The sequence below is a fragment of the Pseudomonas sp. TE12508 genome (assembly GCF_056279485.1).
This window is the reverse complement of sequence record NZ_JBWCCN010000001.1, coordinates 286,282-506,939: the sequence shown is the minus strand read 5'-3', so window position 1 is coordinate 506,939 and position 220,658 is coordinate 286,282. Positions and strand designations below refer to the sequence as shown.

Annotated in this window: 174 protein-coding genes, 2 tRNA genes, 2 pseudogenes and 1 riboswitch (1 of these 179 running past the window's edge); of the genes and pseudogenes, 75 read left to right on the top strand and 103 right to left on the bottom strand. The window is 59.7% G+C overall.

The annotated features are described in order from the left end of the window. Positions 1 to 248: 248 nt before the first annotated feature. Positions 249 to 1,376, top strand: coding sequence for an AGE family epimerase/isomerase (locus tag ACZ9IM_RS02150; RefSeq protein ID WP_476223267.1), 1,128 nt, complete (start codon positions 249 to 251; stop codon positions 1,374 to 1,376). Between the two features lie 122 nt (positions 1,377 to 1,498). Here the strand turns inward: ACZ9IM_RS02150 and ACZ9IM_RS02145 are convergent, their stop codons facing one another. From ACZ9IM_RS02145 to amaB, 8 genes are all read right to left on the bottom strand, one after another. Continuing rightward, the gene (locus ACZ9IM_RS02145; protein ID WP_095634036.1) at positions 1,499 to 2,260 is read right to left on the bottom strand and encodes an SDR family oxidoreductase; all 762 of its coding nucleotides are present in this window, start codon (positions 2,258 to 2,260) and stop codon (positions 1,499 to 1,501) included. An 832-nt stretch (positions 2,261 to 3,092) separates the two neighbouring features. Then, positions 3,093 to 3,809: an ABC transporter ATP-binding protein gene (locus ACZ9IM_RS02140; protein WP_007902726.1), complete on the bottom strand. Its 717-nt coding sequence runs from the start codon at positions 3,807 to 3,809 to the stop codon at positions 3,093 to 3,095. Further along, positions 3,806 to 4,678, bottom strand: a complete 873-nt coding sequence (locus ACZ9IM_RS02135; RefSeq protein ID WP_008009771.1) for an ABC transporter ATP-binding protein — start codon at positions 4,676 to 4,678, stop codon at positions 3,806 to 3,808. The genes ACZ9IM_RS02140 and ACZ9IM_RS02135 overlap by 4 nt, the downstream gene beginning before the upstream one ends. Further along, positions 4,675 to 5,958 (bottom strand): high-affinity branched-chain amino acid ABC transporter permease LivM, encoded by a 1,284-nt coding sequence (gene livM, locus ACZ9IM_RS02130; RefSeq protein ID WP_008009773.1) that lies wholly within the window; start codon positions 5,956 to 5,958, stop codon positions 4,675 to 4,677. The genes ACZ9IM_RS02135 and livM overlap by 4 nt, the downstream gene beginning before the upstream one ends. 3 nt (positions 5,959 to 5,961) lie before the next feature. Beyond that, the gene (locus ACZ9IM_RS02125; protein ID WP_192345939.1) at positions 5,962 to 6,876 is read right to left on the bottom strand and encodes an ABC transporter permease subunit; all 915 of its coding nucleotides are present in this window, start codon (positions 6,874 to 6,876) and stop codon (positions 5,962 to 5,964) included. A 240-nt stretch (positions 6,877 to 7,116) separates the two neighbouring features. Next, complete coding sequence (locus tag ACZ9IM_RS02120; protein WP_427625141.1) at positions 7,117 to 8,250, bottom strand: ABC transporter substrate-binding protein; 1,134 nt, start codon at positions 8,248 to 8,250, stop codon at positions 7,117 to 7,119. A gap of 364 nt (positions 8,251 to 8,614) precedes the next feature. Next, positions 8,615 to 9,898, bottom strand: coding sequence for an L-pipecolate oxidase (gene amaA / locus ACZ9IM_RS02115; protein WP_401173933.1), 1,284 nt, complete (start codon positions 9,896 to 9,898; stop codon positions 8,615 to 8,617). Between the two features lie 152 nt (positions 9,899 to 10,050). Continuing rightward, positions 10,051 to 11,541, bottom strand: coding sequence for an L-piperidine-6-carboxylate dehydrogenase (amaB, locus tag ACZ9IM_RS02110; RefSeq protein ID WP_476223266.1), 1,491 nt, complete (start codon positions 11,539 to 11,541; stop codon positions 10,051 to 10,053). Positions 11,542 to 11,725: 184 nt separating this feature from the next. Between amaB and ACZ9IM_RS02105 the strand changes: the two genes are divergently transcribed. After that, complete coding sequence (locus ACZ9IM_RS02105) at positions 11,726 to 12,637, top strand: LysR family transcriptional regulator (RefSeq protein ID WP_305423873.1); 912 nt, start codon at positions 11,726 to 11,728, stop codon at positions 12,635 to 12,637. Between the two features lie 95 nt (positions 12,638 to 12,732). Here the strand turns inward: ACZ9IM_RS02105 and ACZ9IM_RS02100 are convergent, their stop codons facing one another. Further along, the gene (locus ACZ9IM_RS02100; protein WP_401173938.1) at positions 12,733 to 13,542 is read right to left on the bottom strand and encodes a helix-turn-helix domain-containing protein; all 810 of its coding nucleotides are present in this window, start codon (positions 13,540 to 13,542) and stop codon (positions 12,733 to 12,735) included. Between the two features lie 174 nt (positions 13,543 to 13,716). Between ACZ9IM_RS02100 and ACZ9IM_RS02095 the strand changes: the two genes are divergently transcribed. The 5 genes from ACZ9IM_RS02095 to nadE all read left to right on the top strand — a co-directional run bounded on the left by ACZ9IM_RS02095 (position 13,717) and on the right by nadE (position 17,950). Further along, positions 13,717 to 15,174 (top strand): alanine/glycine:cation symporter family protein, encoded by a 1,458-nt coding sequence (locus ACZ9IM_RS02095; protein WP_476223265.1) that lies wholly within the window; start codon positions 13,717 to 13,719, stop codon positions 15,172 to 15,174. Between the two features lie 129 nt (positions 15,175 to 15,303). After that, on the top strand, positions 15,304 to 15,561 hold the full coding sequence (locus ACZ9IM_RS02090) for a hypothetical protein (RefSeq protein WP_401173944.1): 258 nt from the start codon (positions 15,304 to 15,306) through the stop codon (positions 15,559 to 15,561). A gap of 3 nt (positions 15,562 to 15,564) precedes the next feature. Further along, positions 15,565 to 15,726 carry a hypothetical protein gene (locus ACZ9IM_RS02085; protein WP_476223264.1) on the top strand — a complete coding sequence of 54 codons (162 nt, stop codon included), beginning with the start codon at positions 15,565 to 15,567 and terminating at the stop codon, positions 15,724 to 15,726. A gap of 165 nt (positions 15,727 to 15,891) precedes the next feature. Beyond that, positions 15,892 to 17,118 (top strand): nicotinate phosphoribosyltransferase, encoded by a 1,227-nt coding sequence (gene pncB / locus ACZ9IM_RS02080; protein ID WP_123499820.1) that lies wholly within the window; start codon positions 15,892 to 15,894, stop codon positions 17,116 to 17,118. Positions 17,119 to 17,122: 4 nt separating this feature from the next. After that, positions 17,123 to 17,950, top strand: a complete 828-nt coding sequence (gene nadE / locus ACZ9IM_RS02075; protein ID WP_476223263.1) for an ammonia-dependent NAD(+) synthetase — start codon at positions 17,123 to 17,125, stop codon at positions 17,948 to 17,950. A 190-nt stretch (positions 17,951 to 18,140) separates the two neighbouring features. On the opposite strand, the gene azu is transcribed toward nadE, so the two are convergent. After that, on the bottom strand, positions 18,141 to 18,587 hold the full coding sequence (azu, locus tag ACZ9IM_RS02070; RefSeq protein ID WP_052965931.1) for an azurin: 447 nt from the start codon (positions 18,585 to 18,587) through the stop codon (positions 18,141 to 18,143). Positions 18,588 to 18,931: 344 nt separating this feature from the next. Here azu and ACZ9IM_RS02065 point away from each other — a divergent pair, with 344 nt between their 5' ends. Together ACZ9IM_RS02065 and ACZ9IM_RS02060 are read left to right on the top strand one after the other, a co-directional pair. Continuing rightward, positions 18,932 to 19,519 carry an LOG family protein gene (locus ACZ9IM_RS02065; protein WP_007902708.1) on the top strand — a complete coding sequence of 196 codons (588 nt, stop codon included), beginning with the start codon at positions 18,932 to 18,934 and terminating at the stop codon, positions 19,517 to 19,519. A 68-nt stretch (positions 19,520 to 19,587) separates the two neighbouring features. Continuing rightward, positions 19,588 to 19,776 (top strand): hypothetical protein, encoded by a 189-nt coding sequence (locus tag ACZ9IM_RS02060; protein ID WP_007902706.1) that lies wholly within the window; start codon positions 19,588 to 19,590, stop codon positions 19,774 to 19,776. 216 nt (positions 19,777 to 19,992) lie between these two features. Here the strand turns inward: ACZ9IM_RS02060 and ACZ9IM_RS02055 are convergent, their stop codons facing one another. The 13 genes from ACZ9IM_RS02055 to rnr form a co-directional block, all read right to left on the bottom strand. Then, positions 19,993 to 20,883 (bottom strand): transglutaminase family protein, encoded by an 891-nt coding sequence (locus tag ACZ9IM_RS02055; RefSeq protein WP_427625136.1) that lies wholly within the window; start codon positions 20,881 to 20,883, stop codon positions 19,993 to 19,995. Next, positions 20,883 to 23,369, bottom strand: coding sequence for a circularly permuted type 2 ATP-grasp protein (locus ACZ9IM_RS02050; RefSeq protein WP_476223262.1), 2,487 nt, complete (start codon positions 23,367 to 23,369; stop codon positions 20,883 to 20,885). The genes ACZ9IM_RS02055 and ACZ9IM_RS02050 overlap by 1 nt, the downstream gene beginning before the upstream one ends. 88 nt (positions 23,370 to 23,457) lie before the next feature. Further along, the gene (locus ACZ9IM_RS02045; protein WP_476223261.1) at positions 23,458 to 26,733 is read right to left on the bottom strand and encodes a transglutaminase family protein; all 3,276 of its coding nucleotides are present in this window, start codon (positions 26,731 to 26,733) and stop codon (positions 23,458 to 23,460) included. 175 nt (positions 26,734 to 26,908) lie between these two features. Continuing rightward, the gene (locus ACZ9IM_RS02040; RefSeq protein WP_427625132.1) at positions 26,909 to 27,367 is read right to left on the bottom strand and encodes a hypothetical protein; all 459 of its coding nucleotides are present in this window, start codon (positions 27,365 to 27,367) and stop codon (positions 26,909 to 26,911) included. Beyond that, positions 27,364 to 28,284, bottom strand: a complete 921-nt coding sequence (locus ACZ9IM_RS02035; protein ID WP_476223260.1) for an NAD synthetase — start codon at positions 28,282 to 28,284, stop codon at positions 27,364 to 27,366. The genes ACZ9IM_RS02040 and ACZ9IM_RS02035 overlap by 4 nt, the downstream gene beginning before the upstream one ends. A gap of 217 nt (positions 28,285 to 28,501) precedes the next feature. Next, a complete protein-coding gene (locus ACZ9IM_RS02030) occupies positions 28,502 to 30,805 on the bottom strand; it encodes a YgiQ family radical SAM protein (RefSeq protein WP_476223259.1) in 2,304 nt (767 codons plus the stop codon). Between the two features lie 190 nt (positions 30,806 to 30,995). Then, positions 30,996 to 32,390, bottom strand: a complete 1,395-nt coding sequence (gene dnaB, locus ACZ9IM_RS02025) for a replicative DNA helicase (RefSeq protein WP_007902695.1) — start codon at positions 32,388 to 32,390, stop codon at positions 30,996 to 30,998. A 123-nt stretch (positions 32,391 to 32,513) separates the two neighbouring features. Beyond that, the gene (gene rplI / locus ACZ9IM_RS02020; RefSeq protein WP_003197251.1) at positions 32,514 to 32,960 is read right to left on the bottom strand and encodes a 50S ribosomal protein L9; all 447 of its coding nucleotides are present in this window, start codon (positions 32,958 to 32,960) and stop codon (positions 32,514 to 32,516) included. Positions 32,961 to 32,979: 19 nt separating this feature from the next. After that, positions 32,980 to 33,873 carry a YybS family protein gene (locus tag ACZ9IM_RS02015; RefSeq protein ID WP_007902692.1) on the bottom strand — a complete coding sequence of 298 codons (894 nt, stop codon included), beginning with the start codon at positions 33,871 to 33,873 and terminating at the stop codon, positions 32,980 to 32,982. Between the two features lie 36 nt (positions 33,874 to 33,909). After that, positions 33,910 to 34,140 (bottom strand): 30S ribosomal protein S18, encoded by a 231-nt coding sequence (gene rpsR / locus ACZ9IM_RS02010; RefSeq protein WP_002551829.1) that lies wholly within the window; start codon positions 34,138 to 34,140, stop codon positions 33,910 to 33,912. Positions 34,141 to 34,168: 28 nt separating this feature from the next. Next, positions 34,169 to 34,591: a 30S ribosomal protein S6 gene (gene rpsF / locus ACZ9IM_RS02005; protein ID WP_007902678.1), complete on the bottom strand. Its 423-nt coding sequence runs from the start codon at positions 34,589 to 34,591 to the stop codon at positions 34,169 to 34,171. A gap of 310 nt (positions 34,592 to 34,901) precedes the next feature. Further along, on the bottom strand, positions 34,902 to 35,669 hold the full coding sequence (gene rlmB, locus ACZ9IM_RS02000) for a 23S rRNA (guanosine(2251)-2'-O)-methyltransferase RlmB (protein ID WP_427625131.1): 768 nt from the start codon (positions 35,667 to 35,669) through the stop codon (positions 34,902 to 34,904). Then, positions 35,666 to 38,305 (bottom strand): ribonuclease R, encoded by a 2,640-nt coding sequence (rnr, locus tag ACZ9IM_RS01995; protein WP_427625130.1) that lies wholly within the window; start codon positions 38,303 to 38,305, stop codon positions 35,666 to 35,668. Before rnr ends, rlmB begins: the two co-directional genes overlap by 4 nt. A 226-nt stretch (positions 38,306 to 38,531) precedes the next feature. Here rnr and ACZ9IM_RS01990 point away from each other — a divergent pair. The 4 genes from ACZ9IM_RS01990 (at position 38,532) to ACZ9IM_RS01975 (ending at position 41,781) form a co-directional block, all read left to right on the top strand. Then, positions 38,532 to 38,618 (top strand) — tRNA-Leu (locus ACZ9IM_RS01990). Between the two features lie 165 nt (positions 38,619 to 38,783). Further along, positions 38,784 to 38,870 (top strand) — tRNA-Leu (locus tag ACZ9IM_RS01985). A gap of 335 nt (positions 38,871 to 39,205) precedes the next feature. Continuing rightward, positions 39,206 to 40,216, top strand: a complete 1,011-nt coding sequence (locus tag ACZ9IM_RS01980) for an iron ABC transporter substrate-binding protein (protein WP_476223258.1) — start codon at positions 39,206 to 39,208, stop codon at positions 40,214 to 40,216. Then, on the top strand, positions 40,216 to 41,781 hold the full coding sequence (locus ACZ9IM_RS01975; protein WP_427625128.1) for an ABC transporter permease: 1,566 nt from the start codon (positions 40,216 to 40,218) through the stop codon (positions 41,779 to 41,781). Before ACZ9IM_RS01980 ends, ACZ9IM_RS01975 begins: the two co-directional genes overlap by 1 nt. Positions 41,782 to 41,904: 123 nt before the next feature. Here the strand turns inward: ACZ9IM_RS01975 and ACZ9IM_RS01970 are convergent, their stop codons facing one another. From ACZ9IM_RS01970 to ACZ9IM_RS01915, 12 genes are all read right to left on the bottom strand, one after another. After that, positions 41,905 to 43,839: a methyl-accepting chemotaxis protein gene (locus tag ACZ9IM_RS01970; RefSeq protein WP_476223257.1), complete on the bottom strand. Its 1,935-nt coding sequence runs from the start codon at positions 43,837 to 43,839 to the stop codon at positions 41,905 to 41,907. Between the two features lie 149 nt (positions 43,840 to 43,988). Further along, positions 43,989 to 45,281: an adenylosuccinate synthase gene (locus ACZ9IM_RS01965; RefSeq protein ID WP_008068879.1), complete on the bottom strand. Its 1,293-nt coding sequence runs from the start codon at positions 45,279 to 45,281 to the stop codon at positions 43,989 to 43,991. A gap of 54 nt (positions 45,282 to 45,335) precedes the next feature. Next, positions 45,336 to 46,523, bottom strand: a complete 1,188-nt coding sequence (locus ACZ9IM_RS01960; protein WP_008068877.1) for an ATP phosphoribosyltransferase regulatory subunit — start codon at positions 46,521 to 46,523, stop codon at positions 45,336 to 45,338. A gap of 317 nt (positions 46,524 to 46,840) precedes the next feature. Further along, complete coding sequence (gene hflC, locus ACZ9IM_RS01955) at positions 46,841 to 47,710, bottom strand: protease modulator HflC (RefSeq protein WP_038978712.1); 870 nt, start codon at positions 47,708 to 47,710, stop codon at positions 46,841 to 46,843. Continuing rightward, positions 47,710 to 48,882 carry an FtsH protease activity modulator HflK gene (hflK, locus tag ACZ9IM_RS01950; RefSeq protein WP_007902662.1) on the bottom strand — a complete coding sequence of 391 codons (1,173 nt, stop codon included), beginning with the start codon at positions 48,880 to 48,882 and terminating at the stop codon, positions 47,710 to 47,712. The genes hflC and hflK overlap by 1 nt, the downstream gene beginning before the upstream one ends. 96 nt (positions 48,883 to 48,978) lie before the next feature. Then, complete coding sequence (hflX, locus tag ACZ9IM_RS01945) at positions 48,979 to 50,280, bottom strand: ribosome rescue GTPase HflX (RefSeq protein WP_008009827.1); 1,302 nt, start codon at positions 50,278 to 50,280, stop codon at positions 48,979 to 48,981. Positions 50,281 to 50,292: 12 nt separating this feature from the next. Further along, positions 50,293 to 50,553, bottom strand: a complete 261-nt coding sequence (gene hfq, locus ACZ9IM_RS01940; RefSeq protein WP_007902656.1) for an RNA chaperone Hfq — start codon at positions 50,551 to 50,553, stop codon at positions 50,293 to 50,295. A gap of 94 nt (positions 50,554 to 50,647) precedes the next feature. After that, a complete protein-coding gene (gene miaA / locus ACZ9IM_RS01935) occupies positions 50,648 to 51,619 on the bottom strand; it encodes a tRNA (adenosine(37)-N6)-dimethylallyltransferase MiaA (protein WP_476223256.1) in 972 nt (323 codons plus the stop codon). Further along, positions 51,619 to 53,517, bottom strand: coding sequence for a DNA mismatch repair endonuclease MutL (gene mutL / locus ACZ9IM_RS01930; RefSeq protein ID WP_476223274.1), 1,899 nt, complete (start codon positions 53,515 to 53,517; stop codon positions 51,619 to 51,621). Before mutL ends, miaA begins: the two co-directional genes overlap by 1 nt. An 8-nt stretch (positions 53,518 to 53,525) precedes the next feature. Continuing rightward, positions 53,526 to 54,956 (bottom strand): N-acetylmuramoyl-L-alanine amidase, encoded by a 1,431-nt coding sequence (locus ACZ9IM_RS01925; RefSeq protein ID WP_192345973.1) that lies wholly within the window; start codon positions 54,954 to 54,956, stop codon positions 53,526 to 53,528. After that, positions 54,957 to 55,427, bottom strand: coding sequence for a tRNA (adenosine(37)-N6)-threonylcarbamoyltransferase complex ATPase subunit type 1 TsaE (gene tsaE, locus ACZ9IM_RS01920; protein WP_476223255.1), 471 nt, complete (start codon positions 55,425 to 55,427; stop codon positions 54,957 to 54,959). It abuts the gene before it with no gap. Next, positions 55,415 to 56,914 carry an NAD(P)H-hydrate dehydratase gene (locus tag ACZ9IM_RS01915; RefSeq protein ID WP_476223254.1) on the bottom strand — a complete coding sequence of 500 codons (1,500 nt, stop codon included), beginning with the start codon at positions 56,912 to 56,914 and terminating at the stop codon, positions 55,415 to 55,417. Before ACZ9IM_RS01915 ends, tsaE begins: the two co-directional genes overlap by 13 nt. Positions 56,915 to 56,977: 63 nt before the next feature. Here ACZ9IM_RS01915 and queG point away from each other — a divergent pair, with 63 nt between their 5' ends. Continuing rightward, positions 56,978 to 58,090: a tRNA epoxyqueuosine(34) reductase QueG gene (queG, locus tag ACZ9IM_RS01910; protein ID WP_476223253.1), complete on the top strand. Its 1,113-nt coding sequence runs from the start codon at positions 56,978 to 56,980 to the stop codon at positions 58,088 to 58,090. A 66-nt stretch (positions 58,091 to 58,156) separates the two neighbouring features. On the opposite strand, the gene ACZ9IM_RS01905 is transcribed toward queG, so the two are convergent. Both ACZ9IM_RS01905 and orn read right to left on the bottom strand, forming a co-directional pair. Next, positions 58,157 to 58,768: a trimeric intracellular cation channel family protein gene (locus ACZ9IM_RS01905; protein WP_030128339.1), complete on the bottom strand. Its 612-nt coding sequence runs from the start codon at positions 58,766 to 58,768 to the stop codon at positions 58,157 to 58,159. Between the two features lie 235 nt (positions 58,769 to 59,003). Beyond that, a complete protein-coding gene (gene orn / locus ACZ9IM_RS01900) occupies positions 59,004 to 59,546 on the bottom strand; it encodes an oligoribonuclease (RefSeq protein WP_008068863.1) in 543 nt (180 codons plus the stop codon). Between the two features lie 107 nt (positions 59,547 to 59,653). Between orn and rsgA the strand changes: the two genes are divergently transcribed. The 4 genes from rsgA (at position 59,654) to ACZ9IM_RS01880 (ending at position 62,754) form a co-directional block, all read left to right on the top strand. Next, complete coding sequence (gene rsgA, locus ACZ9IM_RS01895; RefSeq protein ID WP_007902636.1) at positions 59,654 to 60,685, top strand: small ribosomal subunit biogenesis GTPase RsgA; 1,032 nt, start codon at positions 59,654 to 59,656, stop codon at positions 60,683 to 60,685. 213 nt (positions 60,686 to 60,898) lie between these two features. Beyond that, positions 60,899 to 61,306 carry a TIR domain-containing protein gene (locus ACZ9IM_RS01890; protein ID WP_476223252.1) on the top strand — a complete coding sequence of 136 codons (408 nt, stop codon included), beginning with the start codon at positions 60,899 to 60,901 and terminating at the stop codon, positions 61,304 to 61,306. Between the two features lie 3 nt (positions 61,307 to 61,309). Then, positions 61,310 to 62,269: a caspase family protein gene (locus tag ACZ9IM_RS01885; RefSeq protein ID WP_427625118.1), complete on the top strand. Its 960-nt coding sequence runs from the start codon at positions 61,310 to 61,312 to the stop codon at positions 62,267 to 62,269. Then, on the top strand, positions 62,269 to 62,754 hold the full coding sequence (locus ACZ9IM_RS01880) for a toll/interleukin-1 receptor domain-containing protein (protein WP_218397191.1): 486 nt from the start codon (positions 62,269 to 62,271) through the stop codon (positions 62,752 to 62,754). Before ACZ9IM_RS01885 ends, ACZ9IM_RS01880 begins: the two co-directional genes overlap by 1 nt. Before the next feature lie 296 nt (positions 62,755 to 63,050). Here ACZ9IM_RS01880 and ACZ9IM_RS01875 read toward each other — a convergent pair whose 3' ends face one another. The 5 genes from ACZ9IM_RS01875 to motA form a co-directional block, all read right to left on the bottom strand. Beyond that, on the bottom strand, positions 63,051 to 63,812 hold the full coding sequence (locus ACZ9IM_RS01875) for a hypothetical protein (RefSeq protein ID WP_427625117.1): 762 nt from the start codon (positions 63,810 to 63,812) through the stop codon (positions 63,051 to 63,053). Then, entirely contained in the window at positions 63,806 to 64,954 is a 1,149-nt protein-coding gene (locus ACZ9IM_RS01870; protein WP_427625116.1) for a hypothetical protein, read from the bottom strand. Before ACZ9IM_RS01870 ends, ACZ9IM_RS01875 begins: the two co-directional genes overlap by 7 nt. 285 nt (positions 64,955 to 65,239) lie before the next feature. Beyond that, on the bottom strand, positions 65,240 to 65,509 hold the full coding sequence (locus ACZ9IM_RS01865) for a hypothetical protein (protein WP_427625115.1): 270 nt from the start codon (positions 65,507 to 65,509) through the stop codon (positions 65,240 to 65,242). A gap of 410 nt (positions 65,510 to 65,919) precedes the next feature. Beyond that, complete coding sequence (motB, locus tag ACZ9IM_RS01860; protein ID WP_476223251.1) at positions 65,920 to 66,948, bottom strand: flagellar motor protein MotB; 1,029 nt, start codon at positions 66,946 to 66,948, stop codon at positions 65,920 to 65,922. 3 nt (positions 66,949 to 66,951) lie between these two features. Then, positions 66,952 to 67,803: a flagellar motor stator protein MotA gene (gene motA / locus ACZ9IM_RS01855; protein ID WP_008009851.1), complete on the bottom strand. Its 852-nt coding sequence runs from the start codon at positions 67,801 to 67,803 to the stop codon at positions 66,952 to 66,954. A 155-nt stretch (positions 67,804 to 67,958) separates the two neighbouring features. Here motA and ACZ9IM_RS01850 point away from each other — a divergent pair, with 155 nt between their 5' ends. The 4 genes from ACZ9IM_RS01850 to ACZ9IM_RS01835 all read left to right on the top strand — a co-directional run bounded on the left by ACZ9IM_RS01850 (position 67,959) and on the right by ACZ9IM_RS01835 (position 73,385). After that, the gene (locus tag ACZ9IM_RS01850) at positions 67,959 to 69,491 is read left to right on the top strand and encodes an HDOD domain-containing protein (RefSeq protein WP_476223250.1); all 1,533 of its coding nucleotides are present in this window, start codon (positions 67,959 to 67,961) and stop codon (positions 69,489 to 69,491) included. Between the two features lie 259 nt (positions 69,492 to 69,750). Beyond that, positions 69,751 to 70,566, top strand: a complete 816-nt coding sequence (locus ACZ9IM_RS01845; RefSeq protein WP_427625112.1) for a rhodanese-like domain-containing protein — start codon at positions 69,751 to 69,753, stop codon at positions 70,564 to 70,566. A gap of 18 nt (positions 70,567 to 70,584) precedes the next feature. Next, complete coding sequence (asd, locus tag ACZ9IM_RS01840) at positions 70,585 to 71,445, top strand: archaetidylserine decarboxylase (RefSeq protein WP_476223249.1); 861 nt, start codon at positions 70,585 to 70,587, stop codon at positions 71,443 to 71,445. A 149-nt stretch (positions 71,446 to 71,594) separates the two neighbouring features. Continuing rightward, positions 71,595 to 73,385 (top strand): molecular chaperone, encoded by a 1,791-nt coding sequence (locus tag ACZ9IM_RS01835; protein WP_476223248.1) that lies wholly within the window; start codon positions 71,595 to 71,597, stop codon positions 73,383 to 73,385. A gap of 119 nt (positions 73,386 to 73,504) precedes the next feature. On the opposite strand, the gene serB is transcribed toward ACZ9IM_RS01835, so the two are convergent. Then, positions 73,505 to 74,719 carry a phosphoserine phosphatase SerB gene (serB, locus tag ACZ9IM_RS01830; protein ID WP_007939616.1) on the bottom strand — a complete coding sequence of 405 codons (1,215 nt, stop codon included), beginning with the start codon at positions 74,717 to 74,719 and terminating at the stop codon, positions 73,505 to 73,507. A gap of 134 nt (positions 74,720 to 74,853) precedes the next feature. Here serB and ACZ9IM_RS01825 point away from each other — a divergent pair, with 134 nt between their 5' ends. After that, a complete protein-coding gene (locus ACZ9IM_RS01825) occupies positions 74,854 to 76,383 on the top strand; it encodes an AhpA/YtjB family protein (RefSeq protein WP_476223247.1) in 1,530 nt (509 codons plus the stop codon). Between the two features lie 248 nt (positions 76,384 to 76,631). On the opposite strand, the gene ACZ9IM_RS01820 is transcribed toward ACZ9IM_RS01825, so the two are convergent. From ACZ9IM_RS01820 to ACZ9IM_RS01780, 9 genes are all read right to left on the bottom strand, one after another. Beyond that, on the bottom strand, positions 76,632 to 77,345 hold the full coding sequence (locus ACZ9IM_RS01820; protein WP_008074671.1) for a PqiC family protein: 714 nt from the start codon (positions 77,343 to 77,345) through the stop codon (positions 76,632 to 76,634). Between the two features lie 176 nt (positions 77,346 to 77,521). Next, on the bottom strand, positions 77,522 to 79,789 hold the full coding sequence (gene parC / locus ACZ9IM_RS01815) for a DNA topoisomerase IV subunit A (protein WP_007902602.1): 2,268 nt from the start codon (positions 79,787 to 79,789) through the stop codon (positions 77,522 to 77,524). 10 nt (positions 79,790 to 79,799) lie between these two features. Next, positions 79,800 to 80,321: a retropepsin-like aspartic protease family protein gene (locus ACZ9IM_RS01810; protein ID WP_218397175.1), complete on the bottom strand. Its 522-nt coding sequence runs from the start codon at positions 80,319 to 80,321 to the stop codon at positions 79,800 to 79,802. After that, positions 80,318 to 81,307 (bottom strand): esterase-like activity of phytase family protein, encoded by a 990-nt coding sequence (locus ACZ9IM_RS01805; protein WP_476223246.1) that lies wholly within the window; start codon positions 81,305 to 81,307, stop codon positions 80,318 to 80,320. The genes ACZ9IM_RS01810 and ACZ9IM_RS01805 overlap by 4 nt, the downstream gene beginning before the upstream one ends. Then, positions 81,307 to 83,211, bottom strand: coding sequence for a DNA topoisomerase IV subunit B (gene parE, locus ACZ9IM_RS01800; RefSeq protein ID WP_427625104.1), 1,905 nt, complete (start codon positions 83,209 to 83,211; stop codon positions 81,307 to 81,309). The genes ACZ9IM_RS01805 and parE overlap by 1 nt, the downstream gene beginning before the upstream one ends. Positions 83,212 to 83,263: 52 nt before the next feature. Continuing rightward, positions 83,264 to 83,872, bottom strand: a complete 609-nt coding sequence (locus ACZ9IM_RS01795; protein WP_030130469.1) for a YqiA/YcfP family alpha/beta fold hydrolase — start codon at positions 83,870 to 83,872, stop codon at positions 83,264 to 83,266. Positions 83,873 to 84,057: 185 nt separating this feature from the next. Next, entirely contained in the window at positions 84,058 to 84,873 is an 816-nt protein-coding gene (gene cpdA / locus ACZ9IM_RS01790; protein WP_427625101.1) for a 3',5'-cyclic-AMP phosphodiesterase, read from the bottom strand. A gap of 111 nt (positions 84,874 to 84,984) precedes the next feature. Next, positions 84,985 to 85,437, bottom strand: coding sequence for a DUF1249 domain-containing protein (locus ACZ9IM_RS01785; RefSeq protein WP_123500106.1), 453 nt, complete (start codon positions 85,435 to 85,437; stop codon positions 84,985 to 84,987). Further along, the gene (locus ACZ9IM_RS01780) at positions 85,428 to 86,045 is read right to left on the bottom strand and encodes an NUDIX domain-containing protein (RefSeq protein ID WP_476223245.1); all 618 of its coding nucleotides are present in this window, start codon (positions 86,043 to 86,045) and stop codon (positions 85,428 to 85,430) included. Before ACZ9IM_RS01780 ends, ACZ9IM_RS01785 begins: the two co-directional genes overlap by 10 nt. A 229-nt stretch (positions 86,046 to 86,274) precedes the next feature. Between ACZ9IM_RS01780 and ACZ9IM_RS01775 the strand changes: the two genes are divergently transcribed. Next, entirely contained in the window at positions 86,275 to 87,021 is a 747-nt protein-coding gene (locus tag ACZ9IM_RS01775) for an RsiV family protein (RefSeq protein WP_427625097.1), read from the top strand. On the opposite strand, the gene cytX is transcribed toward ACZ9IM_RS01775, so the two are convergent. Beyond that, entirely contained in the window at positions 86,990 to 88,282 is a 1,293-nt protein-coding gene (gene cytX / locus ACZ9IM_RS01770; protein WP_476223244.1) for a putative hydroxymethylpyrimidine transporter CytX, read from the bottom strand. The genes ACZ9IM_RS01775 and cytX overlap by 32 nt on opposite strands. Positions 88,283 to 88,423: 141 nt before the next feature. After that, positions 88,424 to 90,313, bottom strand: a complete 1,890-nt coding sequence (thiC, locus tag ACZ9IM_RS01765) for a phosphomethylpyrimidine synthase ThiC (RefSeq protein ID WP_192346009.1) — start codon at positions 90,311 to 90,313, stop codon at positions 88,424 to 88,426. A gap of 165 nt (positions 90,314 to 90,478) precedes the next feature. After that, positions 90,479 to 90,584, bottom strand: a riboswitch (TPP riboswitch). A 192-nt stretch (positions 90,585 to 90,776) separates the two neighbouring features. Between thiC and ACZ9IM_RS01760 the strand changes: the two genes are divergently transcribed. Then, a complete protein-coding gene (locus ACZ9IM_RS01760) occupies positions 90,777 to 92,216 on the top strand; it encodes a TolC family outer membrane protein (RefSeq protein WP_427625095.1) in 1,440 nt (479 codons plus the stop codon). A 200-nt stretch (positions 92,217 to 92,416) separates the two neighbouring features. Here the strand turns inward: ACZ9IM_RS01760 and waaA are convergent, their stop codons facing one another. Both waaA and ACZ9IM_RS01750 read right to left on the bottom strand, forming a co-directional pair. Continuing rightward, a complete protein-coding gene (gene waaA, locus ACZ9IM_RS01755; RefSeq protein WP_427625093.1) occupies positions 92,417 to 93,697 on the bottom strand; it encodes a lipid IV(A) 3-deoxy-D-manno-octulosonic acid transferase in 1,281 nt (426 codons plus the stop codon). Between the two features lie 22 nt (positions 93,698 to 93,719). Then, positions 93,720 to 94,610: a LysR family transcriptional regulator gene (locus ACZ9IM_RS01750; RefSeq protein WP_427625091.1), complete on the bottom strand. Its 891-nt coding sequence runs from the start codon at positions 94,608 to 94,610 to the stop codon at positions 93,720 to 93,722. A 103-nt stretch (positions 94,611 to 94,713) separates the two neighbouring features. On the opposite strand from ACZ9IM_RS01750, the gene ACZ9IM_RS01745 reads away from it, so the two are divergent. From ACZ9IM_RS01745 to ACZ9IM_RS01730, 4 genes are all read left to right on the top strand, one after another. After that, complete coding sequence (locus ACZ9IM_RS01745; RefSeq protein ID WP_008004867.1) at positions 94,714 to 95,046, top strand: DMT family transporter; 333 nt, start codon at positions 94,714 to 94,716, stop codon at positions 95,044 to 95,046. A gap of 199 nt (positions 95,047 to 95,245) precedes the next feature. Continuing rightward, on the top strand, positions 95,246 to 96,421 hold the full coding sequence (locus tag ACZ9IM_RS01740; protein ID WP_476223243.1) for an NAD(P)/FAD-dependent oxidoreductase: 1,176 nt from the start codon (positions 95,246 to 95,248) through the stop codon (positions 96,419 to 96,421). Next, the gene (locus tag ACZ9IM_RS01735) at positions 96,418 to 97,233 is read left to right on the top strand and encodes an aldo/keto reductase (protein WP_218397157.1); all 816 of its coding nucleotides are present in this window, start codon (positions 96,418 to 96,420) and stop codon (positions 97,231 to 97,233) included. Before ACZ9IM_RS01740 ends, ACZ9IM_RS01735 begins: the two co-directional genes overlap by 4 nt. A 101-nt stretch (positions 97,234 to 97,334) precedes the next feature. Beyond that, positions 97,335 to 98,303, top strand: a complete 969-nt coding sequence (locus tag ACZ9IM_RS01730) for a hypothetical protein (RefSeq protein WP_063341765.1) — start codon at positions 97,335 to 97,337, stop codon at positions 98,301 to 98,303. A gap of 126 nt (positions 98,304 to 98,429) precedes the next feature. Here ACZ9IM_RS01730 and hldE read toward each other — a convergent pair whose 3' ends face one another. From hldE to ACZ9IM_RS01700, 6 genes are all read right to left on the bottom strand, one after another. Beyond that, a complete protein-coding gene (hldE, locus tag ACZ9IM_RS01725; protein WP_007902573.1) occupies positions 98,430 to 99,851 on the bottom strand; it encodes a bifunctional D-glycero-beta-D-manno-heptose-7-phosphate kinase/D-glycero-beta-D-manno-heptose 1-phosphate adenylyltransferase HldE in 1,422 nt (473 codons plus the stop codon). Between the two features lie 76 nt (positions 99,852 to 99,927). Beyond that, on the bottom strand, positions 99,928 to 101,349 hold the full coding sequence (locus tag ACZ9IM_RS01720; RefSeq protein WP_427625086.1) for a PIG-L deacetylase family protein: 1,422 nt from the start codon (positions 101,347 to 101,349) through the stop codon (positions 99,928 to 99,930). Between the two features lie 16 nt (positions 101,350 to 101,365). Then, entirely contained in the window at positions 101,366 to 102,262 is an 897-nt protein-coding gene (locus tag ACZ9IM_RS01715) for a GNAT family N-acetyltransferase (protein ID WP_427625158.1), read from the bottom strand. Further along, a complete protein-coding gene (gene msbA / locus ACZ9IM_RS01710; RefSeq protein ID WP_427625084.1) occupies positions 102,262 to 104,052 on the bottom strand; it encodes a lipid A export permease/ATP-binding protein MsbA in 1,791 nt (596 codons plus the stop codon). The genes ACZ9IM_RS01715 and msbA overlap by 1 nt, the downstream gene beginning before the upstream one ends. Positions 104,053 to 104,153: 101 nt before the next feature. Beyond that, the gene (locus tag ACZ9IM_RS01705; RefSeq protein WP_476223242.1) at positions 104,154 to 105,365 is read right to left on the bottom strand and encodes an O-antigen ligase family protein; all 1,212 of its coding nucleotides are present in this window, start codon (positions 105,363 to 105,365) and stop codon (positions 104,154 to 104,156) included. A 5-nt stretch (positions 105,366 to 105,370) separates the two neighbouring features. Next, positions 105,371 to 106,483: a capsular polysaccharide export protein, LipB/KpsS family gene (locus ACZ9IM_RS01700; protein ID WP_476223241.1), complete on the bottom strand. Its 1,113-nt coding sequence runs from the start codon at positions 106,481 to 106,483 to the stop codon at positions 105,371 to 105,373. Between the two features lie 282 nt (positions 106,484 to 106,765). On the opposite strand from ACZ9IM_RS01700, the gene ACZ9IM_RS01695 reads away from it, so the two are divergent. Beyond that, complete coding sequence (locus ACZ9IM_RS01695) at positions 106,766 to 107,398, top strand: BUD32 family EKC/KEOPS complex subunit (RefSeq protein ID WP_476223240.1); 633 nt, start codon at positions 106,766 to 106,768, stop codon at positions 107,396 to 107,398. 18 nt (positions 107,399 to 107,416) lie between these two features. Here ACZ9IM_RS01695 and ACZ9IM_RS01690 read toward each other — a convergent pair whose 3' ends face one another. The 13 genes from ACZ9IM_RS01690 to glnE all read right to left on the bottom strand — a co-directional run bounded on the left by ACZ9IM_RS01690 (position 107,417) and on the right by glnE (position 123,232). Continuing rightward, positions 107,417 to 108,634: a capsule biosynthesis protein gene (locus ACZ9IM_RS01690; protein ID WP_476223239.1), complete on the bottom strand. Its 1,218-nt coding sequence runs from the start codon at positions 108,632 to 108,634 to the stop codon at positions 107,417 to 107,419. A gap of 65 nt (positions 108,635 to 108,699) precedes the next feature. Further along, complete coding sequence (locus tag ACZ9IM_RS01685; protein ID WP_008074637.1) at positions 108,700 to 109,611, bottom strand: glycosyltransferase family 2 protein; 912 nt, start codon at positions 109,609 to 109,611, stop codon at positions 108,700 to 108,702. Then, complete coding sequence (locus ACZ9IM_RS01680) at positions 109,598 to 111,352, bottom strand: carbamoyltransferase family protein (RefSeq protein WP_476223238.1); 1,755 nt, start codon at positions 111,350 to 111,352, stop codon at positions 109,598 to 109,600. Before ACZ9IM_RS01680 ends, ACZ9IM_RS01685 begins: the two co-directional genes overlap by 14 nt. A gap of 248 nt (positions 111,353 to 111,600) precedes the next feature. Further along, a complete protein-coding gene (locus tag ACZ9IM_RS01675; protein WP_476223237.1) occupies positions 111,601 to 112,464 on the bottom strand; it encodes a DUF3800 domain-containing protein in 864 nt (287 codons plus the stop codon). A 70-nt stretch (positions 112,465 to 112,534) separates the two neighbouring features. Continuing rightward, positions 112,535 to 112,870 carry a YceK/YidQ family lipoprotein gene (locus tag ACZ9IM_RS01670; RefSeq protein ID WP_427625154.1) on the bottom strand — a complete coding sequence of 112 codons (336 nt, stop codon included), beginning with the start codon at positions 112,868 to 112,870 and terminating at the stop codon, positions 112,535 to 112,537. 168 nt (positions 112,871 to 113,038) lie between these two features. Next, positions 113,039 to 114,490, bottom strand: a complete 1,452-nt coding sequence (locus ACZ9IM_RS01665) for a lipopolysaccharide kinase InaA family protein (RefSeq protein WP_476223236.1) — start codon at positions 114,488 to 114,490, stop codon at positions 113,039 to 113,041. After that, complete coding sequence (locus ACZ9IM_RS01660) at positions 114,490 to 115,242, bottom strand: lipopolysaccharide kinase InaA family protein (RefSeq protein WP_476223235.1); 753 nt, start codon at positions 115,240 to 115,242, stop codon at positions 114,490 to 114,492. Before ACZ9IM_RS01660 ends, ACZ9IM_RS01665 begins: the two co-directional genes overlap by 1 nt. Continuing rightward, positions 115,239 to 115,973: a lipopolysaccharide kinase InaA family protein gene (locus ACZ9IM_RS01655; protein ID WP_476223234.1), complete on the bottom strand. Its 735-nt coding sequence runs from the start codon at positions 115,971 to 115,973 to the stop codon at positions 115,239 to 115,241. Before ACZ9IM_RS01655 ends, ACZ9IM_RS01660 begins: the two co-directional genes overlap by 4 nt. After that, positions 115,973 to 116,779 carry a lipopolysaccharide core heptose(I) kinase RfaP gene (gene rfaP, locus ACZ9IM_RS01650; RefSeq protein WP_007902532.1) on the bottom strand — a complete coding sequence of 269 codons (807 nt, stop codon included), beginning with the start codon at positions 116,777 to 116,779 and terminating at the stop codon, positions 115,973 to 115,975. Before rfaP ends, ACZ9IM_RS01655 begins: the two co-directional genes overlap by 1 nt. Next, positions 116,779 to 117,900: a glycosyltransferase family 4 protein gene (locus ACZ9IM_RS01645; RefSeq protein ID WP_427625069.1), complete on the bottom strand. Its 1,122-nt coding sequence runs from the start codon at positions 117,898 to 117,900 to the stop codon at positions 116,779 to 116,781. The genes rfaP and ACZ9IM_RS01645 overlap by 1 nt, the downstream gene beginning before the upstream one ends. Next, positions 117,900 to 118,961 (bottom strand): lipopolysaccharide heptosyltransferase I, encoded by a 1,062-nt coding sequence (waaC, locus tag ACZ9IM_RS01640; protein WP_427625067.1) that lies wholly within the window; start codon positions 118,959 to 118,961, stop codon positions 117,900 to 117,902. Before waaC ends, ACZ9IM_RS01645 begins: the two co-directional genes overlap by 1 nt. A 1-nt stretch (position 118,962) precedes the next feature. Further along, complete coding sequence (gene waaF / locus ACZ9IM_RS01635) at positions 118,963 to 119,997, bottom strand: lipopolysaccharide heptosyltransferase II (RefSeq protein WP_476223233.1); 1,035 nt, start codon at positions 119,995 to 119,997, stop codon at positions 118,963 to 118,965. 295 nt (positions 119,998 to 120,292) lie between these two features. After that, positions 120,293 to 123,232 carry a bifunctional [glutamate--ammonia ligase]-adenylyl-L-tyrosine phosphorylase/[glutamate--ammonia-ligase] adenylyltransferase gene (gene glnE, locus ACZ9IM_RS01630; RefSeq protein WP_476223232.1) on the bottom strand — a complete coding sequence of 980 codons (2,940 nt, stop codon included), beginning with the start codon at positions 123,230 to 123,232 and terminating at the stop codon, positions 120,293 to 120,295. A gap of 384 nt (positions 123,233 to 123,616) precedes the next feature. Between glnE and aceE the strand changes: the two genes are divergently transcribed. The 5 genes from aceE (at position 123,617) to msrA (ending at position 133,687) form a co-directional block, all read left to right on the top strand. Further along, complete coding sequence (aceE, locus tag ACZ9IM_RS01625) at positions 123,617 to 126,262, top strand: pyruvate dehydrogenase (acetyl-transferring), homodimeric type (protein ID WP_008074616.1); 2,646 nt, start codon at positions 123,617 to 123,619, stop codon at positions 126,260 to 126,262. Between the two features lie 11 nt (positions 126,263 to 126,273). Further along, positions 126,274 to 128,223 carry a dihydrolipoyllysine-residue acetyltransferase gene (aceF, locus tag ACZ9IM_RS01620; RefSeq protein ID WP_476223231.1) on the top strand — a complete coding sequence of 650 codons (1,950 nt, stop codon included), beginning with the start codon at positions 126,274 to 126,276 and terminating at the stop codon, positions 128,221 to 128,223. A gap of 282 nt (positions 128,224 to 128,505) precedes the next feature. Beyond that, the gene (locus ACZ9IM_RS01615; RefSeq protein WP_476223230.1) at positions 128,506 to 129,900 is read left to right on the top strand and encodes an alkaline phosphatase D family protein; all 1,395 of its coding nucleotides are present in this window, start codon (positions 128,506 to 128,508) and stop codon (positions 129,898 to 129,900) included. A 237-nt stretch (positions 129,901 to 130,137) separates the two neighbouring features. Further along, positions 130,138 to 132,831, top strand: coding sequence for a sensor domain-containing phosphodiesterase (locus tag ACZ9IM_RS01610; protein WP_427626671.1), 2,694 nt, complete (start codon positions 130,138 to 130,140; stop codon positions 132,829 to 132,831). Between the two features lie 208 nt (positions 132,832 to 133,039). Next, the gene (gene msrA / locus ACZ9IM_RS01605; RefSeq protein WP_007903246.1) at positions 133,040 to 133,687 is read left to right on the top strand and encodes a peptide-methionine (S)-S-oxide reductase MsrA; all 648 of its coding nucleotides are present in this window, start codon (positions 133,040 to 133,042) and stop codon (positions 133,685 to 133,687) included. Between the two features lie 134 nt (positions 133,688 to 133,821). Here msrA and ACZ9IM_RS01600 read toward each other — a convergent pair whose 3' ends face one another. The 7 genes from ACZ9IM_RS01600 to putP form a co-directional block, all read right to left on the bottom strand. Further along, a complete protein-coding gene (locus ACZ9IM_RS01600; RefSeq protein WP_008009107.1) occupies positions 133,822 to 134,661 on the bottom strand; it encodes a 23S rRNA (adenine(2030)-N(6))-methyltransferase RlmJ in 840 nt (279 codons plus the stop codon). Positions 134,662 to 134,906: 245 nt separating this feature from the next. After that, positions 134,907 to 135,230 (bottom strand): hypothetical protein, encoded by a 324-nt coding sequence (locus tag ACZ9IM_RS01595; protein WP_427626668.1) that lies wholly within the window; start codon positions 135,228 to 135,230, stop codon positions 134,907 to 134,909. A 452-nt stretch (positions 135,231 to 135,682) separates the two neighbouring features. Next, a complete protein-coding gene (locus tag ACZ9IM_RS01590) occupies positions 135,683 to 136,102 on the bottom strand; it encodes a hypothetical protein (protein ID WP_427626666.1) in 420 nt (139 codons plus the stop codon). Further along, complete coding sequence (locus ACZ9IM_RS01585; RefSeq protein ID WP_476223229.1) at positions 136,099 to 140,904, bottom strand: RHS repeat-associated core domain-containing protein; 4,806 nt, start codon at positions 140,902 to 140,904, stop codon at positions 136,099 to 136,101. Before ACZ9IM_RS01585 ends, ACZ9IM_RS01590 begins: the two co-directional genes overlap by 4 nt. After that, a complete protein-coding gene (locus ACZ9IM_RS01580; protein ID WP_476223228.1) occupies positions 140,904 to 141,641 on the bottom strand; it encodes a DUF4123 domain-containing protein in 738 nt (245 codons plus the stop codon). The genes ACZ9IM_RS01585 and ACZ9IM_RS01580 overlap by 1 nt, the downstream gene beginning before the upstream one ends. Beyond that, entirely contained in the window at positions 141,631 to 143,649 is a 2,019-nt protein-coding gene (locus ACZ9IM_RS01575; protein ID WP_476223227.1) for a type VI secretion system Vgr family protein, read from the bottom strand. Before ACZ9IM_RS01575 ends, ACZ9IM_RS01580 begins: the two co-directional genes overlap by 11 nt. A 366-nt stretch (positions 143,650 to 144,015) precedes the next feature. Continuing rightward, positions 144,016 to 145,500 (bottom strand): sodium/proline symporter PutP, encoded by a 1,485-nt coding sequence (gene putP, locus ACZ9IM_RS01570; protein ID WP_429431694.1) that lies wholly within the window; start codon positions 145,498 to 145,500, stop codon positions 144,016 to 144,018. Between the two features lie 461 nt (positions 145,501 to 145,961). Here putP and putA point away from each other — a divergent pair, with 461 nt between their 5' ends. After that, on the top strand, positions 145,962 to 149,915 hold the full coding sequence (gene putA, locus ACZ9IM_RS01565) for a trifunctional transcriptional regulator/proline dehydrogenase/L-glutamate gamma-semialdehyde dehydrogenase (RefSeq protein WP_476223226.1): 3,954 nt from the start codon (positions 145,962 to 145,964) through the stop codon (positions 149,913 to 149,915). Between the two features lie 247 nt (positions 149,916 to 150,162). Next, complete coding sequence (locus tag ACZ9IM_RS01560) at positions 150,163 to 151,965, top strand: acyl-CoA dehydrogenase (protein WP_427626654.1); 1,803 nt, start codon at positions 150,163 to 150,165, stop codon at positions 151,963 to 151,965. 119 nt (positions 151,966 to 152,084) lie between these two features. On the opposite strand, the gene ACZ9IM_RS01555 is transcribed toward ACZ9IM_RS01560, so the two are convergent. The 4 genes and pseudogenes from ACZ9IM_RS01555 to ACZ9IM_RS01540 form a co-directional block, all read right to left on the bottom strand. Next, positions 152,085 to 152,816 carry a methyl-accepting chemotaxis protein gene (locus ACZ9IM_RS01555; RefSeq protein WP_476223273.1) on the bottom strand — a complete coding sequence of 244 codons (732 nt, stop codon included), beginning with the start codon at positions 152,814 to 152,816 and terminating at the stop codon, positions 152,085 to 152,087. A gap of 135 nt (positions 152,817 to 152,951) precedes the next feature. Next, positions 152,952 to 153,989 (bottom strand): annotated as a pseudogene (locus ACZ9IM_RS01550) (HAMP domain-containing protein); the annotation flags it as partial. A 145-nt stretch (positions 153,990 to 154,134) separates the two neighbouring features. Then, on the bottom strand, positions 154,135 to 154,437 hold the full coding sequence (locus ACZ9IM_RS01545; protein WP_007903196.1) for a cell division protein ZapA: 303 nt from the start codon (positions 154,435 to 154,437) through the stop codon (positions 154,135 to 154,137). After that, a complete protein-coding gene (locus ACZ9IM_RS01540) occupies positions 154,434 to 154,664 on the bottom strand; it encodes a hypothetical protein (RefSeq protein WP_008071054.1) in 231 nt (76 codons plus the stop codon). Before ACZ9IM_RS01540 ends, ACZ9IM_RS01545 begins: the two co-directional genes overlap by 4 nt. Positions 154,665 to 154,873: 209 nt before the next feature. Here ACZ9IM_RS01540 and ACZ9IM_RS01535 point away from each other — a divergent pair. The 6 genes and pseudogenes from ACZ9IM_RS01535 to trxC all read left to right on the top strand — a co-directional run. Beyond that, positions 154,874 to 155,710: pseudogene (locus ACZ9IM_RS01535) on the top strand (MCP four helix bundle domain-containing protein); the annotation flags it as partial. Next, positions 155,693 to 156,565 carry a methyl-accepting chemotaxis protein gene (locus ACZ9IM_RS01530; protein WP_371317140.1) on the top strand — a complete coding sequence of 291 codons (873 nt, stop codon included), beginning with the start codon at positions 155,693 to 155,695 and terminating at the stop codon, positions 156,563 to 156,565. The pseudogene ACZ9IM_RS01535 and the gene ACZ9IM_RS01530, both read left to right, overlap by 18 nt. Before the next feature lie 260 nt (positions 156,566 to 156,825). Beyond that, the gene (locus ACZ9IM_RS01525; protein WP_008009120.1) at positions 156,826 to 158,568 is read left to right on the top strand and encodes a potassium/proton antiporter; all 1,743 of its coding nucleotides are present in this window, start codon (positions 156,826 to 156,828) and stop codon (positions 158,566 to 158,568) included. Positions 158,569 to 158,602: 34 nt separating this feature from the next. Continuing rightward, positions 158,603 to 161,953, top strand: a complete 3,351-nt coding sequence (gene mscK / locus ACZ9IM_RS01520) for a mechanosensitive channel MscK (RefSeq protein ID WP_427626651.1) — start codon at positions 158,603 to 158,605, stop codon at positions 161,951 to 161,953. Between the two features lie 48 nt (positions 161,954 to 162,001). Then, a complete protein-coding gene (gene selO / locus ACZ9IM_RS01515; RefSeq protein ID WP_476223225.1) occupies positions 162,002 to 163,465 on the top strand; it encodes a protein adenylyltransferase SelO in 1,464 nt (487 codons plus the stop codon). Between the two features lie 116 nt (positions 163,466 to 163,581). Continuing rightward, positions 163,582 to 164,016, top strand: a complete 435-nt coding sequence (trxC, locus tag ACZ9IM_RS01510; RefSeq protein ID WP_030129872.1) for a thioredoxin TrxC — start codon at positions 163,582 to 163,584, stop codon at positions 164,014 to 164,016. A 133-nt stretch (positions 164,017 to 164,149) separates the two neighbouring features. On the opposite strand, the gene ACZ9IM_RS01505 is transcribed toward trxC, so the two are convergent. After that, the gene (locus tag ACZ9IM_RS01505) at positions 164,150 to 164,920 is read right to left on the bottom strand and encodes a ParA family protein (protein ID WP_427626647.1); all 771 of its coding nucleotides are present in this window, start codon (positions 164,918 to 164,920) and stop codon (positions 164,150 to 164,152) included. 357 nt (positions 164,921 to 165,277) lie between these two features. Here ACZ9IM_RS01505 and ACZ9IM_RS01500 point away from each other — a divergent pair, with 357 nt between their 5' ends. The 21 genes from ACZ9IM_RS01500 to ACZ9IM_RS01400 all read left to right on the top strand — a co-directional run bounded on the left by ACZ9IM_RS01500 (position 165,278) and on the right by ACZ9IM_RS01400 (position 183,886). Then, positions 165,278 to 166,003, top strand: a complete 726-nt coding sequence (locus ACZ9IM_RS01500; RefSeq protein WP_123499895.1) for a beta-ketoacyl synthase chain length factor — start codon at positions 165,278 to 165,280, stop codon at positions 166,001 to 166,003. Then, positions 165,979 to 166,788 (top strand): lysophospholipid acyltransferase family protein, encoded by an 810-nt coding sequence (locus tag ACZ9IM_RS01495; RefSeq protein ID WP_476223224.1) that lies wholly within the window; start codon positions 165,979 to 165,981, stop codon positions 166,786 to 166,788. Before ACZ9IM_RS01500 ends, ACZ9IM_RS01495 begins: the two co-directional genes overlap by 25 nt. Then, entirely contained in the window at positions 166,769 to 167,029 is a 261-nt protein-coding gene (locus ACZ9IM_RS01490; protein ID WP_008071040.1) for a phosphopantetheine-binding protein, read from the top strand. The genes ACZ9IM_RS01495 and ACZ9IM_RS01490 overlap by 20 nt, the downstream gene beginning before the upstream one ends. 9 nt (positions 167,030 to 167,038) lie before the next feature. Beyond that, positions 167,039 to 167,293 (top strand): acyl carrier protein, encoded by a 255-nt coding sequence (locus tag ACZ9IM_RS01485; RefSeq protein ID WP_007903178.1) that lies wholly within the window; start codon positions 167,039 to 167,041, stop codon positions 167,291 to 167,293. Then, positions 167,290 to 167,835 carry a COG4648 family protein gene (locus ACZ9IM_RS01480; protein WP_007903177.1) on the top strand — a complete coding sequence of 182 codons (546 nt, stop codon included), beginning with the start codon at positions 167,290 to 167,292 and terminating at the stop codon, positions 167,833 to 167,835. Before ACZ9IM_RS01485 ends, ACZ9IM_RS01480 begins: the two co-directional genes overlap by 4 nt. Next, positions 167,832 to 169,514, top strand: coding sequence for an ApeI family dehydratase (locus ACZ9IM_RS01475; RefSeq protein WP_476223223.1), 1,683 nt, complete (start codon positions 167,832 to 167,834; stop codon positions 169,512 to 169,514). The genes ACZ9IM_RS01480 and ACZ9IM_RS01475 overlap by 4 nt, the downstream gene beginning before the upstream one ends. 155 nt (positions 169,515 to 169,669) lie before the next feature. After that, positions 169,670 to 170,404, top strand: coding sequence for a glycosyltransferase family 2 protein (locus ACZ9IM_RS01470; protein WP_123499899.1), 735 nt, complete (start codon positions 169,670 to 169,672; stop codon positions 170,402 to 170,404). Then, positions 170,401 to 171,348 carry an LpxL/LpxP family acyltransferase gene (locus ACZ9IM_RS01465; protein WP_063341798.1) on the top strand — a complete coding sequence of 316 codons (948 nt, stop codon included), beginning with the start codon at positions 170,401 to 170,403 and terminating at the stop codon, positions 171,346 to 171,348. The genes ACZ9IM_RS01470 and ACZ9IM_RS01465 overlap by 4 nt, the downstream gene beginning before the upstream one ends. Continuing rightward, positions 171,329 to 172,873 (top strand): HAL/PAL/TAL family ammonia-lyase, encoded by a 1,545-nt coding sequence (locus ACZ9IM_RS01460; RefSeq protein WP_476223222.1) that lies wholly within the window; start codon positions 171,329 to 171,331, stop codon positions 172,871 to 172,873. The genes ACZ9IM_RS01465 and ACZ9IM_RS01460 overlap by 20 nt, the downstream gene beginning before the upstream one ends. After that, positions 172,866 to 173,291, top strand: coding sequence for an acyl-CoA thioesterase (locus tag ACZ9IM_RS01455; RefSeq protein WP_007903171.1), 426 nt, complete (start codon positions 172,866 to 172,868; stop codon positions 173,289 to 173,291). The genes ACZ9IM_RS01460 and ACZ9IM_RS01455 overlap by 8 nt, the downstream gene beginning before the upstream one ends. Then, a complete protein-coding gene (locus tag ACZ9IM_RS01450) occupies positions 173,288 to 173,890 on the top strand; it encodes an outer membrane lipoprotein carrier protein LolA (RefSeq protein WP_476223221.1) in 603 nt (200 codons plus the stop codon). The genes ACZ9IM_RS01455 and ACZ9IM_RS01450 overlap by 4 nt, the downstream gene beginning before the upstream one ends. Continuing rightward, positions 173,874 to 176,213, top strand: coding sequence for an MMPL family transporter (locus ACZ9IM_RS01445; protein WP_476223220.1), 2,340 nt, complete (start codon positions 173,874 to 173,876; stop codon positions 176,211 to 176,213). The genes ACZ9IM_RS01450 and ACZ9IM_RS01445 overlap by 17 nt, the downstream gene beginning before the upstream one ends. Beyond that, a complete protein-coding gene (locus tag ACZ9IM_RS01440) occupies positions 176,210 to 177,370 on the top strand; it encodes a cation:proton antiporter (RefSeq protein ID WP_476223219.1) in 1,161 nt (386 codons plus the stop codon). Before ACZ9IM_RS01445 ends, ACZ9IM_RS01440 begins: the two co-directional genes overlap by 4 nt. Then, the gene (locus tag ACZ9IM_RS01435; protein ID WP_476223218.1) at positions 177,357 to 178,604 is read left to right on the top strand and encodes an NAD(P)/FAD-dependent oxidoreductase; all 1,248 of its coding nucleotides are present in this window, start codon (positions 177,357 to 177,359) and stop codon (positions 178,602 to 178,604) included. The genes ACZ9IM_RS01440 and ACZ9IM_RS01435 overlap by 14 nt, the downstream gene beginning before the upstream one ends. Continuing rightward, positions 178,601 to 179,326, top strand: a complete 726-nt coding sequence (locus ACZ9IM_RS01430; RefSeq protein WP_476223217.1) for a class I SAM-dependent methyltransferase — start codon at positions 178,601 to 178,603, stop codon at positions 179,324 to 179,326. Before ACZ9IM_RS01435 ends, ACZ9IM_RS01430 begins: the two co-directional genes overlap by 4 nt. Beyond that, positions 179,326 to 179,808 (top strand): hypothetical protein, encoded by a 483-nt coding sequence (locus tag ACZ9IM_RS01425; protein WP_427626628.1) that lies wholly within the window; start codon positions 179,326 to 179,328, stop codon positions 179,806 to 179,808. The genes ACZ9IM_RS01430 and ACZ9IM_RS01425 overlap by 1 nt, the downstream gene beginning before the upstream one ends. Further along, complete coding sequence (locus tag ACZ9IM_RS01420; protein WP_476223216.1) at positions 179,805 to 181,001, top strand: beta-ketoacyl-[acyl-carrier-protein] synthase family protein; 1,197 nt, start codon at positions 179,805 to 179,807, stop codon at positions 180,999 to 181,001. Before ACZ9IM_RS01425 ends, ACZ9IM_RS01420 begins: the two co-directional genes overlap by 4 nt. Further along, a complete protein-coding gene (locus ACZ9IM_RS01415; RefSeq protein WP_007899158.1) occupies positions 180,998 to 181,456 on the top strand; it encodes a hotdog family protein in 459 nt (152 codons plus the stop codon). Before ACZ9IM_RS01420 ends, ACZ9IM_RS01415 begins: the two co-directional genes overlap by 4 nt. Beyond that, positions 181,456 to 182,184, top strand: coding sequence for a 3-oxoacyl-ACP reductase FabG (fabG, locus tag ACZ9IM_RS01410; protein WP_427626624.1), 729 nt, complete (start codon positions 181,456 to 181,458; stop codon positions 182,182 to 182,184). Before ACZ9IM_RS01415 ends, fabG begins: the two co-directional genes overlap by 1 nt. Beyond that, positions 182,184 to 183,410 (top strand): beta-ketoacyl-ACP synthase, encoded by a 1,227-nt coding sequence (locus ACZ9IM_RS01405; protein WP_007899172.1) that lies wholly within the window; start codon positions 182,184 to 182,186, stop codon positions 183,408 to 183,410. The genes fabG and ACZ9IM_RS01405 overlap by 1 nt, the downstream gene beginning before the upstream one ends. A 29-nt stretch (positions 183,411 to 183,439) precedes the next feature. Then, positions 183,440 to 183,886, top strand: coding sequence for an excinuclease (locus ACZ9IM_RS01400; RefSeq protein ID WP_476223215.1), 447 nt, complete (start codon positions 183,440 to 183,442; stop codon positions 183,884 to 183,886). 207 nt (positions 183,887 to 184,093) lie between these two features. On the opposite strand, the gene ACZ9IM_RS01395 is transcribed toward ACZ9IM_RS01400, so the two are convergent. Both ACZ9IM_RS01395 and ACZ9IM_RS01390 read right to left on the bottom strand, forming a co-directional pair. Continuing rightward, positions 184,094 to 184,477, bottom strand: coding sequence for a type II toxin-antitoxin system PemK/MazF family toxin (locus ACZ9IM_RS01395; protein WP_427626619.1), 384 nt, complete (start codon positions 184,475 to 184,477; stop codon positions 184,094 to 184,096). A 99-nt stretch (positions 184,478 to 184,576) separates the two neighbouring features. Further along, positions 184,577 to 185,479, bottom strand: a complete 903-nt coding sequence (locus tag ACZ9IM_RS01390; RefSeq protein ID WP_427626617.1) for a LysR family transcriptional regulator — start codon at positions 185,477 to 185,479, stop codon at positions 184,577 to 184,579. A 152-nt stretch (positions 185,480 to 185,631) separates the two neighbouring features. Between ACZ9IM_RS01390 and ACZ9IM_RS01385 the strand changes: the two genes are divergently transcribed. Beyond that, positions 185,632 to 186,873 (top strand): MFS transporter, encoded by a 1,242-nt coding sequence (locus ACZ9IM_RS01385; RefSeq protein ID WP_427626677.1) that lies wholly within the window; start codon positions 185,632 to 185,634, stop codon positions 186,871 to 186,873. Positions 186,874 to 187,044: 171 nt separating this feature from the next. On the opposite strand, the gene hemE is transcribed toward ACZ9IM_RS01385, so the two are convergent. The 11 genes from hemE to ACZ9IM_RS01330 form a co-directional block, all read right to left on the bottom strand. Beyond that, a complete protein-coding gene (hemE, locus tag ACZ9IM_RS01380) occupies positions 187,045 to 188,112 on the bottom strand; it encodes a uroporphyrinogen decarboxylase (RefSeq protein ID WP_427626615.1) in 1,068 nt (355 codons plus the stop codon). A 254-nt stretch (positions 188,113 to 188,366) separates the two neighbouring features. Next, the gene (locus tag ACZ9IM_RS01375) at positions 188,367 to 189,785 is read right to left on the bottom strand and encodes an FAD-dependent oxidoreductase (RefSeq protein ID WP_048396075.1); all 1,419 of its coding nucleotides are present in this window, start codon (positions 189,783 to 189,785) and stop codon (positions 188,367 to 188,369) included. A 33-nt stretch (positions 189,786 to 189,818) separates the two neighbouring features. Next, entirely contained in the window at positions 189,819 to 194,264 is a 4,446-nt protein-coding gene (gene gltB, locus ACZ9IM_RS01370; protein ID WP_476223214.1) for a glutamate synthase large subunit, read from the bottom strand. Between the two features lie 351 nt (positions 194,265 to 194,615). Beyond that, complete coding sequence (locus ACZ9IM_RS01365) at positions 194,616 to 196,202, bottom strand: SPOR domain-containing protein (RefSeq protein WP_427627955.1); 1,587 nt, start codon at positions 196,200 to 196,202, stop codon at positions 194,616 to 194,618. Between the two features lie 10 nt (positions 196,203 to 196,212). Then, complete coding sequence (gene aroB / locus ACZ9IM_RS01360) at positions 196,213 to 197,313, bottom strand: 3-dehydroquinate synthase (RefSeq protein WP_008009204.1); 1,101 nt, start codon at positions 197,311 to 197,313, stop codon at positions 196,213 to 196,215. 150 nt (positions 197,314 to 197,463) lie between these two features. Then, on the bottom strand, positions 197,464 to 197,982 hold the full coding sequence (aroK, locus tag ACZ9IM_RS01355; protein WP_032830073.1) for a shikimate kinase AroK: 519 nt from the start codon (positions 197,980 to 197,982) through the stop codon (positions 197,464 to 197,466). A gap of 4 nt (positions 197,983 to 197,986) precedes the next feature. Next, entirely contained in the window at positions 197,987 to 200,062 is a 2,076-nt protein-coding gene (locus ACZ9IM_RS01350; protein WP_476223213.1) for a type IV pilus secretin PilQ, read from the bottom strand. Between the two features lie 13 nt (positions 200,063 to 200,075). Beyond that, positions 200,076 to 200,603, bottom strand: a complete 528-nt coding sequence (locus ACZ9IM_RS01345; protein ID WP_123499940.1) for a pilus assembly protein PilP — start codon at positions 200,601 to 200,603, stop codon at positions 200,076 to 200,078. Further along, the gene (pilO, locus tag ACZ9IM_RS01340) at positions 200,600 to 201,223 is read right to left on the bottom strand and encodes a type 4a pilus biogenesis protein PilO (RefSeq protein ID WP_476223212.1); all 624 of its coding nucleotides are present in this window, start codon (positions 201,221 to 201,223) and stop codon (positions 200,600 to 200,602) included. Before pilO ends, ACZ9IM_RS01345 begins: the two co-directional genes overlap by 4 nt. Beyond that, complete coding sequence (locus tag ACZ9IM_RS01335) at positions 201,220 to 201,786, bottom strand: PilN domain-containing protein (RefSeq protein ID WP_008067651.1); 567 nt, start codon at positions 201,784 to 201,786, stop codon at positions 201,220 to 201,222. The genes pilO and ACZ9IM_RS01335 overlap by 4 nt, the downstream gene beginning before the upstream one ends. Beyond that, positions 201,786 to 202,850: a pilus assembly protein PilM gene (locus tag ACZ9IM_RS01330; RefSeq protein WP_183681090.1), complete on the bottom strand. Its 1,065-nt coding sequence runs from the start codon at positions 202,848 to 202,850 to the stop codon at positions 201,786 to 201,788. The genes ACZ9IM_RS01335 and ACZ9IM_RS01330 overlap by 1 nt, the downstream gene beginning before the upstream one ends. 218 nt (positions 202,851 to 203,068) lie before the next feature. Here ACZ9IM_RS01330 and ACZ9IM_RS01325 point away from each other — a divergent pair, with 218 nt between their 5' ends. Then, positions 203,069 to 205,513, top strand: coding sequence for a penicillin-binding protein 1A (locus tag ACZ9IM_RS01325; protein WP_476223272.1), 2,445 nt, complete (start codon positions 203,069 to 203,071; stop codon positions 205,511 to 205,513). 242 nt (positions 205,514 to 205,755) lie between these two features. Here ACZ9IM_RS01325 and ACZ9IM_RS01320 read toward each other — a convergent pair whose 3' ends face one another. From ACZ9IM_RS01320 to rpmE, 3 genes are all read right to left on the bottom strand, one after another. Further along, entirely contained in the window at positions 205,756 to 207,024 is a 1,269-nt protein-coding gene (locus tag ACZ9IM_RS01320) for a malic enzyme-like NAD(P)-binding protein (RefSeq protein WP_007899225.1), read from the bottom strand. 183 nt (positions 207,025 to 207,207) lie between these two features. After that, a complete protein-coding gene (locus ACZ9IM_RS01315; RefSeq protein WP_427627958.1) occupies positions 207,208 to 207,996 on the bottom strand; it encodes a thermonuclease family protein in 789 nt (262 codons plus the stop codon). A 25-nt stretch (positions 207,997 to 208,021) separates the two neighbouring features. Further along, the gene (gene rpmE, locus ACZ9IM_RS01310; protein WP_007899231.1) at positions 208,022 to 208,252 is read right to left on the bottom strand and encodes a 50S ribosomal protein L31; all 231 of its coding nucleotides are present in this window, start codon (positions 208,250 to 208,252) and stop codon (positions 208,022 to 208,024) included. Positions 208,253 to 208,541: 289 nt separating this feature from the next. On the opposite strand from rpmE, the gene ACZ9IM_RS01305 reads away from it, so the two are divergent. The 9 genes from ACZ9IM_RS01305 to phaC (ACZ9IM_RS01265) form a co-directional block, all read left to right on the top strand. Beyond that, on the top strand, positions 208,542 to 210,761 hold the full coding sequence (locus ACZ9IM_RS01305) for a primosomal protein N' (RefSeq protein ID WP_476223211.1): 2,220 nt from the start codon (positions 208,542 to 208,544) through the stop codon (positions 210,759 to 210,761). Positions 210,762 to 210,999: 238 nt separating this feature from the next. Beyond that, complete coding sequence (argS, locus tag ACZ9IM_RS01300) at positions 211,000 to 212,736, top strand: arginine--tRNA ligase (protein WP_476223210.1); 1,737 nt, start codon at positions 211,000 to 211,002, stop codon at positions 212,734 to 212,736. Position 212,737: 1 nt separating this feature from the next. Further along, the gene (locus ACZ9IM_RS01295; protein ID WP_030129222.1) at positions 212,738 to 213,445 is read left to right on the top strand and encodes an SPOR domain-containing protein; all 708 of its coding nucleotides are present in this window, start codon (positions 212,738 to 212,740) and stop codon (positions 213,443 to 213,445) included. 250 nt (positions 213,446 to 213,695) lie between these two features. Then, positions 213,696 to 214,226, top strand: coding sequence for an ATP-dependent protease subunit HslV (gene hslV, locus ACZ9IM_RS01290; protein ID WP_007899242.1), 531 nt, complete (start codon positions 213,696 to 213,698; stop codon positions 214,224 to 214,226). 55 nt (positions 214,227 to 214,281) lie between these two features. Beyond that, positions 214,282 to 215,622: an ATP-dependent protease ATPase subunit HslU gene (gene hslU, locus ACZ9IM_RS01285; RefSeq protein WP_007899245.1), complete on the top strand. Its 1,341-nt coding sequence runs from the start codon at positions 214,282 to 214,284 to the stop codon at positions 215,620 to 215,622. A gap of 206 nt (positions 215,623 to 215,828) precedes the next feature. Next, positions 215,829 to 216,209: a gamma-butyrobetaine hydroxylase family protein gene (locus ACZ9IM_RS01280; protein WP_007899253.1), complete on the top strand. Its 381-nt coding sequence runs from the start codon at positions 215,829 to 215,831 to the stop codon at positions 216,207 to 216,209. Positions 216,210 to 216,451: 242 nt separating this feature from the next. Next, the gene (gene phaC / locus ACZ9IM_RS01275) at positions 216,452 to 218,131 is read left to right on the top strand and encodes a class II poly(R)-hydroxyalkanoic acid synthase (RefSeq protein WP_007899254.1); all 1,680 of its coding nucleotides are present in this window, start codon (positions 216,452 to 216,454) and stop codon (positions 218,129 to 218,131) included. A 134-nt stretch (positions 218,132 to 218,265) separates the two neighbouring features. Beyond that, positions 218,266 to 219,120 carry a poly(3-hydroxyalkanoate) depolymerase gene (phaZ, locus tag ACZ9IM_RS01270; protein WP_008067658.1) on the top strand — a complete coding sequence of 285 codons (855 nt, stop codon included), beginning with the start codon at positions 218,266 to 218,268 and terminating at the stop codon, positions 219,118 to 219,120. Between the two features lie 129 nt (positions 219,121 to 219,249). Next, positions 219,250 to 220,658, top strand: partial view of a class II poly(R)-hydroxyalkanoic acid synthase gene (gene phaC, locus ACZ9IM_RS01265; RefSeq protein ID WP_476223209.1) — the 5' portion only. 274 nt of this gene lie beyond the right edge of the window; 1,409 of the gene's 1,683 nt are visible here — the first part of the coding sequence; the start codon lies at positions 219,250 to 219,252; its stop codon lies off the right edge, out of view.

Sequence of the window (220,658 nt, the reverse complement as noted above, 5' to 3'; positions counted from 1 at the left end):
GCTTGCACGGGTCGTATTTGCACTGCTGAAAGGGCAGAGTGAATACCAAGCGAAAACGGGTTGAGGGCTTCCCCTCAACCATAGAATCTCCCACAGGATATTCGCCGCCAGCACAGATCGTGTGAATACCGATGATCCCTGTGGGAGCGGGCTTGCCCGCGATAGCGTCCGATCAGACACCGCCTCTCTCAAGCCTGCCTCTCTGCTACCATGTCGCGCAATCGCCCCTGCCGTGACGACGCCAGCCAATGCCGCATGTTTCCCGCTCCGCTTCCCAGCCTGAATTGACCGCCCTGTTCGCCTCGGTGCAACAGCACTTCCAGGACGTGATCGTGCCGCTCTGGCAAGGCCCCGGCTGGAACGCCGAGATGGCATTACCTTATGAAGCGCTGGACGCCGAGCATCAGCCGCTGCCACCGCAGCGCTATCGGGCCATGGCTTGCGCGCGGCAGCTGTACCTGTTTTCCAGCCTGATTGGCCAAGTGCCTCAGGCCGAAGAACGGGCGGCGGCGCTGTTCCGCTCCTTGCAACAGCATTTCCACGATGCCGAGCATGGCGGCTGGTTCTACAGCATCGACCCGCAAGGTGAGCCGCTGGATCAGCGCAAAGACCTCTACACCCACGCCTTCATCCTGTTCGCCTGCGCCCATTATTGGGACAAGGTTCGCGAACCGCTGGTGGAGTCGGTACTCAACGCCACGCTGGAAGTGTTGGCGCAGCGCTTCGCCACAGGCGACGGCCTGTACGAAGCGAGCCTGGACCGTGATTGGTCCTCGCTCAACTCCGGGCCGCTGCAGAATCCATTGATGCATTTGGCCGAAGCCTTCCTCGCCATCCTTTCGGTGCGTGAGGACGTTGCCGTGCAGGGCGCGCTTGTCGAGTTATGCACAGCCATGCAACAGCGTTTCATCGACCCGCAACACGCGGTGTTGATGGAAAAGCCGCTTGGGGCTGTGGATAACTGGTTCGAGCCGGGCCATCAGTTCGAATGGTATTTCCTGCTGGAGTCCTCACCCTTGCTGCGCGGCTCCAGACTGCATGCCTCGCTGGACCACGCCTTTACGCTGACCGAGCAACTGGGTGTGGATCAGCACACAGGTGCTGTGCGCGCGATGCTGGAACTGGACGACCATCCTCGTGATGCGACCCAACGCATCTGGGCCCAGGCCGAATACCTGCGCGCCCTGACCTTGCGCCCGGGCAGCGAAGCCTCTGTGCAGCGCCAATTGCAGGCGCTGCAACAGCGCTTTTTGCATGCGGGCGGCTGGTATGAGTGTCGCGATGAGCAGGGCGAAGTGAGCCGCAAGGACATGCCTTCGACTACGCCTTATCACTTGGCGACCTGCTATCGCGGGCTGGCCGAGTATTTGCGCTGACTGAGAGATAGCTATCGCGAGCAGGCTCGCTCCCACATTTGATCTCTGTTGTTCACAAGTAGTGCGGTCAAAGGAGATCTACTGTGGGAGCGAGCCTGCTCGCGATTGGCCGTTACTCGGCCTTACGCCTTACGCTCAATCGCAAACCCGCTCCAGGTCTGGCTCACCGGCATCAGCTCAAGGCTGTTGATGTTGATGTGGGCCGGTGCGTTGAGCACCCAGAAAATGGTCTCGGCGATGTCTTGCGGCTGGATCGGCTCGGCGCCGGCGTAAGTGGCGTTGTAACGCTCTTGGTCACCGGCGAAACGCACCAGCGAGAACTCGCTCTCGCACAGGCCCGGTTCGATATTGCTGACCCGCACGCCAGTCCCTTGCAGGTCGCAACGCAGGTTCAGGGAGAACTGTTTGACGAACGCCTTGCTCGCGCCATACACGTGACTGCCCGGGTACGGGTAGTTGCCGGCGATGGAACCGAGGTTGACGATGCTGGCGCCACGACCGTGAGCGATCAATCGCGGCAACAACAGGCGAGTGCTGTACATCAGGCCTTTGATGTTGGTGTCGACCATGGTGTCCCAATCATCAAGATCGCACTTGGGAGCCGGGTCCACGCCCAAGGCCAGGCCGGCGTTGTTGATCAGCCCGCGCAGCTTGGCGAAGGACGGCGGCAGGTTGGCAATCGCCTCCTCCATGGCCTTGCGATCCCGTACGTCAAGCACCAGGCCATGAACCTCGGTCTGCTTCGACAACTCGGCGCACAGGGCATTGAGGCGCTCTTCACGACGACCTGTCAGCACCAGTTTCCAGCCGGCTTCGGCAAAACGACGGGCGCAGGCTTCACCAAAACCGGAAGTCGCGCCGGTAATAAACAGGGTGTTGGACATCGTGTTCTCCTTGCTTCGGCTGATCGACAGCCCTTGGAATAGAAAATCAGTTGCCAGCATGCCCGGCCTTGTCCACAGCGGCAACCATCGCAAAAACCGTACAAAAAACAATCAACACCGGCAACGCCATATGGGCTGTGGCTTGCAGCCATGTACGCGCACCTTATCCACAGGCCGGTCCACAGTTTCCGGGGGCAAGTGCAAAAGCTGCAAGCCGCTGCCTATAAGGCTTTGCGGGCAGATTAGAAAGTTTTTTGCTTGACCCTCGGGTGCTTGCTGTGTAACCCCGGGCAATTTGCACGACCGGGCGGTCAAATTGACGATGGCTCCAAGCCAGTAATTACGGCCCTCAGCCGACTCTTTCCAGAGTTTAACCACAGACTTATCCACAGGCTTTTCCACCTCGATTCATGCCAGGTTTGTGCCTAACAAAAAGGTTGACAAAGCCGGCTCGAGGTCCAGCAAAAACACCTGATCAAAAAACAATCACATCGCTGCAAGCCACGGATTCAAAGGCTTGCAGCCAGCTACTCCCACGTTATTCACAGCCAGCTCCACAGCAAACGGGGACAAGTCAAAACCGTGATAAAACAGCAATTTGCAGCGGCTTTATGTCGCGCTTTGAGAGGTCGTGAATATTGTTTTCCACAATTTCCCTTTACCTCAAAGCACCATCCTGTGTAGGAGCTGCCGAAGGCTGCGATCTTTTCCTCAAACACCTCAAAGCAAGATGAAAAGATCGCAGCCTTCGGTAGCTCCTACGGGGGATTCTGCGGGCATAAAAAAACGCTCTGACGTTGAGTGCGTCAGGGCGTTTTTTGGGCTCTTCGGCCTAGTGGCCGCCGAGGTAGGCGTTACGCACCTCATCGTTCACCAGCAGCTCCTTGCCGGTGCCGCTGAGGCGGATCTCGCCGTTGACCATCACGTAGGCCCGGTCCGACAACTTGAGGGCGTGGTTGGCGTTCTGCTCCACCAGGAAGATGGTCATACCGGTGCTGGCCAGTTCCCGCAGGGTCGCGAAGATCTGTTTCACCACAATCGGCGCCAGCCCCAGGCTCGGCTCATCGAGCAGCAACAGCTTTGGCCGACTCATGAGCGCCCGGGCGATGGCAAGCATTTGTTGCTCGCCGCCGGACATGGTCATGGCGCGTTGGGTACGCCGCTCTTCGAGCCGTGGAAACAACTCGAACATGCGCTGCATGTCTTCCTTGGCGTACTTGTCACCGATTGGAATCGTACCCATCAACAGGTTTTCCTCGACGGTCATGTCAGGGAACACCCGCCGACCTTCCGGCGATTGAGCGATACCGTTGGACGCGATGTAGTGGGACGACTTATGGGTGATATCCACACCCTGATAGACGATTTGCCCGTCAGCCGCCCGTGGCTGGCCGAAGATCGACATCAGCAGGGTCGATTTGCCGGCGCCGTTGGAGCCGATCAGGCTGACGGTTTCACCTTCATTGATGTGCAACGAGACTTTCTTCAGGGCCTGGATCGGCCCGTAGAACACGTCCAGATCCTTGAGTTCGAGGATGGGTTTACTCATACCACTTCCTCTTCTTCGGCGCCCAGGTAGGCGGCAATCACTTTCGGATCGTGTCGAATCGCTTCAGGCCCGCCCTCGGCAATGACAACGCCGTGGTCCAGTACAACGATGTGGTCGGAAATGCTCATTACCATGCCCATGTCGTGTTCGATCAGCACCACGGTCAGATCGTGCTCGTCGCGCAGCAGCCGGATCATCGCGCTCAGCGCTTCGGTTTCCTGAGGGTTGAGGCCGGCGGCCGGTTCGTCGAGGCAGATGATCTGCGGCCGGGTACACATGGCCCGGGCGATCTCCAGACGGCGCTGCTGACCGTAGGACAGCTCACCGGCCAGGCGGTTGGCGCAGTCCACCAGATCCACCACTTCCAGCCAGTAGAACGCATGGTCCAGCGCATCGCTTTCGGCCTTGCGGTAACCCTTGGTGTTGAGGATGCCGGCCAGCATGCCGCGGTTGACCCACATATGCTGGGCCACCAGCAGGTTTTCCAGCACCGACATTTCCCTGAACAGGCGAATGTTCTGGAAAGTCCGCGCCAGACCGGCACGGTTGATCAGGTGCGTGCCACCGAACATCTTGTAGCGGAGTCGGTTGATAAAGCTTTTGGGTGAAACGAAATCGACGGCCTTGAACGGTTCCCCGAGCATTTTGATGACGTCGGTTTTCACACCGCGGGTGTTGAGTTCAATATGCCCGCCGGACGCTTTGTAGAATCCGGTCAAGCAGTTGAACACGGTGGTCTTGCCGGCGCCGTTGGGGCCGATCAGGGCGAAGATCGAGTTGCGCTTGACCTTCAGGCTGACATCGCTCAGAGCCTTGATGCCGCCAAAGTGCATCATCAGTTTGTCTACCGAGAGTACGACTTCGCTCATGGCGCTACTCCTTTACGCGGGGTCACACCGGTACGGCTGATCCGAATCAGGCCGCGCGGTCGCCAGATCATCATCAATACCATCAGGATGCCGAACAGCAGCACGCGATACTCAGCGAAGCCGCGCAGCAGTTCCGGGGCTACAGTCAGCACGAACGCCGCAATTACCACGCCGATGGTCGAGCCCATGCCGCCGAGCACCACAATGGCGAGGATCAATGCCGATTCGAAGAAGGTGAACGAGGTCGGGTTGACGAACCCCTGATAAGTAGCGAAGAACACACCCGCCAGGCCGGCCGTCGATGCACCGATGGTGAACGCCGACAGCTTGACCAGTACGTGGTTCAGGCCCATGGAACGGCAGGCGATTTCGTCTTCACGCAACGCTTCCCACGCCCGGCCGACCGGCATCCGGGTCAAGCGGTGCTTGATATGCAGCACGGCCAGTACCACCAGGAACAACACCGCGTAGATGAAGTAATACTTCACGTCCGGGTTATAGGCTATGCCGAAAAACTCATGGAACGGCACCCCACCCTCTTTCGCCCTTTTGCCGAACTCAAGGCCAAAGAACGTTGGCAACGGAGCCGCCATACCGTTCGGGCCGCCGGTCAGGGACAGCCAGTTATTGAGGATCAACCGGATGATTTCACCGAACCCCAGCGTCACGATCGCCAGATAGTCACCGTGCAGGCGCAGTACTGGAAAACCGAGGATGCAACCGGCCAACCCGGCAGTGATTGCCGCCAGCGGCAGCACCGTCCAGAAACCCAGCCCCAGGTATTGATAACCGAGCGCCAGGCCGTAGGCACCGATGGCGTAGAACGCCACATAACCCAGGTCGAGCAGGCCGGCCAGGCCGACCACGATGTTCAGCCCCAGCCCCAATAGAACGTAGATCAGCCCGAGAATGACCACGCCCAGCAGGTAGGAGTTGGAGAAAAACGGGAACACCACGGCGATGACGATCATCACCGGGATGATCCAGCGCAAGCGGGATTTGTAATCAGGCGGCAGTACATGAACCCCGGAGCCAGTGCTTTCAAAGCCTTCGAGAATTCTCAGGCCCTTGGGGGTTTGCAGGAACAGGCTCAAGGCAAAGCGGCCAGCCATGACGATGGCGACAATCCATGCCACCCGGGTCGCTTCCAGGTTGAAGCCGTAGCCGTCGAGGACCACGCCAACAATCGGGCCGAACACAATCAGGGCCACCAGGCCGGCAAGAATCGCGTCAACCAGGCTTCTTTTGAGATCAATGGTTTTTTTAGTGGTTGAAGACATCGCTTACACCTTCGACACAAGAGGACGGCCGAGCAGGCCTTGGGGCCGAAAGACCAGAACGAGAACGAGCAGCGAGAAGCTGAAAACGTCTTTGTAGTCCGAGTTGACCAAGCCAGAGAACAGCGACTCGGAGATCCCGAGAATGATCCCGCCAAGCATTGCCCCTGGCAGAGAGCCGATCCCGCCGAGTACCGCGGCGGTGAACGCCTTGATGCCAATGATGAAGCCCGCGTAGAAGTCGAACGTGCCGTAGTTCATGGTGATCAGCACGCCGGCCAGGGCCGCCATCGCCGCACCGATGATGAACACGTAGGAAATGACGCGATCGGTGTTGATCCCCAGGATCGAGGCCATCTTGCGGTCTTGCTGGGTGGCGCGGCACATACGGCCGAGCTTGGTGTACTTGATGACGTAGGTCAGCAGGGCCATGCCGACAAACGCTGCGACCAGAATGAAGATCTTGGTGTAGGTAAGCTGGACGAAGCCGGTCCCGACTTCAACTCGCCATGCACCGGTCAGCAGTGTCGGTACGCCTTGTTGACGGGCGCCTTGGGCAATCTGTGCATAGTTTTGCAGGATCAGCGAAATACCGATGGCGCTGATCAGCGGTGCCAGTCGGGTGGAGTTGCGCAGCGGTTTGTAGGCGACGCGCTCGATGACCCAGCCATACACCGCCGTGACGATGATGGTGAAGACCAGTGTGCCAAGCATCAGCAGGGGGAAGGATTCAATACCGAAGTATGCCAGCAGAGCCAGACTGATTGCCGCGAGGTAAGCGGAAATCATGTAAACCTCGCCGTGGGCGAAGTTGATCATGCCGATGATGCCATAGACCATTGTGTAGCCGATGGCGATCAGGCCATAGACCGACCCGAGGGTCAGGCCGTTGACCAGTTGCTGCAGGAAAATACCATCCATAACGCAATCTCACGCAGTGAGAACCTGCACACCAGTGATGTGCGGTTCTTCTAGGAAAAATACAGATTTACGTCGGAGCAATGTCAGCCACGATCAGCCTGGCCCCACTGATTCCGTGTGGGAGCGAGCCTGCTCGCGAAAGCGGTTGAACATTCAACAAAGCTGCTGTCTGTCAGTCCGTCTTCGCGAGCAGGCTCGCTCCCACAGGGACTTGTGGGGTTCAACTGATCGTGTCAGCCCTTACTTCTGCTTTTCCAGCTGGTGGTATTTGCCATCCTTGTCCCACTGGTAAACCACGTAGTCGGAGACTTTCAGGTCACCCTTGGCGTCCCAGGTCTTCTCGCCCATCACGGTTTTGACCGGATTTTTCTTCAGCCACTCGGCGGCTTTCTCGCCACTGTTGGATTTGGAACCATTGAAGGCTGCGGCCAGGGTCTGGACCGAAGCATAGGCGTACAGGGTGTAGCCTTCAGGCTCGGTGCCCTTCTTGCGGAACTCGTCCACTACGGTCTTGCTGTCTGGCAGCAGGCGTGGGTCGGCACCAAAGGTCATCAGTACGCCGTCAACGAATTGCGGACCGCCAGCGGTGGTCACCAGTTCGTCGGTTACGATACCGTCGTCGGACATGAACTTGACGTCTTTGAGGCCTTGCTCACGCAGTTGACGCACCAGAGGACCGGCTTCCGGGTGAAGGCCACCGAAGTAAACGACGTCGGCGCCAGCGCCGCGGATTTTGGTGACGATGGTGCTGAAATCTTTTTCGCCACGGGTCAGGCCTTCATACAGCACCGGCTTCACGCCGCGTTTCTCCAGCTGGGCCTTGGTAGCATCCGCAAGACCTTGGCCGTAAGTGTCCTTGTCGTGCAGGACCACCACTTTCTTGCCCTTGAGCACGTCGACGATGTAGTCGCCGGCGACGATGCCTTGCTGGTCGTCACGCCCGCACATACGGAACATGGCACTCAGGCCGCGCTCGGTAACAGCCGGGTTGGTGGAACCCGGGGTGATCGCGATGATGCCCGCTTCGTCGTAGATCTCGGAGGCCGGAATGGTCGACGAGGAGCAGAAGTGACCGACTACGCCAGCGACTTTCTGGTTGGTCAGGTCCTTGGCGACCGTCACAGCCTGTTTCGGTTCGCAGGCGTCATCGCCTTTGACCAGTACGATTTTTTCCCCGTTTACACCGCCAGCGGCGTTGACCGCATCAGCGGCTGCCTGCGCACCCTTCATGTACTGCTCGCCAAATGCCGCGTTGGCGCCCGTCATTGGACCCGCTACGCCGATCTTGATGTCAGCCTGAGCAAACGCAGAAACACCCAACGCAGTTGCCACTGCGAGGGCCAGAAAGCCTTTCTTGTAAAACGTCTGGGACATGAGGTGGTGCTCCAAGGTTTTTTTTAGTTGGCACTGCGACTTCACTGAATGCTCAGAGCAAGGGCCGTGCCATCGGTTTTTTATTCTGGGAAAAGTCGCTGCCTTATTGTTTTTTCGACTGTTTCGGGCCCATTTTCATTGGGCGTGCAACCGTCTAAACCGCGGGAGGTGAAACCTTTTCTATTTAAAGGCGCAACCCGCATGCGCCATCATTGCAACCGCAGCGCCAAACAATGTGCAACCAGCCTGTAACAGCCCGCGTCACCGAACTGCACACTGCTGGTGCGGGGACTGCTACAACCCGCACCATTACAGGCTAGCCGCTTCGCTGAAAAGCGCCGCTTCCAGCAACATATTTCAACAATCAGATGACGATCCGCAGGCACTGGCCCGCGTGATACAGCGAAAATCCAGCCTCATACAGGCAGCTTCGCAGCCCCACACCCGCTAATGGCTGCATGGGCGCGAAAGGAATCGGCAGGGCCTGAGGATTTCCATTACACAAATAATCGGCAAAGGCTTTGCCGACGACTGTACCGGTGGTCACGCCTCGACCGTTGTAGCCGGTGACGGCCACCAGACCCGGTGCCGGCTCGAACAGGCGCATCAAATGATCGGGAGTGAAGGCGATACAACCGGTCCAGGTGCACTCCCACTCCACCGGCTTCAAGTACGGAAAGTAATGCTGCTGAACCCGGTCGGCCCAGGCTTTCAGGAACCAGGTCGGTTTCTGGTTGCCATTGCCGAGACTGCCGAGCAACAACCGCCCTTCAGCATCGCGACGGATGCTGCTGAGCACTTGTCGGGTATCCCAGGAACCCTGGCCACCGGGCAGAATCTGCTGCGCGGCGTCTTCGGTCAGCGGCACGGAAGCCACTTGATAGTAATAACCGGGGAAAAAGTTGCGCCGCAGCTCCGTCCAGTCACCTTCGGTATAGGCGTTGGAGGCGATGACCACCTGCTCGGCCAGCACCGAACCCTGGGCGGTCTGCACCGACCAGCGCTGGCCCTGACGTTCGAGTCGAGTCACCGGTGAATGATCGAACAGCTGACCGCCGAGGCTGATGGCCGCGTTGGCCAGCCCCGTGGTGTAAGCCATCGGGTTAATCGTGCCGGCGCGCCGATCGAGCAAGGCGGCGGCGATCTTTTTTGTGCCGGTGGCTTGTTCGCAGGCTTGACCGGTTAACAGTTCCACCGGTGCACCACGACGTTTCCATTGTTCTTCGCGACTGCGCAGATCCGCTTCGCCACGCGCGTTGTGCGCCATGTGCAGCGTGCCTTCGCGGCGTAACTGGCAATCGATGTTGTATTTGTCGACCAGGCTGAACACCAGCGACGGCGCTGCACCGAGCATGCGGTTGAGCTGACTGCCAACCGCCTCGCCGAAACCGGCTTCGATTTCATCCGGTGGAATCCACATCCCGGCGTTGACCAGCCCGACGTTACGCCCCGAACCACCATGACCCGCGCGATGGGCTTCCAGCACACAGACACTTTTACCTTGTTCCAGCAGATGCACCGCCGCCGACAGACCGGTGAAACCGGCACCGATGACGCAGACATCCACCGTCACCTCGCCCTTGAGCGCCACGTTGTCGGGCCTTTGCGGCGTCAGTTTTTCCCACAGACACTCTTCGCGTAACGGCATTGCCAGACTCCAACAGAAACCTAACCAACACACCATTCAATGTGGGAGCGAGCCTGCTCGCGATAGCGTCGGCACATCCAGTATCTATGTGACTGATAAACCGCTATCGCGAGCAGGCTCGCTCCCACAGGGGATCACTGCTTGGCTCAACCTCAGTCGAACGTAATCCCCTGAGCCAACGGCAACTCCAACGAATAGTTCACGGTATTGGTCTGACGACGCATGTACCCGCGCCATGCATCCGAACCGGACTCACGACCACCGCCCGTCTCCTTCTCGCCGCCAAACGCGCCGCCGATTTCCGCGCCGCTTGGGCCGATGTTGACGTTGGCAATCCCGCAATCGCTGCCCACCGCCGACATGAACCGCTCGGCTTCACGCACGTCGGTGGTGAAGATGCACGACGACAGGCCTTGTGGCACGGCGTTGTTCAGGCGCAATGCCTCTTCGAAATCGTTGTAACCGATCACGTACAGAATCGGCGCGAAGGTTTCGCTGCACACCACATCGCTCTGCTCCGGCATTTCGACGATCGCTGGCGAAACGTAGTAAGCGTTAGGGAATTTGTCTTCCAGCTGACGCTCACCGCCGAACACCCGGCCGCCTTCGCTCAGGGCCTGCTCCAGCGCGTCCTGCATGTTTTCGAAGCTGTGTTTGTCGATCAGCGGACCAATCAGATTGCCTTCCAGCGGATGGCCGATGCGCACTTTGGAATAAGCGGCTTTCAGGCGGGTGATGATTTCTTCCTTCACCGACTCATGGGCGATCAGGCGACGCAACGTGGTGCAACGCTGACCGGCGGTGCCAACGGCGCTGAACAGAATCGCCCGTACGGCCATGTCCAGATCGGCGCTTGGGCCGAGGATCATCGCGTTGTTGCCGCCCAGCTCGAGAATGCTGCGGGCGAAACGTGCCGCGATTTTCGGCGCCACTTCGCGGCCCATTCGGGTGCTGCCTGTGGCGCTGACCAGCGCGACACGTGGGTCATCGACCAGCGCTTCGCCGGCATCGCGGCCGCCGATAATCACTTGGCTCAGGTGCGGTGGTGCGTCGCTGAAATTCTTCAGGACGCGGTCGAACAGCGCTTGGCAAGCCAACGCGGTCAGTGGGGTTTTCTCCGACGGTTTCCAGATCACCGGGTTACCGCAGACCAGCGCCAGCGTCGCGTTCCAGGCCCAAACGGCGACCGGGAAGTTGAACGCACTGATCACGCCAACGATGCCCAGTGGGTGCCAGGTTTCGCGCATGTGGTGGCCAGGACGCTCGGAGGCGATGGTCAAACCGTACAGCTGACGGGACAGACCGACCGCGAAGTCGCAGATGTCGATCATTTCCTGAACTTCACCCAAACCTTCCTGAGTGATCTTGCCAGCTTCCCAGGAAACCAGCTCACCGAGGTCGGCCTTGTACTCGCGCAGGATGTCGCCCAATTGGCGCACCAATTCGCCGCGGCGTGGCGCCGGAACCTTGCGCCACAGTTCGAACGCATGATCTGCGCGACTGATGTGCTGCTCGACTTCAGCGGCGCCTTCCCAGTTCACGGCAGCGATACGGCTGCCATCGACAGGTGAATGCACCGGCACTTTGCCGTTCTGGTACAGGGCCGGGTTCACACCAAGACGATCAAGCAATGCGGCAACCATGGGTCACTCCTCAAGCAAAAAACAGAAAACGTTCAACCGAATTAACTCGGCTGATCAGGCCTGTAGTTTTAGCTCCCCGGAGGTTACCCAACAAACGACCTTTAAGAGAGATATCATTCCGTTTATTCATGCTGCGAATCTGCCGGTAAAAAAGAGCATAGAGAAACAAGAAAAAGGACCACCCATGCTGAATAAACGCTACTTGCCGTCGATCACCGCGTTGCAGTGCTTCGAGGCCGTGACCCGGCATTTGAGCTTCACCCGTGCCGCCGAAGAGCTGAACCTGACGCAGAGCGCTGTGAGCAAACAGGTCGCGCAACTCGAAGAACTGTTGCAGCACCTGCTGTTCCGCCGGGTGCGCCGACGTCTGCAAATGACCCCGGCGGGTGATTTGTACCTGGTGGAGGTAAGAAAAATCCTCACACAGGTCGAAATGTCGACTCATTACCTGCGCTCCTACGGCGGTGACACCGAAGTCTTGCGCGTCTCGACACCTCCGACCTTCGGTGCACGCTGGCTGGTGCCACGCTTGAAAGGCTGGCGCCTGCGCCATCCATCGATCCATCTGGACCTGTGCAGCGAACAGGAAGCCGACGACCTGCTGCAAGGTCGCAGCGACCTGGCGTTCTACTTTGGCCAGGGCTCACGGCCCGGCACCGAATGCCTGAAGCTGTTTGGCGAGGAGCTGGTGCCGGTCTGCGCGCCGGGTAGTCTGCCGGATACGCCGTTTACCGACCCTACGCAACTCACCGACCTGGTCCTGCTGCAAAACGCTTCCCGGCCTCAAGCCTGGCACGACTGGTTCGACAGCCAGGGCTACCATACCGAACACAGTTACCACGGCCCGCGTTTCGAAACCTTCTACATGTGCATCCGCGCCGCCCAGGTCGGCTGCGGCGTGGCACTGCTGCCGAAGTTTCTGGTGGAAGAGGAATTGGCTGACGGCAAACTGGTCATTCCCTGGAAGCATGCGATGCCCAGCACCGACGCCTATTACCTGGCGTATCCGGAGCATTCGGCGGAAGTACCCAAGGTGCGGGATTTTGTGAAGTGGATGCTGGAGCAGATCGATAGCCCGGATGCACCGCACAATTGAGATATCACACAACTTTTGTGGCAAGGGGGCTTGCCCCCGGTGGGTCGCGTAGCGGCCCCAAAACCGGCAACACGGTTATCAGACTCATCATGTCATCACGCAATGACAAAGAGGCCATCAACGACTTTGGTTTGAGCGAGACGTCCGCGCAGGTCATCATCGATGGCGGGATCATCCATGCTGTACAGCCGTACCCTGCGATAGGCATTTGTTCGATTGATCTCCTGTCCGAGATACTCCCAAACAACCCTCGAACACGCAGGAGCACGATGGTCAGCTGCGGAAACACCCATCTTCAAGCCATTGAGTCGAGTAATACAGCTTTTGAAGCTCGGGATAAGAATGGTTTGGCTAATCTCGTTGGACGTCAACGATTCATAATCAATGAGGAACAAGCGATCCTGTAGGTAGTAGGCAACTCCCACGTATCGATATTGCTCAAACTCCCCATCCGGCCCAGCTATCTGTAAGCGTTCATTTCGCTCGTATACGAAATGCTGCCCCTCTTCGTATATGTGCACCAAGGAACACAGAATGGAACCAGGCTCTGTCATTGCGTGGTAGTACTCGTAGTAGTAACCCGTATGAGCTTTTAGCTGTGACGAAGACTGTTGACGAAGGTGATCAAGCATCCGCTGCGGCGCCGTTACCTCGCTGGAAGGACTAATTCGTCTCGCTTTAACACCAATAAGAATGATGAATTGCTCTGTCGGCAGACCTATCTCGTATTCTTCTACTCCGAAAAAATCACAGATCCGTTTAAGGTTAAAAGGTGTGGGAAGGCTATTTCCGCACAGATATTTATTAAATTGCCCACGATTAATTCGAAGCTTCCTACAGACTTCCGCGACGGATCGGTAGTGACTACACAGCAGTCTTAAGTTAGCCGGAAGAAAATCACGCATACAAGCCTTCACAATAGTGCCAGAAGACTCAAACATAGCAGCAATTCGCATCACTTTTAACCAACTTGCGAAATTGCGCAGAACGATAGATGACTGGATATTACGGGACCTGAAAGCTTTCAGGACTCGCCACACCATCAATCCGCCAGCACTCTAAACAGCAAGGAGCTTTGAATGCTTGACGTCATCAATGACTTTCTCTCTGGAAAGGTTTTGATACCTTTAGTTCTTGGACTTGGAACCTACTTCACCATCCGGTCGCGATTTGTGCAGCTTCGCTACTTCGTACACATGTTTTCTGTATTACTAGGCAGCTCGCATACCGGCAACAACCATTTGAGCTCATTGCAGGCATTGACGCTCAGCCTGGCCGGACGGGTCGGAACCGGCAATATCGTTGGCGTCGGCATTGCCGTGAGCATGGGCGGACCCGGTGCAGTGTTCTGGATGTGGATGACCGCTCTATTGGGGATGTCGAGTAGCTTTTTCGAATGCACACTGGGTCAACTCTACAAGCGCTGCGATGCAAACGGTCAATATCGTGGGGGCCCGTCCTGGTACATCCAGCATGGCCTGGGCAAACGCTGGCTCGGAACGATTACTGCGCTCCTGCTTCTGGTGACCTTCGGGTTTGCCATCAATGGCCTTGAGTCTCATGCCGTATCGCATTCTCTCAACAATGCCTTTGGTTTATCGACGACATGGTCCGGACTCACACTGTCTTTGTTGCTGGGCATTGTGTTCGTGGGTGGTATAAAGCGCATCGCGGCGGTCGCCGATTTATTGGTTCCCCTTAAAGTCGTTGCCTATATCGGTGTAACGCTCTATGTGATCGTGTTGCAAATCGACCAGGTCCCAGGAGTGCTGCTCAGCATTGTCAAAAGCGCGTTCGGACTGGATCAGGCTTTTGGCGGGCTGGTGGGCAGTGCAATCATTATGGGGGTGAGGCGCGGAGTGTTCTCCAATGAAGCAGGACTGGGCAGTGCGCCCAACGTCGCCTCTGCGGCAAAAATCGCCCATCCGATAGCTCAAGGCGTGGTGCAAGCGTTCAGTGTCTTCATCGATACCATCGTTATTTGCACGTGTACCGCGTTGATCATTTTACTTTCCGGTTTTTATGCTCCCGGTTTCGAAGGCGACGGCATTGCGTTGGCACAAAACTCGCTGGCTGAGGTAGTCGGCGATTGGGGCCGGATGTTTATCAGCGTGGTACTTGCCCTGTTTGTATTCACGGCAATGCTCTACAACTACTATCTAGGAGAAAACAGTTTACGATTCATCTTCGCAACGCCTCATAAATCATTAATTGGGTACCGCATATCCGTATTGCTGCTGGTCTTTTGGGGCTCGGTTGAAGACCTTTCCACGGTGCTCGCGTTTGCCGACATCACCATGACATTTTTGGCCTTGGTCAACCTTATTGCGATGACACTGCTATTTAAAGTCTGCATGCGAATCCTGGGCGACTATGATGAACAACGTCGTGCAGGAACAAAAATCCCGGTTTTTGACTCAAGCAAATTTAGCGATCTGGATCTCGATTTGATAGCTTGGCCGGCGGTAACAAATCCTCTCTCGTCGAAGAGCCCTGTTTGTGCGAATCGGCCCGCAGCTAAAGCTCAGACCGTATAAATCCCAATGAACGCTGAGCCATTGCACTTATGCGATGGTTCAGCAAATAAGCAATGCCCAGGCAACAACACTCATTAAAAAACAATCACTCGCGCCCTCACAACCCAAGAGCGCTCAAGGAGTTCGTCTGTGAATCGCTATCAACCTCTTAAATCCAACGCATCTAACATTCCAACTTTTTATATAGACTCGCACGTCGCACCCCATCTGTTATTTGAAGATGCCTGCTTCAGAATACGCGCTGCCACGAGCCTTTTAGAGGCGCTGACCTCTGTAACCGTCAAGCATACTAATGATGCTGATTTTTTCCGCCTGATACTTCCAGCCTATTTATTGCTACAGGACGGCGTCGACGCGCTGGACCAAATAACATTTAAAGGATTGTAAATCATGGCCAAATCAGTGACCCATGAAATGATAAAAGCAGCAATGATCAAGGCAATTGAAACAGGGCTTGTTCCTCGTCACTCACACCTTGATGGCTATTTAAAAAGTTGGGAAAGCCTGGCGCTCGTCATCCAGGCAGCGCTTGAGGCAACAGCAGATAATTGAGGAACCACCGGTGTTGTCATTTGAAGGTGCCAGCAACATGTGATTATTCCATCAGAACACAAAAAAAGCTGGCAATCCTCACCACTGATATGCGCCACTAGCCCCATTCATTGAAACAGCTGCAACGTCGCTGCCACGGGCCGCGGCCAGCCTGGAGAACCCATTATGAGCGAGAGTGTGTTTGCCGATCGCATCGTGCAGAACCTGCTCGACACCGACTTCTACAAACTGACGATGATGCAGGCGGTGCTGCACAATTACCCGAACGTGGAAGTCGAATGGGAGTTTCGTTGCCGTAACAGTGAGGATCTGCGCCCGTACCTGGCGGAGATCCGTTTCCAGATCGAGCGACTGGCCGAGTTGAGCCTGAGTGCCGATCAGTTGAGTTTCCTGGAGCGCATCAGCTTTCTGAAACCGGATTTCCTGCGCTTTCTCGGGCTGTTCCGCTTTAACCTGCGCTATATCCATACCGGCATTGAAAACGGCGAGTTGTTCATCCGTCTGCGCGGGCCGTGGCTGCACGTGATTCTTTTCGAAGTGCCGCTACTGGCCATGGTCAGCGAAGTGCGCAACCGTTATCGCTACCGGGAAATCATTCTGGAACAGGCCCGCGAACAGCTCTATCGCAAGTTCGACTGGCTGACCGCCAACGCCAGCGCGGACGAATTGTCCGAATTGCAGGTAGCCGATTTCGGCACTCGCCGTCGCTTCTCGTACCGTGTGCAGGAAGAAGTGGTGAACGTGCTCAAGCATGACTTCCCCGGTCGCTTCGTCGGTACCAGCAACGTGCACCTGTCCCGGGAGCTGGACATGAAGCCGCTGGGCACCATGGCTCACGAATGGATCATGGCCCACCAGCAACTCGGTCCACGGCTGATCGACAGCCAGATTGCCGCCCTAGACTGTTGGGTCCGCGAATACCGGGGTTTGCTGGGCATCGCCTTGACCGACTGCATCACCTCCGATGCCTTCCTCAACGATTTCGACCTGTTCTTTGCCAAGCTCTTCGACGGCTTGCGCCACGATTCCGGTGACCCGGTGCAGTGGGCGGAAAAAGCCATCGCCCACTACCACAAGCTTGGCATCGACCCGATGAGCAAAACCCTGGTGTTTTCCGACAGTCTGACGCTACCCAAATCTCTGGAGATTTTTCGGGCATTGCGCGGTCGGATCAATGTCAGCTTCGGTATCGGTACTAACCTGACGTGTGACATTCCGGGTGTCGAACCGATGAGCATCGTGCTTAAAATGACGGCCTGCAACGGCCAGCCAGTGGCCAAGATTTCTGATGAGCCTGGCAAGACTCACTGCAAAGACCCGAATTTCGTCGCCTACTTGCGACATGTTTTCCAAGTACCTGCCGCCATTTCCAGCCCATCTAGCAAGGAGTGAATTCATGCAAGCCGTACAGCGTGAGATTGCTGAACAGCTCAAGGTCCAACCGCCGTTCGCCGACCAGGCCGCCCTCGAGGCCGAAGTCGCCCGGCGGATTACCTTCATTCAGGACTGCCTGGTCGATTCCGGGCTCAAGACCCTGGTGCTCGGCATCAGCGGTGGCGTCGATTCCCTGACCGCCGGCCTGCTTGCCCAGCGTGCCATGCGTGAACTGCGCGAACGCACCGGGGACAGCAACTACAAGTTCATCGCCGTGCGCCTGCCATACGAAACGCAGTTCGATGAACACGACGCCCAGGCTTCGGTGGACTTCATTGCCCCGGATGAGCGCCACACGGTGAACATCGGCCCTGCAGTCAAATCCCTGGCCAGTGAAGTGGCGGCCTTCGAAGGCAAGCACGCGGTCTCGGTGGACTTCGTGTTGGGCAATACCAAGGCGCGGATGCGCATGGTCGCGCAATACACCATCGCTGGCGCGGCTCATGGCCTGGTGATCGGCACCGATCACGCGGCAGAAGCTGTGATGGGGTTTTTCACTAAGTTCGGTGACGGCGCCTGCGACCTCGCACCGCTGAGCGGCCTGGTGAAAAATCAGGTCCGGGCGATTGCCCGCAGCTTCGGCGCGCCGGAGTCGCTGGTGGAAAAAATCCCGACCGCCGACCTTGAAGACCTGTCGCCGGGCAAACCGGACGAAGCATCCCATGGCGTGACCTACGCCGAGATCGACGCCTTCCTGCACGGCGAGCCGGTCCGCGAGGAAGCGTTCAAGATCATCTGCGACACGTACAAAAAGACCCATCACAAGCGCGTGATGCCGTTCGCGCCTTAAGGACGTCGGCGTCTGTACCGATGCCTTCGCGGGCAAGCCACGCTCCCACAGATTTTGTGTCGGACGCCGGTAATGGGCACGACGCAAATCCTGTGGGAGCGAGGCTGCCCGCGAAGAACGATGACGCGGTCAACCGTCAGACATAAAAAAAGCGTCCCGAACGGACGCTTTTTTTATGCGCTTGATTCGATTACTTCAGGGTAACCGTACCTTTCATCATCGAGATGTGGCCTGGGAACGAGCAGAAGAAACCGTATTTTTCAGCAGCATTGAGCTTCGACACATCGAATGTCACCGAGTCGGTTTCCTTCGCGCCGATGACTTTGGTGTGAGCAATGACGCGAGCATCACCTTCTTTCAGGTAGTTCTTGTCGATGCCAGCCGACAGGCCGTCAGTGGCGATCGGCTGCATGTCGGCTTCTTTGCTCAGCACCCAGTTATGACCCATGACGTTTTTCGGCAGGCTGCCAGAATGTTTCAATTCCACGGTGAACGTCTTGCAGCTCTTGTCGATGGTGATGTCCTTGGTATCGAAGGACATCTGGTCAGTGGAGTCGACAGTGACCTTGCATTCGGCGGCCATCAATTGGCTGCTGGCCAGTGTCAGCAGGGATACCGCAACAAGTTTGGCAAACATGGTGAATCTCCAAGGCAGGGTTAACAAAAGTGCTAATGGACAGAAGACTGCCTGAAATCTTCGCAAGTTCCTATGACCTGAATCAAAAATTGTATACAACTTTCGGGCTATGACACTCATCGAAACAATCTACCAGCCAGACGTCTGGCACGGCCCTATCATCAGGGCCGTCATCTCTCATCTGGAGCGTCTGTCATGTCTTTCAACAGCTTGTTGTGCAGTTTGCTCGCCGCCTACGCCTGCGGCGCCAGTGGCACCTGTGAAACACCAAAACGCGAGGTTTAACCCTTGGAACGAGGCAAGCCTGCCTTTACTCTGTGGCCCTGATGACCATGGAGTAAGGCATGTCTTTAGCGTCCGTTTGTGTATTTTGCGGTGCCAGCACTGGCACTAACCCGGCCTATCGTGAAGCCGCTGTCGCCCTGGGGCGAGCGTTGGCCGAGCGCAAGCTGACTCTGGTCTATGGCGGCGGCGCCGTCGGGCTGATGGGGATCGTTGCCGATGCCGCGCTGGCGGCCGGTGGTGAAGTGATCGGGATCATCCCGCAGAGCCTCAAGGACAAGGAAATCGGCCACAGCGGCCTGACTCGCCTGGAAGTGGTCGACGGCATGCATGCGCGCAAGGCGCGAATGGCCGAGCTCAGCGATGCCTTCATCGCTCTGCCCGGCGGCCTGGGCACGCTGGAAGAGCTGTTCGAAGTCTGGACCTGGGGCCAGCTCGGCTATCACGGCAAACCGCTGGGTTTGCTGGAAGTGAACGGTTTCTACAGCAAGTTGACGTCTTTTCTTGATCATATCGTCGGCGAAGGCTTCGTTCGCGAAGCGCACCGTGACATGCTGCAAATGAGCGAATCGCCGCAAACCCTGCTCGATGCACTGGACGCCTGGCAACCCTCGGTACCGCCAAAATGGACCGAGCAAAAACCCAGCTAACGGCTCGGTGCCGATACAGGGCAGAATATGCGCCGCTCAACCTCACCTTCGACCCCAGAGGATCGCCCATGGCTAAACCTAATTATTCCTTCGCCAAACGTCAGAGAGACTTGGCCAAGGAGCAGAAGAAAGAGGAAAAGCTTCAGCGCAAGAAAGCTACAGCTGAAGAAGAAGCAGCAGCACTGAACCCGGATACCGAAGGCGAAGTGGCTACAGACGAAACTGAAGCACCGAAAGATCAGGCGCCCGACGCCTGAGACCCTCAGGGCCCGATGATCTGATCAGGCCCACCGGATCTGTGTCCAGGGTCAGCAACGATGTTGCTGACCCTCACAGTCCCATCTGAAATCCCTCTCCAAAAATTGCACATTCCCTGTGGGAGCGGGCTTGCTCGCGAAGGCGGCGGCACATCCAACATCTAGTGGCTGACTGACTGCTTTCGCGAGCAAGCCCGCTCCCACACTGGATCTTCGTTACTCCAACGGCATTACCGTCACACGAACCTCCGGATCGTGGCTGCCACCGCCCAGGATCACCCCACGCAACGGCGACACATCGGAAAAATCCCGGCCCCAGGCCAGGGTGATGTGCTCCAGCGCCGGCTGCACATTGTTGGTCGGGTCGAAATCCACCCAGCCCAGCACTGGGCAAAACACCGACACCCAGGCATGAGACGCATCGGCGCCGATCAGCCGTGGCTGGCCCGGTGGTGGCTGGGTCAGCAGGTAACCGCTGATGTACCGCGCCGCCAATCCCCGGGAGCGCACACAAGCGAGCATCAGATGCGCAAAGTCCTGACAAACCCCGCGCCGCCTCTCCAGCACTTCCACCAGCGGCGTTGCCACTTGGGTCGCTTCGGCGTCGAAGGTGAATTCGCTGAAAATCTTCTCCATCAACGCCTGAACTCCCAGCAGCAATGGCCGGCCAGGAGGAAAGCAACTTTCGGAGAACTCGACGAAGTTGCGCTTCAAGTGCACGTAAGGTGATTCGAACCGGTAACGACAGGCTTCCAGCAGTTCAGGAGAGAGCGGCTGACTGCTGTAGGTCAGTGCGTTGCAGGTCTCTTCCCAGGCCGGCGATTGATTGAAATCCAACGATGGCCGGGCCAGCACTTCGACCGTCAGGCTGGCATTGACCAGCAACTCATCGTGCGGCCGCTCGAATGCCAACCGGGTCAGCGGATTACCAAACACGTCCAGCTCATCCCGGCGCGAGGTCGGATCGGGACTGATCTGCAATTGCTGATCGGTGCAGCGCTGCCAAACGCAAGCCCGCGGCCACAGGTGCGCCAGTTGCTGGGCCAGGGACACCGGGCTGTCATAGTGATAGTGGGTGTCGTGGAAAATCTGGTAACGGGCATTCATCAGACGGACACCGTACGTTGGCTGACATCATCGACATGGGCGAAATGGCGCAAGGCCAGGCGATCCGATACTTGTCCGCTGGCATCGGCGATCTCCTGCAACAGATCGGCTAGCCCCTCTATGGCGGCGCGAACACTGGCCTCGCCAAACAGTGGGTTTTCCAGGCAACCCAGATCGAAGCGCGCCAACCGCTCCACCAACTGCGGCAGACCTGTTTCGCGCGGCGCGCCAAAGTCGTCGTTCAAGCGTTTCAACGTGCGGGTCACCAGTTTCAACTGGAACAACACCGCGTGAGGGTTCTGCTCGTCGAGCAACAACAGGTCCAGCACCGGGATCAATTGCGCCACCGCCAGATACCGCGAGCGGTAGGTGATGCTGCTGTTGCCCAACTCCAGCAGCCACTCCAGCCCGGCCTGATCGAAAGCCCCGGCGCCCCGCAGAAACGCCGCCAGACTGCCGCTGAGAAACTGCAGCCGTTCGATCCGCCGACCGATCATCAGGAAACGCCAACCTTCGTCCCGAGTCATATCGTCAAGGGCAAAACCGGACAGCGCCGCCAGCGACATCACCAGTCGGTTGAGGAAATCCAGCAGCTCGCCGAAATCCGGCTCTTCGGTTTCCAGTTCCATGGCCTCGCGCTGCAATTCCACCAGCGCTTGCCAGTTCTCTCGCGAGAGCTTGCCGCGTACTTGCGAAGCGGCCCACTGCAAGCGTTGCAGGTTGGAGCGCAGGCTGAACGGCCAGTCATCGCCGAGCAGCGCCGCCAGCAACCGCTCCGGCAACTCGCCGTCCTCCGGCAACAGATTCAAGCGTTCACCGAGATTGACTGCCGCCTCCAGGGCTTGCGGATCATCGCCATCGACATAGCGCGCCAGCATGATCCGCAGCAGTCGTGCACTGTCATCGCAGCGCTCGCAGTAACGGCCGAACCAGAACAGGTTCTCGACCACCCGCGATGGCAGATACGGATCGCGTCGCACCAGATCGTGAACGCCAATATTGCGCTGGGCTTTCCATTGTTCGCCGCTGGGCGGGCGATCGCCCAACACCCAAGTGTCCTTGCTTGCACCGCCGCGCTGCATCGACACCACTTCGGCGTCGGCTTCGGCGGCAACCCGGGTCAGCCCGCCGGGCAGTACCCGATAGCCATCCCGACTGGCCACCGCATACACGCGCATGCCAATGGCCCGCGGTTGCAACTGACCACCTTCGGCCTGCCAGATCGGCGCCTGAGACAGTTGCGCCAATTCTTGCGCAACATAGGCGTAAGGCCGTGCCTGCATGCGCTCGGCCAGTGCCTGGCGCTGTTTTTCACTCAAGTCACGACCAAACACCGGGGCGAAGCTTTGCGACGGGAACGCCGGTTTGATCAACAGCTCCGGCAGTTTTTCGAGGGCCTGGGCCAGCACCGGCGCTTCGCCGCACCACCAGGTCGCGATGGACGGCAGAATCAGTTCTTCGCCGAACAGATACTGATTAATCTTCGGCAGGAAACCCAGCAACCCCGGTGACTCCAGCACGCCGCTGCCGAGGGCGTTGGCCACCAGCACCCGGCCCTGACGCACCGCTTCGAGCAGCCCTGGCACGCCGAGGGCCGAATCGGTGCGCAGCTCCAGCGGGTCGCAGAAATCATCGTCGAGCCGACGCATGATCGCGTGGACCCGACGCAGGCCGCTCAAGGTTTTCAGGTAGACCGTGGCATCCCGGACGGTCAGGTCGCCGCCCTCCACCAACGGATATCCGAGCTGGCGAGCCAGGTACAGGTGTTCGAAATAGCTTTCGTTGAAACGCCCCGGCGTCAGTAGCACCACCAGTGGCGCTTCGTCATCGCTCGGCGCCTGACGAGCGAGCGTTTCCTGGAGCGTGCGAAAGAATCCGGCCAGGTGCTGAACCTTCAAATCGCGGTACAGCTCGGGAAAGGCTCGGGACACGATGGTGCGGTTTTCCAGCGCGTAACCGGCACCGGATGGCGCTTGAGTCCGGTCCGCCGTCACCCACCAGCGACCGTCAGGGGTGCGCGCCAGATCCACGGCGTACAGATGCAAAAAGGCCCCGTCGGGCGGCGAAATGCCCTGACACGGCCACAGGAAGTTGTTGTGACCGAACACCAGCTCAGCCGGCAGCAGGCCTTCGGCGATCAAGCGCTGAGGGCCGTACAAATCCGCCAGCACAGCATTGAGCAAGCGCGCCCGCTGGGCGATCCCGGCCGATAACTGTTCCCACTCATCGGCGTCAATCACATGAGGCAGCAGGTCCAGCTCCCATGGTCGGTCAGCGCCCTTGGGGTCGGCGTAGACGTTATAGGTCACGCCGTTTTCCTGGATCTGTCGGGTCAGCAGCGCCTGACGCTGCACCAGTTGCGCTGGCGTGCTGCGTTGCAATTGATCGAACAGCCGCCGCCAGTGCGGGCGCACGGCGCCGCTGTCGTCGAGCAGTTCGTGGTAAGTGCCCGCGGTCAGCGGGTAGCGGTCAAGCAGGTCAGGCATGGAAAGCTCGGCAGACAGCAAAGAACGGTCAGACTAACGCAGGCTCATGACGCCCGGATATACGAAAAATCCGAGCGTCGCGTACGGTTTAGAAACGTCGCAAATCGAGAGTCATCGGCAGCTCGTCGTTAATTTCCAGGTTCGGTATAGGAAGTTTCCCTGGCGTGTGTCCGAGACGGAAGAAACGCGCCATCCGCCGGCTCTCGGCTTCATTGGCGTTCACCGGCAGGCTGTCGTAGTTGCGCCCGCCCGGGTGGGCGACGTGGTACTGACAACCGCCCAGCGAACGCCCCATCCAGGTGTCGAGCAAGTCGAACACCAGCGGCGCGTGGACCGGGATGGTCGGTTGCAGGCAATTGGCCGGTTGCCAGGCGCGAAAGCGTACGCCGGCGACGAACTCACCGACCCGACCCGTGGGTTGCAATGGCACCGGGATGCCGTTGCAGGTCAGCAGATAACGCTGGGGCGGCAGACCGCTGAGCTTGACCTGCAAACGCTCCAGCGACGAATCCACGTAACGCACCGTGCCACCTGCAGCGCCTTCCTCGCCCAGTACATGCCAAGGCTCCAGCGCCTGACGCAATTCCAGTTGGATGCCGCTGACGGCATAGTCGCCGACCTTGGGGAAACGGAATTCCAGATGCGCCGCGAACCACTCGGCCCGCACGGGGTAACCGGCGGCATTGAGGTCGACGATGACGTCAGCGAAATCCTGCTCGATAAAGTGCGGCAACAGGAACCGGTCGTGCAGCTCTGTGCCCCAACGCGCCAGTTTCGGCGGTGCATAAGGCTCGCGCCAGAACCGTGCCACCAGCGCCCGCAGCAACAATTGCTGAGCCAGGCTCATGCGCGCATGGGGCGGCATTTCAAAGGCTCGCAGTTCCAGTAACCCGAGGCGCCCGGTGGCGCCGTCCGGCGAATAGAGTTTGTCGATGCAAAACTCGGCGCGGTGGGTGTTACCAGTCACGTCGATCAGCAAATTGCGCAGCAAGCGATCCACCAGCCATGGTGGACACTCCTCGCCCGGCTTCGGCATCTGTGCGAAGGCGATTTCCAGCTCATACAGCGAATCGTTGCGCGCTTCATCGACGCGCGGCGCCTGGGACGTCGGGCCGATGAACAATCCGGAAAACAGGTAGGACAAGGACGGATGGTTGTGCCAGTAGCTGATCAGGCTGCGCAGCAGATCCGGACGGCGCAGAAACGGTGAGTCAGCCGGGGTCGCGCCACCCAAGACGAAATGGTTGCCGCCGCCGGTGCCAGTGTGCCGGCCGTCGATCATGAACTTCTCGGTGGTCAGTCGCGTCTGGCGCGCCTCTTCGTAAAGAAACTCGGTGCGCTCCACCAGCTCATCCCAGGTGGCGGACGGCTGGACGTTGACCTCGATCACGCCCGGATCCGGAGTAATGCGAAAGTTGCTCAGACGCGGGTCACTCGGCGGTTCATAGCCTTCCAGCAACACCGGGCAATGCAGTTCCTCGGCGGTGGCTTCGATGGCGGCGACCAGCTCCAGGTAGTCCTCGACCCGCTCCAATGGCGGCATGAACAGGTACAACCGGCCTTCTCGCGCTTCGGCGCAGAAGGCGGTGCGGGTCAGCCAGTCGGCGGACTCGTCGATCTTTGGCGCACGCTCGTCGGCGGTTTGCGGTTGAGCGTGATTCTGTAGCTGGTCGGTGCCCGGCAGCTCAGGGAAATCCTGATTCGGGTCGACAGGGTGAATGAACGGATACTCCGCTGCCTTCACCCAGGGCTGCGAACCGAGTGGCAAGCGATACCCCAGCGGCGAATCCCCCGGCACCAATCGGCAATGCTCTTCCCGCAGATACCAGCGACCGCTCTGCCACTGATCGCCCTTGGCGGTGCGCGCCAGCGGCAGGACCTGACCGATAACCTTGTCCAGGCCCTGACTGAAGACTTTGCGCAGGCGCGCCCGCTCCAAAGGTTCTTCCAGCCGTGAGTCTTCGGCGCTGACGTTCTGCGGCAAAGCGCCTTCGCGCCAGAGGTAATAGAAATTGTCTTCGTAGGCTGGGAACACAAAGCGTGTCGGAATTTTCAAGCGTTCGGCGACACTCGCCAGAAAACGCCCGGCCAACTCGCCATCGGCGCCATAGTCTTCCTGCTCATCGGCGATCAACGCGCTGTTGTGCCAGATCGGTACGCCATCGCGGCGCCAGTAGCAGTTCAGCGACCAGCGTGGCAGTTGCTCGCCCGGGTACCACTTGCCCTGACCGAAATGCACCAGGCCTTTGGGCGCGTAATGCTTGCGCATGCGCTGGAACAGTTCGGCGGACAGGCGACGTTTATTCGGGCCGAGCGCGGCGGTATTCCATTCGGCACCGTCCGGATCATCGATGGAAACGAACGTCGGCTCGCCGCCCATGGTCAGGCGCACATCGCCCTCGAGCAGGTCGGCATCGATCTGCCGGCCCAATGCCTGAATCGCCAGCCATTGATCTTCGGTGTAGGGTTTTGTTACCCGCGGTGCTTCCCAAATCCGTTCCACGGACATCTCGTGGGTAAATTCGCACTCGCACGGTTCCACCAAGCCACTGATCGGTGCCGCAGAGGACGGATCAGGACTACACGCCAACGGAATGTGCCCTTCACCGGCAAACAACCCAGAGGTTGCGTCCAGGCCGATCCAGCCAGCACCAGGCAAATAGACCTCGCACCAGGCGTGCAGGTCAGTGAAGTCCACTTCGGTGCCCGAGGGGCCGTCGAGGCTTTTGACATCGGCGGTCAACTGAATCAGGTAACCGGACACGAAACGCGCCGCCAGGCCGAGGTTGCGCAGCAATTGCACCAGCAACCACGCGGAGTCGCGACAGGAACCGGAGGCATGCTCGATGGTGTATTCCGGGGTCTGTACGCCTGGCTCCATGCGAATCAGGTAGCCGATGTCTTCGCTGAGGCGCTGGTTGAGCGCAACCAGGAAATCCACGCTGGGTAGCGGCGTGCGATCGATGCCATCCAGATAGGCCTTGAATTTCGGCGTCAGGGGCAAGGTTTCCAGGTACGGCGCCAGCTCTTTGCGCTCATCCGCGGCGTAGGCGAATGGGATCTTTTCGGCGTAGGGCTCGAGGAAGAAGTCGAACGGATTGAAGACCGCCATCTCCGCCAGCAAGTCGACCTCGATCCGCAGCTCATCGGTTTTCTCCGGGAACACCAACCGCGCCAGGTAGTTGCCCTGGGGATCCTGCTGCCAGTTGATGAAATGCTGCTCGGGCGAGACTTTCAGCGCATAGGACAGTATCCGCGTGCGGCTGTGGGCAGCCGGGCGCAGGCGAACGATCTGCGGACCGAGCTCGACGGCGCGGTCGTAGCGGTAATGCGTGACGTGATGCAATGCGACATGAATCGACACGGCGTGCCTCCTGCGAGCCTGGACGTTATCGAAAGCGGCGCAAGACTTATGCCATACCGGCAGGTCTGACCCTTTCTTCGGTTACTCAAGGCAGTAGAGCACTAAAAGCGCGCATTGCTCGCTTTCGTGTGCACAGGGGCGCACATAAATGTGGCGGATCGATGGGCGAGTCGACTTAACGGCGGCGCGATGCCTTGAAGCTCTGTTTCATGCGCTCTCGCTCATGGCGAATATCCACCAGCTTGCTTCGCATTTCTCGTTGTCCGTTGCTATTGAGAAAAAGCAGCCCCAGTAAAGGGGACAGCAAGGCCAACACATAAATGGCTCTGGGGGGGGCGTAATAGATCATCGGCAATACGAACAGCAGGCATGCCACCAAAACCCCGACCACCACCCACACCCACCACGGCCTTCCACGCACAATCATGAAATTGCTATGAACAACCAGAAGCGTCAGTGCTGCGCCTGCCAGAAAAATGTGCAACCCGCTGTCAGCAAGCGGCGCATTCTGGAAATAGGTGACGAACGACAGTGCAACTGCAAAGGCGAGTGAAAAGTAGGCGGCAAAAATCCCGCCAAGAAATGCCAGAAAGTAACGTCTGAAAAATGCCTTGAGTGTTAGTTGTTCGCTCACTCGTCGATCTCCTCATACAGGCCGATCGCAACAGTTTTGACATTGCCTGACAACGCACTTCCAGTAAGGCCGATCGCAGCCCCTAACGAATCTTTGATCTGGGTAACCGTGCCATGCTTGAGTTGAGTTGGCGTGAAGCGCTTAGGCAGTTCTCCCGCCAATTGCTTCAATTTCAACATTTTCGATGTCAACCTTGGATCATTGATGCTCAGAAGTTCCTTGGTCAGCTTCGCCCGTTCCTGCCTGTTCAGCCCACGAAGTACATCGCGCAGGCTTTTCCCAGTAGTAGCTTTGGTGACCCTGACCAGTTTGATGGTGGTCAGAGCAGATGCCCCAACACCCACCAGTGAAGCGGCATCCAACCCGATAGATGCATTCTGGTACCACGCCTCGCTGTCCAGCCAATCGTTCACTTCAGGTTTGGCCACTTCAAGGGTGGTTCGTGCGATGCCATTGAGGCACTGAAGACTGCTTGCACCGGCGGCGGTATAAGCAATAGCTACAACGACCGAACTCGCACCCGCGCTGAACGGAACCAGGATCGTTCCGCTGGCAATGACAGCCCAACTGATCACCGCCCCGGCGCACGACAGTGTGGTATTCACTGCCTCTGCTACCAATCGCGATTCCCGCGGATTGTTCTGCACCTGATCAGCGAATTGAGCCGGCGCAATGTACTTCTGCGCCTCGCGCAAAATGATTCGCTTGGGCTTGATGCTGCAAATCGGCTTGAACTCGCGCAGGGTCACTACGTTGAACTCGGCGTCGACGTACACCACGCCCGCGCCGACGATTCCGGGGTCGGCGTCGATGGCGGCGAACAGGCGTGGCAAGTTGATCAGGCTTTCGATGCGTTGGCGGGCCATGAACCGGGAGGGGCTGTAATCCATGCCGATGCCCGGTAAGGGGTTGCTCATGTGAATCGTCCTTGAAGATCGGGGGGGGAGAGATCTTTATTGCCTGTGCCGCCATCATCGCGAGCAAGCCCGGCTCCCACAGGGTTTGGCGTCGTATAGGGAAATCAGTTTCCCGGGCAGCCATTGAAGTGCGCGTCACCTTAGCAAACAGGCCGCACACTCGCTAGAAAACAAAACGCCAGCACTGAGGCTGGCGTTTTGCGATTTGGCACGCAGATTAACGCGGCACGACTGGCTTGCGGGCCGGTTTAGGCCCCTTGCCTTTGGCCGCGTCCTTGCGCTCCTTGGCCGCCTGCTGGTTGCGGGCGAATGCCGCAGCCTTGGCCTGTTCACGCTTGTCCCACGGGTTACCGCCATCACTGGCACGCGGTGGCAGGCCGGTGTGCTGGGTCAGGATCTTGGTGGTCTTTTCCCCTGCCACTTTATGGCTGCCGGCCGGTGTCGAGTTCTTGCGACGGGCGCTCTGGTAGCTGTCGGTCGCCGGCTGATGCAGCGGGATCAACTGGTTCTTGCCCGGCCCGATCAGGTCGGCGCGGCCCATGCGGGTCAACGCTTCGCGCAGCATCGGCCAGCCTTTCGGGTCGTGATAACGCAAGAACGCCTTGTGCAGGCGACGCTGTTCTTCGCTCTTGACGATGGTCACGCCGTCACTCTTGTAAGTGACCTTGCGCAACGGGTTCTTGCCCGAATGGTACATCGCGGTAGCGGTAGCCATCGGCGACGGGTAGAACGCCTGCACCTGATCAGCACGGAAACCGTTGCCCTTGAGCCACAGGGCCAGGTTCATCATGTCTTCGTCGGTGGTGCCCGGGTGAGCGGCGATGAAGTACGGAATCAGGTACTGCTCTTTCCCGGCTTCCTTGGTGTACTTCTCGAACATGCGCTTGAACTTGTCATAGCTGCCGATGCCCGGTTTCATCATCTGGTTGAGCGGACCTTCCTCGGTGTGTTCCGGGGCGATCTTCAGGTAACCACCGACGTGGTGAGTTACCAGTTCCTTGACGTATTCCGGCGACTCGACCGCGAGGTCGTAACGCAGGCCGGATGCGATCAGGATCTTCTTCACACCCGGCAAGGCACGGGCGCTGCGATAGAGCTGGATCAGCGACGAGTGATCGGTGTTGAGGTTTTCACAGATGCCCGGGAACACGCAGGACGGCTTGCGGCACGCGGATTCGATGACCGGGCTCTTGCAGGCGATGCGGTACATGTTCGCGGTCGGGCCGCCGAGGTCGGAAATCACCCCGGTGAAGCCTGGCACCTTGTCGCGGATCTCTTCGATTTCGCGAATGATCGATTCTTCGGAACGGTTCTGGATGATCCGGCCTTCGTGCTCGGTGATCGAGCAGAACGTACAGCCACCGAAGCAGCCGCGCATGATGTTCACCGAGAAGCGGATCATGTCGTAGGCAGGAATCTTTTCCTTGCCATACGCCGGGTGCGGAACCCGTGCGTAAGGCATGCCGAACACGTAGTCCATTTCTTCGGTGGTCATCGGAATCGGAGGCGGGTTGAACCAGACGTCCACTTCGCCATGCTTCTGCACCAGTGCACGGGCGTTGCCCGGGTTGGTTTCCAAGTGAAGCACGCGGTTGGCGTGGGCGTAGAGCACCGAGTCGCCACGGACTTTTTCCATCGACGGCAAACGGATGACCGTTTTCTCGCGGGTAAGGCGCGGGTTCGGCAGCAATTGCACGACCTTCGCTTCGTTCGGGTCTTCAACCGGCCCCTTTTCCTGCTCGATGGCACAAGCCTGGGTGTCTTGGGTGTTCACGTACGGGTTGATGATCTTGTCGACCTTGCCCGGACGGTCAATGCGCGTGGAGTCGATCTCGAACCAGTCTTTTGGCGTGTCACGACGAATGAACGCGGTGCCGCGCACATCGGTGATGTCTTCGATCTTGTGACCGAACGACAGACGCTGGGCGACTTCGACAATCGCACGCTCGGCGTTGCCGTAGAGCAGGATGTCGGCGCAAGCGTCGATCAGGATCGAGTTGCGCACCCGGTCCTGCCAGTAATCGTAGTGGGCGATGCGGCGCAGGGAGGCTTCGATGCCACCGAGCACGATCGGCACGTGCCTGTAGGCTTCCTTGCAGCGCTGGCTGTAAACCAGGCTCGCGCGGTCCGGACGTTTGCCCGCCAGGCCACCGGGGGTGTAGGCGTCGTCGGAACGGATTTTCTTGTCGGCGGTGTAGCGGTTGATCATCGAGTCCATGTTGCCGGCCGCGACGCCGAAGAACAGGTTTGGCTCGCCGAGCTTCATGAAGTCGTCTTTGGACTGCCAGTTCGGCTGCGCAATGATCCCGACGCGGAAGCCCTGGGCCTCCAGCAGCCGGCCGATGATTGCCATGCCGAACGACGGGTGGTCGACGTAGGCATCACCGGTGACGATGATGATGTCGCAGGAATCCCAGCCAAGCTGATCCATCTCCTCCCTGCTCATCGGCAGGAATGGCGCTGGCCCGAAACATTCGGCCCAGTACTTGGGATAGTCAAATAACGGCTTGGCTGCTTGCATGTCGATAACCGGTGTTGGCTTTCATTGAATTTCGCGGGCGCGGAATATAGCACAAAATTTGATCAATTCCGACGGCTATGGTCGGAAATTGCGGCGACCCCATCGCGGGCAAGCCCGCTCCCACAGGTTCGGTGTGATCCCTGTGGGAGCGGGCTTGCCCGCGATGGGGCCCTCTCAGGCGCAACACAACTTATTCGTCGTCGAAATTGTAGCTGCCCGGCGCCAGGTTTTCGAAGCGGGTGTACTTACCGATGAACGCCAGTCGTGACGTGCCGATCGGGCCGTTCCGCTGTTTGCCGATGATGATCTCGGCGATGCCTTTATGCTCGGTTTCCGGGTGGTACACCTCATCCCGGTACACGAACATGATCACGTCAGCATCCTGCTCGATCGCTCCGGATTCCCGGAGGTCGGAGTTGATCGGGCGTTTGTTCGGTCGTTGCTCCAGGGAGCGGTTGAGCTGGGACAGCGCCACCACCGGGCAGTTGAATTCCTTGGCGAGGGCTTTCAAGGAACGGGAGATCTCGGAAATCTCGTTGGTCCGGTTGTCGCCGCCGGAACCTGGAATCTGCATCAACTGCAGGTAGTCGATCATGATCAGGGCGATGTCGCCGTGCTCACGCACCAGACGCCGAGTCCGCGCGCGCATCTCCGAGGGGCTGATACCAGCCGTGTCGTCGATGAACAGCTTGCGATCGTTCAGCAAGTTGACCGCCGAGGTCAGGCGCGGCCAATCGTCGTCGTCCAGGCGACCGGCCCGGACCTTGGTCTGGTCGATACGCCCAAGGGACGAAAGCATACGCATGATCAGCGATTCGCCTGGCATCTCCAGCGAGTAAACCAGTACGCACTTGTCGCTGCGCAACACGGCGTTTTCCACCAGGTTCATCGCAAAGGTGGTTTTACCCATGGACGGACGGCCGGCGACGATGATCAGGTCGGAAGGCTGCAAGCCGCTGGTCTTCTCGTCGAGGTCGGTGTATCCGGTGGACAGGCCAGTGATGGCGTTGTCGGTATTGAACAAGGTATCGATGCGGTCGATAGCCTTGGTCAGCAGATCATTCACGCTCACCGGGCCGCCGGTTTTTGGCCGGGCCTCGGCGATCTGGAAGATCTGCCGCTCAGCTTCGTCGAGAATCTCTTCAGCCGTTCGGCCTTCCGGGTTGAAAGCGCTGTCGGCAATTTCGGTTGCGATGCCGATCAGTTGCCGTAAGGTCGCCCGCGCACGAACGATCTGGGCATAGGCCTTGATGTTGGCGACGGACGGCGTGTTTTTCGCCAACTCACCCAGGTAGCCGAGACCACCGACTTGCGAGGTCTGACCTTCCTTGTCCAATTGCTCGGCGAGGGTCACGACGTCGATGGGGGAGTTCTGGTCGGCGAGCTTGGCGATCGCGCGGAAGATCAAACGGTGGTCATGCCGATAGAAATCGCCGTCGGAGACTTGATCCAACACGCGTTCCCAGGCGTTGTTGTCCAGCATCAAACCACCGAGCACAGCCTGTTCGGCCTCGATGGAATGCGGCGGCACCTTCAGGGCAGCGGTTTGCAGATCGTATTGCTCGGGAGCGGAAATATCGTTCATGGCCACTTGGAATTAGTTTGTAGAAAATCAGGAACCGCAGAAAGACAAAGGGCACGACCTGTAAACAGGATCGTGCCCGATGTTACCGGCAAGCACCCGAGGGTGCCAGCCGACAAGTGCTGCTTAAGCTGCTACCACGACAACGCGTACGGTGGCTTCAACTTCGGCGTGCAGGTGCACGGCTACGTCGAATTCGCCTACGTTGCGGATGGTGCCGTTCGGCAGACGAACTTCGCTTTTTGCAACTTCAACGCCAGAGGCGGTCAGTGCATCAGCGATGTCGTGGGTGCCGATCGAACCGAACAGCTTGCCTTCGTCACCAGCGGTGGCAGTGATAGTCACTTCCAGCTCAGCCAGTTGGGCGGCACGGCTTTCAGCCGAAGTTTTACGGTCTGCTGCGGCTTTTTCCAGCTCAGCGCGACGCTCTTCGAACGCAGCCAGGTTGGCAGCGGTCGCAGCGGTAGCTTTGCCGTAAGGCAGCAGGTAGTTACGACCGTAACCAGCCTTAACGTTCACTTTGTCACCCAGGTTGCCCAGGTTGGTGACTTTTTCCAGAAGGATCAGTTGCATGTGAAAATCCTCTTAACTTTTAACCTTCACCGTTCGCGTTATCGGCATCTTTCGGTGCCGAACGACCGCGAAAATCAATCAGGCTGTCGACGATGGCCAAGACCACCAGCAACGGATAGATCAGTTGCATGAACAGCAACAGCGTGACGTACAACCCCACCAGCCAGAATTTGGCCAGTCGCTTTTGCGCCACCAGCCCGTGAATCAGGGCCAGCCCGGCGAACACCAGCGGTACGCTGCACAACGGTGTCAACATGGCCATCTGCGAGCCTAAGTTAGGCCCCAGAAGCATCAACACCAGCAGCAACATCGCCGGCAAAAGCGGGATTCGGATGGCGCGAAACTCGCGACCAAAACCACCCGGGTTGTACAACAACGCCTGCCAGTAGCGCCCGACAATCAGGCTCAGCACACTGACGATTTGCAACAAGGCCGCAATCAGGCCGGTCAGGACCGGTGCAATCAGGGACGCGAAACGCGCTTGCTCGTCTACCGACAATTGCTGATAGACATCACCGAGTAGCGACGGCATGACTTTTATCAAAGCCTGCGCCAGCATCTCGATCTGGGGCGCAAAAGCCGCCCCCAGCACCACTGAAAACACCAACCCCATCGCTATGCTGACCAGCAGCACGCGGTTCCAGGACTCGCTTGCGCGCAAAACCAACGCAAGGCTCGAAGACCCCAGCAGCACCAGAAGTGCCCGTGGGTCGTCGGAGTAAAGCCACCAGATCAACGCCGGCAGCAGTCCCAGAGCAAGAACGCCCAAGGCGTCCTTCAATCCGCGCCGCAGGAGCACAAGGCATCCGGCGGCAGCACCCAACCAATACAACAACGGCAACGTTGCGCATCCGGCCACTACCAGAGTGGCCTGCATACGGCCGCGCATGATGAACTCAGCTAAGGCGCGCATGCATTCAATCCTTTGCTACGTGTCGACTGCCCGGTCTCAGCGGCCGTGGCTGTCGGTGTAGGCCAGCAGGGCCAGGAAGCGGGCGCGCTTGATAGCGGTGGCCAGCTGACGCTGATAACGAGCTTTGGTACCGGTGATGCGGCTTGGAACGATTTTGCCGGTCTCGGATACGTAAGCTTTCAGAGTGTTGAGATCTTTGTAATCGATCTCTTTCACGTCTTCAGCGGTGAAGCGGCAGAATTTACGACGACGGAAGAAACGTGCCATGTAATAGGCTCCTCAAAAGGTCCGTGGATTACTCGTCAGCGTTATCGCTGGCGTCGCTGTCATCACCATCAACGCCTTCGGCGTCGGAGTGCTCAGGACGGTCGCGACGCTCACGGCGCTCACTGCGGTTTTCTTCAGCCTTGAGCATCTCGGATTGGCCGGTAACGGCTTCTTCGCGACGGATGACCAGGTTACGGATCACTGCATCGTTGTAGCGGAAGTTGTCTTCCAGCTCGGCCAGGGCCTTGCCAGTGCACTCAACGTTCAGCATCACGTAGTGAGCCTTGTGAACATTGTTGATTGCGTAGGCCAGTTGACGACGGCCCCAATCTTCCAGACGGTGGATTTTGCCGCCGTCTTCTTCGATCAGCTTGGTGTAACGCTCAACCATGCCGCCGACTTGCTCGCTTTGATCCGGGTGGACCAAAAAGATGATTTCGTAATGACGCATGAATGCTCCTTACGGGTTGTAGCCTGCCGCTCAAAAGCGGTCAGACAAGGAGTGAATGACACTTATGGACTTGCTTGCGATAGACACATGCGTGCCTGCCGTCACAGCAAGGGGCGCAATTGTAGAGAAGGGACAAGAGAGGCGCAAGGCAATTGGTGATTATTTGAACAACCACGATTATTTGCCCAAAACACAAACCACTGTGGGAGCTAGCCTGCTAGCGATGAGGAAATAACATTCAACATTGATGCTGAATGCTACTCCGCCATCGCTAGCAGGCTAGCTCCCACAGGAGAGGTTTACCGCTGAATCAGGACTTCTTGGCAGCAACCTTGGCCTTGGCGCCACGCTGGCGCAGGGCCTCGAACAGGCACACGCCAGTCGCCACGGACACGTTGAGACTGCTGACACTGCCCGCCATTGGCAGACGCACCAGGTAATCGCAAAGATCGCGAGTCAGGCGGCGCATTCCGCTGCCTTCCGCGCCCATGATCAGGATGGTCGGGCCGGTCAGGTCTTGCTGATACAGATCCTGCTCAGCCTCGCCCGCCGTACCGACGACCCACAAGCCACGCTGCTTGAGTTTTTCCAGGGTGCGCGCCAGGTTGGTCACCGCCACCAACGGAATCACTTCTGCCGCGCCGCAAGCCACTTTACGCACCGTTGGGGTCAGCGTGGCTGACTTGTCCTTCGGCACGATCACCGCCAGCGCGCCCGCCGCATCGGCAGAACGCAGGCAAGCACCGAGGTTGTGCGGATCGGTCACGCCGTCGAGCACCAGCAACAGCGGCGCGCCTTCGGTACGATCGAGCAATTCGTCAAGCATCGCTTCGCCCCAGACCTGACTCGGACTCACGTCCGCGACCACGCCCTGATGCACGCCATCTACCCACGCATCCAGCTCACGACGCTCAGCCTGACCGACCGATACGCGATTTTCGGCAGCGAGTTCGATCAGCGTCTGCACCCGCGGATCACTGCGGCCTTCGGCCAGCCAGATCTGCTTGACGCGTTTTGGGTGGTGACGCAGCAACGCTTCTACAGCGTGCACGCCATAGATCTTTTCCAACTGACTCATGACTTGGCCTTAGGTTTGCGCGCCCCGCCGCTTCTGGCGGCTGGAGCGGAACCCGCTTTTGGCGGGCCTTTACGGTGTTTGCTCGGTTTCGCTGGCTTGCCGCCGGAGGCCTTGTCAGGCGCCGACCGCCCGGTCTTTCCCCCAGACGCCGCTTTACCGCCGCTTTTCGCTTCAGACAGCAACGCCTGTTTCAATTCACGACTTTTGCGCAACTCGGCATTTTTTGCCGCGGCATCGCTCGGGCGATAGGCTTCGACAGCCTTTTCCTTGGCAGGACGACGGCCGGTTTTCGCCGGTGCCGGTTCTGCGGCTGTTTTTGTAGAAGGGGCAGCCGGAGCAGCGGTTTCAGTGCCACGCTTCTTGCGGCCGATTGGCGCGCTGATGGTTTTTTCAGCCATCTCGAAGTCGATCTTGCGCTCGTCGAGGTCGACGCGCATGACGCGAACTTCAACGGTGTCGCCAAGGCGGAAGCTGCGACCGGTACGCTCACCGGCGAGGCGGTGGTGTACAGGATCGAAGTGGTAGTAATCGCCCGGCAGCGCGGTGACGTGCACCAGGCCCTCGACGTAAATATCGGTCAGTTCGACGAACAGACCGAAACCGGTCACGGCAGTGATCACCCCCGGGAACGACTCGCCCACACGATCTTTCATGAACTCGCACTTGAGCCAGTTCACGACATCGCGGGTCGCTTCGTCGGCCCGGCGTTCGCTCATCGAGCATTGCTCGCCGAGCTGCTCCAGGATCGCTTCGTCGTACGGGTAGATGCGTGCTTTCGGAATGGTCATCGCGCCGGCACGGCGAACGTGCGGGGTGTCCATTTTCGAATGAATAACGCTGCGGATCGCCCGGTGCGTGAGCAAGTCCGGGTAGCGGCGAATCGGCGAAGTGAAGTGGGTATAGGCTTCGTAATTCAGGCCGAAGTGGCCCTGGTTATCGGCGCTGTACACCGCTTGGCTCAACGAACGCAGCATGACGGTCTGGATCAGGTGGAAATCCGGACGGTCCTTGATGCCTGCCAGCAAAGCCTGGTAATCCTTCGGCGACGGACCATCCTTGCCTTTGTGCAGGGACAGGCCGAGCTCGCCAAGGAAGGCGCGCAGTTTTTCCAGACGCTCCGGTGGCGGGCCGTCGTGAACGCGATACAGCGCAGGGATTTCGTGCTTCTTCAGGAATTCGGCAGTGGCCACGTTGGCCGCCAGCATGCATTCCTCGATCAGCTTGTGGGCGTCATTGCGAACGGTCGGACGGATTTCGGCGATCTTGCGCTCAGAGCCGAAGATGATCCGGGTTTCCTGCGTTTCGAAATCAATCGCGCCACGCACGTGACGGGCCGCCAGCAGAACCTTGTACAGCGCATACAGCTGCTTGAGGTGCGGCAGGACGTCGGTGTACTCACCACGGAGCTGACGCGCTTCGGTAGCTTTCGGTGTCTCCAGCATGGCACTGACCTTGTTATAGGTCAGGCGGGCGTGGGAGTGAATCACCGCTTCGTAGAAGCAGTAGTCGGTCATTTCGCCGGATTTGGAGATGGTCATCTCGCAGACCATGGCCAGGCGATCGACGTGCGGGTTCAGCGAGCACAGGCCGTTGGACAGCTGCTCAGGCAGCATTGGCACGACGCGCTCGGGAAAGTACACCGAGTTGCCACGAACCTGGGATTCGTTATCCAGCGCCGAACCGATTTTCACGTAGCTGGAAACGTCGGCAATCGCCACGTACAACTTCCAGCCACCGGAGAACAGGCGCAGCTTGCCCGGTTTGGCTTCGCAGTAGACCGCGTCATCGAAGTCGCGCGCATCTTCGCCGTCGATGGTCACGAACGGCAGGTGACGCAGGTCGATGCGCTTCTCTTTGTCTTTCTCTTCGACTTCAGGCTTGAGCTTGGCGGCTTCCTTGAGCACCGCTTCAGGCCAGACGTGAGGAATATCGTAGGTGCGCAGGGCGACATCGATTTCCATGCCCGGCGCCATGTAGTTACCCACGACTTCGACCACGTCGCCTTGCGGCTGGAAGCGTGGCGTCGGCCAGTGGGTGATTTTCACTTCGACGAACTGGCCGATCTGGGCATTGGCGTTGCGGCCCGGCGTCACCAGCACTTCTTGCTGGATCTTCGGATTGTCCGCGACGACGAAACCGATACCGCCCTCTTCGAAGTAACGACCGACAATGGTCTCGTGGGCACGGGACACCACTTCGACGATCATGCCTTCACGGCGACCGCGACGGTCGAGGCCGGAAACACGCGCCAAGGCACGGTCGCCATCGAACACCAGACGCATTTGCGCCGGGCTCATGAACAGGTCGTCACTGCCGTCGTCCGGGACCAGAAAGCCGAAGCCGTCACGGTGACCGCTGATGCGGCCCAGGATCAGGTCGAGCTTGTCCACCGGCGCATAAGTGCCGCGACGGGTATAGATGAGTTGAGCGTCGCGCTCCATGGCGCGCAGGCGGCGACGCAGGGCTTCGATCTGGTCTTCTGTGGTCAGACCAAACTCTTCGACCAGCTGCTCGCGGTTAGCAGGCGAACCTCGATCAGCAAGATGCTGAAGGATCAGTTCGCGGCTAGGAATAGGGTTTTCATATTTTTCCGCTTCACGAGCGGCCTCGGGATCGAGGGACTGCCAATCGGCCATTAGAGAGTTTTCACCTTGTCTATATGCGGGTTAGTTTGGCATAGGCGTAATGAAACGGGAAATTTCAGGCTATGACAGCCCATCTAAAGCCCTTTATCGACATCGCAAAGCTGATTTGAATACCACTGGAGAAATTTTCCAGGTTTTTTCGATGCCGGGGGTTTACAGTTAAAAAGACGCTCCGTATAGTGCGCGCCATCGACGACGCACACGCGCTGCCGATACTGCCCAGATGGTGAAATTGGTAGACACGCCAGCTTCAGGTGCTGGTGACCGCAAGGTCGTGGAAGTTCGAGTCTTCTTCTGGGCACCAATTTCGAGCTTGAGATTAGAACAATTTCAAGGCTCACACAAAAACCCGCGAAAGCGGGTTTTTGCATTTAAGGCTTCCGGTTTATTAAAATTAAATCAGGGGTTTACAGATCAAAATGCTCTCCGTATAGTGCGCCACATCAACAGCGGCAACGCTGAAGATTATGCCCAGATGGTGAAATTGGTAGACACGCCAGCTTCAGGTGCTGGTGACCGCAAGGTCGTGGAAGTTCGAGTCTTCTTCTGGGCACCAATTCAAATTCAAGGTCACGATCTTGAATTTCACAGAAACCCGCGAAAGCGGGTTTTTGCGTTTCTGGCTTTCGAAAACCCCAAGCCAATACTTCCCTGTGGCGAGGGAGCTTGCTCCCGCTGGAGTGCGAAGCGCTCCTCATCATTCCAACAGTTACACCGCACTCTCAGGGTTTACGACTGCTTCGCAGCCGAGCGGGAGCAAGCTCCCTCGCCACAAAAACTCGCCCCCGCCCTTCTAGCAAACACTCCTCAGACCCGCAAGACGCACATGAGAAACAATATCGTTTATCATTGTTACAAGTTTTTGCAATGCGACAGCGAGGAACCCTGCGAATGATGTTTCGAAATACCCTGCGCCGCGGCCTGACCATCACCCTGCTCGGCCTGACACTCGCCACTCCCCTCACCCAAGCCGCCGATCCGGTTTCCCTGACACTCTATAACGGCCAACACAAGGAAGTCGGCGATGCCGTCGCCAAAGCCTTCGAAGCCAAGACCGGGATTCACGTCAATGTGCGCAAGGGCAGCAGCAACCAGCTCGCCAGCCAGATCGTCGAAGAAGGTGATCGCTCCCCCGCCGACGTGCTCTACACCGAAGAATCCCCACCACTTAACAAACTCGGCGAACAAGGCCTGCTGGCGAAAACCGACGCCGCCACCCTCGCCGTTCTGCCAAAGGACTACGTCGCCGGCAACGGCACCTGGATCGGTATCACTGCGCGAGTCCGCGTGGTTGCGTTCAATCCCAAGTTGATCGATGAAAAAGACCTGCCCAAGTCGGTAATGGAGTTCTCCGATCCGAAATGGCAAGGCAAAGTCGGCTTCGTGCCCACCAGCGGCGCATTCCAGGAACAGGCCGTGGCGATCATTAAAGTCCACGGCATGGACGCCGCCGAAGAATGGCTCACCGGCCTGCGTGCATTCGGCAAGACCTACAGCAACAACATGGTCGCGCTGAAGGCTGTGGAAAACGGCGAAGTCGCCACCGTACTGGTGAACAATTACTACTGGTTCGCCTTGCAGCGTGAAAAAGGCCAGCTCGATTCGAAACTGCATTACTTTACCGGCGGCGACGTCGGTGGGTTGATCACTGTTTCCAGCGCCGCTGTACTGAAATCCAGCAAACATCCAAAAGAAGCCCAGCAATTCCTCGCCTACATGGCCAGCGAAGAAGGTCAGCGCGTGATCACCCAGACCACCGCCGAATACCCGCTGCACAAAGGCATGGAATCGGATCGCGGCCTCAAGCCGTTCAGCGAACTGCAAGCACCGAACGTCACGCCCGCCGATCTCGGCAACGCCGAAGAAGCCCTGGACCTGGAACGTGACGTTGGCCTGAACTGATGAGCGCATCGTTATCTGCCCCCGCCTTGCGTGGGGGCTACGTGCCACGGCGCAAGCGGCCGTCGATCTGGTTGTTGCTGCCGGTTTTGCTGCTGGTGGTGCTCAGCCTGTTGCCACTGGCTTATGTCGGCCTCAAAACCTGGCAAGCAGGCTGGGCCGAGGCGCTGCATCTGTTGTGGCGCCCTTACGTGCTTGGCCTGCTGCGTAATACGCTGGCGCTGATGGTGGGCGTCACGCTGGCCTGCGGCGTGATTGGCCTGTCGCTCGCCTGGTTGCTGGAACGCAGCACTCTGCCAGGTCGACGGCTATGGGGCGTGATCCTGTGCCTGCCGTTCGCGGTGCCGGCATTTGTCAGCAGCTTCACCTGGGTCTCCCTGAGCGCTCACTTCGAAGGGCTAGGCGGCGCGATTCTGGTGATGACCCTGTCCAAATACCCGCTGATTTTTCTGCCAGTGGCGGCAACCCTGCGCAATCTCGATCCGTCCCTGGAGGAGTCCGCACGAACCCTGGGGCAGAATCGCTGGGGCGTGTTCTTTAAAATCACCCTGCCTTTGCTCTGGCCGTCACTGCTGGCCGGTTCGCTGCTGATTGCGCTGCACATGCTGGTGGAGTTCGGCGCGCTGTCGATCATCGGGCTGCAGACTTTCACGACAGCGATCTACCAACAGTTCGAGCTGGAATTCAGCAACGCTAACGCAGCGATGCTCTCGGCGGTACTGCTGATGCTGTGCCTGGTGCTGCTATGGCTGGAGCTACGCGTGCGCGGCAAGGGCCGACATGTGCGTACCGGTCAAGGCGCGGCGCGGCATGCGGAACAGGTTCGCCTGGGGCCATGGACGACTGTCGGACAGCTTTACTGCCTGCTGCTGGCGATCATCGGCAGCGGCATTCCGCTGGGGATGCTGGCGTACTGGCTGATGGTGGGTTCGTCGGCGGCGTTCCCGGTCGCCGCGATCAGCGAGGCGTTGTTGTCGTCTCTGGCGCTGTCTCTCGGTGGTGCGGCGCTGTGCCTGGTGCTGGCGGTACCGGTGGGATTGTTGGTGGTGCGCCATAAAGGCCGACTGGCAATCTGGGCCGAGCGCCTGCCGTATCTGCTGCATGCGCTACCGGGATTGGTGATTGCGCTGACTCTGGTGTATTTCGCCCTGCATTATGTGCCGGTGCTGTACCAGACCTCCGCGCTGCTGCTGATTGCTTATGCGCTGTTGTTTCTGCCGCTGGCGCAGGCACCGATTCGTACGGCGCTGAACAAGGCAGCACCGCAACTGGAAGAGGCCGCACGCACGCTGGGAGCGTCGTCCTTCAGCGCGTTTTGTCGAGTAACGCTGCCGATCATCTTCCCTGCCTTGGGGGCCGCGTTTGCATTAGTGTTTCTGGATGCGATGAAGGAGCTGACGGCGACGCTGTTGCTGAGTCCGACCGGGCTGAATACGTTGGCGACGGAAGTCTGGGCGCATACCGCGAATGTGGAGTTTGCAGCGGCGGCGCCTTATGCGGCGCTGTTGATATTAGTATCGGGATTGCCGGTCTACCTGTTAACGACCCGAATGTATTTGAGCCGCTGAGATCGCTATCGCGGGCAAGCCAGCTCCCACAGTGTCTTCTGTTACGCACAAAATTGTGAGTTCACAGAAGTACCTGTGGGAGCAGGCTTGCCCGCGATGGCGTCCGCACAAACAATACAAAACTTAAGCCCTGAACTGCCCCAGGCTCGCCTTCAATTGCGCCGCCAAACCATCCAGCACCTTGCCACTGGCCGTGGTTTCCACCACCGCCTGAGCAGCCTTCTCAGCCTGAGCATGAATGGTCTCAACCCGCCCACGCACGGCCTGCGCACCTTGCGCCTGATGCGCCGCAGCCTGTGTCGCCAGACCGATCGCCGCATGCACCTGCTCGACCGACACCTGCACCGACTGCTGCAACCGCGCACTGTCGCGCAACACCAGCAAACCTTCGCTGGCCTGACGCCCGGCCTGTCCGATTGCCGCAACAGCCTCTCGCGCGCCTTGCTGCAACGCAACGATGTGGGCCTGAATGTCGCCGGTTGAGCTCTGAGTCTTGCTCGCCAGTGCCCGCACCTCATCCGCCACCACGGCAAACCCGCGACCGGTCTCGCCGGCACGCGCCGCCTCAATGGCCGCGTTCAACGCCAGCAAGTTGGTTTGTTCGGCGATCCCGTGAATCACCGTCAGCACCACTTCAATCTGCTCACTCTGCTGCGCCAGGCGCTCGATGACTTTCGCACCGGTGTCGACTTGTCCGGCCAATGCCTCAATGAGACTGCCAACTTTCGCCGAGGTCCGAGTGTTTTCATCCGTGGCCTGACGAATGCCCACCACCTGCTGCAAAGCGGCCTGCATGGCGTGACTTTCAGACTGGGCTTCATCAGCCATTTGCGACAACGCGCGCAAGCTTTCGGCCACTTCATCGCGCTGCATGCCCGCCGCGGCATCGGCGCCGGCATTGCGCAGGGTCATGGCGCCGATTTCCACGCCGGTCCGCTGGGCCACATCGCCTGCCTCCCGCACGATCGGCTGCAACTTATCCACAAAGCGATTGACCGCCGAGGCCATGTCGCCAATCTCATCCTGGCTGTTGATCTGCACACGCTTGGTCAGATCGCCCTCACCCGCCGCCAGGTCATCCATGGCAGCGATCAGCAGCTTCAAGCGATTGACCACTCGACGACCCAGCACCACCGCCAGTAACAGCAGCACACCAAAACCTACCAGCGCCAGGCCCATGCCGATGCGCCAGCGTAAAGTCCCCGCAGCTTCCTGCACGGCAGTGGTGGTATTGGCTTTCATTTCAGTGGCGGTAGACTGCGCCGATTGCAGACGCCCGCGCATCGCCGCTGCGCTGTCAGCCGCCGCGCCTTTGAGGCTGTCACCCACCAGTTGATCACTGCTGGCGATCAGCGCCGAGAATCGCTTGTCCAGCGCCGCCACATCGGTTTCCACGGAGGCGGTCGAGACGCCCATCAACACCTTGCCGATCTCCACCCCATTGGGATTGATCGAGGCTTCAAGGTAGTAGACCGACGGATCGCTCTTCGCCGCATCCAGTACCTTGTCCAGCGCCCGCTCGCCCTGGCCTTTTTCCAGAAGCGCCTTGTTGATCGGGTTCTCCCGGTTGAGGTAGCGCGTTAGGTGCTGGCCCGTGGCGTCGTCGTAGACCACGAACAACACATTGGGATTGCGCTGGGCACGGCGAGCGAATTCGGAAAGGGTGGGGATGTCGCTGTCCCACATGGCGCGGGGTGCGACCGAGGCCAGAAGCTGCGCCATGTCGTTGGCCGAATCCTTCAGGTCCTTCTCCAGCGTCGCACGCAGTTGCGCCTGCTCGTCCTTCAGACGCGAAGACAGCCCGGCCGTCAGGCGCTGACGGGTACTGGTGGACAGGCTATCCAGGCTCGACGTGACTTCACGCCCTGCCTGCTCAAGTTCACCAGAGAGCTTTTGGCTGTCGGCGTCCAGTCGCACACCCAAATCAGCTTCCAGCGCAGTCACTGTGCTCCGGGTCAGAGCGACAGCCACCAGCACCTGCACCAAAAGGGCGATACCAAGGGTAACGAACACGGGCCGCAAGAGACGGCTTTGTAACAGTGAGAGAACGGCCGACACTGAAAATCCCTCTGCTTTGACGCCATCAAATTGATAGCACGTCAGAAACGATGCTTTTTAGATGTTCGCAGCAAAGGTCATGCCGTTCGACGGGCATAAACGACAAAGGCCCCAATTAAGGGGCCTTTGTGTTTTACATCAACGACTTATTAAGCGAACGGGTGACGCAGAACGATGGTTTCGTTGCGGTCCGGGCCCGTCGAAATAATGTCGATCGGCGCACCGACCAACTCTTCGACGCGTTTGATGTAGTTGCGTGCAGCCTGAGGCAGCTCTTCCAGGGTTTTGGCACCGACGGTGGATTCGGTCCAGCCTGGCATTTGCTCGTACACCGGCTCCAGGCCAATGTAGCTATCGGCGTCAGTCGGTGCATCGATCACTGCACCGTCCTGGTTCTTGTAGCCCACGCAGATATTGATGGTTTCCAGACCGTCCAGCACGTCCAGCTTGGTCAGGCACAGGCCCGAAATGCTGTTGACGTCGATGGCGCGACGCAGGATGACGGCGTCGAACCAGCCGCAACGACGGGCACGGCCGGTAGTAGCGCCGAACTCATGGCCACGCTTGGCCAGGAAAGCACCGACGTCGTCAAACAGTTCAGTCGGGAACGGACCCGAACCCACACGAGTGGTGTAAGCCTTGGTGATGCCGAGGATGTAATCCAGGTACATCGGGCCAAAACCCGAACCGGTGGCGATGCCGCCCGCGGTGGTGTTGGAGCTGGTGACGTACGGATAAGTACCGTGGTCGATGTCCAGCAGGGAGCCTTGGGCGCCTTCGAACATGATGTCTTTGCCAGCGCGACGCAGCTCGTGCAGTTCAGCGGTGACGTCGACCATCATCGGCTTGAGCAGCTCGGCGTATTCCATGCACTCGTCGAGTGTTTTCTGGAAGTCGATTGCCGGTTCTTTGTAGTAATTGACCAGTACGAAGTTGTGGTAATCCAGCAACTCGCCCAGCTTGGCGGCGAAACGCTCGCGGTGGAACAGGTCACCGATGCGCAGACCGCGACGGGCAACCTTGTCTTCGTAAGCCGGGCCGATGCCGCGACCGGTAGTACCGATTTTCAGCTCGCCACGGGCCTTTTCACGGGCCTGGTCCAACGCTACGTGGTAGGACAGGATCAGCGGGCAGGACGGGCTGATACGCAGGCGCTCGCGTACCGGTACGCCTTTCTCTTCCAGCTTGATGATTTCCCGCAGCAGGGCGTCGGGTGCAACCACCACGCCGTTACCGATCAGGCACTGCACGCCTTCGCGCAGCACGCCCGACGGGATCAGGTGCAAGACGGTTTTTTCGCCGTCGATCACCAGGGTGTGACCAGCGTTGTGGCCACCTTGGTAGCGCACTACGGCGGCAGCATGTTCGGTCAGCAGATCAACGATCTTGCCTTTGCCCTCATCACCCCATTGGGTGCCCAGGACTACGACATTCTTACCCATAACACTTGTCCTCATTCGCGCAAACTTGGTGCCGGCGGCGGCCGGCAGGAAAACTCAAGAAGCCAGCGGCAATACTTGCCAAAGCCCGTTCTGCTGAATCAATTGCCGGTCGCAGTCCGCTTCACGGGCGGCGGCCAAAAGCTGCCCAGGCAATGCCTGAACGACACGCTGACCCTCACTGCGCAACTGGCAAACCTGCTGCCAGAGTGCTGCATCCGTACTGTCAGGCATCCAGATACCGCCAGACGGTAGCTCGATTTCAGCACGCCCCAGGGTCACCAGGGTTTTCAAATCGGTAGAGAAACCAGTTGCCGGACGGGCACGACCGAAGTCGGCACCGATGTCGTCGTAACGACCGCCCTGAGCAATGGACTGGCCAACCCCCGGTACGAACACGGCGAACACTACACCGGTGTGGTAGTGGTAGCCGCGCAACTCGCCCAGGTCGAAATACAGCGGTAATTCCGGGAAACGCGTGGACAGACGCTCGGCAATTGCCAGCAAATCGTCCAGGGCCGCCAGCACGGGTGCCGGCGCATTGGCCAGACGCTCACGCGCTGCGCTGAGCACCTCACGACCGCCACACAGGTCGACCAGCGCTCGCAGCATGCCCGACAGATCGGCAGGCAGGCCTTCGGTCAAGGTAATGACCTCGTCGATGGCTTTACGTTGCAACGCATCGAACAACTGTTGCTCGACTTCGCCGGACAAACCGGCGGCGCGGGCCAGGCCACGATAGATGCCGACATGGCCGAGGTCCATGTGCACATCCGGCACATCGGCCAGTTGCAGCATGGCCAGCATCAGGCTGATGACTTCCACGTCGCTGCTCGGGCTGGCATCGCCGTACAACTCGGCGCCCAGTTGAATCGGGCTGCGCGAGGACGACAAGGCACGCGGTTGAGCATGCAGCACGCTGCCGGCATAACACAGACGGCTCGGCCCTTCGCGACGCAGGGTATGCGCATCGATGCGCGCCACTTGCGGCGTGATGTCGGCACGGAACCCCATCTGCCGGCCCGACTGCGGGTCGATGACCTTGAAGGTACGCAGATCGAGGTCTGAGCCCGCACCAGTCAGCAGGGATTCCAGGTACTCGATATGGGGAGTCACGACAAACTCGTAACCCCAGCTCTGGAACAGATCCAACACCTGGCGACGCGCTATTTCGATGCGCGCAGCTTCTGGTGGCAGTACTTCTTCGATGCCATCTGGCAGCAGCCAGCGGTCTACCGTTGCCATTACGCCATTCCCCTATGATCCGGGCGACAAGCCTTTGGGCGAGCCTTGAGTGAAGCAGAAAATGATCGGCCCATGCACACAAACCGCGCGCATGGACAACGGGGCGAAAAGCCTGAAACCGGCTTCGCCAACCACTTTCCTCGAAAAACCTGTCGAGTCATTCAACTCGAGTGCCTGCATAAAAACAGCAATCAAACGTGCAGACGCAAAAAAGCCGGGAATTTCCCGGCTGCCGCATCATACACACGTTTTCCCAAAGGATCACCCCGCCCGAGGTTTTAGCCGCCAGGCGGGGGATGATTCAGGTCAACGCCGTATCAAGGCTTGGCTTTTTCCAGGTAACGGAAGAAGTCGCTGCCCGGGTCCAGGACCATGACGTCGGATTTGTTCGCGAAGCTTTCACGGTAGGCACGCAGGCTACGGTAGAACGCGTAGAACTCCTGATCCTGACCGTATGCCTTGGAGTAGATAGCAGCAGCCTGGGCGTCACCGTCACCGCGAACCTCTTCAGATTCACGATAGGCTTCAGCCAGCAGCACGCGGCGTTGACGGTCGGCGTCGGCACGAATGCCTTCGGCCAGCTCGTTACCCTTGGCGCGGTGCTCGCGAGCTTCACGCTCACGCTCGGTGCTCATACGTTCGAACACGCTGCGGTTCACTTCCTTCGGCAGGTCGATGGTTTTGACCCGGACATCGACAACTTCGATGCCCAGCTCTTTTTCCGCCATCTTGTTCAGCGAGTTGGTGATGTCAGCCATCAGCGCATCACGCTCACCGGACACTACTTCGTGCAGGGTGCGCTTACCGAACTGGTCACGCAGGCCCGATTCCAGACGACGGGAAAGACGCTCGTCGGCAATCTGCTTGAGGCCGGAAGTCGCGGTGTAGAAGCGCTCGGCATCTTTCACGCGCCACTTGGCGTAGGCATCGACCATTACGGCTTTCTTTTCCAGCGTCAGGAAGCGTTGTGTCGGTGCATCCAGTGTCATCAGGCGTGCGTCGAATTTGCGCACCTTGTTCACGTAAGGCACTTTCACATGCAGGCCCGGCTGAACATCGGCCTGGACCACGCGACCGAACTGCAGCATCACCGCGCGCTCGGTCTGAGCCACGATGTAGAAGCAGTTCCAGGCAACGATCGCCACGACGACGCCGATAATAAGGGCGATCAGCGATTTATTGCTCATCAGCGACTCTCCCTGGTACGTGCTTGCTGTTGCTGCAGATCAGCTGCCGCACGCGCATTCACTTCATTGCTGCTGGCTGCCGCACCGGTCACCGGAGCGCCGGGGCTGCGACCACTGTCGATCATCTTGTCCAGCGGCAAGTAGAGCAGATTGTTCTGGCCATCCTTGTTGCCGGTCACGAGAACCTTGCTGGTGTTGCTGAAGATTTCCTGCATGGTGTCCAGATACAGACGCTGGCGGGTGACTTCAGGGGCCTTGCGATACTCGGCCACCAGCTTGGTGAAGCGATCGGCCTCACCCTTGGCGCGAGAGACGGTCTCGTCGCGGTAACCGTTGGCATCCTCGAGGATGCGCTGGGCCTGACCACGGGCTTCCGGCACGACACCGTTGGCGTAGGTTTCAGCCTGGTTTCGCGAACGCTGCTCGTCTTCACGGGCGCGGATCACGTCATCGAAGGCTTCCTGGACTTCACGCGGTGCAGCTGCGCTCTGTACGTTGACCTGGGTGACGGTGATACCGGTGCGGTAGGTATCGAGGAAGCGTTGCAGACGCTCCTTGATTTCGCTGGCCATCAACTCACGACCTTCGGTCAGCACCTGATCCATGGCGGTAGAACCCACCACGTGACGCAAGGCACTGTCGGTTGCATGTTGCAGGCTGATTTCCGGCTGATCGACGTTCAGTACGAAGTCTTGCAGGTTGCTGATCTTGTACTGCACGGTCAGCGGCACTTCGACGATGTTTTCGTCTTCAGTCAGCATTTGACCCTGCTTGGTATAGGCACGCTCACGCGTGACGTTTTCCATGTACTTGCGATCGATCGGCGGGAAATAGATGTTCAGGCCCGGGCCGACGGTTTCATAATATTTGCCGAAGCGCAGCACTACGGCTTGCTCCTGCTCGTCGACCACGTAGACAGCGCTGTACAGCCACACAGCCGCCAGCACGACCAGGCCGATGCCGAGCAGGCCGCCGAAGCCGCCACTCTTGCCCGGGCGACCGCCCTCGTCACCGCGTTTTTTACCACCACCGAACAACCCGTTCAGGCTTTCCTGCAGCTTTCGGAAGGCCTCGTCGAGATCCGGTGGTCCCTTGCGGTCGCCGTTATTGCGGCGCTTGCCACCCCAAGGATCCTGATTATTCGAGTTGCCACCCGGCTCATTCCAAGCCATAGCGCTCTCCATCTGATAAAGCAAAGACGCACCCACGGCGCGCCGACCAATGCTACAGAATGCCTGTCACTGCGGCACAACCGCTTTCTCAGGCTTTTATTGCAAAGTGTGTTGCTCGATGAATTCCATCGGTTGCAGACCTTCGCGGCTCACGAGTCGATTCAGTTCGATCCGTGGCAAGCGAACGGCCAGCAAGCTGATGCCTTCTTCGTCGTGTTCTTCTTTTTGCACCGCACCCAGTTCGAAAAACTGCGCACGCAGTCGAGCAAAACGTTGCGGCAAGCGCAAGGTGCCAACAAACAAATCACTGCCTAACAGTTCGGCCACGGCCTGCTTGAGCAGGTCAAGACCGGTACCATCCTTGGCCGATAACCAGACCCGCTGCGGTTTGCCATCGGCATCGCGCTGGATCTGCGGCTCAACACCCTCGAGCAAATCGAGTTTGTTGTATACCTCAAGGATCGGCAAGTCTTGTGCCCCGATCTCCCCGAGCACCACCATGACCTGTTCAATCTGGGCCATACGCTCAGGCTCATGAGCATCGATCACATGCAGCAGCAGGTCGGAGTTGCTCGACTCTTCGAGCGTAGCCCGAAATGCCTCGACCAGTTTGTGCGGCAGGTGGCGAATGAAGCCTACGGTGTCGGCCAGCACGATCGGCCCGAGGTCGTCGAGTTCGAGTCGGCGCAAGGTCGGGTCGAGGGTAGCGAATAACTGGTCGGCGGCGAAGACATCGGAATCGGTGACCGAGTTGAACAGCGTCGATTTGCCGGCGTTGGTGTAACCCACCAGTGAAACCGTCGGAATGTCAGCACGTTTGCGCCCGCGACGAGATTGCTCGCGCTGGCTGCGGACCTTTTCCAGGCGCCCCTTGATCTGCCGCAGGCGAACCCGCAACAGGCGCCGGTCGGTTTCCAGCTGGGTTTCACCCGGGCCGCGCAGACCGATACCGCCCTTCTGCCGCTCAAGGTGAGTCCAGCCACGAACCAGCCGCGTACTCATGTGTTCAAGCTGAGCCAGTTCAACCTGGAGCTTGCCTTCATGGGTGCGGGCGCGTTGGGCGAAGATATCGAGAATCAAACCCGTGCGGTCAATCACGCGGCACTCGAAAATACGTTCGAGGTTACGTTCCTGACTGGGCGTGAGGATGTGATTGAAAATCACCAGATCGACCTGTTCGGCGCTGACCAGATCGCGTAACTCTTCGACCTTGCCGCTGCTGATCAGGGTTTTGGCGGTTGGCCGATGACGCGGCACGTTAAAAAACGCGACGGTCTCGGCGCCAGCCGAAATTGCCAACTCCTGAAACTCCTGCGGATCTTCGCGCGCCTCAGGGTCCTGACCATCCAAGTGAACGAGAATTGCCCGTTCACCACCACCGTGGCGCTCAAAGAACAAAGGAGACTCCTATCAGGCGTTACCTGGCTCAGCGTCACCTGCTTCGGATTCGGTTGCGCTAGGCAGACGAATTGGACGAACCGGCACCACTGTAGAGATAGCGTGTTTGTAAACCATTTGGCTAACGGTGTTTTTCAGCAGGATAACGAACTGGTCGAAAGACTCGATCGTACCTTGCAGTTTGATCCCGTTGACCAGGTAGATGGAAACCCCCACTTTCTCTTTACGTAAAGTATTCAAGTAAGGGTCTTGTAGCGAATGCCCTTTTGACATGTGCCGCACTCCTTTAAGGATTCAATATAAAAAATAGGTAAACAGATGGCTTGGGGCCGTCACACCCCCAAGGATAGACGGCAATTGCAAGGACTCAGCTCAATATGGAGATGGTCCCAAGGTATTTCAAGGCGCGCGGCAGATTGTCGCAATCGAGGCTGTCCAACCAGTGTAAATCAGCCCAACTGCGTAGCCAGGTGAACTGGCGCTTTGCCAATTGGCGCGTGGCAATGATTCCACGCTCCTGCATCTCGGCTTGCGTCAGCTTGCCATCCAGGTAATCCCAGACTTGTCGATAACCTACAGCACGTATAGACGGCATCCCCGAATGCAGGTCACCTCTATCTCGCAGGGCTACGACCTCGTCGATGAATCCCTGTTCCAACATATTTGTGAATCTTTGTTTAATACGCTCGTGCAGTACCTGGCGATTTGCCGGGGCGATAGCCAAGTTCGCGACAGTATAGGGCAATTGTTGCAGTCCCGAAGCGGCTGCTTCAGTACTTTGCGCAGATTGTCGCAAGCGTAGCTCAGTCATGCTCTGACCACTGACGCGATAAACTTCCAGCGCGCGACTGAGGCGCTGCGGATCGTTCGGATGAATTCGCGCGGCCGATTGCGGATCGATGACCGCCAATTGATCGTGCAGGGCTTGCCAGCCAAGGCGTGCAGCTTCTTCTTCGATTTGCGCGCGCACCTCCGGATCGGCCGCCGGCATGTCGGCCAGACCTTCGAGCAAAGCCTTGTAGTAGAGCATTGTGCCGCCTACCAGCAGCGGAATTTTGCCCCGAGCGGTGATCTCTGCCATGGCCTCAAGCGCATCGCGACGAAAATCCGCAGCGGAATAACTCTCGGCCGGGTCGAGAATATCGATCAACCGATGCGGAAATTCGGCCAACAACTCTTTGGAAGGCTTGGCGGTGCCAATGTCCATGCCACGGTAAACCAGCGCCGAATCGACGCTGATCAGCTCGCAGGGCAGGACCTTGGTGAGTTCGATGGCCAGGTCGGTCTTGCCGGCAGCCGTCGGCCCCATCAGGAAAATCGCAGGAGGGAGCTGGCTCATCAACGACCGCGCAAAAACAGTTTGTCCAGATCGTCCAGGCCCAGTTGGGTCCAGGTCGGTCGGCCATGGTTGCATTGACCGCTGCGTTCGGTGTTTTCCATGTCCCGCAGCAGACCGTTCATTTCCGGCAAGGCCAGACGCCGATTCGCGCGAATCGCGCCGTGGCAGGCCATGGTGCCGAGCAGTTCGTTCAGGTGTGCCTGAATCCGGTCGCTGGTGCCGTATTCCATCAAATCCGCCAGAACGTCGCTGACCAGCCGATTGGCTTCCGCCTGCTTCAGCAAGGCGGGAATTTGCCGGATGGCCAGCGACTCCGGGCCAAGGCGCTGCAATTCAAAGCCCAGCCGCTGGAACCACGCGACGTGTTCTTCGGCGCAATCGGCTTCGCGCTGACTGACCGCCAGGGACTCTGGCACCAACAGCGGCTGACCGCTCAGGCCTTCGCTGGCCATGGCGATTTTCAGGCGTTCGTACATGATCCGCTCGTGAGCGGCGTGCATGTCCACCAGCACCAGGCCTTGGGCGTTTTCCGAAAGAATATAGATGCCCTTGAGCTGCGCCAACGCATAGCCCAGCGGCGGAATGTCATCCTGCCCGGCCGGCAGCGCGACCGCGTTGGCTTCGGGCAAAGGCGCGAAGAACTCACGGTAGGCCGCTTGAGCTTCGGCGACGGGCACGCCGGACTGAGGCCGCGGCGTGTATTGATACTGATAACCGGCGCCAGCACCCGAGCCAGCCGGCGTGCTGAATGACGGTTGGGCCTGAGGCTGTTCCAGCAGCGCATTGGCCGCCAGACGCATTTCGCCCTGCGGACCGAACTCACCGGCTTCGATGCCGGTCGGCCGCACCATCGCGGTCGCGACAGGCGCGGCCAGATGATCTTCCGGCCGCACATCGCCGAGAGCGCGGTGCAAAGTGCCATAGAGGAAATCGTGAACCATGCGTCCGTCACGGAAGCGTACTTCGTGCTTGGTCGGGTGCACGTTGACGTCGACGCCCGCCGGATCGACTTCGAAAAACAGCACGAACGTCGGGTGCCGACCGTTGAACAGCACATCGCGATAAGCCTGGCGCACCGCGTGGGCCACCAGTTTGTCGCGCACCGCGCGGCCGTTCACGAAGAAATACTGCAAATCCGCCTGGCTGCGGTTGAAGGTCGGCAACCCGACCCAACCCCACAAATGCAGGCCATTGCGCTCGATCTCGATCGGCAGCGCCTGCTCCAGGAAACCCGCCCCGCAGATCGCCGCCACACGCCGGGCGCGGGCCGCGTCATCGTGGGCTTCGTGCAGGCTGAGGATGGTTTTGCCGTTGTGGCGCAGATGGAACGCCACGTCGAACCGCGCCAGCGCCAGACGCTTGATCACTTCTTGCAGGTGATCGAATTCGGTTTTTTCGGTCTTGAGAAACTTGCGGCGCGCCGGCGTATTGAAGAACAAATCGCGCACTTCCACCGAAGTCCCCACCGGATGAGCTGCCGGTTGCACCCGCGGCGCCATGTCCCGGCCTTCGGTTTCCACCTGCCACGCCTGATCGGCATCGCGAGTGCGGGACGTCAGGGTCAGGCGCGCCACGGAGCTGATGGACGCCAGCGCCTCACCACGAAACCCCAGGCTCATCACCTGTTCAAGGTCTTCCAGGTTACGAATCTTGCTGGTGGCGTGACGGGCCAGAGCCAAAGGCAGGTCATCGGCAGAAATGCCGCTGCCATCGTCGCGCACCCGCAGCAACTTGACGCCGCCCTGCTCCACATCGACATCGATGCGTTTGGCACCGGAGTCGAGGCTATTCTCCAGCAACTCCTTGATCACCGAGGCCGGGCGCTCGACCACTTCACCGGCGGCAATCTGGTTCGCCAGCCGCGGGCTGAGCAGCTCGATGCGCGCAGCATTGGTCAGCACCTGGTTCATTCTTTGGCCGCCAGTTCAGTGCCGGGGATGGTCAACGTCTGACCAATCTTCAGCTCGTCGCTCTTGAGGTTGTTAGCGCTGCGCAAGGTGGCCGGAGACACCTGATAGCGCACGGCGATCATTGCCAGGGTTTCGCCGGGATTGACGCGATGGTCACGCGGGCCCTGGGCGATTTTGCCGGAATCACGCAGCCAGGCGATGTAAGTGCCCGGCGGTGGATTCTGCTGGAAGAACTGCCGTACGCCGCTGCTGATTGAACGCGCCAGCGCCTGCTGGTGGTTCGCTGCGGCAAGCTTGGAAGCTTCATTGGCGTTGGAGATAAACCCGGTTTCCACCAGAATCGACGGGATGTCCGGCGACTTCAGCACCATGAACCCGGCTTGCTCTACGCGCTGTTTGTGCAGCGGCGTGACGCGGCCGATGTTGCTCAAGACTTTCTGGCCAACGTTGAGGCTCGACGTCAGGGAAGCGGTCATCGACAAATCGAGCAGCACGCCGGCCAGCATGCGGTCCTTGTCGTCGAGGCTGACGTTGCCGGCACCGCCGATCAAGTCGGAACGGTTTTCGCTGTCGGCCAGCCAACGGGCGGTCTCCGACGTAGCGCCGCGGTCGGACAGGGCGAACACCGACGCACCGAACGCGGCGGCCGAAGGCGCGGCGTCGGCGTGGATCGAAACGAATAGATCGGCGCCCTTCTTGCGGGCGATTTCGGTACGACCGCGCAACGGAATGAAGTAGTCGCCGGTGCGAGTCAGTTCGGCGCGGAAGCCTTTCATGCCATTGACCTGACGCTGCAGTTCACGGGCGATGGCCAGCACCACGTCTTTCTCACGCTGACCGCGAGAGCCCGAGGCGCCCGGGTCTTCGCCACCGTGGCCGGCATCGATCACCACAATGATGTCGCGCTTGCCGGCTGGGGCGGGCGGCAATTTGATCGAAGGCTCGGATGGTGCGACAGGGACCGCAGGTAACGTCGCCACAGACGGCGTTGGCGCAGGCGGTGGCGCGGCGTCGGCCGCGTTGTCGAACAGGTCGACGACCAGGCGATTGCCGTATTGGGCGTTTGGCGCCAGGGTGAAGCTTTTTGGCGTGACGGCTTTTTTCAGGTCGATGACCACCCGCAGGTCGGTCGGCGTGCGCTGAGCCGAGCGCATCGCGGTGATCGGGGTGTTCGAGGTATTAACGTTCAGTGGTGCGCCGAGAGTTGCACCATTAATGTCGATCACCAGCCGATCCGGGGAGGTCAGGGTAAAAACGCTGTGCTGGACAGACCCTGTCAGGTCAAACACCAGTCGCGTGTTGTCCGGCGCCCGCCACAGGCGAACACTGTTGACCTTCGTCTCGGCCACAGCGTCGACGGTCACCGCCAGAAACAACAATCCTACGGCAGCAACCAACGCGCGAAAGCGCATACCTAACCCCATCATTTATTTGGATTCCAAGGCCAAAGCGGCACACCACGACTCGCCACGCGAGCCTTGCGGCAAAATTTTCAGCGTACGCCCGCTGTCTTGCGGGCTAATGGTAATGGTCAGGTCGGGCTTTGGCAAAAAGCCTGCACCGTTGCGGGGCCATTCGATCAGGCACAGTGCATCGTCTTCGAAATAGTCGCGGATGCCGAGGTACTCCAACTCCTCCGGATCGACCAGTCGATAGAGGTCGAAATGGAAGGCGCGGACCTCCCCAATTTCGTATGGCTCGACCAGGGTGAAGGTCGGACTTTTTACTGCGCCTGCGTGCCCCAGCCCCCGGATAATGCCCCGGGACAGCGTGGTTTTCCCGGCGCCCAGATCTCCCTCGAGAAAAATCAGACCGTGCCCTTCAGTGGTTTGTGCGATGCGCGCACCAAACGCGGTCATCGCCTCTTCATCAGCCAGGTACAGGGTTACTTCAGACACGGTGCTTGCTCCTCCAACAACTGACGAATGGCTGGAATCAGATCACTGGCCGCCAGCCCGCGGCCGAATTTACCTTGTTGCTCGCCGGCATTGGCGTGCAACCAGACCGCCAGGCATGCCGCGTCATACGCATCCATACCCTGAGCGAGCAAGGCGCCGACCAGCCCGGCCAGCACATCGCCCAAACCGGCAGATGCCATGGCCGGATGGCCCTGATGACACAACGCCAGACGCCCGTCGGGGCTGGCGATCAGGCTGCCGGCGCCTTTGAGCACCACGACAGCTGTAAACTTTTTGCTCAATGCATGGGCAGCGGCCGGGCGGTCGGCCTGAACATCGGCCGTCGATAGCCCCAGCAATCGCGCCGCCTCGCCAGGGTGCGGCGTGATAACACAATGGGCGGGCAAATTCACGCCACCTTCGGCCAACAGGTTCAACGCATCGGCGTCCCAGACTTGCGGCAACGGCGCATTGGCTGCGGCCGACAGCAGACTGCGCCCCCAGGCGGCCTGCCCCAGCCCTGGGCCGACGACCAGCACCGTGACCTTCTCAAGCAGCCCCATCAATTGATTGGCCGACGAAGTGCCGAGCACCATAGCTTCTGGCAAACGTGCCAAGGCGGCTGGAACATGTTCGTTGCGGGTGGCCACAGACACCATGCCGGCGCCGCTGCGCAAAGCACTTTGTGCACCGAGCAGGATGGCGCCGCCAAAACCGCGATCACCGCCGATCAGCAATACGTGGCCAAATTTGCCTTTGTGGGCAGTTGGAGCGCGACCGGTCAGACGCGGCACATTACCGGCCGTCAGGCGACGAGCACTGACCGTGGCCCCGATAAACGTCTCAGGGGCGGCTAGCAGATCATTGAATACCAAATCGCCAACCACATCCGCAGCGTCACCGGTGAACAGACCCAGCTTCAAACCGATGAACGTCACCGTGAGGTTCGCTCGAACCGCAATGCCGAGCTGGCGCCCCGTATCGGCGCACAACCCCGAGGGGATATCCACCGCTGCAACCGGCAGCCCACTGGCGTTGATCGCGGCGATGACACTGGCGTATGGCTCGCGCACTTCACCGGTCAGGCCGGTGCCGAGCAAGGCATCCAGCACAATGCCGCGTAATTCGCAGTGCGCGTTCCAGCCTTGAATGGCGACGCCTTCGGCTACTGCCTCGGCATGGGCCGCAGCGGCATCGCCCTGCAAACGCCCGGGATCACCGGCGGCCAGCACCCGCACATGCCAGCCGGCACGTCGGGCCAACACAGCCACTAGGTAACCGTCGCCCGCATTATTGCCGTGGCCGGCCACCACGCTCAATTCGTGGGCCGTGGGCCAATGGCGGACCAGCGCGCGCCAGGTCGCCCGCGCCGCACGTTGCATCAATTCGAAGCCCGGTGTACCGGCCGCAATCAGGCTCGCATCGAGCCCTCGGACTTGCGCGGCGCTATACAGCGCGTCGGGTAATTCATCTTTAGTGTGCGGCATGCGTCTTCAGGCTCCGATGTCTGGCAGAATTATACGCACCTCAGCTCCGGTTTCTCTCGCCTCATGCCCGCTATTACCACAGACCTGCCCGCCCTCGCCCAATCCATCAAGGACTGGGGCCGCGAGCTGGGCTTTCAGCAAGTCGGCATAAGCGGCCTCGACCTGGCCGAGCATGAGCAGCACCTGGAGCGCTGGCTCGCGGCCGGCTACCACGGCGAAATGGAGTACATGGGCGCCCACGGCAGCAAACGTTCGCACCCGGAAGAACTGGTGCCCGGCACCTTGCGAGTCGTTTCCCTGCGCATGGACTACCTGCCGGGTGACACCGAAATGGCCAAACGCCTGGCCGAACCGGAAAAAGCCTACGTCTCGCGTTATGCCTTGGGCCGCGATTACCACAAATTGATCCGTAAACGCGTGCAACAACTGGCAGAAAAAATTCAGGCAGTGATCGGCCCGTTCGGCTACCGCGCCTTTGTCGACAGCGCCCCGGTACTGGAAAAAGCCATCGCCGAACAGGCAGGCCTAGGCTGGATCGGCAAAAACACGTTGGTCTTGAATCGCAAGGCCGGCAGCTACTTCTTCCTCAGCGAACTGTTCGTCGACCTGCCGCTGCCGGTGGACCCGCCTCACGCCACCGAACACTGCGGTCGCTGCACCGCCTGTCTGGACATCTGCCCGACCAACGCCTTTGTCGGTCCGTATGTACTGGACGCCCGACGCTGCATTTCGTACCTGACCATCGAACTGAAAAGTGCGATTCCTGAAGATTTACGGCCATTGATCGGCAATCGGGTGTTCGGTTGCGATGACTGCCAGATCGTCTGCCCGTGGAACCGCTTCGCCCGACCTTCCGGCGAAAGCGACTTCAAACCTCGGCACAATCTGGACAACGCCGAACTGGCCGAACTGTTCATGTGGGACGAAGAAAAATTCCTCAGCAGCACTGAAGGTTCGCCGTTACGCCGGGCGGGTTACGAGCGCTGGCTGCGAAACCTGGCGGTTGGCCTGGGGAACGCGCCGTCGAGCATTCCGGTGCTGGAAGCGTTGAAGGCTCGCAAGGATTACCCGTCGGATCTGGTGCGCGAGCATGTCGAATGGGCTTTGAAGCAACATGAGCAGCGCGCTGGCAACCTTTGGAACTCGACCTTAACAAATAGGGTAATTAGACGATGAATTACCCCATTTGAAGTCGAATTACCCCGTTAAGAGTAAATCGCACACACGACCAGCAACCTTCGATCATGCCTCGTCGTTATAAACAAACTTCGGCATTTCCCAGTGGAAACGGATCGCCAGCAAGCGCAGCAGGAAGCCGCCGAACAGGGTGATCAGGATCGCCTGTTCACCGGGTAATTGCAGGTAGATGCAGAGCAGATAGCACCATGCCGCGGCAAACGAGACGCTGGCGTAGAGCTCGCGGCGGAATATCAGTGGGATGTCGTTGCAGAAGATGTCCCGCAGAATGCCGCCAAACACGCCGGTGATCACGCCGCTGACGGAGGCCACCAGCATGCCGTGGCCCATTTCCAGGGCCGTCATGCAGCCGATCAGGGTGAACGCCACCAGGCCCACCGCGTCGAGCACCAGAAACAGTGAACGCAGATGGCGCATCCAGCGGGCAATGAAGATCGTCAGCATCGCCGCAACGGAGGTCAACACCAGGTATTCCGGGTGTTTGACCCAAGTCAGCGGGTAGTGGCCGAGCAGCACGTCGCGTACCGAACCGCCGCCCAGTGCGGTGACACACGCAATCAGCACCACGCCAAACCAGTCCATGCCGCGACGGCCCGCAGACAGGGCGCCAGTCATGGCTTCGGCAGTAATGGCGATCAGGTAGAGCATCAGCAACATGGTGGCGGTCCTGGCAGAAAGGCGCGCAGTCTACTCACTTCACCGAAGCACCAAAAGAGGGCACCGAAGCATTCACGCAGATCTGTGGCGAGGGGGCTTGCCCCCGTTGGGTCGCGTAGCGGCCCCAAAACCAGACACCATGTTTTGTCAGGCATACCGTGACCGACCGGTTTGCGACTGCTGCGCAGCCGAACGGGGGCAAGCCCCCTCGCCACAATGGCCCGCGAGCACCCAATCAGAACTTGATGAAATTCTTGCGGTAGTGCTGCAGCTCGGCGATCGATTCGCGGATGTCGTCCAGGGCCAGGTGGGTGCTGCCCTTTTTGAAGCTGTCGCGTACGTCCGGTGCCCAGCGCGCGGCCAGCTCTTTGAGGGTCGACACGTCGAGGTTGCGGTAGTGGAAGTAGCTTTCCAGCGATTTCATGTGGGTATAAAGGAAGCGACGATCCTGGCAGATGCTGTTGCCACAGATCGGCGACTTGCCCTTCGGCACCCATTTTTCCAGGAAGGCGATGGTCTCGGCTTCGGCTTCGGCCATGCTGATACGGCTGTCGCGAACCCGTTGGGTCAGCCCGGAGCCGCCGTGCTGACGGGTATTCCACTCGTCCATGCCAGCGAGGATCTCGTCGCTGTGGTGGATGGCGATCACCGGACCTTCGGCCAAGGTGTTCAAATTACTGTCGGTGACGATGGTGGCCATCTCGATGATGACGTCGGTATCAGGGTTCAGACCGGTCATTTCCAGGTCGATCCAGATCAGGTTCAGCGGGTTTTGCATGAGTCGGCTCCTCGGCGTAGGTGCGCAGTTTAGCCTAGGGAGGCCACCGGGCGTGCTAAACTCGCGGCCGTTTTACCTAATCGCTGCATTCTCGATACGGAACACCCATGGCCAAACGCCAACTCAATCGTCGTCAAAACTGGCGCATCGAAAAGATTCAGGGCGAGCGCGCTGCCCGCGCCGCCAAACGCGAGTCCTCGGCTGTCGAGGCACTCGAAGGCGGCGACCTGGGTCCGGAACAGACGGGCCTGGTGATCGCCCACTTCGGTGTGCAGGTCGAAGTCGAGGCCCTCGATGGCGAATTGGCCGGCCAGGTGTTCCGCTGCCACTTGCGCGCCAACCTGCCAGCGCTGGTGACCGGCGATCAGGTGGTATGGCGTGCCGGCAACCAGGGCATCGGCGTGATCGTGGCGCAACTGCCGCGTAAAACCGAGCTCTGCCGTCCGGACAGCCGTGGCCAGCTCAAGCCGGTGGCGGCCAACGTCGACTTGATCGTGATCGTCTTCGCGCCGCTGCCCGAGCCTCACGCCAACCTGATCGACCGTTACCTGGTCGCTGCGGAACACGCCGGTATTCGGCCGTTGCTGCTGCTGAACAAATTCGACCTGATCGACGAGCAGAACGCCCCGGCGTTGAACGCCTTGCTGGCGGTTTACCGCACGCTCGGTTACCCGGTGCTGGAAGTGTCGGCCCACCACGGCAATGGCATGGAGCAGTTGCAGAAGCAGCTGGATGGGCACATCAGCGTATTCGTCGGCCAGTCCGGTGTCGGCAAGTCGTCGCTGGTCAACAGCCTGCTGCCGGAAGTCGACACCCGCGTCGGCCCGCTGTCCGAGCTGTCCGGCCAAGGCACCCACACCACCACCACCGCGCGATTGTTCCACTTCCCCGGTGGCGGTGAGTTGATCGACTCCCCGGGTATCCGCGAATTCGGCCTGGGTCACGTCAGCCGGGCCGACGTCGAAGCCGGCTTCATCGAGTTCAACGACCTGATCGGCACCTGCCGTTTCCGCGACTGCAAGCATGACCGCGAGCCGGGGTGCGCCTTGCTCAAGGCTCTTGAAGAAGGCCGCGTGCAGCAGCAACGGATGAACAGCTACCGCTCGATCATCGCCAGCTTGCCTGAAAGCAGCTATTAAACAGACGTGCCAGCCGCCCCTGACTCTTACGGGGCGGTAGGTCGTTCGTGGCGTCCTACAAAAACGCTCTCAATTAAACGTCAGACCTCTCTGTAAGGCTTCTTCGCGCCTGCCTGAAGGACGCGTCTCTTTAACCGCCAAGGCCTTGTTGCGGCCACTCAAGTGCATACATTCGAGCCCTCATCGCATTTCAGGCGATACCGAGGGACAGCCATGCAAACCTACCATTTGTTCATCAGCCACTCGTGGAACCACTCAGACGCCCACGACAATCTGGTCCGCTTGCTCAATGCAAAACCCGGCTTCACGTTCAAGAATTTTTCGGTGCCACCGGACAACCCGATCACCGGCGCGAAAACAGACAAACAGCTTGAAGAAGCCATCGAAAACAAGATTCGGCTCTGCTCGGCAGTGCTGATCATGGCAGGGATGTATTCGACCTACAGCAAGTGGATCAACAAGGAAATCGAGATCGCCAGGCGAATGGGCAAGGTCATCATTGCGATAAAGCCGTTTGGTGCCGAACGGATTTCCACGGTGGTACGCCGGGCGGCGCACGCGGAGTGTGCGTGGAACACCAACAGCATCATCGATGCCATTCGCACTCACGCGGCGGGCTGAACCATGCGCAAGGGACTGTTCATCGGCATTAATAACTACAGCCATGTTTCGCAATTGAGTGGCTGCAACAATGACGCGATGGCCATGGCTTCGGTGCTGAAAACCGACGCCAATGGCGATCCGAATTTCAAGAACCTGGTCCTGACCTCCGCCGAAGATTATCTGAGCCGCGAAAAGCTCGAAGGGCATATCCAGGAACTGTTTTCAGGCGATTGCAGCGTTGCACTGTTGTACTTCGCCGGTCACGGCAACTTCGACGTCGATACGGACGAAGGTATGCTGATCCCCCAGGACTACAAATCCGCCAAGGATGGAATTCGCATCAGCGACATCCTGAATTGGGCGACCAAAGCCGTAAAAATCAAAAACAAAGTGATTATTCTCGACTGCTGCCAAGCGGGCTCGGCGGGCGAAGTGCGGGCGCTACGCAGCGAAAGCAGCATGGTGTGCGAAGGCATGACCATCCTCACCGCGTGCAAAAAGGAAGAGCCGGCTATGGAAGGCGCCAACCACGGCATCTTCACGGGGCTGCTGCTGCAAGCATTGCACGGCGGCGCCGCAAACATATTGGGAAAGATTACCCCCGGCAGCCTCTATTCATTCGTCGACAACGCTCTAGACGCGTGGGAACAGCGCCCGGTGTTCAAGACTAATGTGTCGCAGTTCATTTCATTGCGAGAAGTCTCGCCGCTGATCCCCAAAGAGATTCTGCGCAAACTGCCTGATTGGTTCGAAGAGGCGGAGTCAATGTTTGCCCTCGATCCGAGCTACGAACCTACCGAAGCCACGTTCGACCCAGAGCACGGCGAAGTCTTCGCCCAACTGCAAAAGTGCAATCGCCACAGCCTGATCGAACCGGTGGACGCCGAGCACATGTACTACGCGGCCATCAACTCCACCGGTTGCCGCCTCACCGCCCTCGGCGCCTATTACCGCGAACTCGCGATCAAGGGACATTTCTGATGCCAGTGTTTATCAGCTACCGCCATACCGATCGGTCCCACGCCATCGCCATCAGCACCCGCCTGATTCGGGCCAACATCAAGACCTACTTCGACGTGCTGGATCCGGAATCACAGACCACTGACGACATCACCGGGGTCATCACCCGCAACATCACCGAGTGCACGCATCTGCTGGCGATAGTCTCGGACAAGACCGCGCTGTCGTGGTGGGTGCCGTTCGAAATCGGTGAAGCGACCATCAGCAACCGGCGGATATGCTCATTCAAGACCGGACCGGCGGAACTGCCGCTATATCTCGATAAATGGCCAAAGCTCAGCACCGACAAGGATCTGGAGTTTTTCATTGATGCCTATCGTGAAGAAGTGGCGACCAAGCGCTCAATGACGCTGGGCTCGATCAACGAATCCCTTTACCGCACCTACAGAGGTAACGCCGAGTTGTTCCACGACCAACTCAAGAACCGCATCCGACGCGGTTTCTGACAGGCGCAAAAAAGCGGCGATGATTGCAATGCTGCTCACTTAAGCGAGACTCTTCAGTCAAGCCTACCTTTGTGGCGAGCGAGCTTGCTCCGCGCTGCGTTCCGATGCAGGGCTGCTTAGCAGCCCCAAAATCCGATAACAATCGCCGAATTTTGTGAGTCCGCACTCAAGCGGGAGCGAGCTCCCTCGCCACAGGTTTCTCACTGACTAAAGCCCCTCTTAAGTGCCTTCTGAACGGCCAAAAACAGGATTTACGCACGCTATCAACGCTAGTGATACTGTGCGAAAAAAATGAATTAATTGAGGCCAAAGGCTTCTTGAATGATCTTGATCAAGCGGTCACCATCCACCCTTTTGTAACCTTGAGGGTTTGACGCAAGCTCAGCGGGCACCTGGCTGAGAAATAACGTCAAATCGAGAGCCATTCGTTCAGGAAGCTTGGCCATTCCTTCTGTAAGACCGACAGACAGTAAGATCACATCTCTGAAGTGCTTATTGATATCACGACTGTCCACTCGAGCGCCGTTCTCGACCTGTGCCTTCTTGTTAAGCCAAGCATGGGCCTTGAGCGGAACGAGCCTGTCGGCCCCGATGTGACTGATTTCCTGAGTGTGGTCGACGCCGGCCAGGAGAAAGTTGTAATACTCATCATCAAGGATGATCGCAGAAAGGCTTGCGGCTTGCTCTTCTACGGGGACTTTGGTCATTCGTGCCGCTTCTTCGTGCTCCAGGCCATCTGGAACCCGAGAAAAAAGCTCGATCTGAACTGGAAAGGATTTGTCCTGAGGATCCTGGAAGCGATAGAAAACAGGGGAGTCCCCTCCGCTGTCGCCATTTTGGCGAATGGCGTACCCGCCGTCCTTGATGAACGTCCAGAACTGCCCTACGAACTCACGATTGAGGGCCTCAACGACCAGCACGACATCCAGATCCTTGGTGGCTCGAAATGGCTCATCCAGAAGCTCCATGGTAATGGATGCTGCCACCCCGCCAATCAGAACGTAGCTACCTTGGTAGTCTTTGAAATACTCTCTAAACCGGTCGATACCCACTACCATTTCACGTTCTCCATCATTTCATCCAAACACATTTGCACCCGGTCATCATGCTCATCCTTGAGACTCAGGTAGAGAGAAAAGGGGTCTACAGCCCCAGTAGCTGTGTTGCTATACAGAGGGTCATAGCTCCAAAACTGGATGCAACACGCTGCATGGTTTTGCGGCACCTCATAATAGGGAGATGTGGTTTCGAATTTCGATTTGGCCGTCTTTGAGGTTGAACCCCAAAGGCTGATCTCTACCCCATATGCCGTATTCACTTTTTGACGGTGATCAGACTGAGCTAGCCCTCGAATGTTATCGAACTGCGCAGTCGTCATTGCAAAGCAAGGCACTTTGGGACTGGCGAGAAGGCTCATTTCTGCCAGGGCTGCCTCCCCCGCCAGCAGCATTGGGGTGTCAAACGCCTCAGGAATTGCATTTAACCAAAGCGTTTTTTTGACCGGCGTACGCATATAGTTTTTCGCCATTTCCCAAGTCGCCCTGGGGGACAAGTGAAAAAATATCGCGGCTTCACCCATTTCCTTTCCAGGCCGAACGATGTCCAAGTCGGTCAGCTCTTTAATGGCTCTGGTGACGGTCATTTTCGCGTAGGTAAAGGTTTTTTCAAAAGTGGAGCGAGTGATCAGTAGCTGGTGCTGCCATCCTTTAATCAAGAATTGAATAAGCATGGATTGGGTGGCGGGACTCAGAACCTGAGGTTTTTCCAGACGCTGCCTGTAGTACTCCCGCAAATCCATTCCAAACGCAGGAAGGTAAAGCTGGTTTCCTGGCACGATGAATTGGACGCCTTTCTCGACCAGTCGCTTTCTGTCATAGCTCGGAAGTGTGTCTGTGACGAAGATCATGAGGTCGCCGGTTTCGGGCGATTTCTTCGCCAGCAGGTTGTTGATTGCCTGCATATGCTTGGCGACATCTGCAACGCTAACTTCCCGCTGCGGACGTTCCTTGAGGATGAGGCACTCGGCGCCCAAGATTTGCGTGACGAAAAACTCGTATCGGTCACGCAGCGCATACGGAAGGATTTTGATGTGTTCCCACGGTTTTAATCGCAGCTTTAGGCCAAGCACACTCTCTACATAGACCTTGAGCTCGATCAGGTCACGCCTCTCATGGAGGTCGTCGCTGGTAAAATCAACCATGGTCATTCTTCCGCATCACGATTTCATCACGATATCAGAAGGCCTGATAGCGTGCAAAATTCTTGATATTCCTCCGTGAATTTTGATGCAGAGTCTCTGAGAAGCAAGATAAAAGGTAATGGCCGGGGAGCGAGTGACAGTCGCGGCAGGGATGTAGTTATCTACAACCCCTACCGCGATCAGATTTTTTGGGCCCCTACGCCGCCCAGTGCCGGAACGCCGCCTGGAGCAATCACTCGCCACAAATTAGTGAACTGCATTGCACGACGATCGCCATTTCTGGTTTCAGCGTGCAGCTTTTTCCAGCTTCCAGCCCAGCGCATCCAGGGCGTCACAGCCGTCCTGAATCAACACGTGTGCAGCATTGGCGAAATGCTCCAGGTCGTGACCTTCGGCGTCCTTGATGCACAGGCAGGTAATGCTGTTGAGCAGATTGCGCGCGGCTTTGATTCGGTGAGTGGCGGTTTCGAGGAGATCCGATACTTTGGCTTCGGTATCTATGTACAGCGTCGGGCCGACGCTGAAATTGCCTTGCAGAGGGTGGTACTGGGTCATGTTTATATCTCATCTGATAAGTGAAACTCCCACCCTTTCGCGGCTAAACGAATTGGGTGGTAGCTGTACGCGGGTTAGCCGACCGGACAGATGAACCCGGCACACCCGAAGGTGTCCCACGCACAGCCACCATAGACATGCAGATGCCAGGCAGCAAAAAGCGCCACGATTATACGGGCGCTTGTGCATCATCTGTTACGACCGGCTAAAGTCGATCACCGAAACGTCGGCGACGGGCGAACTATAGGCGAGCAACCTAGGGAAGTAAAACCCGGCCAATACGCCTCAGAACGGTCCTACGCCAATCTCGGAAGAAAGCCATGTTCTTTATTTTTGCTGCTGGCAGTGTCAGTCCCGTGCCCGGTGAGTAGAGACAAAAAAGCCGCGATCATTCGCGGCTTTTTTATGGGTCACTGCTTGGGCGACTCACCCGGTTTCGGCGCCGGGTTGTCGAACAGATTCAAACGCTCGCGAAGCTCATGAGCCGGCAGCGGCTCCTTATCCGCCGGCAATGCGTTCGGATCGGCTGGCGGCGCGGGCACTTCGCCCAGGCCACCCTGCCCTTGCGTTGGCACTGGCGCAGGTTCGGCACCTTGCGAACCTTCGATGGCACGCTGGGCTTTTTTGGTCAGCACAACAATATCGATGCGGCGGTTGACCGGGTTGAACGGGTTTTCCCGGTCGAACAGCGCCGACGAGGCATAACCCACGACTCGCGCTACCTGAGCGTCCGGATAGCTGCCGGCGATCAATGCACGGCGAGCCGCGTTCGCACGGTTGGCCGAGAGTTCCCAGTTGCCGAAGTCGCCGGTGCCCGAGTATGGCTTGGCATCGGTGTGGCCGCTGATGCTGATCTTGTTCGGCACCGCTTTGATGGTGTCGGCCATGGCCAGCAGGATGTCTTCGAAATACGGCTTCAGACGCGCACTGCCGGAGTCGAACATCGGGCGGTTTTCGGCGTCCACAATCTGGATGCGCAAACCGTCCTGGGTAATCTCGAAGAGGATCTGATCCTTGAACTTCTGCAACTGCGGGTTTTCTTCGACCTTGTTCTGCAACTCTTGCAGCAGCAATTCCAGGCGCTCTTTCTCAACCTGCTCGGCCATGCCTTCGACCTGTTCGGAGTCGATAGTCACCTTGTCCGGCTGAGGCTGGGATTTCACCTCGGGGTTGAGGGTGTTCTCCGGTGCCAGGGTCGGCGAGCCGCCCAGATCGATGATGTATGGCGTGCCGCTTTCGCTGAAACCGACCGGGTCCTTGAAGTAACCGGCGATGGCGATCTTCTGTTCCGGCGTTGCCGTGGACAACAGCCACAACACCAGGAAGAACGCCATCATCGCCGTCGCGAAGTCCGCGAAGGCAATTTTCCAGGAGCCCCCGTGATGCCCGCCCGCGTACTTTTTGACGCGTTTGATGATTATCGGCTGGTTATTTTCCATGACTTAGCGACCGCGAACCGCTTGTTCCAGCTCAGCGAAGCTAGGACGGTGCGCCGGGTACAGAACCTTGCGACCGAATTCCACTGCCAGCGATGGCGGCATGCCGGAAGCCGAAGCCACCAGCGAGGCCTTGATGGCTTCGTAGACGTTCAGTTCTTCCTTGGCATCGTGGCCCAGAGCGTGGGCCAGCGGGCCAAAGAAACCATAGGCCGCGAGAATACCGAAGAAGGTACCTACCAGAGCCGCACCTACGTGCAAGCCAATCATTTTCTGGTCGCTTTCACCCAGCGAAGCCATCGTCACCACGATACCCAATACCGCCGCAACGATACCGAAACCCGGCATGGCATCGGCGATGCCGTTGACTGCGTGGGAGGGGTGATCCAAGTCTTCCTTGAGGCTGGTCAGTTCCATGTCGAACAAGCCTTCAAGCTCATGGGGAGCCATGTTGCCGGAGGACATGATGCGCAGGTAATCGCAGATGTACGCAGTCATGCGGTCATCTTTCAGGACTGCCGGGTACTTGGCGAAGATCGGGCTCGCGGCGGCATCTTCGATGTCGCCTTCGATTGCCATCATGCCTTCGCGACGGCTCTTGTTAAGAATCTCGTAAATCAGCCCCAACACTTCAAGGTAGAAGGTGTGGTTGAAACGCGAACTGAACATGCCCAAAGACTTCTTGAGCACGTGCATCGTCATATGACCGGGGTTGGCCTGCAGGAATGCACCAAGGGCCGCGCCACCGATAATCATCACCTCGAAAGGCTGAATGAGGGCGGCAATCTTGCCGTGGGAAAGCACGTATCCGCCGAGCACGCTCGCGAATACGACGATGATGCCGATAATTTTAGCCATAGGTAGGAGAGCACTTACTGAGTCGGGTTCAAGGTCATATTCGGAAGTTAAAAAATCTCTTCTTCTCCTTATCGGCAAAACTGCGCCAGACTATAGCCAGTTAAGGCGAAAAGCCAATTTGGCCCACGCAGGGATAGGTAAAGCAGCGTCCAGACATGGCTAACGAAACGAACGTCCCCACGCCAAAACCGACCACGCTCGAAGGCTGGGTCAAGCTGCTCGATGGTGTGCGCCTGCCGGTTCCGCAAGCCAGTCACGACCGCGTCTGCAAAGCCATCCGCGATAGCCGCAGCTCGCTGCGCGACATTGCCGAAATGATGCAGGACAGCCCGGCCCTGGCCTTGAGTGTGATTCGTGAAGCCAATCGCCACACTCATGGCAGCATGGCCACGCCTGCTGAAAATCTTGAAGTGGCAATTAATCGCCTCGGTTTGAAACGCACCGAAGAATTGCTCGAGCGCTTGCCCGCCGAACCCCAATCGCAGATCCCCGTTGCCCTGCGCCAGCTTCAGCTGATCAGTCAGCACGCCACTCAACAGGCCAATGGTTTTTTTGCCAGTCGCCTGGCGCGGTTGTGGCAGGACATCCACTGGGGCAGCCTGCTGTTTCTTTCGCCACTGTGGCCCATGGCGTTGACCCATCCGCAGATGCTTGAAGAATGGGAACTGCGGGTCATCCATAAAGGCGAGTCGGCGCGCAAAGTCGAAAAGCAATTGTTCGGCGTGCGTCTGCTGGAAATCTGTCTGGCGCTGGTGGATATCTGGCGTTTGCCGATCTGGGTCCAGCAGGGTTATCGGCTGCTGCGCAGCGAACAACGCGAACTGGTGAAAGTCCTGCGCATCGCACGGGACGATGATCACCCGCTACGCCAGCAGAATCGTCTTGATGACGACCCGACGTTGCGGCGCTGGCTTAATCAGCCCGCCAACACCGTGCTGCTGGCCAATGGTCTGGCGTTGTCGGCACAACAGGCCTGGGACAGTCCTCACTGTGAACGCTGGCAGTACCTGACCAGCCTTTATCTGCAGATGCCGATGGATGAGGTGCAACAACAATTGCACCAACAGGCCGCTAACAGTGCGCGCCAACACGCCATGCCGGACCTCTGGCACCCGGCCGAAGCATTGATCTGGCCGGCGGGCATGAACCGCGTTCACGCCGGCTTGCTGCCGGCCCTGGCGCCCACCGCCGAAGACCTGGCGAAGTGGCGTAAACAATGCGCCGAATTGCTGGTGGAGCCGAGCCGGTTTACCAATGCCATGCACTTGACCACATCGGCCCGAGATGCCTTGGTGGCGTGTGGCATGCGGCGAGTGATGATCCTGATGGCCGATCGCACACACGCCAGTCTGCGCGTGCACCAGATTGCCGGGCTGCCCAAAGAAGTGGCCGGCCTGAACCTGGCGGTCAGCCAAAGCACTGTGCTGCAGCGGTTGCTCGCACAACAGGCTCAGGTGCGCCTGACGCCGGCCAACAACGCCCAATTCTCGGCCCTGTTGCCGGCCAGCCTGCGTTCGCAGTTCAGCGGTGAACACCTGCTGCTGCGCTCCCTGGTCAACAATGGTCGGGTGATCATGATCGTGGTGGCGGATCAGGGCGGCGGGCCGTTCTCGGAAATCACCGTGCAGGCGTTCGGCAAAACCGCGCAATGCATCGAAAAAGCCCTGCACAGTTTTAGCCAGCGCTAGGGGCTGATGCCAGTTAGATAAGTGAAGATCAAGACCTGTGGCGAGGGGGCTAGCCCCCGTTGGACTGCGAAGCAGTCCTAAAACCTGCAACCTCGTTCTGCCAGGCACACCGCATACAGCGGATTTGCGACTGCTTCGCAGCCGAACGGGGGCAAGCCCCCTCGCCACAGATTCAGTTGTTTCCTGTGCCGAAATAACTGATAACAGGCCCTCATGACGCTGCGCTACAATCCTCCCCTTTGTGCTCTGGAGACCTCACATGTCTGACTTCTCTGGCTTGGCGCTGGTGATCGAGCCGAGCGACCTGCTCCCGCGTCTCGACTCCCGCGAACTGATTCTGGTGGACCTGACCAGCAGCGCCCGCTATGCCGCAGGGCATATCCCCGGGGCACGCTTTGTCGATCCAAAACGCACTCAACTGGGTCAGGCGCCTGCGCCAGGCCTGCTGCCGACCCAAGCCGCGCTTGAAGCATTGTTCGGCGAACTGGGACACAACCCTGATGCGGTCTATGTCGTCTATGACGACGAAGGCGGCGGTTGGGCCGGGCGCTTTATCTGGCTGCTGGATGTCATCGGCCACAGCAAGTATCACTATATCGATGGCGGCCTGCCGGCCTGGCTGGCAGAAGGCTTGCCCATGTCGATCCAGATCCCGCCGGCGGTCGGCGGCCCGGTCGCCCTGACCCTGCACGATGAACCCATCGCCACCCGCGAATACCTGCAAAGCCGCCTCGGTGCCAACGATCTGGCGATCTGGGACGCGCGCGGGCCGCTGGAATACTCCGGCGAGAAAGTGCTGGCGGCCAAGGGCGGGCACATTCCCGGCGCGGTCAATTTCGAGTGGACAGCCGGCATGGATCAGACGCGCAACCTGCGCATCCGCACCGACATGCCGAAAATCCTGGAACAACTCGGTATCACCAAAGACAAAGAAGTCATTACCCACTGCCAGACCCACCATCGTTCTGGCTTCACGTATCTAGTAGCCAAGTCGCTCGGTTATCCGCGAGTCAAAGGCTACGCAGGCTCTTGGGGCGAATGGGGCAACCATCCCGACACGCCCGTAGAGATTTAAGGTTTTTAAGGACAGTTAATGAATAAGCGTTTGTTTATCCTCAGCCAATACCTGCTGCCCCATCACTTGCTCTCGCGACTGGCCGGCTGCATTGCCGAATGCCGCGTGCGCTGGTTCAAGAACGCCCTTACCGCCTGGTTCGCCAAGCGTTACCAAGTGGACATGTCCCAGGCGCTGGTCGAAGACCTGACGGCTTACGAGCATTTCAATGCGTTCTTCACTCGTGCCTTGAAAGACGGCGCTCGCCCGCTGGACCAAACCCCAGGCGCGATCCTCAGCCCGGCCGATGGTGCCGTCAGCCAGCTCGGCCCGATCGAACACGGTCGCGTTTTCCAGGCCAAGGGCCACAGCTTCAGCGTGCTGGAACTGCTCGGTGGTGACGCGGCCAACGCAGCGCCATTCATGGGTGGCGATTTCGCCACCATTTACCTGTCGCCCAAAGATTACCACCGCGTGCACATGCCGCTGGCCGGCACTCTGCGCGAGATGGTCTACATCCCAGGCCGCATCTTCTCGGTCAACCAGACCACCGCTGAAAACGTACCGGAACTGTTCGCGCGCAACGAGCGTGTGGCGTGCATTTTCGACACCGAACGCGGCCCGATGGCCGTAGTGCTGGTGGGTGCGATGATTGTGGCGTCTATCGAAACTGTCTGGGCCGGGCTGATCACGCCGCCAAAACGCGAGCTGAAAACCTTCCGCTACGATGAAGCGGCCCGTGCGCCGATCCATCTGGAGAAAGGTGCGGAGCTGGGTCGCTTCAAACTCGGCTCTACAGCTGTCGTGCTGTTCGGGCCGGATCAAGTGAAATGGGCTGAAGGACTGGGTGCTCTTTCGCCAGTGCAGATGGGCCAAGGCATCGGCTTGCCAAGCGCCTGATCCCGGATCCGCCGCACGGAATTTCTTCCGGGCGGCGCATTCCCCCGCAAGGCAAACGTGACGTAAAAATCGCGACCCCCCCTCCGCGTTCATAGCTGCTACAGTCAAGTCATTCACTGCCCATTTCCCGGTCGGAGTTTGTCTACGGCATGAATGAGACCAATCCTGTCTTGCTGCTACGCGCACCAATCCCGACGCAGTCGCGTTTGTCTTTCTGCGAAGCCACGCCTCGCGACCTCAAGCGCTGGATCGCCAACCTGCCCAAAGCCAACATCGGCGAAACCGCTCGCCAGTTGTATCAAGGCTTGAGCGAACTTAATCAACTGCTCACACCCAGCGATAATCGCCTGCAATTGCTCGAACTGCTGCGGCCCGAGGTGTATTACGTCTGCAAGCACCTGGAGCGGCATTTCCTGCATCAGGCCATTGTGCTCGACGAGCGCTCGCGCAAGATCGCCAACCTTTGCCAGGCGCTGCAGAGCCACTTGGCGATCGGCTACAAGCAAATCGTCATTCGCGTCACGCCGCGCTTCAGTAAGGATCGCGCGCCGCTGCTGACCCAGGCTTTGCAGAGGGCAATCCATTGCCTGAACGGCGCATTGATCCGCGCCACCGAACTCTATTGCCCGGTGCCCGAAAATCTGTGGCTGGAACTGCATCAGCTGTATCGGATTGGCTGTCAGTTCCAACTGCAAAATCTGAGTGTGCGCGATGAACTGGCCAGCCAGACGCAAAAGCTGAGCATCGAGCAAACCTACGTCGTCGCCCTTCTGCTGGGTGCTTCACGCTGCAATCAGCTGCGCCAGAACCAGATCGCCCGGCTCGCCGAGGTGCTCGAACCCTGGAGCCAGTGGATCAAGCTGCAACCGGCCAAACCGGACAACGGGCTGTTTGCCATCGCCCCGGATCTCGACACCGGGCCGCGCTACCGCTCCAAATTCCTCGCCGAACAACAGGAGAGTTTGCTGGGAATCGACCCGCAACCCTTGGTCATGGCCATCGAAAACCATCTGCAGCAGTCGACCGACAAGGTATCGCCGTTGCCCGTGCCGGCGGGGCTGAATCTGGATACGCTGCAACACCTGCATGCTGCCTGGGGCCAGGCCGCCGAGCGCAGTTTCCAGCGCACTGTCGGCCACGGCACGTTGACCCTGTGCGTGGGCATGAGCGCTTTGCACTTTTATCTTGGCGGGCAACGCTCGTTCAACGACATCCTGAAAAAACCCGGCGCCCGCCCCGCGCAGTTCTCGGCGACCGACCCGACAGCTCGCGCCAAAGACCAATGGCGCCACGCCTTCGACGCCGCCCCTCATGGCACGGCAGACACGCTGCTGCCCTACGAAGAGATCGAATACCCGCACCTTCAAAACGATGACAGCCACGAGGCATCCGACCGCCAGCAGCATTTCCCGACCTATGCGCTGCCGGTGATCAATCACAGTCCTGGCGGCTATTGCCTGGCCTGGCCCGGCGCGGTGCCCGCCGAGCTACAGGCTGGCGAAATGGTCGGTATCGAGGATGCCGCCGGTCAAGGCTGGAGCATTGCAGTGGTGCGCTGGATCCGCCAGGTGCGGGGCGGCGGCACGCAGATGGGTATCGAGCAAGTCGCGCCTTGCGCCGAACCCTGCGGCCTGCAGCTGATACGCTCCCACGACGAGCACAGCCAGTACTTGCGCGGGCTGTTACTGCCCGCCATCAGCGCCATCGACCTGCCGGCCACCCTGCTCACACCGCGCCTGCCATTCCAGGAAGGCAATAAGGTGTTGATCAATACCAACGGCGAGGAACGCCGGGCCGGGCTGGAGCGGCGGGTGGCGAGCACCAACAGCTTTAATCAGTTTGCCTACCGTTCGCTTGAGACAGCCAGAAACGAAAACGCCGCGGGGAGCGGCGTGGTCGGGGTAGCGGAAGAATTTGATTCGTTGTGGAAGTCGCTTTGAGGGTGACTCCATGAAACCGCGGTGCGCCCAATCGCGGGCAAGCCCGCTCCCACAGGGTCCGTGCTGTCCTTGTGGGAGCGGGCTTGCCCGCGAAGAGGCCCGCCCGGACAACCTGAAACTCAGAGCTGCCCGTCGCGATCCCGGAAGCCCAGTAGATACAGCACGCCATCCAGCCCAAGGGTGGAAATCGCCTGTTTCGCCGACTGCTTGACCAGCGGCTTGGCACGGAACGCTACACCCAGCCCGGCAATCGCCAGCATCGGCAGGTCGTTGGCACCGTCACCGACGGCAATCGTCTGCTCCAGACGCAAACCTTCCTTATGCGCCAGCTCACGCAACAGATCCGCCTTGCGTTGCGCATCGACAATCGGCTCGACCGCCACACCAGTCACCTTGCCGTCGACCACTTCCAGTTCGTTGGCAAATACATAGTCGATGCCCAGCTTGGCCTGCAGTTGCTTGGCGAAGTAGGTGAAGCCGCCCGACAGAATCGCCGTCTTGTAGCCCAGACGCTTGAGTTCGGCGAACAGGGTTTCGGCGCCTTCGGTCAGGCGCAGCGAGGCGCCGATGGAATCCAGCACGCTGACGTCCAGCCCTTGCAGCAAGGCCAGGCGCTCTTTGAAGCTGGCGCGGAAGTCCAGCTCGCCGGCCATCGCCCGCTCGGTAATCGCAGACACTTGGTCGCCCACACCGGCGGCCTTGGCCAGTTCGTCGATGACTTCGGCTTCGATCAGCGTCGAGTCCATGTCGAACACCGCCAGACGGCGGTTACGGCGGAACAGCGAATCCTCCTGGAAGGCGATGTCGACGTTCAGCTCTTGCGCGACGCTGAGAAATTCGGCCCGCAGCGCTTGCGGGTCCGCCGCCTCGCCGCGCACGGAAAACTCGATGCAGCCTTTGCCTTTGTCGGCCGGAGTGTCCAGCGGCATGCGCCCGGACAGGCGATCGATATGATCGATGTTCAGCCCATATTTGGCGGTGATCGAGCTCACGCGCTGCAATTGCTCGGCGGTTACTTTGCGGGTCAGCAGGGTAACAATGTGGCGTTTCTTGCCCTGATTGCCGACCCACTGCTGGTAATCCTCTTCGGACACCGGCGTGAAACGCACCTGTTGCTCAAGCTCATAGCCTTTGAACAGGATGTCCTTGAGCACCGAGTTACCTTGTTCGGTATCGGGAATTTCAACCAGGATGCCAAACGACAGGGTGTCGTGGATCACCGCCTGACCAATATCGAGAATGTTCACACCACCCTGGGCCAGAACGCCGGTAATGGCCGCAGTCAGACCCGGACGGTCGACTCCCGTGATGTTTATCAGGACGATTTCGCGCAAGGCGCACCCCCGCAGGTGGAAAAAAACCGCATTCTACCCATTTTCAGTGACCATCGGGCACCGCGAGCGCTTTGACGGCCTAGGGCCTGTCGCTATACTGCGCGTCAACTTCACGGACAAAGAGCCGAGCTCAAGTGAACCGGCCCACGCCAGTAAAAACCGATAACTTCTTTCTGCTGATCTTCCGGGCACTGCGTCATCGCCGTGTACCGATCGCATTGCGCATTGCCAGCCATAACGTGATCCTGGTCGCTCTGGCCCTGGTGATCTATGCCTGCGTGATGGGTTTGCAGTTCAAGCAGGCCATGCACGAGCAGGCGGATGCCCTGGGCGAAAGCCTGACCACCCAGACCGCGACCTCGGCCACGGAGCTGTTGGTGTCCAATGACATCCTCAGCCTGAATGTGCTGCTCAACAACCTGACCAAGAACAAACTGGTGGCTCACGCGGCCATTTACAGCGTGGATAACCGTATCCTCGCCGAAGCCGGTCAGCGCCCCAAGCACGGCCTGTTGGGCGAAGCGGAAGGCATGTACCAGAGCAAAATCACTTTCCAGGACGTGACTGCCGGGCAACTGCGCATCAGCCTGGACATGGATCAGTTCCAGCAGCCGATGACCATCAGCCTGCAAAGCATGGGCATCCTGAGTGCGATTCTGCTGGCGCTGTCCCTGGCCTTGAGCCTGCGCCTGGGACGCAATATCTCCACACCGCTGATGCAATTGCGGGTGTGGCTGCGCAATATCGACGAATACACCCCGGCCACCGAGCGCCAGGATGAGGTCGGCGACCTCGCTCGTCAGCTGCACGCCAATTTCGCACCGGAGCCTGCCGAGCCCGAGCCCGTGCCAGAACCTGAGTTCGACGACAGCGATTACGACGACGAAACCGATCCGGCCTTCGAAGTGCGCAACCTGCGTGATCCAAGTTTCGATGAAACCAAGCCTGTAGCCGGCCTCAAGCCTGCGCCGCGGCGCATTGTCAGCACCGTCGAAGATGATGAGGACGACGAAGATCCGTTTGCCGACCTGCGTGACGACGCGACAGACAGCGCGCCGAAACCGGTGGCAAAGCCGAAGGTATCGAATCTGCCGCAGCACAGCGCAGTACTGGCCGTGCAACTGGGCGCACAAGATCAGCTGCGCCGCCTGCCCCGCGCACGCCTGGAAGAGCTGCTGAAGCGCTATCGCGATTGCCTCGATCAGGCCGCGTCGCTTTACCAGAGCGAACTGCACACATTGAATGATGGCAGCACGCTGATGCTGTTCCATACAGAAGACAGCGGCGACGATTACCTGACCAACGCCATCTGCTGCGGCGAGTTGCTGCGCGCCCTGGGTCATCAGTTGCAGATCGAAGTCGCCGACAGCGGCATCACCCTGCAATTGCAGCTTGGTCTGACGCTGGGTGACGAGTTGTTCGGCTTGAGCCAGATCGACTTGCTGCTGACTGAAACCGCTCAGGATGCACTGGCCCTGTCGCAACACAGCCGCAACCTGCTGCTGGTTGAGCGCAAGATCAGTGACGACGCGCTGATTCGCCAGCGTGCACGGATCCGCCCGATCGCAAGCCCTGAAGGTGCATGTTGCGTAGAGCGCTTGATGGAGCCTTATCCGTCGATGCTGGAACGGCAACTGGCGCGGATGCACGAACGCCGGGCGTAAGCCTTAGCCCTGCTGTAAAGAAGCCCGCAGATGAGCGATCGTCTGCGGGCTGATCGTTCCCATGCTCCGCGTGGGAATGCCTCCAGGGACGCTCCGCGTTCCAGCCCCACCTCATACCCAGAACCTGGCACCGATGTGACGCAGAGCGTCACCGGCTGCATTCCCACGCAGAGCGTGGGAATGATCAGTACGCGCCACAAACAACAAAGCCCGCACAAGGCGGGCTTTGTTCTGGACTCAATCCAGGCTTAGAACCTGAACACTTCCATATCCGTGCGAATCGGCGAAGCCATCGGGATTTTCGGCTGCTTCTCCGGTTCTGCTGCCGGTGTCACAGGTTTGGCAGCTGGCTTGCGAGGTGCTTCAGCGATCGGCGGCTGGTTCGCCAGTGGCTTGAGCGCCGTCGACAGCTGCTCGGCCAGACGCTGCAGCAACACACCCTGAGCCTGAACCTGAGCCGCAGTCCCGCCGGTGTGCTGTTCCTGCAGATGAATGATGCGGTTATCACGCACCTGACCCCGACGGTCAATCAGCCGCCATTGAGCATCAAGGATCGCCGGTTGCGATGCACCCGAGTCCAGACGCGTGATCGTCAGCAGCACCTGAACATCCGGCGTGAAGCCTAATGTCGCCGGTGCCAGGACAACGCGCTGGCTGTCCAGATGGCCGGCGACCTGACGCAGCAACAGCTGATCGATGTCGGACGACAGGCTACCCGCCCAACGACCATCAGCCGAAGCTTGCAGGCTGCCATCGGGCTGACGCTGCAACAAGGTTTCGCGTTGCAGGTAGTCGGCAACCGTTACCGGGCCCAGCAATACCGCCATGCCAGCGCTTTGCGCAGGCTGAGCCGGACTTCCGCTGTCCAGCTGATACAGCGACACCGGTTGGTGAACGCTGCAACCCGCCAGGCCAAGTACGCCGGCGAGCATCAAAATAAAAGGAAGGCGCAGAGCAGTCATCGTCCCATCCAGGTGGCTGCCATAAGGCTAACCACAGTGAAAATACTCAAAAAATATGAAGAACGCTCGGCTACGCCGGCGCTTGAAAGGCCATATCATCCGTGAATATGCGTTCCGACTCCAGCGGCAAAGCGTCGATCTACGCGTTAAATCGTAGATCGAGCGCTCTAGGACGCTTAATTGAGGTTTTCGACGAACAGCGCATCAACCCTCTGAAAGCCACGTGGAAGTTTGTTACCGCGACGTCCACGCTCACCTTTGTAGTGTTCGAGGTCGTCCGCCTTCAGTGACAAGGTACGTTTTCCGGCCTGCAGCACCAAAGTGGCACCCTCCGGCAAAACGGCAATGTCCGTGACATATTCTTCGCGACTGGCAACACGTTCACCGGAAATCCCGATGATCTTATTCCCTTTTCCTTTACCTAATTGTGGCAAATCGCTGATTTTGAAAATCAGCAGCCGACCTTCGGTGGTCACCGAGGCCAGCCAGTTGTGCTCACGATCGGCTACCGGACGCGGCAGAATCACTTTGGCGTTGTTCGGCAAACTCAACAGGGCCTTGCCCGCCTTGTTCTTGGCTTGCAGGTCTTCACCCTTGACCACGAATCCGTAACCGGCGTCGGAGGCGATCACGTACAGCGAATCGTCTTCAGGCATCAGCACGCATTCGAAGCTCGCCCCTGGCGGCGGCGTCAGACGGCCGGTCAGCGGTTCGCCCTGGCCGCGGGCCGAGGGCAGCGTGTGTGCAGCCACCGAATAGCTGCGACCAGTGGAGTCGATAAACACTGCAAACTGGTTGGAGCGACCGGGCGCTAAGGCCTTGAAACCATCCCCGGCCTTGTAGGAAAGCCCGGTGGCGTCGATTTCGTGCCCCTTGGCAGAGCGAACCCAGCCTTTTTCCGACAGAACTACGGTCACTTTCTCGTTCGGCAGCAGATCGTGCTCAGTCAAGGCCTTGGCTTCTGCACGCTCGACGATTGGCGAGCGACGGTCGTCGCCATACGTTTCGGCGTCCTTGATCAGCTCGGTGCGTACCAGCTTTTTCAGCTTGGCTTCGCTGCCCAGCAGGGCTTGCAGCTTGGCTTGTTCCTTGAGCAGTTCATCCTGCTCGGCACGCAGCTTCATTTCTTCCAGTCGCGCCAACTGACGCAAACGGGTGTCGAGGATGTAATCGGCCTGGATTTCGCTCAGGGCGAAACGCTCGATCAGTGCGGCTTTCGGGTGTTCCTCGGTGCGGATGATGTGAATCACTTCATCCAGATTGAGGTAAGCGATCAACAAACCGTCCAACAGGTGCAGGCGACGCTCAACCTTGTCCAGGCGGAATTGCAGGCGACGACGCACAGTCTGGACCCGGAATTCCAGCCACTCGACCAACAGCGCACGCAGGTTTTTCAGCTGCGGCTTGCCGTCCAGACCGATGATGTTGATGTTGACCCGGTAGCTCGACTCCAGCTCGGTGCTGGCGAACAGGTGGGTCATCAATGCATCGTGGTCAAAGTTTTTGCGTGCGCCCGGGATAATCACGATCCGGCACGGGTTTTCGTGGTCGGATTCGTCTCGCAGGTCAGCGATCTGCGGGGCTTTCGACGGTTTGGCCTGCATCATGGCCGCGATCTGTTCCAGCACCTTGGCGCCAGACACCTGATGCGGCAGCGCGGTGACGATGATGTCGCCGTCCTCGATGTGGTAAACAGCGCGCATACGCACCGAGCCCTTGCCGGTTTCGTAGATTTTCAGCAGGTCGGCGCGCGGCGTGATGATTTCTGCTTCGGTCGGGTAATCCGGGCCCTGGATGTGTTCGCAGAGCTGCTCGACCGTGGCTTTCGGCTCGTCCAGCAGGCGCACGCAAGCGGTCGCGACTTCGCGCAGGTTATGCGGCGGTACGTCGGTGGCCATGCCCACGGCGATACCGGTGGTGCCGTTGAGCAAGATGTTCGGCAAACGGGCCGGCAACACCAAAGGCTCTTCCAGCGTGCCGTCGAAGTTCGGGCCCCAATCCGCAGTGCCCTGGCCCAGTTCGCTGAGCAGCACTTCGGAATAACGCGACAGCCGCGCCTCGGTGTAACGCATGGCGGCGAAGGACTTCGGATCGTCCGGCGCACCCCAGTTACCCTGGCCGTCGACCAGCGTGTAGCGGTAGCTGAACGGCTGGGCCATCAGGACCATGGCTTCATAACACGCCGAGTCGCCGTGCGGGTGGAACTTACCGAGCACGTCACCGACGGTACGTGCCGATTTCTTGTGCTTGGAATCGGCGTCCAGCCCCAACTCGCTCATCGCATAGATGATGCGCCGCTGTACCGGCTTCAGGCCGTCGCCGATATGCGGCAAGGCACGGTCCATGATCACGTACATGGAGTAGTTGAGGTAGGCATTTTCGGTGAAGTCAGCCAGTGACCGGCGTTCTACACCGTCCAGGCTGAGATCAAGGGAGTCGCTCATGCGGGCCTCATCAGTTCGTTGTCTGGCGCAGCAGCATGGTGCCACCGCGCTGGGTAAATTCAAGTTTGTTCAGTGCGCTCATACCGAGCAGCACCTGATTGCCGTGCAAACCGGGCGCCACCAGCGCGCGAACGTCACGCAGCACGATGTCGCCCAATTGCAGCCGGTCGAGGCGGGTTCGATAGCCCTCGCTCAAGCCATTGGCCGTGCTCAGGGTCACCCCAAAGCCTTTTTCCAGTTTCAGCCGCTCGGCCATTTCGGCCGGGATCGACACATCGGTCGCACCGGTATCGAGCATGAACTCCACGGGCTGGCCGTTGATCTGGCCGGTAGCAACAAAATGCCCCTGGCTGTTGCCGATCAGCTTCACTTCGATAAAACCTTGGCCCTGCTCAGAGCTGACGACGGTATTGGGATTCTGTTGACGCTCCTCCCACTGACCGAAGAACCGCGTCGCCAGAAACAGCGCGGCGCACCAGGCCAGCACCATCAACACCCGACCGGCGCGCTTGCCCGGCGGTTGCGGACTCATGTCTTGGCACTCCAGCCGCCTTCAGGCGCGGCAAAGCGCCAGACAATCGGGCGTACCTCGCCATCGGCTCGCGCACCGTTATTGTTGTCGATGCCGATCCAGGCGCCGTCGGCGTCCACGATCAACGCCTCCGCCAGCCCATAGGCCTGTGAATAACGACGGTTTTCCTGCAAGGCCTCGGCGGCAAACGACCAGCAGCGCTCCACCCTGGCTGTCACGGCATCACGGCGGCAAACCTGAAAGACGTTGCGCTCAAGGGTAAACAGCTTGCCGTCGAACAATGACAGATCGGCAAAATCCCGGGAGCGCGTTCTGGCCTTGGGAAATTGCGCTGGTTGCATCTCCACCCCGGCTTCACTCAGCAGCACACACCCCCCCTTGCAGTCCCAGACCGTTTGCTGGCGCTTGATCATCAGCAAACCGCGGCGCTCACGTTCGGCGGCCAGCCACAGCGTGTCACCGGCCGGATTGATCGCCAGCCCTTCAAACAATGCATTGAAGTGCAGCAACATACCGCTGGCCCGTGCTTCGCGTACCAGCATCGGCGAGATTTTCAGCCAGGACGCAGGCCCGATTGGCGGAACTTGCAACACTGCGGCGTGCGCTTCGCTGACGATGTAACGATTGCCAGCGCTGTCGCAGGTGATGCCTTCGAAATCCAGGTCCCCGCCCCGCACGAACGACGCCGCCCAGGTCCGCGAACGCAAGCCCCAGGGCAAACCGCTGTCGGGCACCAGGGGTGCGTCGATGCGCACGGTTTCGGCTTGCCAGGTAGTGTTGCGGGTGTCGAGGCGATAGATTTGATCATCGTCACGGTCCGAAACGGTCCACAGATCCTTGCCGCACTGGGCCAGCCCCGACAGATTGCCGCCGCGCATGCCGTCGACGGCATGCTCGGACAACAGGCGCAGCTCGGGTGCAGGCTCCGCCGAAACCGTTACCGAGGTCAGCAGCAACGCACACGCCAGGGCCCAGCCAAATCGCATCAGCCCAGAACCTCGGCCAGGTTGCCCTTGGACTCCAGCCAGGACTTGCGATCGCCAGCGCGTTTTTTCGCCAGCAGCATGTCCATCATTTCCGAGGTCGCGTCGAAATCTTCCAGCGTCAACTGCACCAGACGCCGCGTGTTCGGGTCCATGGTGGTTTCGCGCAACTGCGGCGGGTTCATTTCACCCAGACCTTTGAATCGGGTGACCTGTGGTTTGCCGCGTTTCTTCTCGGCTACCAGACGATCGAGAATGCCATCGCGCTCGGCCTCGTCCAGGGCATAGTAAATTTCTTTGCCCAGGTCGATACGATACAGCGGCGGCATGGCGACGTAGACGTGACCGGCATCCACCAGCGGGCGGAAATGCTGGACGAACAAGGCGCACAGCAACGTGGCGATGTGCAGACCGTCGGAGTCGGCGTCGGCGAGGATGCAGATCTTGCCGTAACGCAGCTGGGCGATGTCCGCCGAGCCCGGATCGACACCGATGGCCACGGCGATGTTGTGCACTTCCTGGCTGGCCAGCACTTCGCTGCCGTCGACTTCCCAGGTATTCAGAATTTTGCCGCGCAACGGCAGAATCGCCTGAAACTCTTTGTCCCGCGCCTGTTTGGCCGAACCGCCGGCGGAATCACCTTCCACCAGGAACAGCTCGGAACGCATCGGGTCCTGCCCGGCGCAGTCGGCGAGTTTGCCCGGCAATGCCGGACCTTGGGTAATGCGCTTGCGCTCAACCTTCTTGCTGGCCTTCAGACGACGGCCGGCGTTGTTGATCGCCAGCTCCGCCAGAAGCATGCCGGTTTCCGGGTGAGTGTTGAGCCACAGGCTGAAGGCGTCCTTGACCACACCGGAAACAAACGCCGCCGCTTCACGGGATGACAGGCGCTCCTTGGTCTGACCGGAGAATTGCGGCTCCTGCATTTTCATCGACAGAACGAACGCGATGCGCTCCCAGACGTCTTCCGGCGCCAGCTTCACACCGCGCGGCAACAGGCTGCGGAACTCGCAGAACTCGCGCATTGCATCGAGCAAGCCCTGACGCAGACCGTTGACGTGCGTACCGCCCTGGGCTGTCGGGATCAGGTTGACGTAGCTTTCCTGAACGCTGTCGCCGCCCTCGGGCAACCACAGCAACGCCCAATCGACCGCTTCTTTGTTACCGGCCAGGCTGCCGCAGAACGGCTCGTCCGGCAGGCGTTCGAATTCGCTGACCGCGTCCACCAGGTAGGAGCGCAGGCCGTCTTCGTAATGCCATTCGACTTTCTCGCCGGTGGCCTTGTCTTCAAAACTGACCAGCAGCCCCGGGCACAGAACGGCCTTGGCCTTGAGCACGTGCTTGAGGCGGCTGATGGAGAATTTCGGTGAATCGAAATACTTCGGGTCCGGCGCAAAGAACACGCTGGTGCCGGTATTGCGCTTGCCGACGGTACCGATCACTTCCAGCTCGGTCTTTTTGTAACCGTCAGCGAAAGTCATCTGGTATTCGTTGCCGTCGCGTTTTACACGCACCCGGACTTCGGTCGACAAGGCGTTGACCACAGAAATACCCACCCCGTGCAGACCGCCGGAGAACTGGTAGTTCTTGTTGGAAAACTTGCCGCCCGCATGAAGCTTGGTGAGGATCAGCTCGACACCCGACACACCCTCTTCAGGGTGAATGTCCACCGGCATGCCACGGCCGTCATCGCTGACTTCCAGGGAGTGATCGGCATGCAGGATGACCTGTACCGATGTCGCATGCCCGGCCAAGGCTTCGTCGACGCTGTTGTCGATGACTTCCTGGGCGAGGTGGTTCGGCCGACTGGTGTCGGTGTACATGCCGGGGCGTTTGCGCACCGGGTCGAGGCCCGAGAGGACTTCGATGGCGTCTGCGTTATAAGAGCTAGCGCTGGGAGTGGCCATGGGGTCTCGTCGTCCGCCTGTAAAAAGTGTTCTGTGAAAAAGAGGCGACAAATCACAGTGCAGTGAAATCAATCGCCTGATACAAATCTGCGCCGATGCCGGCGAAACTCAGCATTGCCGGCAATTGCTCGGCAAAACCCTGGAAACTATGGTCGCCGCCCGCCTGGATGCGCAAGGCACAGGCCCGGTAATACTGCTGGGCGAGGCGATAATCCAGCGTTTCGTCGCCGGTCTGCAACCATACTTGAAACCGCTGCGGATCCTTGGGCGCCGGCACTTCCAGCTCGGCCAGGGCCGTCACGTGGTCGTGGGTCAATTCCCAAGTCTCATCGGTATACAGATTTTTCTGCGTTCCCAGGAACCCGTCGAACATCCGGTGCGGGCTGACGGCAGGGTTGATCAACAGGGCTTTCAAGCCATGGCGCTCGGCCAAGTGAGTCGCATAGTAGCCGCCGAGTGAGCTGCCGACCAGCAGTGGCCGCCCCAGCTCGGCAATCGCCTGCTCCAGCTGACCGATGGCCTCGCGGGGATGATGATGCAAGGCCGGCACACGCAACTGATCGCTCAAGCCCAGCCGTTCCATTACATTAATCAACTGACAGGCCTTTTTCGACGCCGGCGCGCTGTTGAAACCGTGGATATAAAGGATCGAACCAGACATCTGAGCTCCCTGTGCGTCGGGTAAAGAGGCGCAGTTTACAGGGTGTCGGGAAAATCGGGGATATGCGTGGAAATCAGGTTGTCTTGGCGGACGCCATCGCGAGCAGGCTCGCTCCCACAGGGGTATGCATTCCAATGTGGGAGCGAGCCTGCTCGCGATGGCCGCGCCGCGGTCTTACCGAGTGTTCAGTAACCGTTGGAGCCGTAATCAACCTGAAAATCGAAACCGGTGACGCGCTCAACGCCTGTTTCGAGCTGGCCATCCGGCAACAACCGCAACCATCGATACCCCGGCGCCTGCTCGCTCACCTTGAAATCATCACTGCCCGGCTCGAACTGAATGCAGGTCGAGGGCGATGCGATCAGGCGCACACCGTTGCGCACCTGGTCAATTTCCTGATGCACATGACCCCACAACACCGCACGCACCTGTGGAAAGCGATCCAGCACCGCGAATAACGCTTCTGGATTGCGCAAGCCAATGGGCTCCATCCATGCACACCCGATCGATACCGGATGATGATGGAAACACACCAGATGATGCCGCTGCGGTGCCTCACTCAACGAGCGAGCGAGTAACTGCAATTGCTCATCCTGCAAATACCCCGGCACTGACCCTGGCACCGCCGAATCGAGCAACGTGACCCGCCAGTTGCCGATATCCACCACCGGCTCCAGCAGCGCACTTTGCACCGCTGCTTCGGCCATGATCTGCGGCTCGTCATGATTACCGGGAATCCAGCGTGCCGGTGCATCGATCTGTCGGGTCAGGTCACGAAACAGCTGATACGACTCCAGCGTCCCGTCCTGGGAAAGATCACCACTGGCAATGATCAAATCGATCTGCGGCTGCTGCTTCAATACCAGCTCAATGACCTGTTGCAGGCTGTCGCGGGTATTCATGCCCAGCAACGTCCCGTCCGCCTCGGCAAACAGATGGCTGTCGGAGAGTTGCACCAGCAACGCCGGATCGGCGGTGGTCAATGTGGATACGCTCGGCAAGGCGTTCTCCCAGGGCGTGATCACGGGATGGATAAGTGCCGCAATTATGCTGGGGGACGATCAAAAGAGGAAACCTGTGAACCGGACGCAGTTCACAACTACACAGGGCTCTTAGCGCACAACGGCGTACTCGTGACCGCAAGCCAGGCAATGACTCAGCCATTCCCCCAGAAACAGATTGAGCTGAGCCTTTTCGTCCGGCTGATGCATCGCGGCGTTCGGGTAAGGATAGATGCCCCGGAAGCGTCGTGCATGTTCGGCGCTGACCACTTCGGCCATGCACGCGTCGTGATACACCTGAACTTCCAGTTGAGGCACCGGCAGCCATGGCAGGCTGTGTTCCTGGCGTATTTGCAGGGTCGTGGTGTACGGACAGACCTGCAGCACTTCGAGGGCCAGCACGCCCAGCATCTGGTCGCCATGGGTGACGGCGATGCGCCGCGCCTCCGGTTCGCTACGCATATCCGGTAGCAGTCGCATCAGGCGCGCGTAGTTGGCCTCGCAGGAGGCTTGCAGCCCCACGAGGTCGATCCGGTAGCGATCGCGCAGCTTGTTTACGACCATAACCCCCTCACTTCAACGCGGTTCAAAGCCAGCCATTGCAAGGCAATGATGCTTGGTGCGTTGGCAATACGTCCGTCGCGTACGGCTTGCAGGGCATCTTCAAACGCCCAGACCGTGACGCGAATATCTTCTGCCTCTTCCTCCAGCCCATGCAGGCCGCCAACCCCGGTTGTCTCGCAACGCCCCAGGTACAAATGCACAAATTCGTTACTGCCGCCCGGCGATGGAAAATATTTGGTCATCGGCCAGAGCGCCCCGAATACAAGCCCAGCTTCCTCCTGCGCTTCGCGGTGAGCAACTTCTTCCGGCACTTCATCCTTGTCGATCAGACCGGCGACCAGTTCGATCAGCCACGGGTTATCGATCTTGCCCATGGCGCCGACGCGAAACTGTTCGATCAACACCACTTCATCGCGCTGCGGATCGTAAGGCAGCACGCACACCGCATCATGGCGAACAAACAGTTCACGATTGATCTCGCGACTCATGCCACCGGCGAACAATTCGTGACGCAAGTGCACGCGGTCGAGCTTGTAGAAACCCTCGTAGCACTTTTCGCGCCGAACGATCTCAACGGCGGTCGGAATGGCGTTGGCAAAATCAGTCATGACAATCCTCGTTTACTACAAATCCGTTACGAGGCTCCTTTTTGTTACTTGCAACCTCGACTTCGCGCCATCCTAACGCGCCCGCGATGTTTGATGCAGCCCCTTTCCAGTCAGCGGGATAGACGGTGAGGGCGAAACCAACTCTAATTAGCTTAGTGGCGAACTGACTGCTTCGTTGAGAGTCGAAGCGGGTAACTTTTCGCCTTTCCCTGTTTTATGAAGGACGCCCATGTCGCTTTTTAAAATCGCCTCCGTGGCCGCCATCGCCCTGACCCTGGGCGCCTGCCAGAGTTTGTTCCAGCCCAACTATCGGGCGCCGCTGGAAACTACCCGCGACGCATCGGAACAGTTGAAACCAGGCTGTGCCAACCCTGAATGCCCGTTGGTGAATATCGATACGCTGCGTTTCCCCGATGAGCCTGCACTTGACGGCATCATCGAAAAACGCCTGCTGCAAATGACCCGCACCTCGCCTGACGCCCCGGTAGCGCCGACGCTGGCGGCGTATCGCGAGCAGTTTTTGAGCAACGCAGGCCCGCGCTACAGCAGCTACCTGCAAGCCAAGGTACGTGAGCAGCATGACGGCTTGGTGATCGTTGAATTGTCCAGCTACCTGGACACCGGCGGTGCCCATGGCACGCCGGGCCGCGGTTTCATCAACTATTCACGCCAGCAGCATAAAGTGCTGACACTGTCGGATATGTTGATTCCGGGGCAGGAAGAAGCGTTCTGGAAAGCCGCCCAAGTGGCGCACAACAGCTGGCTGATCAGCACCAAGCTCGATCAGGAACCGGAGTTCGTGAAGAGCTGGCCCTTCGTGAAAACCCAGAATGTGGCGCTGACTTACGGCGGGGTGATCCTCAAATACGAAGTGAGCACCGTTGCGCCTTACGCATTGGGCCACGTAGAACTGAAGATCCCCTACCCGCGCCTGAACGGTATTCTCAAGCCTGAACTGTTTCCCGGCCGTAGCTGAAGGCTCGACCGAGCAGCAGTTGCAGCAGCCCTGCCAGCACCAGCGACGGCAGGGTTGCGCCGATGTCCGGATAGAGATTGGCCAGCAAATGATAGGTGCTCACCCCGCCCAACCAGGCGAGCAATGCCGGCCAGCGCAATGCGGCTGACGCTACGTGAGCGCTGCGCCTGCGCAGGATGAAGTGATCCACCAGCACCACGCCGAACAGCGGCGCAAACACCGAGCCGATCAATAGCAGAAAGTTCTGGTACTGGGCCAATGGCGCCAGGCAGGCGATCAGCGTGCAGATGACGCCGATGGCCAAGGCCAGATGCTCGACTTTCAAGCGCAACAGAATCCCGCTGGATACCGCCGCCGAGTGAATATCGGCAAAGGCATTTTCCGACTCATCCAGCAAAATCAGCAGCAATGGAATCCCCAGGCCTGCACCGGCCAATGCCAGCAACAAGGCATTCACTTCGCCGCTCGGCGCGAACGCCAGGGTGTAGGCCACGCCCAGGCTCATCAGCCAGAAGTTACCGATAAAGAAGCCCAGCGCCGTACCGCCGAAGACGTTTTTCGCACGCTTGCCGAACCGCGAATAATCGGCAATCAGCGGCAGCCAGGACAGCGGCATGGCGATCGCAATGTCAAAGCCCACGGCGAACGGCATCGAACCATCACCGGCCTGCGCCCACAACGCCGCAAGGTCGGCTTTGGCGAACAGGTTCCAGGTCAGCCAGATACACGCGGCCAGCAGCAGCCAGATACCCCACTTGCGCAGGATCTTGCGCACGAAGGTCAGTGGCCCGCTGACGGCCAGCAAAGTCGCCAAACCACCGAAGAAAACTGTCCAAAGCAGCGGACTCGACAGCAGGCTGCCTTCACTGAATGCGCGGGCGCCGAGCAGGCTGGCAGCGTCGCGCATCACGATGATTTCGAACGCCCCCCAACCGATCAGTTGCAGCAGGTTCAACACCGCCGGAAGGCTCGCGCCATGACGGCCCAAGCTGAGTTTGAGCGCGGCCATCGACGACAGGCCGGTGTCGCTGCCGATCACGCCGACGGCGGCCAGCAACAGAACGCCGACCAGCGTGCCGAGAAGAATCGCCAGCAACGAGCCTGACAGGCCCAGACCCGGTGCGAGCAAAGCACCGGTCTGCAACACCATCAGGCCAATGCCGAGGGAGAACCACAGGGAAAACAGATCGCGGCCGCCGAAGACACGTTTGTCGATCGGCACCGCGCAATCCGGGGAGTAAGTGCTGGGTTGGATGCTCAAGGGGTGTTATCTCAGAGGGACATTTGTTGTGATCGTTCCCACGCTCTGCGTGGGAATGCCTCTAGGGACGCTCCGCGTCCAGTGACGCGGAGCGTCACGGGCTGCATTCCCACGCAGAGCGTGGGAACGATCGGTAAGGGATCAAACCTTCTTGTACAACTGACTACCTTCCTGCTTGAACCGCTCGGCCTGTTCGGCCAAGCCCTGGGCGATTTCCGCATCGACGGTTTCGATCCGCTGGTTGGCCGCGTATTCACGGACTTCCTGGGTGATCTTCATCGAACAGAATTTCGGCCCGCACATGGAGCAGAAGTGCGCGACCTTGGCCGAATCCTTCGGCAGGGTTTCGTCGTGGTACGAACGCGCAGTGTCCGGATCAAGGCCCAGGTTGAACTGGTCTTCCCAACGGAATTCGAAACGCGCCTTGCTCAAGGCGTTGTCGCGAATTTGCGCCCCCGGATGCCCCTTCGCAAGGTCGGCAGCGTGGGCCGCGATCTTGTAGGTGATGATCCCGGTCTTCACGTCATCCTTGTTCGGCAGGCCCAAGTGCTCCTTCGGCGTCACGTAGCAAAGCATCGCGCAACCGAACCAGCCGATCATCGCCGCACCGATACCCGAAGTGATGTGGTCGTAGCCCGGCGCGATATCGGTGGTCAGCGGGCCGAGGGTGTAGAACGGCGCCTCGTCGCAGCACTCGAGCTGCTTGTCCATGTTCTCTTTGATCAACTGCATCGGCACGTGACCCGGGCCTTCGATCATGGTTTGTACGTCATGCTTCCAGGCGATTTTGGTCAGCTCGCCGAGGGTTTCCAGCTCACCGAATTGTGCCGCGTCGTTGGCGTCGGCAATCGAGCCCGGACGCAGGCCATCGCCCAGGGAGAAGCTGACGTCGTAGGCCTTCATGATTTCGCAAATCTCTTCGAAATGCGTGTAAGCAAAGTTCTCTTTATGGTGCGCCAGGCACCACTTGGCCATGATCGAACCGCCACGGGAAACAATACCGGTCACGCGTTTGGCGGTCAGCGGCACGTAGCGCAGCAATACACCGGCGTGGATGGTGAAGTAGTCGACGCCCTGTTCGGCCTGCTCGATCAGCGTGTCGCGGAACAGCTCCCAGGTCAGGTCTTCAGCGGCGCCGCCGACTTTCTCCAGGGCCTGGTAGATCGGCACGGTACCGATCGGTACCGGCGAGTTACGGATGATCCACTCGCGGGTTTCGTGAATGTGCTTACCGGTGGACAAGTCCATGATGTTGTCCGCGCCCCAGCGAATGCCCCAGGTCAGTTTCGCCACTTCTTCTTCGATGGACGAACCCAGTGCGCTGTTGCCGATGTTGCCGTTGATCTTCACCAGGAAGTTACGGCCGATGATCATCGGTTCCAGTTCGGTGTGGTTGATGTTGGCGGGAATGATCGCGCGACCGCGAGCGATCTCTTCACGGACAAATTCGGGGGTGATGATTTTCGGCACGCTGGCGCCGAAGCTGTGACCGGCGTGTTGCTGGTCCAGCAAACCTGCGGCGCGGGCCACTTCCAGCTTCATGTTTTCGCGGATGGCAACGTATTCCATCTCGGGCGTGATGATACCTTTGCGGGCGTAGTGCATCTGGGTGACGTTGCCACCGGCCTTGGCGCGGCGCGGGTTGTTCACGTGAGCGAAGCGCAGCTTGGTCAGTTCCGGATCTGCGAGGCGTTCCTTGCCGAAGTTCGAGCTCAAACCCGGCAGACGCTCGGTGTCGCCACGGGCTTCGATCCACGGCGAACGCACGTCAGCGAGGCCTTTGCGCACATCAATGATGACGTTGGGGTCGGTGTACGGGCCCGAGGTGTCATACACCACCACCGGCGCGTTGATTTCGCCACCGAAGTCGGTCGGGGTCACGTCCAGGCTGATTTCGCGCATCGGCACGAGGATGTCGGGGCGCGAGCCCTGGACATAGATTTTTTGCGAGCGGGTAAACGGCTGAACCGATTGCTGATCGACCTTGGCCGAGTCACTCAGATTGGTTTCGATTTTTGATTTTGTAGTCATCACGGGCTCTCCAGACACACATCCAGGCAGTGGATTTTTGTCGGAGCGAACCTGTAAACGAATGGACGCACGGGCGCTGGGAAAACCAGCTGTGCTGTGCTCGGTGCTCGAGGGGTGTTCGATTGTCGAACAACATCCCGGACGAAGCACAAGAGGACTCGCCGGGTGACGAGAAATCTTGTTCCCTACGCAGGCGCTAACCTGATCAGGTTCAACGGGATCCGAAATTATTCGATCTCAGCCTCATAGCAAGGCACCCCGACAAGAACCCGGCCAGTCTAGACACAACCGGCAAAGAACGCCAACTCCGCAGCAAACACCATGATGAATGGCGCAATTACCGGATTGTTGCCGTGCCTGCGTGCAACTACACTCGCTACGCCGTGCTGCGCCTTGACGCTGCAGGGCGCCGCGCCGTAGCCTTGGCGCTCAAATTATCAGCGTAATTTTTAGGGATGGCCTCATGCTGCGCAAACTCTCACTGGCCCTTGCCGTGTCTTGTGCGTCCAATGGAATGGCCTGGGCAGCAGAAGCGCCCTTATCGACCAAGACTGACCTGGTCAGCGTCTACCAGGAAGCGGTGGACAACAACGCCGACCTCGCCGCCGCCCGCGCCCAATACGGTGCTCAGAAGGAAGTCGTGCCCCAGGCCCGCGCCGGGCTGTTGCCCAATCTGTCCGCCGGTGCCGACCTGAACAACACCCGCACCTCGCTCGACCAGCCATCGCTGACCTCGACCCGCAGTGGCACGGTGTATCAGGCGACTCTCGCGCAACCGATTTTCCGCGCTGATCGCTGGTTCCAGTTGCAGGCCGCCAAGGACGTCAACGAACAGGCGGCGTTGCAACTCTCGGCCACCGAACAGAACCTGATTCTGCAAAGTGCCGAAAGCTACTTCAACGTGCTGCGCAGCCAGGACACCCTGGCCTCGACCAAGGCCGAAGAAGCGGCGTTCAAGCGTCAACTCGACCAGTCCAACGAGCGCTTCGACGTCGGTCTGTCGGACAAGACCGACGTGCTGCAATCCCAAGCCAGCTACGACACGGCGCGGGCCAACCGGATTCTTGCTCAGCGTCAGGTGGATGACGCGTTCGAAGCGCTGATCACTCTGACCAACCGCCAGTACAACTCGATTCAGGGCATCGTCCATACCTTGCCGATTCTGCCGCCGGCACCGAACGATGCCAAAGCCTGGGTCGACACCGCCGCCAAGCAGAACCTGAATCTGCTGGCCAGCAACTACGCGGTGAGCGCCGCCGAGGAAACCCTCAAGCAGCGCAAGGCCGGGCATGCGCCCACCCTGGATGCGGTCGCGCAATACCAGAAAGGTGACAACGACGCCCTCGGTTTTACCAACCCGAACCCGAACGGCGTGCGTTACGGCGGCGATGTCGAGCAGCGTACGGTTGGCCTGCAACTGAGCATCCCGCTCTACAGCGGCGGGCTGACCAGCTCGCAGGTGCGTGAGTCCTACTCGCGGCTGACTCAGTCCGAGCAGCAACGCGAAGCGCTGCGTCGTCAGGTCGTGGAAAACACCCGCAACCTGCACCGGGCGGTGAACACCGACGTCGAGCAGGTACAGGCCCGCCGGCAGTCGATCATCTCCAACCAGAGCGCGGTGGAAGCGACCGAAATCGGTTATCAGGTGGGAACGCGCAACATCGTTGACGTGCTCGATGCCCAGCGTCAGCTGTACACCTCGGTGCGTAATTACAACAACACCCGCTACGACTACATCCTCGACAACCTGCGCTTGAAGCAGGCCGCCGGCACCTTGAACCCGGGGGATTTGCAGGACCTGACGCGTTACCTCAAACCCGACTACAACCCGGACAAGGACTTCCTGCCACCGGATCTGGCCAAGGCTGCGGCGGAGCAATTACGGGCTAATCCCGCCCAATAAAAGCAAACCGGTGGTGAAGGGGCTGCCTGTGGCGAGGGGGCTTGCCCCCGCTAGGGCGCGAAGCGGCCCTGAAAGTACCAAAACCACCTAGGTGTGTCAGGCAAACCAGGTTTGCCGGTTTTACGACTGCTTCGCAGCCGAACGGGGGCAAGCCCCCTCGCCACAGCAAGCTCCCTCGCCACAAAGGAGTAGTGACAAACTCAGGACTTGTCGATCAACCTGCCCAACCCATCCAGCAACCGCTGCAACGCGCCCTGATTGGTGCGCATCACTTTCAGCCCCGCCTCTGCCATCCGCTGCGCATCGCTCGGCAATTCGAACAGCCGCTGCACGGCCAGCGCCAGACCTTCGGCATCATCAACCTCGGCCAATGCCCCGGCGCTACGCAACTGCGTGGCGATCTCGAGGAAGTTGAACAGGTGTGGCCCGCTGAGCACCGGTTTGGCCAGGGCCGCCGGTTCCAGCAGGTTATGACCGCCGTTGGGCACCAGGCTGCCACCGACGAACGCGCTGTCGGCCAACGCATAGAGAAACAGCAACTCGCCCATGGTGTCGCCCAAGAGCACCAAAGTGCCTGCGGTAACCGGCTCGCCCGTCGAACGCCGCACCGTGGCGAATCCCTGCTGCCGGCACAACTCGAACACCGGGTTGAAACGCTCCGGATGACGCGGCACCAGAATCAGCAAGGCATCAGGATGATTGGCCAACAGCCGACGATGGGCGGCCAGCACCACCTCGTCTTCGCCTTCATGGGTACTCGCGGCGATCCATACCGGGCGATCCTGCGCCTGCCACTGCGCACGCAACTCGCCGGCACGCTGCAGCAGTCGTGGGTCGATGGTCAGGTCGAACTTGATCGAACCGGTCACTTCGACGGTTTCCGGGCGCGCGCCCAAATCCCGGAAGCGCTGCGCCTCGGCTTCGGTCTGCACCGCAAACAGGCTCATCTCGGCAAGCATCGGCCCGGTCAGTTTATGGAAGCGGCCATAGCCTTTGGCCGAACGCTCGGACAGTCGCGCATTGGCCAGCGCCACGGGAATCCCGCGCTTGGCGCATTGGTGGATATGGTTGGGCCAGAGCTCGGTTTCCATGATCACCGCCAGTTTCGGGCGGGCTCGATCAAGGAATCGCGCCGCGGCGCAGGGCAAGTCGTAAGGCAGATAGCAGTGTTGAATGCGCGGCTCGTTGGCGAACAGCGCCTGGATCCGTTCGGACCCGGTCGGGGTCATGCAGGTGACGGTGATCGGCAGCGTCGGGTAGCGTTGCAGCAAGGCGCGGATCATCGGCGCCGCGGCGATGCTTTCGCCCACCGACACCGCGTGCACCCAGAGGCCGTCCGGCTTCATCGCCGGTAGCGCGAGGGAGAACCGTTCGCCAATGCGCTTGGCGTACGCCGGAGCCTTGCGCGCCCGTAGCCAAAGCCGAATCGCTACCAATGGCAGCCCCAGGTAAAACAGCACGGTGTAGAGAGTTCTATTCATGGCGGCGGAGTTTATCGGTTTTTTAGCCGATCGCCTGCAAGTGCACGGCAAAACGTTCAGCCAGCCAACGGGCCGCCGGACCGAGGGGCTCATCGCGACGCCAGACCAGTTCGACAATCAACGCTGGCGGCGTCCATTCGCTGGCCAGTTCGACCATCTGATTCTGATACGCCGGGTACTGCACCACATGTCGCGGCAACCAGGCCCAACCAAGACCGCGCATGACCCACTCAGCCATCACATAGAAACTGTCGGCGCGCCAGACCTGCGGGCTGGCGGGCTCGCTTCCGGGATAGACGCTGGACTGCGTGGACATCAGCAACTGTCGATGCTGCGCCATTTGCTGGCAATCGACCTGCGCCTGCTTCGCCATGGGATGCCCCACACCGCACACCGTAACCATTTCGACGCTACCCAGCACCCTCCGCTCGAGGGCTTCGGGTATTTGCTCATGATAAAACAGCAAGCCCAGGTCGGCCCGGCGCTCCACCAATTTGCGCGCAACATCACCCTGGGCGGCGCTGGTCAGCTGAACTTCGAGGCTGGGAAACTTTTCTGCCAGAGCCTCGAAGCTTTCAACCACCGCTTGATAAGGCATTGCTTCGTCCTGAGCCACACGCAGACTCGCTTCCTGGCCGCGCATCATCGCCAGCGCCCGGCCATTGAGGCGCTCGCATTGGCGCAGTACTTCCCGCGCCTCCTCAAGCAGCGCGGTGCCGGCCTCGGTGAGTCTCGGCTGACGACCACTGCTGCGATCGAACAGGCTGACGCCCAGGTCCTCTTCCAGCAGCGCAATCGAACTGCTGACCGCCGACTGCGCCTTGCGCTGATCCCGCGCCACCGCGGAGAACGAACGCTGTTCGGCAACACTGACAAACAAGCGCAGCTGTTCCAGATTCCATTGCATGTTCATGGCTCAACCCATCTTCAGAACAGATAGGTAATGACTTTACCGCATCTGACGAATCTCTAGAATGCCGACCTCAGAGAGCAACACTTCATACGAGGATTGACCCATGACCGCTTACTACTACCTGGCTATCGCCATCTGCGCCGAAGTGATCGCCACCGTTTCGATGAAAGCGGTCAAGGGTTTCAGCACGCCACTGCCGCTGCTGCTGGTCATCGTTGGTTACGGCATTGCTTTCTGGATGCTGACCCTGGTGGTGCGTAGCGTTCCGGTGGGCGTGGCTTACGCGGTGTGGGCCGGCATGGGCATCGTGATGGTCAGCGTCGCGGCGCTGTTTATCTATGGGCAGAAGCTGGATGTGCCGGCGATGCTGGGGATGGCGCTCATCGTATTGGGTGTCGTAGTCATCCAGCTCTTCTCCAAAACCGCCGGGCATTAAAACCCGAAGTGCGATCCATTGTGGGAGCGGGCTTGCTCGCGAAGAGGGGCTGTCAGTCGACATCTTTGTTGCCTGACACACCGTTTTCGCGAGCAAGCCCGCTCCCACAGGTTTTGCATCCTCCCTATTGATCACCAACAAATCCCCTGTGCATCGAGTCTGTATACTGCGCCCTCGTCTTGAACACTGAGGTCGCTGCATGCCATCCGTTATTTCCACCGACGTTCTGATTGTCGGCGCTGGTGTCGCCGGCCTCTGGCTGAATGCGCGTCTGCGCCGTCAGGGTTTTTCAACCGTGCTGGTGGAAAGCGCCAGCCTCGGTGGCGGGCAGAGCCTGAAGTCCCAGGGCATCATCCACGGCGGCGCCAAATACGCGTTGCACGGTGCCCTGACCGGCGCCTCGGAAGCCATCGCCGACATGCCGCGTCGCTGGCGTGAAGCGCTGGCCGGCGACGGTGAGCTAGACCTGTCTGGCGTGCGTCTGCTGTCCGACGCCCATTACCTCTGGTCCCCCGGCACCCTCGCCGGCAACCTCACCAGTTTCTTTGCCAGCAAAGCCGTGCGCGGGCGGGTCGATCAGGTCAAGGGCGAACAATTGCCGCCAGCCCTGCAAGACAAGCGTTTCAAGGGCAAGGTCTATCGCCTGGCGGAATTGGTGGTTGACGTGCCAAGCCTGATCCAGCGCCTGGCCGATTTGGCCGGTGACGGTCTACTGGCCGGCCAGCACATCGAACCGCTGCTGGAAAACGGCGAACTGGTCGGCTTGAAAGTCGACGAACGCGAGATTCGCGCCCAGCGCATCGTTCTCAGCGCCGGTGCCGGCACCGCCGACCTGCTCACGGCGCTGGGCCTGAGCCAACCGGCCATGCAGCGCCGTCCCCTGCACATGATCATCGTCAAAGGCCCTGGCCTCAAACCGCTGTACGCCCATTGCCTGGGCGGCGGGCCGAAGCCGCGCATTACCGTGACCACCCACCCGGCCGTCGATGGTCAATGGGTCTGGTATCTGGGAGGCGATATCGCCGAAGCCGAAGGCGTGGCCCGCGATCCTGCGGCGCAAATCGCCACGGCGAAAAAAGAACTCGGCAACCTGCTGCCGTGGATCGACTTGAGCACCGCGCAGTGGGCGACCTTGCGGGTAGAGCGCGCCGAGCCGCTGCAATCAGGCCTGACCCGCCCGGACAATGCCTTCCTCGCCGAGCAAGATCGCCTGCTGGTGGGTTGGCCGACCAAACTGGCCCTGGCGCCGGACTTCGCTGACCGCGTCCTCGCCGCACTGCAACGCGACGGCATCCAGCCGAGCCATCCGGCGCCGCTGCCGGAACTGCCAAAACCGCCGATGGGCGTCCCTGCCTGGGAGCAACTGCTGCCATGAGCCAACCCACCCTGCACGATCTGCATCGCCCTTTGGGCAGCACCGGCCTGCTGGTTTCGCCCCTGGGCCTGGGCACGGTGAAACTTGGCCGCGATCAAGGAGTGAAGTATCCCAACGGTTTCCAGATCCCCGGCGATGACGAAGCGCGCATGCTGCTCAAACTCGCGCGCGACCTGGGCATCAACCTGATCGACACCGCGCCGGCCTATGGCCGCAGCGAAGAGCGTCTTGGCCCGTTGCTGCGGGGTCAACGTCAGGACTGGGTGATCGTCAGCAAGGTTGGCGAAGAATTTGCCGACGGCCAGTCGCACCACGACTTCAGCGCCGCCCATACGCGCCTCTCGGTGGAACGCAGCCTGCAACGCCTGGAAACGGATGTTATCGATCTGGTGCTGGTGCACTCCGACGGCAACGACCTGGCAATCCTCAATGGCAGCGAGGTCTATGCGACCCTCGCCGAGCTCAAGCGCGAAGGCAAGATTCGCGGTTTCGGTTTTTCCGGTAAAACCGTCGAAGGCGGCTTGAAGGCTCTGGAACAAGGTGATTGCGCGATGGTCACCTACAATCTGAACGAACAGAACGAGAAGCCCGTCATTGACTATGCTGCTGCTCACGGCAAAGCGATCCTGGTCAAAAAAGCCCTGGCCAGCGGCCACGTTTGCTTGAGCCCGGGCGTGGACCCGGTGCGCGCCAGCTTCGAGTTGTTGTTTGAACACCCGGGTGTGGCCAGTGCTATTGTCGGGACCATCAATCCGTTGCACCTCGCCCACAACGTCGCGACCGTTGCCCAGGTCCTTCATAGGGTCTGTTGACGTTTGGTGACGACCGCGACGCCGGCCCTTCGGGTTGCGCGCCAAACGTCAACAGACCCTAGCCATTGATGCCGCCCACGCGGCCTTAAGCAGGAGCCGACATGCCGCGTACGCTGATAAGAAAGAACCCGAGCAACTTCAAGACCCTGCCGTTATTCGTCGAAGCGACACCCGAAGGCCTGAGTTACCAGAGCGTCGGGATGCCGCTGAACTTCTCCCAGACCCTGCAACGTCGCCGCCCGGTGACCGTACCCGACAACGAGCGGTTTGCCCTGGAGCTGGCGAATCTTGGGGTTTCGGTGCGCCTGACCCTGCATTGGCAGAATCGCGACTACTGGGTATTGGTGCGTCAGCGTCGGCAGGATCGAGGCGATGTGGTGCTCAAGCTGATCTCGGGTTATGTGCCGGCCCATGAACTGAACCTGCCGCTGCACACGGCAACCCAGGAAATTGCCGAAGAGTGCCTGCTGGAAACTCCGGAAGGCTGGCTCAGCGGGCGTTTCAACGACACTTGGCTGCCCGCGCCCTACTCGTCCGCCCTGCATTACCGCGAAGCCCTGCCGTTTCGCCTGACACCGCTGTCCGGCTCGGCGCGGCCGGTGCGCTGCGCCAACATGCCGCTGATCGAGCGTCCTCGGGCCTACGTGCATTTGCCGACCGCGTCGCTGCAATTGATCTACGACTTGCGCCTGGATGTACCCAAGGAAGCCAAATCCCTAAGCCTGTTTCATGTCGACGAACGACTGGAAGGCGATCAACTGGTGGCCCGGCTCGATCGCAAACGTCCCGATTTGTATCTGATGCCACTGCAGGACGGCCAGCCGATGGCCGAGCTGTACACCCTGAAAAAGGATCAGCTGTACCCGGCGAGTACCCGCGGGCTATATCTGGCGGAGAGTTTTGCCCGACAGGAAGGATGGCTGGTGAAGGATGAGCGGATTCGCTGGAAAGACTGGGTGCGGCAACAGGGTTTGAGCCCGCCGGGGAAGGATTCGGGTTTAGCCCGCTTGCATGGAAAAGCAAAGCAACTGCTGAAAAGAATCGTGCCGCGCAAGGCCGCACGCCCCTGATCGTTCCCACGCTCTGCGTGGGAATGCAGCCCGAGACGCTCCGCGTCTCAAAGCGGACGCAGAGCGTCGATAGAGGCATTCCCACGCAGAGCGTGGGAACGATCAAGTGGGAAGGATCATGTTCGGTCAGTGATTGCGGATCTTCTCGACAATCGCCGTGGTCGAGCTGTTTTCTACCAGCCCCAGCACTTTCACAGTCCCGCCGTAAGCAGTGACGATGTCTGCGCCAACCACTTGCTCGATCCCGTAATCGCCGCCCTTGACCAACACATCCGGCTTGACCTCGCGCAACAGGTTTTCTGGCGTGCCCTCAGGGAAGCTGATGACCCAATCCACGGCGCCCAGACCGGCCAATACGGCCATGCGACGGTCGACGCTATTGATCGGCCGACCCGGCCCTTTCAAGCGGCTCACCGACGCATCGTCGTTGACCGCCACGATCAGACGATCGCCTTGGGCACGCGCCTGTTCGAGGTAGGTCACGTGGCCAGCATGCAGGATGTCGAAGCAGCCATTGGTGAACACAATCTTCTCGTTGTGTGCACGTGCGTCGTCGACTGCCAGCAACAGCTGCTCCAGCCCCAACACACCACGCTCGGAACCTTCTTCACGCTGGATCGCACGACGCAATTCCGGGGCACTGATGGCCGCGGTACCGAGCTTGCCGACCACGATGCCTGCCGCCAGATTGGCCAAGGCCACCGCGTGGGGCAGTTCTTCGCCAGCGGCGATCGCTGCCGCCAGGGTAGAAATCACCGTGTCACCGGCACCGGTGACGTCGAACACTTCACGGGCACGGGCCGGCAGGTGCAGTGCCGGATGATCCGGGCGTAGCAAGGTCATGCCGTGCTCGCCACGGGTCACCAGCAAGGCGCCGAGGTCGAGGTCGTGCATCAGCTGCGCGCCCTTGCTCACCAGCTCGTGCTCATCGGCGCAACCACCGACAATGGTTTCGAATTCGCTGAGGTTCGGGGTGATCAGGCTCGCGCCGCGGTAGATCGAGAAATCCTTGCCCTTGGGATCGGCCAGCACCGGAATCCCACGAGCACGGGCAGCCTGGATCAGCACCTGATGGTTTTTCAGCGCGCCTTTGCCGTAGTCGGACAGCACCAGCACCTTGATGCCTTCGAGCAATTCGTCAACTTGTTCGCCCAGCGCCAGGGCGTCGGTTGCGAAAGGTTCTTCGAAGTCGATACGCAGCAATTGCTGGTGGCGGCTCATCACCCGCAGCTTGACGATGGTCGGCTGGTGCGCGATGCGCTGGAACAACGCCCGCACGCCGGCGCCTTTGAGGCTGTTGACCAGGCTGTCGGCAGCCTCGTCGTCGCCGGTCACGCCGACCAGCGAGGCCGGCGCACCGAGCGCGGCAATGTTCAGGGCAACGTTGGCGGCACCGCCCGGGCGGTCCTCGATTTGCTCGACCTTGACTACCGGTACCGGCGCCTCAGGGGAAATCCGTGAGGTACCACCATGCCAGTAACGGTCGAGCATGACATCGCCGACCACCAGGACAGGGGCCTGATCGAATCGTGGCATGGATAACTTCATGGAAACTCCAGGGGCAATAAAAGCGTCGCGGATAATAACATAGCGAAAGAATGCGGCCGCACCCGAGCACACAGGCTCAACGGCGGTCATTCTGTGAAGGGGCATCCAGCGGACGCACCCAGAAAAGTTCATGTCGGCGCACCGCTTTGCGGAAGAACTCGTCTTCACCTGTGCGGGGCCAGCAACGCCCGGCCAACAACCGCTGAATCACCCGGCGCAGACGTCTTTTGAGCGGTGGACGGCCCTGCAAGTCGTGCTGCATGCCTAAGGCCATGGCTTTGTCCATGCGGGTTGGCGCGTCCAGCAACGGACTCCATAGCCCATCAGCCGGCAACGGCTCGATGGTCGGCGGCAGGGCAATGCCATAACCCGCCGGGCCCATCGGCCAGCGGTCGTTGTCGTGCAGGTGATTGGCATAGAGCAGCAAAGTGCGCGGGCGCCAGGTACTGAGTTCAATCGCGTCCATCAAGGCGCGCGTGCTGGCGACATGATCGCTGTGGGGATCCAGTTCGGGATGGGGGGTCAGCACCGCGTCGGGACGGTGATGCTCAAGCAGATGCGCCAGATCAGCTACCAGGTTGCGCCAATGGGGCTGACCATCGACGTCACCCGGCAGGCGCAGGGCATTGTGCCGACGTACGTCACGTATATCGCTCTCCCCCGACTCCCGGGAACCAAAGCTTTGCTCCGGCTGCTGCGCCATCGCATTCAGTTGTAAGCAGTAATAGCCCAATTGCACACACTGTTGTTGCGCCACCCCGCCCCACAGCGGCACTGCCAGGCTATCCCAACTGCGCAGGCGCCCCTTCAGACGGGCGGCCTGAGCGGTGTCGAGGCCCATATCGCGATAGTTTTCGGCCTCAATCTCGCCTTGGGTCAGTGTGACGATAGCCACCTCGGACGCCCGGCTATAAAGACCAAAAGCCGCCAGTTCAGCATCATCGGCATGGGGGGCGATGATTAGCAGACGCTGCTGAGCAAAATCCGGATTATTCAGGGCGTGCAAAGTTGCCTGTGGCGCCAGGCTGCAAAAGCGTCCACGTAAGGTCAGGGTCCCGGCAGCCAACGCCGAACCTTGCCCGGACAGATTGAGAAAACGCTCTCCCGCGACACCGCGCTCCAGATCCTGACGGTCGTCACCGATCCATACCTGGGGGTCAAGAAAGCGACCCAGCCAATGGCTCTTGACCCGCACCTGCAAAACCAGGGTTTGCGCCACGCCGAAGTTCCCCGTCACCTGCAAGGCACCATTGACCAGGGTGGTGGGGAACTGCGGCGTATCCGCCGGGAAGTCATAGCGATAATCGTCGCCCGGGGCATAGAACAGATGGTCGGCGAACCAGGCTTCATGGGCGATCCAGCCCAACAGCAGGAACAGCGGCAATGGCCACCATGCGACAAAAATGCCAAATAGTATTGCGGCCAATAACACACCGATCAGCACCACACGTTTGCGTTGGCGATGGCGTTTAAGCAATTGTTGCTTGCGTGCGCTCATGACTGCCTGTCCTCGCTCAAACCTGATAGACCGGAACCCGGTGACACCAGCGATCCTTGTATTCGCGATCGGCGCGGCCGAACGAGTAACGCAGCGGCTTGCCCACGGCGCGGGCCTGCTCCCATGCGGCTTGGGTGTTGACGAAACTGAGTACACTGCCAGGGCTGAACTCGCGGTTTTGCGGGTCGACACCGCCGTTAATGTATTCCAGGCTGACCCACTTGGGCGCCTCGACCCGGTACAGAATCTGGATCGCCACCGGTTCGTCGTTCAGGTAGATCAAGGACCCGGTCATAAACTCACGCAACAGGCTGAACACTTCAGAAAGACGCGCCTTGCCCGGTGCTTCAAAGTTCCAGCGGCGCTGGAACAGGTCAGCATAGATGGTGGCCTGTTCGCTGGCGCTCAGCTCCAGCATCGGTCGGATGATGCCACCCGCCTCTTCAAGCAAACGCTGGTCACGACGCTGGTTGTAGCGAAACTTCTTACTGTAGTCCTCTGGTTCACGAGCCAGCGCCAGGCCTTCAGGTTGCTCAGCGAGACCGGTGATGTTTGGAGAATTGAGTTCGGACACATAACGCGCGCGATGCCGCACACGAACCTGGACGTCTTCGGAAACCGGCAGGATGATCTCGGCGTTGCCAAGATCGAGCAGGCCACGTTTGCCTTCACGCTTGAGCACTTCCTTGGACAAGGCCACATGACGGCCCCAGGTCGGCATCGCGGCGCACAACTCACCGTCGACGAACCAGCCCAGATAACGCACCGGGATGCCTACCAGCCCTGCCAGACGCTCAACCACTTCGGGATGAGTCGCCACGCTGCCGCCGAACTGTTGCCAGGCCTGGCTATAAGCCGTTGCATCGATGGGCGCCCAACCGCTTTCTCTCCAGGCTCGCCAGTAACTCAAAATCAAACGTGGGACTCCGTCATCGCCTCGTCGGTGCTTTCGACGAAGTCCTTCTCGTGCAGGCGTGCGTAGTGACCGTTCAACGCCAACAACTCGGCGTGGGTGCCGCGTTCGACGATGCGGCCCTGATCCATCAACAGGATCAGGTCAGCCTTCTCGATGGTCGACAAGCGGTGAGCGATCACCAGCGTGGTACGGCCCTTCATTACTTGTTCCAGAGCCGCCTGAATGTGGCGCTCGGATTCGGTGTCGAGGGCCGAGGTAGCCTCATCGAGAATCAGCAATGGCGCATTCTTGAGCAGTGCCCGGGCAATCGCCAGACGCTGGCGCTGACCGCCGGAAAGCAGCACACCGTTTTCGCCCACAAGGGTGTCGTAGCCTTGAGGCATTTGCTCGATGAACTCGGCGGCGTAGGCATCTTCGGCTGCCTTGCGCACATCTTCGAACGGTGCGCCGGCGAGGTCGCCGTAGGCAATGTTGTTGGTGACGCTGTCGTTGAACAGGGTGACCTGCTGGGTCACCAGGGCAATGTGACGACGCAGGTTGGTCAGCTTGTATTCCTCGACATCCATACCGTCGAGCAGGATCTGGCCCTTGTCGTGGTGATAGAAACGCGGAATCAGGTTGGCCAAGGTCGATTTGCCGCTACCCGAACGCCCCACAAGAGCGACCATCTGGCCCTCTTCAGCGGTAAAGGAAATATCGTTGAGCACGATTTTCTCGGTGCCAGGGTACTGGAAGCTCAGGTTACGCACTTCCAGGCGACCACTGACGCGCGCCATCTCCTTGGTGCCCGTATCGATTTCCGGAGCTTCGTCGAGCTGCTCGAAAATGCTCTCCGCACCGGCCAGCCCTTTCTGGATCGTGGCGCTGACTTCCGACAACTGACGAATCGGCTTGGGCAACAAACCGGCAGCGGTGATGTAAGCAACCAGTTCGCCAGCAGAGGCATCGCCGCGAAGGTAAAGCACCAGATACATCAACACGGCCATGCCGATGTAAATCACCAGTTGCAGCATTGGGGTGTAGATCGATTGGGTGCGGGTCATGCCCAGGCTGCGGTTCATATTGTCAGCGCTGGCCTTGTGGAAACGCTCGATTTCGTAAGTCTCACCGCCAAAGCTGCGAACCACGCGGTAGCCCTGGATCGTCTCCGAAGCCACATGGGTCACATCGCCCATCGCCACCTGGATTTTCTTGCTTTGCTTGCGAAATTTTTTGCTGGCGCTACTCACCAGAATCGCGATGACCGGCAGGATCGCCAGCAACACCAGGGTCATTTTCCAGTTGCTGTACAGCAGGTAACCGAACAGGAACACCACCGTCAGGCCTTCACGGATCACCACTTTGATCGCATCGGTGGCGGCACCGGTAACCATTGTCACGTTATAGGTAATACGGGAAATCAGGTGCCCGGAGTTGTTGTTGTCGAAGTAGCGGTTAGGCAGGGTCAACAGGTTGTCGAACAAGGCGCAACGCAGGTCGTGGACCACGCCACGGGCAACCTTGGCCAGGTAATAGTTACCCAGAAATGAGCCGATACCCTGGTAGACGGCAATCAGCACAATCAACAACGGTACGCCGAGTACCAGCGAGACACCCAGAAACTTGGTGTCATTGGGTTTTTGCAAGGCGTCGAGAAAATGTTTGAGCATATCCGCCAGCATCGGCTGGCTAGATGCGAATAGCACGAAGCCGACAATACTGAGGGCGAAAGCGCCCCAGTACGGGAGCACGTATTTCAGCAACCGCAGGTAAATCTTCATGCTTGATTGCTGGTCGGAATTGGCCATTCGGCACGCCTCGTACGTTTGAAAAAGACAGACAACCTGTGGATTGTAACAGCGAACGAATTACAACATAGGCTCAGCCCGGACGAGGTGCCGAAAACGCTTTAGCACTTCGCTACCGGGCCAGGAGTATCAGTAGCTGAAACACTCCAGAGGGAAGTTTTGGTTTGATTGCTACCACGAGTGGCCAATACGATACTCAATGCAATCGGTAACCAGGTGATCAACCAGTCCGCGTTGGGCTTGAGCCAGAGGCCGATGCCATCGGTCATCAACGACGTCCCGGAAAACACCCAGAGCGCCAGCAACACCTGCCCCAGTGGCTGCGCGCGCGAAACCCAGCCACGCCAGCCAACCACCAGCCACAGCCAGCCGAACAGCAGTAGACCAGGCACACCGAGCCGCACACCGATATCCAGAAAAAGATTGTGGGGATGTTTGAATGTCTGTCCGATTTCAGGGACAGGAATCAGGTACTCATGAAATCCCAACCCCATCATCCAGTGGTCCAGCATCAATTGAACGCCACCGCGCCACAGCTCGGGACGAAAAGAAACGCCACGCTGCATGAGGATTTCCGGCTTGAATACAGCGATGGACGCCAACCCCAAAACCGTCAAAATCATTAGTCCGCTACCCAGGCGCGAGGGTCGCGCCACTCCCATCACGAACAGGCAGGTCAGCAAACCGATCCATACACCACGGGTTTGGCTAAAGCCCAGGAATAACGCATACCCCAGCGCCGGAATCAGCAGCAACACCATCCCCCAGGGATTGAAGCGCTTGGTCTGCAGCGTGAAAACGCCAAGAATCGCCAGAGCCCCCACCCCGTGCGCCGCCATGATCGCAGTGTCCCACAAGCCAATGGCAATCAGCCTGCCGCTAAACGGCTGAGCGGACGTTTCATAAAAGTAGACCCAGGAAGCCGCGGCAAAAAAACCGCCGATAATCGATGCGTACAACAACATGGATTCCAACCGCCACTTGCGGTTCTGGGCAGCCAGTAGCACGCCTAAGAGGGCAAGGGACACGTAGAGCGTCACCTTGCTTTTGCCGACGACGTTAGCGCCCCCCTCAACCATCAGCACCAATAATGTCCAAGCCACGAAAATGGCGAAGAGGATGCACTCCGGTTGCTTGAGCATCAGCCGAAAATCCCGATGGAACAGCGCCAACATGGCGGGTAACCAGAGCAGGAAAATTATCATTTGGTGATAAAGCTTATTGTCCGGCAGTACCCATGCCCCGCACAGCAGCACGAGAAGACCGATAGACGCCCACGCCGCCAGGGCATTCCTATCGATAAGTTTTTTCATTCCTGTCAGCATTCGGCTTTACCCAGCATTCGATTGGCGACCCGCTGCAACTGGGCCTTGTCGGCGTTCTTCCAGCCACCCTTGATACAGTAGTGTTCAGAGAGGTAATGGAGAAAATTACGCCGCAACCGCTCATCGAGTGGCCATTGCGGGAAAGCGCGTGCCAGTTCCACCACTCGCTCGGCGTTATCGGCATGCATTACCAGCCCCTCGATATTGAAAAACGCCTTACCCAGGGTCAGCACCGGCTTACCCAAGAGGAGGCTTTCCAGGCCAACCGTCGAGTTCAGCGTGACCACAAACTGACTGGACTCTATCAACTGCTGAGTGGCGTTGCCGTTGGCGAACAACAGACGCTCGTGAGTACGCTCATGCAACTCAGGATACGTTTCGCGACTGGATGGATGCTCCTTGAAGACCACTGTCAATCCAGTCTCTTTGGCCAAGCGCTCGCCCAAGGCGAACATCTCGCGCATGTTCTTGATCCAGGGAGAAAACAGCCGAACCTGACTATCGCGGTCGTCCTGGAACGGAATAAAGACGAACTGCTCCGGCAGCACAATCGGTGCCGGGCCACTGGTACGAGGCTGGCGTGGAATCAGCACGGGCGCTGCCTGATTTTCAGGAACCGGATAAGGATAGTTGAGATAAAAACCGGCCTCGCGCGGAACGGCGTTCAGGTAGTTCACGCCCTGCGGATCAACGGTTGTGGTATCGGGCAACAAGCCGTTCTCGAAAAAGAACGTCTTACAACCCGGCAGCGCCAAGGCCGTCAGCAATCGGCAGTAACGATGGGAACCATTCCAGAACACCAGCGCGTCGGGGCGCTCACGATCAAGCAAAGCCTGGGCACGCAGCGCCATCCAAATCAGCTCAAGACGTAACAACAGACGATACAAGCGACCATCGTTTTTGTTCTTGACGCGTCGCTCCTCGCATTTTTCTTCGATCAGGCCCAGCCAGTCGACTCGCGAAAGCACTCTGGAAGTCTGCGACAACCTTGGCCAAGGCATCTGTGGCGGGGTAACGACTTTACCTTGTAGCTCGGTCTCGTTGAGTAACCGATTGAAATAGAGGCCTTGATGCTTGGCCAAGGAAATGAACAGCATTGTCGTCATAGGGTGTCCAGAAAATAGGCCGCATCCACCCGCCAAAGCGCAATATAACCATGTGCGACAAGTCCGCAGACATCAACACCCTGTTATTCGCCCGTCCGCGTATAGAAGTATAAAACCAAGAATCAGAAGCAAGCACTCTGTGGTATTGCGCCAGGCAACCCCGTGAACGGGCAACTGCCTCTTAAAAAGTGCGGCGATTGTACCACAGCGGTTTTTTGCAGCATGCGCACTGCGGTAACATAGCCGGCTGACCATCCCATCAGGCCAAGCCTTGGAGCCTTGATGCAAACGCTCGACCATACCGCTTATCTCAACATGCGCGAGGGCGCCGACGTTCTCGAGGCCGATGGTAAAGGGGATAAAGTTTTGTGCCTGGCCGATGGCTCGATGCTCAAGCTGTTTCGCCGTAAACGCCTGCTGACTTCTGCGCTTTGGGCGCCTTACGCCCGGCGCTTCGCCGACAACTGCCGAGCACTGCACGAACGCAATATCGAATGCCCAACGGTTCGCCAGATTTATCGCATCCCCAGCATCGAGCGCGATGCCGTGCATTACGACCCTTTGCCCGGGCACACCCTGCGTCAGTTGCTGGGCACCGACAATAACGAATCTCTTCGGGCACAGCTGGGTGAGTTCATTGCACGCCTGCATGAGGACGGCATTTACTTTCGCTCCGCGCACTTGGGCAATGTGGTATTGACGCCTGAAAACACGCTGGGGCTGATTGACATCGCTGACCTGCGCGCCTATCGCAAGCCGCTGCGCAAAGGCCTGCGCCTGCGCAACTTCAAGCATATGCTGCGCTATCGCCAGGATCGCGAGTGGCTACTCAAGGACAACCAGTTCCTTGAGCATTACCTGAACCACCAACGTGTGTGCAGTGGACGGGAATTGAGCCTGGCGCTCACCCCTTAACCCTTCAAGCCGTCAGTGTCAGCCGGCGGCAGACAGCCTGAAGGTCTCGAAGTCACGTGCAGGGTCTGCGCCTCGCAGCAAGTTATCAACCAGTTGAATGGTCTTTGCCAAACCCTGAGAACCGTATACCAGGTGGTAATCGGCAAAACGCCGGGCCTGGGCCACATGCCCCGGATAATCCTGCTCAAGCGCTAGCAACTGGCGGGAAAACTCATGCTCATCGCGCACTTGAGGCCCAAAAAACAGTGAGTGAGAGAAGATATCCACATCGCTGCCCGCATTCACGTGGATTACCGGCCGGCCCGCCAACCCTGCCTCGATACCAGCATTGGACATGATATTGACGACAACGCTGGCCTGCGCCAGAGCGTCCGCCAGTGAACACTTGCTGTCCAGCAAGTCGATATTGGCTAACTGCGCAGCGGCATCGCTCCAGAATTGCGCCTTGCTGCGCGGATGACGCTTGAACAGCACGCGATAATGCGGATGCTCCTCGGCCCAGTCGCGCAGTAACTGATAGGTGCGCTGGTAGCCCGACTCTTTTTCCCGATCAGGACCAACCCCCAGAATCAACAACGTATGGAGAGCAGGATCGGCAACTGGCAGATCATAGGTTTCATCGGCGAGGTAGGAACCGATCAGCACCACCGTTGACTCACCGAATCGCAATGTTCTTTCCTGCAAGGCAACCAGCGAACTATGGCCAAAGACGCCGTAATAGTCGTAATCGTTCATCCCCAGTCGCCGTGAAGATTCCAGCGTCGTGGCATGGGCCAGTTGCAGCAATCGGGCACCACGCGCAGCCAATGCCAAGCGCAGGAACGGCGCATGAAGACTACCGTTGCGTTCGTTGATCAGTACCTTGGGCGAATACGTCGTCACCAGCCACTGGGCATGGGCGGCGTACACCAGATAACGCAGCGGCACGGACTGCGGCGGCGCCAGGAGCATGCGCTGGGCGCAGGCGTCCGATGGAGAACGTAACGCGGCCTCTGTCAGGTGGTGCCCGCGCTTGCGCAGGCCCTCGATCAGAATATTCTTGCGTTGCAACGCCATGGACTTTGGCGCCGAATGCAGCAACAGCACCTCACAGGGCGCAGAGACAACCGAATCACTCAAGCACGCTTTGGCGCGAATCCCGACCGCCACATCCACCAGCACATCACGAACCAGACGCAACAAGCTGCCACAGCGACCATGACGCTCGCGCAGCAGCTTCCAGCGGTAACGGTCCAATTCACGCGCTTTTTGTGCCCAGCATCCCGCAGCCAGGAACACACTTGCCTCAGACGGCGGCACGTTCACTTGAACAACAACCGGATGGCCTTGCGGGTATAGGACCAGCGCGTGAGCGAGCGCAGATCGGCGCGCACGGCGCGGGCGTAAAAAGCCTTGGCGTTGACATAATCGCCGGCACTGTAGCAATCGCGGAACAACGACAGGCAGCGCTGAGCCAGGAAAGCCTGGCGCAGGTCCTGCAGTTCTTGAGGCATGCGTACCGAGGAAAATACCTCGTCAACCATCCCCACGCCTGCCGCCAGGCTTTGCTTGAGGTCATGCCGCATGCTGTCGCCATGCTTGTAGATCAACGCCAGGGGCTGATCGAGCACACTGCACGGGAAACGCGCCAGTACCTGAGCAAACACCGGAATATCCTCAACGTTGCGCAAGTGCTCAGGATAGTTGCCCGGCGCGAACACTTCGCGATGCATCGCGCAGGCGCCGTTGGACAGCGATACCGTCTTGTCCAGCAAGTAGCCACGCACACGCTGGCGCGGGGTAGCTGGCAAGGGTTTGACTGCGTGCTGGACACGACGACCGTCGTCGAACACCGACCAGTGACCGCCAATAATCAAACGGCTGTCAGGGTTGCTGGAGATATGCCGGGTCAACGCAGCCAGCGCACCAGGCGCCATCTCATCATCGGCATCGAGGAAGATCAGGTATTGCCCCCGAGCCTCCTCGATCCCGCGATTACGCACCGAAGACAAACCGCCATTGGGTTTGCGCAGAGCTCTAAAGCGTCCCGCATGTTCAGCCAGGAGCTGCTCCAGAACTTGCGGCGTCGCGTCGGTGGAGCCGTCATCGATCACCAGCAACTCAGCCTGGGCATCCCCCAACTGCGCCAGCACCGATTTCACCGCACGCGGCAGGGTTTTGGCGTAGTTATAAGCGGGAATAACGACACTGATCAGCACGTCAGTCAACGGCATACCCGTCCGCGCCTTCTTTGACCACCAGAATGTCTTCCATGATCAGGTACTGCAGGTCGGAACCGAAGAACATGTTCAAGGCATCGGTCGGCGAACAGATCATCGGCTCGCCACGACGGTTGAGCGAGGTGTTCAGCGACACGCCGTTACCGGTCAGCACTTCCAGCGCCTTCATCATGTCGTAGTAGCGCGGGTTGTATTCGCGCTTGAGCACCTGGGCGCGAGAAGTACCGTCTTCATGGACGACTTCCGGCACGCGGGTTTTCCACTCTTCAGCCACTTCGAAGGTGAAGGTCATGAACGGCGCGGGGTGATCGATCTTGATCATTTGCGGCGCAACGGTGTCGAGCATCGACGGGCAGAAAGGCCTCCAGCGCTCGCGGAACTTGATCTGGTGGTTGATGCGGTCAGCCACACCGGTCGCGCTCGGGCAACCGATGATCGAACGACCGCCCAAGGCACGCGGACCGAACTCCATGCGGCCCTGGAACCAGGCCACCGGGTTGCCGTCGACCATGATCTTGGCGATGCTTTCCGGCATGTTCTCAAGCTTGCGCCATGCAGGCTTGCTCGGGTGACGGGCACAGGCGGCGAGTACGTCTTCGTTGCTGTAGGACGGGCCGAGGTAGACATGTTCCATCTTCTCGACCGGTACACCACGGGCGTGGGACACGTAAGCCGCAGCACCCACCGCGGTACCGGCATCACCGGAGGCAGGCTGAACGAACAGCTCTTTGATGTCGTCGCGGGCAATGATTTTCTGGTTCAGCTTGACGTTCAACGCACAGCCGCCGGCGAAGGCCAGCTTGCCGGTTTCCTTGAGTACATCGCCCAGGTAGTGGTCGATCATCTGCAGCGCCAGTTTCTCGAACAGCGCTTGCATGCTCGCGGCGTAGTGGATGTACGGCTCGTCGGCGATGTCGCCTTCGCGCTTGGGCCCCAGCCACTCGATCAGCTTCGGCGAGAAGTAGAAACCTTTGCCCTTCTCTTTATAACGGCGCAGGCCAATGACGTTGGCGTAGTCGGTGTTGATCACCAACTCGCCGTTTTCGAACGAGGCCAGACGCGAGAAATCGTATTTGCTGGCATCGCCGTACGGCGCCATGCCCATGACCTTGAACTCACCGTCGAGCATCTCGAAACCGAGGAACTCGGTGATCGCGCCGTACAGGCCGCCGAGGGAGTCCGGATCGAAGAATTCCTTGATCTTGTGGATCTTGCCGTTTTCGCCGTAACCGAAGAAAGTCGTGGCGTACTCACCCTTGCCATCGATCCCGAGGATCGCGGTTTTCTCTTTGAAACCGGAGCAGTGATAGGCACTGGAGGCGTGGGCAAGGTGGTGCTCGACCGGCTCGATCTTGATTTTCTTCGGATCGAAGCCCAGTTGCTCGAGGCACCAGACAATCTTGTTGCGATAGCGCTTGTAGCGACGGTTGCCCATCAGGATCGCGTCGAGGGCGCGGTCCGGGGCGTACCAGTAACGCTTGGCGTAGTGCCAGCGAGCCTTGCCGAACAGGCTGATCGGCGCGAACGGAATCGCTACCACGTCAACGTCGGACGGCTTGATGCCCGCTTGTTCGAGGCAGAACTTCGCCGATTCGTAAGGCATGCGGTTCTTTGCATGTTTATCGCGCACGAAGCGCTCTTCTTCAGCTGCCGCGACCAGCTTGCCGTCGATATACAAGGCTGCGGAAGGATCATGGCTAAGGGCGCCGGACAGGCCAAGAATCGTCAATGCCACAGGGGTCTAGCCTCTTTAGTCTGCATGCAGGCGCAACGCGCCTCAAAAATTAATGTGCCCTCGCAAGGGGCGAGAGACAGCTAAAGGGCGGGATTATAGCTTAAAAGCGGTGGCAAGCCTCTAGCGAGAAGTGGCAAACCGGCGCGTTGACAGATGAAGGACCTCGACATAGACTCCTGCGCAAATGGACTGGGGGATCCCGGTCGGCGTTGTGGCCTCGGTGAGTTTCACCGGGGCTTTTCGCTTTCTCAGAGAGGGAAAATCTTTAAACCCCAGTTCTCGAAACCCTCGCCCACATTGTTACGCCCACCACTGCAGTAGAACTTGCGCTTGAGTACATCAAAGGCACGATTTTCTTGCCCAGACCGCAAAACGCTCATACCAATGGGTCTTGCAACAAGATCCGCTAGTTGTAACCCCGTAGAATTAACTTGCTTGGTTGCAAAGACAATATCGAACGGCAACTGAATGCCCAATCGATTCGCGCCATCGCACATGCGACGAAACTCCAGTTCAAGCTCGTTATCCTCCCGCTTCCCTCGACGCTCGAAAACCACATGAGTTAAAACGCTCTGCTGATTCTTTTCTTGCAAGTACTCATAAAGCGTTTCCAGACAGAAGCCGAGTGCGACGTGATAAGGATTGTGGACAGGACCTTGTTTTTCGCGAAGGGCAGCTTTGTCGATAACGCAACTGATCAGAACGAAATTGCTGGCTTCAATGATGCCCGTCAACTCGTCGAGAAAGGCATGTTTGTGTTGCCTCGACGTGAATAGACTGGAGAATGCTCCCTTTTCTTTTCGAATTTCCAATTCATGCAGACCGATCAGGTCGTGCCCCATATGATTAAATTTAAACTTCTGAAGGGCAGGAATAACCTTTTCGCAATAATGCCCTTTATGAAACACACAAAATGCCAGAACAAACATTGGATAGTTTGGATCTAATGTTTGCATCCCATGATCGCCGCTCTCATCTACATAGATTATGAAATCGCTGTACCTTCCGAGCGGAGGTAAAAGCTTTTTCGCCTCAACATTAGTTTTAGCGTCGCTTTCGTTTTCGCTTTCAAAAAGAACAAACTGTTGAGAGTGCAAAATCGAGGTCGACACGAGCTATTCACCCTTTGTTTTTCGAGCCGGGTACGCTAGGTGTAGCACCCACACGCAGGATACAAAAGAGTTACCCGCGACCCGGACGCCCGTAAATCCTGATATTGCCGTCGGTTGCCTGCCGGTAAATGGTGTACGGCAAGGCAACCGTGTCCAGTGCACCTGACAAGGTCAGATCCAGCAAGACAACCTGCACCAGAATACCGGTGGGATCAGACGGCGCATGCAGTCGGCAAAAATTGTGGGCCAGACCGCTATAGATGCGAGGGATGGACTGGCAGTAGGTTTTTTGTTTTCTGAGGCCACGGGTGGCCTCCTCGTCACCCTGCAGCACTGTGACGGCGGTTCCACAGCCGGATAGCGCCAGTGAGAAAGTGCTCAGCAACATAGCCATTTTTATCGTCAATATCTGCCCTCCGAGAACGTCAGGCAAACTAGCATCGTGGCTATTCAGGGCACAGTTCACGGGGTCTGTAGATCATGTAGGACGGTTCATAAGAACTTGTCCTCTAGATCTCGGGAGACTGATCTGCCGCCATCGCGGGCTTGCCCGCGACAAGGTCAAAGACCCGACTCAAGCAGCGCTGGAAATGTCTTTGGGCAATCGCTGATCAATCACCCGATACAACGCACTACTCTCGGGCCAATTGCGCATGAACCGCGCCCGATCCCGCGCATACGCCGGGGCAAAGCTACTGACCGAGCTATGCTGACACATCGAATCCAGATCGATCAGCGCCCAGCGATCCTGCTGCCAGAACAGGTTATGGCCCTTGAAATCGCCATGGCTGATGCGCTCGCGAATCAGCTCGGCGAACAGGTGATCCAGGGCCTGCAGCTCGGCTTGCGGCGCTTCGCCGCTTTCCACGTAGGGTGCGAAGCGCTCGATGATGTCCGGCCCCGGCAAATATTCGGTCACCAGGTACGCCCGGCTGCGCAGCCAGAGAAAACGCTTCTCCAACAATGCCAGTGGCTTGGGCGTGGCGATGCCCAGGAATGCCAGGCGATTGCCTTCACGCCATGAGTGCCAGGCGCGGCTCGGGCGCCAGAAACGTTTGAGCCAATGGGCAAAGCCCTTGATGTTGTAGCGTTTGACCAGCAATGTGCGACCCGCCACTTCGACCTTGCCGACGCTCGCGGCGCCGCCGGTCTTGTACAGATGGCCTTGATCGAGCAAGGCATCAGCCTGCTCCAGCACCGGCAACATCGCCGCCTCTTCTTCACGGCGAATCGCCCGCAAGCCGAACGCCCCGCGCTGGACGCAGAACAACGTGCATTCGCGGCCGACCTTGATCAGGAAATCCTTCAAACGCCAGCGACGGACCTTGTCGATCTGCTTCTGCAACGCTTCCATGGGCAAGGCATGCTCGCCGTTTCCCAACAAGTAATACACCAGCAATTCTTCGGTGAAGGGTTCCAGCGATTTGGGCAACTGGGCGAAAAACACCCCGAGGTTTTCCAGGACTTTGTGCTGCGACAGTGGCTTGCCAGCCGTCTCGGCACAGATGCCGGCGCCATCGATCAAATACAACTGACCGCCATGGCGCAGCAAGTTGTCCAGATGCAGATCTTCCTGCCACAGGCCTTTGCTGTGCAGATGCGCGATCGCACCCAACGCCTCGGCCAGCACAGCTGATTGTTCATCCGCCAGCACTGGCAAGTGTTCGACCTGTTTCCAGGCGTCTCCCAGGCTCTCAGCGCCCTCAAGGAAATCGAACAACAGCCAGCCGCCCTCGCCGTCCTTCAGGCCATCAGCCAATAACAACGGCGTGGTCAGCCCCTGAGCCGCGAGCAAACGCACGCCGTCCAGCTCACGCTGAAAATGCCGCGCCGCTTTACCGCCAACCAGCAATTTGGCCAGCACCGGCCGGCCGCGCCAGACGCCGGCGCCCACATAACGCTGCCCTGGCAACACCCGCAGCAGGCTCAGCAGTTGCAACTCTGCAGCCCCTGCGGCATCGGCCAGTGGAATGCTTAGAGGCAGGCCTGGGCTGCGGCCCGCATGTTTCAGTTCGGACAAACGCATCAACGCGTCTCCTTGTGACTGCGCCGCGCACTCAGGCGCGATACCCAACTGTCCACCAGCGAACTGTTCAAGGGCTGATCCAGATAAGCCGCCAACAACTCGCGCAGCTGACTTTCGCTCCATTCCGACGCCCGACGCAGCAACGGCTCCAGGTCCTTGACCCGATCACGTTGGCCAAACAGCAATGGCCGGGTTTTTTCCAGGTCGATCAACTGAGCCTGGTAACCGTCACCGGTGGCCTGGAGAAAAATATGCTTGGGATAGAAGCACCCGTGCAGTTGACGCTCCTCATGCAGGCGTCGCGCCAGTTGCCCACAGGCTTTCAGAATTGCCGTGTGCTGCGCCACGCTCAGGTCGGACCAGCGCTGCAACAGTGAATCCAGATCATCCCAACCGTCCAGCGCACGGGTCAGCAGAATCGCCCGGACTTCGCCGCCGACTTTGCGCTCACCGAAGAACGCCGCCTGCAACGCCGGAATGCCCAGTTTCTGATAACGCCTGATGGTGCGAAACTCACGGGCAAAACTCGGCTCGCCAAAGGGAGAATGCAATGTACGTGTCAGGTAGTTGCACTGGCGCTTGAGGTAGTAACCATGACCTTCCAGCTCTAGCCGAAATACACTGCTCCAGCCACCACCGACGGTATTGGGTTCATCCACCGCCTCGAGCTGTTTGGTCCAGAGTGCGTCGAAGGTGCCGAGGCCATGACGCTCAAGCAGCGCACGGTCTTCAGCAGCCAGAAAATCAGTCATTCGCGTCCCTCGAAAAATCTCACCACGTGCCGAATCCGTTTCTTGTCGGCGGCATCGAGCCGGGTGCTTTGGCGGTATTGCAGATAGAAGCGCAGGCGCTGGGTGGCCGACAGATGATATTTGGCCACTTTGTCCAGACACGCCAGGTCCTTGGTGATCCGGTACTTGAGCCAGAAGCCGCGCCAGAAATCACCGTTGGGGCAGTCGATCAGAAACAGCCGCGCCTCATCGTCGATCAGCAGGTTGCGCCATTTCAAATCATTGTGGGTAAAACGATGATGGTGCATGGTCCGGGTATAGCCCGCCAGCTGCCGACTGATGTTGTCGACCCAGGCGCGGTCCGCCAGTTTCGGATCATGCCGACCTGCCAGGGCCGACAAGTCTTCGGTATTGGGCAGCTCGCGCGTGATCATCGCCCCACGATCGTATGCCGCGCCGCGCCGTTCCAGCCCCCAGGCCACTACTTCGGCGGTGGGAATGCCCCATTTGGCGAAACGCTTGAGGTTCTGCCATTCGGCTTTCACCCGCGGCTTGCCCAGATAACGGCGCAGGCCTTTACCTGCGCCTGTGTAGCGCTTGACGTAATAATTGACGCCATTGCGCTGGACGCGAATGACCTCGGACAGTGGATCGCGGGTCAGTCGCTCGCCTTCGAGCGCGAACACCGCGTCAAGACTGCCGAAGTCTTCTGCCAGATCGCTGTAAGCAGGTTCCAGTGTCCAATCCGACATCAGAGCGCATCCCCGTATCGCTGCTTACGCTCATAGAGCTTGTTGGCCTTGCCTTCGAGCCATGCCAACAGTCCCGCTTCTTCAGCCAGAATCTGGCGCAGGGGCTGTTGGAAGTACCCCTTGAGGAAACGCAGTTTGTCGCGACGGGTCAGGCCAATGTCGAGCGCCGAAAAATACAGCGCCGCCAGGTCCTTGTTACGCCAGCGTTGGGTAATCGTCGGACGCGTCTGAGCACGGTGCAGATCGATCACCGACAGCTTGAAATCGTCGGCTGTCACTGGTTTATCGGTGTGCAGCAGGAAGTGACAGATGTAGCAGTCGCGGTGGTTAACCCCGGCGCGGTGCATCATGCCGGTCATTCGCGCGACCTCGGCGATCAAGGCGCGCTTGAGTTTTGGCTCGGGCGGTTGCTTGACCCAGTCGATGCTGAAATCTTCGAGGCTGACGGTGGGCGCCAGCTCTTGCGTGACGATGAACGAATGCTGGTCCGCCGGGTTGCTGCCCTTTTCGCCGTAAGCAACAGCGGTCATGGTCGGCACGCCGACTTCTTGCAGGCGCTGAATGGCCTTCCACTCCTGGCCCGCGCCAAGCACTGGCAGTTTGGCGGTCAGCAGGTTTTTGAAAATCTCGCCCCAGCCGATGCCACGGTGGATTTTCACGAAGAACCCGTGACCGTCCACTTCAGTGCGCAGTGTCCGGCGCGCTTCAAGCTCGCGGTATACCTCGCCCTTGAGGCCCTCGACTTCGGCGAACGGATCGCGCCCGGCCCAGAGGCTCTTGAACGGTTCAGCCAGCATCAACTTCATTAAGCGTGCTCCGCCAGAATCACATCGGCCGCGTGCTGCGGCATGCTGTAGAGGTCGGCCGTCTCGGCGAAAGCCAGACCGTTGCGGCTCCAGGCCGCCCGTGCATTTGCGTCATTCAACATGCCGGTCAGGTATTGCGTCAGTTGCGCCTGATCGAAGGGCTCGTCCAGCACCAGGCCTGCATCGGCCTCGGCGATGTAATGGGCATAGCCGCACACTGCGCTCACCAGCACCGGCAAGCCGGCCACCACCGCTTCAAGCAGCACCGTCCCGGTGTTTTCGTTGTACGCCGGGTGGATCAACAGATCGGCACCGAGCAGGAAACGCGGGATATCGCTGCGGCCCTTGAGGAACTGCACGTTGTCGCCGAGCCCCAATGTGGCGCTCTGCAACTGGAATACTTTGGGGTCGTCCTGGCCAATTACAAACAGCCGGGTGCGTTTTTTCAGCTCGGCGGGCAGCGCGGCCAGCGCCTTGAGGCTGCGGTCCACGCCCTTGGTCTTGAACCCGGAGCCGATCTGCACCAGCAGCAATTCATCATCTTTCAGATTGAACTCGCGACGAAACCCGGCACGGATCTCGGCGGCATTGGTCGGTGCGCGACGGTCCAGAGCAATACCCGGCGGCAGCAAATGGAAGCGCGCAAGCGGCGTCTCGTAATGCTTGATGAACAGCGGCTGCTGGACTTCGGAAATCATCAGCACTTCGGTTTTGGCGTCCTTGGCGAACACCGCGCGCTCGTACTCGGCGAAGTGCCGGTAGCGGCCCCAACGACGGTACAGCGAGTTGCGCAGGGTTTGCGCCTTGTCTTCGAAGCAGCCGTCGGCAGCGTAGTAAACGTCCAGGCCCGGCATCTTGTTGAAACCGATCAGGCGGTCCACCGGACGCTTGGCCAGATCGGCCTCCATCCACTCAGTGAGCTTCTCGTTGCGCCGATGATTGAAGAACGCCTTGACCGGTGCCACCAGTACTTCGAAACCCGGCGGAACGTCGCCTTCCCAGATCAGCGTATAGACACGAATCTGATGACCGCGTTGCTGACACTCCAGGGCGATGCGCATGAAGTCGCGCTGCAAACCGCCAAAGGGAAAGTACTTGTACAGGACAAATGCCAATTGCATCAGCGCAGCTCCTCAGCCAGTAACAACGTGCTCAGTCGGCTCGCGACACGCTCGGGATTCAGACGCGTGAAGCACAGGGGCCACTCGCGTTTCAGGTCGAACCGACGGGCATCGTCGGCCGTCGGTTGATAGGTGCATTTCTTTTGCAGGCACGGTGCGCAGGGGAAGTCGCTGGCCATGTGAATCTGCGACTTGCCGTACGCGCCGGTCAGGCCCGGGTTGGTCGGGCCGAACAGCGACAGGGTCGGCACGTCCAGCGCCGCAGCCAGGTGACCGAGACCGGTGTCCACCGCTACGCAGGCTTGCGCTCCGGCCAGGACTTTGCCGACACCCGCCAGGTTCAGTTTGGGCAGCACCTCGACATGTCTCATATCTTTGGCGATGCGCTCGGCGCGGGCCTTTTCGACCGGATTACCCCACGGCAGCTTGACCGCTACGCCAAGGTAACCCACACGCTCGGCCAACTCGCGCCAATAGGCTTCGGGCCAGTGCTTGGTGTCCCAAGTGGTGCCATGGAGAAACACCACGTACGGATTCTTGCGCGGCAATTCCACCAGTCGTTCGACGTTCAGGCCATAGTCGCCCAGCCCCTTAGGCAGGTCGTAACCCAGTGCGACCGCGAACAACTGGCGCACTCGCTCTACCGCGTGCTGCCCACGGGCCACGGCCAGACGTCGGGAATAGAAGTGCGCAGCGATGGGTTCGCGGGCCGAGTTTTTGTCCAGCCCGGCCACTGGTGCTTTGGCGTAGCGAGTCAGCAACGCGCTTTTCAGCAAGCCCTGGGCATCGATCACCAAGTCATATTTGGTCGCGCGAATGCTTTGCTTGAAGCGCTTCCACTCGCCACTCTTGATGGTCTGCCAGATGTTCTTGCGCCAGCGACGGATCGCCACCGGAATCACCTTCCCCACGGCCGGGTGCCAGGTCGGAATCTCGGCGAAGCCTTCTTCCACCACCCAGTCGAACGTGATGCCGGGGATCGCCCGCGCCGCGTCGGTCAACGCTGGCAACGCGTGAATCACATCGCCCAGCGAAGAAGTCTTGATCAACAGTACCCGCAAACTATTTGACCTCGACCACAGTGCCCAGCAACCGCTGCAAGGCTTCGTTCACCGCTTTGGGCATGAGTTGGCGCAAGCAATTGTAATGACCGAAACGGCAGGTGCGATCGAAGCACGGACTGCATTCGATGCCCAGGCGCACGATCTCGACGTGCTCGGCCAACGGTGGTGTGAAACCCGGCGACGTCGAGCCGTACACCGCCACCAACGGGCGGTTCAACGCGGCAGCCACGTGCATCAGGCCGGAGTCGTTGGAGACCACCGCATCGGCGCAAGACAGCAGATCGATGGCCTCGGCCAGGGACGTGTCGCCACTGAGGTTCACCGACTCTTCACGCAGACCGGGAATCAGCCGCGCACGAATGTCTTCGCCCACCGCATGATCGTTTTTCGAGCCGAACAGCCAGACCTGCCAGCCTTCACGGATCTTCGCTTCGGCGACCTTGGCGTAGTGCTCGGACGGCCAGCGCTTGGACTCGCCGAACTCGGCACCGGGACACAGCGCCAACACCGGACGGTCGAGGGCCAGACCGAACTTGGCCAGCGCGCCGTCGCGGGTCACCGGGTCGATCTGCAGGCTCGGCCGTGGATACGGCTTCGGCAACTCGACGCCGGGCTCAATGGCCAGGGCCATGAAGCGTTCGATCATCAGCGGGTAACGTTCTTTGTCGAGCGTGCGCACGTCATTGAGCAGACCGTAGCGGAATTCGCCACGCCAGCCGGTGCGTTTCGGGATACCGGCGAAAAATGGCACCAGCGCCGACTTCAAGGAATTGGGCAGCAGGATGGCCCGGTCGTACTGACCGGCCAGGGATTTACCGATGCGCCGACGCGTCGCCAGCTCCAGCACGCCGTGGCCGAGCGGGAAGCTCAAGGCCTGGCGCACTTCGGGCATGCGCTCGAGAATCGGCCGGCTCCACTCGGGGGCCAGCACGTCGATTTCGCACTGCGGGTGGCGCTGCTTGAGACACTGAAAAAGTGTCTGCGCCATCACCATGTCACCGACCCAACTGGGCCCAACGATCAGAATTTTCATGTGGTTTCCAAAAACGAGCCGGGGAGGCATACGCCTCCCCGCCTCGAGAATCCAGCACCTTCGGGGTGAACCGTCAGGTCATTTGGACGAGCCGATTGGTGCTCGTCGGATCAATTTTGTGCACATCCAGTGCGGTGCAGCTTAACTCCTCAATCTATCAAACGCCGCAGATCCAGTGTGGGAGCGAGCCTGCTCGCGATCGCGGCCTGACAGTCAGCATACATGTTGAATGTGACGGCCTCATCGCGAGCAGGCTCGCTCCCACAGGGGTATCAGGTGTTGCAAATATCCCGTTTCAGCTTAACCCCAGTTCGCGCCAGATCCGCATTACCTGCCGTCGTTCATCCACGAACTGGTCGCCCGGTATTACACCGGCGTCCTTCTGCAAGGCCTCCCGGTGAGCGGCGGAGCGGAAGGCCTTATAGGCTTCACGCAACAGGCTGGCGTCTTCGGCGGGCATCAGCCCGACCTCCTCCAACCCTTCCAGAATGCGGATATTGTCGGTATAGCGCAGCAATGACGGATGCGCTTCAGACCATGCCAGAGCCGCGTATTGCACCATAAATTCAATATCGACGATACCTCCGGCGTCCTGCTTGAGATCGAACGGCGCCGTGGCCTCGAAGGCATTTGCCGCGGTGCCCGCTGCAGTGCTCTTGCTGCCCAGATTATCGCGCATCTTGGCGCGCATTTCGCTTACCTCCTGGCGCAAGGTCGGCAGGTCCCGCGGCTTGGCCAATACTGCGGCGCGAACCTTCTCGAAGGCCTGGCCGACATCCTGACTGCCCACCAGCACCCGCGCCCGCACCAGCGCCTGGTGCTCCCAGGTCCACGCTTCGTTTTCCTGATACCGGGCAAACGCCCCCAGGGAACTCACCAGCAAACCAGACGCACCGGACGGCCGCAGGCGCATGTCCACTTCATACAGCTGGCCGGAGTTGGTCTGCGCCGTCAGCAAATGAATGATGCGCTGCCCGAGCCGGGTAAAAAACTGTGCGCCGTCGATAGGCTTCGGCCCGTCGGTTTCCGCCTGCGGATCACCGTCGTGGATGAACACCAGATCCAGGTCCGAACTATGCCCCAGCTCCAGACCGCCGACTTTCCCATAACCGACAATGATGAAACCAGGGTCGCACAAGCTGCCGTCGGTGCGCAGTGGTGAGCCGTACTTGGCCACGGTCTGGCGCCAGGCCAGGGCCAGCACTTGTTCGAGGATCGCTTCGGCGAGCCAGGTCAGATAATCACTGACCTTCATCAAAGGCAGGCTGCCGGCGATTTCCGAGGCGGCGACGCGCAAGCGGTGCGCCAGTTTGAAATGCCGCAGGGCTTCCATTTGTTGTTCGAGATCATCTTCGGGAATCCGCGTCAGACGCTCGCGCAATTCAGCGGCCAATTCCGGCGCCAGCGGCGGCTTGAACAACCGGCCTTCGTTGAGCAATTCGTCGAGCAGCAGCGGAAAGCGCGTGATCTGCTCGGCAATCCATGGGCTCGCGGCGCACAGCGTCAGCAGGCGGCGCAGGGCCCCGGGGTTCTCGGTCAACAACACCAGATAGGCGGAACGACGTGCGACAGCTTCCACCAGCGGCAGCACCCGCTCCAGCACCAGATCGGGATTGGCATGTTCCACAGCCTGAGCCAGCAAGCGCGGAATAAAAGCATCGAGGCGTTCACGCCCCAGGCGCTGCATGGCGCGCAATTGCGGGCTGCCACGCAGACTGGCCAAGGCTTTCAGCGCCTTGGAGGCGTCGGCGAAACCACCCTCTTCCAACTGACGGCACGCGGCCTCCTCGTCCTGCGCCTCCTCCCACAGCGGCAGCCATTCCCCGCCGACCACCACTTCGCTCTCGGCACCGTCCTCTTCATCGGGATCGGCAATCACCTGAGCAAAGTGCCAGGCCACCCGACCACGCCAGTACATCAGCTGCTCGTGGAACGCCGTCCAGTTGGCAAACCCGAGCATAAAGGCAATGCGCGCCTGATCCTGTTCGCCATCCGGCAGCATCTGGGTCTGGCGGTCGGCAATCGCCTGGATCGCGTGTTCGGTGTAACGCAGAAATTCGTAGGCTTCGCGCAATTCGCTGACCACCGCCGCCGGCAGGTAACCCTGACCTTCGAGGGTGCTCAGTACTTTTAATAGAGGACGCTGCTGCAGGCTCAGGTCGCGGCCACCGTGAATCAGCTGGAAGGCCTGGGCGATAAATTCGACTTCACGAATGCCGCCGGAACCCAGCTTGATATTGTCGGCCATACCCTTGCGCCGGACTTCCTGCTGGATCAGCTGCTTCATGGTGCGCAGCGCTTCGATGGCCGAGAAGTCCAGGTAACGCCGGTAAACGAACGGGCGCAGCATTTCTTGCAATTGCGCCCCCGCCACTTGATCGCCGGCCACCACGCGCGATTTGATCATCGCGTAGCGTTCCCAGTCGCGGCCCTGATCCTGGTAATACTGCTCCAGTGCATTGAAGCTCAGCACCAGCGCGCCGGACGAACCGTAAGGCCGCAAGCGCATGTCGACGCGGAACACGAAACCGTCGACGGTCATCGGGTCCAGGGCCTTGATCAGACGCTGACCGAGGCGAATGAAAAATTCCTGGTTATCCAGCGACCGCTTCACACCGACGGTTTCGCCGCCCTCGGGGTAGGCGAAGATCAGGTCGATGTCCGACGACAGATTCAGCTCCACGGCGCCGAGCTTGCCCATGCCGAGGATGACCATCTGTTGCGGCTCACCGCTACGTCGCCCGGTAGGCGTGCCGAATTGCTGGCAATGGCGCTGATACAACCACTGATAGGCCTGATCGATGCTGGCATCGGCCATGTCCGAGAGGTCGCGGCAGCTCTGGATCAAATCGGCCTGGCGAGTCAGGTCGCGCCAGATGATCCGCACTTGCTGGCGGGTGCGTTGGCGACGCAGGGCGCGGCCAAGTTGGTCGTCGGTTTCGGCTGCGCTCACCGCCGTCGCAATCTGTGCGCACAACTCGCCCGGCGCAAAGACGCGGTCCAGTTCGCCGGACTGCACCAGTTCCAGCAACATCAAAGGGTCACGCACACTCTGTTCAATGACAAAGTCGCTGGCCGCGGTGACGCGGGCAAATTGCGCCCAGCGCTCAGGCGTCCAGGCAGACAGGCCATGATCATCGGCAAGCGCCGCGACGGCCGTACGGAACGACTGCTCGGCACGGGTGACAAAGGGCAGGAGTACGCCGGGCAGTTCGGCAAGCGAAGGGAGGCTCATGGTCTATCCTTGATCGGCGTGTGAAGGGCTGCATGTAGTGATTCGTGAAAATGCGCTACCTGACCGACTGTCGAACAAAGGTTAGAAATAGCTGAAATTTGTTTATTTTTGGCAGCGATCATCAAGCCTTCACCTTTTTTGGTTGGAAAAAGACCAACCTTAACGATTATTCTCACAACGCAGCCGGAGGCCACAAGCCGATCTTCTGTAGTTTTACTACTCGTCTATACATTCGAAAGGCTGAAATGCCCGATGATTTGTAGTAAAACTACACGCCGCCGGAACATACCTCTCGGCAATCCAAGAATTTATATCGTCTGCCCACAAGGCCAGTCGCAAACTCAGGCAACCGATTCTGGAAGCCTTTCCGCCCTGGAGCAAGCCATGCAAGACCTCGATCCCGTCGAAACCCAGGAATGGCTGGACGCCCTGGAATCGGTTCTCGACAAAGAAGGCGAAGACCGTGCTCACTATCTGATGACCCGTATGGGCGAACTCGCGACCCGTAGCGGCTCGCAGCTCCCTTACGCCATCACTACGCCATACCGCAACACGATCCCCGTTACCCACGAAGCACGCATGCCTGGCGACCTGTTCATGGAACGCCGCATTCGCTCGTTGGTACGCTGGAACGCGATGGCCATGGTAATGCGTACGAACCTGAAAGATTCTGACCTAGGTGGTCACATCTCCAGCTTCGCCTCCAGTGCGACCCTGTATGACATCGGCTTCAACTACTTCTTCCAGGCTCCGAGCGACGAACACGGCGGCGACCTGATCTACTTCCAGGGCCACACCTCGCCAGGCGTCTACGCCCGTGCATTCATGGAAGGCCGCATCACCGAAGACCAGATGAACAACTTCCGCCAGGAAGTGGACGGTCAGGGCCTGTCGTCCTACCCGCACCCTTGGCTGATGCCTGACTTCTGGCAGTTTCCGACCGTATCCATGGGTCTGGGCCCGATCCAGGCGATCTACCAGGCTCGCTTCATGAAGTACCTGGAACACCGTGGCTTCATCCAGCCGGGCAAACAGAAAGTCTGGTGCTTCCTGGGCGACGGCGAGTGCGACGAGCCGGAATCCCTGGGCGCGATCTCCCTGGCCGGCCGCGAGAAGCTGGACAACCTGATCTTCGTCATCAACTGCAACCTGCAGCGCCTCGACGGCCCGGTTCGCGGCAACGGCAAGATCATCCAGGAACTCGAAGGCGTGTTCCGCGGTGCTCAGTGGAACGTGACCAAAGTCATCTGGGGCCGTTTCTGGGACCCACTGCTGGCCAAAGACGTCGACGGTATCCTGCAACGCCGCATGGACGAAGTCATCGACGGCGAGTACCAGAACTACAAAGCCAAAGACGGCGCGTTCGTGCGTGAACACTTCTTCAACACGCCAGAACTCAAGGCGATGGTTGCAGACTTGTCCGACGACGAGATCTGGAAGCTCAACCGTGGCGGCCACGACCCGTACAAGGTCTACGCGGCGTACCACGAAGCGGTCAACCACAAAGAACAACCGACCGTCATCCTGGCCAAAACCATCAAGGGTTATGGCACCGGTGCCGGCGAAGCGAAAAACACTGCGCACAACACCAAGAAAGTCGATGTCGACAGCCTGAAGTTGTTCCGCGATCGTTTCGATATCCCGGTCAAAGACGACGAACTCGAAAACCTGCCGTTCTTCAAACCGGAAGAAGGCAGCGCCGAAGCCCGCTACCTGAGCGAGCGCCGTACCGCACTGGGCGGTTTCGTGCCTCAGCGTCGCGCCAAGAGCTTCAACATTCCAACCCCGCCACTGGACACCCTCAAGGCGATCCTGGACGGCTCGGGCGACCGTGAAATTTCCACCACCATGGCCTTCGTGCGGATCCTCGCGCAACTGGTCAAGGACAAGGAAATCGGTCCGCGCATCGTACCGATCATCCCGGACGAAGCCCGTACCTTCGGTATGGAAGGCATGTTCCGTCAGTTGGGCATCTACTCGTCCGTCGGCCAGCTCTACGAGCCAGTCGATAAAGACCAGGTGATGTTCTACAAGGAAGACCAGAAAGGTCAGATCCTCGAAGAAGGCATCAACGAAGCGGGCGCCATGAGCTCCTTCATCGCTGCCGGTACTTCGTACTCCAGCCACAACCAGCCAATGCTGCCGTTCTACATCTTCTACTCGATGTTCGGCTTCCAGCGTATCGGCGACCTGGCCTGGGCCGCTGGCGACAGCCGCACCCGTGGCTTCCTGATCGGCGGCACCGCCGGCCGGACCACGCTGAACGGCGAAGGCCTGCAACACGAAGACGGTCACAGCCACATCCTGGCTGCCACCATCCCGAACTGCCGCACCTACGATCCAACCTACGGCTACGAGCTGGCGGTGATCATTCAGGACGGCATGAAGAAGATGACCGAAGAGCAACAGGACGTCTTCTACTACATCACCGTAATGAACGAATCCTACCAGCAGCCCGCCATGCCGGCCGGTGCCGAAGAAGGCATCAAGAAAGGCATGTACCTGCTCGAGGAAGACACCCGCGAAGCGGCGCATCACGTTCAGCTGATGGGCTCCGGTACCATCCTGCGTGAAGTCCGTGAAGCGGCGAAGATCCTGCGTGAAGAGTTCAACGTCGGCGCCGACGTGTGGAGCGTTACCAGCTTCAACGAACTGCGTCGCGACGGCCTGGCCGTTGAGCGCACCAACCGTCTGCACCCGGGCCAGAAGCCTAAGCTGAGCTATGTGGAAGAGTGCCTGAACGGCCGTAAAGGTCCGGTCATCGCCTCTACCGACTACATGAAGCTGTTCGCTGAGCAAATTCGTCAGTGGGTCCCGTCCAAGGAATTCAAAGTCCTGGGCACCGATGGTTTCGGCCGCAGTGACAGCCGCAAGAAGCTGCGTCACTTCTTCGAAGTCGACCGTCATTTCGTGGTGTTGGCAGCCCTGGAAGCCTTGGCTGACCGTGGTGACATCGAACCTAAAGTGGTGGCTGAAGCCATCGCCAAGTTCGGTATCAACCCGGAAAAACGCAACCCACTGGACTGCTGAGGAGACACTCTGTGAGCGAACTCATTCGCGTACCTGACATCGGCAGCGGTGAAGGTGAAGTAATTGAACTGTTTGTGAAGGTCGGCGACCGTATCGAAGCCGACCAGAGCATCCTGACACTTGAGTCGGACAAGGCGAGCATGGAAGTGCCTGCGCCGAAGGCCGGTATCATCAAGAGCCTGAAAGTGAAGCTGGGCGATCGCCTGAAAGAAGGCGACGAACTGCTGGAACTGGAAGTCGAAGGTGCCGCTGCGCCGGCTCCTGCGGCTGCCGCTGCGCCAGCTGCCAAGGCTGAAGCTGCACCTGCTGCCGCCAAAGCGCCGGCCGCTCCAGCCGCAGCGCCTGCTGCTGCCAGCGTTCAGCAAGTACACGTGCCGGACATCGGTTCGTCGGGCAAGGCCCAGATCATCGAGATCCAGGTCAAGGTCGGCGACACCGTCGAGGCTGATCAGTCTCTGATCACCCTGGAATCCGACAAGGCGAGCATGGAAATTCCATCGCCTGCCGCTGGCGTGGTCAAGGCCATCAGCGTCAAGCTCAACGACGAAGTCGGCACCGGCGACCTGATTCTGGACCTGGAAGTGGCGGGTGCTGCTGCACCGGCCGCGCCAGCCCAGGCTGCTGCGCCTGCTGCCGCTGCTCCAGCGCCAGCCGCTGCGGCTCCGGCGGCTCCGGTTGCCGACACTGTCCAGGACATTCACGTCCCGGACATCGGCTCGTCGGGCAAGGCCAAGATCATCGAAGTGCTGGTCAAGGCTGGCGACACCGTCGTTGCCGACCAGTCGCTGATCACTCTGGAATCCGACAAGGCGAGCATGGAAATTCCATCGCCTGCCGCTGGCGTGGTGGAAAGCGTTTCCATCAAGCTGGATGACGAAGTCGGTACCGGCGACCTGATCCTGAAGCTGAAAGTCAAAGGCGCGGCACCCGCTGCGGCTCCGGCTCCAGCCGCTGCTGCTCCGAGCGCTCCTGCTCCAGCCGCCGCAGCACCTGCTGCTCCGGCACCTACCGCACCTGCTGCTGCACCAGCCAAGCCTGGCGCGAAGGTTCATGCAGGCCCGGCTGTTCGCCAACTCGCCCGTGAATTCGGCGTCGAGCTGAGCGCCGTTGGCGCCAGCGGCCCGCACGGTCGTGTGCTCAAAGAAGACGTGCAGGTTTACGTCAAGGCCATGATGCAGAAGGCCAAGGAAGCACCGGCCGCTGCGGCTGGCGCAACCGGTGGCGCGGGCATCCCGCCGATTCCGGTCGTGGACTTCAGCCGCTTCGGCGAAATCGAAGAAGTGCCGATGACTCGCCTGATGCAAATCGGCGCGTCGAGCCTGCATCGCAGCTGGCTGAACATTCCTCACGTGACTCAGTTCGATTCGGCTGATATCACCGAGCTGGAAGCGTTCCGTATTGCTCAGAAAGCCGTTGCAGAGAAGGCTGGCGTTAAGCTGACCATCCTGCCGCTGCTGCTCAAATCCTGCGCGCACCTGCTCAAGGAACTGCCGGACTTCAACAGTTCGCTGGCGCCAAGCGGCAAGGCGATCATCCGCAAGAAGTACGTGAACATCGGCTTCGCGGTCGACACCCCTGAAGGCCTGCTGGTACCGGTCATCAAGAACGTCGACCAGAAGAGCCTGTTGCAACTGGCAGCCGAAGCCGCTGCGCTGGCCGCCAAAGCCCGCGACAAAAAGCTCACCGCTGACGACATGCAAGGTGCCTGCTTCACCATTTCCAGCCTCGGCCACATTGGCGGCACCGGCTTCACGCCGATCGTCAACGCGCCGGAAGTGGCGATCCTCGGTGTTTCCAAGGCAACCATCCAGCCAGTCTGGGACGGCAAAGCCTTCCAGCCGAAACTGATGCTGCCGCTGTCGCTGTCCTACGATCACCGTGTGATCAACGGCGCCGCTGCTGCACGCTTCACCAAGCGTCTGAGCGACCTGCTGGCGGACATCCGCACCATCCTGCTGTAACACCGGCCGGCCCTCCTTCACCGCAGGGCCGCCGCGTTCGACGTTTTCCGAGCGCCACGCTCGTACCTCAACCCCGCCAATTTGGCGGGGCTTTTTTTGCCCTGAAGAAAGCCCTCCTCTGCACCTTATTCCTACATTCATGGCTTACACCGCCTACAACTCGAGTCCACTTCCGCCCGATATTTTTTGCAAGCCAATAACTAGTCTTAGTTAGGAGAATTTCTAATAGAAACTTCGACAACTTAATCTGCTTAGTTAGCATTGCCTCGAATGGACTCGAACATGTTAAAACCGACTGTCGGCCCGATTATTGGCCACACCACAACTAATCACACCCGTATTTTCTTGCGCGGTAATTCACAGAACAACGCCTTGGTATTTGCAGGCATTCGTTATCGACGCGCCGGTGAGGAGCACTGGTCCAAAGGCGTATTTGCAAAATTGACAATCTTGCGCGACATGTCCGAAGTGATTGTCCTCAACGATCTGGCTACCGATACCGCCTATGAATATCAGGCGGGCTGGTTCAGCCCCATGAGCCCGGTGCATACCGTGGAGACGATCCAGGAACTGCCACTGCAATGGCCTCGGGAGATCTACCGCTTTCGCACGCAGTCCAGCAAAACCACCACGCCACGGGCCTATATCGCAGGCTCATGTCGTTACCTGCGAATGACCGCCGGCATTGCGTCGGCCCCGCATTTGGGCGATCGGATCTTTGCCTCGATCACAAGCCTGGCGGAACGCGCCAAGCCGCCGATCAGCGCCATGCTGATGACTGGCGACCAAATCTACGTCGATGACCTGAACCTCGTGGCTCCCGACCGGGAATACAAAGACATCCTCAGCAAATACCGCACCGCTTTTTCTCAGCCGCATATCTCGAAGTTAATGTCCGGCGTGCCGACTTACATGATCCTCGATGACCATGAAATTGAAGACAACTGGCCTGCCAATGAAAGCAAGGCCGATGCTTACTTATACGAAAACGCCATGGCGGCGTATGAGTTATATCAAGCCAGCCACAGCCCTGCTTATGAGTTGCTTGCCAACGGGCAAGTAAGCAAGAAACTGCAACAGTATTGGTATCAATTCTCCGATGGCGATATCGAATGGTTTGTCACCGACAGCCGAACCCGACGCAATCTGTCGGCCAGCGACCGGCGCATCCTTGATGAAGAACAGGAACAGGCGCTGCTCAAATGGCTGATCAACAGTACGGCCCGGGTCAAATTCGTGGTCACCAGCGTCATGTTCTACCCCGACCGCAAACTTAACGGCGATGACGCCTGGAAAGCCTTCCCGGAACAACGACTAAGGCTGCTGGAGACGATTCGTACGCACGGCATCAAAAACGTCTTGTTCATTTCCGGCGATGTCCACGGCTCACTGACCAGTCGCCTGACTCACAGCGCCGACCCGGATTTTGAAGTTCACACCATCGTGTCTTCACCGCTGTACAACAGCAAACTGCTGCCGTATGCCAAGGCATCGACCTTCATCCTCGACCAGGCGTTGGCCCGAACGGCCGCGGGAGATTATCGGCATGAGCTGACCAGTGAAGTGGTCAGCCAGGATAACTTCGCGCATCTGGTCGTCGATGCTGAACAGGTCCGCGTCAATTATCACGATCGGGATGGCAAGCAACTGCAGTCGATAACCATAAAATTGCGTTGATTGCGGAAAAGATCGCAGCCTTGCAGGAGCTGCCGAAGGCTGCGATCTTTTGACTCACAACATTACTTTTAGGCCCCTCGCTGGAGAAATCTTCGCGCCTGCCGACATATTCTTATAGCACTTGGCCTTCATGTCTCTTGTCAGTCGGTGTCGCAATGATGCAACCTTGCCGCAGACAACAGTAAAGAGGGCGAGAGCCCGGCGCGATCAGCATATTCGAAGCGAGTTTCCCTCCATATGAAGAGCCAACCCGATGCCGCCAGCCGTATGGTGGCCGAGGTAGTGACGCAGTTGCCAGTGCCCTCGCGGCTCGGCATGCTGCGTTTCGAACGGCTGAATGAACCGAGCTGGGCGCTGCTGTTTCTCGACCCCAATTGCGAACGACAGTTCGGCTTGCCGGCAGTGGAGCTCTGCGCCCTGGTCGGCTCGCCTTACGCCAGCCTGATGGAGCCCGAAGCGCGCTATCAACTGCATGACACGATCCAGCAGCAACTCACCGAAAGCCCGCATTACCTGATCCGCTACACTTTGCACACCGCCGCAGGCGTACTGAGCCTGCTGGAACTGGGCGAAGCTTACAAACAACACAATCGACACCTGCTGCGCGGCTATCTGATGGTAGTGGACGGCCTGTTCATCGATGAGCCGCTGCTGCCGGTACTGGATCTGGAAACCCAGAACTCACGCCTGCAAATCGCCCTTGAACTCAATCAACGCGCCCAGCAGGAACAACTGCAGCACCTGGACCGGGTGCGCGCCCAGCAAGATCTGATTCTGCTGCTGACCCGCCAGCGCTACAGCACCAACAATTCCTTGCAAGAAGCCGCCGAGCTGATCACCCGCAGTGCCTGCGATATCTATGAAATCGACTGCGCCAGCCTGTGGAACCTCGACGGCTCACTACTGACGCCGATTTCAGCCTATCACCGCGCCACCCGCAATCACCGACTGCCGGAGCCGATCGATGCCAGTGGTTTCCCCGATTACCTCGAAGCCTTGCACACCGGCCGTGCCATCGACGCCCACAACGCCATGCGCGACCCGCGCACCCGGGAAATAGCCGAGAGCCTGCGCCCGCGCGACGTCAACGCCATGCTCGACGCCAGCATCCGCGTCGATGGTCAGGTGGTCGGCGTGCTCTGCCTGGAGCAGATCGGTGCGACCCGCGCCTGGCAGTCGGACGAAATCGCCTTTGCCGGCGAGCTGGCCGATCAGTTCGCCCAGGTCATCAACAACCACAACCGCCGCACCGCCACCAGCGCTCTGCACCTGTTCCAACGTGCGGTAGAGCAAAGCGCCAACGCCTTTCTGCTGGTCAATTGCGACGGCGTGGTGGAATACGTCAACCCGAGCTTCACGGCAATCACCCAGTACTCCACCGAGGAAGTCCATGGCCAGCGGCTGTCGGAACTGCCGGCACTGGAAAACCTCAGCGAACTGTTGTTCGACGCGCCGTCGGCGCTGGCCAAGAGCAACAGCTGGCAGGGCGAGTTCAAGAGCCGACGCAAAAACCTCGAACCCTACTGGGGCCAGCTGTCGATTTCCAAGGTCTACGGCGACAACCGTGAGCTGACACACTACATCGGCATCTACGAAGACATCACCCAGACCAAGCTCGCCCAGCAGCGCATCGAGCGCCTGGCTTACACCGACAATCTGACCAACCTCGGCAACCGCCCGGCGTTCATCCGCAACCTTGATGAACGCTTCGCCCGAGACAGCGACACGCCGATCAGCCTGCTGCTGGTGGACATCGACAACTTCAAGCGGATCAACGACAGCCTCGGCCACCAGACCGGCGACAAACTGCTGATCAGCCTGGCCCGGCGCTTGCGCAACAGCCTGAGCCCGAGCGGCAGTCTGGCGCGCTTCGCCAGTAACGAATTCGCGGTGCTGCTGGACGATACTGACCTCTCGGCTGGCCAACAGGTCGCCAACCAATTGCTGGCGACCCTCGACAAACCGATGTTCGTCGATAACCAGCTGATCAGCGTCACCGGCTCCGTGGGCCTGGCCTGCGCGCCGCTGCACGGCCGTGATCCCCAGACGCTGATGCGCAACGCCGGCCTGGCGCTGCACAAGGCCAAGGCCAACGGCAAACATCAGGTACAAGTGTTCACCGAAGCGCTGAATGCCGAGGCCAGCTACAAGCTGTTCGTCGAGAACAACCTGCGCCGCGCCCTGACCCAGAACGAGCTGGACGTGTTCTACCAGCCCAAGCTGTGCCTGCGCAGCGGTCGCTTGCTGGGCATGGAAGCGCTGCTGCGCTGGAACCATCCGGAAAAAGGCATGATCCGCCCGGACCAGTTCATCAGCGTTGCCGAAGAAACCGGGCTGATCATCCCGATCGGCAAATGGATCGCCCGCCAGGCCTGCCGCATGAGCAAAGACCTGACCGCCGCCGGCCTCGGCAACCTGCAAGTGGCGATCAACCTGTCGCCCAAACAGTTCTCCGACCCGGACCTGGTAGCGTCCATCGCCAACATCCTCAAGGAAGAAGAGCTGCCGGCGAACCTGCTGGAGCTGGAACTGACCGAAGGCCTGCTGCTGGAAGCCACCGAAGACACCCACTTGCAGCTCGATCAGCTCAAGCGTCTGGGCCTGACCCTGGCCATGGACGACTTCGGCACCGGTTACTCGTCGCTCAGTTACTTGAAAAAATTCCCGATCGACATCATCAAGATCGATCGAAGCTTCATCCACGAAATCCCGGACAACCAGGACGACATGGAAATCACCTCCGCGGTGATCGCCATGGCCCACAACCTGAAACTCAAGGTCGTGGCTGAAGGCATCGAGACGGCCGAGCAGCTTGCGTTCTTGCGACGCCACCGTTGCGACGTCGGTCAGGGCTACCTGTTCGACCGACCGATACCGGGTTCCGAGCTGATCGAAAAGCTCAAACGTTACCCGCGCGGCCCAATCGCCTGAATAAGTCTGAATGCTCTTTCTGCCTGGACACAAAACCCTGTGGGAGCGGGCTTGCTCGCGAAAGCGGTGTGACAGTCGACATCATTGTTGCCTGACACACCGCCTTCGCGAGCAAGCCCGCTCCCACAGGGGTAGTGATTAACTTGGCATCATTGGGCACACTGGCGGTCTGTTTATTTACATCTCAACCTGACTGAGAGGACTGATCATGGTCTTGCGCTCGGAAATCCTGGTGAACAAAAACGTGCTCCCGACTAAAGAACAAGCTCTGCCCGGCCGCGAAACCCCAATGACCGTGCCGGAAAAACACTTCGTCCACGACGCCCCGCTGCTGGGCCCGTTCGCGATGGACGTGGATTTCGCAATCTTCGGCCTGGGCTGCTTCTGGGGCGCGGAGCGCAAGTTCTGGCAGCGCGAAGGCGTGGTCAGCACGGCGGTGGGTTACGCCGGCGGCTTTACCCCGAACCCGACGTATGAAGAAGTCTGCTCGGGCCTGACCGGCCACAGCGAAGTGGTACTAGTGGTCTACGAGCCGGCAAAAGTCAGCTATGAAGAATTGCTGAAGATGTTCTGGGAGCTGCACAACCCGACCCAGGGCATGCGCCAGGGCAATGACATCGGCACCCAGTACCGCTCGGTGATCTATGCCACCAACCCGGCACAATTGGCCGCCGCCAAGCACAGCGAGCAAGTGTTCCAGGCCGAGCTGACCAAGGCTGGCAAAGGCACCATCACCACCGAAATCGAAGAAGCGCCGACGTTCTACTTCGCCGAGGCGTATCACCAGCAGTACCTGGCCAAGAACCCTGAAGGGTATTGCGGGATTGGCGGTACAGGCGTGACCTGCCCGATCTGACGCCGTACTGATCGTTCCCACGCTCTGCGTGGGAATGCCTCAATGGACGCTCTGCGTCCGCTTCGGCAGGGACGCGGAGCGTCCCGGGCTGCATTCCCACGCAGAGCGTGGGAACGATCAACTCATGCAATTGATTAACTCTCGGCGATCAACCAATCCATCTGCCACCCACCCTGGGTCTGCCCAAGCTTCTTGGACAACCACGGCAGCAACTCACGCAATTCCTCTTCCAGCCCCCATGGCGGATTGGCAATCGCCAACCCCGAACCATTCAGGCTATTGGGCGTATCCAGCGGATGCACCAACAACTCCACCCGCAACAACTTCGGTGCGCCCGTACCGGCCAAGTCCTGATAGAACCGCCGCAACATGCGCTGATCCTTCACCGGGTACCAGATCGCCGCCACCGTCTGGCGCATCCGGCCAATCGCTTCTTTCAACGACGCCGCACAACGCTGCATCTCATCGAGTTGCTCGAACGGCGGATCAATCAACATCACCGCCCGCTTCTCCTGCACCGGCAACATCGCCCGCGGCACATGCCAGCCTTCCCCCAAGTGCACCTTCACCCGACGATCACCCGCCATGTTGTCCTTGAGCAGCAAGCCGTCTTCAGGGTGCTTCTCGTTGAGCATCAGCCGATCCTGCGGCCGCGTCAGCCGTCGCGCCAACTCCGGCGAACCCGGGTAATAGCGCAACTGGCCATCCGGGTTCATGTCGTGCAACACCTTCATGTAATCGGCAGTCAGCGCCGGCAAATCCGGCTGATCCCACAACCGCGCGATCCCTTCCAGGTACTCACCGGTACGGCTCGCCTGATCGCCCTGCAGGTCATACAGACCAATACCGGCGTGAGTGTCGAGATAGGCAAACGGCTGCTCCTTGCGCGACATCAAGGCGATGAGGCGGGTCAAAGTCAGGTGTTTGAACACATCGGCGTGATTGCCGGCATGGAAGGCGTGACGATAATTCATGATTGCTCCTGCGAAGGCCGGGAAGTTTACCTTGTACGGCGCAGAACGTCAGGACCTCACGGCTAAGCGGGCATTCTCCACGGTGATCGCCCTTCTGCTGATCGTTCCCACGCTCTGCGTGGGAATGCCTCAAGGGACGCTCCGCGTTCCAGCCACGCAATCGAATTCGCGCCTGACACCGATGTGACGCAGAGCGTCACGGGCTGCATTCCCACGCAGAGCGTGGGAACGATCTTTCAGCAGCCTTACTCCGAAGGCCGAGCCCGCAACCGCCGCCCAATCACATCCAGCACATCACACCCATCCCGCAACGGAATGGCACACAGCAACGCAAAATCACTGAGAATGAACGACTCACACTCAACCGAACCGCGCATCGACATGTTCTCAAGCACCTGCGTGACGGCGCGAATTCGATAGTTGGCAGCGTCGTATAAAACATCGAGCGGCGCGTGGGTATCGACGAACAGGGTGGGCATGTCGTTGCAGTTGCCGGTCAATGCCATGAAGCGGTTTTCGGGATGAGGGATTATTTTTTCGTAAGGTGGATCGGGGTGAAGACTTTTCATTTTTTTAGACCTTGGTGATTGAGTTAAATGCTACCAACGGCCTTTCCTACGGGCTTGGGTGGCAGCCGTACGCGGGAGTAGGAAACTGAGCAACTCACCAAACTCAGCCACGCCGAAGCGTGCCCCGCGCACAGCCGCCGCGAACGATGTTACGGACACAAGTTAAGTGCCGCAATCAAACGACAGCGCTGATGCGCGGTGAGTTGTCCCGGGTTCCTACACCCTGCCGCTGCATTTGCAGCGACAGCCAAAGACTATCCATGGATCTCACTTCGCACCAGTTCATGGAAACCGATACGTTTTGAAGGAAACTTCCGACGACCTTGCCCAGAAATTTCGCGATCGATGTAGCTCTCTCACCAAGCTGATTGGTCTTCGAGACTAGCCTTGTGAAGATTGGAAAAAAATGGGACAGATCTACTTATTTTCATTTATCTGAGCATTAGCTTCCTTCACCAAGTCGCTCGATCTTCCTGGCTGGCTTTGAGCAAGTCATCTTTCCAAACCTCCTGCGCCAGCATATAGACATGCTGAAGAAAACCACGAGGATCCTTTAATTCGTACCATTCACCCCGAGCCCAGCTCGCAGCCTCGTCCTCGTCAATATCGAACAAGCCCTGAAAGTCATAGCTTTCGTCGTTCAGCTTATCTGCCAGAGACTCCATCAAAACGAGCTTATGCCGATAGGTCAAATACCCTAAGTTAAGACCGTACTTCCTGATCAGCTCAGCTCTATCGTCCTTATCATTAGGATCATAAACTTCAAGTTCTGCCCCCAGCGTCTCTTCACGATCATAAACACAAAAAACCCCAATAAACCACATTAAGTCGGGCCGAAATTCCTCATCTAAAAAAGGGTCTCGCAACATCATTTCTTCTCCGAAGGAAAACCTGTATAGGGCCGAGTCACATCATCCTTATCAAACTTAACTTCAAACCAATTCAGATCCTCATTTAACTTAGGATTACTTTGATCTATTCTATTTGGCCTATACCCACGACCAGCGCCAGGAAGCTCCATCCTTACAATCGGGTCTCTGTTGTGATCTGTACCCGTATGGGGGCTCAGCCCCAACCTCTCTCTAGTTAATGCCTTATTCAATGCATTGAAATGAACCCTCCAGCTACTGAACTGAGAGCTTAAATTCCCCCTCGCTCCATTCGGGATCCTCCCAGTATTAGGGTCCGCTCCGTTAATGGCTCGCTGTTTTAGTGCGGTATCCGATATTTCTGAACTGTGCTTTTTGACGGTATGCATGTCGTATTTATCCTCCATTGCCATAACCCGTCCCTTGGCGTTCGCCTCAGCCAGCTCATCAATCCGCGCCCGCCGCTGATCACCCGTCAGCTTCGGTAACGGCGGCTCACCCTCATCAACCCTAGCGCCAGTCGTATCATCCGGCGCCTTACACCCTGGCTTATTCGGCGGCGGACAATTCCCGCTCAACCCCAACGGATCAACCCACCCCGTCGGATTCGGCGTGTACTGATATTGGTTTAACCCACCCGCCAACTTAATCGGATCCGGCGTCAGATACCGCCCTACGTCCGGATCATAGTACCGATGCCGGTTGTAATGCAGGCCACTCTCAGCATCAAAGTACTGCCCCTGGAAGCGCAGCGGCTGATCGAGTTGCTCGCCCCCACCGAACGCCAGGTGCGTGACTTTGCCGTAGGCGTTGTACTTCACCGACCACACGATCTCGCCACCATAATCCGTCAGTTCCTGCGGCGTACCGAGGTGATCGAGTTGGTAGTAAAACGGGCAGGCCTTTTTCGGACCTTTGCCGTCGAGCATGGCCAGTGGACGAAAGCTGCCGGGTTCGTAGACATAGCTGCGGTAATGCTCTTTGCTGCTTTCAGCGACGAGGTTGTCGCCCTGCCAGAAGAACTCGGTGGTCTTGCCCTCGACGGTTTTGGCGATGCGGCGGCCGAAGGCGTCGTAGCGGTAGCTTGAGCAACGACCGTCCGGGGTAGTGACACCGATTAGGCGGTGCTGGCAGTCGTAGCGATATTCGGTGACGAGTTTCTGCGCGGTGCCGCGGCGTTCGCGGATCAGATTGCCGAAGGCGTCGTAGTCGTAATGGCGGTCGCCTTGCATCAGCAAGCGATTGCCCTTGATGGTTGCCGCGCCGGGGCGGTCCTGCATCAGCAGGTTGCCCGCCGGGTCGTGGGCGAAGCTTTCTGGTGGGTCGTCGCGGGCGTGACGGACGCGGGTCAGGCGGTTGAGGGCGTCATAAAGGTAGGTGCGCTGGCCGTGGCGGGTGTCGGCGATGTGGCCGAGGTTTCCGTTGGCGCTGTAGGCATAATCGCGGCGATACAGCGGTTGTTGCTGTTGGCTGACGGAATGAGCCTTCAGACGTCCTTGTTCATCGTAGGCATATTCGCTGAGCAGCAGACCTTGTTGGCGCTGTTGCTCACGACCGAATTGGAATTGGTGAGCGGTGAGCCGCGCGCCGTTGAGGTCGATGGCCGTCAGCGCACCGCCCTTGGCGTGGTGGTAGTCGAGTTTGCTGTTGTCCGGCAGGCGCAGGCGTTTGAGTTGGCCGCAGGCGTCGTAGCTGTAGCGCAACGTGCCCCAGCCCTGGTGCTCAGAGATCAACCGGTCCTGGTTGTCGTACTCGAACTCCAGTGGATGGTCGTGGCCATCATCGACGGAAACCAATCGGCCAAGGCTGTCGTAGCGATACTCGACTTTGACGCCGTCGGGCAGGGTTTTGGCCAACAGGCGCCCGGCCGAATCCCGCCCGTAACCGGTAACCAGTTTCGAGCCGTCATCACCGAACTCGGTTTTCTCCAGCAGTTGTCCGTTCAGGTCATAGGCATACGCCGTGCGTTGGCCGTCAAAGCCGGTTTCCTGTCGGATCAATCCATTGGCGGTGTAGTCCAGCTGATATTTTTCGCCGGATTCGTTTTCAATTTCTGTCAGCAGAAGCTGCGGGTTGTCGTAGCGGTACTTGAGCTGCGTGCCGTCGGGATTGATCCGGCGGCTGACCAGGTGCAGGTCGTCGGCGTATTCGTAGCGGGTGATGCGGCCGAGTTCATCCTGTTCGGCAGTGACTTGGCCGTAGGCGTTGTAACTGAACGCGCGGGTGGCGCCTGTAGGAAGTGTCGTCTGGATCAGTCGGCCAACGGCGTCCCACTGGTAACGTGTGACGGCACCGTATCCGTCCTGGCTGGTAATCCGCCGGCCCATGACGTCGTAGGAAAACTGTCGCCGACCACCCTGCGGCAAGGTTTCTTCGACCAATTGCCCCAAACCATTCCAGACAAACACATGCCGACTGGTGTCCGGGTAGCGGATCGACAGCAATCGCCCCTGGGCGTCGTAGTGGTAATGGGTGACTTGGCCGTCCGGGTCGACGGCCTCGGTGATATCGCCTTGGGCATTGCGCCGATAGGTCCATACCGCCTCGCCGCGATACCGCGCATGCAGGAAACCGTTGCGGTACTCGTAGGCCGTTGGCTCGTCTTGCGGCGGAATCAGCGCCACCAACCGTCCGACTTCGTCGTAGCGGTATTCGGTGACGGCTCCGAGCGGATCCTGCTCGGCGACCAACCGCCCCTGTTCGTCGTAGGCCTTGAGCTGTTCGCCGCCGTCCAGTTCGACCTTGCGCACCAGCCGCGCCCGGTCGTCGTGGACGTAAACCTCTTCACTGCCATCGATGTTCTGGACGGTGACGCTGCCCTGGTCGTCCCAGACGTAACGCGTGTCCATCTGCGAAAACGACGCCCAGTGGCGGATGCAGCGCGCCGTCTTGCCGGACCGTTCCCACTCCCAAAAAAAACTCGCGCCCCCGGCCAGTTGCCGTTGCAGAATCACGTGCTGGTCGTCGTAGTCGTAACGCTCGCTTTCACCGGCGGCGTTGGTCGCTTCGATCAGCTGATCGCGTTCGTCGTAGTGATAACTGACCAGCGTCTGCTCGGTGTGCCAGGCTTCGGCGAGGGTCGGCGCGGGGACAAACACCTGGTAGTCGACGGCGACCAGATGGTTGCGTTCATAACGCAACAGCAAGGCACGGCCGGCGCCGTTGTCGAGGCGCTGGATGCGCTGCTGGCGGTCGCGAGTGATGCGCAAGCGGTTGTCGTACGCGTCGCTGATCGCGGTCAGAAAACCGTTGTGAAAGTGGTAGAAACGGGTTTCTTCGCCGGCTTGGGCGAGGATCAGTTCCTCGGGGTCAGCACCGAGATAAATCGCCGCGCGCGAGAGGCTGTTGTGGATCGCCGGGCGCTCAATGGATGGCAGCGGGAAGGTGGTGCGACGGTTTTCGTGGTCGATCCAGATGACCGTGTCGCCGTCGATTTCCAGGCGATGGGCGAGCGAGTGACTCCAGCCAAAGCCCAGGCCACAGTCGATTTCGGCGGCGCTGGTGCGGTAGAGCCGGGTGAAGTCGAACGGCAGGAGGCCGTCCAGCGAACCGTCGGTGAGGGTCAGCAGTTCTTCGCCGGTGACCATCGATACCGGGCATTTGTTGGTCGCGGTTTTATCCGCGGAGTCGGCGCTGTCGCCGTTGGGGTTGGTGGCCTGCTTCGACGCGTCGTCGTGGTGTTCGTTTTGTTTGAGCGTGGTATTGCGTTTGGCATCCCAGCGCAGCTGCATGCGACCCTTTTTCAGCCCTGCAGCAATACCGCGCGCGGCGACTTTCTTATAGCGGTCGACGTACTCCATGAAGGTGCTGAGAATAGTGAAAGTGGCCTCGACGAAGCGCATCGCCAGACCAGCCAGCAACGCCCCGTACTTGAGCCCGCGAGCAGTGAGATAGGCCTTGGCGACGGGTATACCGACCCCCGTCCAGGCCAGCGCCAAAGCAATCAGAATATCGATCAGTACCGAGACAATGACTTGGCTGGCCACCTCTGCCGAGTTACCAGCCATTTCGCTAGGCGGTAACGCCGAAAGCCAAAGACTCGCAGCACGAAACAGCAGACAAAGCGCCGCTTCATCGCTAGCCAGCAACATGGCTTTTTCCATCGTTGCTGGTGATTGCTTCGCCAGATCGATGAGTTGCTGCGCACTACTGCCGAGTTGTTCAAGGTGAGCGCCAGGATTCTTAAGGATGTCAAAGACAAGGCTCAGTCCATCCCAAACGCCCATGACTGCTGCCCAACTTCCCGCCAGCACTCCGTTACCAGCGGCCACAAAAGTCGACTGCGACCACTGCGGTTTGAACCCCTCCCACTCCTTGCGTAGCCAGCCCTCCAGCTCTGTGGTCAGGCCGTCGTATGAGGAGAAAAGATCATTGATTTGAGTTGGGGTAACTTCACTTTGAACATGAACGCGATAGAACTTGCCGGGCAAGCCTTCGAACTGTCCTTTACCGTTTTCATCGAGCGTCACAGGCGTCGACTTACCGCCATCCTGGGCAATCACATCGACCTGAATATTCCCCAGCGGAATGTCATAAACCGATTCAAACTTGCTCTCGATTTCCAGAATTCCGCTGTCTGGACATTGCGCAACGCTGGAGAAGAAATCGTCATCGCGACTACTGAGCGACTTGCTGGTATTTCCCAGCTTGATCTTGCGCTCCATGTCCATCAGCGACGGCATATCCGTAGCCCGGCTAACCCTGTCCGCATTCCTGCTCAAGAAGCTGCCAAGTTGCTGGCGATACAAACTCAAGGTGTCTTTGAAACCGTCGAGCTCCTGCTCGATCCGTACGATCTGATCCATCAGTCCAGCTCCGTCATCAGGTAATCCACCAAGGCTGATTTCGGTGCTTGAGGCAGGTCCGGCGTCTCAAGAAGGCTCGCAACTTTGTGCCGCAATACACTTTCGGAAAACGCCTCATAAAGATCAGGGCGGTCCTCGCTCAACCACTTCAGCAAGTTGTTGATGCGGGTTGTAGCGGACTGCGCAGCGAGCTGATCCAGCAGTGACGGGGGGACTTTCCACCATGGAAAAGCCTGGGAATTTTTTAGCGCGCGACCACCGATTTCGAGCGCCCGACCATTGATCAGGCAACGCCCGATCACGGGCATCAGCTCAGCGGCTCGCACCTCGGCAGACCGAAGAATCGACAACAAATAACGCCCATCCCAGAAACGGAAAAACACCGCGTTGCCGCTGGGCAAAAAAACTTGAGTGAGGCTGCGCAAATGCTCGACCAGCGCTTCTTGAGAAGCAGAAGAAACTGCCAGCCAACCCCAATCGCGGGACTCGGTCGTAGCAACCCACTCCAGAAACTCACTGCCAACAGCGACGATTCCGACATAGGGCATCACCGCTTCCCACTCGGCATACGCGGTGTCGGCCCAGATCGGGCTCGGCGCTTGAGCGGTGATCGAGCGTTGCCAGGCTTTGAACGGTTCAGCAGCACTGGCACTGCTGAAAATCGCGAACAGTTGCTCCGACGGTTTCAGTGGCTGGCGCTCCAGCCAGGCGCGAGGTGACAAGGCATCAGGCGGCACAGACACCGTCCTTACAGCGCTCACACTCTTCACAAAATGGCGCGTCACTTTGCAAGCTAAGGATCTGTGCAGCACTGAGCAGCGCCGCCGGGGCCGCTGCCAGTTTCAACGGCACATCCGGCAAGTTCGGCGCAGAAGCCATGGCCGCCATCGGTGCGCCACCGACCTGAATCGGCACACTGCTGAAAATCCCGCCGGGGCCGATGTTGATCCACTGCCCGCCCGCCTGAATGGTCGCGCTGGCGCCGCCATCGATGACCACTTGCTGGCCGGCGCTGACGTGGAATTGCTGGCTGGCGTTGAGGGCCTGACTGGTCACGCGAATGTGCCGGTCGCCGATCACCACCAGGTGATCGTCCTGTCGCACTTCGGTCTGGCGCTGACCGTGGGTGATGCGTTTTTCGTCAGCCTTGAGCTCATGGCGGGCGGTGCCGGTGACGACGATGCTGCGCTGGTTGTCGACCTGCACCTGCTGATCATTCAGTACGTGCTGAGTCCAGTTTCGCTGGGCGCGCAGGTAGATTTCCTCGCCGCCCTTGCGATCCTCGATGCGCAATTCGTTGTAACCACCGCCACCGGGACTACTTTGGCTACGGAAAATGCTGCGGGTCTTGTCCGCCGGCAGATCGAGCGGCACCGGGGTCGCGGCGTTGGGCAGGCACCCCATGACCAGCGGCTTGTCGGCATCGGCGTCGACGAACCCCACCAGCACTTCCATACCGACGCGCGGAATCATCACGCTGCCGTAGCGGTCGTGCGCCCAGCCAGTCGCGACACGCAGCCAGCAACTGGAATGCTCGTTGAGCTGACCGTCACGATCCCAGGCAAGTTGAACCTTGACTCGACCGTACTCGTCGCAATGGATTTCGCTGTCAGTCGGGCCGGTGACAACGGCAGGTTGATAGCCGAGCATGCGTGGCTTTTCCGGCCCCAGCGCGGGGCGAAAAGCAACGTCCCACGGCGTCGCCAGAAAGGTATTGCGATAGCCCTGGAAATCATCCGGGCTGTCGCCGGTGGCCGACTCTTCCAGCACTTGCGGCTGCCGACCACGGTGTTCGATTTCGGTGATCAACCACAGATCGTTCCATCCCTGACGGGGATGTTCGGCGAGGTGTAGGAAATGCCCGCTGACCAACGCCGATTCATCACCGCGACCTTCTGCCTGGCGGTAGTCCGCCGCGTGGCGTTCCAAGGCCCGTTGCGCCAGATGCTTGCCGTGTTCGCGGTCGGTGAATTGACCAGGGAAGTGGTAGTCCTCCAGCACCGGTCGCTGCTCGCTGTCGAGGCGGCTTTCGAGTTGCAAACGCGGTTTGCGGAAGTCGTAGTCCCGGCGAGTGACCGCTGTGGTCCGGGTTTCCAGGCGCACGTTGAACCGCTTGATCGCTGGCGCATCCGCTGCCATCCCGCTGCCTGGCAAGTACAGCGTCGGCTCGGGCAACCGGGGGAAAACCGTTTGGTCATCACCGAACACCAACAGGTGCCCGTCGGCGCTGTGCTGGAAATGGTAGTGAATGCCGACTTCGGCACACAGACGCTGAATGAATGCCAGATCGCTTTCGGCGTACTGAACGCAGTACTCGCGCTCAGGGTAGTCGCTGCCGAGCCGGAACTCGAAGGCATCGCGCTGGATGCCGTGGTCTTTGAGGATTTGCGTGACGATGGTCGGCACGCTTTTGTGCTGGAAAATCCGCTGATTAATACGCTGGCCGAGGTACGCCAGACGCGGTACGAGACTGATTTGATAGCCCGTCAGACGTTGGCCGGAATCGCTCTGGCCTACGCGAAAAATCTGACCGTGAATACCGGAACCTTGCGCATCGAAACTCAGAAACGCCTGACGGTGCAACAGGCTTTCGAGGTCAATGTCGGGCCGTTCACTGACCAGTTCCAGGTCAAATCGATAGGGTTGGCTGATGGCTTCCTTGCCCGTGAACTCAAGTATCTTGAGCTCATTCTGGACGCCGTCGAGGGTCAACGTGAAACGCGGTTGATTGGCAGGCGCGAACATCCGATGTGTCTCTGCAGAATGAAGGCGGGCGATTCTGCATGAGCGACAAGGGGTGTTGACGGAGGGACAAGGAAATCAGATTTCCCCTACTTTTTATGAAGACTCCCCCTTCATAAAACAGAATTTTTGACTACATACATTCCCTTCAGAAGCACCATATCCCCTGTGGGAGCGAGCCTGCTCGCGATAGCGTCGGGTCAGTCGACATCAATGTTGAATGATCAACCGCCATCGCGAGCAGGCTCGCTCCCACAGGGGATCTTCGATACCTCAGGTCGGCGCCAACCCCAAAAAAAATGGCCCGCCTCCAAAAGGAAGCGGGCCGTTTTCATGTAGTCGAAAGATCAGAGCATCAGCTCATCCCCATCACTTGTTCAGGCGGAAATCTGCCTCGGCAGCCGCAAAGCGCTGAAGCATGCCGTGAGTCGGCGTGCCCAGCTTGCTGACGATGTAGATCGCCAGGCTGGCGAAGATGAAACCAGGGATGATTTCGTACAGGCCCAGCAGTTCGAAGTGTTTCCAGACGATCACGGTGATTGCGCCGACCAGGATGCCGGCCAGTGCGCCGTTGCGGGTCATGTCTTTCCAGATCACGGAGATCAGGACAACCGGACCGAACGCAGCACCGAAACCAGCCCAAGCGTAGCTGACCAGACCCAGTACACGGTTTTCCGGGTTAGCCGCCATCGCAATGGCGATCAGGGCAACCAGCAGCACCATGGCGCGACCGACCCAGACCAGTTCAACCTGGGAAGCGCTTTTACGCAGGAAGGTTTTGTAGAAGTCTTCGGTCAGGGCGCTCGAGCACACCAGCAGCTGGCAGCTCAGCGTACTCATTACCGCCGCCAGAATGGCCGACAGCAGTACACCGGCAACCCACGGGTTGAACAGGATTTTTGCCAGTTCGATAAACACACGCTCGTGGTTTTCACTCACTGGCATCGCCACGGCAGGGTGGGCCGAGAAGTAAGCGATACCAAAGAAACCTACCGCGACGGTGCCGCCCAGGCACAGGATCATCCAGGTCATGGAGATGCGACGAGCGTTAGCGATCGACTTGACCGAATCCGCCGCCATGAAACGCGCCAGGATGTGCGGCTGGCCGAAGTAGCCCAGACCCCAGCCCATCAGCGAGATGATGCCGATGAAAGTGGTGTTTTTAAGCATGTCGAAGTTGCTTGGATCTTGCGCTTCGATCGCCAGGAACGTGGTGTCGATGCCGCCAGTCGCCAGCAGCACGATGATCGGCGTCAGCAGCAGGGCGAAGATCATCAACGTGGCTTGTACGGTGTCCGTCCAGCTCACTGCCAGGAAACCACCGACGAAGGTGTAGGCAATCGTCGCCGCAGCACCGGCCCACAGCGCTGTCTCGTAGGACATGCCGAAGGTACTTTCGAACAGACGGGCGCCGGCCACGATGCCGGAAGCGCAGTAGATGGTGAAGAACACCAGGATCACGACCGCAGAGATGATCCGCAGCAGGCCGCTTTTATCTTCAAAACGGCTGGAGAAGTAATCCGGCAGAGTCAGTGCATCGCCGTTGTGCTCGGTCTGCACGCGCAGACGGCCGGCGACGAACAGCCAGTTCAGGTAAGCACCGATGATCAGGCCGATAGCGATCCAGCTTTCGGAAAGACCGGACATGTAGATAGCGCCCGGCAGGCCCATCAACAACCAGCCGCTCATGTCAGAAGCACCAGCGGAGAGTGCGGTCACGACGCTGCCCAGGCTACGACCGCCCAGAATGTAGTCAGAAAGGTTGTTGGTGGAGCGATAGGCCATGAAGCCGATCAGCACCATTGCTGCGATGTAGATCACGAACGTGATCAGGGTTGGATTGCTTACGCTCATTGAGTTACGCCCTGGCATTGTTTTTATGTAGCAGCGGCTGGTGAACCGCTCGCAAACGACGACGTTTGACGGACGATTCGGGGTCCCGCGCATTTATGACTGATGTTTCCCCAGGAAAGCCATCAGCCGGCACACCGATCTTTTTGACCGGTTGCACCTTGGCCGCGAATGCTATTCAACAAAGCAAATAAGGTGCAACCAGTTTCGTACGAATAAGTTGCACCTAGTCGGATTTTCCTGAAAAGCGTCGGTTTTTGCTCCTTTTCAGGGCGTTTTCCGGGTTGCGCTAGAAGTAAAAGCACCAAGCAGGCGCGGGAGGGATGTACCAGAATCAGTTTCCTGACGAGCTGCTTATTATTCCGACAAAAAAAGGGTTGCACCAGGTTGCACCTCGACCGACGCACAGCTAATCTTGCCGCCAGCTGATGCCACGCGGTCGTGGCAAACATGAGGATAAAAATATGGCTACCACCACTCTTGGGGTCAAACTTGACGACCCGACCCGCGAACGCCTCAAGGCCGCCGCGACCTCGATTGATCGCACGCCGCACTGGCTGATCAAGCAGGCAATTTTCAATTACCTGGAAAAACTCGAGGGTGGTGCAACCCTGTCCGAGCTGAACGGTTTGAACGGCAAGGAAGTTGACGAAGCGGGCGAGATTCATGTCGATCACGCGCATCAGTGCTTCCTGGAGTTCGCTGAGAGCATCCTGCCGCAATCGGTGCTGCGCGCATCTATCACTGCCGCCTACCGTCGCCCGGAACCTGAAGTGGTGCCGATGCTGATCGAGCAGGCGCGCCTGCCGGCCCCGATGGCCGAAGCCACTAACAAGCTCGCCGCCTCGATTGCCGAAAAACTGCGCAATCAGAAAAGCGCCGGCGGCCGTGCCGGGATTGTTCAGGGCCTGTTGCAGGAATTTTCCCTGTCGTCCCAGGAAGGCGTGGCGCTGATGTGCCTGGCCGAAGCGCTGCTGCGCATCCCGGACAAAGGCACCCGTGACGCGCTGATCCGCGACAAGATCAGCACCGGTAACTGGCAGCCGCACTTGGGCAACAGCCCGTCGCTGTTCGTCAATGCCGCAACCTGGGGCTTGCTGCTGACCGGCAAACTGGTCGCCACCCACAATGAAGCCGGCCTGACTTCGTCCTTGAGCCGCATCATCGGCAAGAGCGGTGAGCCGATGATCCGCAAGGGCGTCGACATGGCCATGCGCCTGATGGGCGAGCAGTTCGTCACTGGCGAAACCATCGCCGAAGCCCTGGCCAACGCCAGCAAGTTCGAAGCCAAAGGCTTCCGCTATTCCTACGACATGCTGGGTGAAGCTGCACTCACCGAGCATGACGCCCAGAAATACCTGGCCTCGTACGAACAAGCCATTCACTCGATCGGCAAAGCCTCCCACGGTCGTGGGATTTATGAAGGCCCGGGCATTTCGATCAAACTGTCCGCACTGCACCCGCGTTACAGCCGCGCCCAGTACGAGCGCGTGATGGACGAGTTGTACCCGCGCCTGCTTTCGCTGACCCTGCTAGCCAAGCAATACGACATCGGCCTGAACATCGACGCCGAAGAAGCCGACCGCCTCGAGCTATCGCTGGATCTGCTGGAGCGCCTGTGTTTCGAGCCGCAACTGACCGGCTGGAACGGCATCGGTTTCGTGATCCAGGCGTACCAGAAGCGTTGCCCGTATGTGATTGACTACGTGATCGACCTGGCTCGCCGCAGCCGTCATCGCCTGATGATCCGTCTGGTGAAAGGCGCGTACTGGGACAGCGAAATCAAGCGCGCTCAGGTCGAAGGCCTGGAAGGCTATCCGGTCTACACCCGCAAGGTGTACACCGACGTTTCCTACATCGCCTGCGCCCGCAAGTTGCTGTCGGTGCCGGAAGTCATCTACCCGCAATTCGCCACGCACAACGCCCACACTCTGTCGGCCATCTACCACATCGCCGGCCAGAACTATTACCCCGGTCAGTACGAGTTCCAGTGCCTGCACGGCATGGGTGAACCGCTGTACGAACAGGTTGTAGGCAAAGTTTCCGAAGGCAAGCTGAACCGTCCGTGCCGCGTGTACGCACCGGTCGGTACTCACGAAACACTGCTGGCGTACCTGGTGCGTCGTCTGCTGGAAAACGGTGCGAACACCTCGTTCGTCAACCGCATCGCCGACCAGTCCATTTCGATTCAGGAGCTGGTGGCCGATCCAGTGGCCAGCATCGAGCAGATGGCTACGCTGGAAGGCGGCTTCGGCCTGCCGCACCCGCGTATCCCGCTGCCGCGTGACCTGTATGGTGCCGAGCGCGCCAACTCCAGCGGCATCGACATGGCCAACGAACATCGTCTGGCTTCCTTGTCCTGCGCCCTGCTGGCCACCGCTCATAACAACTGGAAAGCGGCGCCGATGCTCGGTTGCGCGTCCAGCAGCGAAACCCCTGCGCCAGTCCTGAACCCGTCGGATCTGCGTGACGTGGTGGGTCACGTGCAGGAAGCCACCGTCGAAGACGTCGACAACGCGATCCAGTGCGCCCTGAACGCTGCACCGATCTGGCAGGCCACCCCGCCGGCCGAGCGCGCCGCGATCCTGGAACGTGCCGCCGATTTGATGGAAGGCGAGATCCAGCCGCTGATGGGCCTGCTGGCTCGCGAAGCCGGCAAGACCTTCGCCAACGCCATCGCCGAAGTGCGTGAAGCCGTGGACTTCCTGCGTTATTACGCGGTGCAGGCGCGCAACGATTTCACCAACGACGCCCACCGTCCATTGGGTCCGGTGGTGTGCATCAGTCCGTGGAACTTCCCGCTGGCAATCTTCAGTGGTCAGGTCGCTGCTGCCCTGGCCGCCGGCAACCCGGTACTGGCCAAGCCTGCGGAACAAACCCCGCTGGTGGCCGCTCAAGCCGTGCGTTTGCTGATCGAAGCCGGGATTCCGGAAGGCGTGCTGCAATTGCTGCCGGGCCGTGGCGAAACCGTCGGCGCCCGTCTGGTCGGCGACGATCGGGTAAAAGGCGTGATGTTCACTGGTTCCACCGAAGTCGCGCGTCTGCTGCAACGCAACGTCGCCGGTCGCCTGGATGCTCAGGGTCGTCCGATTCCGCTGATCGCCGAAACCGGTGGCCAGAACGCAATGATCGTCGACTCCTCGGCATTGACTGAACAAGTCGTGATCGACGTCGTATCGTCGGCCTTCGACAGTGCTGGTCAACGTTGCTCGGCGCTGCGGGTACTGTGCCTGCAGGAAGATTCCGCCGACCGTGTCATCGAAATGCTCAAAGGTGCCATGGCTGAATGCCGTCTTGGTAACCCTGAGCGCCTGTCCGTGGACATCGGCCCGGTGATCGACGCCGAAGCCAAGGCCGGCATCGAGAAGCACATCCAGGCCATGCGCGACAAAGGTCGCAACGTGTACCAGGTGGCCATCGCCAACAGCGAAGAAGTCAAACGCGGCACCTTCGTGATGCCGACCCTTATCGAGCTGGAAAGCTTCGACGAACTGCAACGGGAGATCTTCGGCCCGGTGCTGCACGTGGTTCGCTACAAGCGCAAAGAGATCGATCAACTGATCGGCCAGATCAACGCTTCCGGCTACGGTCTGACCCTGGGCGTGCACACGCGCATCGACGAAACCATCGCCAAGGTGATCGACAACGTCAACGCCGGTAACGTCTACGTGAACCGCAACATCGTCGGTGCTGTGGTTGGCGTGCAACCGTTCGGCGGTGAAGGCCTGTCGGGTACTGGCCCGAAAGCCGGCGGCCCGCTGTACCTGTACCGTCTGCTGTCGACGCGTCCTACCGATGCAATCGAACAATCCTTCGCTCGCGGCGATGCGATCGCTGCACCGGACGTCCGCCTGCGTGATGCCATGAGCAAACCGCTGACTGCGCTGAAAGCCTGGGCCGACAGCAACAAGTTCGCTGACTTGAGCACCCTGTGCGTACAGTTCGCGGCGCAATCGCAAAGCGGGATCACCCGTGTTCTGGCGGGCCCGACCGGTGAGCGCAACAGCTATGCCATCCTGCCGCGTGAACACGTGCTGTGCCTGGCCGACGTCGAAGGCGATCTACTGACCCAACTGGCGGCGGTATTAGCCGTGGGCGGCTCGGCGGTATGGCCGGACGCTGAACCGGGCAAGGCCCTGTTCGCACGCCTGCCGAAAGAAATTCAGGCGCGGATCAAGCGGGTTGCCGACTGGACCAAAGACGAAGTGGTGGTTGATGCGGTTCTGCATCATGGCCATTCCGATCAGTTGCGTGCGGTCTGCCAGCAAGTGGCTAAGCGTGCCGGAGCGATTGTCGGGGTTCATGGTTTGTCGCAGGGTGAGACCAACATTGCGTTGGAGCGCCTGGTGATCGAGCGTGCGTTGAGCGTCAACACTGCTGCGGCGGGTGGTAACGCCAGCCTGATGACTATCGGCTAAACCCTCCTCGTGATCGTTCCCACGCTCTGCGTGGGAATGCCTCCTGTGACGCTCTGCGTCACGCCGTTTGGGGACGCGGAGCGTCCTGGGCTGCATTCCCACGCGGAGCGTGGGAACGATCATGACCGTCCTCCCCAGCTTTATCCTTCCCTCTCGTTCTGCCTCTCCATCACGCTCATCAATCATCCTGTTCACCCCGCCCTTCCCACCTCTAGACTCGGTCCATTCCAAAAAAAGGTAGGCCGCCATGTCCGAGACGTTGCTCAGTTCCCGCAATCTGGCTTTTGAGCTGTATGAAGTCCTCGATGCCGAGGGCCTGACCCAGCGTGAGCGGTTCGCCGAGCACAACCGCGAGACCTTCGATGCGGCTATCGGCACCGCCCGCAGCATCGCCGAGAAGTTCTTCGCCCCGCACAACCGCAAGGGCGACGAGAACGAACCGCGCTATGAGGACGGTCAGGCAATTCTGATTCCAGAAGTGAAACCGGCGGTGGATGCGTTCCTCGAAGCCGGTTTCCTCAACGCCGCGCGCAGTTTCGACGCCGGCGGCATGCAACTTCCTACACTGTTGTCCCAAGCGTGCTTTGCGCACTTTCAGTCGGCCAACGCGGCGTCGACCTCTTACCCGTTCCTGACCATGGGCGCGGCGAACCTGATTGAAAGCTTCGGCACCGATGAGCAGAAGCAGCGCTTCCTGCAACCAATGATCGACGGTCGTTTCTTCGGCACCATGGCGCTGACCGAACCCCATGCCGGCTCGTCGCTGTCAGATATTCGTACCCGCGCGGAGCCTGCGTCCGACGGCACCTATCGACTAAAGGGCAACAAGATCTTCATCTCCGGCGGCGATCACCCTCTGTCGGAAAACATCGTGCACATGGTGCTGGCCAAACTGCCGGACGCACCGGCCGGGGTGAAGGGCATTTCGCTGTTTATCGTGCCCAAGTTCCTGGTCAACGATGACGGCAGCCTGGGCAAACGCAACGACGTGTTGCTGGCCGGCTTGTTCCACAAGATGGGCTGGCGCGGCACCACGTCTACCGCGCTGAACTTCGGCGACAACGGCGAATGTGTCGGCTATCTGGTGGGCAAGCCGCACCACGGTTTGAGCTACATGTTCCAGATGATGAATGAGGCGCGGATCGGCGTCGGCATGGGCGCGGTGATGCTGGGTTACGCCGGTTACCTGTATTCCCTGGAATACGCCCGCGAGCGGCCGCAAGGTCGAGTGCCGGATAGCAAGGATCCGACCACCGCACCGGTGGCAATCATTCAGCATGCCGACGTCAAACGCATGCTGTTGACCCAGAAGGCTTACGTCGAAGGTTCGTTCGACCTTGGGCTGTACGCGGCGCGACTGTTCGATGACACCACCACGCTTGAGACTGAAGCCGAACGTAAACAAGCCCATGAGCTGCTGGATTTGCTCACGCCGATCGTCAAATCCTGGCCGTCGGAGTTCTGCCTGAAGGCCAACGAGCTGGCGATCCAGATTCTCGGCGGCCACGGTTACACCCGTGAGTACCCGGTGGAGCAGTATTACCGCGACAACCGTCTGAACCCGATTCATGAAGGGACTCACGGTATTCAGTCGCTGGACTTGCTGGGGCGCAAACTCGCGCAGAACGGGGGCGCGGGGCTCAAGCAATTGATCCGTCTGATTGCCGATACCGCCGGGCGCGCGCAGGCGTATGAATCGCTGACGCCGCTGCGTGAGCCGTTGGAGAAACTGGTGGCACGCCTGCAAACCGTGACCATTGGCTTGCTGACCGATCTGGCCCAAGGCAAGGTCAATAGCAGCCTGGCGAACTCGGCGCTGTACCTGAAAGTGTTCGGGCATACGGTGATTGGCTGGCGCTGGCTGGAACAGGCGATTCGTGCCGAGGAAGGGTTGGCCAAGGGCAATACGGCGGATGTGAGCTTCTATAAAGGCAAGCTGCAGGCGGCGCGGTATTTCCTGACGTGGGAAGTGCCGGGTTGCCACCATGAACTGGCGATTCTTGAGGCGCGGGATGATGTGTGCCTGGGCATGCAGGATGAGTGGTTCTGACACCCGCTCACTGATCGTTCCCACGCTCTGCGTGGAAATGCCTCAGGGGACGCTCCGCGTTCCAATGGGACGCGGAGCGTCCCGGGCTGCATTCCCACGCAGAGCGTGGGAATGATCGGTCAGGTAAGTTTGAAACTGCCCATCTGCCGTGCCAAATCATCCGCCAACCGCTGCAACATCTGACAATCCTCACGACAAGCCCTGACTTCCCCCGCTGTCGCTCGAGCCAAATCAGAGATCCCCTGCACGTTTCGGTTGATCTCTTCCGTCACCGCCGACTGCTCTTCCGTCGCCGTGGCCACCTGATGGTTCATGTCGCTGATGCGCTCGACCTGCCCGGTAATCGCCGTCAACGACGCCCCGGTGCGCTGGCTCGACTCAACGCCGGTGCCGGTCGCCGCTTGCCCGGCGTGCATGGAAGACACCGCATTCTCCGCGCCCTGCTTGAGGCTGCCGATCATCTGCTGAATCTCGTCGGTGGACGACTGAGTCCGCCGCGCCAATGTCCGCACTTCATCGGCCACCACTGCAAAGCCGCGCCCCATGTCCCCGGCCCGCGCCGCTTCGATGGCCGCATTCAAAGCCAAAAGGTTGGTTTGCTCGGAAATCCCGCGAATCACCGCCAACACCTGATCGATGGACGCCACTTGATGGGCCAACTCGCCCACCGCACCGGCAGCAATACCAATCTCGTTGGACATGCTTTCGATATGCCGAATCGACCCGCCCACTACTACCCGCGCCTGAAGTGCTTCATCCCGCGCGGTTTGCGAAGCAACGGCCGCGTTGCCAGCGTTCTGCGCGATCTCCTGTACGGTCAGGCCCATTTCGTGAACGGCGGTGGCGACCATGTCGGTCATTTCCTGCTGACGGCCCGAGCGTTCGGCCGTGTTATCCACCACCCGCGCCACTTGGCCGACCGCCGTGCGCAAACGTTCACTGGTGGCCAAGACTTCGCCGATCATGTCGCGCTGGCTCTCCAGGAACCGATTGAAGCCGCGAGCGAGGTCACCCAGTTCATCGGCGCGGCTGGAATCTAACCTGTGGGTCAAATCTCCACCACCGCTACCGATGGCTACCAGCGCCGCTGTTACCTGACGAATCGGCCGTACCAATCCACGGGCCAGCAACACCACCAGCAACAGGCAACCCAGTGCCACCGCCAGACCAATACCACTGCTCATCCACATCGCGCGGCGGGCTTCGGCGTAGATCTGCGACTGCGGCACTTCGGCCACCAGGGTCCAGCCCAGATCACGCAGCGGCAGGCTCAATGCCAGAAAATCTTCGCCATCGCGGACAAAATTGCTGGTGGCGAACGCGGTGGAGGTAGAGAGCTGCCCCATGGCCGCTTGCGCCGCCGTGGCGCCGATCTGCTCGACCAGCGTGCGTTTGCCGCTGAACTGCGTCTCGGGGTGAATCTGGATCAAACCGTCGGCGCGCACGAGATAGACCTTGCCGCGTTCACCGAAGTTGAAATTCTGGATCAGCTCCGACAGCTCTTTCATGCTCAGGCCCAGCCCGGCGACGCCCACGACTTTGCCGGCCTGCTCGACCTTGAGGTCGATGAACAGCGCCAACTCACCGGTGGCGGTGTCATTGTCGATATTGAGGGTGCGCGGCTGGTTGCTGTCGAGGAACGAATAGAACCAGGCGTCGTTGGGATTGGAACGGCTGAGCGTCCGGTCCAGGCCTTTTTCAGTGAAGTAATGGCTTGAAGCGGCCCCGATAATCAGCGCGGTAAAGGCTTTGTGCTCGGCGCGCAGGCCTTCCAGATACTTCACGAAGGTGTCGGTCTGGGCACTGCTTTCGCCCCCGGCCAACCAGTCGCGCACCATGCTGTTACTGGCGATGTCCTTGGCGGCGGTGAGGGGTTGAACGAGGATTCGTTCGATGTCGTTGCGCATCGCCTCGATGCTCGACGGCAGCGCTTGTTCGACCAGATAGCGCTGGGCGAGGCGGTTGACCACGAGGGTATAAACGCCAACCACGATCAGAATACTGACCAGCAGGGCGGTGCCCATGCTCAGGATCAACTGCCATTGAATACTGCGTCGCCAGAACTGCATGGAGCACCCCCAAAGAATAAGAGGCTGAAACACTGCAACAGCCATGCCGATTGTATACAACTAAAACGACAATTTATTCTTTGGTTGTGCGCAAAGCTGATCAGGCCTGATTGATTGTCTTGGCGATCACTTCAACCGTGGCGCTGACTTGCTCTTGGTAACGGTCGAGTTCTTGCTGGTGACGCTTTTGCATTTCGATCTGCTGCGAGCACAGATTCATCGCCGCCAGCACCAGCAAGCGGTCACCGATCAGCGTCGGGTATTTCTTTTTGGTCTCGGCCAGGGCGGCCTTCAACATTAATGCGGCGTCCAGCAGGGTCTGCTCTTCCCCGGCCGGCGCCTTGATCGAATAGTCCTCCCCCAGAATCGAGACGACTTTTACCCCTGCGGCGCCGTAACTCATGCGCTGACAGGGCCGGCGCTGACGCGCTCAACCAAGGCCTGAATGCGTGCGGCGGTGGTGCCTTGTTTCTCTTCCTGTTCCATCAGGCTCAGTTGCAGGCTTTCGTTTTCATCCTTGACCTGGGCCAGTTCTGCACTCAGGGATTGATTGGTGCCGAGCAGGGTCTGATTCTGCTGCACCAGGTCGCTGACCAGTTGTTCCAATTGGCTTAGGGATGCTTCCAACATTTTGATTTTCCAGGCATTTTCAAAGGGCGCGTACGATAAAGAAAAGTCACCACTGACGCCAGGGTTATTCGGGCGCAAGGCCTTGATTTTGCTGGCGGGCGACCTTCCTCGCGAGCTTTAAAGACTGTGATTGGCGGATCTGGTTCCTGCACTTCGTCGCCGCAACCCTTCTGCGACAAAAGCGCGCAGCACCTCAAGACTTCAGTCGTATGACCGATAAGTCATGCATACAGCAGTCTCAGCCCCGCACGGATGCGCTTTTTTCGGTGAACACCATGTCTTTACGAAATATGAATATCGCACCGCGGGCGTTCCTCGGTTTTGCCTTGATTGGCAGCTTGATGCTGGTTCTGGGAGTGTTCGCGCTGAACCAGATGAGCAAGATTCGCGGCGCCGCCGAGGAAATCACCTCGAACAGCGTACCGAGCATCAAAAGCCTCGACGAGTTCACTCAGCTGACCCTGCGCCTGCGCGTGCTGTCTTACCGCCTGTTGGTCAATCGTGAGCCGGACGTCCAGCAGAAAACCATGGACCTGCTGGAAACCCGTAATCAGCAGATTCGAGCCGCTCAAGCCATCTACGAAAAACTGATCGCCAGCCCGCAGGAACGTGCGGCCTATGATCAGTATGTGCAGTTGCTGGGGCAGTATCGCCAGATCGAAGACCGGATGAAGAGCCTGTCGCGCAACAATCAGATCGACGAACTGCGTACGCTGCTCAATACCGATTTGCTGACGAACTCTGAAGCCGTCAACTCCGTGCTCAACCGTTTGCTGGAGATCAATACTCAGCAGACCCTCGACACCAATCAGCAAGCCGTCGACCAATACGCCTCGGCCTTCAACCTGACGGTGACCCTGCTGGTCATCGCCACCGGCCTGACTCTGCTATTCGCCTGGCTGCTGACCAACAGCATCACCAAGCCAATCGCCAATGCCCTGAGCGCCGCCGAAGCAATCGCCGAAGGCAACCTGACGCGCCCGATCACGGTCGACGGTGAAGACGAAGCCGGTCGCCTGCTGGCCGCCATGGCGAAGATGCAGGAAAAACTGCGTGACACCCTGCAACGGATTTCCGGTTCGGCCACGCAATTGGCGTCCGCTGCGGAAGAGCTCAACAGCGTCACCGACGAAAGCGCCCGTGGCCTGACCCAGCAGAACAACGAAATCGAACAGGCCGCCACCGCCGTCAATGAAATGACCAGCGCCGTGGAAGAAGTCGCCCGCAACGCCGTGAGCACCTCCGAAGCCTCGAAAAACGCCACCACTTCGGCTGGCGACGGTCGTGACCTGGTACAGGAAACCGTGAGTGCGATCGAGCGCATGAGCGCCGACGTACAGAGCACCGCCACCCTGATCGGCGATCTGGCTAATGAGTCGCGAGACATCGGCAAAGTGCTGGACGTGATTCGCGGCTTGGCCGACCAGACCAACCTGCTGGCATTGAACGCAGCCATCGAAGCAGCCCGTGCCGGTGAAGCCGGTCGTGGTTTCGCAGTCGTTGCCGACGAAGTGCGTGCCCTGGCCCATCGCACCCAGCAGTCGACCAGCGAAATCGAACGCATGATAGGCAGCATCCAGAGCGGCACCGAACATGCCGTGGATTCGATGCGCAACAGCACCGAACGCGCCGAGTCGACCTTGAATATTGCCCGTGGTGCAGGCATGTCGCTGGACACTATTAATAGTGCCATCGTCGAAATCAACGAACGCAACCTGGTGATCGCCAGCGCGGCCGAAGAGCAGGCACAGGTGGCCCGTGAAGTGGACCGCAATCTGGTGAACATTCGTGACCTGTCGGTGCAATCGGCCACGGGCGCCAACCAGACGAGCGCGGCCAGCAACGAGCTGTCGCGCCTGGCGCTGGACCTGAACAACATGGTTGGGCGGTTTAGCCTGTAACGGCTGCCCCCTGTGGCGAGGGGGCTTGCCCCCGTTCGGCTGCGAAGCAGTCGTAAATTACCCCCCCGCATTGAACCTGGCACACCGCAGCGCCGGCTTGGGGGTCGCTGCGCGACCCAACGGGGGCAAGCCCCCTCGCCACAGGGGATGATCGCCGTCAAAAGCTTTTTGACAGCATCACATTTCAACAGGTTAGAATCGCTGGCACGCAGACTGCATGGTCAGTTTGTGCCCGCCTTTAGCTTTCTGGAGTACTGCCTTTGAATGCGACGACCATCAACAGCCTGTTCTTGATCGGCGCGTTGCTGGTAGGTGCGAGCATTCTGGTGAGCTCACTTTCATCGCGCCTCGGTATCCCGATTCTGGTGATCATCCTCGCGGTGGGCATGTCGGCCGGTGTCGACGGTGCCGGCATTATTTTCGATAACTACCCAACGGCTTATCTGGTCGGCAACCTCGCCCTGGCAGTGATCCTGCTCGACGGCGGCTTGCGCACCCGGGTGGCGAGTTTCCGCGTGGCGTTATGGCCGGCGCTGTCGCTGGCCACGGTCGGGGTGTTGATTACCACCGGACTGACCGGAATGGCGGCGGCGTGGTTGTTCGACCTCAATATGATTCAGGGCCTGCTGATCGGCGCCATCGTCGGCTCCACCGACGCCGCGGCCGTGTTCTCGCTGCTGGGCGGCAAGGGCCTGAACGAACGGGTGAGCGCGAGCCTGGAAATCGAATCCGGCAGCAACGATCCGATGGCGGTGTTTCTCACCGTGACCTTGATCGATATGCTTGCCAGCGGCGAGACGGGCCTGCACTGGGATCTGCTCCTGCATTTGATGCGCGAGTTCGGCATCGGCGGTGTGATTGGCCTCGGTGGTGGCTGGCTGATGCTACAACTGGTCAACCGTATCAACCTGGCGACCGGCCTTTATCCGATTCTGGTGATTGCTGGCGGATTGGTCGTGTTTGCCCTGACCAACGCCCTGCACGGCAGCGGCTTTTTGGCGGTGTACCTGTGTGGCCTGGTGATCGGCAACCGCCCGGTGCGCAGTCGGCACGGCATTTTGCATATGCTCGACGGCATGGCCTGGCTGGCGCAGATCGGCATGTTCCTGGTGCTGGGGCTGTTGGTTACGCCCCATGACCTGCTGCCGATTGCCTTGCCTGCACTGGGCCTGGCGCTGTGGATGATTCTGTTTGCCCGCCCGCTGTCAGTGCTGGTCGGCCTGTTGCCCTTCAAGGCGTTCCATGGCCGCGAAAAGGCATTCATTTCCTGGGTTGGCCTGCGCGGTGCCGTACCGATCATTCTGGCGGTGTTCCCGCTGATGGCGGGGCTACCCAATGCTCAGCTCTACTTCAATCTGGCGTTCTTTATCGTCCTGGTATCGCTGCTGGTGCAAGGCACGAGCCTGCCCTGGGTTGCCAAACTTTTGAAAGTGACCGTCCCGCCGGAGCCCTTGCCGATTTCCCGATCGGCGCTGGAAGTGCATGTCACCAGTGAATGGGAGCTGTTCGTGTATCGCCTTGGTGCCGAGAAATGGTGCATTGGATCCCCTCTTCGCGAGCTGAAAATGCCCGAAGGTACCCGTATCGCAGCCCTGTTTCGTGGCCAACAACTGCTCCATCCGTCGGGTAGTACGGTGCTCGAAGTCGATGATTTGCTCTGCGTAATCGGCCATGAACACAACCTTCCGGCCCTCGGAAAACTCTTCAGTCAGGCCCCGCAACGGGGGCTGGATTTGCGCTTCTTCGGCGACTTCGTACTCGAAGGAGACGCCCAGCTGGGCGCGGTTGCTGCCCTGTACGGGTTGAAAGTCGAAGGCATCGATCCAAACATGTCCCTGGGCCACTTCATTGCCCAGAAAGTGGGCGGTGCCCCCGTAGTCGGTGACCAGGTGGAATGGAACAACACCCTCTGGACCGTCGCTGTCATGGAAGGGAACAAGATTGGTAAGGTAGGCGTCAGATTCCCCGAAGGAAGTCGCCCCGGCCCCGGCCTGTTCCTCTAAACTCCACACTTCGTCTCGTTTTCGATCGGTCTTTATGTCAACTCTGCGCACCTTTTTCATCATGGCCCTGCTGGGCTTGAGTCTTTCCATCAGCACGCTGCAAGCCGCCGAACCGCCGTCCAGCGAAGCCGTGCAGGCGAGCCTGAACAAGATCGCCGACCGCAAACTGCCGGAAGCCGATCAAAAGGCCCTGCAAGCGGTCTTGCAGGGCACGCTCACCCAACTCAACAACCAGCGCGATTACGATCAGAAGCTGATTGATCTCAAGCAGCAGCTGACCAATGCGCCAAAGCAGAACATCGAGAACCAGCGCGAACTGACCCGCCTCAAGGCCACCAAAGTGGTGCCGGTGGCGCAACGCTATACCAAAGAGACCATTCAGCAGCTTGAGCAATTGCTGACCGAGCGCTCCACCCAGCAAAGCGATCTGCAGAAAGCCCTGGCCGAAGCGAACAGCCTGATCATCACCGCCCAGACTCGCCCCGAGCGCGCCCAGGCCGAAATATCTGCCAGCCAGACACGCATCCAGCAGATCAACAACATCCTCAAGCTCGGCAAGGACAGCGGCAAGACCTTGACCGCCGAGCAACGCGATCAGCTCAACGCCGAACTCGCGGCGCTGAACGCCTTGATCCCGCTGCGTCGCCAGGAACTGGCCGGCAACAGCCTGTTGCAGGATTTGGGCAACAGCCAGCATGACCTGCTCACGGAAAAATCCAATCGCCTGGATCAGGAGATCCAGGAGCTGCAAACCCTGATCAACCAGAAGCGCCTGGCCCAGTCTCAAGAGACCGTCACTCAGCAGTCCATCGAAGCGCAGAAGGCCGGCGGCAGCAGCCTGCTGGCCACCGAAAGCGCGGCCAACCTGAAGCTCTCCGACTACCTGCTCAAAAGCACCGACCGCCTCAATGAAGTCACCCAACAGAACCTGCAGACCAAGCAGCAACTGGACAGCGTGACCCAGAGCGACTCGGCGCTGGACGAACAGATCAACGTGCTCAAGGGCAGCCTGCTGCTCTCCAAGATTCTGTACAAACAGAAACAGGCCCTGCCGCGTCTCAGGCTCGACCGCGACCTGGCGGATCAGATTGCCGACATTCGCCTGTACCAGTTTGAGGTCAGCCAGCAGCGAGAGCTGCTCAGCAACCCGACAACCTATGTCGACAACCTGCTGGCAACTCAACCGCCCGAGCAAGTCACCCCGCAACTGCGCAAGAGCCTGCTGGAACTGGCCACCACCCGCGCGGACCTGTTGGAGCGCTTGAATCGCGAATTGAGCGCGGTGCTCAACGAATCCATCACGTTGCAACTCAATCAGAAACAACTGCTCAGCACCGCGCAAAGCCTAAGGGCGACGCTGGATGAGCAAATGTTCTGGATTCCCAGCAACAAGCCGCTGGATCTTGAGTGGATATACGCCGTGCCGGAACGCCTGGAACGTCAGGTCACCACCCTGCCGTGGGCCTCGAGCGTGAGCGAGCTGACCGATGGCCTGACGCAGCGGCCGCTGCTGTTCCTGCCGCTGGCCTTTCTGATCGGGGCGCTGCTGTGGCGCCGAAAGAATCTGTATGCCCGCCTCAACAAAGTTCACCTGGACATCGGCCATTTCAAGCGCGACAGCCAGTGGCACACACCGCAAGCGATTCTGATCAACATCCTGCTGGCGATGCCGGTATCCCTGGGTTTGGCCTTGTGCGGCCTGGCGTTGCAGATCGACGCCCGCGGACAGAACGCCAATATGGGCGCGGCGCTGCTGCAAATGGCCCAGGCCTGGCTGGTGTTCTACACCGCCTACCGCATCCTCGCGCCGGGCGGCGTGGCCGAACTGCATTTCCGCTGGGAAAAACCTCAGGTCGAATTCCTTCAAGGCTGGATTCGCCGACTCGGCCTGGTAGTGATGGCCCTGGTGGCGGTGGTGGCGGTCGCCGAGTTGCAACCAGCGATACTGGCCGATGACGTGCTCGGCATGCCGGTGGTGCTGACTTGCTACGCCTTGATGGCCTGGCTACTCAGCCGCCTGCTGGTTAGCAGCCCGACTCACCAGAACGCTTCACTGTTCCGCAAGGCCGTGGGTGTTCTGTTCACAGCCCTGCCAATCGCGCTGTTCGTCGCCGTGTGCTTTGGCTACTACTACACCGCGCTGAAACTCAGCGACCGGTTGATCAACACGCTGTACTTGCTGATGTTCTGGCTGGTGATCGAAGCGACCTTCGTCCGTGGTCTCAGCGTTGCGGCACGGCGCCTGGCCTATCAACGCGCACTGGCCAAACGTCAGGCTGCGAAAGAGGCTGGTGACGGCGAAGCGGTGATCGAAGAGCCGACTCTGGACATCGAGAAGGTCAACGAGCAGTCCCTGCGCCTGATCCGCCTGGCCCTGCTCGGCGGTTTCATCGCGGCGCTGTATTGGGTCTGGTCGGACCTGATCTCAGTGTTCTCGTACCTGGACAACATCACCCTTTACGAATACACCAGCGGCACCGGTGCCAACATGAGCATGGTGCCGATCAGCATCGGCGACATGCTCGGCGCGCTGATCATCATCGGCATCACCTTTGCGCTGGCGCGCAACCTGCCGGGCTTGCTGGAAGTGTTTGTGCTGTCGAAGCTGAACCTGGCCCAAGGCAGTTCCTACGCCACGACCACGCTACTGTCCTATGTGATTGCTGGCGTCGGTTTCGTCTCGACCCTGTCCACGCTCGGCGTGAGTTGGGACAAGTTGCAATGGCTGGTGGCCGCACTGTCGGTCGGCCTCGGTTTCGGGATGCAGGAGATCTTCGCCAACTTCATCTCCGGCATCATGATCCTGTTCGAACGCCCGGTGCGGATCGGCGACACCATCACCATTGGCAACCTGTCGGGCACAGTGAGCAAGATCCGCATCCGCGCCACGACCATCACCGACTTCGACCGCAAGGACATCATCGTCCCGAACAAGACGTTCATCACCGGGCAACTGATCAACTGGTCCCTGACCGACACCATCACCCGGGTAACCCTCAAGCTCGGTGTCGACTATGGCTCGGACCTGGACCTGGTGAAAGAGCTGCTGCTCAAGGCTGCCCGGGATAACCCGCGCGTGCTGAAGGATCCGGAACCCCACGTGTACTTCCTGAACTTCGGCGAAAGCACCCTCGACCACGAGTTGCGCATGCATGTGCGCGACCTCGGCGACCGCAACCCGGTGCTCGATGAAGTCAACCGCTTCATCAATCGCGAGTTCAAGAAGCAGCACATCAACATCTCGTTCAGGCAGATGGAGGTCTACCTCAAGAACCTTCACGGCCAGGAATACAAGATGGTGCCGATCGAGCCGGAAACCAAAACCATCGTGCCGGTGGTCGACAGCAAACCGCGGCGCGAACCGCCACCTGTCGAACTCGACTAACCGCGCTATCCCTAGCAGAATGCTCGGACATTCTGCTGGAGATGGCCGTTGAAAGCCCTCGACGAACTGACCTTCGACAATCGCTTCGCCCGCCTGGGCGATGCGTTCTCAACCCATGTGCTGCCCGAGCCCATCGCCGCTCCGCGACTGGTGGTCGCCAGCCCCGCCGCCATGGCGTTGCTGGACCTGGACCCGGCCGTGGCCGAGACGCCGGTATTCGCCGAACTGTTCGGCGGCCACAAGCTCTGGGCCGAGGCCGAGCCGCGAGCGATGGTCTATTCCGGGCATCAGTTCGGTTCCTACAACCCGCAGTTGGGTGACGGTCGCGGCCTGTTACTGGGCGAGGTCTATAACGACGCTGGCGAGCATTGGGACCTGCACCTCAAGGGCGCCGGTCAGACGCCCTATTCGCGCATGGGCGATGGCCGGGCGGTGCTGCGCTCATCGATCCGCGAGTTTCTCGCCTCCGAAGCCCTGCATGCGCTGAACATTCCCACCACGCGCGCGCTGTGCGTGATCGGCTCCGACACGCCGGTCTGGCGTGAGAAACAGGAACGTGCGGCCATGGTCCTGCGCCTGTCGCCGAGCCATGTGCGCTTCGGGCATTTCGAATTTTTCTACTACACCAAGCGCCCCGAGCAACAGAAAGAACTCGGCGAGCACGTGTTGGCCATGCACTTCCCGCACTGCCTGGAACAGCCGGAACCGTACCTGGCGATGTTCCGCGAAATCGTCGAACGCAATGCCGAGCTGATTGCCAAATGGCAGGCCTATGGGTTCTGCCACGGCGTGATGAACACCGACAACATGTCGATCCTGGGCATCACCTTCGACTTCGGCCCGTTCGCCTTCCTCGACGACTTCGACGCCCACTTCATCTGCAACCACTCCGATGACCAAGGCCGCTACTCCTTCAGCAACCAGGTGCCGATCGGCCAGTGGAACCTCAGCGCCCTCGCCCAGGCCCTGACGCCGTTCATCAGCGTCGAAGCCCTGCGCGAAACCCTCGGTCTGTACCTGCCGCTGTTCCAGGCCCACTACCTGGACCTGATGCGCCGCCGTCTCGGTCTAACCACTGCCGAAGACGACGACCAGAAACTGCTGGAACACCTGCTGCAACTGATGCAGAACAGCGGCGTCGATTACAGCCTGTTCTTCCGCCGCCTCGGCGACGAATCACCGGAGCAGGCCCTCGCCCGTTTGCGCGATGACTTCGTCGACCTCAAGGGTTTCGATGCGTGGGGCGAGCTTTACATCGCCCGGGTTGCCCGTGAAGGCGTGGTTGACCAGGAACAGCGCCGCACGCGCATGCATGCGGTCAATCCGCTGTACATCCTGCGTAACTATCTGGCGCAAAAAGCCATCGATGCGGCGGAAAGTGGCGACTATGCAGAAGTTCGTCGTTTGCACGCGGTATTGAGCAATCCGTTCGAGGAGCAGCCTGGAATGGAGAGCTATGCCGAGCGGCCGCCGGAGTGGGGCAAGCATCTGGAGATCAGTTGTTCGTCGTGAGTGCAGATAGGCCCTTTTCGCAACCGAGGAAGATAGTGGTCTAAAACCTGTCTCCTTGATAAAGACCACCTTCAACTCCAGATCAGTTCCATAGACTGCCCGACTGAGAGCCAATCATGACCGACCCACTCCTCATCCCCTGCCCCCACTGCAACGGCCTGAACCGCATCCCCGCCGAGCGCCTCAACGATCATCCAAAATGCGGTCGCTGCAAGGCCGAAGTCCTGCTGAACAAGCCATTCGAATTGAAGCAAGGCGATTACGCCAGTCAGATCAAGGGCGACCTGCCGTTGCTGGTGGATGTGTGGGCGGACTGGTGCGGGCCGTGCAAGTCGTTTGCGCCGGTGTTCGAGCAGGCGGCGGGGCAATTGGCGGGCAAGTGTCGGCTGGCCAAGCTGGACAGCGAGGCAAATCAGCAATTGTCGGCGCAGTTGGGGATTCGCTCGATCCCGAGCCTGATTCTGTTCAAGAACGGCCGGGAAGTGGCTCGCCAGAGCGGGGCCTTCCCGTTACCGCAGTTGATGAGCTGGTTGCGTAGTCAGGGGATTTGAAAACTACACGAAGCCAAATGTGGGAGCGGGCTTGCTCGCGAAAGCGGTCTATCAATCAGCGATGATGTTGACTGTTATGACCCCTTCGCGAGCAAGCCCGCTCCCACATGGTTTTCGCGCCAACAACAGCGATTCAGGTGTTTTCCAGCAGGTTGTGCAGGTCGACGAACTGCAGAGTCAGTTTGTGTCGTGGGTCGAGATGGATCAGCGGCGTGTTGGCCTGATGGGATTCGCGCATCCGCACTGAACTGGCCAGGTACACCGGCAACACCGGTAGCCCTTCGGCGATCAGTTCGTCGAGGATCTGTTGAGGCAAACTGGCGCGGGCCTGGAACTGGTTGACGACAATGCCTTCAACCTCCAGCCCTTCGTTGTGGTCTTCCTTCAATTCTTCGATTTCCGCCAGCAAGCCATACAGCGCCTGACGCGAGAAACTGTCGCAATCGAAGGGAATCAGCACACGATCAGCGGCGATCAACGCCGAGACAGCATAGAAATTCAGCGCTGGAGGGGTATCGAGGTAGATTCGGTCGTAATCGCCGTCCAGTTCCTCGAGCAATTTTCGCAGCTTGTTGATCTTGTGCTTGGCCTCAAGCTTGGGCTGCAAGTCAGCCAGCTCGGCAGTAGCGGTAACGACGTGAAGGTTATCGAATGGAGTTTCGTAGATATCGACCTGGCTTTTCTTCGAGAACGGCCCGGAGGACAGAGTCTGCTTGAAGAAGTCAGCGATCCCCATCGGGATATCGTCACCGGTGAGTCCCGTCAGGTATTGAGTGGAGTTGGCCTGGGCATCGAGATCCACCAACAGCGTGCGATAGCCTTCGCTGGCGCTGACCGCCGCCAGATTGCAGGCAATACTTGACTTGCCCACGCCACCTTTCTGATTGAACACCACGCGCCGCATGTCAAAACCTCCGTGTATCAAAGAATGACCGAGTGTAGTAGTCCACGGCGCTGCTTAGCTACCTTGCTGGCATCGGGACTACACAGTCATTGGTAATTTCCGTCGAAAAAAACCGCCAACTCGCCCAACGACAGCCGATAGAGCTGACAGACATGTCCGACGCAACATGGATAATGGCCAAACGACAGCTTTTTCGCGAACCAGACGGTACATTTCGTTGCACAAAATGTAACCAGCATTTGCTACACGCCCGCCGCACCGGGATAATGCGCGCCACTCGGCGTTAAGCGCCACGTAAGGTCTGCCGCGATTTTTGCGACTCACCGCGTCAAAAGGAAGCCCGCAGGGGCGGGATGAATGTCTGTGATCAACTTCAACATCGCCCAATGGCGCGCGTGGGCCCCCGGGCTTGAAAGCGTGGATGACTGGCAGGCCTGGAGCCGGCAACCGATCGTGCTCGAGCGCAGCGATGCCGCCCCCGATGTGTCGTTTCTGCCGGCCATGCAGCGTCGGCGACTCAGCCGTCTGGCGCGGATGGCGTTCAGCGTCGGCTGGCCTTTGGCCGATGGTCGCCAGGACCTACCGTTGGTCTTTATTTCCCGCCATGGCGAAACCCCGCGCACCTTCGACATTCTCAGCGATCTGGCGACTGATCAACCGTTGTCGCCCACTCAGTTCAGCTTGTCGGTGCACAACGCGGTGATCGGCCTGTGGTCGATCATGCGTGGCGAAACCAGCGAAATGACCGCCCTCGCCGCGGCTGGCGATGGCCTTGAACACGGCATGCTAGAAGCGGCGGCGCTGCTTGAGGAAGGCGCGCCCGCGGTACTGCTGGTGGTGACAGAAGAGCAACCGCCCGCAGCCTACTCGGCCTGGATCGACGATGTGCCATTCCCCTACGCGGTGGGCCTGTTGATTACGCCTGGCAATCAGTGGCAGCTGTCGCTGAACAGCACCTCGCAAGCGTTGTCCAAAACCCACTGGCCCCATGCCCTGAATCTGTTGCGTACCCTGCTCGGCCAGCAAACGACCTGCCAACATGCCTGGAAAAATCGTGTATGGACCTGGCAACGCAACCTGTGACCGATAAAAACCGCGACGCCTATTACTGGCGCCTGCTGGCCACTGCCGCAAGCTTCACCCTGTTCGGGTTGGGCGGGCTATGCCTGCGATTGGTGGTATTCCCGCTGCTGAGTTGCCTGCCGGGAGACGCTCAGGCCCATCGTCAGCGTGCCCGACAGACAGTGAGCCGCTGTTTCTGGTTTTTCATTCGGTTCATGGCTCGCACTGGCGTGCTGACTTATGACATCCAGGGCGCGGAAAAACTCGGACGGCCAGGGCAAATGATCGTTGCCAATCACCCCTCGTTGATCGATGTGGTGTTTTTGATCGGCCTGGTGGGCCACTCCAACTGTGTGGTCAAGAAAAGCCTCTGGGAAAACCCGTTCACCCGCGCCCCGCTACGCCGCACCGATTACATCAGCAACGATGGCAGCATGGATATGCTCGACGCCGCTGCCGACGCGTTGAAAAGCGGTGAGACCCTGATCATCTTTCCCGAGGGCACCCGCACCCAACCCGGTAAACCGCCGGCCTTTCATCGGGGGGGCGCGGCAATCGCCCTGCGCGGTGCGAGAATCCTCACCCCGGTGATCATCAAGGTCAGCCCGACCACATTGACCAAGGCCGAACCCTGGTATCGGATTCCCAAACGCCGCGTGCACTTCAGTTTTCGCGTCGGGGCCGATATAGACCCACAGGCCTTCGCTACGCAAGGGCCTGCGCCTCAGGCCTCGCGCAAGCTCAATGATTATTTGCACCATTACTTTATTAAGGAGCTCGCCGAAGATGAGCGATCTACACCGTGAGATAAAAGAACTGATCATCGAAGCCCTGGGCCTCGAAGACATCAGCGTCGATGATATCGGCGATGAACAAACGCTGTTCGGCGAAGGCTTGGGCCTGGACTCGGTAGACGCCCTGGAACTCGGCTTGGCCATCCAGAAAAAGTACGGCATCAAAATCGATGCCGACGCCAAGGACACCCGTAATCACTTCACCAACGTGGCGAGCCTTGCGGCGTTCGTCACTGCAAAACAGGCAGCTTGAGACCGGACCATGCAAACTCGTGACGATATTTTCAATACCCTGCGCGATGCTCTGGTCGAACTCTTCGAGCTGGAGCCCGAGCGCATCAGTCTGGGGTCCAACCTGTATCAGGATCTGGAAATCGACAGCATCGATGCGGTCGACCTGATCGATCACATCAAACGCCAGACCGGCAAGAAAATCGCTGCCGAAGAATTCAAATCGGTGCGTACCGTCAGCGACGTGGTCGAGGCGGTCTACCGCCTGGTTCAACCAGCCGCATGAGCCGACTGATCGGCCTCGGCCTGCTGCTGGCAGGCCTGTTGTACCCCTTTGCGGTGTATTTCGGCATGGAGCATTTTGCCCCGTGGCAGTTCGGTCTGCTGCTGGGCAGCCTGTGGCTGGCGCGGGCGCTGACTGGCGAGCGGCGGCCTGGCAGCCTGTGGATGGCCGTGGTCGCCATCGCGTTCTGCCTGTTGCTGGCGCTGTTCGACAGCCCGGTGCTGCTGCGCTGGTACCCGGTGCTGATCAGCGCGTTCATGCTGGCGCTGTTCGGCCTGAGCCTGAAATATGGCCCGCCGATGATTGAACGTCTGGCCCGTCTGCGAGAGCCGGAGTTGCCGGCCAGGGCCATTCGCTACACCCGCCAGGTGACGATTGCCTGGAGCGTGTTTTTTCTCTGCAACGGCTTGTGCGCCGCTGCCCTGACCCTTTGGGCGCCGCTGAGTTGGTGGATGTTGTACACCGGCCTGATCTCCTATGGATTGATCGGCCTGATGTTTGCCATTGAATGGCTGATACGACAACGGGTAAGAGGCCGCCCATGAATTGGATAACACTTGAGCAACTGTTGCTCAAGGCTCAGCCGGACCGTGCCGTGACGGTGGAACCGGCGTTGTATCATGCGCAATTGTGCGAACAGGCTCTGAGCCTGGCTGCCGGCCTGCAAGTGCAAGGCGTACAGCGCATCGCCGTGCACCTTGAGGACGCTGCCGACCTGGCCATTGCCCTGCTCGGCGCCTGGCGTGCCGGGGTCAGCGTACTGTTGCCCGCCGACCTGCAAGCGCAGACTCGCCAGCGCTGGTCGACCAAGGTCGATCTGTGGCTGACCGATCAGGCTACCGACGCGCACCTGAGCGATTATCGGCATCCACCGCTGCCGGCCAACCCGCTGGATCTGGATTGCTGTCAACTGAGCCTGTGCACCTCCGGTTCCAGTGGTGAACCCAAGCGTATCGACAAAACCCTGCGCCAATTGGCCAATGAAGTCGAAGCGCTGGAGCATCTGTGGGGCGCAGATCTGGGCGACGCCTGCATCATCGGCAGCGTCGCCACGCAGCACATCTACGGGTTGCTGTTTCGGGTCCTGTGGCCGTTGTGCGCCGGGCGCTCGTTCGTCCGCAAGCAATTGGCCTTCCCGGAAGACTTGCAGCGCGCCAGCCGCGAACACCCGGTCTTCGCCTGGGTCGCCAGCCCGGCGCTGCTCAAGCGCATGGGCGACAACCTCGACTGGCCAGCACTGGGCGCGGTGCGCCGAGTGTTTTCCTCCGGTGGCGCGCTGCCCGCCGAAGCGGCGAAAAGCCTGCATGAGCGCCTGCAACAATGGCCGACAGAAATCTTCGGCAGTTCGGAAACCGGCGGCATCGCCTGGCGTCAGGGCCAGCATCTCTGGCAGCCCTTCGCCGATGTTGCGCTGAGCCAGGACAGCGATGGCGCCCTGCTTATCGCCTCACCGTACTTGCCTGCCGGCCATATTGAACACACCGCCGATGCCGCGCGCATCGCCGCCGACGGCCGTTTCGAGCTGTTGGGTCGGCTGGACCGAATCGTCAAACTGGAAGAAAAACGTATTTCGCTACCGATGCTTGAACAAGCACTGATGGCTCACGACTGGGTCGCCGAAGCGCGTCTCGGTGTGGTTCAGGAAAACCGCGCTTCATTAGGGGCGCTGCTGGTACTCAGCGAGCGAGGCCTGCGTGCCTTGCGCAATCAGGGTCGACGCAGCCTTACTCAAGTCTTGCGTCAGCATCTGAGTCAACATTGTGAAACGCTGGCCCTGCCACGCCGCTGGCGCTTGTTGCGGCAGCTACCGCTGAACGCGCAAGGCAAACTGCCCCAGGCCGAGGTGGAAGCCTTGCTGCTGGCACCCCGTCCAAAAGCGCCGGAAGTGCTGGAGCAGCTCGAAGTCGATGGCGAGTGGAGCCTGCAACTGGCGGTCCCGCCAGACCTGGCGTATTTCAGCGGCCACTTTCCCCGAGCGCCGGTATTGCCAGGTGTGGTGCAGGTGGATTGGGCATTGAGCCTGGGCCAGCAATTGATGAATCTGCCGGCAAAATTTTCCGGTATGGAAGTGCTGAAATTCCAGCAACTGGTACGCCCCGGTGATGAAATCCAGCTGCACCTGCGCTTCGACTCGGCGCGCAGCAAATTGTATTTCGCCTATCGCAATGAAACCGCCACCTGCTCCAGTGGGCGGATTTTGCTGGAGGCGTCAAGCGATGCATAACCTGTGGCGAGGGAGCTTGCTCCCGCTGGGCTGCGAAGCGGCCCCCAAATCAACCAACGCAGACTTCATTGCGAGCGCTTCGCACTCGAACGGGAGCAAGCTCCCTCGCCACAGTAAGCGCCTTCAAAACAAGGGTTCTGTGGAGGTTTCTGATCATGCATAACCCCTGCGCAATCATCCCGGTCTACAACCACGAAACCGCAATCACCGCCGTGGTCGATGCGCTGCTTGCCAGCGGCTTGCCCTGCATTCTGGTGGACGATGCCAGCAGTCCTGCCTGCGCCAAGGTGCTTGACCAACTGGCCCGGCGAGACCGGGTTTACCTGATCAGGCTCACCGTCAATCAAGGCAAGGGCGGCGCGGTGATGACCGGCTTGCGCGAAGCTTCGCGCCTGGGCTTCAGCCACGCATTGCAGGTGGACGCCGACGGCCAGCACGACCTGCAAGACGTTAAAGTCTTCATCGAACATTCACGCGCCCACCCCGACGCGGTGATTTGCGGTTATCCGCAATACGACGCCAGCGTGCCGAAGGGCCGTTTATACGCCCGCTACCTGACCCATGTGATGGTCTGGATCAACACCCTGTCATTGCAGATTCGCGACTCCATGTGCGGCTTCCGTGTCTACCCATTGCCACCGACCCTGGCACTGATCGACTCGGCCAGGATCGGCAAGCGCATGGACTTCGACTCCGACATCCTGGTGCGCCTGGCCTGGCGCAATCAGCCGATGCAGTGGCTGAAAACCAGGGTTCATTACCCTCTGGATGGCGTCTCGCATTTCCGTCTGTTCCACGACAATGTACTGATTTCGAGCATGCACACCCGGCTGTTCTTCGGCATGTTGCTGCGCGCACCGGTAATCCTCTGGCGACGGTGGCGAGCATGAGCGACAACGCAGACAAACAGCACTGGGCCGACCGCCAGGAGCGCGGCAGCTTCTGGTTGATGAAGTTCACTGCGCTTTGCGCAAAAGTCTTGGGTCGCCGACTGCTGAGCCCGCTGCTGTACGGCATCGTGCTGTACTTTTTCCTGTTCGGACGCAGCGCCCGCCAAAGCGCCTGGCAATACCAGCAGCGGCTTGCCGACTGGAGCGGTCGCAGCGAGTTGCGCCCGAGCCATTGGCGGGTGTTCGGCCAGTTCATGGCCTTCGCCGATTCCATGCTCGACAAACTCGATGTGTGGAACGGCAAGCTGAGCATCGATCAAATCGAAATCATCGACCCGGCGCTGCTGCGCAATAAACTGCGCGGCACACGCGGGCAAATGCTGGTAGGCGCGCACTTGGGCAATCTCGAAGTCTGCCGGGCGCTGGCCGAGATTGGCGAGAAAGTCACCATGAACGTGCTGGTGCACACCAAGCACGCCGAACAATTCAACCGCCTGCTGGGTGAAGCCGGGGCGACCAATCTGCGGCTGATCCAGGTCAGCGAGCTGGACCCGGTGATCATGCTGCAATTGCATGAACGCCTGGAGCGCGGCGAATGGCTGGCGATTGCCGGCGACCGCGTGCCGCTGCATGGCGGACGCAGCGTGAGCGTGGATTTCCTCGGTCATCAAGCCGCGTTTCCTCAGGGCCCATGGTTGCTGGCCGGTCTGCTGAAATGCCCGATCAACCTGATGCTGTGCCTGAAGAAACCCACTGGCGACTATCGACTGACCCTCGAACCGTTCGCCGACGCCATCGTGTGGAAACGCAGCGACCGCGAACAGGTCATTCATCAGTGGGCCTCCCGCTATGCCGAACGCCTGGGTCACTATTGCCTCGAAGCACCCCAACAATGGTTCAACTTTTACCCTTTCTGGAAGACCGATGACGACGCCAACGCTTGAGCCGGTAACCTTCGGCGAACTCCCTTTGCGCATCGAAGACGTGCTGGCCCTGGCCAACCGTCAGGTGCCGACGCAGTTGCAGGGCGACCCCGAGTTTCGCCAGCGCATCGCCAAGGGCCCGCAATTCCTTGATTCCCTGTTGGACAAGGAAGGCGTGATCTATGGCGTGACCACCGGTTATGGCGATTCCTGTGTGGTGGCGGTGCCGCTGCACCACGTCGAAGCCCTGCCCCGTCATCTGTATACCTTCCACGGTTGCGGCCTGGGCAAACTGCTCGACGCCCAAGCCACCCGCGCGGTGCTGGCGGCGCGGTTGCAATCGCTTTGCCAAGGCGTTTCCGGAGTACGCGTGGAACTGCTGGAGCGCCTGCAAGCCTTCCTCGAATACGACATTCTGCCGCTGATTCCGGAAGAAGGTTCGGTGGGCGCCAGCGGTGATCTGACGCCGCTGTCCTACGTTGCCGCGACCTTGTCCGGCGAGCGCGAAGTGATGTTCCGCGATGAGCGTCGACAAGCCGCCGATGTGCACAGCGAACTCGGCTGGGAACCGCTGGTATTGCGCCCCAAAGAAGCGCTGGCGCTGATGAACGGCACCGCCGTGATGACCGGCCTCGCCTGCCTGGCTTATGCGCGCGCTGATTACCTGCTGCAACTGGCCACGCGCATCACCGCGCTGAACGTGGTCGCCCTGCAAGGCAACCCGGAGCACTTCGACGAGCGTCTGTTCGCCACCAAACCCCATCCCGGGCAGATGCAAGTCGCTGCGTGGTTGCGCAAGGATCTGGCGATCGATGCGCCGACCGCGCCACTGCATCGCCTGCAAGACCGCTATTCCCTGCGTTGTGCGCCGCACGTGCTCGGTGTGCTGGCCGACAGCCTGAACTGGCTGCGCTCTTTCATCGAGATCGAACTGAACAGCGCCAACGACAACCCGATTATCGACGCCGAAGCCGAACGCGTGCTGCACGGCGGGCACTTCTACGGCGGCCATATCGCGTTCGCCATGGACAGTCTGAAAACCCTGGTGGCGAACGTCGCCGACTTGCTCGACCGCCAGCTCGCGCTGCTGGTGGACGAGCGTTACAACCATGGCTTGCCGAGCAACCTGTCTGGCGCCACCGCCGATCGCGCGATGCTCAATCACGGCTTCAAGGCGGTGCAGATCGGCACCAGCGCCTGGACCGCCGAAGCCCTGAAAAACACCATGCCGGCCAGCGTCTTCTCGCGCTCCACCGAGTGCCACAACCAGGACAAAGTCAGCATGGGCACCATCGCCGCCCGCGACGCCATCCGCGTACTGGAGCTGACCGAACAGGTCGCCGCCGCCACGCTGCTGGCCGCCAACCAAGGCGTCTGGCTGCGCGGCCAGGCTAAAGACGCGCGGCCACTGCCACCAGCACTGGCCGCGATGCACGAAGAATTGGCCAAGGACTTCCCGCCGGTCATCGAAGATCGTGCGTTGGAAGGCGAATTGCGCCTGTGCCTGCAACGTATCGCCGAACAACACTGGAGGCTGCATGCGTAGCAAGGGAGTGCTGCACACCGACACGGAAATCCTCGTACCGTTCTTTGACGTCGACACCATGAACGTGGTCTGGCACGGCCATTACGTCAAATACCTGGAGGTCGCCCGCTGTGCGCTGCTGGACAGGATCGGCCACAACTACGACGCCATGGTGGCATCGGGTTACGCGTGGCCGGTGATCGACTTGCAGCTGCGCTATGTGCGCGGCGCGGTGTTCGGCCAGAAGCTGAATGTGCGCGCCAGCCTGGTGGAGTGGGAAAACCGCCTGAAGATCAATTACCTGATCAGCGATCTGGCCACCGGCGAACGCCTGACCCGCGCCTGTTCCGTGCAGGTCGCCGTCGACATGAGCAGCCGCGAAATGCAGCTGGCTTCACCGAAGGTTTTCACCGATGCGGTTGAAAGGATGCTGCCATGAATTCGCTCCTCAAATGCCTTGGCGCTTTAGCGTTGCTCGGGCTTTCATCATTGGCGCAAGCCTTCGATCTGCAACAGCTCAGCGATCAACTGGCCAAACCCGATGTGATCCACGGCAGCTTCATCCAGGAAAAACACCTGCGCGCCCTGCCCCAGCCGCTGACCAGCAAGGGCACCTTCGTTCTGGCAAAGAACCATGGTCTGCTCTGGCTGCTGAAAACCCCGCTGCAACAGGACTACCGCATCAGCGACAAAGGCATTGCCCGGCGCGATGCCAGCGGCTGGCAAATGCTGCCGAACAAGAGTGCCGGTGCCGAACAGAACCGCTTGTTCCTCGCGGTGCTGCAAGGCGACAGCAGCGGCCTGCAACGGGATTTCGAGCTTTCGCTGAGCGGCGATGCACAGCGCTGGAAGCTGACCCTGACCCCGCGCTCGATGCTGCTCAAGCAGGTGTTCAATCAGATCAACATTGACGGCGGCGAACTGGTGCATAGCATCGAGCTGCTCGAAACCCAGGGGGACCGAACCCTGTTGCGCATGCAGGACAGCACCAGCGCACAACCATTGAGCGACGCGGAGCAACATGACTTTGCCGAGTGAACGGATGCTGCCGCGGCTGTTTCTGGTCCTGCTGCTGGCGGTGCTCGCGCTCGCCGGCTGGCAATGGCGTGACGGTGCACCGCTGTCGGCCAACCTGATGGAACTGGTGCCAGGCACCGCGCCGGACGCGCTGGAACTGCGCGCCGAACAACGCATGCAAGAACCGTTGAACCGGGAAATGCTGGTACTGGTCGGCCATCAAGACCGCCAGCAAGCCATCGCCATGGCGCAAAAACTCGGCGAGCAATGGCAGGCCAGCGGCGTCTTCGAAAAGGTCCAGTGGAACCTGCAAGCCGACTTGCCCGCATTGCGCAGCCAATTGCTGCAAGGCCGACTGGCGATGCTGTCCGCGGCCGACCGGCAGCAACTCATCGAGCACCCTGACGCCTTTATCCAGCAACGGGTACAAGCCCTGTTCGACCCGTTCACCGGCTTCAGCCTGGTACCGAGCCAGGACGACTGGCTCGGCCTGACCGGGCGCATCCAGAACAGCCAGCCACAACACGGCTCGGTGCAACTGGACATCGGCAGCGGTACGCTGGTTGCCGATGCCGACGGTAAGAGTTGGGTGATGCTGCGGGCGCGAACCGCCGGCAACGCGTTCGACATGAACCTGCCGCTGCAAGTGGCTGACCTGTTGCAACACAGTCGCGAAGAAGCCGCCCGGTCGGATGTGCAACTCCTCGCCGCCAGTGGCCTGCTGTATGCCGCTAGCGGTCAACGGCAAGCCGCGCGCGAAATGACTTGGGTCGGCGGCGGCGCCACGGTCGGGATTCTGTTGCTGCTGTTGCTGGCCTTCCGGCGTTGGCGGGTGTTGTTGGCGTTCGTCCCGGTGCTGGTGGGCATGTTGTTCGGTGCGGTGGCCTGCGTGGCGCTGTTCGGCCATATGCATGTGATGACGCTGGTGTTGGGCTCAAGCCTGATCGGCGTGGCGGTGGATTACCCACTGCATTACCTGTCCAAAAGCTGGAGCCTGAAACCCTGGCACAGCTGGCCGGCGTTACGCCTGACCCTACCGGGGCTGACGCTGAGCCTGATCACTAGTTGCATCGGCTACCTGGCCCTGGCCTGGACGCCGTTCCCGGCCCTGACCCAAATTGCCGTGTTCTCCGCCGCCGGCCTGCTTGGCGCCTACCTGTCGGCAGTGTGCCTGCTGCCGGCGCTGCTCAAGGGCGTGGTTCTGCGCCCGGCGCAATGGCCGATGCGCGTCGCCGAAAAGTTGCTGGAGCTGCGAGAATCGCTGCTGAAATACTTGCGCACGCCAGTGCTGCTGGCATTGCTGATCGCCTTCTGTGTCGGCGGTCTGTTGCAGTTGCAGAGCAAAAACGATATTCGCCAATGGGTCGGCACACCGCAGCAACTGACTGACGAAGCCCAGACCATCGCACGCATCACCGGCTATCAACCTACCAGCCAGTTTTTCCTGGTGCGCGCGGCCAATCAGCAGGCGTTGCTCGAACGCCTGACGGCACTGAGCGAGCGTCTGGATCAACTGGTCAATCTGGAAAAACTTCAGGGCTATCTATCGCTCAATCAACTGGTCAGCCAGCCGAGCGAACAGCGCAAAGTGCGTGAAGCACTGAGCAAGCTGCCGCAGTTCTGGCAACCGTTGCTCGCCCTCGGCGTGCCGGCCGCCGCGTTGCAAGCCGAGCTGGCAACGTTGCAGGCGCTGCCCACCAAAGACATCGACACAGCGCTGGCCGGCCCATTGGCCGAGCCCTACCGCACCCTGTGGCTGGGGCCGACTGAGGACGGCGTGGCCGCAATGGTCAGCCTGCAAGGCTTGAACAATCCCACGCTGTTGCGGGTCCAGGCGCTGGACTTGCCGGGTGTAGAACTGGTGGATCGCCTCGGCGAACTGAACCAGGTTTTCGCCGCCACTCAAATCAGCGCCGCTGAATTGAAACTCGCCTCCTGCGTGTTGATCGTGCTGGTGCTGATCCTGCCATTCGGTTTCGGTGGCGCGCTGCGAATCGTCTCCCTGCCGCTGCTGGCGGCCCTGTGCAGCCTGGCAAGCCTCGGTTGGCTCGGTCAGCCGCTGACATTGTTCAGCCTGTTCGGCCTGTTGCTGGTGACGGCCATCAGCGTCGATTACGCGATCCTCATGCGCGAACAGATCGGCGGCGCCGCGGCGAGTCTGCTGGGCACCTTGCTGGCAGCGGTGACCACTTGGCTGTCGTTTGGCCTGTTGGCGGTGTCCAGCACGCCAGCGGTGAGCAACTTCGGCCTGTCGGTGAGCCTCGGCCTGGCGTTCAGTTTCATCCTGGCGCCATGGGCCGGACGCCAAGTCCATGCCGCCCCAGTTACGGAGCCGGCAGCATGATGGTCGCGGTGTTCTGGGTGATGGCCCTGGTGTTGTTCGCCGTGGCCACTCGTATCGGTCGTCATTTCGGTCTGATTCCGATCGTCAGCCAGTTGCTGCTGGCGACCTTCGGCCTGCCGTTGTTGATGTACTTCTGGATCGAACCGAGCTGGCACCTGAGCGGTGCCGACCTGATCTCGCCGGGCTGGCTGAAGAACCTCTACAGCCTGAGCTTTGCCTTGCTGCTGGGGCACATTCTCAGCGACGTGATCGACCTGCGCCTGGAGCGCCAGAGCCTGAAAATCGCCCTGCCGAGTTTCTGTATTCCGTTCGCCTGCGGGCTGGCGACAGCGTTCTGGCTGTTGCCGCCGCAGCCGTGGATCAGCTCGCTGGCGGTCGGTCTGCTGTTCGCCATCACCGCCATTCCGGTGTTGTATCTGTACCTGCGACACATCAACTACCCGCCCGCCGCCACCCGGCGTCTGGTGCAAACCGCGATCCTGATCGACCTGACCTGCTGGACCCTGTTCGCGTTCGCCCAGGGCAGCCTGCACCTGAGTAGCCTCTTGCTGCCGCTGGCCGGCGCCTGTCTGCCGTTGTTGCTGCACCTGCTCGGGTTGCGCCAACCGTTGCTGCACCGCGGCTGCTTCTTCGCGCTGCTGGTGGTCGCCGAACACTTCAAACTCAATGCGCTGATTTTCGGTATCGGCTATCTGCTGTGCATGGCCGCGCTCAAGGTGCCATTGGTGCTGCCATTGTCGGCGGCGTGGATGAGCCGTTTGCAGACCTGGATCGCCATCCCGCTGATCCTCACGTTCGGCATCGTGCAGATCAACGTGCACAGCGCCATCGACAGTCTCGGCGGGATGCAACTGACCGCGCTCCTGCTGTTGCCAATCACCAGCAAACTGTTGGGCAACTGGCTGGGCCTCGGCTGGGCTGGCGCCTCGTTTGAAGGTGCCAGCCGCTGGCGGGAAAGCCTTTTACTGAATATTCGCGGCTTGAGCGAGATCGTCTTTCTCAACCTGCTGCTGCAACAACAGCTCATCAGCCCGGCGCTGTACTTCGCGCTGATGTTGATGGGCCTGATCGCAACCCTGCTGCCGGCACTCGCCGGCATGCACCGAATCCCTTTGAACATCGCCGCCCCGGCAAGGAGCACCCGTGCCAACAGTTGAAATGGAACGTCGTCAGGTACTGGTGATCGGCGCTGGCCCCTCGGGCGCCATCGCCGCCGCGCTGCTCAAGCGTAAAGGTCATGATGTGCTGATGATCGAGCGTCAGCATTTCCCACGGTTTTCCATCGGTGAAAGCCTGCTGTCCCACTGCCTGGATTTCGTCGAAGAAGCCGGCATGCTCGAGGCGGTAAATGCTGCTGGTTTCCAGCGCAAAAACGGCGCAGCGTTCGCTTGGGGCGATCAGTACAGCACCTTCGATTTCGGCGACACGTTCACCAACGGCAAGCCGACGACGTTCCAGGTCCAGCGCGCCGACTTCGACAAGCTGCTGGCCGATCAGGCTGAGCTGCAAGGTGTCGATGTCCGTTACGGCGAAGCCATCGTCAGCGCCGATTTCAGCCTGCCTAAACCGCAGCTCGACGTACTTCGCGAAGACGGTAGCCAATACCGCGTCGAGGCCGACTTTGTGCTCGATGCCAGCGGCTACGGTCGCGTGCTGCCGCGCTTGCTGGACCTTGAAGCACCGTCGAACTTCCCGGTGCGCCAGGCCGTGTTCACCCACGTCGAAGATTGCATCGACAACCCGGCTTTCGACCGGGAGAAAATCCTCATCACCACCCATCCGACCCAGCGCGATATCTGGTTCTGGACCATCCCGTTCAGCAACGGCCGTTGCTCGGTGGGCGTGGTGGCAGCCGCCGAACACTTCGAAGGCCGCACCGAGAATCTGGACGACTGCCTGCGCGGCTTCATTGCTGAAACGCCAAGCCTGGCCGGTGTGCTGAACAATGCCGTGTGGGATACGCCCGCGCGGACCATCGGCGGTTATTCGGCCAACGTCAAAACCCTGCATGGCCCAGGTTTCGCCCTGTTGGGCAATGCGGCGGAATTTCTCGACCCGGTGTTCTCCTCCGGCGTGACCATCGCCATGCGTTCGGCGAGCATGGCCGCCGGGGTGCTGCACCGCCAACTGCAAGGTGAAAGCGTCAACTGGCAGACCGAGTTCGCCGAACCGCTCAAGCGCGGCGTCGACACCTTCCGTTGCTACGTCGAAGGCTGGTACGCCGGGACCTTTCAGGATGTGATTTTCTATCAGGGCGGCGCAGCGGAAATCCGCCGCATGATCAGCTCGATCCTCGCGGGTTACGCCTGGGATGAACGCAACCCGTTCGTCAGCGAACCCAAACGTCGACTGCGGATGATCTCGGACCTGTGCGCAAAGGACGCGACATGAGTTACTTGAGCGACAACTACGTCGAAGAAACCCGTTTCGGTTTCTGGTTCCTGCGCAGTCACACCTGGCAGCATCATGTATTGCGAGTGGCGATCAATGACTTGCGCGACCTGTTCAGCACGCCATTGCCCGCCAACCCGGTATTGCTGGATGCCGGTTGCGGCCAGGGCAAGTCGTTCCAGTACCTGCGCCAGACCTTCGCGCCTCAACGCCTGATCGGGCTGGATGCCGATCCTCACAGCCTGAACCTGAGCGGTGAAGAAGCGACTCGTCAGGGCATGGATGTAGAACTGATCGGCAGTGACTGCGCGAGCATCAACGTGCCGGACGCCAGCGTCGATCTGCTGTTCTGTCATCAGACCTTCCATCACCTTGTCGAGCAGGATCAGGCCCTGGCCGAGTTCTATCGGGTGCTCAAGCCGGGCGGCTATTTGCTGTTCGCCGAGTCCACCGAGGCTTACATTGATACGTGGGTGATTCGCTGGCTGTTCCGCCACCCGATGCACGTGCAGAAGAGCGCCGCCGGCTACCTGGACATGATTCGTCGGCAGGGTTTTGAATTCGGCCCGCAGAACGTGTCTTACCCTTACTTGTGGTGGAGTCGCGCCAAGGATTTCGGCCTGCTCGAACGCTTCGGCTTGCGCCAGCCAAAACCCTTTGGCCAACGGGAAGAAACCCTGGTCAATGTAGTCGCGCGCAAGCCTCTTGAAGGGTATGCCTGATGATCCGTTTCCTGCTTCTGGGTTGTGTCCTGTTGCTGAGCGCTTGCGCCAGCCAGGCACCGCTGCCCGAGCGAACCCCGAACCTGGCGTTGCCGCTGCAACTGCACATCGAACGGCAGATGGCCGAACAGCGTCAGGACTGGCTGCTGGTGATCCAGCGTGAAGGCCCAGGCATTCGCTGGTCGATGATGGACCCTTTGGGGATTCCCGTGGCACGGCAGAAACTGATCGATGGCCAATGGCAGGCCGACGGTCTGCTGCCGCCCAATCCGGAAGCCCGGGAGCTGTTCGCTGCCTTGTTGTTTGCGCTGACCCCTGCGGGCGAGTTGCATCGCAACTATCCCCTCGCCCGGCAGGATGGCGGGCAACGGTCTTTGTCACCACGTTGGAACATCCGCTATTCACAACCACTGAGCTTTGAATTGAACGTATCCCAAGGCCCGCACTATCGCGTCACTCCGTTAGGCGAGCACACGCCATGACGGCTTATCTGAATGCCCTCGGGGTAATCTGCGCCCTGGGCCGCGACAAGCAGGAAGTTGCCCGTAACCTGTTTGCCGGCGATTGCCCGGGTATGCGTAGCGAGGCCGGCTGGGTCGTGGAACGCTCGCTGCCGGTCGCGGCGGTGCGCGGCGAACTGGCGCCGATTCCGCCTGAGCTGGCGCATCAAAGCAGTCGCAACAATCAATTGTTGCTGGAGGCTGCGCTGCAAATTCGCGAAGACATCGAGCAGGCGATCCAGACCTACGGCCGCGACCGTATCGGCGTCATCCTGGGCACCAGCACCTCGGGCATTCACGAAGCCAGCAGCGGGCTGGCCCATTACATCCGCGAGCATCAGTTCCCTGCCGATTATGACTATCAGCAACAGGAACTCGGCGCACCGGCGACGTTTCTCGCCGACTGGCTGCAATTGAGCGGCCCGGCCTATGTGATTTCCACCGCCTGCACCTCCAGCGCCCGCGCGCTGATGAGCGCCCAACGACTGCTGGACCTGGGCATGTGCGACGCCGTGTTGTGCGGCGGTGTCGACAGTTTGTGCAAGCTGACCCTCAACGGTTTCTCGGCCCTGGAAGCGGTGTCCGAGCAGCGCTGCAATCCGTTTTCAGCCAACCGCAACGGCATCAATATCGGCGAAGCGGCGGTGCTGTTTTTGATGAGCAAAAGCGCCGGCAACAGCCAACCGATTGCCCTGCTGGGCAGTGGCGCCAGCTCCGATGCACATCATATTTCCGCGCCGGAACCGACCGGCCGTGGCGCCCTGCAAGCGATGCGCAAAGCCTTGAGCCGCGCAAGTCTGCAACCGCAGCAGATCGGTTATCTGAACCTGCACGGCACCGCCACCCAACACAACGACGCCATGGAAAGCCTGGCCGTGACGACACTATTCCCGCAAGGCGTGCCCTGCTCGTCGACCAAACCGATGACCGGCCATACCCTCGGCGCTGCCGGTGCCCTGGAAGCGGCGTTCTGCTGGTTGAGCCTGAGCGTGGACAACCGCGAGCACGCCCTGCCGCCCCACGTCTGGGACGGCCAGCCCGACCCCGAATTGCCGGCCCTGCACTGGGTGACCCCGACTGACCACCTGACGTCCATTGCACCTCGCTACCTGATGAGCAATTCCTTTGCCTTCGGTGGCAATAACGTCAGCCTGATTATCGGAGACGCTCCATGATTACCTGGCCGCTCGCCGAACTGCTGCCGCATGCCGGCGACATGATCCTCATCGAGCAGATCCTGTCGTTCGATGACGAACAGATTCACACCCGACTCACCGTCAAACCCGGCGGCCTGTTCAATCGCCCCGACGGCAGCCTGCCGGCCTGGGTCGGCATCGAGCTGATGGCCCAGAGCGTCGCTGCGTACGCCGGCTGCCATGCGCGCCAGAAAGGTAATGCCGTGGAGCTGGGTTTCCTGCTCGGCACCCGTAAATTCGAATGCAACGTGGAACACTTCCCCGCCGGCACCGAGTTGACCATCCATGGAATACGCTCGCTGGAAGACGACAACGGCATGGGTGTGTTCGAATGCCACCTCACTGCCCCCGGCATCCACGCCACAGCCCGGCTGAACGTGTTTCGCCCGCCTCAGGCCGCGCAATATCTTCATGAACCCCAAGGAGTCGAGTGATGACTGAATCCGTACTGGTCACCGGCTCCAGCCGTGGTATTGGCCGCGCCATCGCGTTGCGTCTGGCCCGGGCCGGGCATGACATCGTGCTGCACTGCCGCAGCGGTCTCGCGGACGCCGAAGCCGTCAAGGTCGAAGTCGAAGCCTTGGGCCGTAACGCGCGCATCCTGCAATTTGACGTGTCCGACCGCGCCAGTTGCAAAGCTATTCTTGAAGCCGACGTCGAAGCCCACGGCGCCTATTATGGCGTGGTGCTCAACGCCGGCCTGACCCGCGACGGTGCTTTCCCGGCCCTGAGCGAGGAGGATTGGGATCTGGTGATGCGCACCAACCTCGACGGTTTCTACAACGTGCTGCACCCGGTGATGATGCCGATGATCCGTCGTCGCGCCGCCGGGCGGATTGTCTGCATCACCTCTGTTTCCGGGTTGATCGGCAATCGCGGCCAGGTCAACTACAGCGCGTCCAAGGCCGGTTTGATCGGCGCAGCCAAGGCGTTGGCGATCGAACTGGGCAAGCGCAAAATTACCGTCAACTGTGTCGCACCCGGCCTGATCGACACGGCGATGCTCGATGAAAACGTGCCGGTGGAAGAACTGATGAAAATGATCCCCGCACAACGCATGGGCACCCCGGAAGAGGTAGCCGGTGCAGTGAATTTCCTGATGTCGGCGGAAGCGTCGTACATCACCCGGCAGGTTCTGGCCGTCAATGGAGGCCTGTGCTGATGAAGCGCGTCGTCGTCACCGGCATGGCCGGCATCACCTCACTGGGCAGCGACTGGGACACCATCGCCGCCAACTTCGCCGCCAACCGCAGCGGCATCCGCCGCATGGACGAGTGGGATCGTTTTACCGAACTCAGCACACGCCTGGCCGGGCCGATCGATGACTTCAAAGTGCCGAGCCACTGGACCCGCAAGCAACTGCGCAGCATGGGCCGCGTCTCACGCCTGGCCGTGGGCGCTGCTGAACAAGCGTTGGCGGACGCCGGGCTGCTGGGTGACGAGTCGATCAAGGACGGGCGCATGGGCGTTTCCTGCGGCTCGTCCACCGGCAGCACCGACGAGATCAAGGCGTTCGGCAATATGCTGCTCAACTCGGTGGCCGAAGGCCTGAACGCCAACTCCTACGTGCGGATGATGCCGCACACCACGGCGGCCAATGTCAGCATCTTCTTCGGCCTCACCGGCCGACTGATCCCCACCTCCAGCGCCTGCACCAGCGGCAGCCAAGGCATCGGTTACGCCTACGAATCAATCAAGTTCGGCCGCCTGCCGCTGATGCTCGCCGGTGGCGCCGAAGAGCTGTGCCCGACCGAAGCCATGGTGTTCGATGCGCTCTACGCCACCAGCCTGAAAAACGACGCCCCGCAAACCAGCCCTCGCCCTTACGACACCGGCCGCGATGGCCTGGTGATCGGTGAAGGCGGCGGCATGCTGGTGCTCGAAGAGCTCGAACACGCCCTGGCACGCGGTGCCCGCATCCACGCTGAGATCGTCGGTTTCGGCAGCAACGCCGACGGTCAGCACGCCACCCGTCCGGAGCAGCTCACCATGCGTCGAGCCATGGAGCTGGCACTGGAAGACGCCGGGCTGCAGCCTTCGGCCATCGGCTATGTGAATGGCCATGGCACCGCTACAGAACAGGGCGACATTGCCGAAACACTGGCCACCAGCGCGTTGTTCGGCGAACACATGCCGATCAGTTCGCAGAAGAGTTTCCTCGGCCACACCCTGGGGGCCTGCGGCGCGCTGGAGTCCTGGTTCAGCATCGAAATGATGAACCGCGACCAGTACGTACACACCTTCAACCTCGATGAGGTCGATCCGCAGTGCGGCACGCTCGATTACCTGCGCGGTGAATTCCGGCAGATGAGCAATGAGTACGTGATGAACAACAATTTCGCTTTTGGTGGGGTCAACACCTCGTTGATTTTCCGCCGCTGGTCGTAATCGAATAACTCAGGGTCAAGGAGACCTTCATGCACTTCAAGAAACTCGCTGCCGCCGCCACCCTGCTGATCTGCGCATTGCCGAGCATCAGCCAGGCCCGTGACACCGCGGTGTATCTGCCTTTTGACAAAGCAGTCGCCGAAGCAACCCGCGCCGGCAAAATCGATGGCAGCGTGAAGTTCTACCTGGCAGGCAATACACCGACTGGCAACGTCACCGTCCTCAGCGCCGGCGCTGTAACCAACAAGAAAACCAACGCCTTCAACAAGTCTGACGAAGTGGCCTGCGAATGGGTCGCGCAATCGGCAATCATCAGCCTGCACCAGGCCGCGAAGAACGCCGGTGCCAACGCCGTGACCAACATCGTCAGCTTCTACAAGAAAAATGAGCGCAAGGATGCCAAGACCTATGAGTGCCACGCTGGGGCGCTCATGGCGGGCGTTGCGCTGAAAGGGGATTTGGCGAAGGTTCAGTAACACTAGAAACGACAAAGGGCGCCTTTCGGCGCCCTTTCACAAACAGGTCGGCTTGTCATTGCCCTTTACCTGTCTGGCTCTGCGATGGCTGGTTGCCCAGGATCCTCAGAGTCTCACAAGCCCCTTTCGGGAACGTCAGCAGTATTGCTTTAAATTGAACGGACGACAACGGCTGGCAATTCGCCGGTCGCGCCACCCTTAGTGCCATCACAGACCCAGAGCGCTACGTACTGCGGCTTTGATTGCAAAAAACTCATCTGTTGCAAGTTGTGAAATGAGATAAACACGCTTTCCCTGACGATCCCGACTTTTGATCCGGTCCAGTCTGGAGAGACTTACCGTCGCAACCATGTCGCATTTTGCCCAGCAGATCGGACTGGCTCCATGCAGATGGTTCGCAAGCTTCAGATGATGGTCAAGTACACAGTCCGGGGCGGTGGTGCTCAGGGGTACGACTGTCACCAACAAACTATTGGTCCTGTGTTTGCGAATTACGACAACAGGTCTGACCTTGATCATCTCGGGGACTTCATAACCCCTGAAGTCGCAAATCAGTACGCTGCCTTCCTTGGGTTGATATCGAAGTGGCATCCATGACACTCATCGAAAAAAAACGATTCTGCGCAAGAATCAGGTAAATAACCAAGGCAGATCCGTAACCTGAAATGTCCCTCTTTCGGGCGCTCGCAGTCATGGCATTAACGGTTCAACCTTACGCGTCAGCAACTCCACAAACGCCTTGGCCATCGGAGATTTCTGATCCTTGCGCTGCACCAGCCACACTGCCGACACAGCTTCCGGATCCAGCAACGGGCGGTAGACCACGCCATCAATACGCATCCGCTGATACGACGCCGGCAACACCGACACTCCCAAACCTGCCGCCACCAACCCGATAATCGTCATCGCCTCGCCAGCCTCTTGCGCGAAGTGCGGGCTGAAACCGGCATCCCGCGCCAGGCTGAGCAGCTGTGCGTACAAACCACTGCCATAGCTGCGCGGGAAAAATACGAATGGTTCGAGGGCTAGCGCCGAGAGGAATAAACCTTCTTCGCTGCCATTCACCAGCGGATGCTTGGAGCTGAGCACCGCCACCAGTGGCTCACGCATCAATTCCACTACGCTGAGCGAGTCCGGCAGCCCAAGCGGCCGCATGATGCCGACTTCGATCGACTCATCAACCAGTGCATCAGCCACTTGGGTACTGCTCATTTCCCGCAGGTTCAGGTGCACTGCCGGGAAGCGCTGGCGAAACGAGAAAATCGCTTGGGGAATGGTCGAGTTGAACGGCGCCGACGAGGTGAAGCCGATCTTTAGTTCCCCCAACTCACCGAGTTGTGCCCGCCGTGCAACATCGGCCGCTTTGTCGACCTGAGCCAGCACCAACCGCGCCTCTTCCAGAAACAGCCGACCGGCCTCGCTGAGTTCGACCCGACGATTGGTACGCTCGAAAAGCCGCGCGCCGACCTCCTGCTCCAGCGCCTGAATCTGCTGGCTCAGCGGCGGTTGCGAGATGCCCAGCACTTGGGCGGCGCGGCCGAAATGCAGTTCTTCGGCGACGGCAATGAAGTAGCGCAGGTGGCGCAATTCCATGAAAACTCCATTAGGTCGTTAAACCTATCAAACAGGTCGAACAATATATTGGATTGAATCATTAGCCAGCTATATGATTTTTTCATTGCCTGACCGGCTGCGCCCCTCCGAGGTCTGAAGTGAAAACTGCTGTCGCCCCACTCGCCCATGAAATTCCGCCCACTGCGCTGGATGATGTCGTCGCCGAGCGAAGCGAGATCTACATCGAAAAAGGCACGCCGATGTTCATGCGCACGGTGCTGGCGCTGTTCTCGGGCGGCTTCGCGACCTTCGCCCTGCTGTATTGCGTGCAGCCGATGATGCCGTTGCTGTCCCACGAATTTTCCATCAATGCTGCGCAGAGCAGCCTGATCCTGTCGGTGGCCACCGGCATGCTCGCCATCGGCTTGCTAATCACCGGCCCCATCTCTGATCGCATCGGGCGTAAACCGGTGATGGTCGCCGCGCTGTTCGCCGCCGCTCTCTGCACCATGGCCAGCGCAATGATCCCGAGCTGGCAAGGCGTGCTGGTGATGCGGGCGCTGGTGGGGTTGTCGTTGAGCGGTCTGGCGGCGGTCGCGATGACTTACCTGAGCGAAGAAATCCATCCGCAGCACCTTGGCCTGGCCATGGGCTTGTACATCGGTGGCAACGCTATTGGCGGCATGTGCGGGCGGTTGATCGTCGGGGTATTGATCGACTTCGTCAGCTGGCACACGGCGATGCTGGTCATCGGTGGCCTGGCGCTGATTGCCGCAGCGGTGTTCTGGAAAATCCTCCCGAAATCGCGCAACTTCCGCGCCCGCTCGTTGCATCCGCGCAGCCTGCTCGACGGCTTCACCATGCACTTTCGCGATGCAGGTCTACCACTGCTGTTCCTTGAGGCGTTCGTGCTGATGGGTGCGTTCGTCACGCTGTTCAATTACATCGGTTATCGCCTGCTGGCCGAGCCGTACCACATGGACCAGGCCTTCGTCGGGTTGCTCTCGGTGGTGTACCTGTCGGGCATCTACAGCTCGGCGAAAATCGGCGCCCTGGCCGACCAGCTCGGCCGGCGCAAAGTGCTCTGGGCAACCATCGTGCTGATGATCGCTGGCCTCGCCCTGACCATGCTCACGCCGTTGCCGGTGGTGATCATTGGCATGCTGATCTTCACCTTTGGCTTCTTCGGCGCGCATTCAGTGGCCAGTAGCTGGATTGGTCGCCGAGCGATCAAGGCCAGAGGACAGGCGTCGTCGCTGTACCTGTTCAGCTATTACGCCGGGTCGAGTATCGCGGGTACAGCGGGCGGCGTGGCCTGGCACTTGGGTGGCTGGAACGGGATCGGGTTGTTTATTGGCGGGTTGTTGGTGATTGCGCTGTTGGTGGCATTGAAACTGGCGAAATTGCCGCCGTTGGGCGATGTGAAGGCTTGACGCAAAACCATGTGGGAGTGGGCTTGCTCGCGAAAGCGGTGGATCAGTCGACATCGATGTTGAATGTTCAACCGCTTTCGCGAGCAAGCCCGCTCCCACATTGACCGAGTACTACCTGATGTCTCATACAAAAACGCCCGGCAAAGCCAGGCGTTTTTTATTGGGCCACGATCACTCGTGATACTGCGCCGACAGTTCATGCACCGCGCGCAGGAAGGCGCCAGCATGTTCTGGGTCAACTTCCGGGGTGATGCCATGACCGAGGTTAAACACGTGGCCGCTGCCCTTGCCGTAGCTGGCGAGAATGCGACCAACTTCGGCGCGAATGGCTTCAGGTTTCGCGTAGAGCACGGTCGGGTCCATGTTGCCTTGCAGGGCGACTTTGTTGCCGACGCGCTGGCGTGCTTCACCAATGTCGCAGGTCCAGTCCAGGCCCAGCGCATCCGCGCCGGCGTCGGCAATGCTTTCCAGCCACAGGCCGCCGTTCTTGGTGAACAGGATGACCGGCACTTTGCGGCCTTCGTGCTCGCGGATCAGGCCGCTGACGATTTTGCGCATGTAGGCCAGGGAGAATTCCTGGTAGGCCGCTGCGGAGAGGTTACCGCCCCAGGTGTCGAAGATCTGCACCGCTTGCGCGCCGGCCATGATCTGGCCGTTGAGGTACGAAGTGACCGACTGTGCGAGCTTGTCCAGCAGCAGGTGCATGGCTTGCGGGTTGTCGTAGAGCATGGCTTTGGTCTTGCGGAAGTCTTTCGACGAGCCGCCTTCGACCATGTAGGTCGCCAACGTCCATGGGCTACCGGAGAAGCCGATCAGCGGCACGCGGCCGTTCAGTTCACGACGGATGGTGCTGACCGCATCCATGACGTAGCCGAGATCTTTGTGCGGATCAGGAATCGGCAGGGCTTCGATGTCGGCCAGGGTGCTGATGACTTTCTTGAAGCGCGGACCTTCACCGGTCTCGAAATACAGGCCTTGGCCCATGGCATCGGGGATGGTCAGGATGTCGGAGAAGAGGATCGCCGCGTCCAGTTGCGGATAGCGGTCGAGCGGCTGCATCGTGACTTCGCAAGCGAACTCCGGGTTCATGCACAGGCTCATGAAGTCACCTGCCTTGGCACGGCTGGCGCGGTATTCAGGCAGGTAGCGACCGGCCTGACGCATCATCCACACAGGGGTGACGTCTACGGGTTGCTTGAGCAGGGCGCGAAGGAAACGGTCGTTCTTCAGGGCAGTCATGTCGGCATCCGGAAAAAAAGTGCGGGCATTTTCTCAGAGCCGGGCGCAAAAGGCACGGCAAGAGCCGCTCCTTTTGTCTATCGGGTCAATTTGTCGCGGTGGAATGCGCTGTTTAGCAACACTGAGAAACAACTGTGGGAGCGAGCCTGCTCGCGATGACGGAGTGTCAGCCAATACATCTGGTGACTGATACACCGCTATCGCGAGCAGGCTCGCTCCCACAGGGTTACTGCATTTCAGCTCAGGAATCGGGGTTACACGCCCAGGTAATCCAGGATCCCTTCAGCGGCATTGCGGCCTTCGAAGATCGCCGTTACCACCAGGTCGGAACCGCGCACCATGTCGCCACCGGCGAAGATTTTCGGGTTGCTGGTCTGGTGTTTGTACTGGCCTTGTTCCGGTGCCACGACGCGGCCCTGGCTGTCAGTCTGAATGCTGAACTGCTCGAACCACGACGCCGGGCTTGGACGGAAGCCGAAGGCGATGACCACGGCGTCAGCCGGAATGATCTCTTCGGAACCCGGGATCGGCTCGGGGCTGCGACGGCCACGGGCGTCCGGCTCGCCGAGACGGGTCTCGACCACTTTCACACCTTCGACGCGGTCTTCACCGACGATCGCGATCGGCTGGCGGTTGTAGAGGAATTTCACGCCTTCTTCCTTGGCGTTCTTCACCTCTTTGCGCGAGCCCGGCATGTTCGCTTCGTCGCGACGATAGGCACAGGTCACCGACTTGGCGCCCTGGCGAATCGAAGTACGGTTGCAGTCCATCGCTGTGTCGCCACCACCCAGTACCACGACCTTCTTGCCTTTCATGTCGACGAAATCTTCCGGCGACTTTTCAAAGCCCAGGTTGCGGTTGACGTTGGCGATCAGGAAGTCCAGCGCGTCATACACGCCCGGCAGATCTTCACCGGCAAAGCCGCCCTTCATGTAGGTGTAGGTGCCCATGCCCATGAACACGGCATCGTATTCTTCGAGCAGTTGCTCGATGGTCACGTCCTTGCCGATTTCGGTGTTCAGGCGGAACTCGATACCCATGCCGGTGAAGACTTCGCGGCGATTGCTCAGCACGGTCTTTTCCAGCTTGAACTCGGGGATGCCGAAGGTCAGCAGACCGCCGATTTCCGGGTTCTTGTCGAACACCACCGGGGTCACGCCGCCACGTACCAGCACGTCGGCACAGCCCAGGCCCGCAGGGCCCGCACCGATCACCGCAACACGCTTGCCGGTCGGTTTGACCTTGGACATGTCCGGGCGCCAGCCCATGGCGAACGCGGTATCGGTGATGTACTTCTCGACCGAACCGATGGTCACCGCACCAAAACCGTCGTTGAGGGTGCAGGCACCCTCACACAGACGATCCTGAGGACACACCCGGCCGCACACTTCCGGCAGGGTGTTGGTCTGGTGCGACAGCTCGGCGGCCTGCAGGATGTTGCCCTCGGCCACCAGTTTCAGCCAGTTGGGAATGAAGTTGTGCACCGGGCACTTCCATTCGCAATACGGGTTACCGCAACCCAGGCAGCGGTGGGCCTGGTCGGCCGACTGCTGGGGTTTGAAGGGTTCGTAGATTTCCACGAACTCTTTCTTGCGTTGACGCAACAGTTTCTTCTTCGGATCTTTGCGCCCGACATCGATGAACTGGAAGTCGTTATTCAGACGTTCAGCCATTGTTAAAACCTCATCAAACTCTTCAGGCGCATATCACTGCGGGTTGGCACGGGTGCTGGAAAGCAACGATTTCAGGTTGGCAGCCTTGGGCTTGACCAGCCAGAAACGACGCAGATAGTCATCGAGGTTTTCAGCGAGGTTACGACCCCACTCGCTGTCGGTTTCCTCGACGTATTCGTTCAGCACGCGTTGCAGGTGGCTGCGATAGGCTTCCATCGCCTCACCGCTGATCCGCTGGATTTCCACCAGTTCGTGGTTGACCCGGTCAACGAAGGTGTTGTCCTGGTCGAGCACGTAGGCGAAACCACCGGTCATGCCTGAGCCGAAGTTGTAGCCAGTCTTGCCCAATACGCAGACAAAACCACCGGTCATGTACTCGCAGCAGTGATCGCCGGTGCCTTCCACGACAGTGTGAGCACCGGAGTTACGCACCGCGAAACGCTCGCCCGCGGTACCGGCGGCGAACAGCTTGCCCCCGGTGGCGCCATACAGGCAGGTGTTGCCGATAATGGCGCTGTCCTGAGTCTTGTAGATGCTGCCCTTCGGCGGAACGATGACCAGCTTGCCGCCGGTCATGCCCTTGCCGACGTAGTCGTTGGCATCGCCTTCCAGGTACATGTTCAGGCCGCCGGCGTTCCACACACCGAAGCTCTGACCCGCCGTGCCTTTGAAGCGGAAGGTGATCGGCGCGTTGGCCATGCCCTGGTTGCCGTGCTTGCGAGCAATTTCACCGGAGATCCGCGCGCCGATGGAACGGTCGCAGTTGCAGATATCCAGGGCGAAATCGGCGCCGCTCATGTCGTTGATGGCCGAAGTGGCCAGGTCGACCATTTTCTCGGCCAGCAGACCTTTGTCGAACGGCGGGTTGCGGTCGACCTGGCAGAACTGAGGCTTGTCTGCGGGGATGTGATCGCTGCCCAGCAACGGGGTCAGGTCCAGGTGATTCTGCTTGGCGGTCTGGCCTTCGAGGATTTCCAGCAGATCGGTACGGCCGATCAGCTCTTCGAGGGAGCGCACGCCCAGCTTGGCCAGCCACTCACGGGTTTCTTCGGCGACGTAGGTGAAGAAATTCACCACCATGTCGACGGTACCGATGTAGTGATCCTTGCGCAGCTTCTCGTTTTGAGTCGCAACGCCGGTGGCGCAGTTGTTCAGGTGGCAAATACGCAGGTATTTGCAGCCCAGGGCGATCATTGGCGCGGTGCCGAAGCCGAAGCTCTCAGCGCCGAGGATCGCCGCCTTGATCACGTCGAGGCCGGTTTTCAGGCCGCCGTCGGTCTGCACCCGGACCTTGCCGCGCAGGTCGTTGCCACGCAGGGTCTGGTGGGTTTCGGCCAGGCCGAGTTCCCACGGTGCGCCCGCGTATTTGATCGAGGTCAGTGGCGATGCACCGGTACCGCCGTCGTAGCCGGAGATGGTGATCAAGTCCGCGTAGGCCTTGGCCACACCGGCAGCGATGGTGCCGACGCCGGCTTCTGCAACCAGCTTCACCGAGACCAATGCCTTCGGGTTGACTTGTTTCAGGTCGAAAATCAGCTGCGACAAGTCTTCGATCGAGTAGATGTCGTGGTGCGGCGGAGGCGAAATCAGGGTCACGCCCGGCACTGCATAGCGCAGCTTGGCGATCAGACCGTTGACCTTGCCGCCAGGCAGCTGACCACCTTCGCCGGGCTTGGCGCCCTGAGCGACCTTGATCTGCAGCACTTCAGCGTTGACCAGGTATTCCGGCGTCACACCGAAACGACCCGTGGCGACCTGCTTGATTTTCGAGCTCTTGATGGTGCCGTAGCGCGCCGGGTCTTCGCCGCCTTCGCCGGAGTTGGAACGCGCACCGAGGCGGTTCATGGCTTCGGCCAGGGCTTCGTGGGCTTCCGGCGACAATGCGCCCAAAGAGATGCCCGCGGAGTCAAAGCGCTTGAGCACCGATTCCAGCGGTTCGATCTCGCTGATGTCCAGCGGCGTATCCAGGGTCTTGACCTTGAACAGATCGCGGATCATCGACACCGGACGGTTATCCACCAGCGCCGTGTATTCCTTGAACTTGCTGTAGTCGCCCTGCTGCACAGCGGCTTGCAGGGTGCTGACCACGTCCGGGTTGTAGGCGTGATATTCGCCACCATGGACGAACTTCAGCAGGCCGCCTTGCTGGATCGGCTTGCGCGGGCTCCAGGCTTCGGCCGCCAAAGCTTTCTGCTCGGCTTCGATGTCGACGAAACGCGCGCCCTTGATGCGGCTTGGCACACCACGGAAGCTCAGTTCGCAGACTTCTTCGGACAGGCCGATGGCTTCGAACAACTGCGCACCGCGATACGACGTGATGGTTGAAATGCCCATCTTCGACAGGATCTTGAGCAGGCCCTTGGTGATCCCTTTGCGGTAGTTCTTGAACACCTCATAGAGGTCGCCCAGCACTTCACCGGTGCGGATCAGATCGCCCAGCACTTCGTAGGCCAGGAACGGATAGACCGCCGAGGCGCCGAAACCGATCAGCACCGCGAAGTGATGCGGGTCGCGAGCAGTCGCTGTCTCTACCAGGATGTTGGAGTCGCAACGCAGGCCTTTTTCGGTCAGGCGGTGGTGCACCGCACCGGTCGCCAGCGAAGCGTGGATCGGCAACTTGCCCGGAGCGATGTGACGGTCACTCAGCACGATCTGGGTGCGACCGGCGCGAACGGCTTCTTCAGCCTGATCGGCAACATTGCGCACTGCGGCTTCGAGGCCGACGCTCTCGTCGTAGTTGAGGTCGATGATCTGGCGTTCAAAGCCTGGACGATCGAGGTTCATCAGCGAGCGCCACTTGGCCGGGGAAACGACCGGCGAGCTGAGGATCACGCGCGAGGCGTGTTCCGGCGACTCCTGGAAGATGTTGCGCTCGGCGCCGAGGCAGACTTCCAGCGACATGACGATGGCTTCGCGCAGCGGGTCGATCGGCGGGTTGGTGACCTGCGCGAACTGCTGACGGAAATAGTCGTACGGCGTACGCACGCGCTGGGACAACACGGCCATTGGCGTATCGTCGCCCATCGAGCCGACAGCTTCGTAACCTTGCTCGCCGAGCGGACGCAGCACCTGGTCGCGCTCTTCGAACGTGACCTGGTACATCTTCATGTACTGCTTGAGCTGATCGACGTCGTAGAACGCCGAACCATGGTCGTTGTCTTCCATGGTCGCCTGGATGCGCAGGGCATTCTTGCGCAGCCATTGCTTGTACGGATGACGGGACTTCAAACGGTTGTCGATGGCATCGGTGTCGAGGATCTGACCGGTTTCGGTGTCCACGGCAAAGATCTGGCCTGGGCCAACGCGGCCCTTGGCAATCACGTCTTCAGGCTGGTAGTTCCAGACACCGATTTCCGAGGCCAGGGTAATGAAGCCGTTCTTGGTGGTGACCCAACGCGCAGGACGCAGACCGTTACGGTCGAGCAGGCACACCGCGTAACGACCGTCAGTCATTACCACGCCGGCCGGGCCGTCCCACGGTTCCATGTGCATCGAGTTGTATTCGTAGAACGCGCGCAGATCCGGGTCCATGGTTTCGACGTTCTGCCACGCAGGCGGAATGATCATCCGCACGCCACGGAACAGGTCGATGCCACCGGTGACCATCAACTCAAGCATGTTGTCCATGCTGGAGGAGTCGGAACCTACGCGGTTCACCAGCGGGCCGAGCTCTTCCAGATCCATCAGATCGTTGGTGAACTTGGTGCGACGGGCCTGAGCCCAGTTGCGGTTGCCGGTGATGGTGTTGATCTCGCCGTTGTGGGCGAGGAAGCGGAATGGCTGAGCCAGCGGCCATTTCGGCAAGGTGTTGGTGGAGAAGCGCTGGTGGAACACGCAGATTGCGGTTTGCAGGCGCTGGTCGCTCAGGTCTGGATAGAAGGCGGTCAGGTCCGCCGGCATCATCAGGCCTTTATAAATGATGGTCTTGTGGGAAAAGCTGCAGATGTAGTGATCGACGTCGGCGGCGTTGGCCACGGACGAACGACGACGGGCGCTGAACAGCTTGATCGCCATGTCCTGATCGCTCAGGCCTTCACCGCCGATGTAGACCTGCTCGATTTGCGGCAGGCGCTCAAGGGCCAGGCGGCCGAGGACGCTGGTGTCGATCGGCACTTTGCGCCAGCCCACCAGTTGCAGGCCTTCGGCCAGGATCTCGCGGTTCATGTTCTCGCGAGCGGCTTCAGCTTTCACCGGATCCTGGTTGAAGAAGACCATGCCCACCGCATATTGCTTGGGCAATTCGACACCGAAGGTTTCCTGGGCAATCGCACGCAGGAATACATCCGGCTTTTGAATCAGCAGACCGCAACCGTCACCGGTCTTGCCGTCGGCGTTGATCCCACCGCGGTGGGTCATGCAGGTCAGGGCCTCAATGGCCGTTTGCAAAAGGGTATGACTGGGCTCGCCCTGCATATGGGCTATCAGGCCGAAACCGCAGTTATCCTTGAATTCATCTGGTTGGTACAGACCTGCTTTCATAGACACTTTCTCACCAGGCTGCCTCTTATCGAGGCAAATTTCTTTTCAATTCAGCCAGTTACCATCCACGCCGAACGTGCGCCAGCTTTGCGGGGGCAAAAGGGAGGTCATTGTACACACCGACACCGAGGCTCACAAATTTGACGACGAAATGTCGCAAATCTATGTCGCATTTGTGAAAGGTTTAAAGCGATATGCTGTGCTAGTCAAAACTTTTTTTAATTTTGACCGCAACGACTCAAAGACCACTGTAACGCAGACACCACAAGGCACGCGGTCTGTAGAGACGGCATGCACTTGCAGAAATTTTGAGGTGCTTGGAGAGGCGGCCTGGGTAAGGCCGCCGAATCTTCAGCGAGTTGTTGCCAGTTCCTGTTGGACGCTGGCGACAGTGCGAGGCCAAGGTTTACCAGCCTGAACCTTCGCTGGCAAGGCCTTGATGGCGGTAACGGCTGCATCGCGGTTGGCGAAGCTACCGTAGGTGATGACGTAAAGCGGCTTGCCGTTGAGTACTTTCTTGAAATAACGGTACTCGCCGCCCTGCTCTTTGACGAAGCTTTGCGCGGCCGATTCGGAGCTGGTGCCGAGGATTTGCACCACGTAGTTACCCGGCGCCTGGCCTGCGTACCAGCTGCCACCGGCAGCTTTGGCCACGGCGGCTGGCTTCTCGGCAGGTTTGGCGGCGGCGACTGGCTTGGCGGGCGCTGGAGCCGGTTTGGCAACAGGCGCAGGAGCTGGCTTGGCTGTCGCGACCTGAGTCGGCGCTGGAACCGGTTTGGCGGCAGGTGTTGGCGCCGGGCCCGGCTGGATGCCCGCAGGCGGCGCAGTCGTGGTCACGGTTGGCGGTGTAGCGCTGGAACCTTCGACCGGCACGCCGTCGTCGCCTTCAGTGATACCACCGGCCGCTTCGGCCAACGGGCCACGCATCACCGGCTGCGAGTTGCCGACCAACGGCAATGGCATCGGTTGTGAATTACCGGCGAACTCTACGGCGGGAGCACCACTGCTGTCAGTTTGTGGCGCGCCCTGGCCCAATGGCAGTTGCGCCTGTTCGTTGGCAGGCGCGCCGGTGGTCGGTGCTTTGCTGCGACCCGGCATCAACCAGGCGGCGGCTACCGCGACCACGACTACGGCGGAAATCGCCAATACGTGTTTCTTCGGCATGTTGAACCCCATACTTGGACGCTTCACCGCTGAGCGGCTGGCAATCATGGCTTCGATCATTGCATCGCGGGCGACCTGATTGATGTTGCCAGGCCAACCGTCGGAGCTTTCGTGAATATCAGAGATCTGATCCGCGGTAAAAAGTTCGATACCCCGGCCAGCGCCTTCAAGACGCTGATCCAGATATTCGCGGGTTTCTTCTTCGGTGTAAGGCTGCAATTCGATGACGTGGAAACGCTCTTCCTCAAGGCTCAGCGCGTCAAGTTGCGCAATCAGCGAGGACTCGCCGAACAGGAACACGTGGGGGCGACCTTCCGGCGCGCCCGCGGCTAAAGCCAGCAAGGCTTCCAGCGCGGATTCGTCGAGTTGCTCGGCATCATCCACCAGCAAATAGACTTCCTGCCCCGTGAGGGCAAGCTGTACCACTTGGGCCAGGATGGCGCCGATTTCGGCCTGTTCGACATTCAGCGCCTGAGCCACCTGACGCAGCACACCGGCCGCATCGCCGGCGCCACGGGCGGAAACCACCACGCTCTGCACTGACTGTTTGTTGGTGCTGGCCACCAGGGCCTGACGCAACAGAGTTTTGCCGCTGCCTTGAGGGCCAGTGACCACCAGCAACAACTGGCTGTAACGGGCCAGATGATGCAGTTGCCCCAGCACCGGTTTGCGCTGGGCCGGGAAAAATTTGAAGCCAGGCACCCGTGGAGCGAAAGGGTCATGACTTAACTGGTAATGGCCGAGGAAAGCCTCGTCGGCATGCAAACTAGTCATCGGGATCTTATTAACCTTTAAGCTGAGCCAGGGCGCGGTAATCCGCTCCCAGCGTGGCCTGTAAAACCTCTTTCGGATAATCGTCGGTCACCACTGCTTCGCCCATGTGGCGCAGCAACACCAGGCGCAAACGACCGTCGATCACTTTCTTGTCAATTGCCATGTGCTCGAGAAAATCGGCTTCGGTCATCTCTTGCGGCGGGATGACCGGCAGGCCGGCCCGCTGGAACAGGCGAATACCGCGATCACGCTCCTGTTCGCTGATCCAGCCCAGGCGCGCGGACATCTCCAAAGCCATTACGGTGCCAGCAGCGACTGCTTCACCATGAAGCCAGACACCATAGCCCATGTGGGTTTCGATCGCGTGGCCAAAGGTGTGGCCCAGGTTCAACGTGGCACGTACGCCCGTCTCTTTCTCGTCGGCACCCACCACCGCAGCCTTGGCCGCGCAGGAGCGTTCGATGGCGTAAGTCAGGGCGGTCTGGTCCAGCGCTCGCAGGCGATCGACGTTTTCTTCGAGCCAGGTCAGGAATGGCTCGTCGCAGATCAGCCCGTATTTGATGACTTCCGCCAGCCCGGCGGACAGTTCGCGGGGCGGCAGGGTGTTGAGGGTGGCGGTATCGATCAGCACCACGTTGGGCTGATAGAAGGCACCGACCATGTTCTTGCCCAGCGGGTGATTGATCCCGGTCTTGCCGCCCACCGAAGAGTCGACTTGCGACAACAACGTGGTTGGTATCTGGATGAAATCGACGCCTCGCTGGTAGCAGGCGGCCGCAAAACCGGCCATGTCACCGATTACACCGCCACCGAGGGCGATCACCGTGGTACGGCGATCGTGCCGTGCAGTCAGCAGGCCGTCGAAAATCAGTTGCAGGGTTTCCCAGGTCTTGAAGGCTTCGCCGTCGGGCAGCACCACGGAAATCACCGAGAACTGCGCGAGGCTGCGGGTCAGACGCTCCAGGTAGAGCGGCGCGACGGTCTCGTTGGAGATGATCGCTACTTGCCGCCCGCGGATATGCGGGGCCAGCAGCTCAGGCTGATCCAACAAACCTTCGCCAATATGAATCGGGTAGCTGCGCTCGCCTAGATCGACCTTGAGTGTCTGCATGTGTCCCCACAGTGAAGATGGAATCAGGCGTCCTGCCTTGAGTTTACGAATTCCATGGCGTCTGCTGGTGTGACGCCATTCGGTAGCCAGCTGCCACAACCTTGAGCGGCTGCGACAGGACGCCGAGGATAGCGCATTTCGCGCCGCGCATTAACGGGGCGGTAGCTGCTGCAAGCGTTCGAGGATATCGAGCACCACCATCCGCGGCGGCCGCTCATCGGTTTCAACCACCAGGTCGGCGATTTCCCGATACAGCGGATCACGGATCGCCAGCAAGTCCCGCAGGGTTTTCGCCGGGTCGGCGGTGCGCAGCAGTGGTCGATTGCGGTCGCGAGCTGTTCGGCCGACCTGCTGCTCGACCGACGCATGCAGATAGACCACCCGACCACCGGCGTGCAGCGCCCGGCGATTGGCTTCGCGCATCACTGCGCCGCCACCGGTCGCCAATACCACACCGTCGCACGCGCACAGCTCGGCGATCATCGCCTGCTCGCGGTCACGAAAGCCCGGCTCGCCTTCCTTATCGAAAATCCACGGGATATTGGCGCCCGTGCGCAATTCAATTTCCTTATCGGAATCTTTGAACGGCAGGCGCAGCTCTTTGGCCAGCAACCGGCCGATGGTGCTTTTACCAGCCCCCATCGGTCCAACAAGAATCAAATTTCGCACAGAATCAATGACTCACAGCAATCGCCTGATTGTTCATGATACGCGGAGTGAGAAATACCAGCAGCTCGGATTTTTTCTCCGAAACCACGTCACGCCGGAAAAGGCGGCCAAGATACGGCACATCGCCGAGAAATGGCACCTTATCTACAACCTTGCTCTGAGTATTTGAGAAAACCCCACCAATGACGATGGTCTCGCCGTCGTTAACCAACACCTTGGCGTTGACCTCGTTTTTCTTGATCGGCGGTACATCCTGCACTTTGTTCAGGTAATCCGGTTCATCCTTGGTGACCTTGACCTCCATGATGATGCGGTTGTCCGGCGTGATCTGCGGGGTCACCTCCAGGGACAGCGAAGCCTCCTTGAATGACACCGAGGTGGCGCCGCTGGAGCTGGCTTCCTGATAGGGAATCTCGGTGCCCTTGAGGATTTTCGCGGTTTCCTTGTCGGACGTGACTACTTTGGGCTGCGAGACGATTTCCCCGTTGCCGGTTTTCTCCATTGCCGAAAGTTCAAGGTCCAGCAGCACATTGTCGGTAATGAAGGCGATGCCGATCCCCGAGGTATTGGCAGAAGTCCCCAAATCGACGAACGGCGAGTTGGTACTGGTGCTGCCCGGCGTCCCTATGGTGGTCGAAGAGCCGTTGACCCCGGAGGTGTTCCAGTTACCCTTCTGCACCGAACCGCCCCAGCGCACGCCAAGGCTTTTGTCGTAATCGACGTTGGCCTCGACGATACGCGCCTCGATCATCACCTGACGCACCGGAATATCCAGTTGCGCAACGATGCGACGCAGCTCGTCGAGTCGATCCTGGGTCTGGTAAGCAATGATGTTGTTGGTTCGCTCATCGACAGTGATTGACCCTCTCTCGTCGATTTTCGCCTCGGCGCTGGTCACCGACTGGAACAGCTTGGCGATATCGGCGGCCTTGGCGTAGTTGACCTGTAACAGCTCGCGACGCAGAGGCGCCAGTTCGGAGATCTGCTTCTGCGATTCCAGTTCCTGACGCTCTCGGGCAGCGATTTCATCGGCCGGCGCCACCAGCAGCACGTTACCGATCTTGCGTTTATCCAGGCCTTTGGTTTTCAGCACCAGGTCCAGCGCCTGATCCCATGGCACATTCTGCAGACGCAATGTGATGCCACCCTGCACCGTGTCGCTGGCCACCAGATTGAGGTTGGTGAAATCGGCGATCAGCTGCAGCACCGAGCGCACATCTATGTCCTGAAAATTCAGCGAGAGTTTTTCGCCGGTGTAGGCAAAGCGTTCGGTGTTGCGCTTCTGCAAGTCATCGACAGTCATCGGCCGAATGCTGACGGTCAGTTTGTTGTCGGTCTGATAGGTCGAATAATCGAAGGCGCCACTGGGCTCGATACTGATGATGGCCCGATCGCCCGTGGCGCTGGCGTTGACGAACTGCACCGGCGTAGCGAAATCCTTGACGTCGAGGCGTACACGCAACCGTTCAGGCAGCTGGGTCTTGGTGAAACCGACGATGATTTTGCCATCGCGCTCCTGGATGTCCGGGGCGATGGACGGATCCGACAGATCGATGACCACATTGCCCTCACCCTGGGTGCCGCGCTGAAAATCCACGCCCCGGATGGCTTTGCCCACAGGTGCATTGACCCTGGCGGGCACTGGCGTCGCAATGGCTGCACGCGGTGCGCTGGCGGCCGGTTTGGGCGCCTTGCTACCGGCGCCCTGCCCGACAACCACGAACAAATTGTTGCCTTCGACGCGAGCGTTGTATGGCGTCAATTGAGTCAGGCTGATGATCAGTCGCGTACGGTCCTTGGCCTCAACGACCGTGGCGCTGCGGGCGTTGCCGCCGCCCAGATCCCGATTCTTGTTCGCCAGCTGACTGGTGACCCCAGGCAGGTCCAGCGCAATCCGCGCAGGCTGCTCTGTCGTGTAACCGTGGGGCTGCGGTGGTGGCCCATCGAACGACAACTTCAACTCGACACGGTCACCGGGCAGCGCGGCGACATCCAGCGCTTTGAGGTTGGCCGCCAGTACCATCGGCGACAGAAACGCTATCCATAGCGAAATACCGAAGGTTGATAAAATCCTGTTCATTATTCGAGTTCCACTATGAGTGCTCTTTCAAAGGGATGGTCCGCGGCCGTTCCAGCCAGGCACCTTCGCCGTCAGGAACGATTTCGACCACATCGACTTGCGAACCGCTGATGGCGACGATCCGCCCATCGTTACGCCCCAGGTAATCGCCGACTTTCAGCCGATGCACACCGCCTGCCCCGCGCAGCAGCGCAAAGGAGCCGGTTGCATTGGAGAGGGTGCCGACCATTTCAAACTGTTCGATGTTGAAACCTTCGAGGTACTGCTTGACCCGGTTGGGGTCGGGTTTGACGTTACGCGAGCCGTGCTTCTGACCGGCCAGATCGACTCTGACCTGCCGGGAGAACGGGCTACGCAGGTTGGCAGCGTTATAGGTGAATGTCGGGTAAGACCGGAATGTCGGCGTTGGTTCAATTTTGCCGGGGGCACGCAGGCGCACTTCGTTCAGGTAGGCGTCCAGGTCGCTGAAATCATTGTCGCCGCCACAACCGGCCAGGATGACCAGACACATAACCATCGACAGGCAACGAATCGGGCTCATTTCTGCAACCCCTTGTCGTTGTAGCGATAGGTCTTGGCAAGGATGCTCATACGCAACTTCGGACCGCCATCGGGATTAGCCGGCGCCAGGTCGAAGTCATGCAGGGTGACGATCCGTGGCAGCCCGGCCACGCCGCTGACAAAAGTGGCCAGGTCGTGATAAGCGCCGGTGACGGTGATCTGGATAGGGAGCTCGATGTAGAACTGCTGGGTGACCTCCGGGAGCAGCTTGATTTCTTCGAAGTCCAGGCCGCTGCCCAGGCCGGTGCGGGTGATGTCCTCCAGCAGGCCGGGCACTTCGGTGTCGCTGGGCAATTGCCGCAAAAGCATGCCGAAGGAGTTTTCCATTTCCTTCATCTGCTGGGTATACAGCTCCAGATTCGCCGCCATATGGGCTTTGGTCGCGAATTGCTCCCTGAGCGTCGATTCTTCCTCGCGCCTGAGTTCCAGGTGGTTTTGCAGGTCACTGATCAAGAAGCTGTAGCCCAGGGTTAGCACCAGGACCATCAGCAGGACACTCGCCAGGACCTTGATCGCCGGAGGCCAGGAACCCATGTTGTTGGTGTCCAGATCGTTGATGTCGATCTGGCGGAACCCTTCGAACCATTCGGATGGTTTCATTTAGCGCCCCCCACAATCGCGGGCTGGGTCTGACGGACGGTCAACTGAAAAACATTGGCCTGATCCAGCTGACCGGCGGTGGTCGCCTTGACTTCCGTGAGGTTGGGCGCATCGAACCAATCGGAGGCATCAAGATTGCGCATCAGATCCGAAACCCGGTTGTTGGATTCCGCCGCGCCGGTGATGGACACGGTTTTGCCGACCATTTTCACTTCGGTGAAATAAACTCCGTCCGGCAAGGTACGCGCCAATTGATCGAAAATCCTCCCGCTGATCGGCCGGTTGCCTTGCAGGTCCTGAATAATGCGCATGCGTTCGACGAGTTGCTGTCGGCGGGCCTTCAGATCGCTGATCTGTTTGATCCGCTCGTCGACCACGGCAATCTGCTTGCCGATGTAATCGTTACGGGCGACTTGCCGATTAATGGCGCTGTTAATGACCTGGTCCGCAATCAGCAGCGCTCCCACCGAGCCCACCAACACACCGACCAACGCCAGTAAAAAGCGTTTGCGACGCCCTTCGCGCAACTCTTCACGCCAGGGTAAAAGATTGATCCGCGCCATCAGTCGAAACTCCTGAGGGCCAGCCCGCAAGCGATCATCAGTGCCGGAGCGTCGCTCGCCAGGGCACCGGCGTTGACCTTGCTGCTCAGGGTCATGTCGGAGAAAGGGTTGGCGACCTGGGTCGGCGTACCCAGTCGCTGCTCGATCAATCGCTCCAGCCCGGGGACCGAGGCGGTGCCGCCGGCCAGAAGAATGTGATCGACCGAGTTGTACTGGCCAGAGGCAAAGAAAAACTGCAATGAACGCGACACCTGTTGCACCAACGCATCACGAAACGGCTGCAAGACCTCGCTGACGTAATCGTCCGGCAAACCGCCCTGCTTCTTCGCCAACCCCGCCTGTTCGACCGTCAAGCCATAACGACGCTGGATCTCTTCCGTCAGTTGACGGCCGCCGAACAATTGTTCGCGGGTGTAGATGATCCGCCCGTTGTGCAGCACGCTCAGGGTGGTCATGGTGGCGCCGATATCGACCACCGCCACGGTCAGACGCTCCTGAGAGGCGGCCAGCTGGGTTGCCAGCAGGCCGAACGATCGCTCCAGGGCATAAGCTTCGACGTCGACCACGCGCGCGGTCAGCCCGGCCAGAGCCAGGGCCGCTTCACGGACCTCGACGTTTTCCTTGCGACACGCCGCCAGCAGCACATTGACCCGCTCGGGGTTGCGCGCCGACACGCCTTGCACTTCGAAATCGATCGCCACTTCATCCAGAGGATAAGGGATGTACTGATCGGCCTCGATCTTCAGTTGGTTTTCCATCTCGTCGTCGGAAAGACCGGCGTCCATCTCGATGGTCTTGGTGATGACCGCTGAACCGGCCACAGCGACGGCCACGTTCCTGAGGCTGGTTTTGGCCTTGGATAGCACCCGCGCAAGCGCCTGCCCCACCCCTTCGAGCTCGGCGATATTTTTCTCGACCACGGCACTGGCGGGCAGCGGTTCGACCGCATAGGCCTCGACCCGGTACCGGTCGCCTTGACGACTTAGCTCCAGTAGCTTCACCGACGTGGAGCTGATGTCGATCCCCAGAAGCGTATTGGCTTTTTTATTGAAGAGTCCTAGCACTACCAATTCCCTATGACTATCCGTGAGTTACGGACTCTGTAATATCCATTGCGTTCAATACCCTCCGTCTTGACAGAAGCGCAAATGACGCCCCCGACGGAAAAATGCTTATAATGCTGAGCGTTTTTTCCGCTTTCACTGCAAGCGCGGGTCATTCTCTGTATAGCCTGAACCCTGATGCCTAATTCATTTTTTACCCTGGATATCCAAAAGCCTTGATTCGTCTGCTGAAATTTTTCGGTTGGTCCATCGTCGCCGTTTTCTGCGGACTGCTCCTGGGTCTGAGCGGCGCTTTTCTTTACCTTAGCCCCGGATTGCCATCCGTGGAGGCGCTGAGAAGTATTCAGTTGCAGATTCCTTTGCGGGTGTACAGCAGCGACAACAAGTTGATCGCAGAATTTGGCGAAATGCGCCGTACGCCAATCCGTTTCGCCGACATTCCCCCCAATTTCATTAATGCGTTACTAAGTGCTGAGGACGACAATTTCGCCAACCACTACGGCGTCGATCCCAGCAGCCTGATGCGTGCCGCCACCCAGCTGGTAAAGAGCGGACATATTCAGTCCGGCGGCAGCACCATCACCATGCAGGTAGCGAAGAACTTCTTCCTGACCAGCGAACGCAGCTTCTCGCGCAAAACCACCGAAATCCTCCTGGCCCTTCAGATCGAACGACAGTTGACCAAGGACGAGATCCTCGAGCTGTACGTCAACAAGATCTATCTGGGCAACCGCGCCTACGGCATCGAAGCAGCGGCGCAGGTTTATTACGGCAAGTCGATTCGTGACGTGAGCCTGGCGCAGATGGCGATGATCGCCGGTCTGCCAAAAGCTCCGTCGCGCTTCAACCCGCTGGCCAACCCGACCCGCAGCAAAGAGCGTCGAGACTGGATCCTGGGACGCATGTATAAGCTCGGCAAAATCACCGAAGCCGACTACACCACTGCGATCAATGAGCCGCTGAACGCCAGCTACCATGTGCCGACTCCGGAAGTGAACGCGCCATACGTCGCCGAAATGGCCCGCGCCGAAATGGTCGGCCGTTATGGCAGCGATGCGTATACCGAAGGTTTCCGTGTCACCACCACGGTGCCGAGCAATTTGCAGGAGATGGCCAACACCGCGGTTCATGAAGGCTTGATGACCTACGACCAACGGCACGGTTATCGCGGCCCCGAGTCACGCCTGCCGGGTAAAACCCGAGAGGCCTGGACTCAGGAGTTGACCAAACAGCGAATCATCAGCGGCCTGGAACCGGCGATCGTGACCCAGGTCGACAAGAACGGCGTGCAGGTGTTGACCCGCACGGGTACCGGCGAAGAGCACGTCGCCTGGGAAACCATGAAGTGGGCTCGTCCGTTCCTGAACACCAACAGCATGGGCGCCAATCCGAAGCAGCCGTCGGATGTCGCACAGGTCGGTGATCTGATTCGCGTACAGCGTCAGCCAGATGGTTCGCTCAAATTCAGCCAGATTCCGCAGGCTCAAGGCGCGCTGGTTTCCCTCGACCCGCAGAACGGTGCCATTCGTTCGCTGGTCGGCGGTTTCGCCTTCGAGCAGAGCAACTACAACCGCGCCATGCAGGCCAAACGTCAGCCGGGTTCGAGCTTCAAGCCGTTCGTCTACAGCGCCGCCCTGGACAACGGCTATACCGCCGCCAGCCTGGTGAACGACGCACCGATCGTGTTCGTCGACGAGTACCTGGACAAAGTCTGGCGTCCGAAGAACGACACCAACACCTTCCTCGGCCCGATCCGCATGCGTGAAGCGCTCTACAAGTCGCGCAACCTGGTATCGATCCGCCTGCTGCAAGCGCTGGGTGTCGACCGCACCATCGACTACATCAGCAAGTTCGGCTTCAACAAGCAGGACCTGCCGCGCAACCTGTCCCTGGCCCTGGGTACCGCGACCCTGACGCCAATGGAAATCGCCACCGGCTGGGCCACCTTCGCCAATGGCGGCTACAAGATCACCCCGTACATCATCGACAAGATCGAAAGCCGCAACGGCGACACGCTATTTGTCGCCAACCCGCCGAGCGTTCCGAAAGGCACCGTAGCCAGCGATGGCATCGCCATGCCGGCCTCTGACACCTTCACGGTCAACGCTACTCCAGGCGAAGCACCGAGCGCCCAGCCAATGCCACAAACGCCGGCCGTGGCCGAGCGCATCATCGATGGGCGCACCACTTACATCCTCAACAGCATGCTTGAGGATGTGATCAAACTCGGCACCGGCCGCCGTGCGCTGGCGCTGGGTCGCAGCGACATCGCGGGCAAGACCGGTACCACCAACGAATCCAAGGACGCCTGGTTCTCCGGCTACAACGCCGATTACGTGACCACCGTCTGGACCGGCTTCGACCAACCGGAAAGCCTGGGCAAACGCGAGTTCGGCGGCACCGTTGCCTTGCCGATCTGGATGAACTACATGGCGGCGGCCCTCAAAGACAAACCGCCCCACACCCAAGCGGAACCCGAAGGCATTCTCAGCCTGCGCGTCGACCCGATCAGCGGCCGCGCGGCCACCCCAAGTACGCCAGGTGCCTACTTCGAACTGTTCAAGGCCGAAGACACACCACCGTCGGTTAACGAGCTGAGCAACGGCAATGTACCGGGCAGCCCGCTGCCAGCCGATGAGGCAGCGCCGATCGATTTGTTCTGATCGGATAGCGCAACGCAAAAGCCCCGCCTTCGAAAGAAGAGCGGGGTTTTTTTGGCCTGCCGATCATTCCCACGCTCTGCGTGGGAATGCAGCCCGGGACGCTCCGCGTCCCTTTCTAGAGCTGGAACGCGGAGCGTCCCTTGAGGCATTCCCACGCAGAGCGTGGGAACGATCAAACTCTCAGATACAAAAAAGCCCCGACTCGCGAGAGCCGGGGCTTTTGGTTGATGCGCTACAACGGCTTAGCCGTTGAACACGTCATCCACGCTTTTCAGCGGGTAGTTCTTCGGATACGGCAGGGTCGCCACACCGGTCTCGATCGCAGCCTTGGCCACGGCATCGGAGATCAGGGTGATCAGACGGGCATCCATTGGTTTCGGAATGATGTACTCACGACCGAATTCCAGCTTGATGCCGCCGTAGGCGTCGCACACTTCCTGAGGCACTGGCAGCTTGGCCAGTTCACGCAGGGCGTTGGCGGCAGCCACTTTCATTTCTTCGTTGATGCGCTTGGCGCGAACGTCCAGGGCACCACGGAAGATGAACGGGAAGCCCAGTACGTTGTTGACCTGGTTCGGGTAGTCCGAACGGCCGGTGGCCATGATCACGTCGTTACGGGTGGCGTGCGCCAGTTCCGGGGAGATTTCCGGATCCGGGTTAGAGCACGCGAACACGATCGGGTTGGCCGCCATGGATTTCAGGCCTTCAGCACTCAGCAGGTTCGGGCCGGACAGGCCAACGAACACGTCAGCGCCTTCCAGCGCGTCAGCCAGGGTGCGCTTCTCGGTCGCGTGAGCGAACACAGCCTTGTACTGGTTCAGGTCGTCACGGCCGGAGTGGATCACGCCGGTACGGTCAACCATGTAGATGTTTTCGATGTTGGCGCCCATGCTCACCAGCAATTTCATGCAGGAGATGGCGGCAGCACCGGCGCCCAGGCAGACGATCTTGGCGTCAGCCAGGGTTTTGCCAGCGATTTCCAGGGCGTTGATCATGCCGGCCGCAGTAACGATTGCGGTGCCGTGCTGGTCATCGTGGAATACCGGAATATCGCACTGCTCGATCAGAGCGCGTTCGATCTCAAAGCACTCAGGCGCCTTGATGTCTTCCAGGTTGATGCCACCGAAGGTAATGGAAATACGCTTGACGGTGTCGATGAAGGCTTGCGGGCTTTCGGAGTCGACTTCGATGTCGAACACGTCGATGCCGGCGAAGCGCTTGAACAGCACGCCCTTACCTTCCATAACTGGCTTGGAAGCCAATGGGCCGAGGTTACCCAGGCCGAGAATCGCGGTGCCATCGGAAATGACTGCAACCAGGTTGCCCTTGCCGGTGTATTTGTAGGCCAGTTCAGGATCGCGGGCGATTTCGCGTACTGGTTCGGCTACGCCGGGGCTGTAGGCCAGCGACAGATCGCGGGCGGTAGCGGTGGCCTTGGTGAGCTCGACACTCAGCTTCCCTGGACGGGGATGGGCGTGATATTCGAGAGCGGCAGTTTTCAGATCAGACATAGGGGCATTCCGCTTTTTACTGTTGGACAGACGGACCGCCGAGGATACTCGCCTCGCAAAGTCCTCACAAGACTGACCAGTCACCCCTGTCAAGCGCCCGGCCCTACGACTTTGGGCCAAGAGCCACGGAACACAAGGGATAGACTGTTCACAATCAACATGAAAAATGTCTACAACTTTTTCTTACGGTGCTGTCTGCAACATCGCTCGATCGGTCAGCGGCAGAAGCCAGCGCGCCTGCCCCGGTTTCAACCCACCGCGGCGCGAACGATCCACTACCCAGCCACGAGCCTCGATTTGCTTGCCTTTGAGCTTTTCAAGCGATGCGACATCGAATTGCTCCAGCAGATTGGGTGCAACCCGCAATACAACCGAATCCTGCAACTCGATCCAAACCCCGCCGCGATTGCGCTGAACCTTGCTCACACGACCACTGAGCATGGCGAAACCGGATGCGCTGATCTGCTCCGCTTTCAATACAGGTGATTGTCGCCACAGCCCGAGACCGGCCCGACGAGCACTGCGTTCAGCCGCTTGCTGGCAGGCGACCAAATCGACATTCGGTGCCACCGCCACCTGAAAACCGAGCCCCTCGGCGAGCATCTGCGCTTCGAGGTTGGCCCCATCGACACTGTAGACATGAGCCAGGGTGCGGCCGTAATGGTCCTTGCTTTCTTTACCCGGCAGTAAACCGACCCGCCCGTCGCTGGCGGCCACCAGAGCTTCAAGGCGTTTGCGCGCGGCCACGGCGAACGGCTCGTCAGAACGCCCCTGCTTGCCCAGCTCCGGCGTATTCAAACCGATCATGCGCACGCTGCGGCCATCGCTCAGACGCAAAGTGTCGCCATCCACCACGCGCTGCACCGTGACCGACGTGAGCCCGCTCGGTGCCGGGCAGAAGGCCTGGGCACCGGAAAGCCAAATCGCGGACACAAAAAAGGCGCCCGCGAGGGACGCCTTTTTCATCAGCAAGGAAAAGCCCACGGGGCTTTCGACCTTACTCTGCAGCAGCAGGAGCTTTCTTGCCGAAAGCGCCGAAACGGTCTGCGAAGCGCTGTACACGACCGCCAGTATCCAGAGTCTTCTGCTTACCGGTGTAGAACGGGTGGCACTCGTTGCATACGTCGATCGCCAGAGGCTTGGCCAGGTTCGAACGAGTTTCGAACTTGTTGCCACAGCTGCAGGTAACTGCGGTGATTTCGTATGTTGGATGGATATCGGCTTTCATGATGTATTCCTCAGGCTAGCGTGCCGCCACTCAACACCATTGTTGAATACCGCACGTAATTAGGCCGCGGATTCTACCAGACAATGCCATTCACGCAAGCTGTCGCTTAAACCAGTCGTCTGCTAGGCTCCCGACCTCAAGAGCAATCCCTGTGGGAGCGGGCTCGCTCGCGAAGAGTCCGTAACATTCAACATCTCAGGTGGCTGTTGCACCGTTTTCGCGGGCAAGCCCGCTCCCACAGGGGTTGCGCTCAGCCTTTCTTACTGCCCGCCCAGAGAGATCCCCCCGCGTGCCCAACGCCATTTTGCGCCTCGCCCTGCCTTCGCCCCTGCGCCGCCTGTTCGATTATCGTGCCCCGGCCGGTATCTTGCGTGCCCAGTTGCACCCTGGCATGCGCTTGCGGGTGCCGTTCGGTCGGCGGGAGATGATCGGGATTCTGGTGGAGGTCACCGACACCAGCGAAGTGCCGGTAGAAAAGCTCAAACCGGCCCTGGCGCTGCTCGACGCCACGCCGCCGCTGCCGCCCGCGCTGTTCAAGCTGTGCCTGTGGACCTCTCAGTATTACCAGCACAGCCTCGGCGACACGTTGAGTTGGGCGCTGCCAGTGTTGTTGCGTCAGGGTGAACTGGCCGAGGCTCGTCAGGAACGCTTTTGGTCCGCCGCACCCGGCGCCAGCCTCGATGATCCGCGCATCGCCCGCGCACCACGCCAGCGTGAAGCCTTGGCAACCCTGTCCCAGCATCCCCATGGCGTCGCTCATCAGTTGCTGAGCAAACTGATGCTGAGCAAGGACAGCCTCGATCTGTTGCTGGCCAAGGATCTGGTGCAAGTCGAAATCCGCAAGCACGCCCCCGGCGCCCGCCACGAACACTGGCTAGCGCAACCGGAATTGCCGCTCAACCCGGAACAGCGCGCCGCTTATGAAGCGATTCGCGCCGGATTCGACAGTTATCACGCGTTCCTGCTGGCTGGCGTCACCGGCAGCGGCAAGACCGAAGTCTATTTGCAGCTGATCCGCGAAACCCTCGAGACCGGTAAGCAAGCCCTGGTGCTGATCCCGGAGATCAACCTCGGCCCGCAAACCCTGGCGCGCTTCGAGCAGCGCTTCAATGCGCGCATCGCGCTGATCCACTCCGCAGTCAATGACCGCGAACGCCTGGAAGCCTGGCTGGCGGCACGGGATGGTGAGGCCGACATTATTATCGGTACCCGTTCGGCACTGTTCACGCCGATGAAAAACCCCGGCCTGATCATCATCGATGAAGAGCACGACGGCTCTTATAAACAGCAGGAAGGTCTGCGCTACCACGCCCGCGACCTGGCACTGGTCCGCGCCCGGCAGGAAAACATCCCGATTGTCCTCGGATCCGCCACACCTTCGCTGGAAAGCCTGCAAAACGCCTACACCGGTCGTTACGGTCTCTTACGCCTGAATGAGCGGGCCGGTGGCGCCAAGCAACCACGGTTCCTGCGCCTGGACGTGAAAAGTCGTCCGCTGGACAGCGGCATTTCCGGACCAATGCAGCAAGCCATCGGTCAGACCCTGGCCGCCGGCCAGCAAGTGCTGGTTTTCCTCAACCGCCGAGGGTTCGCCCCGACGCTGCTCTGCCACGACTGCGGCTGGATGTCTGAATGCCAGCGCTGCGACGCGCGAATGACCGTGCACCAGCGCTCCGGCGAACTGCGTTGCCACCATTGTGGCTACGTCGAACGAGTGCCCCGTCATTGCCCGAAGTGCGGCAAGGTCGATCTGCGGCCTGTGGGCGCCGGTACCGAGCGCGCCGAAGAACGCCTGGGGATTCTGTTTCCGGACGTCCCGGTGCTGCGGGTCGACCGCGACAGCACTTCACGCAAAGACGCGATGAATCAACTGTTCGCCACCATTCAAAAAGGCCAGCCGTGCATTCTGGTCGGCACACAAATGCTTGCCAAAGGGCACCACTTTCCACGGGTGACCCTGGTGTCGATTCTGGATGCCGACGGCGGACTGTTCTCCGGCGATTTCCGCGCCAGCGAACGCATGGCGCAGTTGATCGTCCAGGTCGCCGGGCGCGCGGGGCGGGCCGAAGAACCGGGCAAAGTGATTATCCAGACGCACCTGGCGGACCATCCGCTGCTGGTGCAACTGACCGAACAGGGCTATTTCGCCTTTGCCGAACAGGCGTTGAGCGAACGCCGCTCCGCCGGTCTGCCGCCGTTTGCGCATCTCGCGCTGCTGCGGGCCGAAGCGCATAAACCGGGGCAGGCCGAAGGCTTCCTCGATGAAGCGTGCAGCGAGGCCGAGCGTTTGCTGGCCGAGCAGAATCTGACCGGGATTGAGTTGCTGGGGCCGGTGCCTGCACCGATGGAGCGCCGGGCCGGGCGTTATCGCGCGCAGTTGTTGCTGCAAGCCACGGCCCGGGCGCCGCTGCATCGATTGCTGAGCAGTTGGTTGCTGGTTTTGGAGCAGATGCCGAGTGGGCGGGCGGTGCGCTGGTCCCTGGATGTAGATCCGGTCGATTTGTATTGAATTCAAGATCGCTATCGCGGGCAAGCCCGGCTCCCACAGGGATCTGCGTTGCTTACATGCTCTACGTCACACCACTTACCCTGTGGGAGCGGGCTTGCCCGCGATAGCGGTCGATTTGTCACCACATATCCATAACCTGCCCGCTATAGTTGGCAAGCCCGTCTTCGCAACGGATAATGCCCAGTTTTTCCACCAGCGCATCGAAGCGCCGCCGCGCTAGCGGTCGAAAGAGAAGACCATGAAAGACACCATTCGCCAGCTGATCCAACAAGCCATCACCCAACTCGTCAACGAAGGTGTGTTGCCTGAAGGCCTGTCGCCGGCGATCCAGGTGGAAAACTCCCGTGACAAGAAAAACGGCGACTTCGCCAGCAACATCGCCATGATGCTGGCCAAGCCTGCGGGCATGAAGCCCCGTGACCTGGCCGAGAAAATCATCGCCGCGCTGCCGGCTGACGAGAACGTCTCCAAAGCCGAAATCGCCGGCCCTGGCTTCCTGAACTTCTTCCAGAACACGCAAGCCCTGGCGACCCGCCTGGACGCGGCGCTGGCCGACGACCACATCGGCGTGCGCAAAGCCGGTCCGGTGCAGCGCACCGTGGTTGACCTGTCGGCCCCGAACCTGGCCAAAGAGATGCACGTCGGCCACTTGCGCTCGACCATCATCGGCGACGGCGTGGCTCGGGTTCTGGAGTTCCTCGGCGACGAAGTGATCCGCCAGAACCACGTTGGCGACTGGGGCACCCAGTTCGGCATGCTGATGGCTTACCTGCAGGAAAACCCGATCACCAGTGATGAGCTGTCGGATCTGGAGAACTTCTACCGCGCCGCCAAGCAACGCTTCGACGAATCCGAAGAATTCGCCGATCGCGCCCGCGGCCTGGTGGTCAAGCTGCAAGCCGGCGACCCGGACTGCCTGGCGCTGTGGACCAAGTTCAAAGACATCTCGCTGTCGCACTGCCAGAAAATCTACGAATTGCTGAACGTCAAACTGACCATGGCCGACGTAATGGGCGAAAGCGCCTACAACGACGACCTGATCAACGTGGTCAACGACCTCAAGACCGCTGGCCTGCTGGTCGAGAGCAACGGCGCTCAATGCGTGTTCCTCGACGAATTCAAGAACGCCGACGGCGACCCGCTGCCGGTGATCATCGTCAAGGCTGACGGCGGCTACCTCTACGCCACCACCGACCTGGCCGCCGTGCGCTACCGTAGCGGCAAGCTCAAGGCCGATCGCGCGCTGTACTTCGTCGACCAGCGCCAGGCCCTGCACTTCCAGCAAGTGTTCCAGGTCGCGCGCCTGGCCGGCTTCGTGACGCACCCGATGGAAATGGAACACATGGGCTTCGGCACCATGAACGGCGCCGACGGCCGTCCGTTCAAGACCCGTGATGGCGGCACCGTGAAGCTGATCGACCTGCTGACCGAAGCCCAGGAACGCGCCTACACCCTGGTGAAAGAGAAGAACCCGGAGCTTGCCGAAGACGAGTTGCGCAACATCGCCAAGGTCGTGGGCATTGGCGCCGTGAAATACGCCGACCTGTCCAAGCACCGCACCAGCGATTACAGCTTCAACTTCGACCTGATGCTGAACTTCGAAGGCAACACCGCGCCGTATCTGCTGTACGCCTACACCCGGGTGGCCGGCGTGTTCCGCAAACTCGGCAAGGATTTCAGCGAAGTCGAAGGGCAAATCGTCCTCGAAGCCGCACACGAACATGAGCTGGCGGCGAAACTGGCGCAGTTCGGCGAGATCCTGAATAACGTGTCCGACAAAGGCACGCCGCACATCCTCTGCACCTACCTGTACGATGTCGCCGGCCTGTTCTCCAGCTTCTACGAGAACTGCCCGATCCTCGGCGCCGACACCCCGGTGCAAATGCAGAGCCGCCTGCGCCTCGCCGCGCTGACCGGCCGCACTCTCAAGCAAGGCCTGGAACTCTTGGGTCTGGAAACTCTGGAGCGCATGTAAGTTGGCTGCCAAGAAAAAACCTGCACCCAAGCGTGGCGCCAGCCGTTACCAAGCTCCTGCAAAGCAACCGATCCCGGGCTGGCTGTGGATGGCCATCGGCCTGACGGTCGGTGCGTTCATTGTGTTCCTGATGAAGCTGGAGCCGGGCAAGGGCAGCGATACCGTCAAGCGCGAGAAGATCGAGCAGCAGAAAGCCACCAAGATCGCCGAGGCCAACAAGACTCCGCCGAGCCCGACGCAACCGGTGAAGCCGAAGTACGATTTCTACACCTTGCTGCCGGAATCGGAAGTCATCGTGCCGCCGGACGCAGTGCCGGAGAAAACCCTGCCGACACCACAAGTGCCGGCCATTCCGACCACGCCGGTGACGCCTGCGGAAGCGGCGAAGATCGACACGGCCAGGGCTCAAGCGGCATTGGCCGGCATCACCCCGCCGCCAGCGCCGCCCGTGGCGAAAGCTGCGCCGGTGACCAAGTTCTTCCTGCAGGCCGGTTCGTTCCGCAAGGAAGCCGATGCCGACAAGGTGCGTGCGCAGATCATCCTGCTGGGTCAGGCCGTGGCGGTTGAGTCCGGCACGGTGAAGGACGAGACCTGGTATCGGGTGCTGGTTGGTCCGTTCAGCAACCGCGAACAGCTGACAACCGCTCAGAAGCAACTGGCGGGCAGCGGCTTCAGCAACCTGTTGTTACAACAACGCCAAAGCCGCTGACCCTTCATGATCATTCCCACGCTCCGCGTGGGAATGCAGCCCGGGACGCTCCGCGTCCCTTTCTAGAGCTGGAACGCGGAGCGTCCCTTGAGGCATTCCCACGCAGAGCGTGGGAACGATCAAGCCTTCGGCAGCTCCTACGCGCCTCGCACCGCTCGTCCCCCGCCGCGTCCTACAGTTGAAAAACGCTCCACCACCCCCATATGAGTTGGCATAAGGCATTTTCGCCCCGCTGCGTGGAGACTCTCCCTTGACCACCATCGTTTCAGTTCGCCGCCACGGCAAAGTCGTCATGGGCGGCGACGGCCAGGTTTCGCTCGGCAATACCGTGATGAAAGGCAACGCGAAGAAAGTTCGCCGCCTCTACCACGGCCAGGTTATCGCCGGTTTTGCCGGGGCCACCGCTGACGCCTTCACCCTCTTCGAGCGTTTCGAAGGCCAGCTCGAGAAACATCAGGGCCACCTGGTTCGCGCCGCCGTCGAACTCGCCAAAGAATGGCGCACCGACCGCTCCTTGAGCCGCCTCGAAGCCATGCTCGCGGTCGCCAACAAAGATGCCTCCCTGATCATCACCGGCAACGGTGACGTGGTTGAGCCTGAAGAAGGCCTGATCGCCATGGGTTCCGGCGGCGGTTACGCCCAGGCTGCCGCGAGTGCCCTGTTGAAGAAAACCGATTTGTCGGCGCGGGAAATCGTCGAAACAGCGCTCGGCATCGCCGGCGACATCTGCGTATTCACCAACCACACCTTCACCATCGAGGAGCAGGATCTCGCTGAGTAAGCCTGTGCAGGCCATTGCGCCACGGCTCACTTCTGCTTGAGGACCGCCAATTATTATGCCCATGACCCCCCGTGAAATCGTCCACGAACTCAATCGCCATATCATCGGCCAGGACGATGCCAAACGCGCCGTCGCCATCGCCTTGCGTAACCGCTGGCGCCGGATGCAGCTACCTGAAGAGCTGCGCGTCGAAGTCACCCCCAAGAACATCCTGATGATCGGCCCGACCGGTGTCGGTAAAACCGAGATTGCCCGTCGCCTGGCCAAGCTCGCCAACGCGCCGTTCATCAAGGTCGAAGCGACCAAGTTCACCGAAGTGGGCTACGTCGGCCGCGATGTCGAATCGATCATTCGTGATCTGGCCGACGCCGCGATCAAACTGCTGCGCGAACAGGAAATGACCAAGGTTCGCCACCGCGCCGAAGACGCTGCCGAAGAACGCATCCTCGACGCCTTGCTGCCACCGGCACGCATGGGCTTCAGCAACGAGGACGCTGCACCGTCGGCCGATTCCAACACCCGTCAGCTGTTCCGTAAGCGCCTGCGTGAAGGTCAGCTGGATGACAAGGAGATCGAAATCGAAGTGGCCGAAGTGTCCGGCGTCGATATCTCCGCGCCACCAGGCATGGAAGAAATGACCAACCAGCTGCAGAGCTTGTTCGCCAACATGGGCAAGGGCAAGCGCAAAAACCGCAAGCTCAAGGTCAAGGAAGCGCTGAAACTGGTTCGCGACGAAGAAGCCGGTCGCCTGGTCAACGAAGAAGAATTGAAGGCCAAGGCCCTGGAAGCCGTCGAGCAGCACGGCATCGTGTTCATCGACGAAATCGACAAGGTTGCCAAGCGAGGCAACTCCGGGGGCGTCGACGTGTCCCGTGAGGGCGTACAGCGCGACTTGCTGCCGCTGATTGAAGGCTGCACCGTCAACACCAAACTGGGCATGGTCAAGACTGACCACATCCTGTTCATCGCTTCCGGTGCGTTCCACCTGAGCAAGCCGAGCGATCTGGTGCCGGAGCTGCAAGGTCGCCTGCCGATTCGGGTCGAACTCAAGGCCCTGAGCCCGGAAGATTTCGAGCGCATCCTCAGCGAACCGCATGCATCGCTCACCGAGCAATATTGTGCACTGCTGAAAACCGAAGGTCTGCTCATCGAATTCCTCCCGGACGGCATCAAGCGTCTCGCCGAGATCGCCTGGCAGGTCAACGAGAAAACCGAAAACATCGGTGCCCGTCGCCTGCACACCCTGCTCGAGCGCCTGCTCGAAGAGGTGTCGTTCAGCGCCGGTGATCTGGCCAGCACCCACGAGGACAAACCGATCCTGATCGATGCCGATTACGTCAACAGCCACTTGGGCGAATTGGCGCAGAACGAAGACCTGTCCCGTTATATCCTGTAGGTCTCAATCTGTGTGAGCGGGCTTCTGTGGCGAGGGAGCTTGCTCCCGCTGGGTCGCGAAGCGGCCCCAAAAGTCAGTGAATGCGGTCTGCCAGACAGACCACACTCACCGAATTTACGGCTGCTGCGCAGCCGAGCGGGAGCAAGCTCCCTCGCCACAGGTCACCCGTCGACACAGGGCCTCCATACAGACGGAAGATCGGCCCCATGACGACCCAACTCCCCACCGACATCAAACTCCACAAAGCCTCAAAAACCCTGTCGCTCAAATACGCGTCCGGCGAGGAATATCACCTGCCCGCCGAGTTCCTTCGCGTGCATTCTCCTTCCGCCGAAGTCCAGGGCCACGGCAAACCTATCCTGCAATTTGGCAAGATCGGCGTCGGCCTGAGCAAGGTCGAACCGGCCGGCCAGTACGCACTGAAATTGACCTTCGACGACGGCCACGACAGCGGCCTGTTCACTTGGGAATATCTGTACCAGCTGGCAGTGCGCCAAGAAGATCTTTGGAACGATTATCTTGCTGAACTCAAAGCGGCTGGAAAGACCCGTGATCCGAACGAATCGGTCGTCAAGCTGATGCTCTAATACAGGCCTCTGGCTATTTAGAGGGCATTTTCTAATTCCATCTGTTTGAATGCTTCGCTGCGGTGGCAACGATTGGCCCGCTTGCGAAAAAAATTAAACTCGGGTAACCAATGGAGCTGGCAAGTTCCGTGCATTTGTAGCTATTCGCAATTAACGGTCACCCGAGCAGTAGTACCTGGCGTTTGCTGTGTGACTACACAGCTGGGCTCAGGTACTCGTCTCAGGACAATGGAGCGTCGTAGATGAGTAACAAGCTTAACGATGACTTGAAATTTCAGGCTTCGGAAAATACCTTGGGGCTGAATCCTGTTGTTGGACTACGTAGAAAGGATCTCTTGGGCTCTGCCCGCATGGTGCTGACCCAGGCCATCAGACAACCCATCCACAGTGCCAGGCATGTCGCTCATTTCGGCATCGAACTGAAGAACGTGCTGTTCGGAAAATCCGAGCTTCAACCGCAAAGTGATGACCGTCGCTTCCTTGATCCGGCCTGGAGTCAGAACCCGCTCTATAAACGTTATTTGCAAACCTATCTGGCGTGGCGCAAGGAGCTTCACGCGTGGATCGATGACAGCAATCTTTCGCCCAAGGACGTCGCTCGCGGGCATTTCGTGATTAACCTCATGACCGAAGCCATGGCCCCGACCAACACGGCAGCCAACCCGGCGGCGGTCAAACGCTTCTTCGAAACCGGAGGCAAGAGCCTGCTCGACGGTCTCTCCCATCTGGCCAAGGATCTGGTGCACAACGGCGGCATGCCGAGCCAGGTCAACATGGGCGCGTTCGAAGTCGGCAAGAGCCTGGGCGTAACCGAAGGCGCAGTGGTGTTCCGCAATGACGTGCTGGAGCTGATCCAGTACCGACCGATCACCGAGCAGGTGCATGAACGCCCGCTGCTGGTAGTGCCACCGCAGATCAACAAGTTCTACGTTTTCGACCTGAGCCCGGACAAGAGCCTGGCGCGCTTCTGCCTGCGCAACAACGTGCAGACATTCATCGTCAGCTGGCGTAACCCGACCAAGGAGCAGCGCGAGTGGGGTCTGTCGACCTACATCGAAGCGCTGAAGGAAGCGGTCGATGTCGTCACCGCGATTACCGGCAGCAAAGACGTGAACATGCTTGGCGCCTGCTCCGGCGGTATCACCTGCACCGCCCTGCTGGGTCACTACGCAGCGATCGGCGAGAAGAAGGTCAACGCCCTCACCCTGTTGGTCAGCGTGCTGGACACCACCCTGGACAGCGATGTGGCCCTGTTCGTCGACGAGCAGACCCTCGAAGCCGCCAAGCGCCATTCCTACCAGGCCGGTGTGCTGGAAGGTCGCGACATGGCGAAAGTCTTCGCCTGGATGCGCCCCAACGACCTGATCTGGAACTACTGGGTCAACAACTACTTGCTGGGTAATGAGCCGCCGGTTTTCGACATCCTGTTCTGGAACAATGACACCACTCGCTTGCCGGCCGCGTTCCATGGCGACCTGATCGAGATGTTCAAAAACAACCCACTGATCCGCCCCGACGCACTGGAAGTGTGCGGCACAGCGATCGACCTCAAGCAGGTGACCGCCGACATCTTTTCCCTGGCCGGCACCAACGACCACATCACCCCGTGGAAGTCCTGCTACAAATCCGCGCAGCTGTTCGGTGGCAAGGTCGAGTTCGTGCTGTCCAGCAGCGGGCATATCCAAAGCATCCTGAACCCTCCGGGCAATCCAAAAGCGCGCTACATGACCAGCACCGACATGCCGGTCAAAGCCGAAGAATGGATGGAAAACTCCACCAAACACACCGATTCCTGGTGGTTGCATTGGCAGGCGTGGCAGGCCGAGCGTTCGGGCAAGCTGAAAAAATCCCCCGCCAACCTTGGCAACAAGGCCTATCCAGCGGGCGAAGCTTCGCCAGGTACTTACGTGCATGAACGTTGAGCTTCAAATAACTCGCAGTCCGCGGCACTGGGAGGTGCCGCGATCTCTATCGATTACTCTCGAGGCCAACCTCGAACATTCTGCGACGGCCCGGGACGGCTCGATCAGCGTTTAAAACCTACAGGGCTCTGTGCATGCCGCAACCGTTCGTCTTTCGTACCGTCAACCTGGATGGCCAGACCCTCCGCACTGCGGTACGCCCCGGCAAGCCTCACTTGACGCCCTTGCTGATTTTCAACGGCATCGGCGCCAACCTGGAGCTGATATTCCCGTTCGTCCAGGCTCTGGATCCGGACCTGGAAGTCATCGCCTTCGACGTGCCCGGTGTCGGCGGCTCATCGACGCCCAATCGACCCTATCGCTTCTCGGGCCTGGCAAAACTCACGGCGCGAATGCTCGACTATCTCGATTACGGACAAGTCAACGTGATTGGCGTTTCGTGGGGCGGCGCTCTGGCGCAGCAGTTCGCCCATGACTATCCCGAGCGCTGCAAGAAGCTGGTGCTGGCGGCCACGGCGGCAGGCACCGTGATGGTTCCGGGCAAGCCTAAAGTGCTGATGATGATGGCCAGCCCGCGACGCTACATCCAGCCCTCCCATGTGATCCGCATTGCACCGATGATCTACGGCGGCTCGTTCCGTCGCGATCCGACCCTGGCAGCCAGTCACGCCGCCAGGGTTCGTTCGGCAGGCAAACTCGGTTATTACTGGCAGCTGTTCGCCGGCCTCGGCTGGACCAGCATTCACTGGCTGCACAAAATCCATCAACCAACCCTGGTACTGGCCGGCGACGACGACCCACTGATCCCGCTGATCAACATGCGCATGCTGGCTTGGCGAATTCCCAACGCCCAACTGCACATCATCGACGACGGCCATCTGTTCTTGATTACCCGCGCCGAAGCGGTGGCACCGATCATCATGAAGTTTCTTGAGGAAGAACGTCAGCGCGCAGTAATGCATCCACATCCGGCGCCATCGGGCGGTTAACCGATCCCGACTTTTGTTTATGAAAAGGAGTCGGCAGGAGGCCGTGCCGCGCAACAACCCGCAACAACGTCTATGGTGTTTTGTTCGGGTGTGTTTGTTTTTGGCCTGATGACGAAGGAGTGTTAACTCATGCGCGACAAACCAGCGAAGGGCTCTTTGCCCACTCCCGCTGCATTCATCAATGCTCAGAGTGCGGTTACCGGCCTGCGCGGCCGGGACCTGCTTTCGACCTTGCGCAGCCTGGCCACCCACGGCCTGCGCAACCCGGTGTATACGGCCCGGCATGCCTTGAAGCTGGGCGGCCAGTTGGGCCGCGTATTGTTGGGTGAAACCCTGCATCCGACCAACCCGCAAGACAGTCGCTTTGCCGACCCGACGTGGAGCCTCAATCCTTTTTATCGCCGCAGCCTGCAGGCCTATCTGAGCTGGCAGAAAGAAGTCAAAAGCTGGATCGACGAAAGCAACATGAGCCCGGACGATCGTGCCCGCGCCCACTTTGCCTTTGCCTTGATCAATGACGCCGTGGCGCCGTCCAACACCCTGCTCAATCCGCTGGCGATCAAGGAATTTTTCAACTCCGGCGGCAATAGTCTGGTGCGGGGTATCGGCCATCTGGTCGACGATGTCCTGCACAACAACGGCCTGCCAAGACAAGTCACCAAACAAGCGTTCGAGGTGGGCAAAACGGTCGCCACCACTACCGGCTCTGTGGTGTTTCGCAATGAACTGCTGGAGCTGATCCAGTACAAGCCGATGAGCGAAAAGCAGTATTCCAAGCCATTGCTGATCGTGCCGCCACAGATCAACAAGTACTACATTTTCGATTTGAGCCCCAACAACAGCTTCGTTCAGTTCGCCCTTAAAAACGGTTTGCAGACCTTCGTTATCAGCTGGCGCAATCCCGATGTGCGTCATCGCGAATGGGGGCTGTCGTCTTATGTCGAAGCCGTCGAAGAAGCGATGAATGTGTGCCGGGCAATCTCCGGCGCGCGCGAGGTCAACCTGATGGGGGCTTGCGCCGGTGGGCTGACCATTGCCGCATTGCAAGGGCATTTGCAGGCCAAGCGGCAGCTACGACGGGTGTCCAGCGCGACCTACCTGGTCAGCATGCTCGACAGCCAGATAGACAGCCCGGCTACCCTCTTCGCCGATGAACAAACGCTGGAAGCGGCCAAGCGCCGCTCGTATCAGAAGGGCGTTCTGGAAGGTAGTGACATGGCCAGGGTGTTTGCCTGGATGCGGCCCAACGATTTGATCTGGAATTACTTCGTCAATAACTACCTGATGGGCAAGGAGCCGCCGGCGTTCGACATCCTCTACTGGAACAATGACAACACGCGTCTGCCAGCAGCGTTTCATGGCGATCTGCTGGATTTCTTCAAGCACAACCCGCTGAGTCATCCTGGCGGGCTGGAAGTGTGCGGCACGCCGATCGACCTGCAGAAAGTCACCGTCGACAGCTTCAGCGTGGCAGGCATGAATGATCACATCACCCCATGGGATGCGGTGTATCGCTCGACATTACTGCTGGGGGGCGA

Excerpts from the sequence above, each read along its gene's own strand:
- ACZ9IM_RS01975 (WP_427625128.1), top strand. The coding sequence starts at position 40,216 with ATGAGCGCATCGTTATCTGCCCCCGCCTTGCGTGGGGGCTACGTGCCA.
- ACZ9IM_RS02145 (WP_095634036.1), bottom strand. The coding sequence starts at position 2,260 with ATGTCCAACACCCTGTTTATTACCGGCGCGACTTCCGGTTTTGGTGAA.
- ACZ9IM_RS01960 (WP_008068877.1), bottom strand. The coding sequence starts at position 46,523 with ATGGCAACGGTAGACCGCTGGCTGCTGCCAGATGGCATCGAAGAAGTA.
- ACZ9IM_RS01870 (WP_427625116.1), bottom strand. The coding sequence starts at position 64,954 with ATGGTTGATTTTACCAGCGACGACCTCCATGAGAGGCGTGACCTGATC.
- ACZ9IM_RS01880 (WP_218397191.1), top strand. The coding sequence starts at position 62,269 with ATGCCAGTGTTTATCAGCTACCGCCATACCGATCGGTCCCACGCCATC.
- ACZ9IM_RS01665 (WP_476223236.1), bottom strand. The coding sequence starts at position 114,490 with ATGCGTTTGTCCGAACTGAAACATGCGGGCCGCAGCCCAGGCCTGCCT.
- ACZ9IM_RS02120 (WP_427625141.1), bottom strand. The coding sequence starts at position 8,250 with ATGTCCCAGACGTTTTACAAGAAAGGCTTTCTGGCCCTCGCAGTGGCA.
- ACZ9IM_RS01405 (WP_007899172.1), top strand. The coding sequence starts at position 182,184 with ATGAAGCGCGTCGTCGTCACCGGCATGGCCGGCATCACCTCACTGGGC.
- ACZ9IM_RS01585 (WP_476223229.1), bottom strand. The coding sequence starts at position 140,904 with ATGGATCAGATCGTACGGATCGAGCAGGAGCTCGACGGTTTCAAAGAC.
- ACZ9IM_RS02125 (WP_192345939.1), bottom strand. The coding sequence starts at position 6,876 with ATGGATGGTATTTTCCTGCAGCAACTGGTCAACGGCCTGACCCTCGGG.
- ACZ9IM_RS01420 (WP_476223216.1), top strand. The coding sequence starts at position 179,805 with ATGACGGCTTATCTGAATGCCCTCGGGGTAATCTGCGCCCTGGGCCGC.
- ACZ9IM_RS01805 (WP_476223246.1), bottom strand. The coding sequence starts at position 81,307 with ATGCGATTTGGCTGGGCCCTGGCGTGTGCGTTGCTGCTGACCTCGGTA.
- ACZ9IM_RS01885 (WP_427625118.1), top strand. The coding sequence starts at position 61,310 with ATGCGCAAGGGACTGTTCATCGGCATTAATAACTACAGCCATGTTTCG.
- thiC (WP_192346009.1), bottom strand. The coding sequence starts at position 90,313 with ATGACTACAAAATCAAAAATCGAAACCAATCTGAGTGACTCGGCCAAG.
- aceE (WP_008074616.1), top strand. The coding sequence starts at position 123,617 with ATGCAAGACCTCGATCCCGTCGAAACCCAGGAATGGCTGGACGCCCTG.
- ACZ9IM_RS01320 (WP_007899225.1), bottom strand. The coding sequence starts at position 207,024 with ATGTCTGATCTGAAAACTGCCGCTCTCGAATATCACGCCCATCCCCGT.
- ACZ9IM_RS01375 (WP_048396075.1), bottom strand. The coding sequence starts at position 189,785 with ATGGCTGAACGTCTGAATAACGACTTCCAGTTCATCGATGTCGGGCGC.
- ACZ9IM_RS01760 (WP_427625095.1), top strand. The coding sequence starts at position 90,777 with ATGCTGCGCAAACTCTCACTGGCCCTTGCCGTGTCTTGTGCGTCCAAT.
- ACZ9IM_RS02150 (WP_476223267.1), top strand. The coding sequence starts at position 249 with ATGCCGCATGTTTCCCGCTCCGCTTCCCAGCCTGAATTGACCGCCCTG.
- rpsF (WP_007902678.1), bottom strand. The coding sequence starts at position 34,591 with ATGCGTCATTACGAAATCATCTTTTTGGTCCACCCGGATCAAAGCGAG.
- ACZ9IM_RS01795 (WP_030130469.1), bottom strand. The coding sequence starts at position 83,872 with ATGTCTGGTTCGATCCTTTATATCCACGGTTTCAACAGCGCGCCGGCG.
- ACZ9IM_RS01455 (WP_007903171.1), top strand. The coding sequence starts at position 172,866 with ATGCGTAGCAAGGGAGTGCTGCACACCGACACGGAAATCCTCGTACCG.
- trxC (WP_030129872.1), top strand. The coding sequence starts at position 163,582 with ATGACCGACCCACTCCTCATCCCCTGCCCCCACTGCAACGGCCTGAAC.
- ACZ9IM_RS01875 (WP_427625117.1), bottom strand. The coding sequence starts at position 63,812 with ATGGTAGTGGGTATCGACCGGTTTAGAGAGTATTTCAAAGACTACCAA.
- ACZ9IM_RS01905 (WP_030128339.1), bottom strand. The coding sequence starts at position 58,768 with ATGTTGCTGATGCTCTACCTGATCGCCATTACTGCCGAAGCCATGACT.
- ACZ9IM_RS01560 (WP_427626654.1), top strand. The coding sequence starts at position 150,163 with ATGTCCGAGACGTTGCTCAGTTCCCGCAATCTGGCTTTTGAGCTGTAT.
- motA (WP_008009851.1), bottom strand. The coding sequence starts at position 67,803 with ATGGCTAAAATTATCGGCATCATCGTCGTATTCGCGAGCGTGCTCGGC.
- asd (WP_476223249.1), top strand. The coding sequence starts at position 70,585 with ATGAATAAGCGTTTGTTTATCCTCAGCCAATACCTGCTGCCCCATCAC.
- ACZ9IM_RS01470 (WP_123499899.1), top strand. The coding sequence starts at position 169,670 with ATGCATAACCCCTGCGCAATCATCCCGGTCTACAACCACGAAACCGCA.
- ACZ9IM_RS01735 (WP_218397157.1), top strand. The coding sequence starts at position 96,418 with ATGAGCCAACCCACCCTGCACGATCTGCATCGCCCTTTGGGCAGCACC.
- ACZ9IM_RS01350 (WP_476223213.1), bottom strand. The coding sequence starts at position 200,062 with ATGAACAGGATTTTATCAACCTTCGGTATTTCGCTATGGATAGCGTTT.
- ACZ9IM_RS01485 (WP_007903178.1), top strand. The coding sequence starts at position 167,039 with ATGCAAACTCGTGACGATATTTTCAATACCCTGCGCGATGCTCTGGTC.
- ACZ9IM_RS01850 (WP_476223250.1), top strand. The coding sequence starts at position 67,959 with ATGGCTAACGAAACGAACGTCCCCACGCCAAAACCGACCACGCTCGAA.
- rlmB (WP_427625131.1), bottom strand. The coding sequence starts at position 35,669 with ATGAGTCAGTTGGAAAAGATCTATGGCGTGCACGCTGTAGAAGCGTTG.
- ACZ9IM_RS01495 (WP_476223224.1), top strand. The coding sequence starts at position 165,979 with ATGGACCTGGCAACGCAACCTGTGACCGATAAAAACCGCGACGCCTAT.
- putA (WP_476223226.1), top strand. The coding sequence starts at position 145,962 with ATGGCTACCACCACTCTTGGGGTCAAACTTGACGACCCGACCCGCGAA.
- ACZ9IM_RS01465 (WP_063341798.1), top strand. The coding sequence starts at position 170,401 with ATGAGCGACAACGCAGACAAACAGCACTGGGCCGACCGCCAGGAGCGC.
- ACZ9IM_RS01365 (WP_427627955.1), bottom strand. The coding sequence starts at position 196,202 with ATGACTAGTTTGCATGCCGACGAGGCTTTCCTCGGCCATTACCAGTTA.
- ACZ9IM_RS01545 (WP_007903196.1), bottom strand. The coding sequence starts at position 154,437 with ATGAGTTACGGCGCCGCAGGGGTAAAAGTCGTCTCGATTCTGGGGGAG.
- ACZ9IM_RS02065 (WP_007902708.1), top strand. The coding sequence starts at position 18,932 with ATGTCTTTAGCGTCCGTTTGTGTATTTTGCGGTGCCAGCACTGGCACT.
- ACZ9IM_RS01730 (WP_063341765.1), top strand. The coding sequence starts at position 97,335 with ATGCCGCGTACGCTGATAAGAAAGAACCCGAGCAACTTCAAGACCCTG.
- ACZ9IM_RS01395 (WP_427626619.1), bottom strand. The coding sequence starts at position 184,477 with ATGCCACTTCGATATCAACCCAAGGAAGGCAGCGTACTGATTTGCGAC.
- queG (WP_476223253.1), top strand. The coding sequence starts at position 56,978 with ATGCCCGCTATTACCACAGACCTGCCCGCCCTCGCCCAATCCATCAAG.
- argS (WP_476223210.1), top strand. The coding sequence starts at position 211,000 with ATGAAAGACACCATTCGCCAGCTGATCCAACAAGCCATCACCCAACTC.
- ACZ9IM_RS01820 (WP_008074671.1), bottom strand. The coding sequence starts at position 77,345 with ATGACTGCTCTGCGCCTTCCTTTTATTTTGATGCTCGCCGGCGTACTT.
- ACZ9IM_RS01745 (WP_008004867.1), top strand. The coding sequence starts at position 94,714 with ATGACCGCTTACTACTACCTGGCTATCGCCATCTGCGCCGAAGTGATC.
- ACZ9IM_RS01390 (WP_427626617.1), bottom strand. The coding sequence starts at position 185,479 with ATGGAATTGCGCCACCTGCGCTACTTCATTGCCGTCGCCGAAGAACTG.
- rfaP (WP_007902532.1), bottom strand. The coding sequence starts at position 116,779 with ATGAAGTTGATGCTGGCTGAACCGTTCAAGAGCCTCTGGGCCGGGCGC.
- glnE (WP_476223232.1), bottom strand. The coding sequence starts at position 123,232 with ATGAGCCTCCCTTCGCTTGCCGAACTGCCCGGCGTACTCCTGCCCTTT.
- ACZ9IM_RS01475 (WP_476223223.1), top strand. The coding sequence starts at position 167,832 with ATGAATTGGATAACACTTGAGCAACTGTTGCTCAAGGCTCAGCCGGAC.
- ACZ9IM_RS01460 (WP_476223222.1), top strand. The coding sequence starts at position 171,329 with ATGACGACGCCAACGCTTGAGCCGGTAACCTTCGGCGAACTCCCTTTG.
- ACZ9IM_RS01845 (WP_427625112.1), top strand. The coding sequence starts at position 69,751 with ATGTCTGACTTCTCTGGCTTGGCGCTGGTGATCGAGCCGAGCGACCTG.
- waaA (WP_427625093.1), bottom strand. The coding sequence starts at position 93,697 with ATGAATAGAACTCTCTACACCGTGCTGTTTTACCTGGGGCTGCCATTG.
- ACZ9IM_RS01775 (WP_427625097.1), top strand. The coding sequence starts at position 86,275 with ATGTCGCTTTTTAAAATCGCCTCCGTGGCCGCCATCGCCCTGACCCTG.
- ACZ9IM_RS01345 (WP_123499940.1), bottom strand. The coding sequence starts at position 200,603 with ATGAGCCCGATTCGTTGCCTGTCGATGGTTATGTGTCTGGTCATCCTG.
- orn (WP_008068863.1), bottom strand. The coding sequence starts at position 59,546 with ATGCAAAACCCGCTGAACCTGATCTGGATCGACCTGGAAATGACCGGT.
- ACZ9IM_RS01835 (WP_476223248.1), top strand. The coding sequence starts at position 71,595 with ATGAATGAGACCAATCCTGTCTTGCTGCTACGCGCACCAATCCCGACG.
- msbA (WP_427625084.1), bottom strand. The coding sequence starts at position 104,052 with ATGGCCAATTCCGACCAGCAATCAAGCATGAAGATTTACCTGCGGTTG.
- ACZ9IM_RS01740 (WP_476223243.1), top strand. The coding sequence starts at position 95,246 with ATGCCATCCGTTATTTCCACCGACGTTCTGATTGTCGGCGCTGGTGTC.
- phaZ (WP_008067658.1), top strand. The coding sequence starts at position 218,266 with ATGCCGCAACCGTTCGTCTTTCGTACCGTCAACCTGGATGGCCAGACC.
- ACZ9IM_RS02140 (WP_007902726.1), bottom strand. The coding sequence starts at position 3,809 with ATGAGTAAACCCATCCTCGAACTCAAGGATCTGGACGTGTTCTACGGG.
- ACZ9IM_RS01440 (WP_476223219.1), top strand. The coding sequence starts at position 176,210 with ATGATGGTCGCGGTGTTCTGGGTGATGGCCCTGGTGTTGTTCGCCGTG.
- ACZ9IM_RS01575 (WP_476223227.1), bottom strand. The coding sequence starts at position 143,649 with ATGTTCGCGCCTGCCAATCAACCGCGTTTCACGTTGACCCTCGACGGC.
- ACZ9IM_RS01610 (WP_427626671.1), top strand. The coding sequence starts at position 130,138 with ATGAAGAGCCAACCCGATGCCGCCAGCCGTATGGTGGCCGAGGTAGTG.
- ACZ9IM_RS01925 (WP_192345973.1), bottom strand. The coding sequence starts at position 54,956 with ATGATGGGGTTAGGTATGCGCTTTCGCGCGTTGGTTGCTGCCGTAGGA.
- waaF (WP_476223233.1), bottom strand. The coding sequence starts at position 119,997 with ATGAAAATTCTGATCGTTGGGCCCAGTTGGGTCGGTGACATGGTGATG.
- ACZ9IM_RS01595 (WP_427626668.1), bottom strand. The coding sequence starts at position 135,230 with ATGAAAAGTCTTCACCCCGATCCACCTTACGAAAAAATAATCCCTCAT.
- rpsR (WP_002551829.1), bottom strand. The coding sequence starts at position 34,140 with ATGGCACGTTTCTTCCGTCGTCGTAAATTCTGCCGCTTCACCGCTGAA.
- aroB (WP_008009204.1), bottom strand. The coding sequence starts at position 197,313 with ATGCAGACACTCAAGGTCGATCTAGGCGAGCGCAGCTACCCGATTCAT.
- ACZ9IM_RS02100 (WP_401173938.1), bottom strand. The coding sequence starts at position 13,542 with ATGCGTGATTTTCTTCCGGCTAACTTAAGACTGCTGTGTAGTCACTAC.
- parC (WP_007902602.1), bottom strand. The coding sequence starts at position 79,789 with ATGAGCGACTCCCTTGATCTCAGCCTGGACGGTGTAGAACGCCGGTCA.
- ACZ9IM_RS01445 (WP_476223220.1), top strand. The coding sequence starts at position 173,874 with ATGACTTTGCCGAGTGAACGGATGCTGCCGCGGCTGTTTCTGGTCCTG.
- ACZ9IM_RS01505 (WP_427626647.1), bottom strand. The coding sequence starts at position 164,920 with ATGCGGCGCGTGGTGTTCAATCAGAAAGGTGGCGTGGGCAAGTCAAGT.
- amaA (WP_401173933.1), bottom strand. The coding sequence starts at position 9,898 with ATGCCGTTACGCGAAGAGTGTCTGTGGGAAAAACTGACGCCGCAAAGG.
- fabG (WP_427626624.1), top strand. The coding sequence starts at position 181,456 with ATGACTGAATCCGTACTGGTCACCGGCTCCAGCCGTGGTATTGGCCGC.
- ACZ9IM_RS01890 (WP_476223252.1), top strand. The coding sequence starts at position 60,899 with ATGCAAACCTACCATTTGTTCATCAGCCACTCGTGGAACCACTCAGAC.
- putP (WP_429431694.1), bottom strand. The coding sequence starts at position 145,500 with ATGAGCGTAAGCAATCCAACCCTGATCACGTTCGTGATCTACATCGCA.
- ACZ9IM_RS01655 (WP_476223234.1), bottom strand. The coding sequence starts at position 115,973 with ATGTCGGATTGGACACTGGAACCTGCTTACAGCGATCTGGCAGAAGAC.
- rplI (WP_003197251.1), bottom strand. The coding sequence starts at position 32,960 with ATGCAACTGATCCTTCTGGAAAAAGTCACCAACCTGGGCAACCTGGGT.
- ACZ9IM_RS01540 (WP_008071054.1), bottom strand. The coding sequence starts at position 154,664 with ATGTTGGAAGCATCCCTAAGCCAATTGGAACAACTGGTCAGCGACCTG.
- mscK (WP_427626651.1), top strand. The coding sequence starts at position 158,603 with ATGTCAACTCTGCGCACCTTTTTCATCATGGCCCTGCTGGGCTTGAGT.
- ACZ9IM_RS01720 (WP_427625086.1), bottom strand. The coding sequence starts at position 101,349 with ATGAGCGCACGCAAGCAACAATTGCTTAAACGCCATCGCCAACGCAAA.
- parE (WP_427625104.1), bottom strand. The coding sequence starts at position 83,211 with ATGGCCACTCCCAGCGCTAGCTCTTATAACGCAGACGCCATCGAAGTC.
- ACZ9IM_RS01415 (WP_007899158.1), top strand. The coding sequence starts at position 180,998 with ATGATTACCTGGCCGCTCGCCGAACTGCTGCCGCATGCCGGCGACATG.
- ACZ9IM_RS01810 (WP_218397175.1), bottom strand. The coding sequence starts at position 80,321 with ATGAGTCCGCAACCGCCGGGCAAGCGCGCCGGTCGGGTGTTGATGGTG.
- ACZ9IM_RS02085 (WP_476223264.1), top strand. The coding sequence starts at position 15,565 with ATGGCCAAATCAGTGACCCATGAAATGATAAAAGCAGCAATGATCAAG.
- ACZ9IM_RS01785 (WP_123500106.1), bottom strand. The coding sequence starts at position 85,437 with ATGGTCGTAAACAAGCTGCGCGATCGCTACCGGATCGACCTCGTGGGG.
- pncB (WP_123499820.1), top strand. The coding sequence starts at position 15,892 with ATGAGCGAGAGTGTGTTTGCCGATCGCATCGTGCAGAACCTGCTCGAC.
- ACZ9IM_RS01590 (WP_427626666.1), bottom strand. The coding sequence starts at position 136,102 with ATGATGTTGCGAGACCCTTTTTTAGATGAGGAATTTCGGCCCGACTTA.
- ACZ9IM_RS01645 (WP_427625069.1), bottom strand. The coding sequence starts at position 117,900 with ATGCAATTGGCATTTGTCCTGTACAAGTACTTTCCCTTTGGCGGTTTG.
- phaC (WP_007899254.1), top strand. The coding sequence starts at position 216,452 with ATGAGTAACAAGCTTAACGATGACTTGAAATTTCAGGCTTCGGAAAAT.
- pilO (WP_476223212.1), bottom strand. The coding sequence starts at position 201,223 with ATGAAACCATCCGAATGGTTCGAAGGGTTCCGCCAGATCGACATCAAC.
- ACZ9IM_RS01450 (WP_476223221.1), top strand. The coding sequence starts at position 173,288 with ATGAATTCGCTCCTCAAATGCCTTGGCGCTTTAGCGTTGCTCGGGCTT.
- rpmE (WP_007899231.1), bottom strand. The coding sequence starts at position 208,252 with ATGAAAGCCGATATCCATCCAACATACGAAATCACCGCAGTTACCTGC.
- azu (WP_052965931.1), bottom strand. The coding sequence starts at position 18,587 with ATGTTTGCCAAACTTGTTGCGGTATCCCTGCTGACACTGGCCAGCAGC.
- ACZ9IM_RS01780 (WP_476223245.1), bottom strand. The coding sequence starts at position 86,045 with ATGACTGATTTTGCCAACGCCATTCCGACCGCCGTTGAGATCGTTCGG.
- ACZ9IM_RS01500 (WP_123499895.1), top strand. The coding sequence starts at position 165,278 with ATGTCTGTGATCAACTTCAACATCGCCCAATGGCGCGCGTGGGCCCCC.
- hfq (WP_007902656.1), bottom strand. The coding sequence starts at position 50,553 with ATGTCAAAAGGGCATTCGCTACAAGACCCTTACTTGAATACTTTACGT.
- amaB (WP_476223266.1), bottom strand. The coding sequence starts at position 11,541 with ATGGTTGCCGCATTGCTTGATCGTCTTGGTGTGAACCCGGCCCTGTAC.
- ACZ9IM_RS01660 (WP_476223235.1), bottom strand. The coding sequence starts at position 115,242 with ATGACTGATTTTCTGGCTGCTGAAGACCGTGCGCTGCTTGAGCGTCAT.
- ACZ9IM_RS01430 (WP_476223217.1), top strand. The coding sequence starts at position 178,601 with ATGAGTTACTTGAGCGACAACTACGTCGAAGAAACCCGTTTCGGTTTC.
- hflC (WP_038978712.1), bottom strand. The coding sequence starts at position 47,710 with ATGAGCAATAAATCGCTGATCGCCCTTATTATCGGCGTCGTCGTGGCG.
- hemE (WP_427626615.1), bottom strand. The coding sequence starts at position 188,112 with ATGACTGCCCTGAAGAACGACCGTTTCCTTCGCGCCCTGCTCAAGCAA.
- motB (WP_476223251.1), bottom strand. The coding sequence starts at position 66,948 with ATGGAAAATAACCAGCCGATAATCATCAAACGCGTCAAAAAGTACGCG.
- ACZ9IM_RS01400 (WP_476223215.1), top strand. The coding sequence starts at position 183,440 with ATGCACTTCAAGAAACTCGCTGCCGCCGCCACCCTGCTGATCTGCGCA.
- ACZ9IM_RS01530 (WP_371317140.1), top strand. The coding sequence starts at position 155,693 with ATGGCGAAGATGCAGGAAAAACTGCGTGACACCCTGCAACGGATTTCC.
- ACZ9IM_RS01685 (WP_008074637.1), bottom strand. The coding sequence starts at position 109,611 with ATGCCGTTGACTGACGTGCTGATCAGTGTCGTTATTCCCGCTTATAAC.
- ACZ9IM_RS01705 (WP_476223242.1), bottom strand. The coding sequence starts at position 105,365 with ATGAAAAAACTTATCGATAGGAATGCCCTGGCGGCGTGGGCGTCTATC.
- ACZ9IM_RS01700 (WP_476223241.1), bottom strand. The coding sequence starts at position 106,483 with ATGACGACAATGCTGTTCATTTCCTTGGCCAAGCATCAAGGCCTCTAT.
- dnaB (WP_007902695.1), bottom strand. The coding sequence starts at position 32,390 with ATGAACGATATTTCCGCTCCCGAGCAATACGATCTGCAAACCGCTGCC.
- rsgA (WP_007902636.1), top strand. The coding sequence starts at position 59,654 with ATGGCCAAACGCCAACTCAATCGTCGTCAAAACTGGCGCATCGAAAAG.
- hslU (WP_007899245.1), top strand. The coding sequence starts at position 214,282 with ATGCCCATGACCCCCCGTGAAATCGTCCACGAACTCAATCGCCATATC.
- miaA (WP_476223256.1), bottom strand. The coding sequence starts at position 51,619 with ATGAGCCAGCTCCCTCCTGCGATTTTCCTGATGGGGCCGACGGCTGCC.
- livM (WP_008009773.1), bottom strand. The coding sequence starts at position 5,958 with ATGTCTTCAACCACTAAAAAAACCATTGATCTCAAAAGAAGCCTGGTT.
- ACZ9IM_RS01490 (WP_008071040.1), top strand. The coding sequence starts at position 166,769 with ATGAGCGATCTACACCGTGAGATAAAAGAACTGATCATCGAAGCCCTG.
- nadE (WP_476223263.1), top strand. The coding sequence starts at position 17,123 with ATGCAAGCCGTACAGCGTGAGATTGCTGAACAGCTCAAGGTCCAACCG.
- ACZ9IM_RS01615 (WP_476223230.1), top strand. The coding sequence starts at position 128,506 with ATGTTAAAACCGACTGTCGGCCCGATTATTGGCCACACCACAACTAAT.
- ACZ9IM_RS01965 (WP_008068879.1), bottom strand. The coding sequence starts at position 45,281 with ATGGGTAAGAATGTCGTAGTCCTGGGCACCCAATGGGGTGATGAGGGC.
- ACZ9IM_RS02105 (WP_305423873.1), top strand. The coding sequence starts at position 11,726 with ATGCTGAATAAACGCTACTTGCCGTCGATCACCGCGTTGCAGTGCTTC.
- ACZ9IM_RS01425 (WP_427626628.1), top strand. The coding sequence starts at position 179,326 with ATGATCCGTTTCCTGCTTCTGGGTTGTGTCCTGTTGCTGAGCGCTTGC.
- ACZ9IM_RS02035 (WP_476223260.1), bottom strand. The coding sequence starts at position 28,284 with ATGAGCAACCCCTTACCGGGCATCGGCATGGATTACAGCCCCTCCCGG.
- ACZ9IM_RS01480 (WP_007903177.1), top strand. The coding sequence starts at position 167,290 with ATGAGCCGACTGATCGGCCTCGGCCTGCTGCTGGCAGGCCTGTTGTAC.
- rnr (WP_427625130.1), bottom strand. The coding sequence starts at position 38,305 with ATGGCCGATTGGCAGTCCCTCGATCCCGAGGCCGCTCGTGAAGCGGAA.
- ACZ9IM_RS01280 (WP_007899253.1), top strand. The coding sequence starts at position 215,829 with ATGACGACCCAACTCCCCACCGACATCAAACTCCACAAAGCCTCAAAA.
- ACZ9IM_RS01980 (WP_476223258.1), top strand. The coding sequence starts at position 39,206 with ATGATGTTTCGAAATACCCTGCGCCGCGGCCTGACCATCACCCTGCTC.
- hflK (WP_007902662.1), bottom strand. The coding sequence starts at position 48,882 with ATGGCTTGGAATGAGCCGGGTGGCAACTCGAATAATCAGGATCCTTGG.
- ACZ9IM_RS02015 (WP_007902692.1), bottom strand. The coding sequence starts at position 33,873 with ATGCGCGCCTTAGCTGAGTTCATCATGCGCGGCCGTATGCAGGCCACT.
- msrA (WP_007903246.1), top strand. The coding sequence starts at position 133,040 with ATGGTCTTGCGCTCGGAAATCCTGGTGAACAAAAACGTGCTCCCGACT.
- ACZ9IM_RS01600 (WP_008009107.1), bottom strand. The coding sequence starts at position 134,661 with ATGAATTATCGTCACGCCTTCCATGCCGGCAATCACGCCGATGTGTTC.
- ACZ9IM_RS02135 (WP_008009771.1), bottom strand. The coding sequence starts at position 4,678 with ATGAGCGAAGTCGTACTCTCGGTAGACAAACTGATGATGCACTTTGGC.
- ACZ9IM_RS01865 (WP_427625115.1), bottom strand. The coding sequence starts at position 65,509 with ATGACCCAGTACCACCCTCTGCAAGGCAATTTCAGCGTCGGCCCGACG.
- ACZ9IM_RS02060 (WP_007902706.1), top strand. The coding sequence starts at position 19,588 with ATGGCTAAACCTAATTATTCCTTCGCCAAACGTCAGAGAGACTTGGCC.
- ACZ9IM_RS02095 (WP_476223265.1), top strand. The coding sequence starts at position 13,717 with ATGCTTGACGTCATCAATGACTTTCTCTCTGGAAAGGTTTTGATACCT.
- ACZ9IM_RS01335 (WP_008067651.1), bottom strand. The coding sequence starts at position 201,786 with ATGGCGCGGATCAATCTTTTACCCTGGCGTGAAGAGTTGCGCGAAGGG.
- ACZ9IM_RS02030 (WP_476223259.1), bottom strand. The coding sequence starts at position 30,805 with ATGCAAGCAGCCAAGCCGTTATTTGACTATCCCAAGTACTGGGCCGAA.
- ACZ9IM_RS01750 (WP_427625091.1), bottom strand. The coding sequence starts at position 94,610 with ATGAACATGCAATGGAATCTGGAACAGCTGCGCTTGTTTGTCAGTGTT.
- hldE (WP_007902573.1), bottom strand. The coding sequence starts at position 99,851 with ATGAAGTTATCCATGCCACGATTCGATCAGGCCCCTGTCCTGGTGGTC.
- ACZ9IM_RS01695 (WP_476223240.1), top strand. The coding sequence starts at position 106,766 with ATGCAAACGCTCGACCATACCGCTTATCTCAACATGCGCGAGGGCGCC.
- gltB (WP_476223214.1), bottom strand. The coding sequence starts at position 194,264 with ATGAAAGCAGGTCTGTACCAACCAGATGAATTCAAGGATAACTGCGGT.
- ACZ9IM_RS01915 (WP_476223254.1), bottom strand. The coding sequence starts at position 56,914 with ATGCCGCACACTAAAGATGAATTACCCGACGCGCTGTATAGCGCCGCG.
- ACZ9IM_RS02050 (WP_476223262.1), bottom strand. The coding sequence starts at position 23,369 with ATGCCTGACCTGCTTGACCGCTACCCGCTGACCGCGGGCACTTACCAC.
- ACZ9IM_RS02055 (WP_427625136.1), bottom strand. The coding sequence starts at position 20,883 with ATGAATGCCCGTTACCAGATTTTCCACGACACCCACTATCACTATGAC.
- ACZ9IM_RS01555 (WP_476223273.1), bottom strand. The coding sequence starts at position 152,816 with ATGGTCGCCACCGCCGTTCACGAAATGGGCCTGACCGTACAGGAGATC.